Origin of the sequence: Escherichia sp. E.sYA108 (genome assembly GCF_011754335.1) — a bacterium.
Classification (GTDB): domain Bacteria; phylum Pseudomonadota; class Gammaproteobacteria; order Enterobacterales; family Enterobacteriaceae; genus Escherichia; species Escherichia coli.
On the sequence record NZ_JAAQVZ010000001.1, the window covers coordinates 2,475,648 to 2,706,333 of the forward strand.

Annotated in this window: 205 protein-coding genes and 25 pseudogenes (2 of these 230 only partly in view); 126 read left to right on the forward strand and 104 right to left on the reverse strand. The window is 48.3% G+C overall.

The window, feature by feature from the left end; translation table 11 throughout:
* Both ynfE and HBM92_RS11620 read right to left on the reverse strand, forming a co-directional pair.
* Positions 1–626 carry the 5' end (the start) of a selenate/tellurate reductase subunit YnfE gene (ynfE, locus tag HBM92_RS11615; RefSeq protein ID WP_000041666.1) on the reverse strand. The gene continues 1,801 nt to the left of window position 1, outside the view, so only the first 626 of its 2,427 coding nucleotides appear in the window; it begins with the start codon at positions 624–626; its stop codon lies off the left edge, out of view.
* Between the two features lie 198 nt (positions 627–824).
* Positions 825–1,130, reverse strand: coding sequence for a DUF1161 domain-containing protein (locus HBM92_RS11620; protein ID WP_000778146.1), 306 nt, complete (start codon positions 1,128–1,130; stop codon positions 825–827).
* A gap of 107 nt (positions 1,131–1,237) precedes the next feature.
* On the opposite strand from HBM92_RS11620, the gene HBM92_RS11625 reads away from it, so the two are divergent.
* Positions 1,238–1,948, forward strand: a complete 711-nt coding sequence (locus tag HBM92_RS11625; protein WP_001350228.1) for a YnfC family lipoprotein — start codon at positions 1,238–1,240, stop codon at positions 1,946–1,948.
* A 2-nt stretch (positions 1,949–1,950) separates the two neighbouring features.
* Here HBM92_RS11625 and speG read toward each other — a convergent pair whose 3' ends face one another.
* Positions 1,951–2,511, reverse strand: coding sequence for a spermidine N1-acetyltransferase (gene speG, locus HBM92_RS11630; protein WP_001138584.1), 561 nt, complete (start codon positions 2,509–2,511; stop codon positions 1,951–1,953).
* Positions 2,512–2,545: 34 nt separating this feature from the next.
* Positions 2,546–2,887 (reverse strand): DUF1283 family protein, encoded by a 342-nt coding sequence (locus HBM92_RS11635; protein WP_000705201.1) that lies wholly within the window; start codon positions 2,885–2,887, stop codon positions 2,546–2,548.
* Positions 2,888–3,021: 134 nt separating this feature from the next.
* Between HBM92_RS11635 and HBM92_RS11640 the strand changes: the two genes are divergently transcribed.
* From HBM92_RS11640 to HBM92_RS11650, 3 genes are all read left to right on the forward strand, one after another.
* Complete coding sequence (locus HBM92_RS11640; RefSeq protein WP_001304355.1) at positions 3,022–3,348, forward strand: YnfA family protein; 327 nt, start codon at positions 3,022–3,024, stop codon at positions 3,346–3,348.
* 205 nt (positions 3,349–3,553) lie between these two features.
* Positions 3,554–4,768, forward strand: coding sequence for a starvation-sensing protein RspA (gene rspA / locus HBM92_RS11645; protein ID WP_001298659.1), 1,215 nt, complete (start codon positions 3,554–3,556; stop codon positions 4,766–4,768).
* Positions 4,769–4,779: 11 nt separating this feature from the next.
* Positions 4,780–5,799, forward strand: a complete 1,020-nt coding sequence (locus HBM92_RS11650) for a Zn-dependent oxidoreductase (protein ID WP_000836083.1) — start codon at positions 4,780–4,782, stop codon at positions 5,797–5,799.
* Between the two features lie 187 nt (positions 5,800–5,986).
* Here the strand turns inward: HBM92_RS11650 and HBM92_RS11660 are convergent, their stop codons facing one another.
* From HBM92_RS11660 to HBM92_RS11695, 8 genes and pseudogenes are all read right to left on the reverse strand, one after another.
* Positions 5,987–7,267 carry a tyrosine-type recombinase/integrase gene (locus HBM92_RS11660; RefSeq protein WP_000877002.1) on the reverse strand — a complete coding sequence of 427 codons (1,281 nt, stop codon included), beginning with the start codon at positions 7,265–7,267 and terminating at the stop codon, positions 5,987–5,989.
* Between the two features lie 34 nt (positions 7,268–7,301).
* Entirely contained in the window at positions 7,302–7,553 is a 252-nt protein-coding gene (locus HBM92_RS11665; protein ID WP_000005552.1) for an excisionase family protein, read from the reverse strand.
* 72 nt (positions 7,554–7,625) lie between these two features.
* On the reverse strand, positions 7,626–10,097 hold the full coding sequence (locus HBM92_RS11670; RefSeq protein ID WP_001546201.1) for an exonuclease: 2,472 nt from the start codon (positions 10,095–10,097) through the stop codon (positions 7,626–7,628).
* Between the two features lie 92 nt (positions 10,098–10,189).
* Entirely contained in the window at positions 10,190–10,381 is a 192-nt protein-coding gene (ydfD, locus tag HBM92_RS11675; protein ID WP_001083297.1) for a lysis protein YdfD, read from the reverse strand.
* Positions 10,378–10,566, reverse strand: coding sequence for a cell division inhibition protein DicB (gene dicB / locus HBM92_RS11680; protein WP_000854559.1), 189 nt, complete (start codon positions 10,564–10,566; stop codon positions 10,378–10,380). The genes ydfD and dicB overlap by 4 nt, the downstream gene beginning before the upstream one ends.
* Before the next feature lie 960 nt (positions 10,567–11,526).
* Positions 11,527–11,628: pseudogene (gene ydfB, locus HBM92_RS25600) on the reverse strand (protein YdfB); the annotation flags it as partial.
* Between the two features lies 1 nt (position 11,629).
* On the reverse strand, positions 11,630–11,785 hold the full coding sequence (locus HBM92_RS11690) for a DUF1391 family protein (protein WP_000379589.1): 156 nt from the start codon (positions 11,783–11,785) through the stop codon (positions 11,630–11,632).
* Positions 11,786–11,953: 168 nt separating this feature from the next.
* Complete coding sequence (locus HBM92_RS11695; RefSeq protein ID WP_000381212.1) at positions 11,954–12,361, reverse strand: helix-turn-helix domain-containing protein; 408 nt, start codon at positions 12,359–12,361, stop codon at positions 11,954–11,956.
* Between the two features lie 80 nt (positions 12,362–12,441).
* Here HBM92_RS11695 and HBM92_RS11700 point away from each other — a divergent pair, with 80 nt between their 5' ends.
* The 4 genes from HBM92_RS11700 to HBM92_RS11715 are packed head-to-tail and all read left to right on the forward strand — an operon-like array spanning position 12,442 to position 14,562.
* Positions 12,442–12,669: a Cro/CI family transcriptional regulator gene (locus tag HBM92_RS11700; RefSeq protein ID WP_000921594.1), complete on the forward strand. Its 228-nt coding sequence runs from the start codon at positions 12,442–12,444 to the stop codon at positions 12,667–12,669.
* Positions 12,653–13,174, forward strand: coding sequence for a toxin YdaT family protein (locus HBM92_RS11705; protein ID WP_000705349.1), 522 nt, complete (start codon positions 12,653–12,655; stop codon positions 13,172–13,174). Before HBM92_RS11700 ends, HBM92_RS11705 begins: the two co-directional genes overlap by 17 nt.
* A complete protein-coding gene (locus HBM92_RS11710; protein ID WP_000054487.1) occupies positions 13,155–14,120 on the forward strand; it encodes a hypothetical protein in 966 nt (321 codons plus the stop codon). The genes HBM92_RS11705 and HBM92_RS11710 overlap by 20 nt, the downstream gene beginning before the upstream one ends.
* A 40-nt stretch (positions 14,121–14,160) precedes the next feature.
* Positions 14,161–14,562: a DUF977 family protein gene (locus tag HBM92_RS11715; RefSeq protein ID WP_001151189.1), complete on the forward strand. Its 402-nt coding sequence runs from the start codon at positions 14,161–14,163 to the stop codon at positions 14,560–14,562.
* A gap of 218 nt (positions 14,563–14,780) precedes the next feature.
* On the opposite strand, the gene HBM92_RS11720 is transcribed toward HBM92_RS11715, so the two are convergent.
* The gene (locus HBM92_RS11720) at positions 14,781–16,568 is read right to left on the reverse strand and encodes a DUF4209 domain-containing protein (protein ID WP_000340969.1); all 1,788 of its coding nucleotides are present in this window, start codon (positions 16,566–16,568) and stop codon (positions 14,781–14,783) included.
* 674 nt (positions 16,569–17,242) lie between these two features.
* Here HBM92_RS11720 and hokD point away from each other — a divergent pair.
* From hokD to HBM92_RS11750, 5 genes are all read left to right on the forward strand, one after another.
* Positions 17,243–17,398: a type I toxin-antitoxin system toxin HokD gene (hokD, locus tag HBM92_RS11730; RefSeq protein WP_000813254.1), complete on the forward strand. Its 156-nt coding sequence runs from the start codon at positions 17,243–17,245 to the stop codon at positions 17,396–17,398.
* A 216-nt stretch (positions 17,399–17,614) separates the two neighbouring features.
* Positions 17,615–17,866, forward strand: coding sequence for a protein Rem (gene rem, locus HBM92_RS11735; RefSeq protein WP_000980999.1), 252 nt, complete (start codon positions 17,615–17,617; stop codon positions 17,864–17,866).
* A 66-nt stretch (positions 17,867–17,932) separates the two neighbouring features.
* On the forward strand, positions 17,933–18,211 hold the full coding sequence (locus tag HBM92_RS11740; RefSeq protein ID WP_023140913.1) for a hypothetical protein: 279 nt from the start codon (positions 17,933–17,935) through the stop codon (positions 18,209–18,211).
* A 1-nt stretch (position 18,212) separates the two neighbouring features.
* Positions 18,213–19,262, forward strand: a complete 1,050-nt coding sequence (locus tag HBM92_RS11745) for a DUF968 domain-containing protein (protein WP_001385829.1) — start codon at positions 18,213–18,215, stop codon at positions 19,260–19,262.
* Positions 19,263–19,275: 13 nt separating this feature from the next.
* The gene (locus HBM92_RS11750; RefSeq protein WP_001047131.1) at positions 19,276–20,028 is read left to right on the forward strand and encodes an antitermination protein; all 753 of its coding nucleotides are present in this window, start codon (positions 19,276–19,278) and stop codon (positions 20,026–20,028) included.
* A gap of 174 nt (positions 20,029–20,202) precedes the next feature.
* On the opposite strand, the pseudogene cspF reads toward HBM92_RS11750, so the two are convergent.
* A pseudogene (gene cspF, locus HBM92_RS11755) lies at positions 20,203–20,405 on the reverse strand (cold shock-like protein CspF); the annotation flags it as partial.
* A gap of 298 nt (positions 20,406–20,703) precedes the next feature.
* Here cspF and cspB point away from each other — a divergent pair.
* Complete coding sequence (gene cspB, locus HBM92_RS11760) at positions 20,704–20,919, forward strand: cold shock-like protein CspB (protein ID WP_000066484.1); 216 nt, start codon at positions 20,704–20,706, stop codon at positions 20,917–20,919.
* Positions 20,920–21,282: 363 nt separating this feature from the next.
* On the opposite strand, the gene ynfU is transcribed toward cspB, so the two are convergent.
* Entirely contained in the window at positions 21,283–21,453 is a 171-nt protein-coding gene (ynfU, locus tag HBM92_RS25315; RefSeq protein ID WP_001405948.1) for a putative zinc-binding protein YnfU, read from the reverse strand.
* Positions 21,454–21,673: 220 nt separating this feature from the next.
* Between ynfU and essD the strand changes: the two genes are divergently transcribed.
* From essD to HBM92_RS11805, 9 genes are all read left to right on the forward strand, one after another.
* Positions 21,674–21,889: a phage lysis protein EssD gene (essD, locus tag HBM92_RS11765; RefSeq protein ID WP_000839590.1), complete on the forward strand. Its 216-nt coding sequence runs from the start codon at positions 21,674–21,676 to the stop codon at positions 21,887–21,889.
* Positions 21,890–21,893: 4 nt separating this feature from the next.
* Positions 21,894–22,205, forward strand: a complete 312-nt coding sequence (locus HBM92_RS11770; protein ID WP_000189915.1) for a YdfR family protein — start codon at positions 21,894–21,896, stop codon at positions 22,203–22,205.
* Positions 22,202–22,735 (forward strand): lysozyme, encoded by a 534-nt coding sequence (locus HBM92_RS11775; protein WP_001092971.1) that lies wholly within the window; start codon positions 22,202–22,204, stop codon positions 22,733–22,735. The genes HBM92_RS11770 and HBM92_RS11775 overlap by 4 nt, the downstream gene beginning before the upstream one ends.
* On the forward strand, positions 22,732–23,229 hold the full coding sequence (locus tag HBM92_RS11780; RefSeq protein WP_001071769.1) for a DUF2514 domain-containing protein: 498 nt from the start codon (positions 22,732–22,734) through the stop codon (positions 23,227–23,229). Before HBM92_RS11775 ends, HBM92_RS11780 begins: the two co-directional genes overlap by 4 nt.
* A 362-nt stretch (positions 23,230–23,591) precedes the next feature.
* On the forward strand, positions 23,592–23,804 hold the full coding sequence (gene cspI, locus HBM92_RS11785) for a cold shock protein CspI (RefSeq protein ID WP_000066495.1): 213 nt from the start codon (positions 23,592–23,594) through the stop codon (positions 23,802–23,804).
* A 10-nt stretch (positions 23,805–23,814) separates the two neighbouring features.
* Positions 23,815–24,003 carry a cold-shock protein gene (locus HBM92_RS11790; protein ID WP_071524604.1) on the forward strand — a complete coding sequence of 63 codons (189 nt, stop codon included), beginning with the start codon at positions 23,815–23,817 and terminating at the stop codon, positions 24,001–24,003.
* 2 nt (positions 24,004–24,005) lie between these two features.
* Positions 24,006–24,071: a small protein YnfR gene (gene ynfR / locus HBM92_RS11795; RefSeq protein WP_122134696.1), complete on the forward strand. Its 66-nt coding sequence runs from the start codon at positions 24,006–24,008 to the stop codon at positions 24,069–24,071.
* A 4-nt stretch (positions 24,072–24,075) separates the two neighbouring features.
* Positions 24,076–24,306, forward strand: coding sequence for a protein YnfN (gene ynfN / locus HBM92_RS11800; protein ID WP_000720962.1), 231 nt, complete (start codon positions 24,076–24,078; stop codon positions 24,304–24,306).
* 171 nt (positions 24,307–24,477) lie between these two features.
* Entirely contained in the window at positions 24,478–24,651 is a 174-nt protein-coding gene (locus tag HBM92_RS11805; RefSeq protein WP_001019606.1) for a GnsA/GnsB family addiction module toxin, read from the forward strand.
* 151 nt (positions 24,652–24,802) lie between these two features.
* Here the strand turns inward: HBM92_RS11805 and HBM92_RS11810 are convergent, their stop codons facing one another.
* Positions 24,803–25,213 (reverse strand): DUF1398 domain-containing protein, encoded by a 411-nt coding sequence (locus HBM92_RS11810; protein ID WP_000035577.1) that lies wholly within the window; start codon positions 25,211–25,213, stop codon positions 24,803–24,805.
* A 300-nt stretch (positions 25,214–25,513) separates the two neighbouring features.
* Here HBM92_RS11810 and HBM92_RS11815 point away from each other — a divergent pair, with 300 nt between their 5' ends.
* The 22 genes from HBM92_RS11815 to HBM92_RS11920 all read left to right on the forward strand — a co-directional run bounded on the left by HBM92_RS11815 (position 25,514) and on the right by HBM92_RS11920 (position 49,350).
* Positions 25,514–25,720 carry a hypothetical protein gene (locus HBM92_RS11815; RefSeq protein WP_001031431.1) on the forward strand — a complete coding sequence of 69 codons (207 nt, stop codon included), beginning with the start codon at positions 25,514–25,516 and terminating at the stop codon, positions 25,718–25,720.
* 571 nt (positions 25,721–26,291) lie between these two features.
* Positions 26,292–26,819 (forward strand): DUF1441 family protein, encoded by a 528-nt coding sequence (locus HBM92_RS11820; protein WP_001389340.1) that lies wholly within the window; start codon positions 26,292–26,294, stop codon positions 26,817–26,819.
* A gap of 8 nt (positions 26,820–26,827) precedes the next feature.
* Positions 26,828–28,927, forward strand: a complete 2,100-nt coding sequence (locus tag HBM92_RS11825; RefSeq protein ID WP_000507030.1) for a phage terminase large subunit family protein — start codon at positions 26,828–26,830, stop codon at positions 28,925–28,927.
* The gene (locus tag HBM92_RS11830; RefSeq protein ID WP_001072975.1) at positions 28,924–29,136 is read left to right on the forward strand and encodes a hypothetical protein; all 213 of its coding nucleotides are present in this window, start codon (positions 28,924–28,926) and stop codon (positions 29,134–29,136) included. Before HBM92_RS11825 ends, HBM92_RS11830 begins: the two co-directional genes overlap by 4 nt.
* The gene (locus tag HBM92_RS11835) at positions 29,136–30,644 is read left to right on the forward strand and encodes a phage portal protein (protein WP_000985957.1); all 1,509 of its coding nucleotides are present in this window, start codon (positions 29,136–29,138) and stop codon (positions 30,642–30,644) included. Before HBM92_RS11830 ends, HBM92_RS11835 begins: the two co-directional genes overlap by 1 nt.
* Positions 30,589–32,616: a ClpP-like prohead protease/major capsid protein fusion protein gene (locus tag HBM92_RS11840; protein ID WP_001136586.1), complete on the forward strand. Its 2,028-nt coding sequence runs from the start codon at positions 30,589–30,591 to the stop codon at positions 32,614–32,616. The genes HBM92_RS11835 and HBM92_RS11840 overlap by 56 nt, the downstream gene beginning before the upstream one ends.
* A gap of 86 nt (positions 32,617–32,702) precedes the next feature.
* Complete coding sequence (locus HBM92_RS11845; protein WP_001097050.1) at positions 32,703–33,026, forward strand: DUF2190 family protein; 324 nt, start codon at positions 32,703–32,705, stop codon at positions 33,024–33,026.
* Positions 33,019–33,294: a DNA breaking-rejoining protein gene (locus tag HBM92_RS11850; RefSeq protein ID WP_001283153.1), complete on the forward strand. Its 276-nt coding sequence runs from the start codon at positions 33,019–33,021 to the stop codon at positions 33,292–33,294. The genes HBM92_RS11845 and HBM92_RS11850 overlap by 8 nt, the downstream gene beginning before the upstream one ends.
* Positions 33,295–33,305: 11 nt before the next feature.
* Positions 33,306–33,884 carry a phage tail protein gene (locus HBM92_RS11855; RefSeq protein WP_000677108.1) on the forward strand — a complete coding sequence of 193 codons (579 nt, stop codon included), beginning with the start codon at positions 33,306–33,308 and terminating at the stop codon, positions 33,882–33,884.
* On the forward strand, positions 33,881–34,282 hold the full coding sequence (locus HBM92_RS11860; protein ID WP_001079398.1) for a phage minor tail U family protein: 402 nt from the start codon (positions 33,881–33,883) through the stop codon (positions 34,280–34,282). The genes HBM92_RS11855 and HBM92_RS11860 overlap by 4 nt, the downstream gene beginning before the upstream one ends.
* Positions 34,283–34,293: 11 nt before the next feature.
* Positions 34,294–35,037, forward strand: coding sequence for a phage tail protein (locus HBM92_RS11865; protein WP_000211109.1), 744 nt, complete (start codon positions 34,294–34,296; stop codon positions 35,035–35,037).
* Positions 35,038–35,097: 60 nt separating this feature from the next.
* Positions 35,098–35,484 (forward strand): phage tail assembly chaperone G, encoded by a 387-nt coding sequence (gene gpG / locus HBM92_RS11870; protein ID WP_001297778.1) that lies wholly within the window; start codon positions 35,098–35,100, stop codon positions 35,482–35,484.
* 8 nt (positions 35,485–35,492) lie between these two features.
* Positions 35,493–35,822 carry a phage tail assembly protein T gene (locus tag HBM92_RS11875; protein WP_001161009.1) on the forward strand — a complete coding sequence of 110 codons (330 nt, stop codon included), beginning with the start codon at positions 35,493–35,495 and terminating at the stop codon, positions 35,820–35,822.
* Positions 35,794–38,859 (forward strand): phage tail tape measure protein, encoded by a 3,066-nt coding sequence (locus HBM92_RS11880; protein ID WP_000372037.1) that lies wholly within the window; start codon positions 35,794–35,796, stop codon positions 38,857–38,859. The genes HBM92_RS11875 and HBM92_RS11880 overlap by 29 nt, the downstream gene beginning before the upstream one ends.
* Positions 38,859–39,188, forward strand: coding sequence for a phage tail protein (locus HBM92_RS11885; RefSeq protein WP_000447251.1), 330 nt, complete (start codon positions 38,859–38,861; stop codon positions 39,186–39,188). Before HBM92_RS11880 ends, HBM92_RS11885 begins: the two co-directional genes overlap by 1 nt.
* A gap of 9 nt (positions 39,189–39,197) precedes the next feature.
* Positions 39,198–39,896 (forward strand): phage minor tail protein L, encoded by a 699-nt coding sequence (locus tag HBM92_RS11890; RefSeq protein WP_001152371.1) that lies wholly within the window; start codon positions 39,198–39,200, stop codon positions 39,894–39,896.
* Positions 39,897–39,900: 4 nt separating this feature from the next.
* Positions 39,901–40,644, forward strand: a complete 744-nt coding sequence (locus tag HBM92_RS11895; protein WP_023908450.1) for a C40 family peptidase — start codon at positions 39,901–39,903, stop codon at positions 40,642–40,644.
* Positions 40,542–41,189, forward strand: coding sequence for a tail assembly protein (locus HBM92_RS11900; RefSeq protein WP_000741589.1), 648 nt, complete (start codon positions 40,542–40,544; stop codon positions 41,187–41,189). Before HBM92_RS11895 ends, HBM92_RS11900 begins: the two co-directional genes overlap by 103 nt.
* A gap of 60 nt (positions 41,190–41,249) precedes the next feature.
* Positions 41,250–44,645 (forward strand): phage tail tip protein, encoded by a 3,396-nt coding sequence (locus HBM92_RS11905; RefSeq protein WP_001546198.1) that lies wholly within the window; start codon positions 41,250–41,252, stop codon positions 44,643–44,645.
* A gap of 67 nt (positions 44,646–44,712) precedes the next feature.
* Positions 44,713–45,312, forward strand: coding sequence for an Ail/Lom family outer membrane beta-barrel protein (locus tag HBM92_RS11910; protein ID WP_001233167.1), 600 nt, complete (start codon positions 44,713–44,715; stop codon positions 45,310–45,312).
* A gap of 64 nt (positions 45,313–45,376) precedes the next feature.
* Entirely contained in the window at positions 45,377–48,775 is a 3,399-nt protein-coding gene (locus HBM92_RS11915) for a prophage tail fiber N-terminal domain-containing protein (RefSeq protein ID WP_000279138.1), read from the forward strand.
* A complete protein-coding gene (locus HBM92_RS11920) occupies positions 48,775–49,350 on the forward strand; it encodes a tail fiber assembly protein (protein WP_000885614.1) in 576 nt (191 codons plus the stop codon). The genes HBM92_RS11915 and HBM92_RS11920 overlap by 1 nt, the downstream gene beginning before the upstream one ends.
* Before the next feature lie 97 nt (positions 49,351–49,447).
* Here the strand turns inward: HBM92_RS11920 and HBM92_RS11925 are convergent, their stop codons facing one another.
* From HBM92_RS11925 to HBM92_RS11935, 3 genes are all read right to left on the reverse strand, one after another.
* Entirely contained in the window at positions 49,448–50,038 is a 591-nt protein-coding gene (locus HBM92_RS11925; RefSeq protein WP_000086522.1) for a recombinase family protein, read from the reverse strand.
* 316 nt (positions 50,039–50,354) lie between these two features.
* Positions 50,355–50,588, reverse strand: coding sequence for a cold shock protein YdfK (gene ydfK, locus HBM92_RS11930; protein WP_000836768.1), 234 nt, complete (start codon positions 50,586–50,588; stop codon positions 50,355–50,357).
* A gap of 68 nt (positions 50,589–50,656) precedes the next feature.
* The gene (locus HBM92_RS11935; protein WP_120795384.1) at positions 50,657–50,770 is read right to left on the reverse strand and encodes a YnaM/YnfT family protein; all 114 of its coding nucleotides are present in this window, start codon (positions 50,768–50,770) and stop codon (positions 50,657–50,659) included.
* Between the two features lie 604 nt (positions 50,771–51,374).
* On the opposite strand from HBM92_RS11935, the pseudogene ydfJ reads away from it, so the two are divergent.
* Positions 51,375–52,658, forward strand: a pseudogene (gene ydfJ, locus HBM92_RS11940) (MHS family MFS transporter YdfJ); the annotation flags it as partial.
* Between the two features lie 88 nt (positions 52,659–52,746).
* Complete coding sequence (locus HBM92_RS11945; protein WP_000526706.1) at positions 52,747–54,207, forward strand: mannitol dehydrogenase family protein; 1,461 nt, start codon at positions 52,747–52,749, stop codon at positions 54,205–54,207.
* A 35-nt stretch (positions 54,208–54,242) separates the two neighbouring features.
* Here the strand turns inward: HBM92_RS11945 and ydfZ are convergent, their stop codons facing one another.
* The 3 genes from ydfZ to ydfG form a co-directional block, all read right to left on the reverse strand.
* Entirely contained in the window at positions 54,243–54,446 is a 204-nt protein-coding gene (ydfZ, locus tag HBM92_RS11950; RefSeq protein WP_000214712.1) for a putative selenium delivery protein YdfZ, read from the reverse strand.
* Between the two features lie 176 nt (positions 54,447–54,622).
* Positions 54,623–55,309 (reverse strand): DNA-binding transcriptional regulator rspR, encoded by a 687-nt coding sequence (gene rspR, locus HBM92_RS11955; protein ID WP_000215535.1) that lies wholly within the window; start codon positions 55,307–55,309, stop codon positions 54,623–54,625.
* A gap of 88 nt (positions 55,310–55,397) precedes the next feature.
* Entirely contained in the window at positions 55,398–56,144 is a 747-nt protein-coding gene (ydfG, locus tag HBM92_RS11960) for a bifunctional NADP-dependent 3-hydroxy acid dehydrogenase/3-hydroxypropionate dehydrogenase YdfG (protein WP_001296081.1), read from the reverse strand.
* Between the two features lie 136 nt (positions 56,145–56,280).
* On the opposite strand from ydfG, the gene dcp reads away from it, so the two are divergent.
* Positions 56,281–58,326, forward strand: coding sequence for a peptidyl-dipeptidase Dcp (gene dcp / locus HBM92_RS11965; RefSeq protein ID WP_001443134.1), 2,046 nt, complete (start codon positions 56,281–56,283; stop codon positions 58,324–58,326).
* Between the two features lie 44 nt (positions 58,327–58,370).
* Here dcp and HBM92_RS25320 read toward each other — a convergent pair.
* Positions 58,371–58,451, reverse strand: a pseudogene (locus HBM92_RS25320) (hypothetical protein); the annotation flags it as partial.
* 38 nt (positions 58,452–58,489) lie between these two features.
* On the opposite strand from HBM92_RS25320, the pseudogene HBM92_RS25325 reads away from it, so the two are divergent.
* Positions 58,490–58,579: pseudogene (locus tag HBM92_RS25325) on the forward strand (TIGR00156 family protein); the annotation flags it as partial.
* A 253-nt stretch (positions 58,580–58,832) separates the two neighbouring features.
* Positions 58,833–59,723, forward strand: a complete 891-nt coding sequence (gene dgcZ, locus HBM92_RS11975) for a diguanylate cyclase DgcZ (protein WP_000592831.1) — start codon at positions 58,833–58,835, stop codon at positions 59,721–59,723.
* Positions 59,724–59,837: 114 nt separating this feature from the next.
* Here dgcZ and mgtT read toward each other — a convergent pair.
* The 3 genes and pseudogenes from mgtT to ydeE form a co-directional block, all read right to left on the reverse strand.
* Positions 59,838–59,943, reverse strand: a pseudogene (gene mgtT, locus HBM92_RS25330) (protein MgtT).
* Positions 59,943–60,038: a protein MgtS gene (gene mgtS / locus HBM92_RS11980; protein ID WP_000901367.1), complete on the reverse strand. Its 96-nt coding sequence runs from the start codon at positions 60,036–60,038 to the stop codon at positions 59,943–59,945. The pseudogene mgtT and the gene mgtS overlap by 1 nt, the downstream one beginning before the upstream one ends.
* Positions 60,039–60,164: 126 nt before the next feature.
* Complete coding sequence (gene ydeE / locus HBM92_RS11985; protein ID WP_001054211.1) at positions 60,165–61,352, reverse strand: efflux MFS transporter YdeE; 1,188 nt, start codon at positions 61,350–61,352, stop codon at positions 60,165–60,167.
* A 194-nt stretch (positions 61,353–61,546) separates the two neighbouring features.
* On the opposite strand from ydeE, the gene eamA reads away from it, so the two are divergent.
* Positions 61,547–62,446 carry an O-acetylserine/cysteine exporter gene (eamA, locus tag HBM92_RS11990; protein ID WP_000087205.1) on the forward strand — a complete coding sequence of 300 codons (900 nt, stop codon included), beginning with the start codon at positions 61,547–61,549 and terminating at the stop codon, positions 62,444–62,446.
* A gap of 44 nt (positions 62,447–62,490) precedes the next feature.
* On the opposite strand, the gene HBM92_RS11995 is transcribed toward eamA, so the two are convergent.
* Positions 62,491–63,189, reverse strand: a complete 699-nt coding sequence (locus HBM92_RS11995; RefSeq protein WP_000577184.1) for a GntR family transcriptional regulator — start codon at positions 63,187–63,189, stop codon at positions 62,491–62,493.
* Positions 63,190–63,387: 198 nt separating this feature from the next.
* On the opposite strand from HBM92_RS11995, the gene HBM92_RS12000 reads away from it, so the two are divergent.
* The 5 genes from HBM92_RS12000 (at position 63,388) to HBM92_RS12020 (ending at position 68,667) form a co-directional block, all read left to right on the forward strand.
* Positions 63,388–63,699, forward strand: coding sequence for a PTS sugar transporter subunit IIB (locus HBM92_RS12000; RefSeq protein WP_000722574.1), 312 nt, complete (start codon positions 63,388–63,390; stop codon positions 63,697–63,699).
* A gap of 114 nt (positions 63,700–63,813) precedes the next feature.
* The gene (locus tag HBM92_RS12005) at positions 63,814–65,136 is read left to right on the forward strand and encodes a PTS sugar transporter subunit IIC (RefSeq protein ID WP_001304362.1); all 1,323 of its coding nucleotides are present in this window, start codon (positions 63,814–63,816) and stop codon (positions 65,134–65,136) included.
* A gap of 27 nt (positions 65,137–65,163) precedes the next feature.
* Positions 65,164–65,475, forward strand: a complete 312-nt coding sequence (locus HBM92_RS12010) for a PTS lactose/cellobiose transporter subunit IIA (protein WP_001304363.1) — start codon at positions 65,164–65,166, stop codon at positions 65,473–65,475.
* A 54-nt stretch (positions 65,476–65,529) separates the two neighbouring features.
* On the forward strand, positions 65,530–67,203 hold the full coding sequence (locus HBM92_RS12015; RefSeq protein ID WP_001022801.1) for a carbohydrate porin: 1,674 nt from the start codon (positions 65,530–65,532) through the stop codon (positions 67,201–67,203).
* A 24-nt stretch (positions 67,204–67,227) separates the two neighbouring features.
* Positions 67,228–68,667, forward strand: a complete 1,440-nt coding sequence (locus HBM92_RS12020) for a 6-phospho-beta-glucosidase (protein ID WP_000012597.1) — start codon at positions 67,228–67,230, stop codon at positions 68,665–68,667.
* A 56-nt stretch (positions 68,668–68,723) separates the two neighbouring features.
* On the opposite strand, the gene marB is transcribed toward HBM92_RS12020, so the two are convergent.
* Genes marB through marR form a run of 3 tightly spaced genes read right to left on the reverse strand, consistent with a single transcriptional unit; the run spans position 68,724 to position 69,812 of the window.
* Positions 68,724–68,942: a multiple antibiotic resistance protein MarB gene (gene marB / locus HBM92_RS12025; protein WP_000803537.1), complete on the reverse strand. Its 219-nt coding sequence runs from the start codon at positions 68,940–68,942 to the stop codon at positions 68,724–68,726.
* Between the two features lie 31 nt (positions 68,943–68,973).
* Complete coding sequence (gene marA / locus HBM92_RS12030; RefSeq protein ID WP_000091198.1) at positions 68,974–69,357, reverse strand: MDR efflux pump AcrAB transcriptional activator MarA; 384 nt, start codon at positions 69,355–69,357, stop codon at positions 68,974–68,976.
* 20 nt (positions 69,358–69,377) lie between these two features.
* Positions 69,378–69,812: a multiple antibiotic resistance transcriptional regulator MarR gene (gene marR / locus HBM92_RS12035; protein ID WP_000843419.1), complete on the reverse strand. Its 435-nt coding sequence runs from the start codon at positions 69,810–69,812 to the stop codon at positions 69,378–69,380.
* Positions 69,813–70,023: 211 nt separating this feature from the next.
* On the opposite strand from marR, the gene marC reads away from it, so the two are divergent.
* Positions 70,024–70,689: an NAAT family transporter MarC gene (gene marC, locus HBM92_RS12040; protein WP_000885042.1), complete on the forward strand. Its 666-nt coding sequence runs from the start codon at positions 70,024–70,026 to the stop codon at positions 70,687–70,689.
* Between the two features lie 24 nt (positions 70,690–70,713).
* On the opposite strand, the gene ydeA is transcribed toward marC, so the two are convergent.
* From ydeA to ptrR, 3 genes and pseudogenes are all read right to left on the reverse strand, one after another.
* A complete protein-coding gene (gene ydeA / locus HBM92_RS12045) occupies positions 70,714–71,904 on the reverse strand; it encodes an L-arabinose MFS transporter (RefSeq protein ID WP_000210774.1) in 1,191 nt (396 codons plus the stop codon).
* Positions 71,905–72,063: 159 nt separating this feature from the next.
* Positions 72,064–72,165, reverse strand: a pseudogene (yneK, locus tag HBM92_RS12050) (putative protein YneK); the annotation flags it as partial.
* A gap of 77 nt (positions 72,166–72,242) precedes the next feature.
* A complete protein-coding gene (gene ptrR / locus HBM92_RS12055; protein ID WP_000366517.1) occupies positions 72,243–73,124 on the reverse strand; it encodes a putrescine utilization regulator PtrR in 882 nt (293 codons plus the stop codon).
* 100 nt (positions 73,125–73,224) lie between these two features.
* On the opposite strand from ptrR, the pseudogene sad reads away from it, so the two are divergent.
* The 6 genes and pseudogenes from sad (at position 73,225) to HBM92_RS12085 (ending at position 80,309) form a co-directional block, all read left to right on the forward strand.
* Positions 73,225–74,614 (forward strand): annotated as a pseudogene (gene sad / locus HBM92_RS12060) (succinate-semialdehyde dehydrogenase).
* Between the two features lie 63 nt (positions 74,615–74,677).
* The gene (gene glsB, locus HBM92_RS12065; RefSeq protein ID WP_000257410.1) at positions 74,678–75,604 is read left to right on the forward strand and encodes a glutaminase B; all 927 of its coding nucleotides are present in this window, start codon (positions 74,678–74,680) and stop codon (positions 75,602–75,604) included.
* Positions 75,604–75,963: a DUF4186 domain-containing protein gene (locus HBM92_RS12070; protein WP_001191031.1), complete on the forward strand. Its 360-nt coding sequence runs from the start codon at positions 75,604–75,606 to the stop codon at positions 75,961–75,963. The genes glsB and HBM92_RS12070 overlap by 1 nt, the downstream gene beginning before the upstream one ends.
* Before the next feature lie 138 nt (positions 75,964–76,101).
* The gene (locus HBM92_RS12075) at positions 76,102–77,520 is read left to right on the forward strand and encodes a diguanylate cyclase (RefSeq protein ID WP_000558447.1); all 1,419 of its coding nucleotides are present in this window, start codon (positions 76,102–76,104) and stop codon (positions 77,518–77,520) included.
* Between the two features lie 226 nt (positions 77,521–77,746).
* Positions 77,747–79,198 (forward strand): tagaturonate reductase, encoded by a 1,452-nt coding sequence (uxaB, locus tag HBM92_RS12080; RefSeq protein ID WP_000854660.1) that lies wholly within the window; start codon positions 77,747–77,749, stop codon positions 79,196–79,198.
* 196 nt (positions 79,199–79,394) lie between these two features.
* Positions 79,395–80,309 (forward strand): bestrophin family protein, encoded by a 915-nt coding sequence (locus HBM92_RS12085; RefSeq protein WP_001443133.1) that lies wholly within the window; start codon positions 79,395–79,397, stop codon positions 80,307–80,309.
* A 3-nt stretch (positions 80,310–80,312) separates the two neighbouring features.
* Here HBM92_RS12085 and tam read toward each other — a convergent pair whose 3' ends face one another.
* Positions 80,313–81,071 carry a trans-aconitate 2-methyltransferase gene (tam, locus tag HBM92_RS12090; RefSeq protein WP_001286540.1) on the reverse strand — a complete coding sequence of 253 codons (759 nt, stop codon included), beginning with the start codon at positions 81,069–81,071 and terminating at the stop codon, positions 80,313–80,315.
* 307 nt (positions 81,072–81,378) lie between these two features.
* On the opposite strand from tam, the gene hipB reads away from it, so the two are divergent.
* Complete coding sequence (hipB, locus tag HBM92_RS12095) at positions 81,379–81,645, forward strand: type II toxin-antitoxin system antitoxin HipB (protein ID WP_001304368.1); 267 nt, start codon at positions 81,379–81,381, stop codon at positions 81,643–81,645.
* Positions 81,645–82,967 carry a type II toxin-antitoxin system serine/threonine protein kinase toxin HipA gene (gene hipA / locus HBM92_RS12100; RefSeq protein WP_001125431.1) on the forward strand — a complete coding sequence of 441 codons (1,323 nt, stop codon included), beginning with the start codon at positions 81,645–81,647 and terminating at the stop codon, positions 82,965–82,967. The genes hipB and hipA overlap by 1 nt, the downstream gene beginning before the upstream one ends.
* A 258-nt stretch (positions 82,968–83,225) precedes the next feature.
* Here hipA and HBM92_RS12105 read toward each other — a convergent pair whose 3' ends face one another.
* A complete protein-coding gene (locus tag HBM92_RS12105) occupies positions 83,226–83,639 on the reverse strand; it encodes an acetylxylan esterase (RefSeq protein WP_000753076.1) in 414 nt (137 codons plus the stop codon).
* A gap of 47 nt (positions 83,640–83,686) precedes the next feature.
* Positions 83,687–84,268: pseudogene (locus tag HBM92_RS12110) on the reverse strand (LysR family transcriptional regulator); the annotation flags it as partial.
* Between the two features lie 148 nt (positions 84,269–84,416).
* Here HBM92_RS12110 and HBM92_RS12115 point away from each other — a divergent pair.
* On the forward strand, positions 84,417–85,199 hold the full coding sequence (locus tag HBM92_RS12115) for an SDR family oxidoreductase (protein WP_001221834.1): 783 nt from the start codon (positions 84,417–84,419) through the stop codon (positions 85,197–85,199).
* 252 nt (positions 85,200–85,451) lie between these two features.
* On the opposite strand, the pseudogene HBM92_RS25335 reads toward HBM92_RS12115, so the two are convergent.
* A pseudogene (locus HBM92_RS25335) lies at positions 85,452–85,550 on the reverse strand (hypothetical protein); the annotation flags it as partial.
* A 424-nt stretch (positions 85,551–85,974) separates the two neighbouring features.
* Between HBM92_RS25335 and fimA the strand changes: the two are divergent.
* The 11 genes from fimA (at position 85,975) to HBM92_RS12170 (ending at position 99,530) form a co-directional block, all read left to right on the forward strand.
* Entirely contained in the window at positions 85,975–86,538 is a 564-nt protein-coding gene (fimA, locus tag HBM92_RS12120; RefSeq protein ID WP_001327671.1) for a type 1 fimbrial major subunit FimA, read from the forward strand.
* 361 nt (positions 86,539–86,899) lie between these two features.
* The gene (locus HBM92_RS12125; protein ID WP_001195181.1) at positions 86,900–87,610 is read left to right on the forward strand and encodes a fimbria/pilus periplasmic chaperone; all 711 of its coding nucleotides are present in this window, start codon (positions 86,900–86,902) and stop codon (positions 87,608–87,610) included.
* 41 nt (positions 87,611–87,651) lie between these two features.
* Positions 87,652–90,303: a fimbria/pilus outer membrane usher protein gene (locus HBM92_RS12130; protein ID WP_000123643.1), complete on the forward strand. Its 2,652-nt coding sequence runs from the start codon at positions 87,652–87,654 to the stop codon at positions 90,301–90,303.
* A 13-nt stretch (positions 90,304–90,316) separates the two neighbouring features.
* Positions 90,317–90,847: a fimbrial protein gene (locus HBM92_RS12135; protein ID WP_000876767.1), complete on the forward strand. Its 531-nt coding sequence runs from the start codon at positions 90,317–90,319 to the stop codon at positions 90,845–90,847.
* Between the two features lie 12 nt (positions 90,848–90,859).
* Positions 90,860–91,363, forward strand: a complete 504-nt coding sequence (locus HBM92_RS12140; protein WP_000825467.1) for a fimbrial protein — start codon at positions 90,860–90,862, stop codon at positions 91,361–91,363.
* Positions 91,364–91,422: 59 nt separating this feature from the next.
* Positions 91,423–92,337, forward strand: coding sequence for a fimbrial protein (locus tag HBM92_RS12145; RefSeq protein WP_000520591.1), 915 nt, complete (start codon positions 91,423–91,425; stop codon positions 92,335–92,337).
* Between the two features lie 338 nt (positions 92,338–92,675).
* Positions 92,676–94,955: an acid resistance putative oxidoreductase YdeP gene (gene ydeP, locus HBM92_RS12150; protein ID WP_000726723.1), complete on the forward strand. Its 2,280-nt coding sequence runs from the start codon at positions 92,676–92,678 to the stop codon at positions 94,953–94,955.
* Positions 94,956–95,202: 247 nt separating this feature from the next.
* Positions 95,203–95,400 carry a two-component system connector SafA gene (gene safA / locus HBM92_RS12155; protein ID WP_000543389.1) on the forward strand — a complete coding sequence of 66 codons (198 nt, stop codon included), beginning with the start codon at positions 95,203–95,205 and terminating at the stop codon, positions 95,398–95,400.
* Between the two features lie 75 nt (positions 95,401–95,475).
* On the forward strand, positions 95,476–96,237 hold the full coding sequence (gene ydeO, locus HBM92_RS12160; protein ID WP_000060504.1) for an acid stress response transcriptional regulator YdeO: 762 nt from the start codon (positions 95,476–95,478) through the stop codon (positions 96,235–96,237).
* A 401-nt stretch (positions 96,238–96,638) separates the two neighbouring features.
* Positions 96,639–98,321: a sulfatase-like hydrolase/transferase gene (locus HBM92_RS12165; RefSeq protein WP_001296072.1), complete on the forward strand. Its 1,683-nt coding sequence runs from the start codon at positions 96,639–96,641 to the stop codon at positions 98,319–98,321.
* 51 nt (positions 98,322–98,372) lie between these two features.
* Positions 98,373–99,530 (forward strand): anaerobic sulfatase maturase, encoded by a 1,158-nt coding sequence (locus HBM92_RS12170; RefSeq protein ID WP_001304372.1) that lies wholly within the window; start codon positions 98,373–98,375, stop codon positions 99,528–99,530.
* On the opposite strand, the gene HBM92_RS12175 is transcribed toward HBM92_RS12170, so the two are convergent.
* Positions 99,496–99,621 carry a hypothetical protein gene (locus HBM92_RS12175; protein ID WP_122083086.1) on the reverse strand — a complete coding sequence of 42 codons (126 nt, stop codon included), beginning with the start codon at positions 99,619–99,621 and terminating at the stop codon, positions 99,496–99,498. The two genes, HBM92_RS12170 and HBM92_RS12175, sit on opposite strands and share 35 nt — an antisense overlap.
* A 199-nt stretch (positions 99,622–99,820) precedes the next feature.
* Between HBM92_RS12175 and HBM92_RS12180 the strand changes: the two genes are divergently transcribed.
* From HBM92_RS12180 to dosP, 8 genes and pseudogenes are all read left to right on the forward strand, one after another.
* Positions 99,821–101,506 (forward strand): ABC transporter ATP-binding protein/permease, encoded by a 1,686-nt coding sequence (locus HBM92_RS12180; protein ID WP_001304373.1) that lies wholly within the window; start codon positions 99,821–99,823, stop codon positions 101,504–101,506.
* Positions 101,507–101,543: 37 nt separating this feature from the next.
* Positions 101,544–103,916 (forward strand): TonB-dependent receptor plug domain-containing protein, encoded by a 2,373-nt coding sequence (locus HBM92_RS12185; protein ID WP_000832489.1) that lies wholly within the window; start codon positions 101,544–101,546, stop codon positions 103,914–103,916.
* A gap of 56 nt (positions 103,917–103,972) precedes the next feature.
* Positions 103,973–106,756, forward strand: a complete 2,784-nt coding sequence (locus HBM92_RS12190; protein WP_001443132.1) for a M16 family metallopeptidase — start codon at positions 103,973–103,975, stop codon at positions 106,754–106,756.
* A 361-nt stretch (positions 106,757–107,117) separates the two neighbouring features.
* Positions 107,118–108,518 (forward strand): glutamate decarboxylase, encoded by a 1,401-nt coding sequence (locus HBM92_RS12195; RefSeq protein WP_000358849.1) that lies wholly within the window; start codon positions 107,118–107,120, stop codon positions 108,516–108,518.
* 155 nt (positions 108,519–108,673) lie between these two features.
* Positions 108,674–110,209, forward strand: a complete 1,536-nt coding sequence (gene gadC, locus HBM92_RS12200) for an acid resistance gamma-aminobutyrate antiporter GadC (RefSeq protein ID WP_000246022.1) — start codon at positions 108,674–108,676, stop codon at positions 110,207–110,209.
* Between the two features lie 130 nt (positions 110,210–110,339).
* Positions 110,340–111,659: a family 10 glycosylhydrolase gene (locus HBM92_RS12205; RefSeq protein ID WP_000350354.1), complete on the forward strand. Its 1,320-nt coding sequence runs from the start codon at positions 110,340–110,342 to the stop codon at positions 111,657–111,659.
* 377 nt (positions 111,660–112,036) lie between these two features.
* Positions 112,037–112,201, forward strand: a pseudogene (locus HBM92_RS12210) (diguanylate cyclase domain-containing protein); the annotation flags it as partial.
* 24 nt (positions 112,202–112,225) lie between these two features.
* Positions 112,226–114,625, forward strand: coding sequence for an oxygen-sensing cyclic-di-GMP phosphodiesterase DosP (gene dosP, locus HBM92_RS12215; protein WP_001529100.1), 2,400 nt, complete (start codon positions 112,226–112,228; stop codon positions 114,623–114,625).
* A 188-nt stretch (positions 114,626–114,813) separates the two neighbouring features.
* Here dosP and osmC read toward each other — a convergent pair whose 3' ends face one another.
* Positions 114,814–115,245, reverse strand: coding sequence for a peroxiredoxin OsmC (gene osmC / locus HBM92_RS12220; RefSeq protein ID WP_000152307.1), 432 nt, complete (start codon positions 115,243–115,245; stop codon positions 114,814–114,816).
* Positions 115,246–115,589: 344 nt separating this feature from the next.
* Here osmC and bdm point away from each other — a divergent pair, with 344 nt between their 5' ends.
* The 6 genes from bdm (at position 115,590) to HBM92_RS12250 (ending at position 119,790) form a co-directional block, all read left to right on the forward strand.
* A complete protein-coding gene (gene bdm / locus HBM92_RS12225; RefSeq protein ID WP_000495766.1) occupies positions 115,590–115,805 on the forward strand; it encodes a biofilm-dependent modulation protein in 216 nt (71 codons plus the stop codon).
* Positions 115,806–115,906: 101 nt separating this feature from the next.
* Positions 115,907–116,044 (forward strand): stationary-phase-induced ribosome-associated protein, encoded by a 138-nt coding sequence (gene sra, locus HBM92_RS12230; protein ID WP_000841554.1) that lies wholly within the window; start codon positions 115,907–115,909, stop codon positions 116,042–116,044.
* Positions 116,045–116,200: 156 nt separating this feature from the next.
* Positions 116,201–117,898: a malate dehydrogenase gene (gene maeA, locus HBM92_RS12235; RefSeq protein ID WP_000433460.1), complete on the forward strand. Its 1,698-nt coding sequence runs from the start codon at positions 116,201–116,203 to the stop codon at positions 117,896–117,898.
* Between the two features lie 133 nt (positions 117,899–118,031).
* A complete protein-coding gene (adhP, locus tag HBM92_RS12240; RefSeq protein ID WP_000642412.1) occupies positions 118,032–119,042 on the forward strand; it encodes an alcohol dehydrogenase AdhP in 1,011 nt (336 codons plus the stop codon).
* A gap of 185 nt (positions 119,043–119,227) precedes the next feature.
* The gene (locus tag HBM92_RS12245) at positions 119,228–119,506 is read left to right on the forward strand and encodes a type II toxin-antitoxin system RelE/ParE family toxin (protein WP_000605675.1); all 279 of its coding nucleotides are present in this window, start codon (positions 119,228–119,230) and stop codon (positions 119,504–119,506) included.
* Complete coding sequence (locus HBM92_RS12250; protein ID WP_000781370.1) at positions 119,506–119,790, forward strand: HigA family addiction module antitoxin; 285 nt, start codon at positions 119,506–119,508, stop codon at positions 119,788–119,790. Before HBM92_RS12245 ends, HBM92_RS12250 begins: the two co-directional genes overlap by 1 nt.
* A 228-nt stretch (positions 119,791–120,018) precedes the next feature.
* Here the strand turns inward: HBM92_RS12250 and fdnI are convergent, their stop codons facing one another.
* Genes fdnI through fdnG form a run of 3 tightly spaced genes read right to left on the reverse strand, consistent with a single transcriptional unit; the run spans position 120,019 to position 124,609 of the window.
* Complete coding sequence (fdnI, locus tag HBM92_RS12255) at positions 120,019–120,672, reverse strand: formate dehydrogenase-N subunit gamma (RefSeq protein ID WP_000045646.1); 654 nt, start codon at positions 120,670–120,672, stop codon at positions 120,019–120,021.
* Positions 120,665–121,549, reverse strand: coding sequence for a formate dehydrogenase N subunit beta (fdnH, locus tag HBM92_RS12260; protein WP_001240584.1), 885 nt, complete (start codon positions 121,547–121,549; stop codon positions 120,665–120,667). The genes fdnI and fdnH overlap by 8 nt, the downstream gene beginning before the upstream one ends.
* A 12-nt stretch (positions 121,550–121,561) precedes the next feature.
* Positions 121,562–124,609 (reverse strand): formate dehydrogenase-N subunit alpha, encoded by a 3,048-nt coding sequence (gene fdnG, locus HBM92_RS12265; protein ID WP_011076399.1) that lies wholly within the window; start codon positions 124,607–124,609, stop codon positions 121,562–121,564.
* 232 nt (positions 124,610–124,841) lie between these two features.
* Between fdnG and yddG the strand changes: the two genes are divergently transcribed.
* The 7 genes from yddG (at position 124,842) to HBM92_RS12300 (ending at position 135,105) form a co-directional block, all read left to right on the forward strand.
* The gene (gene yddG / locus HBM92_RS12270; RefSeq protein WP_000198218.1) at positions 124,842–125,723 is read left to right on the forward strand and encodes an aromatic amino acid efflux DMT transporter YddG; all 882 of its coding nucleotides are present in this window, start codon (positions 124,842–124,844) and stop codon (positions 125,721–125,723) included.
* A 272-nt stretch (positions 125,724–125,995) separates the two neighbouring features.
* Positions 125,996–127,384, forward strand: a complete 1,389-nt coding sequence (gene narU, locus HBM92_RS12275; protein WP_001207887.1) for a nitrate/nitrite transporter NarU — start codon at positions 125,996–125,998, stop codon at positions 127,382–127,384.
* 94 nt (positions 127,385–127,478) lie between these two features.
* Positions 127,479–131,219, forward strand: coding sequence for a nitrate reductase Z subunit alpha (gene narZ / locus HBM92_RS12280; protein WP_001304379.1), 3,741 nt, complete (start codon positions 127,479–127,481; stop codon positions 131,217–131,219).
* A complete protein-coding gene (gene narH, locus HBM92_RS12285) occupies positions 131,216–132,760 on the forward strand; it encodes a nitrate reductase subunit beta (protein ID WP_000702529.1) in 1,545 nt (514 codons plus the stop codon). Before narZ ends, narH begins: the two co-directional genes overlap by 4 nt.
* On the forward strand, positions 132,760–133,455 hold the full coding sequence (gene narW / locus HBM92_RS12290) for a nitrate reductase molybdenum cofactor assembly chaperone (RefSeq protein ID WP_001166367.1): 696 nt from the start codon (positions 132,760–132,762) through the stop codon (positions 133,453–133,455). Before narH ends, narW begins: the two co-directional genes overlap by 1 nt.
* The gene (gene narI / locus HBM92_RS12295) at positions 133,452–134,132 is read left to right on the forward strand and encodes a respiratory nitrate reductase subunit gamma (protein WP_000617129.1); all 681 of its coding nucleotides are present in this window, start codon (positions 133,452–133,454) and stop codon (positions 134,130–134,132) included. Before narW ends, narI begins: the two co-directional genes overlap by 4 nt.
* 79 nt (positions 134,133–134,211) lie before the next feature.
* Positions 134,212–135,105 (forward strand): PhzF family isomerase, encoded by an 894-nt coding sequence (locus HBM92_RS12300; RefSeq protein WP_000804368.1) that lies wholly within the window; start codon positions 134,212–134,214, stop codon positions 135,103–135,105.
* Positions 135,106–135,200: 95 nt separating this feature from the next.
* Here the strand turns inward: HBM92_RS12300 and nhoA are convergent, their stop codons facing one another.
* On the reverse strand, positions 135,201–136,046 hold the full coding sequence (gene nhoA, locus HBM92_RS12305; RefSeq protein WP_000187876.1) for an N-hydroxyarylamine O-acetyltransferase: 846 nt from the start codon (positions 136,044–136,046) through the stop codon (positions 135,201–135,203).
* Between the two features lie 174 nt (positions 136,047–136,220).
* Between nhoA and HBM92_RS12310 the strand changes: the two genes are divergently transcribed.
* A complete protein-coding gene (locus tag HBM92_RS12310; protein ID WP_000077285.1) occupies positions 136,221–136,790 on the forward strand; it encodes a flavin reductase family protein in 570 nt (189 codons plus the stop codon).
* Between the two features lie 316 nt (positions 136,791–137,106).
* On the opposite strand, the gene HBM92_RS12315 is transcribed toward HBM92_RS12310, so the two are convergent.
* The 13 genes and pseudogenes from HBM92_RS12315 to HBM92_RS25340 form a co-directional block, all read right to left on the reverse strand.
* Positions 137,107–137,322: a hypothetical protein gene (locus tag HBM92_RS12315; RefSeq protein WP_000470661.1), complete on the reverse strand. Its 216-nt coding sequence runs from the start codon at positions 137,320–137,322 to the stop codon at positions 137,107–137,109.
* An 80-nt stretch (positions 137,323–137,402) separates the two neighbouring features.
* Positions 137,403–137,546: pseudogene (locus tag HBM92_RS12320) on the reverse strand (ISAs1 family transposase); the annotation flags it as partial.
* 109 nt (positions 137,547–137,655) lie between these two features.
* Complete coding sequence (locus tag HBM92_RS12325; protein WP_001704047.1) at positions 137,656–138,411, reverse strand: hypothetical protein; 756 nt, start codon at positions 138,409–138,411, stop codon at positions 137,656–137,658.
* Between the two features lie 433 nt (positions 138,412–138,844).
* Positions 138,845–139,528, reverse strand: a complete 684-nt coding sequence (locus HBM92_RS12330; protein WP_223931539.1) for a hypothetical protein — start codon at positions 139,526–139,528, stop codon at positions 138,845–138,847.
* A gap of 106 nt (positions 139,529–139,634) precedes the next feature.
* On the reverse strand, positions 139,635–140,237 hold the full coding sequence (locus HBM92_RS12335; RefSeq protein ID WP_000107952.1) for a peptidase M35: 603 nt from the start codon (positions 140,235–140,237) through the stop codon (positions 139,635–139,637).
* Positions 140,224–142,629, reverse strand: coding sequence for a type VI secretion system Vgr family protein (locus tag HBM92_RS12340; RefSeq protein WP_000053640.1), 2,406 nt, complete (start codon positions 142,627–142,629; stop codon positions 140,224–140,226). Before HBM92_RS12340 ends, HBM92_RS12335 begins: the two co-directional genes overlap by 14 nt.
* A gap of 18 nt (positions 142,630–142,647) precedes the next feature.
* Positions 142,648–142,932: a type VI secretion system PAAR protein gene (locus tag HBM92_RS12345; protein WP_001127502.1), complete on the reverse strand. Its 285-nt coding sequence runs from the start codon at positions 142,930–142,932 to the stop codon at positions 142,648–142,650.
* Positions 142,933–143,043: 111 nt separating this feature from the next.
* A complete protein-coding gene (locus HBM92_RS12350; RefSeq protein ID WP_000536612.1) occupies positions 143,044–144,009 on the reverse strand; it encodes a hypothetical protein in 966 nt (321 codons plus the stop codon).
* Positions 144,010–144,097: 88 nt separating this feature from the next.
* Positions 144,098–145,648 carry a hypothetical protein gene (locus HBM92_RS12355; protein WP_001529091.1) on the reverse strand — a complete coding sequence of 517 codons (1,551 nt, stop codon included), beginning with the start codon at positions 145,646–145,648 and terminating at the stop codon, positions 144,098–144,100.
* 21 nt (positions 145,649–145,669) lie between these two features.
* Positions 145,670–146,509 carry a DUF4123 domain-containing protein gene (locus HBM92_RS12360; protein WP_000446996.1) on the reverse strand — a complete coding sequence of 280 codons (840 nt, stop codon included), beginning with the start codon at positions 146,507–146,509 and terminating at the stop codon, positions 145,670–145,672.
* Positions 146,509–148,467 carry a type VI secretion system Vgr family protein gene (locus HBM92_RS12365; RefSeq protein WP_001529089.1) on the reverse strand — a complete coding sequence of 653 codons (1,959 nt, stop codon included), beginning with the start codon at positions 148,465–148,467 and terminating at the stop codon, positions 146,509–146,511. The genes HBM92_RS12360 and HBM92_RS12365 overlap by 1 nt, the downstream gene beginning before the upstream one ends.
* Positions 148,468–148,485: 18 nt before the next feature.
* A complete protein-coding gene (locus tag HBM92_RS12370) occupies positions 148,486–148,770 on the reverse strand; it encodes a type VI secretion system PAAR protein (RefSeq protein ID WP_001127491.1) in 285 nt (94 codons plus the stop codon).
* A 540-nt stretch (positions 148,771–149,310) separates the two neighbouring features.
* Positions 149,311–149,929: pseudogene (locus tag HBM92_RS25340) on the reverse strand (glutathione S-transferase family protein).
* 266 nt (positions 149,930–150,195) lie between these two features.
* Here HBM92_RS25340 and ansP point away from each other — a divergent pair.
* A complete protein-coding gene (ansP, locus tag HBM92_RS12385) occupies positions 150,196–151,695 on the forward strand; it encodes an L-asparagine permease (protein ID WP_001443128.1) in 1,500 nt (499 codons plus the stop codon).
* 112 nt (positions 151,696–151,807) lie between these two features.
* Here the strand turns inward: ansP and HBM92_RS12390 are convergent, their stop codons facing one another.
* Positions 151,808–152,869, reverse strand: coding sequence for a YncE family protein (locus HBM92_RS12390; protein WP_000550679.1), 1,062 nt, complete (start codon positions 152,867–152,869; stop codon positions 151,808–151,810).
* A gap of 241 nt (positions 152,870–153,110) precedes the next feature.
* On the opposite strand from HBM92_RS12390, the gene pqqU reads away from it, so the two are divergent.
* Positions 153,111–155,213, forward strand: a complete 2,103-nt coding sequence (gene pqqU, locus HBM92_RS12395; protein ID WP_000689386.1) for a TonB-dependent receptor PqqU — start codon at positions 153,111–153,113, stop codon at positions 155,211–155,213.
* 76 nt (positions 155,214–155,289) lie between these two features.
* On the opposite strand, the pseudogene HBM92_RS25080 reads toward pqqU, so the two are convergent.
* Positions 155,290–155,457: pseudogene (locus HBM92_RS25080) on the reverse strand (GntR family transcriptional regulator); the annotation flags it as partial.
* Between the two features lie 236 nt (positions 155,458–155,693).
* Between HBM92_RS25080 and HBM92_RS12410 the strand changes: the two are divergent.
* Positions 155,694–156,212, forward strand: coding sequence for a GNAT family N-acetyltransferase (locus HBM92_RS12410; protein WP_000027563.1), 519 nt, complete (start codon positions 155,694–155,696; stop codon positions 156,210–156,212).
* On the forward strand, positions 156,209–156,658 hold the full coding sequence (locus HBM92_RS12415; RefSeq protein WP_001076540.1) for a DMT family transporter: 450 nt from the start codon (positions 156,209–156,211) through the stop codon (positions 156,656–156,658). The genes HBM92_RS12410 and HBM92_RS12415 overlap by 4 nt, the downstream gene beginning before the upstream one ends.
* Here HBM92_RS12415 and ydcY read toward each other — a convergent pair whose 3' ends face one another.
* Both ydcY and ortT read right to left on the reverse strand, forming a co-directional pair.
* On the reverse strand, positions 156,659–156,892 hold the full coding sequence (gene ydcY / locus HBM92_RS12420) for a DUF2526 family protein YdcY (RefSeq protein ID WP_000018633.1): 234 nt from the start codon (positions 156,890–156,892) through the stop codon (positions 156,659–156,661). It lies immediately after the preceding gene.
* An 85-nt stretch (positions 156,893–156,977) separates the two neighbouring features.
* Entirely contained in the window at positions 156,978–157,151 is a 174-nt protein-coding gene (ortT, locus tag HBM92_RS12425; RefSeq protein WP_000061178.1) for an orphan toxin OrtT, read from the reverse strand.
* A 194-nt stretch (positions 157,152–157,345) separates the two neighbouring features.
* Between ortT and yncL the strand changes: the two genes are divergently transcribed.
* Positions 157,346–157,441, forward strand: a complete 96-nt coding sequence (gene yncL, locus HBM92_RS12430; protein ID WP_001303494.1) for a stress response membrane protein YncL — start codon at positions 157,346–157,348, stop codon at positions 157,439–157,441.
* Between the two features lie 96 nt (positions 157,442–157,537).
* Here the strand turns inward: yncL and patD are convergent.
* The 7 genes and pseudogenes from patD to hicB form a co-directional block, all read right to left on the reverse strand.
* Positions 157,538–158,961, reverse strand: a pseudogene (gene patD, locus HBM92_RS12435) (aminobutyraldehyde dehydrogenase).
* 21 nt (positions 158,962–158,982) lie between these two features.
* Positions 158,983–159,777, reverse strand: coding sequence for an ABC transporter permease (locus HBM92_RS12440; RefSeq protein ID WP_000555455.1), 795 nt, complete (start codon positions 159,775–159,777; stop codon positions 158,983–158,985).
* A complete protein-coding gene (locus HBM92_RS12445) occupies positions 159,767–160,708 on the reverse strand; it encodes an ABC transporter permease (protein ID WP_001251325.1) in 942 nt (313 codons plus the stop codon). Before HBM92_RS12445 ends, HBM92_RS12440 begins: the two co-directional genes overlap by 11 nt.
* Positions 160,709–161,722, reverse strand: a complete 1,014-nt coding sequence (locus HBM92_RS12450; protein ID WP_000872525.1) for an ABC transporter ATP-binding protein — start codon at positions 161,720–161,722, stop codon at positions 160,709–160,711. It lies immediately after the preceding gene.
* A 17-nt stretch (positions 161,723–161,739) separates the two neighbouring features.
* Complete coding sequence (gene ydcS / locus HBM92_RS12455; protein WP_000047434.1) at positions 161,740–162,885, reverse strand: putative ABC transporter substrate-binding protein YdcS; 1,146 nt, start codon at positions 162,883–162,885, stop codon at positions 161,740–161,742.
* 244 nt (positions 162,886–163,129) lie between these two features.
* Complete coding sequence (locus tag HBM92_RS12460) at positions 163,130–164,536, reverse strand: PLP-dependent aminotransferase family protein (RefSeq protein WP_000760640.1); 1,407 nt, start codon at positions 164,534–164,536, stop codon at positions 163,130–163,132.
* A gap of 78 nt (positions 164,537–164,614) precedes the next feature.
* Positions 164,615–164,851: pseudogene (gene hicB / locus HBM92_RS12465) on the reverse strand (type II toxin-antitoxin system antitoxin HicB); the annotation flags it as partial.
* 178 nt (positions 164,852–165,029) lie between these two features.
* On the opposite strand from hicB, the gene HBM92_RS12470 reads away from it, so the two are divergent.
* On the forward strand, positions 165,030–165,260 hold the full coding sequence (locus HBM92_RS12470) for a DUF2554 family protein (protein ID WP_000491567.1): 231 nt from the start codon (positions 165,030–165,032) through the stop codon (positions 165,258–165,260).
* 91 nt (positions 165,261–165,351) lie between these two features.
* On the opposite strand, the gene rlhA is transcribed toward HBM92_RS12470, so the two are convergent.
* Positions 165,352–167,313: a 23S rRNA 5-hydroxycytidine C2501 synthase gene (gene rlhA, locus HBM92_RS12475; protein WP_001443125.1), complete on the reverse strand. Its 1,962-nt coding sequence runs from the start codon at positions 167,311–167,313 to the stop codon at positions 165,352–165,354.
* A gap of 72 nt (positions 167,314–167,385) precedes the next feature.
* On the reverse strand, positions 167,386–167,922 hold the full coding sequence (gene sutR / locus HBM92_RS12480) for a DNA-binding transcriptional regulator SutR (RefSeq protein ID WP_000429164.1): 537 nt from the start codon (positions 167,920–167,922) through the stop codon (positions 167,386–167,388).
* A 52-nt stretch (positions 167,923–167,974) separates the two neighbouring features.
* Between sutR and ydcO the strand changes: the two genes are divergently transcribed.
* Positions 167,975–169,186 carry a BenE family transporter YdcO gene (ydcO, locus tag HBM92_RS12485; protein WP_001304392.1) on the forward strand — a complete coding sequence of 404 codons (1,212 nt, stop codon included), beginning with the start codon at positions 167,975–167,977 and terminating at the stop codon, positions 169,184–169,186.
* Between the two features lie 34 nt (positions 169,187–169,220).
* Here the strand turns inward: ydcO and HBM92_RS12490 are convergent, their stop codons facing one another.
* The 3 genes from HBM92_RS12490 to tehA all read right to left on the reverse strand — a co-directional run bounded on the left by HBM92_RS12490 (position 169,221) and on the right by tehA (position 171,774).
* A complete protein-coding gene (locus HBM92_RS12490; protein ID WP_001261017.1) occupies positions 169,221–169,889 on the reverse strand; it encodes a DUF3313 domain-containing protein in 669 nt (222 codons plus the stop codon).
* 302 nt (positions 169,890–170,191) lie between these two features.
* Positions 170,192–170,785: a tellurite resistance methyltransferase TehB gene (gene tehB, locus HBM92_RS12495; protein ID WP_000586720.1), complete on the reverse strand. Its 594-nt coding sequence runs from the start codon at positions 170,783–170,785 to the stop codon at positions 170,192–170,194.
* Positions 170,782–171,774 (reverse strand): dicarboxylate transporter/tellurite-resistance protein TehA, encoded by a 993-nt coding sequence (gene tehA / locus HBM92_RS12500; protein WP_001298119.1) that lies wholly within the window; start codon positions 171,772–171,774, stop codon positions 170,782–170,784. Before tehA ends, tehB begins: the two co-directional genes overlap by 4 nt.
* Positions 171,775–171,897: 123 nt before the next feature.
* Between tehA and ydcK the strand changes: the two genes are divergently transcribed.
* Positions 171,898–172,878, forward strand: a complete 981-nt coding sequence (gene ydcK, locus HBM92_RS12505; protein WP_001234086.1) for a YdcK family protein — start codon at positions 171,898–171,900, stop codon at positions 172,876–172,878.
* Here the strand turns inward: ydcK and rimL are convergent.
* The 4 genes from rimL to HBM92_RS12525 form a co-directional block, all read right to left on the reverse strand.
* On the reverse strand, positions 172,870–173,409 hold the full coding sequence (rimL, locus tag HBM92_RS12510; protein ID WP_001304394.1) for a 50S ribosomal protein L7/L12-serine acetyltransferase: 540 nt from the start codon (positions 173,407–173,409) through the stop codon (positions 172,870–172,872). The two genes, ydcK and rimL, sit on opposite strands and share 9 nt — an antisense overlap.
* Before the next feature lie 62 nt (positions 173,410–173,471).
* Positions 173,472–173,696 (reverse strand): YdcH family protein, encoded by a 225-nt coding sequence (locus HBM92_RS12515; RefSeq protein ID WP_001296056.1) that lies wholly within the window; start codon positions 173,694–173,696, stop codon positions 173,472–173,474.
* A gap of 139 nt (positions 173,697–173,835) precedes the next feature.
* Positions 173,836–175,491: a glucan biosynthesis protein OpgD gene (gene opgD / locus HBM92_RS12520; protein ID WP_000375944.1), complete on the reverse strand. Its 1,656-nt coding sequence runs from the start codon at positions 175,489–175,491 to the stop codon at positions 173,836–173,838.
* A gap of 224 nt (positions 175,492–175,715) precedes the next feature.
* Positions 175,716–177,059, reverse strand: a complete 1,344-nt coding sequence (locus tag HBM92_RS12525) for a VOC family protein (protein WP_000013801.1) — start codon at positions 177,057–177,059, stop codon at positions 175,716–175,718.
* A gap of 216 nt (positions 177,060–177,275) precedes the next feature.
* Here HBM92_RS12525 and HBM92_RS12530 point away from each other — a divergent pair, with 216 nt between their 5' ends.
* The gene (locus HBM92_RS12530; protein ID WP_000414563.1) at positions 177,276–178,199 is read left to right on the forward strand and encodes a LysR substrate-binding domain-containing protein; all 924 of its coding nucleotides are present in this window, start codon (positions 177,276–177,278) and stop codon (positions 178,197–178,199) included.
* Positions 178,200–178,236: 37 nt separating this feature from the next.
* Here HBM92_RS12530 and HBM92_RS12535 read toward each other — a convergent pair.
* Positions 178,237–178,680, reverse strand: a pseudogene (locus HBM92_RS12535) (methyl-accepting chemotaxis protein); the annotation flags it as partial.
* Between the two features lie 10 nt (positions 178,681–178,690).
* On the opposite strand from HBM92_RS12535, the pseudogene hokB reads away from it, so the two are divergent.
* Positions 178,691–178,792: pseudogene (hokB, locus tag HBM92_RS12540) on the forward strand (type I toxin-antitoxin system toxin HokB); the annotation flags it as partial.
* Here the strand turns inward: hokB and HBM92_RS25345 are convergent.
* From HBM92_RS25345 to cybB, 3 genes are all read right to left on the reverse strand, one after another.
* The gene (locus tag HBM92_RS25345; RefSeq protein ID WP_212734533.1) at positions 178,770–178,838 is read right to left on the reverse strand and encodes a hypothetical protein; all 69 of its coding nucleotides are present in this window, start codon (positions 178,836–178,838) and stop codon (positions 178,770–178,772) included. The pseudogene hokB and the gene HBM92_RS25345 overlap by 23 nt on opposite strands.
* Positions 178,839–178,863: 25 nt before the next feature.
* Entirely contained in the window at positions 178,864–179,037 is a 174-nt protein-coding gene (locus HBM92_RS12545; protein ID WP_000731859.1) for a hypothetical protein, read from the reverse strand.
* 244 nt (positions 179,038–179,281) lie between these two features.
* The gene (gene cybB / locus HBM92_RS12550) at positions 179,282–179,812 is read right to left on the reverse strand and encodes a cytochrome b561 (RefSeq protein WP_001350640.1); all 531 of its coding nucleotides are present in this window, start codon (positions 179,810–179,812) and stop codon (positions 179,282–179,284) included.
* Between the two features lie 188 nt (positions 179,813–180,000).
* Between cybB and gap the strand changes: the two genes are divergently transcribed.
* Entirely contained in the window at positions 180,001–181,002 is a 1,002-nt protein-coding gene (gene gap, locus HBM92_RS12555) for a type I glyceraldehyde-3-phosphate dehydrogenase (RefSeq protein ID WP_000048688.1), read from the forward strand.
* 41 nt (positions 181,003–181,043) lie between these two features.
* Here gap and aldA read toward each other — a convergent pair whose 3' ends face one another.
* The 3 genes from aldA to hrpA form a co-directional block, all read right to left on the reverse strand.
* Positions 181,044–182,483 (reverse strand): aldehyde dehydrogenase, encoded by a 1,440-nt coding sequence (gene aldA / locus HBM92_RS12560; protein ID WP_000115964.1) that lies wholly within the window; start codon positions 182,481–182,483, stop codon positions 181,044–181,046.
* 196 nt (positions 182,484–182,679) lie between these two features.
* Positions 182,680–183,480: a DUF218 domain-containing protein YdcF gene (gene ydcF, locus HBM92_RS12565; RefSeq protein ID WP_001027953.1), complete on the reverse strand. Its 801-nt coding sequence runs from the start codon at positions 183,478–183,480 to the stop codon at positions 182,680–182,682.
* A 272-nt stretch (positions 183,481–183,752) separates the two neighbouring features.
* On the reverse strand, positions 183,753–187,655 hold the full coding sequence (gene hrpA, locus HBM92_RS12570) for an ATP-dependent RNA helicase HrpA (protein WP_000139525.1): 3,903 nt from the start codon (positions 187,653–187,655) through the stop codon (positions 183,753–183,755).
* 200 nt (positions 187,656–187,855) lie between these two features.
* Here hrpA and azoR point away from each other — a divergent pair, with 200 nt between their 5' ends.
* A complete protein-coding gene (gene azoR / locus HBM92_RS12575; protein ID WP_000048971.1) occupies positions 187,856–188,461 on the forward strand; it encodes an FMN-dependent NADH-azoreductase in 606 nt (201 codons plus the stop codon).
* Positions 188,462–188,514: 53 nt separating this feature from the next.
* Here the strand turns inward: azoR and HBM92_RS12580 are convergent, their stop codons facing one another.
* The 9 genes from HBM92_RS12580 to HBM92_RS12620 all read right to left on the reverse strand — a co-directional run bounded on the left by HBM92_RS12580 (position 188,515) and on the right by HBM92_RS12620 (position 206,540).
* Positions 188,515–189,807, reverse strand: coding sequence for a phosphatase PAP2/dual specificity phosphatase family protein (locus tag HBM92_RS12580; RefSeq protein WP_001704244.1), 1,293 nt, complete (start codon positions 189,805–189,807; stop codon positions 188,515–188,517).
* A 13-nt stretch (positions 189,808–189,820) separates the two neighbouring features.
* The gene (locus HBM92_RS12585) at positions 189,821–191,578 is read right to left on the reverse strand and encodes a bifunctional alpha/beta hydrolase/class I SAM-dependent methyltransferase (protein ID WP_000431870.1); all 1,758 of its coding nucleotides are present in this window, start codon (positions 191,576–191,578) and stop codon (positions 189,821–189,823) included.
* A 15-nt stretch (positions 191,579–191,593) separates the two neighbouring features.
* The gene (locus tag HBM92_RS12590) at positions 191,594–192,490 is read right to left on the reverse strand and encodes a phosphatidate cytidylyltransferase (protein ID WP_000890903.1); all 897 of its coding nucleotides are present in this window, start codon (positions 192,488–192,490) and stop codon (positions 191,594–191,596) included.
* Positions 192,490–193,095 (reverse strand): CDP-alcohol phosphatidyltransferase family protein, encoded by a 606-nt coding sequence (locus HBM92_RS12595; protein ID WP_000177540.1) that lies wholly within the window; start codon positions 193,093–193,095, stop codon positions 192,490–192,492. The genes HBM92_RS12590 and HBM92_RS12595 overlap by 1 nt, the downstream gene beginning before the upstream one ends.
* Before the next feature lie 298 nt (positions 193,096–193,393).
* The gene (gene pdxI / locus HBM92_RS12600) at positions 193,394–194,254 is read right to left on the reverse strand and encodes a pyridoxine 4-dehydrogenase (RefSeq protein WP_000097806.1); all 861 of its coding nucleotides are present in this window, start codon (positions 194,252–194,254) and stop codon (positions 193,394–193,396) included.
* A 218-nt stretch (positions 194,255–194,472) separates the two neighbouring features.
* Positions 194,473–203,010: a beta strand repeat-containing protein gene (locus HBM92_RS12605; RefSeq protein ID WP_162655242.1), complete on the reverse strand. Its 8,538-nt coding sequence runs from the start codon at positions 203,008–203,010 to the stop codon at positions 194,473–194,475.
* A gap of 374 nt (positions 203,011–203,384) precedes the next feature.
* Positions 203,385–203,711 carry a YdbL family protein gene (locus HBM92_RS12610; RefSeq protein WP_001296049.1) on the reverse strand — a complete coding sequence of 109 codons (327 nt, stop codon included), beginning with the start codon at positions 203,709–203,711 and terminating at the stop codon, positions 203,385–203,387.
* A 7-nt stretch (positions 203,712–203,718) separates the two neighbouring features.
* Positions 203,719–203,904: a YnbE family lipoprotein gene (locus HBM92_RS12615; RefSeq protein WP_000698145.1), complete on the reverse strand. Its 186-nt coding sequence runs from the start codon at positions 203,902–203,904 to the stop codon at positions 203,719–203,721.
* Positions 203,901–206,540 carry a YdbH family protein gene (locus HBM92_RS12620; RefSeq protein WP_000900959.1) on the reverse strand — a complete coding sequence of 880 codons (2,640 nt, stop codon included), beginning with the start codon at positions 206,538–206,540 and terminating at the stop codon, positions 203,901–203,903. Before HBM92_RS12620 ends, HBM92_RS12615 begins: the two co-directional genes overlap by 4 nt.
* Before the next feature lie 207 nt (positions 206,541–206,747).
* Here HBM92_RS12620 and ldhA point away from each other — a divergent pair, with 207 nt between their 5' ends.
* Positions 206,748–207,737, forward strand: a complete 990-nt coding sequence (ldhA, locus tag HBM92_RS12625; RefSeq protein ID WP_000762229.1) for a D-lactate dehydrogenase — start codon at positions 206,748–206,750, stop codon at positions 207,735–207,737.
* A gap of 110 nt (positions 207,738–207,847) precedes the next feature.
* Positions 207,848–208,270 carry a heat shock protein HslJ gene (gene hslJ, locus HBM92_RS12630; RefSeq protein WP_001296048.1) on the forward strand — a complete coding sequence of 141 codons (423 nt, stop codon included), beginning with the start codon at positions 207,848–207,850 and terminating at the stop codon, positions 208,268–208,270.
* Here the strand turns inward: hslJ and HBM92_RS12635 are convergent.
* Positions 208,267–208,533 carry a DUF333 domain-containing protein gene (locus HBM92_RS12635; RefSeq protein WP_001295715.1) on the reverse strand — a complete coding sequence of 89 codons (267 nt, stop codon included), beginning with the start codon at positions 208,531–208,533 and terminating at the stop codon, positions 208,267–208,269. The two genes, hslJ and HBM92_RS12635, sit on opposite strands and share 4 nt — an antisense overlap.
* A gap of 273 nt (positions 208,534–208,806) precedes the next feature.
* Between HBM92_RS12635 and nifJ the strand changes: the two genes are divergently transcribed.
* From nifJ to HBM92_RS12655, 4 genes and pseudogenes are all read left to right on the forward strand, one after another.
* Positions 208,807–212,331 (forward strand): pyruvate:ferredoxin (flavodoxin) oxidoreductase, encoded by a 3,525-nt coding sequence (gene nifJ, locus HBM92_RS12640; protein ID WP_000628258.1) that lies wholly within the window; start codon positions 208,807–208,809, stop codon positions 212,329–212,331.
* A 365-nt stretch (positions 212,332–212,696) separates the two neighbouring features.
* Positions 212,697–213,830: a porin OmpN gene (gene ompN / locus HBM92_RS12645; protein WP_000837933.1), complete on the forward strand. Its 1,134-nt coding sequence runs from the start codon at positions 212,697–212,699 to the stop codon at positions 213,828–213,830.
* A 140-nt stretch (positions 213,831–213,970) separates the two neighbouring features.
* The gene (gene uspF / locus HBM92_RS12650) at positions 213,971–214,405 is read left to right on the forward strand and encodes a universal stress protein UspF (protein WP_001295593.1); all 435 of its coding nucleotides are present in this window, start codon (positions 213,971–213,973) and stop codon (positions 214,403–214,405) included.
* A gap of 88 nt (positions 214,406–214,493) precedes the next feature.
* Positions 214,494–215,094, forward strand: a pseudogene (locus HBM92_RS12655) (metal ABC transporter permease).
* 1,226 nt (positions 215,095–216,320) lie between these two features.
* On the opposite strand, the pseudogene HBM92_RS12660 reads toward HBM92_RS12655, so the two are convergent.
* Positions 216,321–216,436: pseudogene (locus HBM92_RS12660) on the reverse strand (DUF1627 domain-containing protein); the annotation flags it as partial.
* A 12-nt stretch (positions 216,437–216,448) separates the two neighbouring features.
* Here HBM92_RS12660 and HBM92_RS12665 point away from each other — a divergent pair.
* Together HBM92_RS12665 and ttcA are read left to right on the forward strand one after the other, a co-directional pair.
* Positions 216,449–216,679, forward strand: a pseudogene (locus HBM92_RS12665) (tyrosine-type recombinase/integrase); the annotation flags it as partial.
* Positions 216,680–216,730: 51 nt separating this feature from the next.
* Positions 216,731–217,666 (forward strand): tRNA 2-thiocytidine(32) synthetase TtcA, encoded by a 936-nt coding sequence (gene ttcA, locus HBM92_RS12670; protein ID WP_001157412.1) that lies wholly within the window; start codon positions 216,731–216,733, stop codon positions 217,664–217,666.
* 128 nt (positions 217,667–217,794) lie between these two features.
* Here the strand turns inward: ttcA and dbpA are convergent, their stop codons facing one another.
* The 4 genes from dbpA to ydaN form a co-directional block, all read right to left on the reverse strand.
* Positions 217,795–219,168 carry an ATP-dependent RNA helicase DbpA gene (gene dbpA, locus HBM92_RS12675; protein WP_000123770.1) on the reverse strand — a complete coding sequence of 458 codons (1,374 nt, stop codon included), beginning with the start codon at positions 219,166–219,168 and terminating at the stop codon, positions 217,795–217,797.
* A 29-nt stretch (positions 219,169–219,197) separates the two neighbouring features.
* Positions 219,198–219,371, reverse strand: coding sequence for a protein YnaL (ynaL, locus tag HBM92_RS25605; protein WP_001296046.1), 174 nt, complete (start codon positions 219,369–219,371; stop codon positions 219,198–219,200).
* A gap of 274 nt (positions 219,372–219,645) precedes the next feature.
* Positions 219,646–220,629, reverse strand: a complete 984-nt coding sequence (zntB, locus tag HBM92_RS12680; RefSeq protein ID WP_000387388.1) for a zinc transporter ZntB — start codon at positions 220,627–220,629, stop codon at positions 219,646–219,648.
* Positions 220,630–220,642: 13 nt separating this feature from the next.
* Positions 220,643–220,690, reverse strand: a complete 48-nt coding sequence (gene ydaN / locus HBM92_RS25350) for a protein YnaN (protein ID WP_211180494.1) — start codon at positions 220,688–220,690, stop codon at positions 220,643–220,645.
* A gap of 193 nt (positions 220,691–220,883) precedes the next feature.
* On the opposite strand from ydaN, the gene dgcM reads away from it, so the two are divergent.
* Complete coding sequence (gene dgcM, locus HBM92_RS12685) at positions 220,884–222,116, forward strand: diguanylate cyclase DgcM (protein ID WP_001350888.1); 1,233 nt, start codon at positions 220,884–220,886, stop codon at positions 222,114–222,116.
* 20 nt (positions 222,117–222,136) lie between these two features.
* On the opposite strand, the gene smrA is transcribed toward dgcM, so the two are convergent.
* From smrA to HBM92_RS12700, 3 genes and pseudogenes are all read right to left on the reverse strand, one after another.
* Positions 222,137–222,700, reverse strand: coding sequence for a DNA endonuclease SmrA (smrA, locus tag HBM92_RS12690; protein ID WP_001046824.1), 564 nt, complete (start codon positions 222,698–222,700; stop codon positions 222,137–222,139).
* 253 nt (positions 222,701–222,953) lie between these two features.
* Positions 222,954–223,320, reverse strand: a pseudogene (locus HBM92_RS12695) (MFS transporter); the annotation flags it as partial.
* A pseudogene (locus HBM92_RS12700) lies at positions 223,314–223,583 on the reverse strand (biotin/lipoyl-binding protein); the annotation flags it as partial. The pseudogenes HBM92_RS12695 and HBM92_RS12700, both read right to left, overlap by 7 nt.
* Positions 223,584–223,679: 96 nt before the next feature.
* Between HBM92_RS12700 and HBM92_RS12705 the strand changes: the two are divergent.
* Positions 223,680–224,495 carry an AraC family transcriptional regulator gene (locus HBM92_RS12705; protein ID WP_000156569.1) on the forward strand — a complete coding sequence of 272 codons (816 nt, stop codon included), beginning with the start codon at positions 223,680–223,682 and terminating at the stop codon, positions 224,493–224,495.
* A 173-nt stretch (positions 224,496–224,668) separates the two neighbouring features.
* Here the strand turns inward: HBM92_RS12705 and HBM92_RS25820 are convergent.
* Positions 224,669–224,845, reverse strand: a pseudogene (locus HBM92_RS25820) (LysR family transcriptional regulator); the annotation flags it as partial.
* A 20-nt stretch (positions 224,846–224,865) separates the two neighbouring features.
* On the opposite strand from HBM92_RS25820, the pseudogene HBM92_RS12710 reads away from it, so the two are divergent.
* From HBM92_RS12710 to uspE, 4 genes and pseudogenes are all read left to right on the forward strand, one after another.
* Positions 224,866–224,997, forward strand: a pseudogene (locus tag HBM92_RS12710) (hypothetical protein); the annotation flags it as partial.
* Positions 224,998–225,007: 10 nt separating this feature from the next.
* Positions 225,008–225,523 carry a methylated-DNA--[protein]-cysteine S-methyltransferase gene (ogt, locus tag HBM92_RS12715; protein ID WP_000945018.1) on the forward strand — a complete coding sequence of 172 codons (516 nt, stop codon included), beginning with the start codon at positions 225,008–225,010 and terminating at the stop codon, positions 225,521–225,523.
* Between the two features lie 194 nt (positions 225,524–225,717).
* Positions 225,718–226,470, forward strand: coding sequence for a fumarate/nitrate reduction transcriptional regulator Fnr (fnr, locus tag HBM92_RS12720; RefSeq protein ID WP_000611911.1), 753 nt, complete (start codon positions 225,718–225,720; stop codon positions 226,468–226,470).
* A gap of 151 nt (positions 226,471–226,621) precedes the next feature.
* Complete coding sequence (gene uspE, locus HBM92_RS12725; RefSeq protein ID WP_001262123.1) at positions 226,622–227,572, forward strand: universal stress protein UspE; 951 nt, start codon at positions 226,622–226,624, stop codon at positions 227,570–227,572.
* A gap of 49 nt (positions 227,573–227,621) precedes the next feature.
* Here uspE and HBM92_RS12730 read toward each other — a convergent pair whose 3' ends face one another.
* The gene (locus HBM92_RS12730; protein ID WP_000605090.1) at positions 227,622–227,879 is read right to left on the reverse strand and encodes a DUF2534 family protein; all 258 of its coding nucleotides are present in this window, start codon (positions 227,877–227,879) and stop codon (positions 227,622–227,624) included.
* 243 nt (positions 227,880–228,122) lie between these two features.
* Here HBM92_RS12730 and ynaI point away from each other — a divergent pair, with 243 nt between their 5' ends.
* Entirely contained in the window at positions 228,123–229,154 is a 1,032-nt protein-coding gene (gene ynaI, locus HBM92_RS12735) for a low conductance mechanosensitive channel YnaI (RefSeq protein ID WP_000559889.1), read from the forward strand.
* Between the two features lie 50 nt (positions 229,155–229,204).
* On the opposite strand, the gene mppA is transcribed toward ynaI, so the two are convergent.
* Positions 229,205–230,686, reverse strand: partial view of a murein tripeptide ABC transporter substrate-binding protein MppA gene (gene mppA, locus HBM92_RS12740; RefSeq protein ID WP_000682995.1) — the 3' portion only. It continues 132 nt past the right edge of the window; only the last 1,482 of its 1,614 coding nucleotides appear in the window; its start codon lies off the right edge, out of view; its stop codon occupies positions 229,205–229,207.

Consider the following 230,686-nt stretch of genomic DNA (forward strand, 5'->3'; position numbering starts at 1 on the left):
CCGTAGGTGTAGGGCATGGCACAGGAAATTTGCGCAGTGCTGTAGGAGCCATACTGATTTAGTGAACCGCCGTAGCAGTTCATCAGGCGTTTGACCGCCGAGGCTGATGGAGAAGAGCGGGTCATATTGCCGCCAACAATCCCCGAAGAGTACTGAATATATACAGCCTCATTGCCATATTGTTTGACGGTTTTTTTCAGGCTACTGGCGATAGTATCCAGGGCTTCATCCCAGCTAATCCGTTCGAATTTGCCTTCGCCGCGTTTGCCCACGCGTTTCATTGGGTAATTCAGGCGATCGGGATGATTAATACGCCGACGGATGGAGCGACCGCGCAAACAGGCGCGTACCTGATGGTTGCCATACTCGTCGCTGCCGGTGTTGTCAGTTTCCACCCAGGTCACTTCATTATCTTTAACATGCAGACGAAGTGCACAGCGGCTACCACAGTTGACGGAACAGGCACCCCAGACCACTTTTTCGTTGGCCTGTTGTACCGCTGCTTCTGCACTGCGCAGGGTAAACGGCAAAGAAAAACCGCCTGCAGCCAGCGCCAGAGAACCTATCGCGGTAGATTTAACGAGTGTTCTGCGGCTGATGCCCACCATTTGTTCATTTTTGGACATAACTCACTCCCTGTTCTTTATCGTTATATAAATGTTTATATATTGAATATTTAGCGCGCTAACAATAGAGAGAGTCTACCCATTTGGGGTTAATAATTATTAATCCATATCAATAGAAGGGTATGAGTAATAAGGTGGGATTATGTTGTATGTTCAAATCGCCGGATGTGTCGTATCCGGCGTTCAGTCGATAATGTGTTACTGCGGTTCAGCAGGCGCGTTATCCTGGGTAGACTGCGCGGGAGCAGAGACGTTACCGCTGGTGGTACGGGTGTAGAGAATTTTATGCGTATCATTAGCGCAATGCCCGACGACCTGGGAATCAGGCTGATCAACCTGGTCATTGGGTACAATACTTAACGTGAAGCTGCTTTCGGGTACGCCATTATTGATAATGCGCTGTGATATATCGCTCTGTATGCGCTCACAGGATCCCGGCGCGGCGAGTACCGCGGGTGAGGCGAGGGCGAGCAGAAGCGCGGCACAGCAGGTTGAGAGTTTCATCATAAGCTCCTTACGCGAAGATAACTTCTTTAAGCATAGCATTTAACGTGTAAAGTACTGTATTTGCTACTATGATTGAGAATCATCTCTACTCTCAGGTGACTGTTGTGAAATACAAATTACTGCCATGCTTACTCGCGATATTACTCACAGGATGTGACCGCACAGAGGTAACACTTTCATTTACCCCGGAGATGGCCAGTTTCTCTAATGAATTCGATTTTGATCCGCTGCGTGGTCCCGTAAAAGATTTCACTCAGACATTAATGGATGAGCAAGGTGAAGTGACGAAACGTGTTTCGGGGACTTTGTCGGAAGAAGGCTGTTTTGATTCTCTCGAATTACTGGATCTGGAAAATAATACCGTGGTTGCCCTGGTACTGGACGCCAATTATTACCGTGATGCCGAGACGCTGGAGAAAAGAGTTCGTTTGCAGGGAAAATGCCAGCTAGCAGAATTACCTTCTGCCGGGGTGAGTTGGGAAACCGATGATAATGGTTTCGTGATTAAAGCCAGCAGCAAACAGATGCAGATGGAATATCGCTATGATGATCAGGGGTATCCGCTGGGTAAAACCACGAAAAGTAACGATAAAACATTATCTGTCAGCGCCACGCCATCAACGGACCCGATCAAAAAATTAGATTACACAGCGGTTACTTTACTGAATAATCAACGGGTTGGAAATGTAAAACAGAGCTGTGAATATGACAATCACGCCAATCCGGTGGACTGTCAGCTAATCATTGTTGATGAAGGAGTAAAACCCGCCGTCGAACGGGTTTACACCATCAAAAATACGATCGATTATTATTAATACTATTGTGCGGTCGGCTTCAGGAGAGTCTGACCCGGTGTTTTGTGCTCAGCCAGATACTGATGCTGGAATATACACATGCGAATGGCATTACGATATTGACCATTAATAAAGAACTCATGCATCAATTCACCTTCAACCGTAAAGCCAAGCTTGCGGTAAATGTGAATCGCTTTTTCATTCTCTTTATCAACGATCAGATACAGCTTATAGAGATTGAGAACGGTGAAGCCATAGTCCATTGCTAATTTGGCGGCACGGGTTGCCAGACCTTTCCCCTGATACTCCGGGGAGATAATTATCTGAAATTCTGCGCGGCGATGAACATGGTTAATTTCCACCAGCTCCACCAGACCGGCTTTTTCGCCGTCACATTCCACCACAAAGCGCCGTTCGCTCTGATCGTGAATATGCTTATCATACAGATCAGAGAGTTCAACAAAGGCTTCGTAGGGTTCCTCAAACCAGTAACGCATCACACTGGCGTTATTGTCGAGTTGATGTACATAGCGTAAATCTTCACGCTCCAGCGGGCGTAGCTTAACACTGTGGGCGCTTGGCATAACGTGTCCTTACATTCCTTAAATCAATAACAGGTTAGGGGATAATAACGCGGCCAGTTCGACGGTCCAGGCAGCGCAAAGTATTTGGCTCCCAGTAGGCATTGATGTTGGCGCTTTGCTCACATTTATCGCGGTTATCAAAAGCAGCGTCGGCTTTATCCCACTCTTTTTCAGTGCGTTTATTCACTTTCTGGCGCAGATTACGCGTGTCATTCCATTGCTCTTTTTCCATAGCGGCGCGCTGGCGGCTTTGTGCACTGTCGCCAGACTCAATCACCAGTTTGTTAGTTTCGGCATGAACAGTTGTGCTCAATGCCAGTGCGCAAGGCAGCAGAAAAGCGAGCAGGCCGATTCGTTTGCTGAGAGTGATTTTCATAATTCATTCCCTGTATGAATGATTAAAGCTGATTCTACACCATCCACTGCGAACGCAAAACGTTCAAGGAGGGTGTTTATATTGATGATATTATGTCGCCCTATAACTATACGTGATGTCAATAAGTGACAAAGATGATTAAAACAACGTTACTATTTTTTGCTACTGCGCTGTGTGAAATTATTGGATGCTTTTTGCCCTGGCTGTGGTTGAAGCGAAACGCCAGTATCTGGCTGTTGCTTCCGGCGGGGATTTCACTGGCGCTGTTTGTCTGGTTGTTAACGTTGCATCCTGCGGCGAGTGGGCGTGTTTACGCGGCTTATGGTGGCGTTTATGTCTGCACGGCGTTGATTTGGCTGCGCGTTGTGGATGGCGTGAAACTGACTCTTTATGACTGGACGGGGGCGTTAATTGCGCTTTGCGGCATGTTGATCATTGTTGCGGGCTGGGGGCGCACGTAGGAACATAAATCCATTTTATCAATAAGATACGAGGAAGTGTCAGCTGACAAAAGGTATTCTGTTTCATCTTTTGTCAACCATTCACGGCGCAAATATACGCCTTTTTTTGTGATCACTCCGGCTTTTTTTGATCTTCATACTTGTATGGTAGTAGCTCAGTTGCGTAGATTTCATGCATCACGACAAGCGATGCAAGGAATCGAACATGAAGATCGTAAAGGCTGAAGTTTTTGTTACCTGTCCGGGGCGTAATTTCGTCACATTAAAAATCACCACTGAGGACGGTATTACGGGCCTTGGGGATGCCACCCTAAATGGACGTGAGCTTTCCGTGGCCTCTTATTTGCAGGATCACCTTTGTCCGCAGCTTATTGGTCGCGATGCACACCGTATCGAAGATATCTGGCAGTTTTTCTATAAAGGTGCTTACTGGCGTCGCGGTCCGGTTACGATGTCGGCCATTTCAGCGGTTGATATGGCGCTGTGGGATATTAAAGCCAAAGCTGCCAACATGCCGCTTTACCAGTTACTCGGCGGCGCGTCTCGTGAAGGGGTGATGGTTTATTGCCATACCACCGGTCACAGTATTGATGAAGCTCTGGATGATTATGCCCGTCATCAGGAGCTGGGATTCAAAGCCATCCGCGTGCAGTGCGGAATCCCTGGTATGAAAACCACCTACGGCATGTCGAAAGGTAAAGGTCTGGCTTATGAACCCGCAACCAAAGGACAGTGGCCGGAAGAGCAGCTGTGGTCGACGGAGAAATACCTCGATTTCATGCCGAAATTGTTTGACGCGGTACGTAACAAGTTTGGTTTTGATGAACATCTGCTGCATGACATGCACCATCGCTTAACGCCTATTGAAGCGGCGCGCTTTGGTAAGAGCATTGAAGATTATCGCATGTTCTGGATGGAAGACCCGACGCCTGCGGAAAACCAGGAATGCTTCCGTCTCATTCGCCAACATACCGTCACACCCATCGCGGTGGGTGAAGTCTTCAACAGCATTTGGGACTGCAAACAACTGATTGAAGAGCAACTCATCGATTATATCCGCACCACGCTGACCCATGCAGGCGGAATTACCGGTATGCGTCGGATTGCCGATTTTGCTTCGCTGTATCAGGTACGTACTGGCTCACACGGTCCTTCCGATTTGTCACCAGTCTGCATGGCTGCGGCGCTGCACTTTGATCTGTGGGTCCCCAATTTCGGTGTCCAGGAATACATGGGTTATTCCGAACAAATGCTCGAAGTCTTCCCGCACAACTGGACTTTCGATAACGGCTATATGCATCCGGGAGAAAAACCGGGTCTTGGCATCGAATTCGATGAAAAGCTGGCGGCGAAATATCCCTATGAACCTGCTTATCTGCCAGTCGCACGTCTGGAAGATGGCACGCTGTGGAACTGGTAAGGAGTAAGGTAATGAAAAGCATTTTAATTGAAAAACCGAATCAACTGTCGATTATCGAACGTGAAATACCCACCCCGTCAGCGGGTGAAGTACGAGTAAAAGTGAAACTTGCCGGAATTTGTGGTTCAGATAGCCATATTTACCGTGGGCATAATCCTTTTGCGAAATATCCGCGCGTCATTGGTCATGAATTCTTTGGCGTCATTGATGCAGTGGGTGAAGGCGTGGAAAGCGCCAGAGTCGGTGAACGCGTTGCTGTCGATCCGGTGGTCAGCTGTGGGCATTGCTATCCGTGCTCTATAGGTAAGCCGAACGTTTGTACGACACTTGCTGTATTAGGTGTGCACGCTGACGGTGGTTTCAGTGAATATGCTGTGGTTCCGGCAAAAAATGCGTGGAAAATTCCTGAAGCTGTGGCCGATCAATATGCGGTGATGATCGAACCTTTTACCATTGCGGCTAACGTTACCGGTCATGGTCAACCGACTGAAAATGATACCGTTCTGGTTTACGGTGCCGGCCCAATCGGCCTGACGATCGTTCAGGTATTAAAAGGCGTCTATAACGTTAAAAATGTGATTGTTGCCGATCGCATTGATGAACGACTGGAAAAAGCGAAAGAGAGCGGGGCAGACTGGGCGATTAATAACAGCCAGACACCGCTTGGCGAGAGTTTCGCTGAAAAAGGCATCAAGCCGACTTTAATTATCGATGCCGCTTGTCATCCTTCAATCTTGAAAGAGGCCGTAACGCTGGCTTCTCCAGCGGCACGTATTGTATTGATGGGCTTCTCCAGTGAACCGTCTGAAGTGATTCAGCAAGGAATTACCGGAAAAGAACTCTCTATTTTCTCTTCACGCTTAAATGCAAATAAATTCCCGGTCGTTATCGACTGGTTAAGTAAAGGGTTAATTAAACCAGAAAAACTAATTACCCATACATTTGATTTCCAGCATGTTGCGGATGCCATTAGTTTATTTGAACTGGATCAAAAACATTGCTGCAAAGTCTTACTCACTTTTTCTGAATAATACCAATAACGGCGAGTAAGTAGTACGCATCTTACCTCTTTTTTAGAGATAACCATTATGACAATAGAAAAACACGAAAGAAGTACTAAGGATTTGGTGAAAGCAGCAGTATCGGGATGGTTGGGCACTGCGCTTGAATTTATGGATTTCAAGAGTCATGCGTGTTAACTATTTGATAAATATTAAATTAATTTTTCATTGCTTCGTTATGGGGCATGGTTGGGGCAAACTCGCTTAACTGTGTATTTAACAAAGCTACCTGTGCATTATTGTTTTCAGACATCCATTTTCCGTATACCTGAAATACCATTTGCGCATCTGCATGGCCCATCTGGTTTGCTATAAATGCCGGGTTAGCACCAGCTGTCAGCGACCAGCAGGCATAAGTATGTCTCGACTGATATGATTTTCGATGGCGGAGTCCGGCACGTTTTATCGCTACGTCCCACATCTGCCTTATTGAGTCAACGGTAAAATGGTCACCATAATTTTTTACTCTCGCTGACACTTCAGGTTGAAAAACAAAGGTGCATTTTTGTTTTTCTGTTCTGCCATACTCTCTGAGGTGAACATCAATGATATGCTCTTTGCTCAGTCTCGTTAATGTCATCTGACTCCGGAGAGCGTCGATTGCTGGCTTAATAAGATGAATGACCCGATTGGTTCCCGCCTGTGTTTTTGGTACCGTGAAACGGTCTTTTGCTAAATTTCTCCTGATCATCATTGTTCCATTTTTCAGATCTATGTCCTCCCATCCAAGTGCACACAGCTCACCAGGGCGAACGCCAGTATAAACAGAAACACACCATAAATTTTTTGCTTGCTGATTTCTGCACGCATCGATAAGACGGATAAATTCTTCCCGCGAAAGAGGATCCGGAATGGTTCTTGATTCCTTTAATGGCGAGATCCCCTTAAACGGATTATCTGCCAGGTAACCGTTATCAACACCAAACTGGAACACGGCGTTAAGATTTGTCATGTAATTATTTACAGTTACAGCCGATCTCCCTGGTTGTGTAACAATATAGTTACTTTTGGGGATCTGGTATCCAGTCAGTAACTCTTTACGAACCTCCAGTAATTTTTCTTTATTAATCGATGAGGCAAGATTTTTTTCACCGATTATGCTCAGGATATTTTTGATGACGGCACGGTATGTGTTGAGTGATGTTTTGGCGACTTCAGTTTCTTTCAGTGCCAGAAATTTTTCAGCCAGTTCTTTTATGGTTAAATCTTGTCGGGCCTCACCAAATTTTTCCAGATTGCGTGAGGAGGGAAACTGTTTTGCATAGTCGAAAACACCAGTTTTTATTGCGTAACAAACAGAGGAGCGTAGTTCACCTGCAACGCGCCTGTTTTTTGCTGTGTCAGGAACCCCCAGATTTTCCCTGACTCTTACGCCTTTATAAACAAACCAGATACGTAATTTCCCTCCATGGTTTTCCACGCCTGTCGGATATTTCATTTCAACTTCTCTCATTAGTTAGTGTGGCTTTTAGTCAAGTAAGATGACGTCTTGGTCTCGCTGATGCCTGGCGCTCAATCCAGCGATCAATTTCTTCCAGGTTGTAAAAGCATGGACTGTTATCCCATGGCATACCGTCATGAGCGACATGCTTATATTCCCTTCCTTCCATAAACGATTTTTCCCGGGCCTTTTTTAACGTACCTTTTTTTATTCCTTTCAGCGCAATTAACTGCTCTTCGGATACCCATTTGCCGGGAGAGACAATCATGATTACTTCGCTCATCGATTTCTTTATCTCTTACATCAGACGAGCGCCGGTTGCAGAATACCAGTCACAACCGGCGACAGTTGAACATTAAGAATCAGCCTGACTCGGGATCAGTTTTTGCCAGATAACTGAAACGTATTTTGCCTGGTAACGGGCGTCATCAAGTGCATTATGGCGCTCACCTTCGAATGGAATAGCCGTTCTGGCATCGAAGTCTATGGCTTTCCCCAGCTCAACGATTGTGCGTACATCTCGATCGTTGTAGTAACGCCACGGGCAGGGGATCCCCTGCCGTTCGTATGAACGGCGCAAAATCGTGTTGTCGAAGTTGGCTCCATTTCCCCAGACCTGAACAAAAAATTCACCGGAGTTTTCGTCGATAAATTCCCGCAATTGTAACAGTGCATCATCTAACGGGATTTCATCGGTCATAATGGCAGATTGCGCTTCGCGTGATTGCTTAAGCCACCATTTAATGGTGTCCCGATCAATGACCCCGCCAGCAGTTTCCAGATCGATAGTCTTACTAAATTCCGGTCCCATATCTCCGGTTTGCGGATCGAAAAATATTGCACCTATTGAGATGATCGGGGCATCAGGATTTTTTCCCATGGTTTCAAGGTCGATCATTAGATGGTCACACGCCCTGCTGGTGGATGTGATTTCGTGATGACCGTTCACCTTAATTGGGTGATCTGCCGTCTCGCCAGTTTCATTATCGCTATTGTGATGCTGATTGCCGCCAGTGTTCTCCTTGTGTGGATGTTCAGCGCCTTGCATTTCCTCCGGATCATCTTCCTGAACTTCAACCTGATACTCTTCATCGAATGTTTCCTGGTATGTTGCGTCGCCCATCACCGCGCCACAATCAGGGCAGTTGCCGCCGCCGGTCTGACCGCAGGCGGTGCAGACTTTTTCCACTTCCTGTTGCGCTACTGGTTCAGGCTGTTTCGTTACTGGCTCGTTTTGTAACGCATTTGGACTGTTTTGTTCCGCTTTTTGGTAGTTCCGTTCCGATTCATGCTGGTTCTGGTTCACAGAATCGCGGGTCTGGATCCCCTTAACCCATTTCGGATCATTCGGGTCACTAATCCCTTCAACAAATTCACCACGTGATGCAGCAAGCAACTTATCAGCGTCAGGCTGGCTGATATTGGCTGCCTGCATAATTTTGTTTACTTCGTCAGCGGTAACTTTTATCGGCTCTGGTTGTTCTGAATCTTCAGCGGTATCTACATTTTGCGGTAAGCCCGTGTATGTGCCATTTTTTCGGGCAAAATATTCTTCTTTTGTGATTTCAGTGGCGCCAGCAGCCAGTGCCTTATCCAGACCAGAAAGTTTGTTTGCGCGACCGTATTTTTCTCCGTCCTTATCTGCGAAGAGGAAATAGAACGGCCCCTCACGCTCTACAGATGGTTCAGCTTCCGGCGCGGTTTCATTTTTTGGGATATCAGATACCTCAGTTTCCACTGCATCAGTTTGTGTTTCTGATGACTGGAGAACATCAACAGTGCCCAGGTCTGTTTCTTCATTCTCAAACACGCCCTTTGTCGTCAGGTATTCGCAGATATATTTGTTCAGTGCTACGGGATCTTTGTGAATGTCGATCGGACGCTCACGGACAAGGCCAAAAATAGTCTGGCGGTCGTAGCGAAGGGCATCAGGCTGTTTGCGCATTGATGCCGAGATACGCTTCCAGTCTTCGCGGTCGTTGTCGATAACTTCTTTTTTTGCCCAGCGATGGATGCTGCCGTCAATGTTTCCGGCATCCACATCACCAGGCCAGAGAGCGTAGGCCAGTTCGTCATCCAGTGTTTTCCATGTCTGCTTGTATTCGCGATGAATGGCAGCAATGACCGGGCTGATTTTTCCTGTTGAATTTTCAGTGTACTGTTGATTGGCTCTGGCGCGGGCGAGATCAACAACAGACGTGTATTTTCCGGTTTCCTTGCGTTCACCTTCGCGACGTTTTTTCCAGATGCGCATCTCTGCCTGAATTTCGGGCCATTTAGCACCAGGAATACATTTATGCTTAACCCACCCAATGGCGTGCAACTTAAGCTCCGGATACATGGCGTTAACTTCTGGCATTTTCATCAACGCTTCAACGATATGTCCGTCGAATGTTGCCATGTCTTCCTGCAACAATTCCTGTGCGCTAATAACCATATCAACGGTGATGTTTTCACATGTGTCGAACTTAACCATGACAGCGTTCTGTACTTCAGGGGCCAGCTTGTCAAAAGTGACGTTCATCGGATCGGATTCAGTCTCAACCGGGACAAAAGAAGCAGACTCCTCATCCCAGCGGTTTTCCTGCATATATTCAGCATCCCATGAATCGAGGGCAGGGCGGGGTATGCCAGGTTTATCCTCGCAGACAATAAATTTATAAGCGCAGTCCTGAGCAGCCGGATAATGTTCCAGGAATTGCCAGTGAAATTTTGCTCGAGCACGGCGTTCGTCGCCAGCTTCAATGGCTGTGGCTACAGCCACAGCGCCTTCTTCCCTTGTTGCCAGTTCGTCAGGAATAGCGGCGCAAATAAAGACTTTACTCATTTGTTTTAACCTCATGACAGATTTAAGGATGAACAAATCCCTGCCATTGCTGGCATATAAGAATGAAACCGGATATTTATTACGGAACTGTTTTAAAGACCTGCCGGGATTTCGATATTATCCTGGTGAATAACTTTATCGACCGGGTAACAGTTACCGGGAATTTTCTGTTCGGTTGCTGCAGTCATACACTCCTGCATTGTCCTGTGAACACTGACTGCAATATCAACTGGCTCTCCGGAAACAAGAAAAACTGTCAGAACAAGCACAAATGCTGAATTCATTGTGCACATCCTTTTGGCATCAGACGTAAACGAGCCAGCATTGAAACAATGCATATTTTATTTAATAGCTCCCGTTCTTGTTTTCTCTTGTTAATGGCATCTTCAGTAAATACTGGGTTACTGATAGTGACACCAATTTCAAAACAACCTTCAGACGTATTAACGTTTGGTAATAACGTTTTCATTATCGCGTCCTCAACAATGAATTTTGTGATGCAGTGCCTGGTGCCTCCAGGTGACGTTAACCAGTTAACAATTAACGCCGGATACAGAGAATCCACCCATAACACTGTTTTTGGTTTTAACTGTTCCGCGTGCGCTCAGCCGCATTCACCACATCACAAAATTCACTTTAAAAAGGGCGGCAGAGCAGTCACGGAGTAAAACTGATACCGCCAAACGTCACCAGAAAATTGATAACAGAGGGCGTTGCAGCGGGGTTGTCACTTAAGCGTATGGTCAACCTGACAACCCGGTGTCCTCAACGGGGAAGGAATAACCCCGCCATACTTACCGCCGCGCCATTTTGCGGGTTGCCACAACCGGAAGCGCACGGTCGAATTAAATTTAACGACACCGTACAGTGAGACGAACTTCGCCGTGCGCTTTCGTGTTGTGTGCCTGCTTTTAACCACGTCAGGCGAGGTGGTATCCTTAAAATCACCACAGTTTTAAGGATTCATTAAGCAATGTCGCAACCACCAATAAATCCGCTTAAGAACATGAAAATTGATTACTGGTATAAAGCGCTTACAGTTGTTGGCGCTGCGTTGTTTGTCTTTAATGGAACGTCTTTTTTTGACAGATATCCCGTTGTTCCATTGGGTTTTTTGTCCTCCGGCATCTTTTTTATTGGTTTGGGGGAGTGGATTAATCACCCTCTCAAAGTGAGATTTATTGGCCCTGGAGTTTGGACTCGTGGATATAATCGTTTTTCGTGCGCACTCGGTATCATCTTCGACATACTTGGTTGTTTCCTGATTGTTACAGGAGTCGTCAAGTTCTTCTGATGTAAAACCGCAAATGGGGCACGTAACGGGAATTTTGAAAAGCGTTTCTCCGGGTTCCAGAACAAAATTTTCTGCGGTCTGATTTTGCTTCTCATATTTGTGCTCCGCGTCATTGTGAGAGCACATTCTTATTCTGAGTGCCTGTTTAAACTCACTGAAGCTGAGAGCTTCTTCGCCTTCGGCAAGGCCTTCGAAGTATTCTTCGTAAGCCTTTTCCATGATTGTGTCGAAATCCATATCACTCACCTGAGTTTCTTTCCAGCCAGCGACGGGCACCATTTTCGGTTTTAAACGTTTTGCTTTTGGTATACGTCATCGCGGTGAACGTGCCGTCCTGGTTGGGGAACACGCCACATACCAGAGATTCGCTGTTGCCAAGATCGATAGTATCCATGCTGACCTCATTTCCCCTTAACGCCGGGGTAGCGGAACTGTTTGCTGAGAACACCGTGCGGTGTCTTGATGGAAAGTAATTTAGAATAACCTAACATGAGAGGCAAGTGTTTTTTGTTAGATTAGTCTAACAAAAAGAGTGGGCGCAACTAATCACTTGAAAAGAATGTTATTTTATTGATTTATTTTTACGCGCTTTAAGCATTTCTTCGAAGAGTTTGTTGAAGTTTTCTACTCTTGCGCGCATTTCAGACAGCAAGGCTTCCTGCTCGGAAGATGGAAGAGCATCGAATAATTCGATCAATTCTTTGTGGTTGGGAGTTAGCTCTGTTTCCACATGAAGTTCTTGTGCAGGCACTGGTGCCTTGTCTTCGTCACCAAACATTAGCCATGTAGGTGAGCACTTCAGAGCATCCGCTAAAGCAAACAATCGTTTTCCGACTGGCTGGGTTTCGTCTCTTTCCCATTGTGAAATTGTGACGTGAGCAACTCCAGCGAGGCGCGCAGCTTCTCGTTGTGTTAAGCGTAATTCTTTTCGTCGCGCCAGAACTCGCTGGCCTAGGGTTCTTGTATCCATAGTTAGGTAATTCTAATTTTTCTTGACTTAGATATCCCGCGCACAATAATGTTAGAAAAGTCTAACAAGAGGGGGCTTTGATGCTTAAAGTTGACGCAATTACTTTTTTTGGCAGCAAAACAAAGCTTGCCAATGCCGCAGGAGTGAGACTGGCAAGTGTTGCTGCTTGGGGGATACTGGTTCCTGAAGGTCGCGCGATGCGTCTACAGGAGGCATCTGGCGGGGAGCTTCTGTATGATCCCAAGGTTTATGACGAATATCGTAAGACGAAGCGGGCGGGGCGGTTGAACAATGAAAATCACTCCTGAACAGGCTCGTGAGGCTCTGGATGCCTGGATATGTCGACCAGGAATGACACAGGAGCAGGCGACGATATTAATCACTGAAGCATTCTGGGCTTTGAAAGAGCGCCCGAACATCGATGTTCAGCGTGTCACAGATGAAGGTGGCGCGGTTGATCAGCGAGCGCTTGGCGTTAATCGAGTGAAGATATTCGAACGCTGGAAGGCTATCGACACCAGGGATAAGCGTGAAAAGTTCACGGCGCTAGTGCCTGCAATTATGGAGGCTATCCGGATTAATGATTTCAGGTTGTATCGTGAAATTAGTGACGGAAAAAGCATCACGTACATGATCGCCGGGTTAAACAAAGAATATGGCGATGTGGTGGAGTCCGGACTGCTTTTTGCTGATCCTGCCGTAGTGGATCGTGAAACTGACGAACTTATAGAAAAAGCAATTGCTTTCAAACTTGCGTATCGACAGCAATACCAACAAAAAGCTGGATGGAATTATGAGCCTTCTTTTTGCTGAACGCCCACTGGTTATAAACACACAGCTTGCGATGAAGATTGGCTTAAATGAAGCCATTGTGTTGCAGCAGTTGCATTACTGGTTGAGAGATACCAATTCCGGCATGGAATGTGATGGTGTTCGCTGGATTTACAACACAACGGAACAATGGCTGGAACAGTTCCCATTCTGGTCAGAGTCAACGTTAAAGCGCGCGTTTGCAAGTCTGAAAACGCTGGGGCTTTTGCGTTGTGAAAAGCTCAATAAATCAAAGCGCGATATGACCAATTTCTACACGATTAACTATGGGAGCGAGCTTTTAGATGATGGCAAATTGAGCGAATCCATCGGTTCAAAATGCGCCGCTCCATCAGGTCAAAATGACACGATGGAAGAGGTCAAAATGAAACGCTCCATTGGTTCAAAACGACCCAATGTCATCGGGTCAAAATGGCCCGATGATCCTACAGAGAATACAACAGAGATTACTACAGAGAATAAAAACACTTTTCGTCCGGAAGCTTCGCAACCGGACCCGCAGACGGCTGAACAGGATTTTTTAATCCGGCACCCTGGCGCAGTTGTGTTTAGTGCGAAAAAACGCCAGTGGGGTAGCCAGGAGGATCTGGCGTGTGCGCAGTGGATATGGGGGCGGATCGTGGGTCTCTACGAACAGGCCGCCAGTGATGATGGCGAGATCATGCGACCAAAAGAGCCTAACTGGACTGTCTGGGCCAATGATGTGCGCACAATGCGGATGCTGGATGGCAGAAGCCACAGACAAATTTGTGAAATGTTTGGTCGGGTACAGCGGGATCCATTCTGGGTAAAAAACATCATGAGCCCGTCAAAGCTCCGCGAAAAATGGGACGAACTGGTCATCCGCCTGGGGCGTTCACCTGTACAGCGTTGTGTTAATCATATTTCTGAACCGGATACAGAAATTCCGCCTGGTTTCAGAGGATAAGTTTTGATTTCAGGTCATGAGGTAATTTTAAGGGGGACTTGTGGCAAAAGTTTTTACACAAGAAGAGCGGGAAAAAATTAAAGGGCAGGTGGTGGAACTCGTGCGCCAGAGCGGTCGTGAGACGTTACGGCAACTGGAAGCTAAAACAGGTGCGACTAGATATCTGATGAGCGTTCTTGCCAGAGAGCTGGTAGCCAGTGGCGATGTATACAACTCCGGCTACGGGTTATTCCCGTCTGAACAGGCGCGTAAGGACTGGCAAAACGCCCGCAAAAAACTCTCGAGGGCAAAGGTGAAGAAAACAGCTGTGGTTGATCCGGACCTTATCTGGTCGTTACCTGATGGAGAAATACGTCGCTACGACAGTCGCCTAAACATAATCTGTCGCGAGTGCCGGATGAGTGAAGTTATGCAGCGCATACTGGCATTTTATCAGGGATAATGTTAGGTATTTTAGACGTTACTAGATTAAAAAGCATTAGTTCAGGAGTGAATTGACATTCTCATTTTTCATGGCACAGGGTAGATCTGGCGTGGTTGTCCGCTTTGTGCCAAAAGCGGACATCGAATAATTTCAGCAGCACTCAACCTTATTAACCAAATCGCCTCAACTCATATGGACATGCATCCGGAAGTGCCAACTTCGTAAACTTATTCACTTTAAGTCTGAGCCTCACTCTCTTGGCCATAAGTGGCTTGCCAGTATCTCGCCGTAGGGTTCATTAGAATGTGCAATACAAGCCACCATGCAAAAATGCAGGGAGGTTGATTGTAGTAACCGGCAGGCACATATCCGTGAGCTAGTTGATTTCGTAAATCACCATAGATTTTATCTACCAGTAAGGCCTGAAGATTGCCAATTATGTCTACGCCGAAAGCTTCAATAATCAGTGGATTATCTAGTAATCCCTTGAGTCCATTTCGCTCTTGCGAACCGTCCCCGTGAAGCTGCGATGGTTCCTCACCTTTAATTTTAGCCACATATCTCAGACTATTTTCGATCTGGGGAATCAACACGTGGCATGCCGTCATAAAATCTCCATTGAAACCGCAAACCATACCCTTGATGAAAAACTCTTCATGCCCAAACGGGATGAAGGGATGATTGATGAACATATCGCGAAAAAACGCCTCCGAGATTGGATATTTCATTGTGATCTCATCTGTAGCAGGAATAATTTGCCCAGCTACTGCCAACTCATGGTCGATACGCATTCTCGTCATCATTATGGGCCAAATAACTGCCCCATTTGCATCATCAATCCCCAATCCTGCGGGTATGCGAGCAAGTGTCATTCCCTCATGATCAATATGTGTTGATCCAAACATCCAAGCTATGCTGTTGGCCTTTTGTTCTATTGCTTGAGCCTTAAGTCTCTCAATGCTGGTTGGCCGACAGACCAGCATCGCAAGTCTGAAAACCATATCAAACAAATCTCTTCCGACTACCCGACTCTTGGCTTGATGGACAATCTCACTAATATCTTGAGGGGGAGACTGAAGGATAGACATCTGGTGACGGGATTCGATTTGGTAATCACGCATTTCTTCATACAGCGCAAGACGTTCTATTCGGGTTCCTGGAATATTAGCCAGTGCTTCAATAGCATTCTGCATGCAGGCTGCCGAAATCATACCGCCATCTTGGAATTTTGACTCTTCCAGATGTGTATCGGCAAGAAGCCGCCAGAATTCAAACTGTGTATCTCTGTCACAGCACCTATTCGCAATCGGGATTGCGGTTTTACAGGCATCGACGGCAAATGAAAATAATTTTTGAGCCAGATAGTTTTTTGTCAGAAACAGGAGTTCCTGGGCAATAAAAGATGGCTCACTCACTTTACAGTCGATATCGAGTTGCAGGAGTCGCAGCGGATAAGGTGAATCGCCTTGTTCTCTGGTACGTTCATACTCTGCTAGTAGATGTGCCGAAAGCTGATCAAATTCATCCCTGAAATCAGTATGCTTTCGAAAAAAACAACACAGCCTAAGCGCACGCTCTAGGCGTTCTAAAGCACTAACCCACGTCCCTTGCGATGTCATAATAGCTATACTGGACGCATAATAAGCACGGACTGCCAGCAAAGGAAAACGGATTCCACCAATTTTACGAACCCAAAGTGTATCAGCAATACGAGCTTGAAGTTCGGGTAGCTCTATCGTCGGGCAAAATTGAGAAAGTACCTCCAGCGACAACCCGTTAATGTCATCCGGAATTGCAGATCTACCTTGGCTGCTTTGAAAGCACGGACCAAATGGTACCTGTGGATTTTCGGGACGAAAGTGAAAACCGCAAATATGGGTTAGCAGTCTTATCTCCGCTCTTCCATCACCTAGGCTAGAAAGATACTTTGTGATATCAAAGCAGGTAACTGGCAGCTTACTCTGGATTAAGGGGGATAAATCAATAGTGTTAAGTTCGTCGAGGCTGATATTAATATCGTCCATGTCGTCACCTTGATGATTTGTTAATGCGGGGGCAACATTAATAAATGTACTTGAGACCGCAATTTGTCGATGGAGCCAACATTTATAACTATGTGCTTCTACCCTCTGAATTTTTACATGTGAATTGCTAGCTTGAATAGCTCTATCATTATATACGTGGCACTAAATTATGGCTGTTTTTCGCTCAAAGCGGACTAGAAGGTTAGCTTGTGTCGGACTTTGCGTATTAAAAGAAGTGCTGGTGGTGACTAGTGGTTGTGCCCCATTTCCACAGAAAAAATCAGAGAAACTATACCCAATAGTTGTATTGAATCACTGACGAGACAGCCTCATATTCATCAGGACTGGTCTACGTCCAATACAGGAGGTTGTGGTGCTGGTTCTCAAATGTGCGCTGGCTATTACGGCTGTAATGGCGATTTATTGTCTTGCTATTGTTCTTATGGATCGCCTTTCTGACTGATTTCACATTGGCGAGGTAACGGTAGTTAAGTAGAATGGCTGCGGGTGCTTGAGGCTATCTGCCTCGGGCATGAACACCAACGGCAGATAGAGAAAAGCCCCAGTTAACATTACGCGTCCTGCAAGACGCTTAACATTAATCTGAGGCCAATTTCATGCTAGACATATGTAGGTTAGCCTCTTACGTGCCGAAAGGCAAGGAGAAGCAGGCTATGAAGCAGCAAAAGGCGATGTTAATCGCCCTGATCGTCATCTGTTTAACCGTCATAGTGACGGCACTGGTAACGAGGAAAGACCTCTGCGAGGTACGAATCCGAACCGGCCAGACGGAGGTCGCTGTCTTCACAGCTTACGAACCTGAGGAGTAAGAAACCCGGCGAGGGAGAAATCCCTCGCCACCTCTGATGTGGCAGGCATCCTCAACGCACCCGCACTTAACCCGCTTCGGCGGGTTTTTGTTTTTATTTTCAACGCGTTTGAAGTTCTGGACGGTGCCGGAATAGAATCAAAAATACTTAAGTAGCGCGCAGGGATAAGAGGGATGGTCCCTTAAAGGGGAGAGCTAATTATCCGGAAGGATTCTGATGATGAACATCGAAGAACTGCGTAAAATTTTTTGTGAAGATGGCCTCTATGCTGTGTGCGTTGAAAATGGAAATCTTGTTAGTCATTACCGCATTATGTGTTTGCGAAAGAATGGGGCTGCGTTAATTAATTTTGTGGATGGTCGAGTGACAGACGGATTTATCTTGCGCGAAGGTGAGTTTGTCACTTCATTACAGGCACTGAAAGAGATCGGAATAAAAGCAGGCTTTTCAGCTTTTGCAGAAGAATAAACTCATCTACAATCTTGCGCGGGGCTGAACTCCCGCTGAGTAACACCGTGCCACCGGAGAAAACCGATGGCACGCAACGTAAAATATTACAATTCTGATAATTCGCCCGTTCTTGTCTGCACGCACGAGCGGTATTCTCACGCATTCAAGTCTGAATGGTTCCAACACCCTCCATGCACTGAAGAGCAGGCTGAATGGATAATTCAGTGTTACCGCAGGCGCGGATACGAGGTTAAGAAAGCCCTTAGCCTCGACTACCGTCACTGGATAATCTCAGTCAGATTGCCTTACTCCGAACGCCCACCACGTGCGTCCCGCACTTTCCAGCAACGGATCTGGAGGTAACGTGCGGGTATTACTTAGACCTGTTCTGGTGCCTGAGCTTGGGCTGGTGGTCCTTAAGCCGGGCCGTGAATCCATACAGATATTTCATAATCCTCGAGTGCTGGTGGAACCGGAACCAAAAAGCATGCGTAATCTGCCATCCGGAGTCGTTCCTGCCGTTCGCCAGTCGCTGGCGGAAGACAAAACATTGCTGCCGTTTTTTAGTAACGAACGGGTGATTCGTGCTGCTGGCGGTGTTGGCGCATTGTCTGACTGGCTATTACGTCATGTTACATCCTGCCAGTGGCCTAATGGCGATTACCATCACTCTGAAACAGTCATTCACCGTTATGGTACCGGCGCAATGGTGTTGTGTTGGCACTGCGACAACCAACTGCGTGACCAGACATCGGAATCACTGGAGCTGCTTGCTCAACAAAATCTGACAGCATGGGTGATTGACGTCATCCGTCACGCAATAAGCGGTACGCAGGAGCGGGAATTATCTTTGGCTGAATTATCCTGGTGGGCGGTCTGCAATCAGGTGGTGGATGCACTACCTGAGGCTGTATCGCGTCGTTCGCTGGGATTACCAGCGGAAAAAATCTGCTCGGTGTACCGCGAAAGCGACATCGTACCGGGAGAGCAGACCGCCACCAGCATATTGAAACAACGCACAAAAAATCTTGCACCGTTGCCTTACGCCCACCAGCAACAAAAAACACCACAGGAAAAGACGGTGGTAAGCATCACCGTTGATCCAGAGTCTCCGGAATCTTTCATGAAGCTGCCTAAACGTCGCCGCTGGGTTAAGGAGAAATACACACGTTGGGTTAAGACACAGCCGTGTGCTTGCTGCGGTATGCCAGCCGACGATCCGCATCATCTGATTGGTCACGGGCAGGGCGGAATGGGAACAAAAGCACATGATCTCTTTGTGTTGCCTTTGTGCAGAAAGCATCACAACGAGCTGCATACGGATACAGTGGCATTTGAAGAGAAGTATGGCTCCCAACTGGAGCTGATATTTCGTTTTATCGATCGCGCGCTGGCAATTGGCGTACTGGCGTAAGTGGAGAACGAGCATGAACCTTGAAGCCTTACCAAAATATTACTCCCCAAAATCTCCAAAATTGAGCGATGACGCTCCAGCGACAGGCACCGGTTGTTTAACAATTACGGATGTAATGGCAGCGCAGGGGATGGTGCAGTCGAAAGCACCACTTGGGTTGGCCTTATTTCTGGCAAAAGTTGGTGTTCAGGACGCTCAGTTTGCGATTGAAGGCCTGCTAAATTACGCGATGGCACTGGATAACCCGACATTGAACAAATTGAGTGAAGAAATCCGGTTACAGATTATTCCTTACCTCGTGAATTTTGCCTTTGCTGATTACTCCAGGTCTGCGGCAAGTAAGGCTCGCTGTGAGCATTGTTCAGGTACGGGATTTTATAATGTATTGCGCGAAGTGGTGAAACACTACAGACGCGGGGAATCTGTAATCAAGGAAGAATGGGTGAAGGAACTATGTCAGCATTGCCATGGTAAGGGCGAAGTCAGCACAGCGTGCAGAGGGTGTAAGGGTAAAGGGATTGTTCTGGATGAAAAAAGAACCCGGTTTCATGGCGTACCGGTATATAAGATTTGTGGGCGTTGTAATGGAAACCGGTTTAGTCGTTTACCGACCACGCTGGCACGACGTCATGTCCAGAAGCTGGTACCAGACCTGACCGATTATCAGTGGTATAAGGGGTATGCGGACGTCATTGGTAAACTGGTAACAAAGTGCTGGCAGGAAGAAGCATACGCGGAAGCGCAATTGAGGAAGGTGACGAGATAAATGATTTTTGCTGAAGATGGCGACATGATGTTTGCATTTTTCAAAAAACATGGATAAGATTTTCTCAACGATGGGCTTTGTGTATCCGACGTTTAGAAAAAAGTAGAAAACCCGCTTATAAGCGGGTTTTTGTGCTTTAAATGGGGCAATAGAGATATTGAATCTCATCCCGGGATAAACATTGGCAGTTGAAGGTCCACGCGAACCATTTATCCAGCAAAATTCCACGCGTAATCCTGTGGTAATTTCTTCTGCATCTCGAAGATTGAGAGCTGAAACGTGAAGCTGGGCATCGATACGCCATCGGATGGGAATATAAGACCTTTGCTGCTTTTGTAGTCAAAGTTTTTGACAATTCCTGTCATTTTAGGGGACAGAAAAACTCCTTAATACTGATAACCTGGTGCACCATACACACGTTCCTGGAGAAAACTACTTTTTTGATAGGATTGAAGGTGGCTGGATGTCTAAAATAAACATTGCTTCATATGTTCAACTATGAGTTAATGACTGCGTCGGTTTGAAGAACAGACGATATACGAAGTAGTTTACTAAAGCAGTTCTCATTTCAGGTGTTATTCACTTATTCCTTCTTTGAGTCTCTCCAATTAAGTACGAAGTCGTTTCTGTTATGCAAACCATTTATGCCGAAAGGCTCAAGTTAAGGAATGTAGAATGTCAAATAAAATGACTGGTTTAGTAAAATGGTTTAACGCTGATAAAGGTTTCGGCTTTATTTCTCCTGTTGATGGTAGTAAAGATGTGTTTGTGCATTTTTCTGCGATTCAGAATGATAATTATCGAACCTTATTTGAAGGTCAAAAGGTTACCTTCTCTATAGAGAGTGGTGCTAAAGGTCCTGCAGCAGCAAATGTCATCATTACTGATTAAAATTCATCGCTCGTCTGTATACGATAACGAAGAAGGCTGATGCCTGAGTAGAGATACGGACAGAGTAGTGAATATTGGATCTCTTTAATAAAAAGTAAGGAGGTCCAATACATGAAACAATGGCTAGTATATTTGGCAAAATCTTAATCAGGAAAAGTATGCTAACCATTGTGGTGAAGTGCAGGTTTGCTGCATGAATAGTTTCACAGCAGAAGCTAACTGCTGGCATCGCAAAACAAAGTGCGTAAGTGGATGACTCCCACAAAAAGCACCACAATCTCAAACCCGCTCAGGCGGGTTTTTTATTATCTGCTTTAAATATATTATTAAAATATAAAAAATACTTGTTACTAATAAAATCAATCAGGCTACAGCTTTAAGATTTGTCTGGAATACTTTGTTGCAATGAGGGCAGATCAAAAGGGCACCTTTTTGTACTCTTGAAAAACTGTGTTCTGACTCTTGGGTGCAGTTTGGGCAGGAACATTTGACGAGATAATTACGGCGTGATTTTGAGTCTTTACGTTCTGACATAGGCTTTTCCTGTATAAATGGCCGTATACAGTACACTAAATATGAAAACATTTCTCGTATTATTATTTTATATATGACTTTCTTTCAAAATAATTACTCACATTTTTAATGTGTATGTTTCTTTAGCGCCGTTGAGAACAACGTGTGCTGTCAAAACTACCCCGTAGACTCCGATCTTTTTCAAACATATTGCACCATCCGTGTACATCGGGGTGAGGATATGAAATCAATGGATAAGTTAACAACAGGTGTTGCCTATGGCACATCGGCGGGTAATGCTGGTTTCTGGGCATTACAGTTACTCGATAAAGTAACTCCGTCACAGTGGGCTGCAATCGGTGTGCTGGGTAGCCTGGTTTTTGGCCTGCTGACGTATCTGACAAATCTTTATTTCAAGATTAAAGAAGACAGGCGTAAGGCTGCGAGAGGAGAGTAATCCAATGACTCAAGACTATGAACTGGTTGTGAAAGGAGTCCGTAATTTTGAGAATAAAGTTACGGTAACTGTAGCCTTACAGGACAAGGAACGCTTTGACGGTGAAATTTTTGACCTGGATGTCGCCATGGACCGTGTTGAAGGAGCTGCGCTGGAGTTTTATGAGGCAGCAGCCAGAAGGAGCGTCCGGCAAGTCTTCCTGGAAGTAGCAGAAAAATTGTCAGAAAAAGTTGAGTCTTATCTGCAGCATCAGTACTCCTTTAAGATTGAAAATCCTGCCAATAAGCACGAGCGTCCTCATCATAAATATATATGAACACAAAAATCAGATACGGCCTGTCGGCTGCCGTTCTGGCGCTGATTGGTGCTGGCGCATCTGCTCCTCAGATACTTGACCAGTTTCTGGACGAAAAAGAAGGTAACCACACAATGGCATACCGCGATGGTTCTGGCATATGGACCATCTGTCGGGGTGCCACAGTGGTGGATGGAAAAACCGTTTTTCCCAATATGAAACTGTCGAAGGAAAAATGCGACCAGGTCAACGCCATTGAGCGTGATAAGGCGCTGGCATGGGTGGAGCGCAATATTAAAGTACCACTGACCGAACCACAAAAAGCGGGTATCGCGTCATTTTGTCCCTATAACATTGGCCCCGGTAAGTGTTTCCCGTCGACGTTTTATAAGCGGCTGAATGCTGGTGATCGTAAAGGTGCATGCGAAGCGATTCGCTGGTGGATTAAGGATGGCGGACGCGATTGCCGCATTCGTTCAAATAACTGTTACGGTCAGGTTATTCGTCGTGACCAGGAGAGCGCATTAACCTGCTGGGGGATAGAACAGTGAATCAGATATTCATGGTGATTTTTCTCGTGTTGTCAGGATTTATCGTCGGAAATGTCTGGAGCGACAGAGGATGGCAAAAAAAATGGGCGGAACGTGATGCTGCCGCATTATCACAAGAGGTAAATGCTCAATTTGCTGCTCGAATAATTGAACAGGGGCGAACTATAGCCCGTGATGAGGCTGTTAAAGATGCACAACAGAAATCTGCTGAAATTTCTGCCAGGGCTGCTTATCTGTCTGATAGTGTTAACCAGTTGCGTGCCGAAGCAAAAAAATATGCCATACGCCTTGACGCAGCGAAGCATACCGCAGATCTTGCCGCTGCCGTCAGAGGCAAAACAACCAAAACCGCCGAAGGAATGCTCACCAACATGCTCGGAGATATTGCAGCAGAAGCTCAGCTTTATGCTGAAATTGCTGACGAACGCTACATCGCAGGAGTGACTTGTCAACAGATCTATGAATCTTTAAGAGATAAAAAGCATCAAATGTAGGGTAATATTAAATCGGAACATTTACATCGCGGAATGTAAAATTTAAATAAAAAGGACTCTTCCATGAGCCAAAATTCCTGAAATCTTAAGGGTAAGATAAAAGGTCTTAATCAGAATGACACGTTTTATTAATAAATAAAGCTATTCTTTCATTGCTGTGTTTTTCTTTACAAAAGTAATCCTTGCTATGGGTGGTTAATCATGCGTTAATGGTGTTCTGGTTTGTTACAAATTTATCTGAAGCAGTCATTGTTATAATTTTATTATTTGTACCTCTTGAGATTTCCTTGTTGGTTTTTCTCTCTGATATTTTTTTTCGGACCATTCTGCCCAAGGGCTAATTTCTTCAAAAGGTAATAATTATGTCTAACAAAATGACTGGTTTAGTGAAATGGTTTAACCCTGAAAAAGGTTTTGGTTTCATCACGCCGAAAGATGGCAGCAAAGATGTGTTTGTCCATTTCTCAGCAATTCAGAGCAACGATTTCAAAACATTAACTGAGAATCAGGAAGTTGAATTTGGTATTGAGAACGGACCTAAAGGTCCTGCCGCTGTTCATGTAGTGGCGCTTTGAGGTAGACAATATTACAAACCATATTCACTTTAGATGCCCGTGTTGTCATGGTTCCCAGTATAGAACATCATCTTTTGATGTTTCTGACATGAATCCTTTCGGGGCAAAATGTATCTTTTGTAAATCAATGATGATTACATTTGATAATATTTCACAATACTTAAATGCCAGCCGTCTGTCGTTGGATTTAAAAAAGTGAAAATGAAGGCTCCTTCGGGAGCTTTTTTGCTTGGTATCTATTCGATGGATACTCACATACTACGGTAACATCATGAAAAAAATCATAGTTTTTTTTAACTCTGAACCAGCAGTGGTAGTGCCAGCGATGACTGGAGTTAACACCATCATGCGTGAATATCCAAATGGCGAAAAAACACACCTTACTGTAATGGCCGCAGGGTTTCCATCTCTGACCGGAGATCATAAAGTCATTTATGTAGCCGCGGATCGACATGTTACTTCAGAAGAAATTCTGGAAGCAGCAATAAGGCTCTTGAGTTGATTTGATGCTATTGTATTGATAATTCAGGAAAATTCTCTTTGTCTGTTTGTGTAAAATTTAGACTATCGTATGTTGATTATTGCGATGTTTCATCTTATCTTTTACACGTTTGCACCATATAATCGACTTACTGTGTAACTGGAAAGTCATAACAGACTAAAAGAGGAAATGATGAATATTGAAAACTTAAAAACAAAAGCAGAAGCAGATATTTCTGAATATATAACAAAAAAAATTATTGAACTTAAGAAAAAGACCGGGAAAGAAGTTACCAGTATTCAGTTTACCGCACGGGAAAAAATGACGGGTCTTGAAAGCTATGATGTCAAGATTAATTTAATCTGATGTATTCAATAATAAAATTTATCCATAAACCTCGTTTTTACGGGGTTTTGTTATATTTGAATGGTTCCGAATATCTAAATCACAATTGTTGATGGTTTTTATTAAACCAATGCAGTCCGGCTCAGGAGTGAGAGAAGCCGGACGTTATGGTTTAGCGTGGTAAGATCTGTGTAGTTTTCTGGATGCTTTCAGTAAATAGTAATGAGTTATCAAAGGCATAGTAATATCTTTGGTGTTCCTGGATATTTGTAACCCATCGGAAAACTCCTGCTTTAGCAAGATTTTCCCTGTATTGTTGAAATGTGATTTCTTTTGATTTCAACTTATTATAGGAGGTCTCTATAAGATGTTTGTTTCTGGAGAATTTAACATTTACAACCTTTTTGAGTCCTTTTACTAACACTATGTTGTCGTTTTCTAACACAATGTGAATATTATCTGTGGCTAAATAGTAAATATAAAGTGAGACATTGTGACGTTTTAGCTCAGAATAAAATAATTCACAGTTTAAATCTTTACGCACTTGATCGAATATTTCTTTAAAAATGGCAGCCTGAGCCATTGGTAAACCTTCCATGTGATACGATGGCGCGTAGTTAGCATTATCGTGTTTATTGTTTCAATCTGGTCTGACCTCTTTGTGTTTTGTTGATGATTTATGTCAAATATTAAGCCTGTTTTTGATGAATAGTGTTGATTGCGTAACAAAATTGAGCCTTGCTGGCATCCAGGAGGGATATGCAACCGACAGATGTATGTAAGGTCGATGTACTCAAACTTTCATACTTTTCCTCTTTTATGCAGTAAGATTTGAAGTAATATTTTAACCGCTAGATGACGAGCAAACGCATGGAGCGACAAAATGAATAAAGAACAATCTGCTGATGAACTCTCGTTGGATCTGATTCGTGTAAAAAATATGCTTAATAGCACCATTTCTATGAGTTACCCGGATGTTGTAATTGCATGTATAGAACATCAGGTGTCTCTGGAAGCATTCAGGGCAATTGAGGCAGCGTTGGTGAAGCACGATAAGAATTCGAAGGATTATTCCCTGGTGGTTGACTGAGCACCATAACTGCTAATCATTCAAACTATTTCACCTGTGACAGAGTCAATATCGCATTCTGTCACTGTCAGGCTAATACAGAGCTGCAATTCAACTACTGCAATGTCCTCGTAATTAGGTGAATTTACAATATCGTCCTGTTCGGATGCCTGTTGCATTGCTGAAGATGAGGCATTTATGGTTCGCATATTTTCCCCTCATGCTCGTCAGTCCTGTGCGTAGGAAGAAACAGGACACTCACACTAATTTGTGTGGGCATGCTGTGATGTCCTTCTGAATTATTCCTATGCCATTATGTAAAGCGCTGTATCAGATGCTCATCACGGCTGTCAGGCTGTCAGGCTGTCGGGTCCTCCCGGTGGGGGCCCCTGCCACGGGGCGGGAGCGTCGCGGAAAAAGACTAGTTTTTGCATTTCCATGGCGGCGGCAGCATGTTTGGTAATTTATTGATAATTAAAAGTTATTTCTCTTTTCACCTGTACAATATTTTTTCTCCCTGTCATTAGACCAGTTTGCAATTAATTGAAATATATAAATAAACCTGATTTTCACCTGCCAGATGGAGTTGCTTATGTCAAATGTGAGCGGGATCGGTGATGCTTATTACTGGAGTGTTTTTAAAATCGCCGAGGCCTTTGGGCTTCACCGGGACACAGTAAAAAAACGGCTCCTCGCGGCCAACACTCCTGTGGCTGCGACTGTCAGGGGGAACCCCGTTTACGCCCTGCAGCATGTCGGGCCCGCCCTGTTTAGTGTGAAGCATGAGGCAGCAGACTCTGTTCATGATCCATCCCGTATGGAGCCGAAAGAGAGAAAAGACTGGTACCAGTCTGAAAATGAAAGGATCAAGCTGGAAAAGGAGCAGCGAAAACTCATCCCAGTTGATGAAGTAGTCATCGTCTATTCGTCCATGAGAAAGGCTGTCGTCCAGGTTCTGGAGACAATTCCGGATGTTCTTGAACGCGATTGCGCCCTGACTCCTCAGGCCGTCGGCGTTGTACAGCAGGCCATTGATGACCTGCGATACACTCTTCAGGAAAAATCCTACGAGGCTTGTGCTGCTGAATTAATTCCTGATGAGGAAGGAGAGAGTCTCTAGGAGGAATAATGGGTTTTTCATCAGCCCGAAATTTGGGAAGGGACATATCGGCAGGATTTTCCCCACCACGTCGCATGCCGATTTCGGAGGCTGTTAAAAAATTCATGCGTGTTCCCAAGGGGGCTGGTAACTCGGTGCCATGGGATCCTGAACTGACACCCTACATCATTGAGCCCATGAACTGCCTGGCATCGCGTGAATACGATGCGGTGATTTTTGTTGGTCCTGCGCGAACAGGGAAGACCATTGGTCTGATCGATGGATGGATTGTCTATACCATCGTTTGCGATCCTTCGGACATGCTCGTTGTGCAGATGACCGAAGATAAGGCCCGCGAGCATTCTAAAAAGCGCCTCGACAGAACGTTCAGAAGCAGTGCGGCGGTAAAGAAAAGAATGAGTCCACGTCGTAACGACAATAATGTCCATGATAAGACGTTCAGGGATGGCTCGTTCCTTAAAATTGGTTGGCCCTCGGTCAACATTATGTCGTCGTCGGATTACCGGTTTGTCGCCTTAACCGATTACGACCGTTTTCCGGAGAATATCGACAGCGAGGGTGATGGTTTCTCCCTGGCCTCAAAACGTACCACCACATTTATGTCCGCCGGGATGACTCTGGTGGAGAGCTCGCCGGGACGTGACATCTGCGACAGCAAATGGCGACGTAAGTCGCCTCATGAAGCGCCACCGACGACTGGTATTCTTTCCCTTTACAATCGTGGTGACCGCCGCCGCTGGTACTGGCCATGTCCGCACTGCGGTGAATATTTTCAGCCAGCTATGGATGCCATGACCGGCTACCGTAATGAACCGGATCCCTTTAAAGCCAGTGAGGCGGCGTATCTACTTTGCCCGCACTGCAGCGGCATTATCACTGCGGAGAAAAAGCGTGAGCTCAATAGTGCAGGAGTCTGGTTACGTGAAGGTCAGGTCATTGATCGTAACGGCAACGTTTCCGGTGAACCGCGCCGCTCCCGTATCGCCAGTTTCTGGATGGAAGGGCCAGCTGCTGCGTATCAGACCTGGGCGCAACTGGTTTACAAATTACTGACTGCAGAACAGGAGTATGAAGCGACAGGAAGCGAAGAAACACTCAGGGCGGTTATCAACACCGACTGGGGATTGCCTTATCTTCCTCGTGCCAGCATGGAGCAACGAAAAAGTGAACTGCTTGAGCAGCGGGCAGAGCCAGTTCCTTCCCGCAGTGTTCCGGATGGCGTTAATTTCCTTGTGGCGACAGTGGATGTGCAGGCGGGACGTCATCGCCGTTTTGTGGTTCAGGTAACGGGCTATGGCAGCCGTGGCGAACGCTGGATTATTGATCGTTACAACATCACGCAGTCATTGCGCAGTGACTGCGACGGGGAGAGCCAGCGAATTGATCCGGCCAGCTATCCGGAAGACTGGGATGTCCTGCTGACGGATGTTTTTCATAAAAGCTGGCCGCTGGCCTCCGATCCTTCTCAACAAATGCGACTGATGGCAATGGCGGTGGATTCCGGCGGTGAAGACGGGGTCACTGATAATGCCTATAAATTCTGGCGTCGTTGCCGTCGTGATGGCCTTGGTAAACGTATTTACCTGTTTAAGGGCGACAGCATCCGGCGCGCAAAACTGATCAGCCGTACATTCCCTGATAACACCGGACGAACGGGCCGCCGGGCGCAGGCCGCAGGTGATGTGCCGCTCTGGCTTCTTCAGACGGATGCCCTGAAAGACCGGGTGAATAACGCGTTATGGCGTGACTCGCCAGGTCCAGGCTATGTGCATTTCCCTGACTGGCTGGGGAGCTGGTTTTACGACGAACTGACGTATGAAGAGCGGAGCAGTGACGGGAAATGGAGTAAGCCGGGTCGCGGTGCCAACGAAGCTTTTGACCTGATGGTGTATGCCGAGGCGCTGGTCATTCTGCATGGATACGAAAAGATCCGCTGGCCGGATGCACCGGAGTGGGCGAGCCGGGAAACCTGGCTGGAGTGTGTCCCGGACAGTACCGAACCGTCACCCTCACCGGAGCCGGTATCCACGCCTGTTAAAAAACAAAAACGGAAGAAAACAGTAACTGACGATGTTAACCCCTGGCTGACTTCCGGAGGATGGTTATGAATCAGAATGATATTGAAGCCATGATTCAGCGTTATACGGAAGCTGAAATGGCGGTGCTGGACGGAAAATCCGTCACTTTTAATGGTCAGCAGATGACCATGGAAAACTTATCTGAGATCCGGCAGGGACGGCAGGAGTGGGAGCGCCGCCTTGCGGCTCTGATTACACGACGACGGGGGCATCCCGGGTACCGGCTGGCGAGGTTCTGATGGCAATTCTTGATGATGTGATTGGCGTTTTTTCACCAGGATGGAAAGCGGCAAGGCTGCGTTCCCGTGCGGTGATTCAGGCTTATGAGGCCGTAAAAACGACGCGGACACACAAAGCCCGACGGGAGAACCGAACTGCCGACCAGTTAAGCCAGTACGGGGCCGTGTCGTTACGTGAGCAGGCCCGTTACCTTGATAACAACCACGATCTGGTCATTGGTGTATTTGACAAGCTGGAAGAACGGGTGGTGGGGAAAAACGGGATTATTGTCGAGCCACATCCGGTATTACGCAATGGGGCCATTGCCCGTGATCTGGCAGCGGAGATACGCACCCGATGGAGTGAATGGTCTGTCAGTCCGGAAGTCACCGGGCAGTTTACCCGTCCGATGCTGGAACGTCTGATGCTGCGTACCTGGCTGCGCGATGGTGAGGTGTTTGCCCAGATGGTTTCCGGGCGCATAAACAGCTTGACGCCTTCTGCCGGTGTTCATTTCTGGCTGGAGGCGCTCGAGCCGGACTTTATTCCCATGACCAGTGATGAGAGCAACAGGCTGAATCAGGGCGTGTTTGTTGATGACTGGGGGCGTCCCGAAAAATATCTGGTGTATAAAAGCCGTCCCGTATCCGGGCGGCAGATGGAAACCAAAGAAGTGGATGCAGAGCGAATGCTGCATCTTAAATTTGTTCGCCGTCTGCACCAGATGCGCGGGACGTCTTTGTTGTCCGGTGTGCTGATCCGCCTCAGTGCTCTGAAAGAGTATGAAGATTCTGAGCTGACTGCAGCAAGGATCGCCGCTGCTCTGGGGATGTACATCCGGAAAGGCGACGGACAGAGCTATGAAACGGATGGTAATGACAGCAAGGAGAATGAACGCGAGCTTACCATTCAGCCAGGCATTATTTACGACGATCTGAAACCCGGCGAAGAAATCGGAATGGTGAAGTCGGATCGCCCCAATCCTAACCTTGAAACTTTTCGTAATGGTCAGTTGCGTGCCGTGGCTGCGGGCAGTCGTCTGAGTTTTTCCAGTACAGCGCGCAACTATAACGGCACTTACAGCGCCCAGCGTCAGGAGCTGGTTGAATCTACTGATGGCTACCTGATCCTGCAGGACTGGTTTATTGGTGCCGTCACCCGCCCGATGTACCGTGCCTGGCTGAAACAGGCTGTGGCATCCGGTGTTATCAGGCTACCCCGCGATCTGGACCGATCTTCACTGTATACCGCGGTGTATTCCGGACCGGTGATGCCGTGGATTGACCCTGTTAAGGAGGCTGAGGCCTGGAAAATTCAGATTCGTGGTGGAGCGGCGACAGAATCAGACTGGGTACGTGCAGGTGGTCGTAATCCGGATGATGTCAAACGTCGGCGCAAGGCCGAAATTGATGAAAACCGCAAGCTGGATCTGGTATTTGATACCGATCCGGCCAGTGATAAAGGAGGCAGCAGTGCCGCAACGAAACGACAGGAGCCGCAGCACACCGACGACCAGTCCGAAGAATAATTCCTGGTTCAGGATGCAGGCAGGTCACCAGAGTGACGCGGATATTTATATTTATGACGAGATTGGTTTCTGGGGTGTTACAGCGAAGCAGTTTATCAGTGATCTGAATGCACTGGGCGATATCACCCACATTAATCTCCATATTAATTCACCGGGTGGCGATGTCTTTGAAGGCATCGCCATTTTTAATGCACTGAAAACACATGGTGCGTCCATTACCGTTTATGTCGACGGTGTGGCGGCGTCAATGGCGTCGGTCATTGCGATGGTGGGAAACCCGGTCATTATGCCGGAAAACTCCTTCATGATGATTCATAAACCATTTGGCTTTACGGGCGGTGATGCGGAGGACATGCGCACCTATGCCGACCTGCTCGATAAAGTTGAGGCGGTTCTGTTACCCGCTTATGCACAGAAAACCGGGAAAACCACCGATGAAATTGCTGCCATGCTGGCGGATGAGACCTGGATGTCCGGTGCCGAATGTCTGGCACAGGGATTTGCTGATCAGGTGACACCAGCCGTTAAGGCAATGGCATGTATTCAGTCAAAACGTACAGAGGAATTTAAAAAGATGCCGGAATCCATTCGAAACATGATTACTCCGCCACGCAACAGTGCTCCACGCGTACAGGATGATGAACCTGCAGCCTCCCGGACGCCAGTGCAGGCAGCAGCACCCGTGGTGGATGAAAACAGTATCCGTGCGCAGGTACTGGCAGAGCAAAAAGCGCGTGTAAACGGTATTAATGATCTGTTTGCCATGTTTGGCGGGCGTTATCAGATGCTGCAGGCCCAGTGTCTTGCCGATCCTGAATGTTCGCTGGAGCAGGCCCGTGAAAAGCTGTTGAACGAGATGGGGCGCGAGTCCACGCCATCCAATAAAAATACCCCGGCTCATATTTATGCCGGTAACGGTAATTTTGTGGGGGACGGGATCCGCCAGGCGCTGATGGCGCGTGCCGGATTTGAAAAAACCGAACGTGATAATGTCTACAACGGGATGACCCTGCGTGAATATGCCCGTATGTCACTAACTGAACGGGGTATTGGGGTTTCCGGTTATAACCCGATGCAGATGGTCGGTGCGGCGTTCACACACAGTACGTCTGACTTCGGTAATATTCTGCTGGATGTTGCGAACAAAGCCATTCTGCAGGGCTGGGAAGATGCCCCTGAAACCTATGAACAGTGGACGCGGAAAGGTCAGTTGTCTGATTTTAAAATTGCCCATCGTGTGGGTATGGGGGGCTTCAGTGCTCTGCGTCAGGTGCGTGAAGGGGCGGAATATAAATACGTCACCACCGGAGATAAACAGGCCACTATTGCACTGGCGACCTATGGCGAGCTGTTCAGTATCACCCGTCAGGCCATTATCAATGATGATCTGAATATGCTGACCGATGTCCCGATGAAACTGGGCCGTGCGGCGAAATCCACTATTGCCGATCTGGTTTATGCCATTCTGACGTCTAACCCGAAAATCTCCACAGATAATGTAAGTCTGTTCGATAAAGCGAAACATGCAAACGTACTGGAGAGCGCTGCAATGGACGTGGCATCGCTGGATAAAGCCCGCCAGTTGATGCGCGTTCAGAAAGAGGGGGAGCGTCATCTGAATATTCGTCCTGCGTTCGTACTGGTACCGACGGCGATGGAGTCTGTTGCTAACCAGGTCATTCGCTCCTCAAGTGTCAAGGGGGCTGACATTAACGCCGGTATTATTAACCCGGTGAAAGATTTTGCGACCGTTATTGCAGAGCCTCGTCTTGATGATAACAGCCAGACCACCTTCTACCTGGCTGCGTCAAAAGGCTCCGATACGATTGAAGTGGCTTATCTCAACGGTGTGGATACGCCATATATTGATCAGATGGAGGGCTTCAGTGTGGATGGCGTGACAACGAAAGTGCGTATTGACGCCGGTGTCGCGCCAGTTGATCACCGCGGTCTGGTGAAATGTACGGCGTAAACGTCGCAGACAACAACTCTGATGGCCCGTAAGGGCTTTTTTTGTACCTGAAATCAGCCCCTGAACGGGGCTGTGCGGAGACAGTTATGGCAAAGAATTTTGTAGAAGAAGGAAAAACGGTGGCGATTGTTGCCAGTGCAGCCATCAGCAGCGGAGATCTGGTGCAGGTGGGCGATGTTTTTGCGGTGGCGCTGACCGATATTCCACAGGGTGAAACAGGCGACGGCATGACCGAAGGTGTGTTTATGCTGCCTAAGCTGAAAACGGATGACATGAAAACGGGTAAGAAGGTTTATCTGAAGTCCGGAAAAGTTCAGCTGACTAACAGCGGCTCTGATCCGCTGGTCGGGGTTGTCTGGGCAGATGCCGGAACCAGTGCAGAAGAAGTGCCGGTAAAACTCAATGTCTGATCCCTTTTCCCGGCTGGCAGCGCGTATGGATGCTATCACGGTTAGAAAGATGGGAAAGACAGCCTCGATTAATGATGTCGATATGACTGTGATCCCGGGAGAAACACTGGCAGAGCTGAATGCTCTGTCCGGACCTGCGGTCTCTCTGGTGGTGTTTTCTTCGGGATACCGCCCACGGCGCGGGGATCGCGTTGTTTATGACGGACAACAATGGACGGTCACACGGCATGAACGTTTTAACGGTAAGCCAATGATCTTTATTGAGTAAAGAGGTGTGGGATGAAGGGGCTTGAGAATGCCATCCGTAATCTGAACAGCCTTGATACCCGTATGGTGCCACAGGCCAGCGCATGGGCGATAAACCGTGTGGCACAGAAAGCGGTCTCGGTCGCCACCCGGCAGGTTGCCGGGAATACCGTTGCGGGAGATAACCAGGTGAAAGGGATCCCCCTGAAACTGGTACGTCAGCGTGTCCGGGTGTTTAAAGCCAGTCCGTCAGGAAAAATGACGGCCAGGATCCGCGTTAACCGGGGCAATCTGCCCGCTATTAAGCTGGGGACAGCCCGGGTCAGACTGGCCCGGCGTGGTGGAAAACTGCAGTACCGTGGCAGTGTGCTGAAGGTGGGTAAATATCTTTTCCGGGATGCGTTTATTCAGCAACTGGCGAATGGTCGCTGGCATGTGATGCGGCGTATTGATGGCAAAAATCGTTACCCCATTGATGTGGTGAAAGTCCCGCTGTCCGGACCGCTGACACAGGCATTTGAAGATGCCCGCGACCGCATTATTGCTGCGGAAATGCCGAAACAGCTGGGGTATGCACTGAAACAACAACTGAGGTTATGGCTGACCCGATGAACCGACATACACAAATCCGCCAGGCCGTACTGGCACGCCTTCGGGAACAGTGTGGAGACAGCGCCACGTTTTTTGACGGGCTTCCGGCATTTATTGATGCGCAGGAACTGCCTGCCGTGGCGGTGTGGCTGAGTGATGCTCAGTACACCGGAAAAATGACGGATGAAGATGACTGGCAGGCTGTTCTGCATATTGCTGTCTTCATCCGGGCACAGGCACCGGATTCAGAGCTGGATATGTGGATGGAGAGCACCATTTTCCCGGCCCTGAATGATATACCGGCACTTTCCGGACTCATCGACACCCTGATCCCTCTCGGTTTTAACTATCAACGTGATAATGAGATGGCCACCTGGGCGATGGCGGAAATCACGTACCAGATCACGTACACGAATTAAAGGAGGTGGCAATGACCACACCAAATCCACTGGCAAAAACGAAAGGTGCGGGAACGACGTTCTGGATGTACACCGGCAAGGGCGATGCGTTTGCGAACCCTTTATCGGACACTGACTGGCTGCGTCTTGCGATGGTGAAGGATCTGCAACCTGGCGAAATGACCGCTGATGCAGAAGATGACACTTATCTCGATGATGAAGATGCAGACTGGAAAACGACAACCCAGGGGCAGAAATCCGTCGGTGATACTTCGGCGACGCTGGCCTGGCGTCCGGGTGACAGCGGGCAGAAAAAACTGGTTCAGTTGTTCGACTCCGGTGAAGTCTGCGCGTTTCGTATCAAATATCCCAACGGCACTGTTGATGTTTTCCGTGGCTGGCTGAGCTCACTGGGTAAAACCATTGCCTCAAAAGACGTGATGACCCGCACAGTGAAAATCAGCGGTGTGGGGCGTCCGTATCTGGCAGAGGAAGGCACTGAAACAGTGAGCGTTACCGGGCTGACGGTGGCACCGGCATCTGCCAGTGTAAAAGTGGGAGCAACCACCACGCTGACCTTTACAGTAAAACCTGACGGAGCCAGTGACAAAGCGATCAGTGTGCATTCGACAGATCCACAGACTGCCACGGTGACCCTGAACGGGCTTGTGGCCACGGTGAAAGGCGTGAAGCAGGGCAGTGTCAGCATTGTGGGCATGACTTCTGACGGCGATTTTGTGGCAGTGGCTGCGGTGGCTGTCAGCGCCGCAGGTTAACAGGACGATACTCATCATTTGCCCCGGTTATCCGGGGCTTTTTTGCAGGTGGAGAACATGATGTTTCTGAAACAGGGCACGTTTAATTATGAAAAGCAGTCCGTGGTGCTCAGTGAGCTGTCCGGGCTGCAGAGAATTGAATATCTGGCGTTTGTTCAGCAGCGAACGGCAAAGTTTGATGCCGAAGAGGGAGAACTGCCGGAGGCTGAACGACAGATTGCTTTTCTGCGGATGGGGATGGATATCAATGCCTGGCTGGTTTCCCGCTCACTGTGGAATGCGGAACAGTCTCAGGATGTTGAGACGCTTTGCGCATCCGTTATTACAACATGGTCGTATGATGCCCTGGGAGCGGGGGCGGAGATGGTTCTGTCGCTGAGCGGTATGGGAGTCATTGAGAATGCCGGGGATTTGGAGCATGAGGTGCTGACGCCGGAAAAGTCCTGACGCGGGAAATGCAGTTTGTCATGCGGCTTGCCCGGGAGTTCCGGCGGGCAGACTGGCGGCGGATGCTGTCGGAAATGTCGGCCACTGAGCTTGGTGAGTGGGGCGATTATTTCCGGATGCAGAGCTTCAGTGATGTGTGGATGGATGCGCAGTTTGCCTCGCTGAAGGCATTGATCGTGAGAATGGTGTCCGGTAGCAGTGATGCTGCGGTGGCTGATTTCAGCCTTTTACCGGAAGAGAACGGGATACCGGAGCGAACGGACGAAGAACTGATGCATCTTGGGGAAGGTATTTCCGGAGGTGTGCGTTATGGACCAGATAGCCAACCTGGTCATTGATTTGGGGATTGATGCGGCAGAGTTTAAAAATGAAATTCCCCGTATCAAAAACCTTCTGAATGGTGCAGCCAGCGATGCAGAACGGTCTTCTGCCCGTATGCAGCGTTTTATGGAGCGTCAGACTCAGGCCGCCCGGCAGACAACGCAGGCAGCTTCTTCGGCTGCAACAGCCGCATCCGTCCATGCGCAGACGGTGGAGAAGAACGCACAGGCTCATGAACGCATGGCCCGCGAGGTGGAGAAAACCCGCCAGCGCATGGAGGCACTGAGCCAGAAAATGCGCGAGGAACAGGCGCAGGCCATGGCTCTGGCGGAGGCTCAGGATAAAGCGGCTGCTGCGTTTTATCGTCAGATTGACAGTGTGAAACAGGCCAGTGCGGGGCTGCAGGAATTACAGCGTATTCAGCAGCAGATCCGACAGGCCAGAAACAGTGGCGGGATTGGTCAGCAGGATTATCTGGCGCTGATTTCTGAGGTTACTGCGAAAACCCGTGTTCTTACACAGGCTGAGGAAGAGGCTACCCGACAGAAAGTGGCGTTTATCCGTCAGCTTAAAGAGCAGGCAACCCGCCAGAATCTTTCTTCTTCTGAGTTGCTTCGTGCTAAGGCTGCCCAGCTGGGGGTAAGCAGTGCTGCAGAAGTGTATATCCGCAAAATGGAGCAGGCAGGAAAAGCCACGCATTCGCTGGGTCTGAAAAGTGCAGCGGCCCGCCAGGAGATAGGCGTTCTGATAGTTGAACTGGCTCGCGGCAATTTAGGTGCGCTGAGGGGATCCGGGATAACGCTGGCTAACCGTGCCGGATGGATAGACACACTGATGTCACCGAAAGGCATGATGCTGGGCGGGGTTATTGGCGGTATTGCCGCGGCCGTCTATGGTCTGGGTAAAGCCTGGTATGATGGTCAGAAGGAGGGGGAAGAATTTAACCGCCAGTTGTCGCTGACGGGGCATTATGCCGGAGTCACTGCCGGGCAGCTGTGGACGCTCAGTCGTGCTATTTCCGGGAATGGTATCACGCAACATGCTGCAGCCGGTGCGCTGGCTCAGGTGGTGGGGAGTGGTGCATTTCGTGGAAACGATATCGGTATGGTGGCGAGAGCTGCCGCACAGATGGAGCGATCGGTTGGCCAGTCGGTCAGCGATACCATAAATCAGTTTAAGCGGCTGAAGGATGATCCTGTAAATGCCGCGAAGGCTCTGGACAATGAGCTGCATTTTCTTACTGCCACTCAGCTTGAGCAGATACGCGTCCTTGGGGAACAGGGGCGGTCCAGTGATGCGGCACGGATAGCCATGTCTGCACTGGCAGAGGAAACCGGTCGGCGTACTGCGGATATTGATAATAACCTCAATGCGCTGGGCAGTACGCTGAAGTATCTGTCTGATTTATGGAGTCGTTTCTGGGATGCGGCCATGAATATTGGTCGTGAAGACTCGCTGGATGAACAGATTTCCGCTTTACAGGAGAAAGTGTCGCGGGCGAAAAGACTCCCCTGGACGGCATCATCTTCTCAGGTTGAGTACGATCAGCAGCGTCTTAACGAGCTTCAGGAGAAAAAACGCCAGAAGGATTTGCAGGATGCAAAAGAGCAGGCAGAGCAGAATTATCAGGAGCAACAGAAACGCCGTAATGCTGAAAATGCTGCACTGAACCGGATGAATGAAACGGAAGCAGCACGACATCAGCGTGAAATTGCGCGTATTAATTCCATGCAGTACGCCGATCAGGCTGTCAGGGATGCGGCGATACAACGTGAAAATGAACGTTACGAGAAAGCCCTGGCATCCGGTAAGAAAAAAACACGCGAACCCCGTAATGATGAGGCCACCCGGTTATTGCTGCAGTACAGTCAGCAACAGGCACAGGTGGAAGGACAGATTGCTGCTGCCAGACAGTCAGCAGGCATTGCCACGGAAAGGATGACAGAAGCGCATAAACAGCTTCTGGCTCTGCAGCAGCGCATCAGCGACCTGGACGGGAAAAAACTGACGGCAGATGAAAAGAGTGTGCTGGCCCGTAAAGATGAACTGATTCAGGCACTGACGCTGCTGGATGTAAAACAGCAGGAGCTTCAGAAACAGACGGCACTCAACGAGCTGAAGAAAAAAACAATTCAGCTGACCAGTCAACTGGCTGAAGAAGAGCGCGCTCAGCGTCAGCAACATGACCTGGATATCGCCACGGTGGGTATGGGTGATCAGCAGCGGCAGCGATATCAGGTACAACTGAGTCTTCGCCAGAAATACCAGCAACAGCTGGAGCAGTTGAGGCGGGATAGTGAGCAGAAAGGAACATATAACACGGATGACTACAGAAAGGCCGAGCAGGCGCTGACGGAGAGCCTGAACCGACAACTGAATGAGAATCGCCGTTACTGGCAACAGCTTGAAGTTGTGCAGGGTAACTGGAAAAACGGAGTCCTGCGTGCATTTCAGAATTTTACCGTGGATGCAGATAATACGGCAGGAACAGCAGAACAGGTGTTCTCGTCAGCCTTCAGCAACATGGGAAATGGCCTGGCAACTTTTGTCACTACCGGCAAACTCAATTTCAAATCCTTCACCTCTTCTGTGCTGTCAGATATGGCGAAAATCCTGGCGCAGGCAACCATGATGAAATCGATAAAAGGGATTGGCAGTGTACTGGGATTTGATCTCAGCAGCCTTTCCCTGAATGCCAATGGGGGGATTTATCAGTCTGCTGATTTGAGTCGTTACAGTGGCACGGTGGTTAACCGTCCGACGTTTTTTGCTTTTGCAAAAGGCGCGGGTGTGATGGGGGAAGCGGGACCTGAAGCCATTCTGCCACTGCGTCGTGGTGCTGACGGTAAGCTGGGGGTTGTGGCGGATATTGGTGGTTCAGGTATGGCGATGTTTGCCCCGCAGTACAACATCGAGATCAATAACGATGGCACGAACGGGCAGATAGGTCCGGCTGCCCTGAAGGCGGTTTATGACCTCGGGAAAAAAGCGGCAGCGGACTTTATGCAACAGCAGGCCCGTGATGGTGGTCGGTTAAGTGGAGCATATCGGTAATGGAGACGTTTCACTGGAAAGTGCGCCCGGATATGAATGTGGTATCAGAGCCGAAAGTGGTGACAGTGAAGCTGGGCGATGGTTATGAACAGCGTCGTGCGGCGGGACTGAATAACCAGTTGTCGACTTACAGCGTGACGATACGTGTTCGTAAATGTGACCACCCATCTTTAAAAGCCTTTCTGGAACGGCACGGTGGCGTCCGTGCATTTCAGTGGACGCCACCTTATGACTGGAAACCGATCAGGGTGGTTTGTCGTAAATGGTCGGCAAGCGTGGGGGCGCTGTGGGTAACCATAACGGCAGATTTTGAACAGGTCGTGGCATAGGAGGCTCTGATGCAGGATATTCCACAGGAAACACATCATGAGACGACACGCCTCACTCAGTCAGCCCAGGTGGTGCTCTGGGAAATCGATCTGACAGAGGTCGGTGGTGAACGTTATTTTTTCTGTAATGAGCAGAACGAAAAAGGTGAGCCGGTTATCTGGCAGGGGCGGCAGTATCAGGTATACCCCATTCAGGGGACGGGATTTGAACTGAACGGCAAGGGCAGTGCTGCCCGTCCGACACTGACGGTTTCTAACCTGTACGGTATGGTCACCGGGATGGCGGAAGATCTGCAGAGTCTGGTCGGCGGAACGGTGGTCCGGCGTAAGGTTTACGCCCGTTTTCTGGATGCGGTGAACTTCGTCAACGGAAACAGTGACGCCGATCCGGAGCAGGAGGTGATCAGCCGCTGGCGCATTGAGCAGTGCAGCGAACTGAGCGCGGTGAGTGCCTCTTTTGTACTGTCCACGCCGACGGAAACGGACGGCGCTGTTTTTCCGGGACGTATCATGCTGGCCAACACCTGCACCTGGACCTATCGCGGTGATGAGTGCGGTTATCACGGTCCGGCAGTCGCGGATGAATATGACCAGCCGACGTCCGATATCACGAAGGATAAATGCAGCAAATGCCTGAGCGGCTGTAAGTTTCGCAATAACGTCGGCAACTTTGGCGGCTTCCTTTCCATTAACAAACTTTCGCAGTAATCCCATGACAGAGACAGAATCAGCGATTCTGGCGCACGCCCGGCGATGTGCGCCAGCGGAGTCGTGCGGCTTCGTGGTGAGAGCGCCGGAGGGGGAAAGATATTTTCCCTGCGTGAATATTTCCGGTGAGCCGGAGGATTATTTCCGGATGGCTCCGGAGGACTGGCTGCAGGCAGAGATGCAGGGTGAGATTGTGGCACTGGTCCACAGTCATCCCGGTGGTCTGCCCTGGCTGAGTGAGGCTGACCGGCGGCTGCAGGTGCAGAGTGATTTGCCGTGGTGGCTGGTCTGCCGGAGGGCGATTCACAAGTTCCGCTGTGTGCCGCATCTCACCGGGCGGCGCTTTGAGCACGGGGTGACGGACTGTTACACGCTGTTCCGGGATGCTTATCATCTGGCGGGGATTGAGATGCCGGATTTTCATCGCGGGGATGACTGGTGGCGTAACGGTCAGAATCTCTATCTGGATAATCTGGAGGCCACAGGGCTGTATCAGGTGGCGTTGTCATCAGCACAACCGGGCGATGTGCTGCTGTGCTGTTTTGGTTCATCGGTGCCGAATCATGCCGCCATTTACTGCGGCGACGGTGAGCTGCTGCACCATATTCCTGAACAACTGAGTAAACGAGAGAGGTATACCGACAAATGGCAGCGACGCACACACTCCCTCTGGCGTCACCGGGCATGGCACGCATCTGCCTTTACGGGGATTTACAACGATTTGGCCGCCGCATCGACCTTCGAGTGAAAACGGGGTCCGAAGCCATCCGGGCGCTGGCCATGCAGATCCCGGCGTTTCGTCAGAAACTGAGCGACGGCTGGTACCAGGTACGCATTGCCGGGCGTGATGCAGGTGAAACCGAATTGTCTGCCCGTCTTAATGAGCCGCTGGCAAATGGTGCCGTGATCCACATCGTGCCGCGTCTGGCGGGAGCTAAAAGTGGCGGTGTGTTTCAGGTGGTGCTGGGGGCGGCGCTGATTGCGGTGGCATGGTGGAACCCTGTGGGCTGGCTGGGTGCCGCGGCTGTATCGGGCATGTATGCGGCAGGGGCCAGTATGATCCTGGGCGGAGTGGCGCAGATGCTGGCACCGAAAGCCAGGACGCCCACGGCAGCAAGTACAGATAACGGCAAACAGAACACCTATTTCTCCTCACTGGATAACATGGTTGCCCAGGGCAATGTTCTGCCCGTTCTGTACGGTGAAATGCGCGTGGGGTCGCGGGTGGTCTCTCAGGAGATCAGCACGGCAGACGAAGGGGATGGTGGTCAGGTTGTAGTGATTGGTCGCTGATGAAAAACGTTTTATGTGAAACCGCCTCCGGGCGGTTTTGTCGTTTATGGAGCGTTAGGAATGGGTAAAGGCAGCAGTAAGGGGCATACTCCGCGCGAAGCGAAGGACAACCTGAAGTCCACGCAGTTGCTGAGTGTGATCGATGCCATCAGCGAAGGGCCGATTGAAGGTCCGGTGGATGGATTAAAAAGCGTGCTGCTGAACAGTACGCCAGTGCTGGACAGTGAGGGGAATACCAATATCTCCGGTGTCACGGTGGTGTTCCGGGCAGGTGAGCAGGAGCAGACACCGCCGGAGGGATTTGAATCCTCCGGCTCCGAGACGGTGCTGGGTACGGAAGTGAAATATGACACGCCGATCACCCGCACCATCACGTCGGCAAACATCGACCGTCTGCGCTTTACCTTCGGTGTGCAGGCACTGGTGGAAACCACCTCAAAGGGGGACAGGAATCCATCGGAAGTCCGCCTGCTGGTTCAGATACAGCGTAACGGTGGCTGGGTGACGGAAAAAGACATCACCATTAAGGGCAAAACCACCTCGCAGTATCTGGCCTCGGTGGTGGTGGGTAACCTGCCGCCGCGCCCGTTTAATATCCGGATGCGCAGGATGACGCCGGACAGCACCACAGACCAGCTGCAGAACAAAACGCTCTGGTCGTCATACACCGAAATCATCGATGTGAAACAGTGCTACCCGAACACGGCACTGGTTGGCGTGCAGGTGGACTCGGAGCAGTTCGGCAGCCAGCAGGTGAGCCGTAATTATCATCTTCGCGGGCGCATTCTGCAGGTGCCGTCGAACTATAACCCGCAGACGCGGCAATACAGCGGTATCTGGGACGGAACGTTAAAACCGGCATACAGCAACAACATGGCCTGGTGTCTGTGGGATATGCTGACCCATCCGCGCTACGGCATGGGGAAACGTCTTGGTGCGGCGGATGTGGATAAATGGGCGCTGTATGTCATCGGCCAGAATTGCGACCAGTCGGTGCCGGACGGCTTTGGCGGCACGGAGCCGCGCATCACCTGTAACGCTTACCTGACCACACAGCGCAAGGCGTGGGATGTGCTCAGTGATTTCTGCTCGGCGATGCGCTGTATGCCGGTATGGAACGGGCAGACGCTGACGTTCGTGCAGGACCGACAGTCGGATAAGGTGTGGACCTATAACCGCAGTAATGTGGTGATGCCGGATGATGGCGCGCCGTTCCGCTACAGCTTCAGCGCCCTGAAGGACCGCCATAATGCCGTTGAGGTGAACTGGATTGACCCGAACAACGGCTGGGAGACGGCGACAGAGCTTGTTGAAGATACGCAGGCCATTGCCCGTTACGGTCGTAATGTCACGAAGATGGATGCCTTTGGTTGTACCAGTCGGGGGCAGGCACACCGAGCCGGGCTGTGGCTGATTAAAACGGAACTGCTGGAAACGCAGACCGTGGATTTCAGCGTGGGCGCAGAAGGGCTTCGCCATGTGCCGGGCGATGTTATTGAAATCTGCGATGATGACTATGCCGGTATCAGCATCGGTGGTCGCGTGCTGGCGGTGAACAGCCAGACCCGGACGCTGACGCTCGACCGTGAAATCACGCTGCCATCCTCCGGCACCACGCTGATAAGCCTGGTTGACGGTGAGGGTAATCCGGTCAGCGTGGAGGTCCAGTCCGTCACCGACGGCGTGAAGGTGAAAGTGAGCCGTGTTCCTGACGGCGTTGCTGAATACAGCGTGTGGGGGCTGAAGTTGCCGACGTTGCGCCAGCGCCTGTTCCGCTGCGTGAGTATCCGTGAGAACGACGACGGCACGTATGCCATCACTGCCGTGCAGCATGTACCGGAGAAAGAGGCCATCGTGGATAACGGGGCGCACTTTGACGGCGACCAGAGCGGCACGGTGAATGGTGTCACGCCGCCAGCGGTGCAGCACCTGACTGCCGAAGTCACCGCAGACAGCGGGGAATATCAGGTGCTGGCCCGCTGGGACACGCCGAAAGTGGTGAAGGGCGTGAGCTTCCTGCTTCGCCTGACCGTGGCAGCGGATGACGGCAGTGAGCGGCTGGTCAGCACGGCCCGGACGACGGAAACCACATACCGCTTCACGCAACTGGCGCTGGGGCGTTACATGCTGACGGTCCGGGCGGTAAATGCGTGGGGGCTGCAGGGCGATCCGGCATCGGTATCGTTCCGGATTGCCGCACCGGCAGCGCCGTCTCGGATTGAGCTGACACCGGGCTATTTTCAGATAACCGCCACGCCACATCTTGCGGTTTATGACCCGACGGTACAGTTTGAGTTCTGGTTCTCGGAAAAACGGATTGCGGATATCAGGCAGGTTGAAACCACAGCCCGCTATCTTGGCACGGCGCTGTACTGGATAGCTGCCAGTATCAATATCAGGCCGGGCCATGATTATTATTTTTACGTTCGCAGTGTGAACACCGTTGGCAAATCGGCATTCGTGGAGGCTGTTGGTCGGGCGAGCGATGATGCGGAAGGTTACCTGGATTTTTTCAAAGGCCAGATAACCGAATCCCATCTTGGCAAGGAGCTGCTGGAAAAAGTCGAGCTGACGGAGGATAACGCCAGCAAACTGGAGGAGTTTTCGAAAGAGTGGAAGGACGCCAGTGATAAGTGGAATGCCATGTGGGGCGTCAAAATTGAGCAGACCAAAGACGGCAAACATTATGTCGCGGGTATTGGCCTCAGCATGGAGGACACGGAGGAAGGCAAACTGAGCCAGTTCCTGGTTGCCGCTAACCGTATCGCGTTTATTGATCCGTCTAATGGCAACACAAGACCAATGTTTGTTGGTCAGGGCGATCAGATATTCATGAACGACGTGTTCCTGAAACGCCTGACGGCTCCGACCATTACCAGCGGCGGTAATCCTCCGGCATTTTCCCTGACACCGGACGGGCGGCTGACGGCGAAAAATGCCGATATCAGCGGTAACGTGAATGCGAACTCCGGGACGCTCAACAACGTCACGATTAACGAGAACTGTCGGGTTCTGGGAAAACTGTCCGCGAACCAGATTGAAGGCGATCTCGTTAAAACAGTGGGCAAAGCTTTCCCCCGGGACTCCCGTGCACCGGAACGGTGGCCATCAGGGACCATTACCGTCAGGGTTTATGACGATCAGCCGTTTGACCGGCAGATTGTTATTCCTGCGGTGGCATTCAGCGGCGCTAAACATGAGAGAGAGCATACTGATATTTACTCCTCATGCCGTCTGATAGTGCGGAAAAACGGTGCTGAAATTTATAACCGTACCGCGCTGGATAATACGCTGATTTACAGTGGCGTTATTGATATGCCTGCCGGTCACGGTCACATGACGCTGGAGTTTTCGGTGTCAGCATGGCTGGTAAATGACTGGTATCCCACAGCAAGTATCAGCGATTTGCTGGTTGTGGTGATGAAGAAAGCCACCGCAGGCATCAGTATCAGCTGAATTTTATAACCCATATACGGGCGCCAGAAATGGCGCCTTTTTTATTGCAGAAAAGCGAGAGGTAATTATGCGTAAAGTTTGTGCAGCCATTTTGTCCGCAGCCATCTGTCTGTCCGTATCCGGTGCGCCTGCATGGGCATCTGAACATCAGTCCACGCTGAGCGCGGGCTATCTTCATGCCTCGACGAACGTTCCCGGCAGCGATGATCTTAACGGGATTAACGTGAAATACCGTTATGAGTTTACGGACACACTGGGGCTGGTGACGTCATTCAGCTATGCAGGAGACAAGAATCGCCAGCTTACCCGTTACAGCGATACCCGCTGGCATGAAGATTCCGTGCGTAACCGCTGGTTCAGCGTGATGGCGGGGCCGTCTGTGCGCGTGAATGAATGGTTCAGCGCGTATGCGATGGCGGGTATGGCTTACAGCCGTGTGTCGACTTTCTCCGGGGATTATCTCCGCGTAACTGACAACAAGGGGAAAACGCACGACGTGCTGACCGGAAGTGATGACGGTCGCCACAGCAACACGTCTCTGGCGTGGGGAGCTGGCGTGCAGTTTAACCCGACCGAATCCGTGGCCATTGATATTGCTTATGAAGGCTCCGGCAGTGGCGACTGGCGCACTGACGGTTTCATCGTGGGTGTCGGTTATAAGTTCTGATTAGCCAGGTAACACAGTGTTATGACAGCCCGCCGGTTCAGGCGGGCTTTTTTGTGGGGTGAATATGGCAGTAAAGATTTCAGGTGTACTGAAAGACGGCACAGGAAAACCGGTACAGAACTGCACAATCCAGCTGAAAGCAAAACGTAACAGCACCACGGTGGTGGTGAACACGCTGGCCTCAGAAAATCCGGATGAAGCCGGGCGTTACAGCATGGACGTTGAGTACGGTCAGTACAGCGTTATTCTGTTGGTGGAAGGATTCCCGCCGTCACATGCCGGGACCATCACCGTGTATGAAGATTCCCGACCCGGTACGCTGAATGATTTTCTCGGTGCCATGACGGAGGATGATGCCCGTCCGGAGGCACTGCGCCGTTTTGAGCTGATGGTGGAAGAGGTGGCGCGTAACGCGTCCGCGGTGGCACAGAACACGGCAGCCGCGAAGAAGTCAGCCAGCGATGCCGGCACATCAGCCCGTGAGGCGGCAACCCATGCGACTGATGCTGCAGGCTCAGCACGTGCAGCCAGCACATCAGCCGGGCAGGCCGCGACGTCGGCTCAGTCAGCGTCTTCCAGCGCAGGAACGGCATCAACAAAGGCTACTGAAGCATCAAAAAGTGCTGCCGCTGCAGAGTCCTCAAAAAGCGCGGCGGCTACCAGTGCCGGTGCGGCGAAAACGTCAGAAACGAATGCCGCAGCGTCACAACAATCAGCAGCCACTTCTGCATCCACCGCGACCACGAAAGCGTCAGAAGCTGCCACCTCAGCCCGGGATGCGGCGGCCTCAAAAGAGGCAGCGAAATCATCAGAAACGAACGCATCCTCGAGCGCCAGTAGCGCAGCTTCCTCGGCAACGGCGGCAGGAAATTCCGCGAAGGCGGCAAAAACGTCCGAGACGAACGCCAGGTCTTCTGAGACGGCAGCGGGACAGAGCGCCTCAGCTGCGGCAGGCTCAAAAACAGCGGCTGCGTCGTCTGCCAGTACCGCGTCAACAAGTGCCGGGCAGGCCTCAGCCAGTGCCACCGCCGCCGGAAAATCGGCAGAAAGTGCCGCATCGTCTGCTTCAACAGCCACAACGAAGGCTGGCGAAGCCACTGAACAGGCCAACGCAGCAGCGAGGTCAGCTTCCGCAGCGAAGACATCCGAAACGAACGCGAAAGCGTCGGAAACCAGCGCAGAATCCTCAAAAACGGCTGCCGCATCGTCCGCCAGTTCGGCGGCGTCATCGGCCTCATCGGCGTCTGCTTCAAAAGATGAGGCGACCAGACAGGCATCAGCAGCGAAAGGCAGCGCCACGACGGCATCCACGAAGGCAACAGAGGCTGCTGGCAGTGCGACGGCGGCAGCACAGAGCAAGAATACGGCAGAATCCGCAGCAACGCGCGCCGAGACAGCAGCTAAACGGGCAGAGGATATTGCATCCGCCGTGGCGCTTGAGGATGCAAGTACGACGAAAAAGGGGATAGTACAGCTCAGCAGTGCGACCAACAGTTCGTCTGAAACGCTGGCGGCAACGCCAAAGGCAGTAAAATCAGCCTATGACAATGCAGAGAAACGTCTGCAGAAAGACCAGAACGGCGCTGATATACCCGATAAGGGACGCTTCCTGAACAACATTAACGCGGTCAGTAAAACAGACTTTGCTGATAAGCGTGGTATGCGTTATGTGCGGGTTAACGCTCCTGCAGGTGCAATATCTGGAAAATATTACCCTGTTGTTGTTATGCGTTCTGCTGGCTCAGTAAGCGAACTGGCATCAAGGGTCATTATCACCACGGCAACGCGAACCGCAGGCGATCCGATGAATAACTGCGAGTTTAACGGATTTGTTATGCCTGGTGGCTGGACTGACAGGGGGCGTTATGCTTATGGAATGTTCTGGCAATATCAAAACAATGAACGAGCCATCCACTCAATAATGATGAGTAATAAGGGCGATGATTTGCGCTCTGTGTTCTATGTTGATGGCGCTGCTTTCCCTGTTTTTGCGTTTATCGAAGATGGCCTGTCAATATCCGCACCTGGTGCTGATCTCGTTGTTAATGATACGACCTATAAGTTTGGGGCAACAAATCCGGCGACTGAATGTATCGCGGCGGACGTTATCCTTGATTTTAAGAGTGGGCGTGGTTTTTATGAGTCTCATTCGTTAATCGTTAACGATAACTTGTCGTGCAAAAAACTTTTTGCCACAGACGAAATTGTAGCGCGTGGTGGTAATCAGATTCGAATGATAGGTGGGGAGTATGGGGCATTATGGCGTAATGATGGCGCTAAAACTTACCTGCTGCTTACCAATCAAGGTGATGTTTATGGTGGCTGGAATACATTAAGACCGTTTGCTATTGATAACGCAACCGGCGAACTGGTTATTGGAACCAAACTGTCCGCAAGTCTGAACGGTAATGCATTAACAGCAACAAAGCTGCAAACGCCAAGACGGGTTTCTGGTGTTGAGTTTGATGGTTCCAAAGATATTACTTTAACCGCCGCGCATGTGGCTGCTTTTGCCAGAAGGGCAACGGATACATATGCCGATGCGGATGGTGGCGTTCCCTGGAATGCCGAATCAGGCGCTTACAATGTCACCCGCTCTGGCGACAGCTATATTCTGGTTAACTTCTATACCGGAGTCGGAAGTTGCCGGACCCTGCAGATGAAGGCGCATTACAGAAATGGTGGTCTGTTCTACCGTTCTTCAAGAGATGGCTATGGTTTTGAGGAAGACTGGGCAGAAGTTTATACCTCGAAAAATCTTCCACCAGAAAGCTACCCAGTCGGCGCACCAATCCCGTGGCCATCAGATACCGTTCCGTCTGGTTATGCCCTGATGCAGGGGCAGACTTTTGACAAATCTGCCTACCCGAAACTTGCTGCCGCTTATCCGTCAGGCGTGATCCCTGATTTGCGTGGCTGGACGATTAAGGGCAAGCCCGCCAGTGGTCGTGCCGTATTGTCTCAGGAACAGGATGGCATTAAATCGCATACCCACAGCGCCAGCGCATCCAGTACGGATTTGGGGACGAAAACCACATCGTCGTTTGATTACGGCACTAAATCCACGAATAACACTGGTGCGCATACCCATAGTTTAAGTGGCAGCACGAATGCAGCTGGTAATCACAGCCATAGAGATGGCCGTCGATTTAACCCCAGTGTTTTTAAAGATACTTATCAATATGGTTATACAAGCTCAGGTCAAAATACCTGGGGTGTACAAGGCTCAGTAGGTATGTCTACGGGGTGGTTAGCGAATACCAGTACAGATGGTAATCATAGCCATTCACTGTCCGGCACAGCAGCATCTGCAGGTGCACACGCGCATACTGTCGGTATTGGTGCTCATACGCACTCCGTTGCGATTGGTTCACATGGACACACCATCACCGTTAACGCTGCTGGTAACGCGGAAAACACCGTCAAAAACATCGCATTTAACTATATTGTGAGGCTTGCATAATGGCATTCAGAATGAGTGAACAACCACGGACCATAAAAATTTATAATCTGCTGGCCGGAACTAATGAATTTATTGGTGAAGGTGACGCATATATTCCGCCTCATACAGGTCTGCCAGCAAACAGTACCGATATTGCACCACCAGATATTCCTGCTGGCTTTGTGGCTGTTTTCAACAGTGATAAGGCATCGTGGCATCTCGATGAAGACCATCGGGGTAAAACGGTTTATGACGTAGCGTCAGGGGACGCGTTGTTTATTTCTGAACTCGGTCCGTTACCGGAAAATGTTACCTGGTTATCGCCGGAAGGGGAGTTTCAGAAGTGGAACGGCACAGCCTGGGTGAAAGATGCAGAAGCAGAAAAACTGTTCCGGATCCGAGAGGCGGAAGAAACAAAAAACAGCCTGATGCAGGTAGCCAGTGAGCATATTGCGCCACTTCAGGATGCTGTAGATCTGGAAATCGCAACGGAGGAAGAAACCTCATTGCTGGAAGCCTGGAAAAAGTATCGGGTGTTGCTGAACCGTGTTGATACGTCAACTGCACAGGATATTGAATGGCCAGCACTGCCGTAGGGTAAAACATATAAATTCTATAATTAGATGTATCTTTCCATTTACGGCAAGGAAGGGGGCTTGGAAGACGTAAAGCATCTCACACCGAGATTATTTTTTATATGTCAGGTGTCTGAAGTTTTGCTTTGGCTCTTAAAATGGTTTGCCGCGAGGTTTTGAATTCCCGGGCAATGGCACTTATACTTACACCTGACTTAATTCGTTCGAATACCACCTGTTTCTGTTCTTCATTTAACACAGGTGGTCGACCAAAACGTTTCCCTGCGCCGCGGGCTCTTACTATCCCGGAATGAGTGCGTTCAAGTAAAAGGTCTCGTTCAAATTCAGCGACTGCTGAAATTACGTGCATCATCATTTTTCCTGTTGGACTGGTCAGGTCAATGCCCCCCAATGCTAAGCAATGCACTCTGATACCTGTTTCGGTCAGTTGTTCCACTGTTTTCCTGATATCCATTGCATTACAACCAAGGCGATCCAGTTTTGTCACAATCAATTGATCACCACATTTCAGGCGAGCAAGCAACCGGTTAAAACCAGGACGCTCACTGGTTGCTGCTGAGCCGCTAATGTGTTCTTCGATTATTTGCTGAGGTTTGATTTTAAAACCTGCACTTTCGATTTCCCGGCGTTGATTTTCGGTGGTCTGATCCAGCGTTGATATCCGACAGTAAGCAAAAATTCGAGACATAGTGAGACTCTATACGAAATTGGTGTTCATATCATAATGCATCTCAGAAAATAATTTTGATTATTTTTGTGCATATTTGTATGTACACGTTCGAAAATAAACGAATGCGTATGCAACCCCGTAACTTTGGTGAGACCCAAAATCGATTTTGTGAAAAATGGCTTTAACTCGGTTTGTTTTTCGAGTTCCGGGCGGACTCAAGGAAGAAGAATAGTGTTGCGTGTTATTTTAACCAGATTTCAAGTTGTTTGGTCGTGGAAAAGTGGAGTAAAATGTTGTTAAAGTGGAAAAATGATAAAAAAGTAAGTTTATTATATTACATTTTACCATTTAAATTTTGGTTGTCTTTAAGAACTGATATCGCTGTTTGTAATAATTCTTTGTTATCCAGCCATGATTTTTTCTTTATGTTTCCTTCAATGTAATCAAGCAATGTTCTGGTATTGATAGGTCTTCCCTGTTTTGCTACTTCCACTACAGCATCCCCTAGGATAATTCTTACTTCAGGAAGCTGCGCAGGGAACCACTTTAGGGTGTCTTTTGATTTCATGAAGATATTCCTTAAAATATTATTGATTTTCATTGCGATATTGTATGTCTGATTCAGGATATGTTGACTTATACATCGGTTTTGTCTGGGTTATTGGATATGCCAATCCCTAATTTTATTAGGGCATGACTAAAAATGCTGAATATGATAAGGAGAGATGTGATTATCAGTATGCTGTTCATATAGCCTCGAATTAGTAATGTGTTATATATGATATAGTTGACAATTTTTATCTTGGGTGTTCTTAAAGTTCGTAGATAAACATTGTCGTTTCAGGTATACAGGAATGCTAACAGGTGGCAGCAAAAATCAGGCGGTTTATGGCGCAAGCTGAAGCGGCAACTGCAAACTATCTTATGCAGAGACTCTACACGGATTGGGTTTAAAAGTATACATAGATAACAGTTTTTATCTGAAAAAGAAAAATATCAAGGTGATATAGCCTATATGCCTTTGATGCGGAGGAATGAATGTGATGGGAGTGATGTATCTGAATAGTTGAAAAACCGCAGACACGCCTTATGCAAGAACGTGCTGCGGTTGGCTGGTAAATTTTTCGATAGTGTGAGTATTGAATGATTTCCAGCCGTTCTTGATTTTACGCATAAATCCATGAAAAAACTACTTATCTGTTGGGGAGTTTTTTTTGGGGCATATATGGGACAGAAATAGGCCCCAGATAGACACTGAGATCGAACTTAGGATGCTTTTTAAAAAATGCAACTATCTGAAAAAACCTAGAAAACGCCAAGGAAACCACAGGATGGGAAAAAACACCTGTGAATTATGGACTTCCAGTTATATTCGCTCGGCGCAGCGTTAGTGTTTCATGAAATATTTTTTCCTGAATCATCAACGGCAATGGCGTTAATTCTGGCAATGGGAACCTATGGTGCAGGTTATGTGGCACGTATTGTCGGAGCATTTATTTTCGGCAAAATGGGCGACAGAATAGGGCGTAAAAAAGTGCTCTTTATTACCATCACCATGATGGGGATCTGTACCACCTTAATTGGTGTGTTACCGACTTATGCACAAATTGGTGTTTTTGCCCCCATCTTGCTGGTGACGCTGCGTATTATTCAGGGGTTGGGTGCAGGTGCGGAAATTTCCGGTGCCGGTACGATGCTGGCGGAATATGCGCCAAAAGGTAAGCGCGGAATTATCTCCTCATTTGTGGCTATGGGAACTAACTGCGGAACCTTGAGCGCAACGGCAATCTGGGCCTTTATGTTCTTCATTCTCAGTAAAGAGGAACTGCTGGCGTGGGGATGGCGTATACCTTTCCTGGCGAGCGTTGTCGTGATGGTCTTTGCTATCTGGTTGCGTATGAATCTGAAAGAAAGCCCGGTCTTTGAGAAGGTTAACGACAGCAACCAACCGACAGCAAAACCTGCACCTGCTGGTAGCATGTTCCAGAGCAAATCCTTCTGGCTGGCAACAGGGCTGCGTTTTGGTCAGGCTGGTAACTCAGGTTTAATTCAGACTTTCCTTGCAGGCTATTTAGTGCAGACGTTATTGTTTAACAAAGCAATTCCAACAGATGCATTGATGATCAGTTCGATTCTCGGCTTTATGACCATTCCGTTCCTTGGTTGGTTATCCGATAAAATTGGTCGCCGGATCCCGTATATTATTATGAATACCTCTGCGATTGTGCTGGCGTGGCCAATGCTTTCTATCATCGTAGATAAAAGCTATGCCCCGAGCACCATTATGGTTGCACTGATTGTGATTCATAACTGTGCGGTGCTGGGATTATTTGCTCTGGAAAACATTACCATGGCAGAAATGTTCGGCTGTAAAAACCGCTTTACCCGAATGGCTATTTCTAAAGAAATTGGTGGTCTTATCGCTTCCGGTTTTGGTCCTATCCTGGCGGGGATTTTCTGCACCATGACGGAATCCTGGTATCCGATCGCCATTATGATCATGGCATATTCTGTGATTGGTTTAATCTCTGCGCTGAAAATGCCAGAAGTGAAAGACCGTGATTTAAGTGCGCTGGAAGACGCCGCAGAAGATCAACCACATGTTGTAAGAGCTGCGCAACCGTCCAGAAGTCTGTAAATCCTCAATCCCTTCTCTTACCGGAGAGGGGATTTTTATTCATATAACAAAACATGTAGCTTGCTATATTTAATTTTAAGGAATTGTTATGGGAAATCATTTGTTATCAGCAAAAGCGACGCTCCCTGTTTATGATCGTAATAACCTGGCCCCAAGAATTGTTCATTTAGGCTTTGGTGCATTTCACCGTGCGCATCAGGGCGTGTATGCCGATATTCTTGCTACGGAACATTTCAGTGACTGGGGATATTATGAGGTCAACTTAATCGGCGGCGAACAGCAAATTGCCGATTTACAACAGCAAGATAATCTTTATACCGTTGCGGAAATGTCGGCTGATGCGTGGACGGCTCGCGTCGTTGGCGTCGTTAAAAAAGCCTTGCACGTACAAATAGATGGCTTAGAAACCGTGTTGGCTGCGATGTGTGAACCGCAAATCGCGATTGTCTCTCTGACAATCACCGAAAAAGGGTATTTCCACTCTCCGGCGACCGGACAGTTAATGCTTGATCACCCGATGGTCGTTGCCGACGTGCAAAATCCCCACCAGCCGAAAACTGCAACAGGGGTGATTGTTGAGGCGCTGGCTCGCCGTAAAGCGGCAGGACTTCCCGCATTTACCGTCATGTCATGTGACAACATGCCAGAAAACGGTCATGTTATGCGTGACGTTGTCACTTCCTATGCGCAAGCCATTGATGTAAAACTGGCACAATGGATCGAAGATAACGTGACTTTCCCATCAACAATGGTGGACCGTATTGTGCCCGCAGTGACAGAGGATACGCTGGCGAAAATCGAACAACTTACCGGTGTGCGCGATGCGGCAGGCGTTGCCTGTGAACCTTTCCGCCAGTGGGTAATAGAAGATAACTTTGTTGCCGGACGTCCGGAATGGGAAAAAGCGGGAGCTGAACTGGTTAGCGATGTGCTGCCTTATGAAGAAATGAAACTGCGTATGCTTAACGGCAGTCATTCATTCCTGGCGTATCTGGGCTATCTTGCCGGATATCAGCACATTAATGACTGCATGGAGGATGAACATTATCGTCATGCGGCGTATACCTTAATGTTGCAGGAACAAGCGCCGACGCTGAAAGTGCAGGGCGTTGATTTGCAAGATTACGCTAACCGATTAATTGAACGCTATAGCAACCCGGCGTTACGTCATCGAACCTGGCAGATTGCGATGGATGGCAGCCAGAAATTGCCACAGCGGATGTTGGATTCTGTTCGCTGGCATCTGGCGCATGACAGCAAGTTCGATCTGCTGGCGCTGGGCGTCGCAGGTTGGATGCGTTATGTCGGTGGTGTTGATGAACAGGGAAATCCGATAGAAATCAGTGATCCACTGTTACCTGTTATTCAGAAGGCAGTACAAAGTAGTGCTGAAGGGACAGCGCGCGTCCAGTCACTGCTGGCAATTAAGGCGATCTTTGGTGATGATTTACCAGGCAATAGTTTGTTTACGACAAAAGTAACGGAAGCGTACTTGTCTTTATTAGCGCATGGCGCGAAAGCGACCGTGGCGAAATATTCCGTGAAGTAAAAAAAGCAATGCCGCCATCGGCGGCATTCACACGCTTAGTTCATGCCGAGACGAATCAGGTCCAGTGGTGCCAGTTTCTCTTCACAACCTTCAACAACTACGGTTTTTCCGCGGCGGATTTGCTCAGCGGTCAGACCTTCAGTATCAATCGACAGGATCTTGCCAGTGTGACCGGTGCCGCTAACCATAACACGGCTGCCAGTGGTGATTGCGTTACGGTTACGATCGTAGGTCGTCATAGGTGTTTTCTCCTTTCTGATTTACAGTCGAAGCCCACGTAACGGGCGCAATATAAATACTCCTGTCGAGTGAAATATTTTTTGTTTTTGATCAAGCTCACATCTTTTTTGATGCATGCATGAGCCATAAGTCGGGGGAAAAGACTCTCACCCCGGATGGGATGAGAGGAAATGAATTACTCTTCGCTAAACCAGTCGCTGTTTTCCTGGCGGATCTGGCGCACGGATTCGCTGATTTCCTGCAAATGTTGCGTCATTGCACGTTCTACCGCATCGCCATCACGTTTTTGCAGGGCAGAGAAAATATCAAGATGCTGGCGTAACAGCATTTCTGGTGGAGAAACGTGGTCGAAGCTCATATAGCGCACGCGATCAACGGTCGCTTTCAGGTTCTCAATGGTATCCCACGCCAGTTGACAGTCGGCAATCTGCGTCAGGAGTTGATGGAAGTTGTCATCAAGTTCAAAAAAATCATCCAGTTGCTTGCGCTCAATGGCAATGCGTTGCTGGTGAAGATTTTGTTCCAGTTGGTAGCACTGGCTTTCGGTAATCATGCTCGCCGCCCGACGCGCCACCGCGCACTCAATGGCCTGACGGATAAAACTGCCGTTGCGCACCTGGGCCATGGAAATTTTGTTGACGTAGCTGCCACGCTGCGGACGAATTTGAATCAGACCGTTTTCCGCCAGTTTAATAAAGGCTTCGCGAACCGGCTGGCGTGACACATTGAAACGAACAGAAACTTCTTTTTCCGACAACGGTGTGCCTGGTGCAATCAGGCAATGGACAATGTCGCGGCGAAGAATACGATAAATCTGCTGATTGACAGGCGGTGTGGGATTAAGTTGCGTTTCGACGGTCATTCGTTCTTGCTTGTGAGTGAGTTAACTGCATGAGTCTACCACTTTTTTGTGACAAGCAATAACCCGGCAGTTACGCCGGGTATAAAAATTACTGACGGTGGACATTCAGTCCGGCATAGCTTTGGGTAACCGGCATCATTTCCAGGGTATTGATATTGACGTGAGCAGGCAGCGTTGACACCCACCAGACGGCTTCGCTGACATCTTCTGGTGTCAATGCAACGGTATTTTGATAGGTTTTTTCCGCTTTACCGTCATCGCCTTTAAAGCGGACATTGGAAAACTCGGTGCCACCCACCAGACCCGGTTCGATGTCGGTGACGCGCACCGCCGTACCATGCAGGTCCGTACGCAGATTCAGGCTAAATTGACGAACAAACGCTTTCGTCGCACCGTAAACGTTACCACCGGCATACGGCCAGCTACCTGCCGTTGAGCCAATGTTAATAATATGACCATGATTACGTTCAACCATACCCGGTAAGACGGCGCGCGTCATATATACCAGGCCTTTGTTGTTGGTATCAATCATCGTTTCCCAGTCTTCAATGCTGGCTTTATGCGCAGGCTCCATGCCCAACGCCAGGCCGGCATTGTTTACCAGGATATCAATATTGCTCCACTCGGCAGGGAGCGATGCCAGCATCTCTTCAATAGCGGCGCGGTTGCGAACGTCCAGTTGGGCGATATACAGATTATCTCCCAGTTCGTCTTTTAACTCCTGTAACCGCTCCTGGCGACGGCCAGTAGCGATAACTTTATGCCCTTGTTGAATAAAACGACGAGTAATGCATTCACCAAAACCTGCCGTTGCTCCAGTTACTAAAACGATCATCTCACTGTTCCTCAACGCTTTTGTGTGTCAATAACATAGCACGTGATGCTTAAGAGCGGGTAATACTGGTTTGCAAGATTGCACTCCGTTATCAGTAAGCCTACGCTATGGAACACCTCGCGTTCAGGAGAAGAAAATGACAACAATGAATCCTTTCCTTGTGCAAAGCACACTGCCGTATCTGGCTCCCCATTTTGATCAAATTGCCAACCATCACTATCGCCCGGCATTCGATGAGGGAATACAGCAAAAGCGGGCAGAAATAGCTGCCATCGCGCTTAACCCGCAAACACCTGATTTCAACAATACTATTCTGGCACTGGAACAAAGCGGAGAATTACTTACCCGCGTTACCAGCGTCTTTTTTGCGATGACTGCGGCGCATACCAATGATGAATTACAGCGTCTTGATGAACAGTTTTCCGCTGAACTGGCGGAACTTGCGAATGATATCTATCTGAACGGGGAATTATTCGCGCGGGTAGATGCTGTCTGGCAACGCCGTGAATCCCTGGGGCTTGATAGTGAATCCATCCGCCTGGTGGAGGTGATTCATCAACGTTTTGTCCTTGCCGGAGCCAAACTTGAGCAAGCTGATAAAGCAAAATTAAAAGTACTGAATACAGAAGCTGCGACCCTGACCAGCCAGTTTAACCAGCGGTTACTGGCAGCAAATAAATCCGGCGGTCTGGTTGTGAACGATATCGCGCAGCTGGCAGGAATGAGTGAACAAGAGATTGTGCTGGCGGCAGAGGCGGCTCGCGAGAAAGGTCTGGATAACAACTGGCTGATTCCGCTGCTGAATACCACCCAGCAACCAGCGCTTGCTGAACTGCGCGATCGCGCGACGCGTGAAAAACTGTTTACTGCGGGCTGGACGCGAGCGGAAAAAAATGATGCCAATGATACCCGCGCTATCATTCAACGTCTGGTGGAGATCCGCGCGCAGCAGGCGAAACTGCTTGGTTTTCCTCATTATGCCGCATGGAAAATCGCCGATCAGATGGCAAAAACGCCAGAAGCAGCGCTCAACTTTATGCGGGAAATTGTTCCAGCGGCGCGTCAACGTGCGAGCGATGAATTAGCCTCGATACAGGCGATTATCGATAAGCAGCAGGGCGGGTTTAGCGCGCAGTCGTGGGACTGGGCATTTTATGCCGAGCAGGTAAGACGTGAGAAATTCGATCTCGATGAAGCGCAGCTCAAGCCTTATTTCGAATTAAACACGGTGTTGAATGAAGGCGTATTCTGGACTGCGAATCAGCTCTTCGGTATTAAGTTTGTCGAACGTTTTGATATTCCTGTCTACCATCCTGACGTTCGTGTGTGGGAAATTTTTGATCATAATGGCGTGGGGCTGGCGTTATTTTACGGTGATTTCTTCGCCCGTGATTCAAAAAGCGGCGGTGCATGGATGGGCAATTTTGTTGAGCAATCAACGCTGAATGAAACGCACCCGGTAATTTATAACGTCTGCAATTATCAGAAACCCGCTGCCGGTGAGCCTGCGTTGTTACTCTGGGATGATGTAATAACCTTATTCCATGAATTTGGTCATACGCTGCACGGCCTTTTTGCCCGCCAGCGTTATGCCACGCTTTCCGGCACCAACACGCCGCGTGATTTTGTCGAATTTCCGTCGCAAATCAACGAACACTGGGCAACACATCCGCAGGTATTTGCTCGCTACGCCCGGCATTATCAGAGCGGGGCCGCAATGCCTGACGAACTTCAACAGAAAATGCGTAATGCCAGTCTGTTCAATAAAGGGTATGAGATGAGCGAACTGCTTAGCGCCGCACTTCTCGATATGCGCTGGCATTGCCTGGAAGAAAACGAAGCAATGCAGGACGTCGATGATTTCGAATTGTGGGCGCTGGTGGCGGAAAATATGGATCTTCCTGCTATACCGCCACGCTATCGCAGCAGTTATTTCGCCCATATTTTTGGTGGCGGATATGCCGCAGGTTATTACGCTTATCTGTGGACGCAAATGTTGGCCGATGATGGTTACCAGTGGTTTGTTGAGCAGGGCGGATTAACGCGTGAAAATGGGCGGCGTTTTCGCGAGGCGATTCTTTCCAGAGGTAACAGCGAAGATCTGGAACGCCTGTATCGACAATGGCGCGGTAAGGCACCTCAGATTATGCCGATGCTGCAACATCGTGGCTTGAACGTATAAACACCACCAATGGCTGGCCTGGATTTATCGCCAGACCAGCTTCGTTATAGCAGTAATTGCAGCAACTGGGCGAGGGCAAACTTCACCGCTAATGCGAATGCCGTTTCGCAGTCGCCAGCAAAATTACTTTTTTTGTATACTCTTCCGTTATAATAATTTTCAAATTCAGCCGGACCAGATGATCAACATTAGCGGCAGTCTGGATAAGAAAAGCGCGCCGGCCGTCGTTCGGGTCACTCAGTTGCAGAAATAAAAATAAATTAGCCTGATGGCCTGAACTACTGGGCCATTAGGGTATTGGGTTATGCTATTTGTCATCCTTTTAATTGCGATAATGCAGAGTTAATTTATAGAATTAAACACTTTTTTATCTGCTGATTTTGTTTTAAATCACAATGTTATCTCAGAGATGCTCATAACTCCGGATTTCTATGAAAATATTGACGTAATTTTGCTTTTCTCTCGTTAGAATAGCGCGCACAAGGAACTGTGAAAAAGGAGTGGCAATGATCAAGAAGACAACGGAAATTGATGCCATCTTGTTAAATCTCAATAAGGCTATCGATGCCCACTACCAGTGGCTGGTAAGTATGTTTCACAGCGTGGTCGCGAGAGATGCCAGTAAGCCAGAAATAACGGATAACCATTCTTATGGGCTGTGCCAGTTTGGTCGGTGGATTGATCATCTGGGGCCACTCGATAACGATGAATTACCTTACGTTCGGCTAATGGATTCTGCCCATCAACATATGCATAACTGTGGTAGGGAATTAATGCTGGCTATTGTTGAAAATCACTGGCAGGACGCGCATTTCGACGCTTTTCAGGAAGGGTTGCTTTCTTTTACTGCGGCATTAACCGATTACAAAATTTATTTGCTGACGATCCGTAGCAGTATGGATGTTCTGACGGGATTGCCGGGTCGTCGGGTTCTTGATGAATCCTTCGATCATCAGTTACGCAATGCTGAACCTCTGAATCTTTATTTAATGTTGTTGGATATAGACCGATTTAAATTGGTTAATGATACCTACGGGCATTTAATCGGCGATGTAGTATTACGCACCCTCGCAACTTACTTAGCCAGTTGGACGCGCGATTACGAAACGGTTTATCGCTACGGGGGCGAAGAATTTATCATTATTGTCAAAGCGACTAATGATGAAGAAGCATGTCGTGCAGGTGTCAGAATTTGCCAGTTAGTCGATAACCATGCCATCACACATTCTGAAGGGCATATCAACATTACCGTGACTGCTGGTGTGAGTCGTGCATTTCCTGAAGAGCCTCTGGATGTGGTCATTGGAAGAGCGGACAGGGCAATGTATGAGGGTAAGCAAACCGGAAGGAATCGCTGCATGTTTATTGACGAACAAAATGTGATTAACCGAGTTTAAGCTCCGTTTAACATTCATTGAGAAAACTGATGCTACTGTGTCAACGATCCGTTATCAGTGCAGGAAAATGCCTGTTAGCGTAAAAGCAAAACACAAATCTATCCATGCAAGCATTCACCGCCGGTTTACTGGCGGTTTTTTTTTCGCCGTCATAAAAATCAGGCCCCTTGTACACAACTGTAACAAGGGGCCGGTTAGGTGAGGGATTATCTCCGTTCATTAGTCATCCCATTTGTGGCTGAAATACGCGGCCAGAAACCCAGAAAATAAAATTATTCCCAGTACGGCCATAAAAACATTCATATTACCCAGCATTATTTGCCTCCGTTTATGGTGTGGTGTGTTTCCTCGCTTACCTTAATTTTCATCTCAATGAGAAAGATATTAGCAGAGGTAACCTAAACGAAGGCTGAATTAAATTCTTATTGTGTTCGACTTAAATCAACAAAGCGCGGGCTGCCCCCACGGTCTTGCACGAATTCCTTTTAACATCAGCACCCACGCAACAACGATCACCAACGCTAAGATGATAAACAGCGAGAAAGGCGGCAGACTGGTAAGTACTATGCCACTCACTAATGGGTTAATCGCAGCACCAAGCCAGCCTAAAGACTGGGCGGAAAAATAGCTGGCTTTCATTCCTGGCGGCGCAATATGGTCAATCAACATATACTCGCCCGGCGCATAAATGATTTCACCGACAGTAAATACCGCAGCTGACATACCCCACAATAGCAGGCTGTTGCCGGAAAAAATAAAACCGACCAGCCCGATGACGAAACAGAGGGTGCCTGCTGTCATCAGCGCGCGGATGTTAGCCGGGTTAAGGCGGCGGCCCACGGAATATTGCAACGTAACCACCATGGCAGCATTCACCGGAAGAACAACCGCGACCACCTTTTCGGCAAAATCACCATCAGCAATCACCATCACATATTGTGAAATGCATGAAGCAAATGCGCCGCTAACAAAAGAAGCCAGAAAGCCAGAGCAGGTAAACCACAACAGTGCTTTATCTTGTAATAAAACTTTCGGCGACCAGACACTGCCTGTTTCCGTGGCGATGATTTTCTCGCTGCGCTTTACCCAAATTTGAATGAAAAGCATGGGGAACGCGGAACAGATAGCTGCCAGCCAGAAGGGCAGATTGATGCTCTGCATCACCAACAGCGTGCCGAGTGGCGGACCGATGGTCCAGCCAATGTTGAGCATGGTGTAGTTGATTGAGAAAATCTTCGTTTTGCTGGTGGACGAAAGATTGTCGGCAAACCAGGCTTTCAGCACGGTAGCAAAAACGGAGTAGGCGCAGTTAATAAGGGCAAAAAAGAGCACCACCAGCGTCACGTTATTCACTAAAGGAATGGCAATAAAACCGCTAGCGAAGGCGGTAATTGCCATTAACATATAGCGTTTCTTGTCGAACTTATCCGCCAGGATACCAAAACCGAGGCTAAAAACGACGCCAATAGTGAGCGCAATTGTCATCGCATAACCGATTAGATCGACACTCAGGCTGTACTGGCGACTCAAGTAAATGGTCATAAACGGCAGCGTAGCGCCGCGTCCGATGGTTAATAACAACGACGAGGCAAGAAGGGCGCTGGTAGAGCGTCGTAGGGATAAGTTCATTTGTCTGTCCGGCAGTGCGTTTCGTTATGTTTTGTTTTAGAGATGTAAAGGAATAGCATGGCAAAAATCCGAAGTATAGCGACTTATTTGCGCATTAATGCCGTCGTAAACGGTGACTAACGAATCAACTGTTAAAGAAAAGTAAATTCAGCTAAGTTGATTGCTTACAAAAGATGAAATTCAGAGGCGGTAGAATGTCGCGAAAAGATGGGGTGTTGGCGCTACTGGTAGTGGTTGTATGGGGGCTAAATTTTGTGGTCATCAAAGTGGGGCTTCATAACATGCCACCGCTGATGCTGGCCGGTTTGCGCTTTATGCTGGTTGCTTTCCCGGCCATCTTTTTTGTCGCACGACCGAAAGTACCACTGAATTTGCTGCTGGGGTATGGATTAACCATCAGTTTTGCGCAGTTTGCCTTTCTGTTCTGCGCTATTAACTTTGGTATGCCTGCTGGACTGGCCTCGTTGGTGTTACAGGCACAAGCGTTTTTTACTATCGTGCTTGGCGCGTTTACTTTCGGTGAACGACTACATGGCAAACAATTGGCGGGGATCGCCTTAGCGATTTTTGGCGTACTGGTGTTAATCGAAGATAGTCTGAACGGTCAGCATGTGGCGATGCTCGGCTTTATGTTGACCCTGGCGGCAGCATTTAGTTGGGCGTGTGGCAACATCTTCAATAAAAAGATCATGTCGCACGCAACGCGTCCGGCGGTGATGTCGCTGGTAATCTGGAGCGCATTAATCCCAATCATTCCCTTCTTTGTTGCCTCGCTGATTCTCGATGGTTCCGCAACCATGATTCACAGTCTGGTTACTATCGATATGACCACCATCTTGTCTCTGATGTATCTGGCATTTGTGGCGACAATTGTTGGTTATGGGATCTGGGGGACGTTACTGGGACGCTATGAAACCTGGCGGGTTGCACCGTTATCGTTACTGGTGCCTGTAGTTGGACTGGCAAGTGCGGCACTATTGTTGGATGAACGCTTAACGGGTCTGCAATTTTTCGGTGCGGTGCTCATTATGACCGGGCTGTATATCAATGTATTTGGCTTGCGGTGGCGTAAAGCGGTAAAGGTCAGAGGCTAAACCATACGCACAGAATGTGATGCCAGCACTCTGTGCGTCTGCTTTTATCGCGGGAAAAAGTACTTTACCTGGAACTCGAAAATATTGCTGTAAAGTAACGAATAATCCAGCGGAATAGAGTTACTATCCACAGCCTGGGTCTGAATTTTAAGTATGGGATCCCGTGGGCTGATCCGTAAAATACTGGCGATTTCAGGGGTAGGAAAAGTCGGGGAGAAAGTTTCAAAGGTGCCAATGATTTTGATCCCGCATTCGTTCTCAATATACGAAAATTTGGATTTTTGCATATGCGATACGGTTAAATCAGGAAAACGTGCCACTGACATCCACGTTTCTTCTAATTGTGCTGCATTATCCTCAATGAATCGCAGTCTCTTTATGTAATAAACCTGCTCACCAGTCACTAAATTCAGCTCAGTCGCAATAGTAGGAGAAGCATCCTGCACTTCAAATTTCATAATCTGACTTCCTGCCTCTTTGCCGCTTTTATGTGCAATTTCACTGAAACTGTTCATGTGATCAATGTGTGCAACAAAATTCTTTTTTTGAATGTATGTTCCTGAACCATGCTTTCTGTGAATAATTCCTTCGCCTTCCAGCAGGGATAATGCCTTACGCAGGGTATTACGCGAAACATTATAACGAACAGCGAGTTCCGCTTCTGACGGCAACAAATCACCAACATGCCATGAATTGCCATTGATCTCGGATTTAAGTAAGCGGGCAATCTTTTGAAAAATCACTTTTGCACCTTTTAAGAGCCATTGAAAACAAGGAGTTGAGACCTGATTAGTTTATCGTATGGCCGAGTCGTTTAATTATCACCCTGTTGTTGAACAACTTTATTGCTGTATTACTGTGATCAATGTACCAGGACGTGTAGCTACTGTGGGATATGATATTTACACAATGTAGTCTGTTATATACCAGTAAGGAAAAATATGAAAAAGATATTGTTAGTTTGCGCTGCGGGCATGTCAACCAGTATGCTGGTTAAACGTATGATTGATCATGCTACCGCTATTTCACTTGAAGTTAATATTTCCGCATTGGCGATTGCAGAGGCTAAAGGGAAAATTAAAAATAACGAAGTTGACGTTGTTTTACTTGGTCCGCAAGTTCGCTTTCAGAAACCAGAGATTGAAGCCGTTGCACAGGGGAAAATGCCTGTAGCCGTTATCGAGATGAAAGACTATGGCACAATGAACGGACAGGCAGTTCTTGAATTTGCGATGAAACTACTGCAAGAGTAAGAATCTAATATTATTAAACTATTACCTGAACTAACTTTTCACACATCATAAAATGGATATGGCATACATGCTTTATTGGGATGTATAAATATCCAGGACAACAGGTATAAAAAAATGGGATTAATGGCATCATTCGAACGTGGAATGGAACGTTTTCTTGTTCCAGTTGCTATCAAGTTAAACTCACAAAAACATGTTGCAGCGGTGAGAGATGGATTCGTTTTTACGTTTCCAATTATCATGGCAAGCTCATTAATTATATTAATTAACTTTGCCATATTATCGCCCGACGGTTTTATTGCCGGATTACTGCATCTGAACAGCATTTTCCCCAACCTTGAAAAAGCACAAGCTATTTTTACTCCGGTAATGAATGGTTCTGTAAATATCATGTCAATTATGATTGCTTTCCTGGTCGCCAGGAATGTGGCGATTAGCTATGAGCAAGATGATCTTTTATGCGGATTAACGGCAATAGGAGCATTTTTTATTGTTTATACCCCATACCAGATGATAGATGGGCAGGCATTCCTGACGACCAAATATCTCGGCGCGCAGGGGTTGTTTGTTGCTGTTATCGTTGCATTGATCACCAGTGAAATATTTTGTCGCTTAGCTCGAAACCCCAAAATCACCATAACGATGCCGGCAGCTGTACCTCCTGCGGTAGCGCGTTCATTTAAAGTTTTATTGCCAATATTTTTTGTCATGGTGTTCTTTTCCGCACTTAATTATTGCCTGACATTGATATCCCCGGCAGGATTAAATGATCTCATTTACACATTAATCCAGACGCCGCTCAAACATATGGGAACGAATATCTTTGCGGTAATTATCCTGGGGGCTGTGGGTAATTTCCTCTGGGTGCTGGGGATCCACGGACCTAATACAACGTCGGCAATTCGAGAAACCGTTTTTTCTGAGGCTAATCTGGAGAATCTCTCCTGGGCCGCTCAACACGGCACTACCTGGGGCGCGCCATATCCGATTACCTGGACTTCTATTAATGATGCATTCGCCAACTGCGGCGGTTCAGGTATGACGTTGGGGTTATTGTTGGCTATTTTTATCGCTTCTAAGCGTGCGGAATACCGTGATCTGGCAAAAATGTCATTTATCCCCGGTATTTTCAATATCAATGAACCGATAATGTTCGGCCTTCCTATTGTACTTAACCCCATCATGATGGTGCCGTTTATTATGGTTCCCATTGTTAACTGTGCCATTGGTTACTTCTTTGTTTCGATGGAAATTATTCCACCGGTTGCTTATGCCGTGCCCTGGACTACGCCCGGACCTTTAATTGCTTTCCTCGGAACCGGGGGAAACTGGCTGGCATTACTGGTTGGTTTTTTATGTTTAGGTGTGGCGACAATGATCTATTTACCTTTTGTTATCGCCGCCAACAAAGTCAATAACATGACAACTAACGGATAATTCCATTTACCCAGGAAGGAGATTGTGATGTTTGCAGATGAAGAACTTGTTATGGAGTTACTGATCAACGCGGGACAGGCTCGTTCTGATGCGATGGAAGCCATACGTTGTGCCGGGCAAAAAGACTGGCAGGGCGCAACTAAACTAATGGCCAGCTCTGAATCTGCCTGTCTTCAGGCGCATAAGATTCAGACCGCGTTAATTAGTCAGGATGAAGGCTGTGGCAAAATAGAAGTTAATTTAATTCTGATACATGCACAGGATCATTTGATGAATGCAATATTATGCCAGGATTTAGCCAGGGAAATTATTTCATTAAGAAAAGAGCTCCATGCCTGATTTTTTCTCCAGTGCGATATCTGGAGGAAATTACTACACTCTTAAGGATAAGTTATGAATATAAAGACGCTTAACGTCAGCCTTTTGTCTATTTCTATTATTACAGCATTGTTTCCGTTGAACGCGATGGCAACAAAATTAACCATAGAGCAGCGCCTTGAATTGCTTGAAAATGAATTGTCGCAAAATAAACAAGAGCTGAAAGCAACACAGAATGAACTGGGAGTATATAAATTCCGACTTTCGACATTACAAAAAAGCATCACAGAAAATAAATATCAATCGGCCTCGCTTGCCGAAATATCAGCGACATCTCCCGTTGCTGATAACATCAAAAATGAAAACGGTGAACAGAACTCGTCTGCCGCAGCACATACTATAAATGGATCGCAGCAAATTGCCGTTATTGAAAGTAAAGGCGATAAAACCACTATCGAAAGCGTGACCCTGAAAGATATCAGTAAATATATAAAGGATGATATTGGATTCAGCTATCAGGGGTACTTCCGCTCAGGCTGGGGCACCGGTAATCACGGCTCACCACAAACTTATGCAGCGGGTTCTCTGGGACGTTTTGGTAACGAGATGAGTGGTTGGTTTGACCTGACCTTAAATCAGCGTGTTTATAATCAGGACGGTAGAACGGCAAATGCGGTCGTTACCTATGATGGAAACGTAGGTCAGCAGTATAACGATGCCTGGTTTGGTGACAGTGCCAATGAAAATATCATGCAGTTCAGTGATATTTATCTGACAACGCGAGGTTTTTTACCCTTCGCACGAGAGGCAGACTTCTGGGTCGGCAAACATAAACTCCCGCAATATGAGATCCAAATGCTGGACTGGAAAACCTTAACCACGGATGTTGCCGCGGGTGTGGGGATTGAAAACTGGGCGCTTGGTGTAGGGCTGTTTGATATGTCCTTAAGCCGAGATGATGTCGATGTTTACTCTCGTGATTTTACGCGTACCAGTCAGATGAATACCAATTCTGTGGATGTTCGTTATCGCAATATCCCGTTATGGGATGATGCGACGTTGTCATTAATGGCTAAATATTCCGCACCTAATAAAACGGATCAACAACAAGATAATGAAAATGACGACAGTTATTTTGAAATGAAAGATAGCTGGATGCTGACTTCTGTTTTACGGCAAAACTTGCAACGCGATACGTTTAATGAATTTACGTTACAGGTTGCCAATAATTCCTATGCCAGCAGTTTTGCCAGTTTCTCAGATGCCAGTAATACGATGGCGCATGGTCGCTATTACTATGGTGACCATACCAATGGGATCGCCTGGCGTTTAATCTCTCAGGGCGAGATGTATCTGACTGACAATATTATTATGGCTAACGCGCTTGTCTATTCTCATGGCGAAGATGTTTATAGTTATGAAAGTGGCGCTCATAGTGATTTTGACAGTATTCGCACCGTAATAAGACCGGCCTGGATCTGGAATACATGGAATCAGACGGGGCTTGAATTAGGCTGGTTTAAGCAACAGAACAAAACTCAGCAGGGGGTAACGCTAAATGAATCGGCTTATAAAACGACACTCTGGCATGCATTGAAAGTGGGTGAAAGTATTTTAGGTTCACGACCAGAAATTCGCTTCTACGGGACGTATATCAATATTCTGGATAACGAATTATCGAATTTTAAGTTTAATGAGAACAGCAAAAACGAGTTTATGGCCGGCATCCAGGTGGAAGTCTGGTGGTAATCTATTTTAGTTAAGGAGTTGTGTATGTCAGGATTTAAAAAAGATTTTTTATGGGGCGGTGCGGTAGCCGCACATCAATTGGAAGGTGGCTGGAATGAAGGAGGAAAAGGCATCAGTATCGCTGATGTAATGACTGCTGGCGCTCACGGGGTGCCGCGTGAAGTGACAGAAGGCGTTATCGACGGACTTAATTATCCCAATCATGAAGCAATTGATTTTTATCATCGCTATAAAACAGATATTCAGTTATTTGCCGGGATGGGATTCAAATGCTTTCGAACTTCCATTGCCTGGACACGAATCTTTCCGCAAGGTGACGAACAGGAGCCGAATGAAGAGGGTTTACAATTTTATGATGATCTCTTCGATGAATGCCTGAAGCAGGGAATGGAACCTGTGGTGACGCTTTCGCATTTTGAGATGCCTTATCATCTGGTGACAAAATATGGTGGCTGGCGAAACCGTAAACTGATCGACTTTTTTATCCACTTCGCATCAACGGTCTTCACGCGCTATAAAGAAAAAGTAAAGTACTGGATGACGTTTAACGAAATCAATAATCAGGTGAATTTCAGCGAAAGCCTGTGTCCATTTACTAATTCCGGTATCTTGTATTCGCCAGAGGAAGATCTCAATGAGCGCGAACAAATAATGTACCAGGCGGTACATTATGAGTTAGTTGCCAGTGCCCTGGCGGTACAGACTGGAAAACTGATCAATCCTGAATTTAATATCGGCTGTATGATTGCTATGTGCCCCATCTATCCTCTGACGTGTGCACCCAACGATATGATGATGGCCACGAAAGCGATGCATCGTCGTTACTGGTTTACTGATGTTCATGCTCGTGGATATTATCCGCAACATATGCTGAATTACTTTGCAAGGAAAGGATTCAACCTCGATATCACACCAGATGATAACGCGATTCTTGCCAGAGGTTGTGTCGACTTTATCGGCTTTAGCTACTACATGTCTTTTACGACGCAATTTTCGCCAGATAATCCGCAACTGGATTATGTTGAACCACGAGATTTGGTCAGCAACCCTTATATCGATACATCCGAATGGGGATGGCAAATTGATCCGGCAGGGCTACGTTATTCACTCAACTGGTTCTGGGATCATTTCCAGTTGCCGCTGTTTATTGTCGAAAATGGATTTGGTGCGGTTGACCAGAGACAAGCTGACGGCACGGTGAACGATCACTATCGCATTGATTACTTTTCCTCCCATATTCGGGAAATGAAAAAAGCCGTAGTTGAAGATGGTGTTGACTTAATTGGCTACACCCCGTGGGGTTGCATTGACCTGGTTTCTGCCGGAACAGGAGAAATGAAAAAACGCTACGGAATGATTTATGTCGATAAAGACAACGAAGGGAAGGGAACGCTGGAACGGATACGTAAAGCATCGTTTTACTGGTATCGGGATCTCATCGCCAACAATGGCGAAAATATATGAGACTTCAGGAAGATATTACGGAAATGTCAGGCTCTGTGATCAGAGCCTGACAATAACTACATAGCGTGTTGATTATAATAGGGCACGCCGAGCGCATCCGACTTATCACTGCCAGTACCCATGTGATTTAAATCAAACGGTGGTTGTTCCTGCGATGTGGGAACAACCACGACATTGCCACAGGAAGTAACAACCGGCTGCGTGGTTTGTTCCGCAACGCCCTGCGCAGAAAAGAGAATAAGCGCAGTTGCTATTGCGGATAAAAGTGGTTTCATGATTGCCTCAGTGACGTTGTCACGTTATCAACTAGTTGTTGTAATGATTTAATGGATGTAAAAAGCGCGATTCACCCTGCATATTGGTCATCCGGTATTTATGCGGCGGAACATCAAAGTAATTTTTGAAGGTTCGGGTCAGAGTTTGTTGGGACTCGAAGCCATATCGTTCTGCCAGATAGAGTATCGGCTCGTTACTTTCCTTCAGCTTTTGCGCGATTTCCGTCATCTTACGGCTACGGATGTATTGACCTAATGAATGACCGGTTTCTTTTTTAAACATCCGTTGCAGGTGCCATTTGGAGTAACCCGAACGCTCTGACACTTTCTCCAGTGACAGTGGCGATTCCAGGTTGTCCTCGATCCAGTCCAAAATGCTATGAATGGTAATAGCGTCAGTATTGCGTCTGGACATCGTCATACCTCTTTTTTCGTTTACGGCAGGACTTTCTTAAGCAAATGCTCAAGTGTTGCCACTTCGTCCGCCGTCAGGTTTTTTGTTAATTCTTGATGCAGGTCCTGGCCAACTAATTGATGGCATTGTTCACATATTGCCGCGCCGCTGGTGGTAAGTTTTACCAGTACGCCGCGCTTATCATTCGGGTTCGGCAACCTTTCCACCCAGCCTTTACAGACCAGGCGATCCAGCATACGGGTCAGTGCCCCCAGGTCGACCGACAACACTTTTTTCAGTTCAACCGGAGTAATACACGCCGCGCAGCGGATAGAGCAGAGCACCTTAAACTGTGCCGCGGTAATATCCAGCGGAGACAGATACTCGTTAAGCAGGCGATCTTTCTTCTGATTAACCATATGGATTAAGCGACCCAATGGAATAATTTCATTGAACAGATCGCTGGTACTTTTCACATTAGTTGCCCTGGCAAGTAATTAGTTGCAGGGGATAATATTGCCCAGGCAAGTATAAGTCAAATGAATGAATTGACCGATGCCACGTTTTGCTAAATCGGTTCAAGTTTTGGTCAATGCGATGCAAGGTTAGCTAAAGAGTGACACTTTATCCTTGTTTACCCCTTATACTTTTCGCTGATAAACCAGATACACAGGATAACAACCACCAATGTTAGATTTGTTTAAAGCAATAGGCCTGGGGCTGGTGGTGTTACTGCCGTTAGCTAACCCATTGACAACTGTCGCGTTATTTCTTGGCCTGGCAGGCAACATGAGCAGTGCCGAACGTAATCGTCAGTCGTTGATGGCCTCGGTGTACGTATTTGCCATCATGATGGTGGCGTATTACGCCGGGCAACTGGTGATGGATACATTTGGCATTTCGATTCCCGGTCTGCGAATTGCAGGCGGCTTAATCGTCGCGTTTATCGGTTTTCGGATGCTCTTTCCGCAACAGAAAGCGATTGATTCACCGGAAGCGAAAAGCAAGTCGGAAGAGCTGGAAGATGAACCCAGTGCCAATATTGCTTTTGTACCACTGGCAATGCCAAGTACCGCCGGTCCGGGAACCATTGCGATGATTATTAGCTCGGCCTCCACAGTGCGTCAGAGTTCAACCTTCGCTGATTGGGTACTGATGGTTGCGCCGCCGCTGATCTTTTTCCTGGTGGCGGTTATTTTGTGGGGAAGTCTACGCAGCTCTGGCGCAATTATGCGGCTGGTGGGCAAGGGTGGTATTGAAGCGATCTCCCGTCTGATGGGATTCCTGCTGGTATGTATGGGCGTGCAGTTTATTATTAACGGCATCCTGGAAATCATTAAAACGTATCATTAAAAAAGGCCCGAATGGGCCTTTCAACTATTGCGTCTGTTCTTCGAGTGTCACTGGCCAGCGGCGAAAAATGATGATTGACCATATTAACGCAGCAAAAGCAGGCACCGCGCCCACATAACCAATCATCGACATTGACCAGTGCAGACTCACCTGATTACCTACCAACGCACCCGCGCCGATTCCAATATTAAATATCCCGGAGAATAGCGCCATCGCGACGTCGGTGGCATCTGGTGCCAGCGCCAGCACTTTAACCTGCATACCAAGCCCGATGATCATCATCGCGATCCCCCAGAAAATACTCAGCACCCCGAGGTGTATTTCACTGTTCGCCGCAGGTAGCAGCAGCGCCAGGCACACCAGCAATAGCGCAATCGCTGTACTCACCAACGCAGACGCATACTGATTACCCAGTTTACCGAAAATCACGCTGCCAATAATGCCCGCACCACCGAGTAATAACAGTAATGCCGTGGCAAAGTTGGCGCTGAATCCCGCAATGTTTTGTACAAAAGGCTCGATATAGCTGTATGCCGTGTAATGGGCGGTGACAACCACCACAGTTAACAAATAAATGCTCATCAATGCCGGGCGGCGGAACAATAGCGGGAGGCTTTTCAATGAACCGGAATGCTCACTGGGCAGCAAGGGAAGTAACTTAATCAGGCACAAAAGGGTAATAAGCGCCCCGATACCAATCGCGAAGAAGGTCATTCGCCAGCCAAAATACTGCCCCACAATGCGCCCGAGAGGTAAACCTAATACCATTGCCAGTGCTGTACCGGTGGCAATTAAACTCAATGCCTGTGCTCGCTTCCCGGCCGGAGCCATACGGATCGCCAGAGACGCCGTAATAGACCAGAAAATCGCATGTGCAAAAGCCACACCAATACGACTGATCACCAGAACGGTAAAACTCCACGATAAAAACGACAGTACGTGGCTGGCAATAAACACCACAAACAGGCAGATCAGTAATTTGCGGCGTTCAACCTGGCTGGTCATTAACATAAAAGGCAATGACATTAGCGCCACTACCCATGCATAAATTGTCAACATGATGCCGACCTGAGCGGTTTGCATGTGAAAACTATGCGCAATGTCAGAGAGCAGGCCAACAGGGACAAATTCGGTGGTATTGAAGATAAAGGCGGCGACTGCCAGCGTAACGACCCGTAGCCACGCTACTTTGCGGGAAACAGTGTTTGTTGTCATAACAGATTATCGGGTGAGTTGCGAAAAAGTGATGAAATGATCTTAAAACGGTTAATGATGTGAATACAATGCATTTGTGATCTGGATCGCATTTCCATCTCTCTGACGGTTGTTCTGTCACGCATCAGAGAGTTGTTAACATCACATTTTAATGACGATCAGGAAGGGGGCCTGTTCTTCTTTTACTTGAGGTGCAATATTACGAACGGGAAAATCATCAGGAAGAGATATGTAATTGCTGATGCTTACTGGCGTAACCATATTTGCCCCATATAGTCATAAGTCATCGGAACATCACTATATAGAGCATATTAGCCGTATGAACTATCAAAAATAGCTCATTGGTAACCCTGTTTTGCCGAGTCAGGCGCATCCAGCAGTTGAATAAATGCCTCAAGCGGACGCGTTTTCGCACCACGACGCCAGACCAGCCAGGTTGTTAACCAACGCCATTGCTCAGCTAACGGCCACGCTTCAACCTGGTGATGCCCCGGCATACTTTCCAGCATTGAGCGTGGAATAAGCGCAATGCCTGCTCCTGCGACCACACAGGCCAACATCCCGTGATAAGACTCCATCTCGTGAATAGTTCCCGGAGCGGCACCGTCAGCATGAAACCAGCTTTCGAAGTGGCGACGATACGAACAATTGGCGCGGAAGGCATAAATGTTACTGCCATTCACCTGACTGGCACGGGTTACTGGCGCATGTCCTTGTGGCGTGACGATCATCAGTTCCTCGCGGTATACCGGTATCCCGTCAATGGCAGTATGGTTAATGGGCCCATCAATAAATGCCGCATTCAGTTTTCCCTCCAGCACACCTTCCAGCATAGTGCCGGAAGGGCCGGTGGAAAGTGAAAACTGAATTTTGGGATAACGACGGTTAAATTCCGCCAGCGTGGCCGGAATGCGCACTGCAGCGGTGCTTTCCAGCGATCCCAGAGAAAATAAACCTTGCGGCTCATCGCCAGCGACAACGCTCCGCGCTTCATCCACTAACGTGAGAATTTGTTGGCTATAGCGTAAAAAGTTATGCCCGGCAGGCGAGAGACGTAAACGCTGATTCTCGCGAATAAACAGATCAACCCCTAGTTCTGTTTCAAGCTGACGTAGACGGGTAGTGAGATTCGACGGCACGCGATGCACTTTTGCTGCAGCCTGGGTAATGCTGCCAGCTTCGGCAACCGCGTTGAACATCTCCAGTTGGGTCAGATCCATAACATTCTCGATTCGTGAATAAGTGGCTTAATATTATTCATTTTAAAGCAAGAGTAAATCTGCGTATCTTCATACCATGACTCATAAAGGAGATACCCCGATGACCATTACTCCGGCAACTCATGCAATTTCGATAAATCCTGCCACCGGTGAACAACTTTCTGTGCTGCCGTGGGCTGGTGTTGACGATATCGAAAACGCGCTTCAGCTGGCAGCAGCAGGCTTTCGCGACTGGCGCGAGGCAAATATAGATTATCGTGCTGAAAAACTGCGTGATATCGGTAAGGCTCTGCGCGCCCGTAGCGAAGAAATGGCGCAAATGATCACCCGTGAAATGGGCAAACCAATCAACCAGGCGCGCGCTGAAGTGGCGAAATCGGCGAATTTGTGTGACTGGTATGCAGAACATGGTCCAGCAATGCTGAAAGCGGAACCTACGCTGGTGGAAAATCAGCAGGCGGTTATTGAGTATCGACCGTTGGGGACGATTCTGGCGATTATGCCGTGGAATTTTCCGTTATGGCAGGTGATGCGTGGTGCTGTTCCCATCATTCTTGCTGGTAACGGCTACTTACTTAAACATGCGCCGAATGTGATGGGCTGTGCACAGCTCATTGCCCAGGTGTTTAAAGATGCGGGTATCCCACAAGGCGTATATGGCTGGCTGAATGCCGACAACGACGGTGTCAGTCTGATGATTAAAGACTCGCGCATTGCTGCTGTCACAGTGACCGGAAGTGTTCGTGCTGGAGCGGCTATTGGCGCACAGGCTGGAGCGGCACTGAAAAAATGCGTACTGGAACTGGGTGGTTCGGATCCGTTTATTGTGCTTAACGATGCCGATCTGGAACTGGCGGTGAAAGCGGCGGTAGCCGGACGTTATCAGAATACCGGACAGGTTTGTGCAGCGGCAAAACGCTTTATCATCGAAGAGGGAATTGCTTCGGCATTTACCGAACGTTTTGTGGCAGCTGCGGCAGCCATTGAAAATGGGCGATCCCCGTGATGAAGAGAACGCTCTCGGACCAATGGCTCGTTTTGATTTACGTGATGAGCTGCATCATCAGGTGGAAAAAACACTGGCGCAGGGTGCGCGTTTGTTACTGGGCGGGGAAAAGATGGCTGGGGCAGGTAACTACTATCCGCCAACGGTTCTGGCGAATGTTACCCCAGAAATGACCGCGTTTCGGGAAGAAATGTTTGGCCCCGTTGCGGCAATCACCATTGCGAAAGATGCAGAACATGCGCTGGAACTGGCTAATGATAGTGAGTTCGGCCTTTCAGCGACCATTTTCACCACCGACGAAACACAGGCCAGACAGATGGCGGCACGTCTGGAATGCGGTGGGGTGTTTATCAATGGTTATTGTGCCAGCGATGCGCGAGTCGCCTTTGGTGGCGTGAAGAAGAGTGGCTTTGGGCGTGAGCTTTCCCATTTTGGCTTACACGAATTCTGTAATATCCAGACGGTGTGGAAAGACCGGATCTGACGCTACATATTCAGCTCTGATATACTCGCAGGTCTTTTCAGACCTGCGGTCCAGGAGTAGAAAGTGGCAGTCGCCATGGATAATGCAATTTTAGAAAACATCTTGCGGCAAGTGCGGCCGCTCATTGGTCAGGGTAAAGTCGCGGATTATATTCCGGCGCTGGCTACGGTAGACGGTTCCCGATTGGGGATTGCTATCTGTACCGTTGACGGACAGCTTTTTCAGGCCGGAGACGCGCAAGAACGTTTTTCCATTCAGTCTATTTCCAAAGTGCTGAGTCTCGTTGTCGCCATGCGTCATTACTCCGAAGAGGAAATCTGGCAACGCGTCGGCAAAGATCCGTCTGGATCACCATTCAATTCTTTAGTGCAACTGGAAATGGAGCAGGGTATTCCGCGTAATCCGTTTATTAATGCCGGTGCGCTGGTGGTCTGCGATATGTTGCAAGGGCGATTAAGCGCACCTCGGCAACGTATGCTGGAAGTCGTGCGCGGCTTAAGTGGTGTGTCTGATATTTCCTACGATACGGTGGTAGCGCGTTCCGAATTTGAACATTCCGCGCGAAATGCGGCTATCGCCTGGCTGATGAAGTCGTTTGGCAATTTCCATCATGACGTGACAACCGTTCTGCAAAACTACTTTCATTACTGCGCTCTGAAAATGAGCTGTGTAGAGCTGGCCCGGACGTTTGTCTTTCTGGCGAATCAGGGGAAAGCTATTCATATTGATGAACCTGTGGTGACGCCAATGCAGGCGCGGCAAATTAACGCGCTGATGGCGACCAGCGGTATGTACCAGAACGCGGGGGAGTTTGCCTGGCGGGTGGGACTACCGGCAAAATCTGGCGTTGGTGGCGGTATTGTGGCGATTGTTCCGCATGAAATGGCCATCGCAGTCTGGAGTTCGGAACTGGATGATGCCGGTAACTCGCTTGCGGGCATTGCCGTCCTTGAACAATTGACGAAACAATTAGGGCGTTCAGTTTATTAATGCAGTCTCTCGATCCACTCTTCGCGCGTTTATCCCGTTCAAAATTTCGCTCTCGCTTTCGTTTGGGTGTGAAAGAGCGTCAGTATTGTCTGGAGAAAGGCGCGCCAGTCATTGAACAACATGCGGCGGATTTTGTCGCTAAACGTCTTGCTCCGGCATTACCGGCTAACGACGGTAAGCAAACCCCCATGCGCGGGCATCCGGTTTTTATCGCTCAACACGCCACCGCGACCTGTTGTCGCGGTTGTCTGGCTAAGTGGCATAACATTCCTCAGGGGGAAGCGTTAAGTGAGGAGCAACAACGTTATATTGTGACGGTAATCTACCACTGGCTGGTTATACAGATGAATCAGCCATGATAATTACGGAAATCGATAAAATGGCATTCATTAGGTATCTTTAGTTGCCGCCGTTGTCAGCGAACATGCTATCCTTTCTAAGAATTTACTTATTGCGTTGAGATAATTGCCACCCGCAATTGTATGGACAGATAATTAATGCATGTACAGCCCATTTCAACTTTCCGTTTGTTCCAGGAAGGTCATCTGCTACGTAATAGCATCGCTATTTTTGTGCTAACCACGCTGTTCTATTTTATTGGTGCAGAGTTACGGCTGGTTCACGAACTTTCTCTTTTCTGGCCGCTGAATGGCGTAATGGCGGGGGTGTTTGCCCGCTATGTCTGGCTTAATCGACTGCATTACTATGCGATCAGTTATGTGGCGATGCTGGTTTATGATGCCATAACCACCGAATGGGGGCTGGTTTCACTGGCTATCAATTTCTCCAATATGATGTTTATTGTTACCGTCGCCTTACTGGTCGCGGGGGATAAGCGTCTGGGAAAAAATAAGTATGAGCCAGTAAGTGCCTTACGGCTATTTAATTACTGTCTGCTTGCCGCATTATTATGCGCTATTGTCGGGGCGATTGGTTCGGTCAGTATTGATAGTCTGGATTTCTGGCCTTTGCTTGCCGACTGGTTTAGTGAGCAATTCTCAACGGGCGTGTTGATCGTGCCTTGTATGCTGACGTTGGCAATTCCTGGAGTACTGCCGCGCTTTAAAGCAGAGCAGATGATGCCTGCTATCGCGCTTATTGTGTCGGTTATTGCCTCGGTAGTCATTGGCGGAGCGGGGAGTCTGGCGTTTCCGCTCCCTGCATTAATCTGGTGTGCAGTGCGCTATACGCCGCAGGTAACATGTCTGTTGACCTTTGTCACCGGTGCGGTGGAAGTCGTACTGGTGGCAAATTCGGTGATTGATATCTCGGTCGGTTCGCCGTTCTCTATTCCGCAAATGTTCTCCGCACGTCTCGGTATTGCCACGATGGCGATATGCCCAATTATGGTTTCCTTTAGCGTGGCAGCGATCAATTCGCTAATGAAGCAAGTTGCGCTGCGAGCCGACTTTGATTTTCTGACTCAGGTTTACTCACGGTCTGGTCTTTATGAGGCGCTGAAAAGTCCATCGCTGAAACAGACACAACATCTGACGGTCATGCTGCTTGATATCGACTATTTCAAAAGCATTAACGATAACTATGGACATGAATGTGGCGATAAAGTGTTAAGCGTGTTTGCCCAGCATATTCAGAAGATTGTCGGTGATAAGGGGCTGGTGGCGCGAATGGGCGGCGAAGAATTTGCTGTTGCAGTGCCGTCGGTGAATCCTGTCGATGGCCTGCTAATGGCGGAAAAAATCCGTAAAGGCGTAGAACTTCAACCGTTCACCTGGCAACAAAAAACGCTTTATCTCACGGTAAGTATTGGCGTCGGTAGTGGTTGCGCATCGTACCGAACGCTGACCGATGACTTTAATAAATTGATGGTCGAAGCCGATACGTGTCTGTATCGCTCGAAGAAAGATGGGCGCAACCGTACCAGCACTATGCGTTACGGTGAGGAAGTTGTCTGACATCTTTATTTACTCAGAGCGAATTAAATGCAATGTGTTCTACCACTTTATGATCCAAGAAAAGGCCTGTTTCCTCGATTAAACCATGATCCGCGCCACACTTTTCTCATAAAACTGCTCATTAATCATCAGTAGTTGATCAAAACAAGGGTTCGTCGTATTAAAGTTTGCTAACCTGTCGTACCAATTCAAACAGGTTGTATGACTAATCAGAAGGGAACCCATTGTGAAAACACTAAATCGTCGCGATTTTCCCGGTGCACAGTATCCAGAACGTATCATTCAGTTTGGTGAAGGTAACTTCCTGCGCGCCTTTGTTGACTGGCAAATCGATCTCCTGAATGAGCACACCAATCTGAATTCTGGCGTGGTCGTTGTTCGTCCGATTGAAACTTCATTCCCGCCGTCACTGAGCACGCAGGATGGTCTGTATACCACCATTATCCGTGGCCTGAATGAGAAGGGTGAAGCGGTCAGCGACGCGCGTCTGATTCGCTCGGTTAATCGTGAAATCAGCGTCTACAGTGAATACGATGAATTCCTGAAACTGGCTCACAACCCGGAAATGCGCTTTGTTTTCTCTAACACCACCGAAGCGGGTATCAGCTACCATGCGGGCGATAAATTCGATGACGCGCCAGCGGTAAGTTATCCGGCAAAACTGACCCGTCTGCTGTTCGAACGTTTTAGCCATTTCAACGGTGCGCTGGATAAAGGTTGGATCATCATCCCGTGTGAGTTGATTGACTATAATGGCGACGCGTTGCGTGAACTGGTGCTGCGCTATGCGCAAGAGTGGGCACTGCCAGAAGCATTTATTCAATGGCTGGATCAGGCTAACAGCTTCTGTTCTACGCTGGTGGACCGTATCGTTACCGGTTATCCGCGTGATGAAGTGGCTAAACTGGAAGAAGAACTGGGCTACCACGATGGTTTCCTCGACACCGCTGAACACTTTTACCTGTTTGTGATTCAGGGGCCGAAATCCTTAGCGACTGAACTTCGTCTGGACAAATATCCGCTCAACGTGCTGATCGTTGACGATATTAAACCGTATAAAGAACGCAAAGTGGCAATCCTCAACGGTGCGCACACCGCGCTGGTGCCGGTGGCGTTCCAGGCAGGGCTGGATACCGTAGGTGAAGCGATGAACGATGCTGAAATTTGCGCATTCGTTGAAAAAGCCATCTACGAAGAAATTATTCCGGTACTGGATTTGCCACGCGATGAGCTGGAGTCTTTCGCCAGTGCAGTCACCGGACGTTTCCGTAACCCGTACATCAAGCATCAACTGCTGTCTATCGCGCTCAACGGTATGACCAAGTTCCGCACACGCATCCTGCCGCAGCTGCTGGCAGGGCAGAAGGCAAACGGCACACTTCCGGCGCGCCTTACTTTCGCATTAGCGGCATTGATTGCGTTCTATCGCGGTGAGCGTAATGGAGAAACATATCCGGTACAGGACGATGCACACTGGCTGGAACGTTATCAGCAACTCTGGAGCCAGTATCGTGACCGTGTTATCGGGACCCAGGAACTGGTAGCGATTGTGTTGGCAGAAAAAGACCACTGGGAGCAGGACCTGACGCAAGTGCCTGGTCTGGTCGAGCAGGTTGCTAATGACCTGGATGCGATTCTCGAAAAAGGGATGCGCGAAGCTGTACGCCCGTTGTGCTAATACTCTGAACCCGGTTTCGACCGGGTTTCTTATTTCACTATATTAGTTACAACATCCTATGCGTCTTTATCATTAACAGGTGCCACATGCAGCACCTGTTAATATTGTAAGCTTGTAGGTAATTTGTAAGTAGTGTCTTGAGAATGTGATCGTAATCACGTTTAATAGGGCGACTTTTCCACGCCTGAAGATAACCATGATTGTTCGTCCACAACAACACTGGCTGCGCCGTATTTTTGTCTGGCACGGTTCAGTATTATCCAAGATATCCTCGCGCTTACTACTCAATTTTCTCTTTTCTATCGCTGTTATTTTCATGCTGCCCTGGTACACGCATTTGGGCATTAAATTCACCCTCGCACCGTTCAGCATTCTCGGTGTCGCCATCGCCATTTTTCTTGGTTTTCGTAATAATGCCGGTTACGCCCGTTACGTTGAAGCGCGAAAACTTTGGGGGCAGTTGATGATTGCCTCGCGGTCGTTACTGCGCGAGGTAAAAACGACATTGCCGGATTCGGCAAGTGTAAGGGAGTTTGCCCGGCTGCAAATCGCCTTCGCCCACTGTTTACGCATGACATTACGCAAACAGCCACAGGCGGAAGTGCTGGCTCATTATCTCAAGACTGAAGATCTTCAGCGTGTACTGGCTTCTAACTCTCCAGCTAACCACATCTTGTTAATAATGGGGGAGTGGTTGGCGGTTCAGCGACGCAATGGACAACTTTCAGATATCCTGTTTATTAGCCTCAACGATCGGCTTAATGATATTTCAGCGGTCCTGGCAGGATGCGAGCGCATTGCCTATACGCCAATTCCCTTTGCCTACACCCTGATTTTGCATCGCACCGTGTATCTGTTTTGTATCATGCTGCCGTTTGCGCTGGTCGTGGACCTGCATTACATGACGCCTTTTATCTCTGTGCTGATTTCCTACACTTTTATTTCGCTGGATTGTCTGGCGGAAGAACTGGAAGATCCCTTCGGTAATGAAAACAATGATTTACCGCTGGATGCCATCTGCAACGCTATTGAAATTGACCTGTTACAGATGAACGATGAAGCAGAAATTCCAGCGAAAATTCTTCCCGATCGCCATTACCAGCTGACGTGATAATTACTCCGTACGGCGGGCAACAATAAACAGACGCGGAAATGCCAGCAATATCTGTCCGTTCTCCTGGAGGGGATATTGCTCTTCCAGCATCTGATGGTAGCGCGTAAGAAAATGCTGCTGTTCGCTCTCGGTCAGATCCTGTAACCACGGACGTAATCCAGTGGCGGTCACCCAATCGATAATCGCCTGGTGCGACGGCATCTGGTGATAGTAAGTGGTTCGCCAGATATCGACCTCACATCCGGCTTCACTCAGAATATCGTAGTAAGCATGAACGCCAGCCAGCGGCTCACGCCCGCGATCCGGGTAGTTTTGTTCCCAGGCAACTTCGCGCATGAGCACATGGGTCGGCTCCAGCCAGTTATCTGGCATCTGTACTGCCAGCACGCCCAGCGGACTGAGTAACGAAACCAAATGAGGAAACAATTCGTAGTGGTCGGGCAGCCATTGCAGCGAGGCATTAGCAAAAATCAGATCGAGTGCCTGTTCCGGTTGCCAGTTGCGGATATCTGCTTCCACAAACAGGCAGTCTGGCAAAGCACTGCGCGCTTCAGCAATCATCGCCGGAGATGAGTCGATGCCCGTTATCCTGGCAGCAGGCCAACGTTGGTGTAGAAGGGCGGTGCTGTTACCTGGGCCACAGCCAAGATCGGCAATGTATTCGATATTCTCCAGCGGCACCCTGGCAAGCAGCTCCACCGCCGGACGCGATCGTTCAGCGGCAAAGTGCAGATATAAAGAGGGGTTCCAGTCAGACATTTTTTTACTCCCGTCAGCGCGTTACCCCAATTGTAGATAAAACTGATAAATTCGCCTCACGGCATCACCCCATTGAACAGACGTTTTTTACGCGGCCAGGTCATTAAGATTACAGATTCCGGTAGTCAAAGAAGCCACCGCATTAGGATGTGCTTTTTTAAATCCTCCTTTTTATCCGCGATCGCGGATATCGCAGCGTTTATCCCGTAGAGCGGATAAGATGTGTTTCCAGATTGACTTTATCCTCACTAAAGGATAAAACTGATAATATCCCCTTAAGCGGATAAATTTGCTGTGGACGTATGACATGATGAGCTTTCAGAAGATCTATAGCCCAACGCAATTGGCGAATGCAATGAAACTGGTTCGCCAGCAAAACGGCTGGACGCAGAGCGAGTTGGCGAAAAAAATCGGCATTAAGCAGGCGACAATTTCCAATTTCGAAAACAATCCTGACAATACCTCGCTCACGACATTTTTTAAGATTTTACAGTCGCTTGAACTCTCAATGACGCTATGCGACGCGAAAAATGCCTCGCCAGAAGCAGCAGAACAGCAAGATTTGGAGTGGTAATGCCTAAACTAGTCACTTGGATGAACAACCAGCGGGTAGGCGAGTTAACGAAGTTAGCCAACGGCGCGCACACCTTTAAGTATGCACCTGAGTGGTTAGCCAGCCGTTATGCCAGACCGTTGTCACTTTCGCTGCCATTGCAGAGGGGGAATATCACCTCTGATGCCGTATTTAACTTCTTCGATAACCTGTTACCCGATAGCCCGATTGTACGTGACCGGATCGTTAAACGTTATCATGCTAAATCCAGACAACCGTTTGATTTATTGTCAGAAATAGGGCGAGATAGCGTTGGTGCCGTGACGTTAATCCCCGAAGATGAAACCGTAACGTGTCCGATAATGGCATGGGAAAAGCTTACTGAAGCCAGACTTGAAGAAGTATTAACGGCTTATAAAGCAGATATCCCGTTAGGCATGATTAGAGAAGAAAATGACTTTCGCATCTCGGTTGCTGGCGCACAGGAGAAGACTGCGCTGCTCAGAATAGGCAATGACTGGTGCATTCCGAAGGGAATAACGCCAACGACGCACATTATCAAATTGCCGATTGGCGAAATCAGACAGCCCAATGCGACGCTCGATCTTAGCCAAAGCGTTGATAATGAGTATTACTGTTTGCTGCTGGCGAAAGAACTCGGGTTGAATGTTCCGGACGCAGAAATCATTAAAGCGGGAAGGGTGCGCGCGTTAGCGGTCAAACGTTTTGACAGGCGTTGGAATACTGAGCGAACGGTTTTACTTCGCTTGCCACAGGAGGATATGTGCCAGACATTCGGTTTACCTTCATCGGTGAAATATGAATCAGATGGAGGCCCCGGTATCGCGCAAATTATGGCTTTTTTGATGGGGTCCAGCGAGGCGCTGAAAGATCGCTATGATTTTATGAAGTTTCAGGTCTTCCAGTGGTTGATTGGCGCAACAGATGGCCATGCAAAAAACTTCTCCGTATTTATTCAGGCTGGCGGCAGTTATCGGCTCACACCATTTTATGACATCATTTCGGCATTTCCGGTCCTTGGCGGTACGGGAATACACATCAGCGATCTCAAACTGGCAATGGGGCTTAACGCATCCAAAGGCAAAAAAACGGCAATCGATAAAATTTATCCGCGACATTTTCTGGCGACAGCAAAGGTGCTGAAATTCCCGGAAGTGCAGATGCATGAAATCCTGAGTGACTTTGCCAGAATGATTCCGGCAGCACTGGATAACGTGAAGAATTCATTACCGACAGATTTTCCGGAGAACGTGGTGACGGCAGTTGAAACCAATGTGTTGAGGTTGCACGGTCGGTTAAGCCGAGAATACGGTATTAAGTAAGATATGGGGTTTTGGTCGTTGTTAATGAGCAGAACAATCATGAACCGCCAACGACTGGATTCTCCCTTGGTTTATGTTGGTGCGCATAATGTATATTATGTTAAATTGCCTGTGAAGGTCCTTTACTTCACCATTCACATCCACACACAGATAAATCAATACGTTGTGATTTCTGACTTCCCTCCCGTTTCGGTAGAAAAATTCAACCTCTGTTCAGTGATGGCACACCATAGACCATGAGTTGGATAATTGCGTTGTTTACAGCAGCCAGCGCTTTGATGGCACTATATCCCTCACGCTTCTGAATATGTTTGGGTGTGCGTGGGTTTTCCAGTAGTACTCGTAGCCCTGGCGATATAACGCAAAAGGTAATTTAGCGATCTGTTCATCAGTCAGGTTGGCATCACCGGAGTAAAGCACTTCGCTACCGGCGACTTCCTGAGCTCGTGCATCTGAAGCCTGCTTAAGACGTTGTTGAATAGTATCCAACTGTGAATCCTGCATACCATTGCGCCGTACAAGTCCTGAATTAAACATGCTAATGGTTGCAATCGATTTGAATCGTTTGTCCGTCTCGGCGGTAGCAAGTGAATACCCTCCTCCCCCGCAAATCCCCAACAAACCAATACGGGTGCTATCAACACCAGGATACTGGCTGATGAAATCAGCCATACCGTGGATATCTTCAATACGATTCGCAGGTTTATCCACGTTACGTTATTGATGCAGCGATGATTTTGTAGTTCGTGAGGCGTTTCAGGCGCAGGGTTTGCAGCAAAATACGCCGGCGATCCCACCATGGCCATCCGCATATCCGGCCCAATTCGCACTGCAATCATATCCTTATCCACACTTTCACCCAGCCGGATCCCGGCATCAAAACGACCGTCAACAATATCGACAAAACCGTTATCCACCACCAGTTCGACATTGATTTCGGGATATTCTCTGAGGAACGATTTTAACTTCGGCCAGACCAGACTGCGTGCAGCATGTTCCCCGGCTGATAAACGAATATTCCCGGATGGCGCGCCATTCAGTTGGATAAGTGATTCCAGCTCGCGCTCAAGCTCATCTATACGTGGCTCAAGACAGGCAATAATTCTCTCCCCTGCTTCCGTGGGGGCCACGCTACGGGTAGTTCGGGTTAAGAGACGGATATTTAACCTTTCCTCCAGTGCCTTCATTGCATGGCTAAGTGCAGACTGAGAGACGCCGAGTTTGCTCGCTGCTTTGGTAAAACTTCGCTCTCTTGCCACCACAAGAAAGATTTGCAGTTCGTTGAAGTTTTCTTTAAGCATTGATGATTTCCTTGTAGAAGCATTCCCTTCAAAGCGCATTCATGAAGGGTGTTCATAGACACAATCATTTTAGCCTCGTTACTGGCAATAATGATAATTGATATTCTGGCTGTATCAAAAATAAGGCTGAATTATCAGAAGGTTTATCATGAGAATACTCGTTGCTGGCGCAACAGGAAGTATTGGTATTCATGTTGTGAATACTGCTATTGCAATGGGCCATCAGCCCGTGACTCTGGTCAGGAATCGGCGGAAAATCAAGTTACTCCCTCGTGGAACAGATATTTTCTATGGCGATGTTTCAATACCTGAAACACTTACCGATTTACCGAAAGATATTGATGCCATCATTTTTACACTCGGCTCTGATGGTCAGGGACGTATTGGCGCCAGAGCAATAGATTACGGCGGTGTACGTAACATTTTGCGAATATTCATGGATACACCTGTTCGCATCGCCCTGATGACAACGATTGGCGTAACTGAGCGGCTCAGTAGCTGGAATCAACGTACTGAAGTTCATGACTGGAAGAGACGCTCTGAACGCCTGGTCAGAGCCAGTGGGCATATCTACACTATCGTCAGACCCGGCTGGTTTGATTACAACAATGATGATGAGCACAGAATCGTCATGCTTCAGGGGGACAGACGCCATGCGGGAACGCCGGAAGATGGTGTTATCTCCCGGGAGCAAATCGCCCAGGTTCTTGTAACAGCTCTGAGCAACGATGCGGCAAAAAATAAAACGTTCGAACTGGTCGCAGAGCGAGGAGAAGCACAGCAGGATCTCACTCCTCTGTTTGCAGAGCTGCGGAATGATAATCCACAAAAAAATGATGGGGTTTTCGATATAGACAATATGCCCCTTACTGAAGAACCTGAGTGCGTTATTAACGACCTGAATCTGTATTCGAAAAATTCAAAAATCTAACAACGTTGTCATATGACAGTCAGTCTTATGACAGCTTAGAACTGTATATTTACAGATCAAGAAGGAGGAAGCTATTTCCGATATTCGTCAACTTTCAAATATATCGTTTAAAACAGGTATCAGATATGAAAGCACTACTAATTACTGCATTATTCATGGAATTCATTTCGGTAAATACTGCATCTGCTGCTGAGGAGATTCATCATGCAGATAGCAAAGTCGACGATCAGGTCCTCATAGCTGAGTAAAAAGATGGCCAGAGTTGACTGCTCGAGGATGATATCCGCGTTTGGTCATGTAGTAGCCAGGATAGTCCACGAGGAACTGTGCTGCATCATCCTTCAGTTTATGATTCAAAGAGAGTTACAGCAATTTGGTGTTAGTTTCACCAGGCAAATATTAATCATAGCTAATGTTTATAGCCATATAAACTATTAGTACCTCTTGACCTTTCCTGACACTTCCCTTGTTCGCAATAATATTCTGTTTAGTCGCTGTTTATAAATAACATGCATAATGAAATCGTCATGTTATTTAGCGACATAAAATGTTTTTACAAATACTCTCTACAACAAGTGCAGCAATAAACTTGTTGTGAATAGGTGTCCTTGTAATTTAAAGATATTATCATTCTTCGTGAAATGTAATAACCATGGAAACTATATTCTCAGGGCAACATCCAATCAAGAATGATTCTTGTTTTATAAGCAATAACAGAATAACTTAATTGTTAACTCTCTTTATTCAGCTACTTAAATATAAATTTTGGAGAATTATGAAACTCAAACATGTCGGTATTATTGTCGTTTCTGTGTTGGCGATGTCGTCTGCTGCGGTAAGCGCAGCCGAGGGTGATGAATCAGTAACGACCACTGTTAATGGCGGTGTAATTCATTTTAAAGGTGAAGTGGTAAATGCCGCTTGTGCGATTGATTCAGAATCAATGAACCAAACTGTTGAGCTGGGTCAGGTTCGTTCTTCTCGCCTGGCTAAAGCGGGTGACCTCAGCTCCGCCGTTGGCTTCAATATCAAGCTGAATGATTGTGATACCAATGTTTCCAGTAATGCAGCTGTTGCATTCCTGGGTACTACTGTCACCAGTAATGACGATACATTAGCGCTGCAGAGTTCAGCGGCAGGCTCTGCCCAAAATGTCGGTATCCAAATTTTGGACAGTACAGGGGAGGTATTAGTACTTGATGGTGCTACTTTTAGCGCTAAAACTGACTTGATTGATGGCACGAATATACTGCCGTTCCAGGCTCGTTATATTGCTCTCGGGCAGTCAGTAGCTGGTACTGCAAACGCTGATGCGACCTTCAAAGTTCAATATCTATAATTCACTCTTAAGGTGACTATGCGTCATCTGAAATTGAAACAGGGTGTGTGTGGCATGGCTACGCACACCCGAGAAATTCACCAATGTTCATCTCATTATTAATGAAAAATGGTTTGTATTTTGGAGCGGTATGAAAAATCACATAATATCTAAACGATCAATAAACAACAGTAGTTAAACTTGCTGTTATTTAAAATATTTACTTGGTAGCAAGGTTTTCCTATCAAAAGAGAACCAACATTTATTACAAACGCATTAAGTCTGGAAAACCGGCGACTCGCCAATGCATTAGCAATATTTACCGATTGTCTGATGTAACGGTTTCCCCGCTTATCCTCTTAACACATGGAGAATGCATCAGATGCAAACTACGCGTACCCCCTACTCTGTTTCCTTTATGGCGACAGTGTTACTTTTATTGCTCTTTGCTTGCCATAGCACCATTGCCAACGCAGCTGTCGCACTTGGTGCGACGCGGGTAATTTATCCGGCAAACCAGAAACAGGTTTTATTGCCTGTCACGAATAATGATCCTGCCAGTGTCTATCTCATTCAGTCATGGATAGAAAATGCGGGTGACCAGAAAGATACCCAGTTTGTCATTACCCCACCGCTTTTTTCCATGCAAGGTAAAAAAGAGAATACGCTTCGGATAATCAACGCCACTAATCATCAGTTACCAGGCGACCGTGAAAGCCTGTTCTGGGTTAATGTTAAAGCTATCCCTGCTATGGAAAAAGACCAGAAGAATGAGAATACATTACAGCTGGCAATTATTAGCCGCATAAAAATGTTTTATCGCCCCACGCATCTGGCAATGGCACCTGAAGAAGCGCCTGCAATGCTTCGGTTTCGTCGCAGCGGTAGCAAACTCACTCTTATTAATCCAACGCCCTACTTCATTACCGTAACAAATATGAAAGCAGGAAATAGCAATCTCCCAAACACCATGGTGCCGCCAAAAGGTGAAGTATCGGTGGATATCCCGCATGCTGTAACCGGGGATATCAGTTTTCAGACAATCAATGATTACGGTGCATTAACTCCGCGTATTAAGGCAACCATGCAGTAAGCCAGTGACCTAATTAATAATAAACTCAATCGGGATTAAAAATGACAGCCTTTCGTGCCGCATTTAAGGCATATCGTATGCATCAGGTGTTAATACTGCCTCGCTTTGCACGGCTTACCTTTGCCCTTGGCTTAGCAACTGCGGTTTTTCCCGTTGACGCAGAGTATTATTTTAATCCACGGTTTTTAAGCAATGACCTTGCTGAATCTGTCGATTTATCTGCCTTTACTAAGGGACGCGAGGCCCCACCTGGTACATATCGGGTCGACATTTATTTGAACGACGAATTTATGGCTAGTCGGGATATTACTTTTATTGCAGATGATAATAACGCAGATCTCATCCCATGCCTGAGTACAGACCTTCTTGTCAGTCTTGGCATAAAAAAATCAGCATTATTAGACAACAAGGAACATTCGGCAGATAAACATGTGCCGGACAACAGCGCATGCACACCACTTCAGGATCGTTTGGCTGACGCATCATCTGAGTTTGATGTTGGTCAGCAACATCTGTCACTCTCCGTTCCGCAAATATATGTCGGCAGAATGGCTCGCGGCTATGTTTCTCCTGATCTGTGGGAAGAAGGAATAAATGCCGGGCTACTAAACTATAGTTTTAATGGTAATTCTATTAATAACCGTAGTAACCATAATGCAGGAAAATCCAACTATGCATATTTGAATTTACAGAGTGGCATCAACATTGGTAGTTGGCGACTGCGCGATAACTCAACGTGGAGTTATAACAGTGGGAGTAGCAATTCATCTGACAGCAATAAATGGCAGCATATCAATACGTCGGCTGAACGTGACATTATTCCGTTACGCTCACGGTTAACAGTGGGTGATAGTTATACCGATGGCGATATTTTTGACAGTGTGAACTTTCGTGGCCTTAAAATAAATTCAACAGAAGCGATGTTGCCCGATAGCCAACATGGTTTCGCTCCGGTGATTCATGGTATTGCTCGTGGCACCGCACAAGTGAGTGTAAAACAGAATGGATACGATGTTTATCAGACTACTGTCCCACCCGGCCCTTTTACTATTGATGATATCAACTCTGCGGCCAATGGTGGTGATCTGCAAGTAACCATAAAAGAGGCAGACGGCAGTATTCAGACATTATATGTTCCTTATTCGTCTGTTCCGGTTCTCCAACGTGCTGGATATACGCGTTATGCACTTGCCATGGGGGAATATCGTAGTGGAAATAACCTGCAAAGCACCCCCAAGTTCGTACAAGCAAGCTTGATGCATGGTCTGAAAGGAAACTGGACACCTTATGGCGGAATGCAAATTGCAGAAGATTATCAGGCCTTCAACCTTGGTATTGGTAAAGATTTAGGACTTTTTGGTGCCTTTTCTTTCGATATTACGCAGGCCAATACGACACTTGCAGATGACACCCGTCACAGCGGACAATCGGTTAAATCCGTCTACAGCAAATCCTTCTACCAGACGGGAACCAATATCCAGGTCGCAGGATATCGCTATTCTACGCAAGGTTTTTATAACTTATCCGACAGTGCATACAGTCGAATGAGTGGTTACACCGTCAAGCCTCCTACCGGAGACACCAGTGAGCAGACACTATTTATTGATTATTTTAATCTGTTCTACAGTAAGCGTGGTCAGGAACAAATAAGCATCTCTCAGCAGCTTGGAAATTACGGTACGACATTTTTCAGTGCCAGTCGCCAAAGTTACTGGAACACGTCACGCAGCGACCAGCAAATATCATTTGGATTAAATGTGCCGTTTGGTGATATTACGACTTCGCTGAATTACAGCTATTCCAATAATATATGGCAAAACGATCGGGATCATTTACTCGCTTTTACGCTTAATGTTCCCTTTAGTCATTGGATGCGTACAGATAGTCAGTCGGCATTTCATAATTCAAACGCCAGTTACAGTATGTCAAACGATTTGAAAGGCGGCATGACCAACCTATCAGGGGTTTATGGCACTCTACTGCCGGATAATAACCTGAATTATAGTGTTCAGGTCGGTAACACCCACGGGGGTAATACATCGTCTGGCACCAGTGGTTACAGTTCTCTTAATTATCGTGGAGCTTACGGTAATACGAATGTCGGTTACAGTCGGAGTGGTGACAGCAGCCAGATTTATTACGGAATGAGTGGTGGCATTATTGCTCATGCTGATGGCATCACCTTTGGACAGCCGCTGGGCGACACAATGGTTCTGGTTAAGGCTCCTGGCGCTGATAATGTCAAAATAGAGAACCAGACCGGTATTCATACCGACTGGCGTGGCTATGCCATATTACCATTTGCGACAGAATATAGAGAAAATCGTGTCGCTCTTAACGCGAATTCCCTTGCAGATAATGTTGAACTGGATGAAACCGTGGTCACTGTCATCCCAACTCACGGTGCTATTGCCAGAGCAACATTTAATGTACAAATCGGCGGGAAAGTATTAATGACGTTGAAGTACGGTAATAAGAGCGTTCCATTCGGTGCAATTGTCACACATGGAGAGAATAAAAATGGCAGCATTGTCGCGGAAAACGGTCAGGTTTATCTGACTGGACTTCCACAGTCAGGGAAATTACAGGTTTCATGGGGCAAAGATAAAAACTCAAACTGTATTGTCGAGTACAAGCTTCCTGAAGTTTCTCCTGGTACCTTACTGAACCAGCAGACAGCAATCTGTCGCTAAGGAACAATAGATTATGAAATACAATAACATTATTTTCCTCGGTTTATGTCTGGGATTAACCACCTATTCTGCTTTATCCGCAGATAGTGTTATTAAAATTAGCGGGCGCGTCCTCGATTATGGCTGCACAGTCTCATCGGATTCGCTTAATTTTACCGTAGATCTCCAAAAAAACAGTGCCAGACAATTTCCAACGACCGGTAGCACAAGTCCAGCCGTCCCTTTTCAGATTACGTTAAGTGAATGCAGTAAAGGGACAACGGGGGTTCGGGTTGCATTTAACGGTATTGAGGATGCAGAAAATAATACTCTGTTGAAACTAGATGAAGGAAGCAATACGGCCTCCGGTTTGGGTATAGAAATACTGGACGGAAATATGCGTCCGGTGAAATTGAATGACCTTCATGCCGGGATGCAGTGGATCCCATTGGTACCAGATCAGAACAATATTTTGCCTTACTCCGCTCGTTTGAAGTCAACTCAGAAGTCCGTCAATCCAGGACTGGTGAGCGCTTCGGCAACATTTACCCTTGAATTTCAATAATCAGAGTCAGATATGAAAAGACTTCACAAGAGGTTCCTGTTAGCTACGTTTTGCACATTATTCACAGCAACTCTCCAGGCCGCCGATGTCACTATCACTGTTAATGGTCGGGTAGTCGCTAAACCATGCACTATTCAAACCAAAGAAGCTAACGTTAATCTCGGGGATCTTTATACACGCAATCTGCAACAACCTGGTTCTGCATCTGGCTGGCACAATATTACTTTGTCATTAACCGATTGTCCGATTGAAACAAGTGCAGTGACGGCAATCGTGACAGGTTCAACTGACAATACGGGTTATTACAAAAATGAAGGTACTGCCGAAAATATTCAGATAGAGCTAAGGGATGACCAGGATGCGACGTTAAAAAATGGCGATAGCAAAACGGTTATTGTTGATGAGATCACTCGTAATGCACAGTTTCCACTTAAGGCAAGAGCTATCACGGTGAATGGAAACGCAAGCCAGGGTACGATCGAGGCGCTAATCAATGTGATCTATACCTGGCAATAACATCAATTTGATTTTATTTTCCTCCTTTTTAAATCAATTTTTTAACCTTAGGATATATCATGGGTAAAACATTCAGTATAAAGGTCCTGTTCGGTATTTATCTTCTATTAATTGCAGGCAAAGTTTTTGCCTTCAGTTGTAATGTCGATGGCGGGTCAAGTATTGGAGCAGGTACAACCTCTGTTTATGTTAATCTCGATCCTGTAATACAACCGGGCCAGAATCTGGTTGTAGACTTGTCTCAGCATATAAGTTGCTGGAATGATTACGGCGGCTGGTACGACACTGATCATATAAACCTGGTACAAGGATCAGCTTTCGCAGGCTCCCTACAGTCATATAAAGGATCACTGTACTGGAATAATGTGACCTACCCTTTCCCGTTGACGACAAATACCAACGTATTGGATATTGGTGATAAGACACCGATGCCATTACCGTTAAAACTCTATATTACCCCAGTCGGAGCGGCTGGTGGAGTTGTCATAAAAGCAGGGGAAGTTATTGCCCGTATTCATATGTATAAAATTGCCACGTTAGGAAGCGGAAATCCGCGTAATTTTACGTGGAATATTATTTCAAATAACAGTGTTGTTATGCCAACAGGCGGTTGCACCGTTGATAGTCGTAATGTCACCGTGAATCTCCCGGACTTTCCTGGAAGCGCAGAAATACCCCTTGGTGTATATTGCTCTAGCGAACAAAAGCTCTCATTTTATCTTTCGGGTGCCACCACTGACAGTGCCCGACAAGTGTTTGCTAACACAGCACCAGATGCAACAAAAGCATCGGGCGTGGGTGTCTCTCTGATGCGTAATGGAAAAACACTGGCAACAGGAGAAAATGTCTCCCTGGGGACAGTAAATAAAAGCAAAGTACCTCTGGGTTTAAGCGCAACCTATGGACAAACAGGAAACAAGGTTGCAGCCGGAGCCGTCCAGTCAGTCATTGGTGTCACTTTTATCTATGAATAATTGTGATTTTGACATTAGTCTATGCGCTCCATTCACGAAAATTGCGCGGATAATTATTTTGTGAAGGCTATTATCCTACACTTGTAAGAAAATCCGCGCACAATTGAAGCCAGAGTCTTATTTTTTATATTGAGAATTATGTTAATTTAAACCCTATGAGAGATGATGCTTAACTTATCGTATTTATACTACTCTATTATTTAACGATAATAGAGTAAAAATAGTAAGAGAGTAGTCCCCTACTCTTATATATCCATGTTGACGATAAACCCTATGTATATACTGTGCATCATCGCTATTACAAATCCTAATAATTCATTTCCACACAGGATAAGCAGATGAAGAAAAAAATTGAATCCTACCAGGGAGCTGCCGGTGGTTGGGGTGCTGTTAAATCCGTAGCGAATGCAGTACGTAAGCAGATGGATATACGCCAGGATGTTATTGCCATGTTTGACATGAATAAGCCAGAGGGCTTTGACTGTCCGGGATGTGCATGGCCAGATCCTAAGCACAGTGCGTCATTCGACATTTGTGAAAACGGCGCAAAAGCAATCGCCTGGGAAGTCACGGATAAGCAGGTAAATGCCTCTTTCTTTGCTGAGAATACGGTTCAATCATTACTTACCTGGGGAGATCACGAGCTTGAGGCTGCGGGACGTCTCACTCAGCCTTTGAAATATGATGACGTCAGCGACTGTTACAAGCCATTAAGCTGGCAACAAGCTTTCGACGAAATTGGCGCTCGCCTTCAAAGCTATAGTGATCCCAATCAGGTTGAATTCTATACTTCGGGGCGCACTTCCAATGAAGCTGCCTTTCTTTATCAGCTTTTTGCCCGTGAATACGGGAGCAATAACTTTCCCGACTGCTCCAACATGTGCCATGAACCGACCAGTGTGGGATTGGCAGCGAGTATCGGTGTGGGTAAAGGGACCGTGTTGCTGGAAGACTTTGAGAAATGCGATTTAGTCATTTGCATTGGGCATAACCCTGGTACAAACCACCCTCGCATGCTGACTTCGTTGCGCGCTTTAGTGAAACGGGGAGCGAAAATGATCGCTATCAACCCTCTACAGGAACGTGGCCTGGAGCGATTTACCGCACCGCAAAACCCGTTTGAAATGCTGACGAACTCTGAGACTCAGTTGGCCAGTGCCTACTATAACGTGCGCATTGGTGGCGATATGGCATTGCTCAAGGGGATGATGCGCCTGTTAATTGAGCGCGATGATGCTGCAAGCGCCGCAGGTCGGCCCTCATTGCTGGATGACGAATTTATTCAAACGCATACCGTCGGCTTTGACGAGCTACGCCGTGACGTGCTCAATTCCGAGTGGAAAGATATCGAACGTATTTCTGGACTAAGTCAGACACAAATCGCCGAACTTGCTGATGCATATGCCGCTGCCGAACGAACTATTATCTGTTACGGAATGGGGATCACTCAGCACGAACATGGTACCCAGAACGTACAGCAACTGGTCAATCTGCTGTTGATGAAAGGTAACATTGGCAAGCCTGGTGCGGGTATCTGCCCACTACGAGGTCACTCTAATGTACAGGGCGACCGAACCGTCGGTATCACCGAGAAACCGTCTGCAGAGTTTCTGGATCGCCTGTGTGAGCGCTATGGCTTCACCCCACCTCATGCACCTGGACATGCTGCAATCGCCAGCATGCAAGCTATATGTACGGGGCAAGCTCGAGCATTGATCTGCATGGGGGGCAACTTTGCACTGGCAATGCCAGATCGGGAAGCGAGCGCTGTACCGTTAACGCAATTAGATCTGGCGGTACACGTAGCCACTAAGCTTAACCGCTCTCATCTGCTGACCGCACGGCATAGCTATATTCTGCCGGTTCTGGGACGTAGCGAGATTGACATGCAAAAAAGCGGTGCGCAGGCGGTAACCGTTGAAGATTCAATGTCGATGATTCATGCCTCGCGTGGTGTGTTAAAACCCGCCGGTGTAATGCTGAAATCAGAGTGTGCAGTGGTCGCGGGAATCGCGCAAGCAGCACTACCCCAGAGCGTGGTAGCCTGGGAGTATCTGGTGGAAGATTATGATCGCATTCGCAATGACATTGAAGCTGTGCTGCCAGAGTTTGCCGACTATAACCAGCGCATCCGTCATCCTGGTGGTTTTCACCTGATAAACGCAGCAGCTGAAAGGCGCTGGATGACGTCGTCAGGTAAGGCTAATTTCATTACCAGTAAAGGGCTGTTAGAAGATCCCTCTTCAGCGTTTAACAGTAAGCTGGTCATGGCGACAGTACGCAGTCACGATCAGTACAACACGACGATTTATGGTATGGATGATCGCTATCGAGGGGTATTCGGTCAACGAGATGTGGTCTTTATGAGTGCTAAACAAGCTAAAATTTGCCGTGTAAAAAACGGCGAAAGAGTTAATCTTATTGCACTCACGCCAGACGGTAAACGTAGCTCACGCCGCATGGATAGATTAAAAGTGGTCATTTACCCTATGGCTGACCGCTCACTGGTGACCTATTTTCCAGAATCGAATCACATGCTAACACTTGATAACCACGATCCATTAAGTGGAATTCCTGGCTATAAAAGTATTCCGGTTGAATTAGAACCATCAAATTAATTCTCCTCCTCATTTCTTCTGCTGTCATCCGCACAGCAGAAGAATTCCTCATTGACTATTATCGCGCAATTTGCTCACATGGATTAAATTAAATCACACACTATAAGATATAAACTTCTGCCTACAGCTGTAAGAAACTCCGCTCAGTACTGAAGCGCCAGTCCTATTTCCTCTTTTATCCAGCCTGTTATATTAATCATACTGATTAACGATTTTTAACGTTATCCGCTAAATAAACATATTTGAAATGCATGCGACCACAGTGAAAAACAAAATCACGCAAAGAGACAACTATAAAGAAATCATGTCTGTAATTGTGGTTGTCTTGTTACTGACACTTACGTTGATAGCCATTTTTTCGGCAATTGATCAGCTGGGTATTTCAGAAATGGGTCGCATTGCAAGGGATCTTACACATTTCATTATCAATAGTTTGCAAGACTGAAAAATAAACAGCAAATTATAAATATGAAATGTTAAAAAAGTATCGATAAAAACTTTATTGTTTTAAGGAGATAAAATGTCGCTCGTTTGTTCTGTTATATTTATTCATCATGCCTTCAACGCTAACATTTTATATAAAGATTACGCCTTCTCTGACGGCGAGATCCTGATGGTAGATAACGCTGTTCGTACGCATTTTGAACCTTATGAGCGGCATTTTAAAGAAATCGGATTTAATGAAAATACCATTAAAAAATATCTACAATGCACTAACATCCAGACAGTGACGGTGCCTGTTCCTGCGAAGTTTTTACGTGCTTCAAATGTACCGACTGGATTGCTTAATGAAATGATTGCTTATCTCAACTCGGAAGAACGCAATCATCATAATTTTTCAGAACTTTTGCTTTTTTCTTGCCTGTCTATTTTTGCCGCATGCAAAGGTTTCATTACACTATTAACTAACGGTGTGCTATCCGTTTCCGGGAAAGTGAGAAATATTGTCAACATGAAGCTGGCGCACCCATGGAAGCTGAAAGATATTTGTGACTGCCTGTACATTAGTGAAAGCCTGTTGAAGAAAAAACTAAAGCAAGAGCAAACGACATTCTCACAGATTCTTTTAGATGCCAGAATGCAGCACGCAAAAAATTTGATACGCGTAGAAGGTTCAGTCAATAAAATTGCCGAACAATGTGGTTATGCGAGTACATCTTATTTTATTTATGCGTTCCGCAAACATTTCGGCAACAGTCCAAAGAGAGTTTCTAAGGAGTACCGTTGTCAAAGGCGCACGGGTATGAACACGGACAACACGATGAATGCTTTAGCTATTTGATTATTTGCTAACGAGTAGTCAACCACACACGCTGCGTAAGAATTAAATGGGGCAGCCATTCCCTGCCCCGCGTTGTTTTTAGGCGATATATTTATTGAAATAAATAAGTGACATTCATCACATATTTATGCATTTGCATAACCTGTTGCATGATTATTTATGATCTCAATTCGGCATTTTGTCAGTAAAATACAATAATTTATTAAATATCAATAGATTAGTTGTTTATCGGCGAGAAATTACTTAGTAGAACAGAAAGTAATGTCAATGCGTTATGGACTGTTATTTCCCTTTTTTTAGCTAAATTTGCTATCTATTTATGTGACTAACTTCACTTACATTAACTTATTTCTCTTCGTAAAATTACTTTGGAATTAAGTACAATAAGAAGAGGAACATTTATGAAGTCTGCATTAAAGAAAAGTGTCGTAAGTACCTCGATATCTTTGATACTGGCATCTGGTATGGCTGCATTTGCTGCTCATGCGGCAGATGATGTAAAGCTGAAAGCAACCAAAACAAACGTTGCTTTCTCAGACTTTACGCCGACTGAATACAGTACCAAAGGAAAGCCAAATATTATCGTACTGACCATGGATGATCTTGGTTATGGACAACTTCCTTTTGATAAGGGATCTTTTGACCCAAAAACAATGGAAAATCGTGAAGTTGTCGATACCTACAAAATAGGGATAGATAAAGCCATTGAAGCTGCGCAAAAATCAACGCCGACGCTCCTTTCATTAATGGATGAAGGCGTACGTTTTACTAACGGCTATGTGGCGCACGGTGTTTCCGGCCCGTCCCGCGCCGCAATAATGACCGGTCGAGCGCCCGCCCGCTTTGGTGTCTATTCCAATACTGATGCTCAGGATGGTATTCCGCTAACAGAAACTTTCTTGCCTGAATTATTCCAGAATCATGGTTATTACACTGCAGCAGTAGGTAAATGGCACTTGTCAAAAATCAGTAATGTGCCAGTGCCGGAAGATAAACAAACGCGTGACTATCATGACAACTTCACTACCTTTTCTGCGGAAGAATGGCAACCGCAAAACCGTGGCTTTGATTACTTTATGGGATTCCATGCTGCAGGAACGGCATATTACAACTCCCCTTCACTGTTCAAAAACCGTGAACGCGTCCCCGCAAAAGGTTATATCAGCGATCAGTTAACCGATGAGGCAATTGGCGTTGTTGATCGTGCCAAAACACTTGACCAGCCTTTTATGCTTTACCTGGCTTATAATGCTCCGCATCTGCCAAATGATAATCCTGCTCCAGAGCAATATCAGAAGCAATTTAATACCGGTAGTCAAACAGCAGATAATTACTACGCTTCCGTTTATTCTGTTGATCAGGGTGTAAAACGCATTCTCGAACAACTGAAGAAAAACGGACAGTATGACAATACAATTATTCTCTTTACCTCCGATAATGGTGCAGTTATCGATGGTCCTCTGCCGCTGAACGGGGCGCAAAAAGGCTATAAGAGTCAGACCTATCCTGGCGGTACTCACACCCCAATGTTTATGTGGTGGAAAGGAAAACTTCAACCCGGTAATTATGACAAGCTGATTTCCGCAATGGATTTCTACCCGACAGCTCTTGATGCAGCCGATATCAGCATTCCAAAAGACCTTAAGCTGGATGGCGTTTCCTTGCTGCCCTGGTTGCAAAATAAGAAACAGGGCGAGCCACATAAAAATCTGACCTGGATAACATCTTATTCTCACTGGTTTGATGAGGAAAACATTCCATTCTGGGATAATTACCACAAATTTGTCCGCCATCAGTCAGACGATTACCCGCATAACCCCAACACCGAGGACTTAAGCCAATTCTCTTATACGGTGAGAAATAACGATTATTCGCTCGTCTATACAGTAGAAAATAATCAGTTAGGTCTATACAAACTGACGGATCTACAGCAAAAAGATAACCTTGCCGCCGCCAATCCGCAGGTCGTTAAAGAGATGCAAGGCGTGGTAAGAGAGTTTATCGATAACAGCCAGCCACCGCTTAGCGAGGTAAATCAGGAGAAGTTTAACAATATCAAGAAAGCATTAAGCGAAGCGAAATAACTAAACCTTCATGCGGCGGATTTTTCCGCCGCCTTATTGAGCGAGATAGCGATGCACGTTACAGCCAAGCCCTCCAGTTTTCAATGTAATCTCAAATGTGATTACTGTTTTTACCTTGAAAAAGAGTCGCAGTTTACTCATGAAAAATGGATGGATGACAGCACTCTGAAAGAGTTCATCAAACAATATATCGCAGCGTCTGGCAATCAGGTCTATTTTACCTGGCAAGGCGGTGAACCCACTCTGGCTGGCCTGGATTTTTTCCGTAAAGTTATTCACTATCAACAACGCTATGCAGGCCAAAAACGAATTTTTAATGCATTACAAACGAATGGCATTTTATTGAATAATGAATGGTGTGCCTTTCTCAAAGAACATGAGTTTCTGGTTGGTATCTCGATCGATGGACCCCAAGAACTACATGACCGCTACAGGCGCAGTAATTCAGGTAACGGTACTTTTGCAAAAGTGATAGCAGCCATCGAGCGTCTGAAATCATATCAAATAGAGTTTAATACGTTAACCGTCATTAATAACATTAATGTCCATTACCCTCTTGAGGTTTATCATTTTTTAAAATCTATCGGCAGTAAACATATGCAATTTATCGAATTGCTCGAAACCGGGACGCCGAATATTGATTTCAGTGGTCATAGTGAGAACACATTCCGTATCATTGATTTTTCTGTGCCTCCCACGGCTTATGGCAAGTTTATGTCAACCATTTTTATGCAATGGGTTAAAAACGATGTGGGTGAAATTTTCATCCGTCAGTTTGAAAGCTTTGTCAGCCGTTTTTTGGGGAATGGGCATACCAGTTGTATTTTCCAGGAGTCCTGCAAGGATAATCTGGTTGTTGAAAGCAATGGAGACATTTACGAATGCGACCATTTTGTCTATCCACAGTACAAAATTGGAAACATTAATAAATCGGAACTCAAAACGATGAACAGTGTACAACTGACAGCGCAAAAAAAACGGATTTCAGCGAAATGTCAGCAATGTGTATATAAACCTATCTGCAATGGTGGTTGCCCTAAGCATCGTATTACTAAAGCAAACAATGAGACTGTTTCCTATTTTTGCGAAGGTTATAAAATCCTTTTTTCAACCATGGTACCTTATATGAACGCCATGGTGGAGTTAGCTAAGAACAGAGTACCGCTTTACCACATTATGGATGTTGCAAAACAAATGGAGAATAATTAATAACGCTCCCCCTTAGCTCCATTCTTAGCCTCCTTCTTATGACCTTAACAAGGCACCCGACATAAATTCCTGTCGGGTGTTTCGTCTTCATCATCTTCCTTTGCGAAAATCCTGGCTGACGAGGTATGCGTCAGGGCATTAGCAATACCCTTGATTATCAATAGTATAACCATAACCACTGAAAATTAAATATTTCTTTATATTTCATATTGTTAAATGATACTTAAATAAATTTCATCAGTATATCATTGCCATAGATAATCATTGGGTGGCACAATCAATTTTCGCTAATGATAACCATTCCCATTACGTTTTGTATGTTGATAGCAAAGTATCTCTGTCTGCTGAAGCCCTTTTGGCTGCGTAAGAATAATAAAACTTCAGTGTTGTTAATCATTATTATCCTCGCCATGATCCTTGGCGTGGTTAAAATTCAGGTCTGGTTAAACGACTGGAATAATGATTTTTTCAATGCGCTAAGCCAGAAAGAAACTGATAAGCTTTGGCAGCTTGTCCTTTGGTTCCCTGCCCTGCTGGGGATCTTTGTATTAATATCCGTAAACAAAACATGGTTAATTAAACTACTGACTATTCGCTGGCGCGAATGGTTAACAGATTACTACCTTAATCGCTGGTTTGCAGATAAAAACTACTACTTCACGCAGATCTACGGCGAGCATAAAAATACAGATAACCCTGACCAACGTATCGCTGAAGACATTCTCTTACTGATCAGCAAAACGCTCAGCCTTTCATTTGGCTTCATCCAGTCACTTAGCATGCTGATCACCTTTACCGTTATTCTTTGGCAAAGCGCGGGTACGCTCTCATTCACTGTTGGTGGAACTGAATGGAGTATCCAGGGGTATATGGTCTATACCGTCGTGCTCATTGTGATCGGTGGAACTTTATTTACCCATAAGGTTGGTAAACGTATTCGTCCACTTAATGTGGAAAAACAACGTAGCGAAGCGACATTTCGAACTAATCTTGTGCAGCATAATAAGCAGGCAGAACTGATTGCGCTAAGCAATGCTGAGTCTCTACAACGCCAGGAGTTGAGCGAAAATTTTCATACCATTAAAGAGAACTGGCATCGTTTAATGAATCGTCAGCGGTGGCTTGATTACTGGCAGAATATTTATTCGCGCTCGCTTAGCGTTCTTCCCTACTTTCTGTTATTGCCGCAGTTTATTAGCGGACAGATCAATCTGGGCGGACTGATGAAATCGCGCCAGGCATTTATGCTGGTATCGAACAATTTAAGCTGGTTTATTTATAAATATGATGAACTTGCTGAACTGGCTGCGGTTATCGATCGCTTGTATGAGTTCCATCAACTCACCGAACAGCGCCCTACGAATAAGCCTAAAAATTGTCAACATGCGGTACAAGTGGCTGACGCGAGTATTCGTACTCCTGATAATAAGATCATATTAGAGAACCTGAACTTTCATGTTTCGCCAGGCAAATGGCTATTGCTGAAAGGTTACTCTGGTGCGGGAAAAACCACACTGCTTAAAACATTATCCCACTGCTGGCCGTGGTTTAAAGGTGATATTTCTTCTCCTGCTGACAGTTGGTATGTGTCACAAACACCGTTAATCAAAACCGGCTTACTGAAAGAGATTATTTGTAAAGCACTTCCCCTGTCCGTAGACGATAAATCGTTGAGCGAAGTACTGCATCAGGTTGGTCTGGGGAAATTGGCTGCGCGTATTCATGATCACGATCGCTGGGGAGATATTCTTTCCAGCGGCGAAAAACAACGTATCGCCCTGGCTCGATTAATTTTACGACGTCCGAAATGGATATTTCTTGACGAAACTACCTCTCATCTTGAGGAACAAGAGGCAATCCGCTTACTGCGTTTAGTGCGAGAAAAACTCCCCACAAGCGGCGTCATTATGGTTACACATCAACCCGGTGTCTGGAACCTGGTCGATGATATTTGTGACATTAGCGCGGTTATATAAAAACAATAAAAGCCCTGCTGTACGGAGATATAAATAAATGAAGCGAGTTCTTATTCCTGGCGTCATTTTATGTGGCGCTGATGTGGCGCAGGCCGTCGATGACAAAAATATGTACATGCATGTTTTTGAAGAGATGACGGTCTATGCTCCTGTCCCTGTACCCGTAAACGGCAACACGCATTACACCAGTGAAAGCATCGAGCGTTTACCGACCGGGAATGGCAATATCAGCGATCTGCTGAGAACCAACCCTGCGGTACGCATGGATTCAACGCAAAGTACCTCATTGAACCAGGGAGATATTCGCCCGGAGAAAATCTCTATTCACGGTGCGTCGCCCTACCAGAATGCCTATTTGATTGACGGTATTAGTGCAACGAATAACCTGAACCCAGCGAATGAGTCCGATGCCAGTAGTGCAACCAATATTAGCGGGATGTCACAGGGGTATTATCTTGATGTCAGCTTACTGGACAATGTGACGCTTTATGACAGTTTTGTGCCGGTTGAATTCGGTCGCTTCAATGGCGGGGTAATTGATGCAAAGATCAAACGCTTCAACGCTGATGATAGCAGCGTGAAACTGGGTTATCGCACTACGCGTTCGGACTGGTTAACATCGCATATCGATGAGAATAACAAGAGCGCATTTAATCAAGGTTCTTCAGGAAGTACTTATTACTCTCCAGATTTTAAAAAGAACTTTTATACCTTGTCGTTTAATCAGGAACTCGCTGATAACTTTGGCGTTACCGCCGGTTTATCGCGCCGCCAGTCTGATATCACCCGCGCGGATTATGTTTCGAATGACGGCATTGTCGCCGGCAGGGCACAGTATAAAAACGTTATCGATACTGCATTGAGCAAATTTACCTGGTTTGCCAGCGACCGCTTTACCCACGATTTAACCTTAAAATATACCGGCTCCAGCCGTGATTATAATACCAGCACCTTTCCGGAGTCTGATCGCGAAATGGGTAATAAATCCTATGGTCTGGCATGGGATATGGATACCCAGCTCGCATGGGCCAAACTGCGTACCACCGTTGGTTGGGATCATATTAGTGATTATACCCGTCACGATCATGACATCTGGTACACCGAACTTTCATGTACATATGGTGATATTTCAGGGCGTTGCACCCGTGGCGGATTAGGACACATTTCCCAGGCTGTAGATAATTACACCTTCAAAACACGCCTGGACTGGCAAAAATTCACCGTGGGTAATGTTTCGCATCAACCCTACTTCGGCGCGGAATACATCTATTCCGATGCATGGACTGAACGCCATAACCAGTCTGAATCCTATGTGATTAATGCTGCCGGAAAGAAAACTAACCATACCATTTACCATAAAGGTAAAGGCAGCCTGGGAATTGACAACTACACGCTGTATATGGCGGATCGCATTAGCTGGCGGAATGTGTCGTTAATGCCCGGTGTGCGGTATGACTATGACAACTATCTGTCAAACCACAATATCTCCCCGCGATTTATGACGGAATGGGATATTTTTGCTGATCAAACCTCAATGATTACCGCCGGTTATAACCGTTACTATGGCGGGAATATTCTTGATATGGGATTACGTGATATCCGCAATAGCTGGACGGAATCGGTATCAGGCAATAAAACCCTGACGCGTTATCAGGATTTGAAAACGCCTTATAACGATGAACTGGCAATGGGATTGCAGCAGAAAATCGGTAAGAACGTTATTGCGCGTGCAAACTATGTTTACCGTGAAGCGCATGATCAAATCAGCAAAAGCAGCCGTACCGACAGCGCGACTAAAACCACCATTACTGAATATAACAACGATGGCAAAACCAAAACACATTCGTTTAACCTCAGTTTTGAACTGGCCGAACCCCTGCATATCAGCCAGGTAGATATTAACCCGCAAATTGTCTTTAGCTATATCAAGAGCAAGGGCAACTTGTCGTTAAACAATGGTTATGAGGAGAGCAATACCGGTGATAACCGGGTGGTTTATAACGGTAATCTGGTCTCTTACGATAGCGTTCCAGTGGCGGATTTTAATAATCCACTAAAGATCTCCTTAAACATGGATTTCACGCATCAACCGAGCGGGTTGGTGTGGGCGAATACGCTGACCTGGCAAGAAGCGCGTAAAGCTCGCATTATCCTGGGTAAGACGAATGCGCAATACATCAGCGAATATTCAGATTACAAGCAGTATGTTGACGAGAAACTGGATAGCAGCCTGACCTGGGACACCCGCTTGTCCTGGACGCCACAATTTCTGAAACAACAAAACCTGACGATCAGTGCCGATATTCTCAATGTACTGGATAGCAAAACCGCTGTTGATACAACGAATACCGGCGTGGCGACCTACGCCAGTGGCCGTACTTTCTGGCTTGATGTCAGCATGAAATTTTAATAGTTCGGATTTTACTTTACCGGGTAAATTCGCCCGGTTTTCGCATGGAGATAATTATGAGAAACCTCTGTTTCTTACTGACGTTAGTGGCAACTCTGTTGCTCCCCGGGCGACTGATTGCCGCCGCCTTACCGCAGGATGAAAAGTTAATTACCGGGCAACTGGACAATGGCTTGCGATATATGATTTATCCGCATGCTCAACCAAAGGATCAGGTAAATTTATGGCTGCAAATTCATACCGGTTCATTGCAGGAAGAAGACAATGAGCGCGGCGTGGCTCATTTTGTAGAACATATGATGTTTAACGGCACAAAAACATGGCCGGGTAATAAAGTCATCGAAACATTTGAGTCAATGGGCCTGCGTTTTGGTCGCGATGTTAATGCCTATACCAGCTATGACGAAACAGTGTATCAGGTGAGTTTGCCGACTACGCAGAAACAAAATCTGCAACAAGTGATGGCAATCTTCAGTGAATGGAGTAATGCCGCAACCTTTGAAAAACTCGAAGTAGACGCTGAACGCGGCGTAATTACTGAGGAATGGCGTGCCCATCAGGATGCGAAATGGCGCACCTCTCAGGCGCGCCGCCCTTTCCTGCTGGCAAATACCCGTAATTTAGACCGTGAACCTATCGGCCTGATGGATACCGTCGCCACGGTCACACCGGCACAATTGCGCCAATTTTATCAACGCTGGTATCAACCAAATAATATGACCTTTATTGTGGTCGGCGATATCGACAGTAAAGAAGCGCTGGCGCTGATAAAGGATAATTTAAGTAAGCTTCCGGCTAACAAAGCAGCTGAAAATCGCGTCTGGCCGACAAAAGCCGAAAACCACCTGCGCTTTAATATCATCAATGATAAAGAAAACCGGGTGAACGGCATCGCACTCTATTATCGCCTGCCAATGGTACAAGTGAACGATGAGCAAAGCTTTATCGAACAAGCTGAATGGAGCATGTTGGTTCAGCTGTTCAACCAACGTCTGCAGGAACGCATACAGTCGGGCGAGTTGAAGACTATTTCTGGCGGCACTGCGCGCAGCGTCAAAATTGCACCCGATTATCAGTCGCTATTTTTCCGTGTAAATGCACGAGACGATAATATGCAGGATGCTGCGAATGCATTAATGGCAGAGTTGGCAACCATTGATCAGCATGGTTTTTCTGCTGAAGAACTCGATGATGTTAAATCTACCCGCCTTACCTGGCTGAAAAATGCGGTTGATCAGCAAGCTGAGCGTGATTTACGTATGCTGACCAGTCGCCTGGCATCCAGCTCATTAAATAATACGCCGTTCTTGTCGCCGGAAGAGACATATCAACTTTCGAAACGTCTGTGGCAGCAAATTACCGTGCAAAGTCTGGCGGAAAAATGGCAGCAGTTAAGAAAGAACCAGGACGCATTTTGGGAGCAAATGGTAAACAATGAAGTTGCCGCCAAAAAAGCATTGTCTCCTGCGGCTATCCTGGCGCTGGAAAAAGAGTACGCCAACAAAAAGCTGGCGGCTTACATCTTCCCAGGCAGAAATTTATCGTTAACAGTAGACGCTGACCCACAGGCGGAAATTAGCAGCAAAGAAACGCTGGCTGAGAATCTGACATCATTAACACTTTCCAATGGTGCCAGGGTTATTCTGGCAAAATCCGCGGGTGAAGAGCAAAAGCTACAAATTATTGCCGTATCTAATAAAGGCGATTTAAGTTTCCCTGCGCAGCAAAAATCACTTATCGCGCTGGCTAATAAAGCAGTAAGCGGAAGCGGCGTTGGTGAACTCTCCTCTTCCAGCCTGAAACGCTGGAGTGCGGAAAACTCGGTAACCATGAGCAGTAAAGTCAGTGGCATGAATACGTTGCTCTCCGTTAGCGCGCGGACTAATAACCCTGAACCTGGTTTCCAGTTGATTAACCAGCGAATCACCCACAGCACGATTAACGACAATATTTGGGCATCGCTACAAAATGCTCAAATTCAGGCGTTGAAAACGCTCGACCAGCGTCCAGCGGAGAAATTCGCCCAGCAGATGTATGAGACGCTCTATGCCGATGACCGCACGAAATTACCGCAAGAAAATCAGATTGCACAGTTTACTGCCGCAGATGCACTGGCTGCCGATCGCCAGTTGTTTTCATCTCCAGCGGATATCACGTTTGTCATTGTCGGTAATGTCGCAGAAGACAAACTCGTGGCGTTAATTACGCGTTACTTAGGATCTATCAAACACTCTAATTCGCCATTAGCCGCAGGTAAACCATTAACTCGCGCGACGGACAACGCATCGGTTACTGTAAAAGAACAAAATGAACCAGTGGCACAGGTTTCACAGTGGAAGCGTTATAATTCCCGGACTCCTGTTAATCTGGCGACGCGTATGGCGCTCGATGCTTTTAACGTCGCACTGGCAAAAGATCTACGCATTAATATTCGTGAACAGGCATCTGGGGCATACAGCGTTTCTTCTCGCCTCTCGGTTGATCCTCAGGCCAAAGATATCAGTCATTTGCTGGCTTTTACTTGTCAACCAGAACGACATGATGAACTGTTAACGTTAGCGAATGAAGTGATGGTTAAGCGTCTGGCCAAAGGGATTAGTGAGCAAGAACTGAACGAATACCAGCAAAACGTTCAGCGCAGCCTCGATATCCAACAGCGTAGCGTTCAACAATTAGCGAATACCATTGTAAATAGTCTTATTCAATATGACGATCCTGCAGCATGGACTGAGCAGGAGCAATTGTTGAAACAAATGACGGTAGAGAATGTTAACACTGCTGTTAAACAATATCTTTCTCATCCGGTGAATACCTATACCGGAGTATTATTGCCAAAATAATCACAGCCCCGTCAACACATCGTTGGCGGGGATTTTATCAATATTCGCTATTTTTATGTAATAATTTTATAAATGTGTTCAAAGTAAATAACCGTGTACTAATAATGATATTATAAGGTCTGATTTTTACGTGATAATTCAGGAGACGATAGAAAACACATAAAATAACAACATAAAACACCTTACCTCCACACAGAATTCTCTATTATGTTGTTTTTTAATAAAAATACATTATTCACGCAATATCTCGCGATAAATAACATTAGGATTTTGTTATTTAAAACCGAGTCCTTTGCACTTGCTTACTTTATCGATAAATCCTACTTTTTTAATGCGATCCAATCATTTTAAGGAGTTTAAAATGGATAAGAAGCAAGTAACGGATTTAAGGTCGGAACTACTCGATTCACGTTTTGGTGCGAAGTCTATTTCCACTATCGCAGAATCAAAACGTTTTCCGCTGCACGAAATGCGTGATGATGTCGCATTCCAGATTATCAATGATGAATTATATCTTGATGGCAACGCTCGTCAGAACCTGGCCACTTTCTGCCAGACCTGGGACGACGATAATGTCCATAAGTTGATGGATTTATCCATTAACAAAAACTGGATCGACAAAGAAGAATATCCGCAATCTGCAGCAATCGATCTGCGTTGCGTAAACATGGTTGCCGATCTGTGGCATGCGCCTGCACCGAAAAATGGTCAGGCCGTTGGCACCAACACCATTGGTTCTTCCGAGGCCTGTATGCTCGGCGGGATGGCGATGAAATGGCGTTGGCGCAAGCGTATGGAAGCCGCAGGCAAACCAACGGATAAACCAAACCTGGTGTGCGGTCCGGTACAAATCTGCTGGCATAAATTCGCCCGCTACTGGGATGTGGAGTTGCGTGAGATCCCTATGCGCCCCGGTCAGTTGTTTATGGACCCGAAACGCATGATTGAAGCCTGCGACGAAAATACCATCGGCGTGGTGCCGACTTTCGGCGTGACCTACACCGGTAACTATGAGTTCCCGCAGCCGCTGCACGATGCGCTGGATAAATTCCAGGCCGACACCGGTATCGACATCGACATGCACATCGACGCCGCCAGCGGTGGCTTCCTGGCACCGTTCGTCGCCCCGGATATCGTCTGGGACTTCCGCCTGCCGCGTGTGAAATCGATCAGTGCTTCAGGCCATAAATTCGGTCTGGCTCCGCTGGGCTGCGGCTGGGTTATCTGGCGTGATGAAGAAGCGCTGCCGCAGGAACTGGTGTTCAACGTTGACTACCTCGGCGGTCAGATTGGTACTTTCGCCATCAACTTCTCCCGCCCGGCGGGTCAGGTGATTGCACAGTACTATGAATTCCTGCGCCTCGGTCGTGAAGGCTATACCAAAGTACAGAACGCTTCCTACCAGGTTGCCGCTTATCTGGCGGATGAAATCGCCAAACTGGGGCCGTATGAGTTCATCTGTACCGGTCGCCCGGACGAAGGCATCCCGGCGGTTTGCTTCAAACTGAAAGATGGTGAAGATCCAGGATACACCCTGTACGACCTCTCTGAACGTCTGCGTCTGCGCGGCTGGCAGGTTCCGGCCTTCACTCTCGGCGGTGAAGCCACCGACATCGTGGTGATGCGCATTATGTGTCGTCGCGGCTTCGAAATGGACTTTGCTGAACTGTTGCTGGAAGACTACAAAGCCTCCCTGAAATATCTCAGCGACCACCCGAAACTGCAGGGTATTGCCCAGCAGAACAGCTTTAAACACACCTGATAACGTTTAACGGTAACGGTGTCCCGAAACGAAGCCGTTTCGGGACAATTTCCAAAGTCTGTTCACTGGCATTAGCAACGGAAAATATTGTTCTGAATACGCTTCAGAACAAAACAGGTGCGGTTCCGACAGGAATACCGTTTTAGGGGGATAATATGGCTACATCAGTACAGACAGGTAAAGCTAAGCAGCTCACATTACTCGGATTTTTTGCCATAACGGCATCGATGGTAATGGCTGTTTATGAATACCCTACCTTCGCAACATCGGGCTTTTCATTAGTCTTCTTCCTGCTATTAGGCGGGATTTTATGGTTTATTCCCGTGGGACTTTGTGCTGCGGAAATGGCTACCGTCGACGGCTGGGAAGAAGGTGGCGTCTTCGCCTGGGTATCAAATACTCTGGGGCCGAGATGGGGATTTGCAGCGATCTCATTTGGCTATCTGCAAATCGCCATTGGTTTTATTCCGATGCTCTATTTCGTGTTAGGGGCACTCTCCTACATCCTGAAATGGCCAGCGCTGAATGAAGACCCCATTACCAAAACTATTGCAGCACTCATCATTCTTTGGGCGCTGGCATTAACGCAGTTTGGTGGCACGAAATACACGGCGCGAATTGCTAAAGTTGGCTTCTTCGCCGGTATCCTGTTACCTGCATTTATTTTGATCGCATTAGCGGCTATTTATCTGCACTCCGGTGCCCCCGTTGCTATCGAAATGGATTCGAAGACCTTCTTCCCTGACTTCTCTAAAGTGGGCACTCTGGTTGTATTTGTTGCCTTCATTTTGAGTTATATGGGCGTTGAAGCTTCCGCAACCCACGTCAATGAAATGAGCAACCCCGGGCGCGACTATCCACTGGCTATGTTACTGCTGATGGTGGCGGCAATCTGCTTAAGCTCTGTTGGCGGTTTGTCTATTGCGATGGTCATTCCGGGTAATGAAATCAACCTCTCCGCAGGGGTAATGCAAACCTTTACCGTTCTGATGTCACATGTGGCACCGGAAATTGAGTGGACGGTTCGCGTGATCTCCGCACTGCTGTTGCTGGGTGTTCTGGCGGAAATCGCCTCCTGGATTGTTGGTCCTTCTCGCGGGATGTATGTCACAGCGCAGAAAAACCTGCTGCCAGCGGCATTCGCTAAAATGAACAAAAATGGCGTACCGGTAACGCTGGTCATTTCGCAGCTGGTGATTACTTCTATCGCGTTGATCATCCTCACCAATACCGGTGGCGGTAACAACATGTCCTTCCTGATCGCACTGGCGCTGACGGTGGTGATTTATCTGTGTGCTTATTTCATGCTGTTTATTGGCTACATTGTGTTGGTTCTTAAACATCCTGACTTAAAACGCACATTTAATATCCCTGGTGGTAAAGGGGTGAAGCTGGTCGTGGCTATTGTCGGTCTGCTGACTTCAATTATGGCGTTTATTGTTTCCTTCCTGCCGCCGGATAACATCCAGGGTGACTCTACCGATATGTATGTTGAATTACTGGTCGTTAGTTTCCTGGTGGTACTTGCCCTGCCCTTTATTCTCTATGCTGTTCATGATCGTAAAAGCAAAGCGAATACCGGCGTCACTCTGGAGCCAATCAACAGTCAGAACGCACCAAAAGGTCACTTCTTCCTGCACCCGCGTGCACGTTCACCACACTATATTGTGATGAATGACAAGAAACACTAACCATGTCTGAATGGTTATAAGACAAGGGAGCGATAATTCATCGCTCCCTTTTTCGTGCTTGTTGTCGTATTGACTTAACCGGGATAAGTACGAGAATGAGCGCACATCTGTTTACCGGAAACCAGCACATATGGATATCTGCTCCCGAAACGAGAAATTAGCGATTAGAAGACCAGCGATACTGGTTGCACTGGCACTTTTACTGTGTAGTTGTAAAAGCACGCCTCCAGAGTCCATGGTGACACCACCAGCGGGTTCAAAGCCACCAGCCACGACGCAACAATCGTCACAACCGATGCGTGGCATCTGGCTGGCCACGGTGTCTCGCCTCGACTGGCCACCGGTTTCCTCGGTTAACATTAGTAACCCCACCAGCCGGGCACGTGTACAACAACAGGCGATGATCGACAAACTGGATCATCTGCAGCGTCTCGGCATAAACACGGTCTTTTTCCAGGTCAAGCCGGATGGTACCGCCCTGTGGCCATCGAAAATTTTGCCGTGGTCCGATCTTATGACCGGTAAGATTGGTGAAAATCCGGGTTACGATCCGCTGCAATTTATGCTCGACGAAGCCCACAAGCGTGGGATGAAAGTACACGCCTGGTTTAACCCCTATCGCGTATCGGTTAATACGAAGCCCGGTACTATCAGGGAACTGAATAGCACTCTGTCTCAACAACCGGCGAGCGTCTATGTGCAACACCGCGACTGGATCAGAACGTCCGGCGATCGCTTTGTCCTCGACCCGGGCATCCCTGAGGTTCAGGACTGGATCACATCAATAGTCGCGGAAGTGGTTTCCCGCTATCCAGTAGATGGCGTGCAGTTTGATGACTATTTCTATACTGAGTCACCAGGTTCACGGCTAAATGATAACGAAACGTACCGCAAATACGGCGGCGCATTTGCGTCAAAAGCAGACTGGCGGCGCAACAATACTCAGCAGTTAATTGCGAAGGTATCGCACACCATTAAAAGCATTAAGCCGGAAGTCGAATTTGGCGTTAGCCCGGCAGGCGTGTGGCGTAACCGATCACACGATCCGCTCGGTTCCGATACCCGAGGCGCGGCAGCCTATGACGAATCCTACGCTGATACCCGTCGATGGGTGGAACAAGGGTTGCTGGATTACATTGCTCCCCAAATTTACTGGCCATTCTCACGGAGTGCCGCGCGTTATGACGTGTTGGCAAAATGGTGGGCGGATGTCGTTAAACCGACCAGGACCCGCCTGTATATCGGTATCGCCTTCTATAAAGTGGGTGAACCTTCAAAGATAGAGCCAGACTGGATGATTAACGGCGGCGTACCGGAACTGAAAAAGCAGCTCGATCTTAACGATGCTTTGCCGGAAATTAGCGGCACAATCTTGTTCCGTGAGGACTATCTGAATAAACCGCAGACGCAACAAGCGGTCAGCTATCTGCAAAGTCGTTGGGGCAGTTAAACTCCCATTCTTACTTTGTAACAAGCCGGTGCTTTACCCACTGGCTTGTTACCCTCTTGAACTATCCCACTAGCAATCATGCTTAAATACGTCAAATTAACCACGCAATTAACCACACTTAGTTAAACAGCCATAATCCCCCTAATAAAAATGTATGAATATGAAAAAACATACGATATTCGCTGTCACCGAAAAATAATTACGATGGGCTATACTCTTCTGAAGAACAGTAGCGTAGATTGAAACTGTCCTAAGTCGCTTATTTCTTTTCAGTATATCTTCATATTTCAGGAGAATATGGTGCAGTTAGTCGATCTCGCACGTTGTGTTTGGTTGATTTTGGCCTGCGGTTTAACCATAAAGGTCGACATTATTTTAAAGCCGCAAACGGCGAGGATATTGCCCTCTCACTTTCCATCGGTGCCGCCATGTTTAATGGTCATCCTGACTATGAGCGCCTCATTCAAATAGCTGATGAAGCTCTGTATATCGCCAAAAGACGAGGTAGAAACCGTGTTGAACTCTGTAAAGCCAGTCTTTAGATGCGCCAGGATGCAGAGGTAATCATGAAGCTAACCGATGCGGATAATGCCGCCGATGGCATTTTTTTCCCCGCCCTTGAGCAAAACATGATGGGCGCGGTGTTAATTAACGAAAATGATGAAGTGATGTTTTTCAACCCCGCAGCAGAGAAGCTCTGGGGGTACAAACGTGAAGAAGTCATTGGCAATAACATTGATATGCTGATTCCGCGGGATTTGCGTCCTGCGCATCCTCAATACATTCGTCACAACCGTGAAGGTGGTAAAGCGCGCGTCGAGGGGATGAGTCGGGAGCTGCAGCTGGAGAAAAAAGACGGCAGTAAAATCTGGACCCGTTTTGCGCTATCGAAAGTGAGCGCCGAGGGGAAAGTTTATTACCTGGCGCTGGTACGGGATGCCAGCGTAGAAATGGCGCAAAAAGAACAGACCCGACAATTGATTATTGCCGTTGACCATCTCGACCGACCGGTGATTGTCCTCGATCCGGAACGCCATATTGTGCAGTGCAATCGCGCATTTACCGAAATGTTTGGTTACTGCATTAACGAAGCCAGCGGTATGCAGCCCGATACACTCCTGAACATTCCAGAATTCCCTGCTGATAACCGTATTCGTTTACAACAGTTGCTATGGAAAACCGCCCGCGATCAGGACGAATTTCTGCTGTTGACGCGCACCGGTGAAAAAATCTGGATTAAAGCCTCTATCAGCCCGGTTTATGACGTGCTCGCGCATCTGCAGAACCTGGTAATGACATTCTCGGATATCACCGAAGAAAGGCAAATCCGCCAGCTTGAAGGCAATATTCTCGCCGCCATGTGCAGCAGCCCCCCATTTCATGAAATGGGGGAAATCATTTGTCGTAACATCGAATGTGTTCTCAACGAATCGCATGTTTCGCTGTTCGCGCTGCGCAACGGGATGCCGATACACTGGGCGTCATCTTCGCACGGTGCAGAAGTTCAAAATGCGCAAAGCTGGTCAGCGACCATTCGTCAGCGCGATGGCGCGCCTGCGGGGATCCTGCAAATTAAAACCTCGTCAGGAGCAGAAACCAGCGCCTTTATCGAACGCGTGGCAGATATCAGCCAGCATATGGCCGCGCTGGCGCTGGAACAGGAAAAAAGCCGTCAGCATATTGAACAACTCATCCAATTTGATCCGATGACCGGTTTGCCAAATCGCAATAACCTGCACAATTACCTCGATGACCTGGTCGACAAAGCCGTCTCTCCGGTGGTGTATCTCATCGGTGTTGACCATATTCAGGATGTGATTGATAGCCTTGGCTATGCGTGGGCCGATCAGGCATTGCTGGAAGTGGTCAATCGCTTTCGTGAAAAACTCAAACCGGATCAGTATCTCTGTCGTATTGAAGGTGCGTCTTTTGTCCTCGTGAGCCTGGAAAACGATGTCAGTAACATTACCCAGATCGCTGATGAGCTACGGAATGTGGTCAGCAAGCCGATAATGATTGACGATAAACCATTCCCGCTCACCTTGAGCATTGGCATCAGCTACGACGAGGGTAAAAACCGCGATTACCTGCTCTCCACTGCTCACAATGCAATGGATTTTATTCGCAAAAATGGCGGTAACGGCTGGCAGTTCTTCAGCCCGGCGATGAACGAAATGGTAAAAGAGCGTTTGGTTTTAGGCGCAGCGCTAAAAGAAGCGATTAGCAATAACCAACTTAAACTGGTTTATCAGCCGCAAATCTTCGCAGAAACGGGTGAACTGTACGGCATCGAAGCCCTTGCTCGCTGGTACGATCCCCTGCATGGTCATGTGCCCCCTTCACGGTTTATTCCTCTCGCAGAAGAGATTGGTGAAATCGAAAATATTGGGCGCTGGGTCATCGCGGAAGCTTGCCGTCAGTTAGCAGAATGGCGTAGCCAGAATATTCATATCCCGGCGTTATCCGTTAACTTGTCTGCGCTGCACTTTCGCAGTAATCAGCTGCCTAATCAGGTATCTGATGCAATGCACGCCTGGGGTATTGACGGCCACCAGCTGACGGTGGAAATCACGGAAAGCATGATGATGGAACACGATACCGAAATCTTTAAGCGCATTCAGATCCTGCGCGATATGGGCATCGGTTTATCGGTAGATGATTTTGGTACAGGCTTTTCCGGATTATCCCGCTTAGTCAGTCTTCCGGTAACGGAAATCAAAATTGATAAAAGTTTTGTCGATCGTTGTCTGACCGAAAAACGCATCCTTGCCTTACTCGAAGCCATTACCAGCATTGGGCAAAGCCTCAATTTAACCGTCGTGGCGGAAGGCATCGAAACCAAAGAGCAATTTGAGATGCTACACAAGATCCACTGTCGCGTTATTCAGGGATATTTCTTTTCCCGCCCCCTGCCCGCCGAAGAAATTCCAGGCTGGATGAGCAGCGTGTTACCGCTGAAAATCTGATAAATTCCTCTCGCCCGCACTCGCGGGTTTTTATTTAACGTGACACTGTCACTTAAATACTGTGATTTCCGCTACGTTTAGTTGGACAACGACAACGCATAGCCATGTCACAACAATCCCTTCTCAGCCTGATGTGATTGGCTGACGCCTCAGGCATTCACGCGCCTGAGGCGTCATCCGGCAACGCTTTACGATTTCAACTGGTAATCCAGCGTAATTTCCGCTTTCAGTACCTGAGAAACCGGGCATCCTGCTTTTGCTTTCTGGATAATGACGTCAAAGGTGGAGGCATCAATACCCGGCACCGCAACTTCGCTCTTCAGTGCGATTTTAGTAATCGCAAAACCGGCATCCACTTTATCCAGCGAGACATCGGCGGTGGTATCAATCGATGTTGGCGTGAATCCCGCTTCCCCCAGCATTAATGAAAGCGCCATTGAGAAACATGCGGCATGCGCTGCGCCAATCAGTTCTTCAGGGTTGGTTCCTTTTTCGCCTTCAAAACGCGTGTTAAATCCATACGGCTGTTGGTTCAGCACGCCGCTCTCAGTAGATACTGTTCCCTTCCCGCGTTTGATATCGCCTTCCCAGTGTGCCTGACCTTTCTTATGGATTGTCATTGTTGCTCTCCTGTGGGCTTAAAAAGGAAATTATAGACTACGTGAGAAACAGCACGAGGATAAGCAGGATAATCCGAATAAAATCCGGCGAAAATATAATTCCTGCACTTAAATTAAATTTCCACAATAGATAACCGGAAATATATAACTCAAGAGATATTGCATCAATATCAATCAACTCGTCACAATAATAATACCTATCAATATCATGGAGTTAAAATATAAAAATCATCAACCAGGACTAATCTTAACAACGAAGCGGCAAATATTTGCCATGCTGAATGTGCTTTATAAATCTGCGATCCGTAGCAGACACCATAAATACACAGACACGGAGAATCACTATGTTTACTTATTATCAGGCAGAAAATTCAACAGCAGAACCCGCTCTGGTTAATGCCATTGAGCAAGGCCTTCGGGCAGAGCACGGTGTTGTCACTGAAGATGACATTCTCATGGAGCTGACCAAATGGGTGGAAGCTTCTGATAACGACATCCTCAGTGATATCTACCAGCAAACGATCAATTATGTGGTCAGTGGTCAGCACCCTACGCTTTAAGGTGCTATGCTTGATCGGCAACCTAATTTAGGGGTTTAGCACGTGTTTCTTCGCTACGGCGATGTTGTCCTTAAAACTAGCAACAGGATTGAGGAGTTAAAATGAAATCGAACCGTCAGGCACGTCATATTCTTGGACTGGACCATAAAATTTCTAACCAGCGCAAAATAGTTACCGAAGGTGACAAATCCAGCGTGGTAAATAATCCCACCGGCAGAAAACGCCCCGCTGAAAAGTAATTCATAACCATCAGTCCTCAATGACGATTAAACACCATTGCCTGCGCAATGGTGTTTTTGTTTTTATCTGCTTTATACTTGGTACTTGACGCCCTGGCGGTAATGCAAAGACGATAAAAGCCCCCAGGGATGGATATTCAAAAAAGAGTGAGTGACATGGAACCAAAAACAAAAAAACAGCGTTCGCTTTATATCCCTTACGCTGGCCCTGTATTGCTGGAATTTCCGTTGTTGAATAAAGGCAGCGCCTTCAGCATGGAAGAACGCCGTAACTTCAACCTGCTGGGGTTACTGCCGGAAGTGGTCGAAACCATCGAAGAACAAGCGGAACGAGCATGGATCCAGTATCAGGGATTCAAAACCGAAATCGACAAACACATCTACCTGCGTAACATCCAGGACACTAACGAAACCCTCTTCTACCGTCTGGTAAACAATCATCTTGATGAGATGATGCCAGTCATTTACACCCCAACCGTCGGCGCAGCCTGTGAGCGTTTTTCTGAGATCTACCGCCGTTCACGCGGTGTGTTTATCTCTTACCAGAACCGCCACAATATGGACGATATTCTGCAAAACGTACCAAACCATAATATCAAAGTGATTGTGGTGACTGACGGCGAACGTATTCTGGGGCTTGGTGACCAGGGCATCGGCGGGATGGGCATTCCGATCGGTAAACTGTCGCTCTATACCGCCTGTGGCGGCATCAGTCCGGCCTATACCCTTCCGGTGGTGCTGGATGTCGGCACCAACAACCAACAGCTGCTTAACGATCCGCTGTATATGGGCTGGCGTAATCCGCGTATCACTGACGACGAATACTATGAATTTGTTGATGAATTTATCCAGGCTGTGAAACAACGCTGGCCGGACGTACTGTTGCAGTTTGAAGACTTCGCACAAAAAAATGCGATGCCGTTACTTAACCGCTATCGCAATGAAATTTGTTCTTTTAACGATGACATTCAGGGCACCGCGGCGGTAACAGTCGGCACACTGATCGCAGCCAGCCGCGCGGCAGGTGGTCAGTTAAGCGAGAAAAAAATCGTCTTCCTTGGCGCAGGTTCAGCGGGATGCGGCATTGCCGAAATGATCATCGCCCAGACCCAGCGCGAAGGATTAAGCGAGGAAGCGGCGCGGCAGAAAGTCTTTATGGTCGATCGCTTTGGCCTGCTGACCGACAAGATGCCGAACCTGCTGCCTTTCCAGACCAAACTGGTGCAGAAGCGCGAAAATCTCAGTGACTGGGATACCGACAGCGATGTGCTGTCACTGCTGGATGTGGTGCGTAATGTAAAACCAGATATTCTGATTGGCGTCTCAGGACAGACCGGGCTGTTTACGGAAGAGATCATCCGTGAGATGCATAAACACTGTCCGCGTCCGATCGTGATGCCGCTGTCTAACCCGACGTCACGCGTGGAAGCCACACCGCAGGACATTATCGCCTGGACTGAAGGTAACGCGCTGGTCGCCACTGGCAGTCCGTTTAATCCAGTGGTATGGAAAGATAAAATCTACCCTATAGCCCAGTGCAACAACGCCTTTATTTTCCCGGGCATCGGGCTGGGTGTTATTGCTTCCGGCGCGTCACGTATCACCGATGAGATGCTGATGTCGGCAAGTGAAATGCTTGCTCAGTATTCGCCGCTGGTCCTGAACGGCGAAGGTCTGGTACTGCCGGAACTGAAAGATATTCAGAAAGTCTCCCGCGCAATTGCCTTTGCGGTTGGCAAAATGGCGCAGCAGCAAGGCGTGGCGGTGAAAACGTCTGCCGAAGCTCTGCAACAGGCCATTGATGATAATTTCTGGCACGCCGAATACCGCGACTACCGCCGTACCTCCATCTAAGCCTGCGCCCGGTAGTGAAGGCTACCGGGCAATTTTCCTCTCCCTTTTTCAGATCTCATCCATACTGGGTAGTGGCGAATAAATCTCATTTGCCTCACCTGCTATGCAGAACATCATCCGAAAAGGAGGAACTATGAAGGCTGCAGTTGTTACGAAGGATCATCATGTTGACGTTACGGATAAAACACTGCGCTCACTGAAACATGGCGAAGCCCTGCTGAAAATGGAGTGTTGTGGTGTATGTCATACCGATCTTCATGTTAAGAATGGCGATTTTGGTGACAAAACCGGCGTGATTCTGGGACACGAAGGTATTGGTGTGGTGGCAGAAGTTGGCCCTGGTGTTACTTCATTAAAACCAGGCGATCGTGCCAGCGTGGCGTGGTTCTATGAAGGATGCGGTCATTGCGAATACTGTAACAGTGGTAACGAAACGCTCTGCCGTTCAGTAAAAAATGCCGGATACAGCGTTGATGGCGGGATGGCGGAAGAGTGCATCGTGGTCGCCGATTACGCGGTAAAAGTGCCAGATGGTCTGGACTCGGCGGCGGCCAGCAGCATTACCTGTGCGGGGGTCACTACCTACAAAGCCGTTAAGCTGTCAAAAATTCGTCCAGGACAGTGGATTGCTATCTACGGTCTTGGCGGTCTGGGTAACCTCGCCCTGCAATACGCGAAGAATGTCTTTAACGCCAAAGTGATCGCCATTGATGTCAATGATGAACAGTTAAAACTGGCAACCGAAATGGGTGCAGATTTAGCGATTAACTCACGCACCGAAGACGCCGCCAGAATTGTGCAGGAGAAAGCCGGTGGCGCTCACGCAGCGGTGGTGACAGCGGTAGCTAAAGCTGCGTTTAACTCGGCGGTGGATGCTGTCCGTGCAGGTGGTCGTGTCGTGGCTGTCGGTCTGCCGCCGGAGTCTATGAGCCTGGACATCCCACGGCTGGTGCTGGATGGTATTGAAGTGGTCGGTTCGCTGGTCGGCACGCGTCAGGATCTAACCGAAGCCTTCCAGTTTGCCGCCGAAGGCAAAGTGGTGCCGAAAGTCGCCCTGCGTCCGTTAGCGGACATCAACACCATCTTTACCGAGATGGAAGAAGGCAAAATCCGTGGCCGTATGGTGATTGATTTCCGTCGCTAAGAGGTCTTTGCTGCGACTGCCATGTTCGGGTCGCAGCCTGTTTTGCGAGACGCTTTCCGCAATTTCACTCTTCTTCTTTTCCTCCCCCATCTTTCCCCTCACAATTCGCGAAAACGTAGCGAAATTTGTTGCGCTGCACGGAACAATAGTGATAGTGTTCCTTTCGAGGGAACAAGGATGAAGAGATGATAATGAATTTCAGACACAAGGGATTGCGTGACTTGTTTCTTCTCGGCAAAACCTCCGGCGTTATACCGACGCAAGTCAAACGATTACGCCACCGACTCGCTGTGATTGATGCAGCATGCTGTCTTGCTGATATCGATATGCCCGGTTACCGACTACATCCGTTAAGCGGCGATCGCGATGGAATTTGGGCGATATCTGTCTCGGGTAACTGGCGAATCACATTTGAATTCGTCAATGGCGATGCATACATACTGGATTACGAGGACTATCACTGATGAAAATGGCCAATCATCCCCGCCCGGGGGACATTATTCAGGAATCACTGGACGAACTTAATGTCAGCCTGCGCGAGTTTGCCAGAGCAATGGAAATTGCGCCCTCTACGGCAAGTCGATTGCTGACCGGAAAAGCAGCTTTGACGCCAGAAATGGCAATAAAACTGTCTGTGGTGATCGGCAGTTCGCCGCAAATGTGGCTGAATCTGCAAAATGCCTGGAGTCTGGCAGAGGCAGAAAAAACAGTGGATGTGTCGCGACTGCGCCGTCTGGTTACGCAATAAAAAAATGGCACCTTATAAAGCGCCATTTGAAACTGATGACAAACGCAACATTGCCCGATGCGCTACGCCTATCAGGCCTACACGTTCGCTGCAATCTCCTGGATTTGAACGGTTTGTAGGCCGGATAAGGCGTTCACGCCGCATCCGGCATGAACAAAGTGCACGTTGTCTACAATAAAAAAATGGCGCCTTTTACAGCGCCATTTTCAGCTTAAAGCTCAAAAGAGATTATATCCCTTCTTCACTCTCTTTTTTCGCTTCTGCCTTCTCGATTTCACGATACCAGCGCGGATGGTGTTTCTTCGCCCAGCGACGGCTCACCTTCCCTTCGATCATCCCTTTAATCGATCCTTTTACCCAGAATGCCATATACATATGGATCAGGATGGCGTGGATCAGGATGATACCCGCAGCCGCATGGATCAGCAGGCTATAACGGACAACCTGTATCGGGAAGTACTGCGCAAAGTACGGACGCCAGATAATCACTCCGGTCACCAGCAGCACGAAAATCATGCTCATGATTGACCAGAACATCATCTTTTGCCCGGCGTTGTACTTACCGACATCCGCCACTTTGTGCTCATTGCCTTTTAATACTTCGACAATGTTCAACAGCCACGGAATATCTTTCTTATCCGGGATGTTGTGATGCACAAAACGCACAAACATAAACATCAGCGCGACGAAAATCGCAATGCCGAAGAACGGGTGCAAAATGCGCCCCATCTGCGGCGTACCGAAGGTTTGCGTCAGCCATTGCAGCGTCGGGAAGAAGAACGAAATCCCGGACAGCGCCACCAGGAAGAAGCAAATCACCACGGTCCAGTGACAGGCGCGATCAATAAATTTGGTGCGCACAATCATTTTCGACTTACTCATGATTTCCCTCCTCGTCATCGTCCACTTCCTTATTCGGGCCAATACCGATGTAGTGGAAAATCAACCCGGCAAAAGTGGCAATAAAGCCAGCCGCTGCCAGCGGTTTCAACGCGCCTTTCCACAGGCTTACCGAGGTATCGATCTTCGGATCTTTCGGCAGACCATGATACAGCTCCGGCTGATCGGCATGATGCAGCACGTACATAACGTGCGTACCACCGACCCCTTCCGGGTTGTAGACGCCAGCATGTTCGTAACCACGCGCTTTCAGTTTCGCTACGCGCTGTTCCGCCAGCTCCAGCATCTCCTTCTTGGTGCCGAAGTGGATAGCCCCGGTCGGACAGGTTTTCACACAAGCCGGTTCCTGGCCGACGCTGACGCGATCGACGCAGAGGGTGCATTTATATACCCGGTTATCCTCTTTGTTGAGGCGCGGAATATTAAACGGACAACCGGCAATGCAGTAACCACAGCCGATGCAATTTTCCGACTGGAAATCGACAATCCCGTTAGCGTACTGAATGATTGCACCAGCAGACGGGCACGCCTTCAGGCAGCCCGGATCTTCACAGTGCATACAGCCGTCTTTACGGATCAGCCACTCCAGCTTGCCGTTCTGTTCGGTTTCGCTAAAGCGCATCACCGTCCAGGACTTGGCGCTCAGATCGGCGGGGTTATCGTAAACCCCGACGCAGTGCCCCACTTCATCACGGATGTCGTTCCACTCCGAACACGCCACCTGACAGGCTTTACAGCCGATACAGGTGGAAACGTCGATAAGTTTCGCTACTTCTGCTTTGTAATCACGCACCTGAGAAGGCGGCGTGATGGAGTTAGTTGCGGACCTTTTGATAATGTCCTGCGTTTCCATAGCCATCTGTTCGCCCCCTTACGCCTTCTCGATGTTGACTAAGAACGCTTTATATTCCGGCGTTTGCGAGTTTGCATCACCGACATTCGGCGTCAGAGTGTTAGCGATATAACCTTTACGCGCGACACCCTCAAAGCCCCAGTGGATTGGAATACCCACCGTTTCAACCTGCTGACCGTTTACATTCAGCGGTTTCAGACGGCGCGTTACCACCGCCACCGCGCGGATAAAGCCACGCTTGCTTGAGACAGTGACACGATCGCCATTATTAATGCCTTTCGCCGCCGCCAGCGTTTCGCTGATTTCCACAAACTGTTCCGGCTGAGCAATTGCGTTGAGCAATGCGTGCTTGGTCCAGGTGTGGAAGTGCTCCGTCAGACGATAGGTCGTACCCACATACGGGAACTGCTCTTTTTTACCCATCCGCAGTGCGTCTTGTTCATACAGACGAACAACCGGGTTAGACACCACGTTCGGATGCAACGGGTTAGTGCCCAGCGGCGTTTCAATTGGCTCGTAGTGTTCCGGGAACGGACCTTCCGCCATTTTGTTGATGGCAAACAGGCGTCCCATCCCTTCCGGCTGCATGATAAACGGTCCGGTTGGTGTACCTGGCGCGGCATTGCCGAAGTCCGGAATATCGTTACCCGTCCACTTGCTGCCGTTCCACTGGATCAGCATCCGTTTCGGATCCCACGGTTTACCGTTGATATCCGCCGAAGCACGGTTGTAGAGTACGCGACGGTTGAGCGGCCACGCCCAGGCCCATCCCAGCGTATTCCCCAGACCAGATGGGTCGGAGTTATCGCGGTTAGCCATCTGGTTGCCCTGCTCTGTCCAGCTACCGGTGTAGATCCAGCAAGACGATGCGGTTGTACCGTCATCACGCAGATGCGCAAAGCTACTCAGCAACTGACCTTTCTTCGCAATCAGCACGCCATTGGCATCATAGAGATCTTCCAGCGCGTAGCCGTTGTTCTCTTTAGCTACTTCGTCAGATTGCGGTTCGTGCGGCTGCTTGTAGTTCCAGCTCATCTTTATCAGCGGTTCTACGCCTTTACCACCCTCGGCCTGGTACAGCTCGCGCAGATGATGGTAGATACCCGCCAGAATTTCGCCGTCGTTACGTGCTTCGCCCGGCGCGTCCTGACCTTTCCAGTGCCACTGCAACCAGCGACCGGAGTTAGCGATAGAACCATCTTCTTCAGCAAAGCAGGTCGAAGGCAGACGGAATACTTCAGTCTGAATAGATGCCGGATCGACATCGTTCGACTCGCCGTGGTTCTGCCAGAAGGTAGAGGTTTCAGTCACCAGCGGATCGATAACCACCATGTACTTCAGCTTGCTCAGGCAGCTCACCACTTTGTTTTTGTCCGGGAAGGACGCAACCGGGTTAAAGCCCTGGCAGAAATAACCGGTGACTTTACCTTCATCCATCATGTTGAAATACTTGATGACGTCGTAGGTCTGGTCCCACTTCGGCAGCCAGTCGTAGCCCCAGTTGTTCTCTTTCTGCGCGGCATCGCCGTAGAAAGATTTCATCAGGCTAACGAAAAACTTCGGATAGTTGCTCCAGTAGTTCACCTGATCAGCCAGCGTCGCTTTCGGCGTGTTCGCTTCCAGATACGACTGCAAATCAACCTGTTTTTCTGACGGCAGCGTCAGATAACCTGGCAGGCTGGTAGAGAGCAGGCCTAAGTCAGTCAGGCCCTGAATGTTGGAGTGACCACGCAATGCGTTCACGCCGCCACCGGCCATACCCATGTTACCGAGCAGCAACTGGATCATCGCCATCGTACGGATGTTCTGCGCACCCACGGTGTGCTGCGTCCAGCCCAGCGCGTACAGGAAGGTGGTTGTGCGATCCGGTGCGCTGGTGGAGGCCAGCACTTCACACACTTTCAGGAAGTCGGCTTTTGGCGTACCGCAAATGTTTTCTACTACGTCCGGCGTGTAGCGGGAAACGTGCGCTTTCAGCAGATTCCATACACAGCGCGGATGAGTCAGCGTGTCATCGCGTTTCGCATAGCCGTTTTCATCGAACTGATAGTTCCAGGACGACTTATCGTATTGACGTTTTTCAGCGTCGTAGCCGCTGAACAGACCGTCTTCGAAAGCAAAATCATCACGCACCAACAGGCTGGCGTTGGTGTAATGCTTAACGTATTCGGCGTTGATTTTGTTGTTTTCGATCAGGTAGCGCAAAACGCCAGACAGGAACGTAATGTCCGTACCGGAACGAATAGGTGCGTAAATATCCGCCACAGAAGCGGTACGCGTAAAACGGGGATCGACAACGATCAAGGTTGCATCGTTGTTGTTTTTCGCTTCCATCGCCCAGCGGAAACCGACGGGATGCGCTTCAGCAGCGTTACCGCCCATCACCATTACGACGTTAGCGTTTTTGATATCCACCCAGTGGTTGGTCATCGCACCGCGACCAAATGTTGGAGCAAGACTTGCTACCGTTGGTCCGTGTCAGACGCGCGCCTGGTTGTCTACCGCCAGCATCCCGAGGGAGCGGGCAAATTTTTGAGTCAGCATCCCGGTTTCGTTGCTGGCACCGGAAGCACACAGCATACCGGTAGAAAGCCAACGGTTTACCGTTACGCCCTGCTCGTTCTTTTCAATAAAGTTAGCGTCACGGTCGGCTTTCATCAGCTTCGCAATACGGGAGAATGCTTCTTCCCAGCTAATGCGCTGCCATTTGTCAGAACCTGGCGCACGATATTCCGGGTAGCGCAGACGGTTTTCGCTGTTGACGTAATCCAGCAAACCGGCCCCTTTCGGGCACAGCGCACCACGGCTTACCGGATGATCCGGGTCACCTTCAATGTGATAAATCGCTTCTCTGGCGTTTTTCGCGCCATCACCCAGGCTATACATCAATAGCCCGCAACCTACGGAACAGTATGTGCAGGTGTTACGGATCTCTTTCGCGCGTAATAATTTGTAGTTTCGCGCCTGAGCCAGTGCTTGCTTCGGGGCAAAGCCCAATGCTGCTACTGTTGTTCCCGCCATACCGCCCGCGCAGATTTTAAAAAATTGTCTGCGACTGACGTCCATTGCTTTCCTCTTTTTTCAGGGGTATTACTGCGCGAGGAAACTAACAGTAAAATTCTGAATCTTTTTGCGCGAAATCAAAAAGAACACGTGTTTGCCACAAAATAATCCGCCTGCGCAAATTGACCTACCTCAATAGCGGTAGAAAAACGCACCACTGCCTGACAGGCCAGTTAAAAAAAATGCTATAAAATTCAGCTTAATTTTTAACGGCAAGAGAGACAAAACAGCGAGCATGACACGACAAAAAGCAACGCTCATAGGGCTAATAGCGATCGTCCTGTGGAGCACGATGGTAGGATTGATTCGCGGTGTCAGTGAGGGACTCGGCCCGGTCGGCGGCGCAGCTGCTATCTATTCATTAAGCGGGCTGCTGTTAATCTTCACGGTTGGATTTCCGCGTATTCGGCAGATCCCGAAAGGCTATTTACTCGCCGGGAGTCTGTTATTCGTCAGCTATGAAATCTGTCTGGCGCTTTCCTTAGGGTATGCGGCGACCCGTCATCAGGCGATTGAAGTGGGGATGGTGAACTATCTATGGCCCAGCCTGACAATTCTCTTTGCCATTCTGTTTAATGGTCAGAAAACCAACTGGCTGATTGTACCAGGATTATTATTAGCCCTGGTCGGCGTCTGCTGGGTGTTAGGCGGTGACAATGGGTTACATTATGATCAAATTATTAATAATATCACCACCAGCCCATTGAGTTATTTCCTGGCGTTCATTGGGGCGTTTATCTGGGCAGCCTACTGCACAGTAACGAATAAATACGCACGTGGATTTAACGGAATTACCGTTTTTGTCCTGCTAACGGGAGCAAGTCTGTGGGTTTACTATTTTCTTACGCCACAACCAGAAATGGTATTTAGCACGCCCGTCATGATTAAACTCATCTCTGCGGCATTTACCTTAGGATTTGCTTATGCTGCATGGAATGTCGGTATATTACATGGCAACGTCACCATAATGGCGGTAGGTTCGTATTTTACGCCCGTCCTTTCCTCAGCACTTGCAGCCGTGTTACTCAGCGCCCCGCTGTCGTTCTCGTTCTGGCAAGGCGCGCTAATGGTCTGCGGCGGTTCCCTGCTCTGCTGGCTGGCGACACGTCGTGGCTAAAATAATTGTCGGGTCTACGGCCCGGCAGTTAATCAGATAAATTCTGACAATATTAAAAAATAAATTTCAAATACCAGAAAGCCATTTTAGTTACATTTAGTAACACATATCTGTCTGTTTAATCCACATTCTGCCCCCGCAGTTACGCTTTCTTATCTATTCTTCTAATCAGCACTTCACCTGATTCATCCTTAATTCTAATAACTGGCTATTGCGCCTTACCTCCTGTTTTGTCTTTTTTTCATTACCAATGTGTGCATGTGAGGAACAATATGGCACTGCAAAATGAGAAAAATAGTCGTTATCTTTTACGCGACTGGAAACCAGAAAATCCGGCCTTCTGGGAAAATAAAGGAAAGCATATTGCACGAAGAAACCTCTGGATATCAGTCAGTTGCCTACTTTTTGCCTTCTGTGTCTGGATGCTATTTAGCGCAGTTACTGTTAATCTCAATAAAATCGGTTTTAATTTCACTACCGATCAACTCTTTTTATTAACCGCATTACCCTCCGTTTCTGGCGCATTATTGCGTGTTCCCTACTCCTTTATGGTGCCTATATTCGGTGGACGCCGATGGACGGTTTTTAGTACTGCAATCCTGATTATTCCTTGCGTCTGGCTCGGAATTGCCGTGCAGAATCCGAATACTCCTTTTGGGATATTTATCGTTATCGCTTTGCTATGCGGTTTTGCAGGTGCGAACTTTGCTTCGAGCATGGGCAATATCAGTTTCTTCTTTCCAAAAGCCAAACAAGGGAGCGCTCTTGGGATTAATGGCGGATTAGGAAACTTAGGTGTAAGTGTGATGCAGCTGGTTGCACCGCTGGTCATTTTTGTCCCCGTATTTGCCTTTCTCGGCGTCAATGGCGTACCGCAGGCCGACGGTTCGGTGATGTCGCTGGCGAATGCCGCATGGATTTGGGTACCATTACTGGCGATTGCCACGATCGCCGCCTGGTCAGGGATGAATGATATCGCCAGTTCACGCGCCTCAATTGCCGACCAGCTCCCTGTCTTACAACGCCTGCATCTCTGGCTGCTGAGCCTGCTTTATCTTGCCACCTTCGGTTCGTTTATCGGTTTTTCTGCGGGTTTTGCCATGCTGGCAAAAACCCAGTTCCCGGATGTGAATATTCTGCGCCTGGCGTTCTTTGGCCCATTTATCGGTGCCATCGCGCGATCGGTTGGTGGTGCTATTTCCGATAAATTCGGCGGCGTGCGGGTAACGTTGATCAACTTCATTTTTATGGCGATTTTCAGCGCCCTGCTGTTCCTTACCTTACCGGGCACAGGCTCCGGTAATTTCATCGCATTTTACGCCGTATTTATGGGGCTGTTTCTGACCGCGGGTCTGGGAAGTGGTTCTACTTTCCAGATGATCGCCGTCATCTTTCGCCAGATAACAATTTATCGGGTGAAGATGAAAGGCGGTAGTGATGAGCAAGCTCAAAGAGAAGCCGTCACCGAAACGGCAGCCGCTCTGGGCTTTATCTCAGCCATTGGCGCAGTGGGCGGCTTTTTTATTCCGCAGGCGTTTGGCATGTCGCTCAATATGACCGGCTCTCCGGTGGGCGCGATGAAAGTGTTTTTAATCTTCTACATCGTTTGTGTGCTACTGACCTGGCTGATTTATGGTCGGCGGAAGTTCAGCCAAAAATAAGAGATCGATGCCTGACACGTCTTATCAGGCTACAACCGTGTCTCATCCGACAAGGCATCAGATCCCAATTCATTCCTGGAGCAGGAGTTATGTCATGAGTAAACTTTTGGATCGCTTTCGCTACTTCAAACAAAAGGGCGAAACCTTTGCCGATGGTCACGGACAGGTGATGCATAGCAACCGCGACTGGGAGGACAGCTATCGCCAGCGTTGGCAGTTCGACAAAATCGTGCGTTCCACCCACGGTGTTAACTGTACAGGCTCCTGTAGCTGGAAAATCTACGTTAAAAATGGTCTGGTGACCTGGGAAATCCAACAGACCGACTACCCGCGCACTCACCCTGACCTGCCAAATCACGAACCTCGCGGCTGCCCGCGTGGCGCAAGTTACTCCTGGTATCTCTACAGCGCTAACCGCCTGAAATACCCGCTCATTCGTAAACGACTGATTGAACTGTGGCGCGAAGCCCTCAAGCAACACAGCGATCCGGTACTGGCGTGGGCATCGATTATGAACGATCCGCAAAAGTGCCTGAGCTACAAACAAGTACGTGGACGCGGCGGCTTTATCCGCTCCAACTGGCAGGAGCTAAACCAGCTGATTGCCGCTGCTAACGTCTGGACCATCAAAACTTACGGCCCGGATCGCGTTGCCGGTTTCTCGCCGATCCCGGCGATGTCGATGGTTTCTTACGCCGCCGGAACACGTTATCTGTCGCTGTTAGGTGGCACCTGTTTAAGCTTCTACGACTGGTATTGCGACCTGCCGCCCGCCTCGCCGATGACCTGGGGCGAGCAAACCGACGTACCGGAATCTGCCGACTGGTATAACTCCAGTTACATCATCGCCTGGGGGTCTAACGTACCGCAGACACGTACGCCGGACGCCCATTTCTTTACCGAAGTACGCTACAAAGGCACTAAAACCATCGCCATTACCCCTGACTACTCTGAAGTGGCCAAATTGTGCGACCAGTGGCTGGCACCGAAACAAGGCACTGATAGTGCCCTGGCAATGGCAATGGGCCATGTCATTTTAAAAGAGTTTCATCTCGATAATCCCAGCGATTATTTTATCAACTACTGCCGCCGCTACAGCGACATGCCTATGCTGGTAATGCTGGAACCTCGCGACGACGGCAGCTACGTTCCCGGGCGCATGGTCCGCGCATCTGACCTGGTGGATGGACTGGGCGAAAGCAATAATCCGCAGTGGAAAACCGTGGCAGTTAATACCGCAGGTGAACTGGTGGTGCCTAACGGTTCGATTGGTTTTCGCTGGGGAGAAAAAGGCAAATGGAATCTGGAATCCATTGCCGCCGGTACGGAAACCGAATTGTCGTTAACTCTGCTCGGTCAACATGATGCCGTTGCAGGCGTGGCCTTCCCCTACTTTGGCGGCATTGAAAATCCGCATTTTCGCCGCGTAAAACACAATCCGGTCCTGGTGCGCCAATTGCCCGTTAAAAACCTGACATTAGCCGATGGCAACACCTGTCCGGTCGTCAGCGTTTATGATTTGGTACTGGCGAATTATGGCCTCGATCGCGGGCTGGAAGATGAAAACAGCGCGAAAGATTACGCTGAAATCAAACCTTATACCCCTGCCTGGGGCGAGCAAATTACCGGCGTTCCGCGCCAGTATATTGAAACCATCGCCCGTGAATTTGCCGATACCGCCCATAAAACGCATGGGCGCTCGATGATTATTCTCGGCGCAGGTGTTAACCACTGGTATCACATGGACATGAACTACCGCGGGATGATCAATATGCTGATCTTCTGCGGTTGTGTCGGACAAAGCGGTGGCGGCTGGGCGCACTATGTCGGTCAGGAAAAACTGCGCCCGCAAACCGGCTGGCTGCCTCTGGCCTTTGCGCTCGACTGGAACCGGCCACCGCGCCAGATGAACAGCACCTCGTTTTTCTACAATCACTCCAGCCAGTGGCGCTATGAAAAAGTCACCGCGCAGGAATTGCTCTCACCGCTCGCCGATGCCAGTAAATACAGCGGTCACCTGATTGATTTCAACGTTCGCGCCGAACGTATGGGCTGGCTCCCTTCTGCGCCGCAGCTGGGGCGTAACCCGCTCTCCCTGAAAGCTGAAGCCGACAAGGCCGGATTATCCCCCACAGAATTTACCGCCCAGGCGCTGAAATCGGGCGATTTACGTATGGCCTGCGAACAACCAGATAGCGGCAGCAATCATCCGCGTAATTTGTTTGTCTGGCGTTCTAACCTGCTTGGCTCCTCCGGCAAAGGCCACGAGTATATGCAGAAGTATCTGCTGGGGACCGAAAGCGGGATTCAGGGCGAGGAACTCGGTGCCAGCGACGGGATCAAACCAGAAGAAGTCGAGTGGCAAACTGCGGCGATTGAAGGCAAGCTCGACCTGCTGGTGACGCTCGACTTCCGCATGTCCAGTACCTGCCTGTTCTCCGATATCGTTCTGCCCACCGCCACCTGGTACGAAAAAGACGATATGAATACCTCGGATATGCATCCGTTTATTCATCCGCTTTCTGCGGTGGTCGATCCGGCGTGGGAATCACGCAGCGACTGGGAAATCTACAAAGGTATCGCTAAAGCCTTTTCGCAAGTGTGCGTGGGGCATCTCGGCAAAGAAACCGACGTGGTATTACAACCACTGCTGCATGACTCCCCGGCAGAGCTTTCACAGCCGTGTGAAGTGCTCGACTGGCGCAAAGGCGAATGCGATCTGATTCCAGGCAAAACCGCGCCGAATATTGTGGCGGTGGAGCGCGACTACCCTGCTACCTATGAACGCTTTACCTCGCTCGGGCCATTGATGGACAAACTTGGCAACGGCGGTAAAGGGATTTCGTGGAATACCCAGGATGAAATCGATTTCCTCGGTAAACTTAATTACACCAAGCGTGATGGCCCGGCACAGGGGCGTCCGCTGATTGACACCGCCATTGACGCATCAGAAGTGATTCTGGCACTGGCACCGGAAACCAACGGCCATGTTGCAGTCAAAGCGTGGCAAGCGCTGGGCGAGATCACCGGACGCGAACATACCCATCTGGCGCTGCACAAAGAGGACGAGAAGATTCGCTTTCGCGATATTCAGGCACAGCCACGTAAAATTATCTCCAGCCCCACCTGGTCTGGTCTGGAAAGCGATCACGTCTCCTATAACGCGGGATACACCAACGTTCATGAGTTAATTCCGTGGCGCACGCTGTCGGGACGCCAGCAACTCTATCAGGATCATCCGTGGATGCGTGCTTTTGGTGAAAGTCTGGTGGCTTATCGCCCGCCTATCGACACCCGTAGCGTCAGTGAAATGCGCCAGATACCGCCAAACGGCTTCCCGGAAAAAGCCCTTAACTTCCTGACGCCGCACCAGAAATGGGGCATTCACTCAACCTACAGTGAAAACCTGCTAATGCTGACGCTCTCTCGCGGTGGACCGATTGTCTGGATCAGCGAAACCGATGCCCGAGAACTGACCATTGTCGATAACGACTGGGTGGAAGTATTTAACGCCAACGGCGCGCTGACTGCCCGCGCGGTGGTCAGCCAACGTGTACCGCCGGGCATGACCATGATGTATCACGCCCAGGAACGCATTATGAATATTCCTGGTTCGGAAGTAACTGGCATGCGCGGCGGCATTCATAACTCGGTTACCCGCGTTTGCCCGAAACCAACGCATATGATTGGCGGTTACGCGCAGCTGGCCTGGGGCTTTAACTACTACGGCACTGTCGGCTCGAACCGCGACGAATTCATTATGATCCGCAAAATGAAGAACGTTAACTGGCTGGATGATGAAGGTCGCGATCAGGTTCAGGAGGCGAAAAAATGAAAATACGTTCGCAAGTCGGCATGGTGCTTAACCTCGATAAATGTATCGGCTGCCATACCTGTTCGGTGACCTGTAAAAACGTCTGGACCGGACGCGAAGGCATGGAGTACGCATGGTTTAACAACGTCGAAACCAAACCGGGCATTGGTTATCCGAAAAACTGGGAAGATCAGGATGAGTGGCAAGGTGGCTGGGTGCGTGATGTGAATGGCAAGATACGCCCGCGTCTGGGCAGCAAGATGGGCGTAATAACCAAAATTTTCGCCAACCCGGTAGTGCCGCAGATTGACGATTACTACGAACCTTTCACCTTCGACTACGAACATTTGCATAGCGCGCCGGAAGGCAAACATATTCCCACAGCCCGTCCGCGTTCACTGATTGACGGCAAACGGATGGACAAAGTGATCTGGGGCCCAAACTGGGAAGAACTGCTGGGCGGCGAATTTGAAAAACGAGCCCGCGACCGCAACTTCGAGGCCATGCAAAAGGAGATGTACGGGCAGTTTGAAAACACCTTCATGATGTATCTGCCGCGCTTGTGCGAACACTGCCTTAACCCCAGTTGTGTAGCGACCTGCCCCAGCGGCGCTATCTACAAACGCGAAGAAGACGGCATTGTGCTGATCGATCAGGATAAATGCCGTGGCTGGCGTTTGTGCATTAGCGGTTGTCCGTACAAAAAAATCTACTTCAACTGGAAAAGCGGCAAGTCAGAAAAATGTATCTTCTGTTACCCACGAATTGAGTCAGGCCAACCCACCGTGTGCTCCGAAACCTGCGTGGGTCGCATCCGGTATCTGGGCGTGCTGCTTTACGACGCCGACCGCATTGAGGAAGCGGCGAGCACCGAGCGCGAAGTTGACCTCTATGAACGCCAGTGCGAAGTGTTCCTCGATCCGCACGATCCCTCAGTGATCGAAGAAGCCCTGAAACAAGGTATTCCACAAAACGTGATTGAAGCTGCCCAGCGTTCGCCAGTCTACAAAATGGCGATGGACTGGAAACTGGCGTTACCGCTGCACCCTGAATACCGCACCCTGCCGATGGTCTGGTACGTTCCTCCACTGTCACCGATTCAGTCTTACGCTGATGCGGGCGGCTTGCCGAAAAGCGAAGGCGTGCTGCCCGCCATCGAAAGCCTGCGTATTCCGGTGCAATATCTCGCCAATATGTTGAGTGCCGGCGATACCGGTCCGGTACTGCGGGCGCTGAAACGGATGATGGCGATGCGCCACTATATGCGTTCACAAACCGTGGAAGGCGTTACCGATACCCGCGCCATTGACGAAGTAGGCCTGAGCGTCGCCCAGGTCGAAGAGATGTATCGCTACCTCGCCATTGCCAACTATGAAGACCGTTTTGTCATTCCAACCAGTCATCGGGAAATGGCGGGCGATGCCTTTGCTGAACGCAACGGCTGCGGTTTTACCTTTGGCGACGGTTGCCATGGCTCGGACAGCAAATTCAACCTGTTCAACAGTAGCCGTATCGATGCCATCAACATCACCGAAGTGCGCGACAAAGCGGAGGGCGAATAATGCAGATCCTCAAAGTGATCGGCCTGTTGATGGAATATCCGGACGAGCTGTTGTGGGAATGTAAGGAGGACGCGCTGGCGTTGATCCGCCGCGACGCGCCGATGCTTACGGATTTTACCCGCAACCTGCTTAACGCGCCGCTGCTGGATAAACAGGCCGAATGGTGCGAAGTGTTTGACCGTGGACGTACCACATCGCTGCTGCTGTTCGAACATGTTCATGCCGAGTCCCGCGATCGCGGCCAGGCAATGGTGGACCTGCTGGCGGAGTATGAAAAGGTCGGCCTGCAGTTGGATTGTCGAGAACTGCCCGATTATCTACCACTGTATCTGGAGTACTTAAGCGTACTGCCGGACGATCAGGCGAAAGAAGGCTTGCTCAACGTTGCGCCGATCCTCGCCCTGCTTGGCGGACGCTTAAAACAACGCGAGGCACCGTGGTACGCGTTATTTGACACCCTGTTGCAACTGGCAGGAAGTACACTTTCAAGTGACAGTGTCACAAAACAGGTGAACAGTGAGGAGCGCGATGACACCCGCCAGGCGCTGGATGCGGTGTGGGAAGAGGAACAGGTGAAGTTTATTGAAGATAACGCCACGGCGTGTGACAGCTCGCCGCTTAATCAATATCAGCGACGCTTTAGCCAGGATGTCGCGCCGCAGTATGTCGACATCAGTGCGGGAGGTGGGAAATGATTCAGTATCTGAACGTCTTTTTTTATGATATCTACCCGTACTTGTGTGGCACGGTTTTTATCCTTGGAAGCTGGCTGCGCTACGATTACGGGCAGTATACCTGGCGCGCCGCCTCCAGCCAGATGCTCGATAAACGTGGGATGGTGATATGGTCGAATCTGTTCCATATCGGCATTTTGGGGATTTTCTTCGGGCACCTGTTCGGCATGTTAACACCGCACTGGATGTACGCGTGGTTTCTGCCGGTGGCGGTAAAACAGCAGATGGCGATGATCCTCGGCGGAATATGCGGGGTATTGACGCTGATTGGCGGTGCGGGGCTACTGGTGCGTCGTTTAACAAATCCGCGTATCAGGGTGACGTCTTCTGGTGCGGATATCCTGATCCTCGCCATTTTGTTAATTCAGTGCATTCTTGGGTTAACCACCATTCCTTTTTCAGCACAACATCCGGACGGCAGTGAAATGATGAAGCTGGTGGGCTGGGCGCAAAGCATTGTCACTTTCCAGGGCGGTGCATCTACGCATCTTGATGGTGTCGCCTTTATATTCCGCGTTCATCTGGTGCTTGGAATGACCATCTTCCTGCTCTTCCCGTTCACCCGACTGGTGCATGTCTGGAGCGCGCCGTTTGAGTACTTTACTCGTCGGTATCAGATTGTGCGTTCGCGGCGTTAATTCTCACGCGGGCCGGATAGCCCTTCGCTCTCCGGCCACTTGCAGGCTATGATAGTTCTCCAGCCACAGGAGAACATTAATGAAACCGCAGGTTTACCACGTCGATGCTTTTACCTCTCAACCGTTTCGCGGCAATTCTGCCGGTGTTGTTTTCCCCGCCGATAATCTCAGTGAAGCGCAAATGCAGCTTATCGCCCGCGAGTTAGGTCATTCGGAAACTGCTTTTCTGCTGCACAGCGACGACAGCGATGTGCGCATCCGCTACTTTACGCCAACGGTTGAAGCGCCAATTTGCGGTCACGCGACGGTGGCTGCGCACTATGTACGTGCAAAGGTATTAGGTTTGGGAAATTGCACGGTCTGGCAAACGTCGCTGGCAGGAAAACACCGCGTGACTATCGAAAAGCATAACGATGATTATCGTATTTCGCTGGAACAAGGTACGCCGGGCTTTGAGCCACCGCTGGAAGGTGAAACACGTGCAGCGATTATCAACGCGCTTCATCTCACTGAGGACGATATTCTGCCAGGCTTGCCAATTCAGGTGGCAACAACAGGACACTCAAAAGTGATGATTCCACTGAAGTCGGAAGTGGATATCGACGCCCTTTCGCCTGACCTTGCTGCGCTGACCGCAATCAGCAAGCAGATTGGCTGCAATGGTTTCTTCCCGTTCCAGATCCGCCCAGGCAAAAGCGAAACCGACGGTCGCATGTTCTCGCCTGCGATTGGTATTGTGGAAGATCCGGTGACCGGGAATGCCAATGGTCCGATGGGCGCATGGTTAGTACATCACAACGTATTATCCCACGATGGCAACGTGTTGCGTGTTAAAGGCCATCAGGGGCGCGCATTGGGGCGTGATGGTGTAATTGATGTGACGGTGACAATTCGAGATAACCAACCGGAGAAAGTTACCATTTCCGGCACGGCGGTGATTCTATTCCATGCTGAATGGGCCATTGATTTTTGATGCCGTTGCCTGATGCGCTTCGCTGATCAGGCCTACAACCGGACTAATGTAGGCCGGATAAGGCGTTTACGCCACATCCGGCAACCTGACATAAATTATTTTCCCGCCTCCGGGTGCGTATCAAACGCCGCCATCACCAGCGCTAACTCATCCACAGTAAAGCCATGTTTCGCATCATCTACGCCCAGACCAAACTGTTCCTGCATCACGGCATATAACGACGCCACATCTGGTAGATTTCGCTGCTCAACTGCGTGCCCATTTTCATAATGGGTAAAATGAAAATTGGTCAGCGTTAGCTTGCCACCGTCCGGCAAATGGCGACACATCAGCAAATGATGGCGAAAATGCGACTGCGGCCAGTGCGCCGACCAGAAATTGCCCATCACATAATCGCTTTGTTGCTGCTCGCAGAGATCAAAACGGTACATCGACTGCCAGTGCTGATGATGATTAAACTGCAATACCCAATCATCACCCTCTTGCAACAACCGATACTCTCCGTGTGGCGTGGTTTGCATGATATCCGGCATTAAACGAATCGGCGCGGTTAGCGTCTGCCCACCGAAACCGACATCAGCAATCCATTTTTCCCCTTCCAGTTCCACCAACAGCAAACGATGGGTGCGCGGCGGTAATGCTGGCGGATTTGATAACACTACGCGACCTAACAAGCTGCGAACGTTAAACCCCAGCTCGCGTAACACCCGCTCAAACACGCCATTCTGCTCAAAACAGTAACCGCCACGACGGGCTATCACCAGTTTATCTTCCAGCGATTGATCATCAAGCTGTATTTCCCTCGGCAGCAAAACGTCGAGATTTTCAAACGGAATGGTGCAATTGTGTTTCAGGTGCAATGCACGCAGCGTATCAATATTGGCCGCAGCAGCTCCCAACCAGTTAATACGGGCAAAATAATGATTCAGAATGGGCGTCATCAGGCGTTTCCCTTAGTGGTTTTCTCAACTTATAACCTGGAATAGACGCCGCACTGGCTATTTTGTGCGATCGCGGACATGCATCACGTTCGCAAATCGCCAATCCCGTTAATTTCGTTACTTATTGCGTTACGAGCTACGCTTTTAAAACACCCTTCATAGCGAGGCGATATCGTGAGCCAATTCATTCCCGTCGAATTACACCATGCCAGCCGTCTGTTAAATCATGGCCCAACTGTCATGATCACCAGTTTCGATGAGCAATCCCAGCGGCGTAACATTATGGCAGCAGCCTGGTCGATGCCCGTAGAGTTTGAACCGCCACGCGTGGCGATTGTGGTAGATAAATCGACATGGACCAGGGAGTTGATTGAACGTAACGGTAAGTTTGGCATCGTTATCCCGGGCGTTGCGGCGACTAACTGGACGTGGGCGGTGGGAAGTGTGTCGGGTCGTGAAGAAGATAAATTTAATTGCTACGGCATTCCGGTAGTGAGAGGCCCGGTGCTTGGTTTGCCGCTGGTCGAGGAAAAATGTCTGGCGTGGATGGAGTGTCGCCTGCTACCTGCAACTTCCGCGCAAGAAAAATACGATACGCTATTTGGCGAAGTGGTATCAGCAGCGGCAGACGCACGGGTATTTGTCGAAGGCCGCTGGCAGTTTGATGATGATAAGCTCAATACGTTGCATCATTTAGGTGCTGGCACGTTTGTTACCAGTGGTAAGCGAGTTACGGCGGGCTAAAGAATCATATGCAGCAACCAAGTTGTTTAAGCAATGTTTCCATATGAGTTAAAGCATATTTTATCTCACGATTGCATATTTTTAGTGAAGATTAATTTATCCTCACCAACATCATAGTAATTGCGTATTATCGCCTCATTGATAAAGCCCTGTTTTGTATAAAATGCGCGGGCGGCACTAAAATCGATATGGCTGGCGGTCTCTACTAATAGTAGTCTTGCCTGTTTAATTGTGAGCTCTTTTCTATTTCGTTAATCAGCAGATGTCTCACTCCCTGGCGCTGATGGGAAGGACTGATCCAGAGCATTAATAAATTTCAGACATCATTTGTCATCATTTCAGAAGCACAGTAGGCAATCCCTGCCAGTCCCAAGTGTTCTGCACTAAACCATAAATCGGCAGATTGACCTGAGAAATAATGTGTTAGTGTTTTTTGTACATGATGAAGGCCATCTTGATCAAATTGATCCCTGTCAAGCAGCATATCCATTAATGGTTCAACATCTGAAGGTTTGACTGGTCGTATAAACATGGAACTCCTTATTTATTGATGAATATTTGAAAATTGTTTGCATGGAACGCGGTTAACCTGAATTTTCAGCGGAAGTTTCACTCAAAGGCTTTATTAATCCGCTCCTTATGTCCTTTTACAGCAAATAAATAATTACCTCCCTGTTTTTGTATCTTCTCTGCAATATCTTTCTGGCAACCCATCGCATCAGTTGTGATAATTTCACCTTTAATATCCAACATGTTAGTATCAATTATTGAACATAAAATGTAAATTATTTAGTGCAAAAAAGCGGCGCACCGTGTTCTTTCCCATATTCCTAATATGGCAACTTTAAGTTATCGCCGTCTATACTTATAGAAATTTCATCAGGGGTGACGTAAATAGAATTTTTTTCATCCTCAATTGCCCATAACTGATTAATAAAAAAGTGTTTTTTTCATCCAATAACAAATTATTACATGTAGTAAAATTATTAATATCAAAAAAATCATCAGCACAATTAATTTTTAAATTTAAAAAATAAAGAAAAATATTATTGATTGATTTGAGTGTAAACCACTTGTCATTAACAAATTTATAGCCAGATGATTTTATAAAATAATAATTATCTCCTGGTATAAAGGCATACATATCATTTAAGGTTATACTCAACAAAAAACTACGACCTGGTTTAATAGTATTCCACCGTTCAGGATTCGTATTAATTTCAAAAGGACATGAACCACCTAAGTAGTCCAACGTGATATTCCCAGAGTTGATTCTGAATGGTTTTTTGCATATCGCATCATATTCATCTCCTTTTCCATCTTTTACTTTCATAGGTAGATAATATTTAGAAAAAAAATACGTGGTAGAGCTATTGTTAGTAAAGGTTATGTTAGCAAAAATCCTGTTATTTTTTTTACTCATAGCTAATTGAGCATTGACATCCGCTATATAATTCATATGATTGCATTTTTTCTTACACTCATCATAATTTTCGATAGGATAAATTAATGGCCTTCCTTTGATATCTCTCTCAAGCCCAAACCCGTATTTTTTTATTAAAACCATTTCATCCGCAGTCGATTGAAAGGAATAGAAAAATATAATATTTACGATTGTCATTATTATGATTTTTTTATAGCTCGCAGCATTAATATATTTCTTTCTTTATAACCACCAATATCATCCAGGATATTATTTGACACTTTTCCACAAAGCATCACTGAGTAATTATTCAAATTTTTGAGTTGAGAGCACTTTGCCACAAAAGAGAATGAAATAAATATCAAACCTACCGAAGTGATTATTGTTTTTCTAAACCCCATTGTTTTAAACAATCCTTATGTAATTAAGTGGGGGGGTTATTTCATCATTCAATACATATCAAGAATGCTCAAATGCTGGCCAACGTACTAAATCGAAGCCATCTGCTGCTGGGTTTATTCGCCGTGTAACTTCTCTGGCATGTGACAAACTACATCCTTTATCCGCCCAATAATTAACGCCTAAACTACCGCCAGGTATCAATCGATGGCTTACCATTATGTATTTTTGCTTACTTGCTATAAAGAGAGTCAAGTTCATCCCCATCGATTAATAACGAAACTTCATTGCTTCTCAAAAAGACACCTAGTCTTGCCCCATAGAGATCAAGATTATATAATAAATCATCAATTTTTTTCTTAGGATGACTTTGGTTTAAAATATTAAACATTGCCGTGTTTATATTTTCATTCCTGAACCAATTACTTCTTACAATAAGATGCTCAAAAGTACCAACGTTATAGCGATGCTTGCCTGGTAAAAAAACGTAGTAGTCATTTAAATTAACTTGATATGTATAATTGCTTTTAGGTGGTATCTCAAGCCACGCAGAAGATGACATATCCAGTCCATAATTACACCATCCTCCCAGATAATCGAGAATTACATCATATGATGTAATTAAAAAACGTTTATCACATAAATCCTTACCATTATAAGGTATATTCTTTTTATAAATATACAAATAGCCATCATGAGCATTATAAACATTAACTATCGCTATAATATTTTTTTTGACACTTTCAACTGAAAGAGTCAAGAAAACTTGATTTTCTTGTTGCAATATAATATTTTCATTTTTACTCATTGCATAATCAGGAGTTAGATCAAAGTATGTCGTATCTTTTGTAATGAATTTGTTTGATTGAAATAAATCATAAACACCCGGATGTTCATGCTTCTTTTCTGCGAACACTAACGATCCATAAGCATTTTTTTTGGGTATTAAATAATTTTCACCTTTCAAATTTGTGCTGAAAAACATTAGCGTAAAGGTTGTGATATAAAGGCAATGAATAATCTTATTCGAAGTAACGTTCAATGTTATATCCATTTATCATTACATCTCGACTTTTAGCTTTTACAAGATTTTCCGCATGCTCTCTGTATTCTTCAGCAGATGTTGTTTCCGCATTTTTACCCGGAGGGCTTAAATCGTCAGTATACAGAACTTCGCTTAAATGTGAAAACTCATGACATAAAGTGGATACCTGGGAATCGTATCCTTTAACCGCGGCATGAAAAAATTTAGGGCCTACAATAACAGGATTCTCACTACTAATCCCTCCCTGCACTTTGGCAAAAATACATTCATCACCTTGATATTTAAAACAATTGCTTTTCACTCTCTGATTGACTAATATCATTGCCTCAACGCCTCTCAGCAGCCATTTATTAGCCTCAATCTCATTTCTCCCAAAAATATCAAGAAATTCTTTTTTTTCTGTCTCCTCCCATCTATATAAGTCTTTTTTTCTTTTATTTAAAACAACTAGTTGTTCAGCCAAAGCATTGGTAATAATCTCATTGAATTTATTAGTTATTTCTTTTTTTACTATGCAGACATTTACACCGGGCTTTGGTTGAGCCTGTGTGGTTCTACCCATGTTATTACTGGTGCTCATTACAATTCACCTCAAATATATAATAATCATTAGTTAACAGTTTAATTTCTACATTTGCATCATTGGTTCTAGAGAAAACTTCTGTATACCCGTCCTTGTCCGTTTCACCGCGAATCTGCGCACCGTCCTCAAAGAAGGCAATGTAGCGTATTTCTGAATACGGTATCCCGTCATCGTCTGTAAAATGGAACTGGAGAGTATATTTTTCAGGTTCATCCTCATCGTCACCTCGATCACCACCACCACTTCCGGCCAAGCCGCTCCCTCCAGGGTCTTCATTTTCTTCTCCGGAGTCACTGCCATCACCACTCTTCTCACCCCCCGGTGTCTTCAGCACCGTCGGTTGCAGCGTCGGCACCGGCGTTCCCGGACTACCGCCGCTATTGAGATTGATTTTCGGCCCGACGATGTCCACGCCCCCTGAATGGATGACCACAAACGAACCACCCACTTTCAGGCTTATCCGGCTGCTGCTCTCCAGCACGATTTCCCCGTCCACCTTTATCCCCAGCGCGCCACTCACCTTCCTCGCCAGGTCCCCCTTCACCACCAGGCTGTGCTTTCCCTCCACCAGGCTGACATGGTTCCCCGTCGTCTTATGCTCCTGCTTCCCTTTCACCGTCACCCTACGGTCATTTCTGACGTACAGGCCGTCATCATGACTCACGCTCACCGTCCGGTCGTTCGTCACCTTCAGCGTCTGGTCGTTGCGTACCGTTATGCGCCGGTCATTCGCCACCGTGATACTCTGGTCGTGGCCCCCTTCTTTTCTGGTCCCGACCTGAACCGTCTGCCCCTTCACCACCGTTATCTTCTGGTCGTTCCCGATGGTCTCCGTATGGTCATGTTTCACATCCGTCGTCCGGTCGTTAAGTACCTCCGTGTCCATGTTCTTCTGCGCGTGGATATAGACCTGTTCCTTATCCGTCGCATCCTCAAAGCGCAACTCATTAAAACCGCTTCCTTTATAGGTCTTCGACCGTATCGTCATCTGCGTCTTCGTTCCCGGCAGGTCCCCCGGCGAACGGTTGTCCTCATGGTACGTCCGGCCCATGACCAGCGGCTGGTCCGGGTCCCCGTTCAGAAAATCAACAATCACCTCCTGGCCCACCCGCGGTATCGCCAGATTACCAAATCCCGGCCCCGCCCACGCCTGCGACACACGCACCCAGCACGAACTCTCCTCCGTCATCCCGTGATAACGGTCCCAGTGAAACTTCACCCGTACCCGACCATGTTCGTCGCAGAAGATTTCCTCTCCTGCGGGACCGGTGACAATGGCGCTCTGTGGCCCGTCCACCTTCGGTTTGCTTTGCTGCCGTGGACGCCACGTCCGGTCCGCCGGTATCACCTCTAACTGATTGCCCAGCGTGGTTCCTCTCCCCTGGCTGCCGTGAAGCGCCTGCGGCTGGTCTCCTGACAGAATGCTCTGTACCACCTGCCATTCACGGTTCAGCATCTTCTGCGGATGCCCCGTCAGCGTAAACCGCGTTCCCGGCCACAGCTTCGGCGAATTACTCTGCCCTGTGGCCTTTTCCGCATCACTGCGCAGGCTCTCCATCCGGTACAGCGTGAAATCCTTGCCGTGCTGTTCATCCTTGTACCTTCCCGGATAATCAAATATTTCATACTGTTCAAGCTGTCCGTTCAGGCTCTCACCCTGCTGCTCATACATCCCCGGCCAGTCCGGCACCTTAAACGTGTAATCCTGGCTCTGCACCGATGACGGGCGGACATGCGCCTCATAACGGAACATACTGACACACTCCGTCTCCGCTCCTGCCGATGTGTCCGGGTTAAACGGAAGCTCCCCCGCCTGTGACAGCCCCGCCACATCGTCGCACAGCGTCAGCTTCTGCTCCGGACTGTCCGCCGCAAACCGCTCAAAGAAGAAAATCCCCTCCTCCGCCCACAGCCGCGCCAGAAACGCCAGGTCGCTTTCCCCGTACTGGACACAGAACTCCCGCGCCGGATGGTCCTCATAAAACAGCGGCGTCCACTCTGTGACGCCGTTCTCGTTCAGCAGCATGGCCGATATCGTCCGGATATCCTGCTGCTGGAAGATACGGAAGTTCCGCCGCAGCCCGCACCGCCATAACGGCGGCTCAATACGCAGGTGATAACGCATCTGCCAGCCGTTGTTCTCCTGCATACCAAACCCCGCCACCACGCCGGTGACATAACGCTGCGGAATGACGCCCTGCCAGATAGTCAGCGTTGCGTTCTTCTCCAGCAGCATCTCCGCCGTCTGCATAAAAGAATCGCTGGCGACATCCACACTCATCACAAACGGATAAGACTGGTTCTGGATTAACCTGAAATTCACCACTGCAAAGGTGTCCGGCTCCTGGCCGTCAACCTCCAGCGTAAAGCGAAGACCTTTTAAGGACATAAATACCTCTCAGACATATCAGCCTATATTTACCGTACCGCCACCAATAACCACGCCGCCGCAGTCAATAGCATCACCGGTTCTGGCGGCGGGCAGGCCGTCAATAAAGACGGTTGACGAGCCTCTGGCGATTTTTCGGGGATGAGGGGGATGCTTCGGTTTATCATGCGGCGTCAGCGGATCTCCCTGGCGGGCGGCAGGTAATCCATCAATAAATACCGTCGATGAAGCCGCAATGATGACTGTCTCACGGTAGCCATCATGCTGGGTACCTTTGTCGTTTAATCTGGCAGCTAAAGGCATATTGTTTTCCTGTCTGGAATATCAGCGACAAAAAATTAAAAAAATGGTAAGGTGCTTAACTCAGCAATAATCACCTTACCGGACATCCTGATTTGTAGCCCAACAGGTTAATCAAGTGACAGGGATAAACTGACCATCAATCAGCGAAAATACCGGAGCGTAATACCCCATAACTTCATCACCATCTTCATCTATGAAACGATAAGTCAGCGGAGAATATGTTGGTTTCGATTTATTATATAGCTGCACCATACGTCCATTATTCATAACCCGGATAGCGTAATCGCCCCATCTGATGGGCTGCATTCTGGCTTTCCTGCCTTCTATTTCTTCTTTTGGATAGAGCGAGAGCAATATTTCATCCTCACTGTCACCGGTTGTGACTGACCAGGCTTTCAGTGCCTCTTTGTGAGAAGCTTTCAGACGTGCCCTGTCCCCGCTGCTAATAATTGCAGCCATTTCGATATAGGCTGCTTTTAGCTTCTGTAACTGTTCATCGCTTCCGGTAAAGGGCGTAGCTCGCGTCCAGGCCCATTCAGGAAGCCCCGCCACCGAGACCTTTTGTGTAAATTGATACACCTTCATCCCTTTCGGGAAATAAGTTTCATTAAAATAGTCTGGATCAATAAATCCGGGTTCTGCCTGCTCAGCCAGAATCTCTTTTCGGATAACAGGATGCATGCTGTCTGGCTGCGCTTCAGGTATTCCCTGCTGGTTGATGGTCACCTTTATCGAAGAAAGTATGGTTTCTTCCTGCTTAACAAAACGAACCAAATCCAGACTGCACCCTGCTTTTTGGGAGAAATGCCCTCGTTCTTCGGTACTGGCAGGTTTATCAGAAAACCACCTTAACGCCCCAATCTCCAGACTGATTTCATTTTCACCATTTTCCATCAGCATCATGGCATTAGTGCTGGAACTGGTGGTTCCGGTTGAATCACCATTTTCTCGCAATACATCCTTTCGGTTGCTGAATCCAAGGACACCATTAGTCTTAATGGCACAATATGATTCCTGTATATTAAACCTGCTGCGGATTTTTTGATGGTTATCGCTCGAGTACAATCCAGTCCCCATAATACCTCCTGATAGTAAAATGACTGATATTAAATTTTTTATTTTCATAATTACCTTATTATCTTTAATTTGATTCATTCTTCGCCGTTCAATAATCAGTGCCTATCTGCCACTGCGTCACTGGCGTTACTTTTTTTTCCACAGTATTTTCCTTACCATACAAATTAATCCGTAATGGTGAGTCATCTACTTCCAAAGGTTTACATAGTTGCCACTTAAGTTCATTTTCTTTTTCGGGTTTCTCACTATTCTCTTTTCTATCTTTATCACCGCGAGATATGTCAACCTTAACTTTAAACGCGCCCGTCACTCCATCATGAAATAGAACAAGATCCATTCCATCATCTCGTTTATCAAATCCAAACCCAGCTTTTGCTTCTATAGAAGCACCAACCTCAGATTTCAATTTCACGACAAAAACATTCGTCTCAAATGTTGCACTAACCTCACCTTTCAAACCAAGTTTAATATTGCTTTCTTTAGTGTTAAATTCCCATGCTTTATCTTTTTGAGAATATACAGCCCCAAGATCGAGATTAACTTCCGGTGAAATTTCGATATAGCATTCAACACTGGTTCCATGCTTGCGGAGATATTCACGGCATCGGTTTACCAGATCTTCCATTTTGCAGTATGCACATATAAATGAGATGATATCAAATCGGAATGATGCTTTGAAAAATGGAGCACCATATAGACCATAAAAATGGCACGGACCATCTTTAATATCAGTGTATTGATAAGCATAAGAAATCCCCAGTGTGACAGGTTCTATTTTTGCACTGAATAACGCATATTTACGCGTACCATCTTTGTTGTCAGGATCTGGCGCAAAGTATTTGTTAATGCTTTTAATCAGCGCATCTATTCTACTCATCTGCTCCAGTTGTTTTATTTGTCTGAGTTTTTTTATTTCCTCTACATACTTGTGTGTATATTCAACATTAGCGACTTTTAATCCCAGTTCAACGGTAAGAGATGTCTTGTGAAACAACTCAAACTCAGCGGTTGTATTTGTCCATCCGCTTCGTAGTTTATTTTTATCTTTAGGTTTTGTATCTTCCATCGCCTCCCGAGCTTTTCTCCGTTCATCACGTCGATCTTTTACCGCTCGTGTCTGTTGTGATGACGAAATCTCATAACTAAGCCCTGTGGTAAACCGAATTTCTAATGAAGGATAAACCTTAATCTCGACATAGGAGTTGTGCTCGTAACAGCTATCAATTCTGACTGTGTAATGTGCTGGTTCATAAAGAACATCATGTGGCATGGTAATTGAACTCAGATACTCCCACGGAGAATGAAACGCATCAATGATATTCATTCCACCCTTGAAACCTTCATAATATAATGTAACATTATTGGGTTTTCCAAAAGGTTGCAGTATCTTACGACTGTTTTCTGATTCTTCCTCTAACCATGCCTCATGTGTCCCACTGTTGTCGCACTGGTAGGTAATGGTAATTATACCATCACATCCAAAACCATCGTCCAGTAGCTTAAAACGCGCCATTCCTTCTTTTGACCAGAAATGTTTCTCGCCGGCCTCTGGAAAATCACTAATAACATCAAAAATACATGGATCAGGTATGCCGCATTCCACACAAGGCTTTCCGGCTGTCGAAGATGGAGATGTCATATAATCTATCCGTTTGTCTTTTTATTGCGGGATAAATCCCAGTTCCTGTTGTGCAAGTTCATGTACCCGAATATGTCCCGGATATGACTGATTGCTGAGTAGTTCATACCAGTCATCCGGAATATATCGGAGATCGATTATGTTTTTTTTCAGTAAGATAAGCGTCATTGTTCTGACGGAACGATCATCTGCTATATTTAATGACTGGCAAAAAGAGAAATAATCTTCTGCCAGAATTCGGGATGATTCAGCTTTTGATGAATCATCCCACCCTTCTTTTTCTGCATTTTCTTCGATAAATACAGATAATGTATCAAGATAATTATCCCGTGCCTTTCGTTCCAGTTGGCTATATTGTCTGTAACTCAGCATCAGTTGTGATGGCCGTTCTGCCCTTATATTCATAGTTTCTGCGGGACGGACGGAAGAAAAATTATCCTCACGATATTCTTCACCATAGCGGGTACTTAGCTGTCTGACGGGGTTGATAAAAAAAAGAAGCTGGCGGGGGGTAAGAACTTCCGCTAATACCCATATATTCCGGGGATCATAAAATCGCATGAGAACAGGTTTCTCCTGTTCGGGGATCCTAACCCACAGATAACGTCTGAAGTGTTGCTGTAGCTCACGCATGGATGACTCAGAAGTCAGATATATTCCCCATGGCGACGCCTTATCTCTCAGCCATGCTTCAACCTCCGGAACAACTTCCACGAGATAGGGGGCCAGCGCGACCAGATCCGGCTGTATGGGTTCTGCATACAGACAGCAGTGTGGGGGATTCACTTCGTTCAGAAAATCCAGCAATCCTTCCTCCACAGCACCATCCACAATAGCGTACTTTACGGGTGCCGTTTCCATCACTTATCCTCCTTCGGGCAATGCGCCACAAACATCGAACCACTCCCGGCTGCGGCTTTCAGGATCACCGGGCGCATCGGCAGGATCACGTCTCCCGGACTGCCTCCGCCGTTAAGATTGATTTTCGCGCCCTTAATATCCACGCCGCCGGAATGGATCACCACAAATGAACCTCCCACCCGCAGACTGATTTTGCTGTCGCTCTGTAAAACAATATCGCCCTGTACGCTGATACCCAGCGCGCCGCTTATTTTCTGTGCCAGATCGCCTTTCACCTCCAGTCCCTGATTACCCTCTGTCAGGCTGACGTGGTCTTTGGTGGTTTTATGGTCCTGTTTACCTTCAACCGTCACTTTCCGGTCATTTGCCACCACCAGGAATTCATCATGCCCGATGCTGACCGCCCGGTCATAGTTGACCCGCTTATCCTTGCTGTTCAGCACCACGACCTGCATATTTTTCTGGGCGTGCAGGTAGATTTCTTCCTTGTCCGTGGCGTCCTCAAAGCGCAGCTCGTTAAACCCGCTTCCTTTATAGGTCTTCGACCGTATCGTCATCTGCGTCTTCGTCCCCGGCAGACTCCCCGGCGAACGGTTGTCCTCATGGTACGTCCGCCCCATGATTATCGGCTGGTCCGGGTCCCCGTTCAGGAAGTCCACTATCACTTCCTGACCCACACGCGGTATCGCCAGGTTACCGAACCCCGGCCCCGCCCACGCCTGTGACACCCTCACCCAGCACGAACTCTCCTCCGTCATCCCGTGATAACGGTCCCAGTGAAACTTCACCCGTACCCGACCATGTTCGTCGCAGAAAATCTCCTCTCCCGCTGGCCCCGTCACTATCGCACTCTGCGGCCCGTCCACCTTCGGTTTGCTCTGCACCCGTGGACGCCAGGTCCGGTCCGCCGGTATCACCTCTAACTGATTTCCCAGCGTGGTTCCTCTCCCCTGGCTGCCATGAAGCGCCTGCGGCTGGTCTCCTGACAGAATGCTCTGTACCACCTGCCATTCACGGTTCAGCATCTTCTGCGGATGCCCCGTCAGCGTAAACCGCGTTCCCGGCCACAGCTTCGGCGAATTACTCTGCCCTGTGGCCTTTTCCGCATCACTGCGCAGGCTCTCCATCTGGTACAGCGTGAAATCCTTGCCGTGCTGCTCATCCTTGAACCTTCCCGGATAATCAAATATTTCATACTGTTCAAGCTGTCCGTTCAGGCTCTCACCCTGCTGCTCATACATCCCCGGCCAGTCCGGCACCTTAAACGTGTAATCCTGGCTCTGCACCGACGACGGGCGGACATGCGCCTCATAACGGAACATACTGACACACTCCGTCTCCGCTCCTGTCGATGCGTCCGGGTTAAACGGAAACTCTCCCGCCTGTGACAGCCCCGCCACATCGTCGCACAGCGTCAGCTTCTGCTCCGGACTGTCCGCCGCAAACCGCTCAAAGAAGAAAATACCCTCCTCCGCCCACAGCCGCGCCAGAAACGCCAGGTCGCTTTCCCCGTACTGGACACAGAACTCCCGCGCCGGATGGTCCTCATAAAACAGCGGCGTCCACTCCGTGACGCCGTTCTCGTTCAGTAACGTGGCCGATATCGTCCGGATATCCTGCTGCTGGAAGATGCGGAAGTTCTGCCGCAGCCCGCACCGCCATAACGGCGGCTCAATACACAGGTGGTAACGCATCTGCCAGCCATTGTTCTCCTGCATGCCAAAGCCCGCCACCACGCCTGTGACATAACGCTGCGGGATGACGCCCTGCCAGATGGTCAGCGTTGCCTTCTTCTCCAGCAGCATCTCCGCCGTCTGCATAAAAGAATCGCTGGCGACATCCACACTCATCACAAACGGATAAGACTGGTTCTGGATTAACCGGAAGCTCAACACTGCAAAGGTGTCCGGCTCCTGGCCGTCAACCTCCAGCGTAAAGCGAAGACCTTTTAAGGACATAAATACCTCTCAGACATATCAGCCTATATTTACCGTACCGCCACCAATAACCACGCCGCCGCAGTCAATAGCATCACCGGTTCTGGCGGCGGGCAGGCCGTCAATAAAGACGGTTGACGAGCCTCTGGCGATTTTACGGGGATGAGGGGGATGCTTCGGTTTATCATGCGGCGTCAGCGGATCCTCCTGACGAGCTGCGGGGAGGCCATCAATAAAAACGGTGGATGACCCGGCGGTGATGACGGTCTCGTAATAACCGTCGTGCTGGGTGCCTTTGTCGGTAAGTTTGGCTGCTAAAGGCATAATTCCTCCTGTTCAGAATTTCTACAGCAGCAGGTTTCAAAAATCCGGAGAAATATTCAACGAAATATTAATCACTTCACCGGATATTCTGATGCGTACCTTCACTGGTCTATTTAAGTAATACAAATTGTTGGCGTGTATTAAGTTTCATTTTGTTCTCCTTAATTATGTAAGGAGTATTTGATCATGTATAAGCAATGAAAAACAGCTTCAGGAAATAAGGAGTATCTCAATTTTTAAACATAAAATGAGAATCGTTCAGTACAAAAAAGCAGCGTTGCGTAATCTTTCCCTGATTAAATACGCTACCGCCCTACCCTGATGACATGATCTGCACTGCACTATCATATCGACATGTTTCTCTACATGCGAAAAGATGTTTTATTTTCGGATTATATTAAATTGATATTTCATATAAAAAACGAAATTACATCAATCATATAAATAGTTGTACCAACTTTAATTACTATTCATAGCAAACAAATGGATATCCAGTTAACTACGCCAGTGATTCATTAACATTAACCTCCGGCATTATTGTTAAATAATGACATTCCTTTTTAATACTTCTTGTAATTTCGGTATCTGACATACAGCATCAACAATCGCATTAATGTTCGGGGCATTATCCTGAAACCATTCGTGTCCCGGTCCCCATGTGCGCATGGTGCAGAGATAACAGTCCACCAGCGTTAGTTGCTCTCCAAACACATACGGTTCAGCAGTCAATTGCGAATTCAGCCAGATATAAAGCGATTTGCGATATTCAATTACACTCTTCTTTAACTGTTCAGGTGCGTCAGATGCCCAACGCTTAGGGTAATCGGCGAAAGTGAACGTTGGATAGACATTAGCAACCAGCCAGACCAATAGCCGTTGAAACTATTGACGTTCGGCGCGCCCAAGAGGTGGCGCAAGGTCCGGGCGACGATCGAGAACCATCAATGCAATCGCCGCTGTCTCCGTCATAATCTCGTTATTTTTACAGCGCCAGTGTCGGAACCTGACACAACGGATTCAGGGTTTTTAATAAATCGCGTGAAGTTCCCTCGTGGTCAAAACCACTGACATCAACGAACTGATAAGGAATATCAGCCAGTGTTAGCATCAGCTCACTGATTGTAGAGCCCCAGCCGGGTACGCTATACACCTTAATCATATGCCCCTCACAATCTTTTAAAGATTAAGTGTAGGACAGCACACAGGTTATCCAGCAAAAGGATTTATCATTTTTTCGTCAGTTGTATAAATCCCCTTCAGGATTGTAAGGGGATGTTTTGCATCGTTTATCGATAACGGGTAGGATGCTGCGCCGATAGTTTTATACCCATAAAGAATAATGGTGATAACTATCATCGCCAGGATGAATAAACATTGTTCATGGCAACTTATATGACTTTTTCATTAAAGCAATCAGGGAGAGCAATGAGTAAACACGACACCGACACTTCAGATCAGCACGCCGCGAAACGCCGCTGGCTTAATGCCCACGAAGAGGGGTATCACAAAGCGATGGGCAATCGCCAGGTACAGATGATCGCCATTGGCGGCGCGATTGGTACGGGTTTGTTTTTAGGCGCGGGGGCGCGACTGCAAATGGCGGGGCCCGCACTGGCACTGGTCTATTTGATCTGCGGCCTGTTTTCGTTTTTTATTCTGCGTGCATTGGGTGAGCTGGTGTTACACCGCCCTTCCAGTGGCAGTTTTGTCTCTTATGCCCGTGAGTTTTTGGGTGAGAAGGCCGCTTATGTTGCTGGCTGGATGTACTTCATCAACTGGGCGATGACGGGGATTGTTGATATTACCGCCGTCGCTCTGTATATGCATTACTGGGGCGCGTTTGGCGGCGTGCCGCAGTGGGTCTTTGCGCTCGCTGCACTGACCATCGTTGGCACCATGAATATGATCGGTGTGAAATGGTTTGCGGAGATGGAGTTCTGGTTTGCGCTTATTAAAGTGCTCGCCATTGTAACCTTTTTGGTCGTGGGTACAGTGTTCCTCGGTAGTGGTCAGCCGCTGGATGGCAACACCACTGGCTTTCATTTAATCACCGATAATGGCGGCTTTTTCCCCCATGGTTTGCTGCCTGCGCTGGTGTTGATTCAGGGCGTAGTGTTTGCTTTTGCCTCCATTGAAATGGTGGGTACAGCGGCCGGAGAATGTAAAGATCCGCAGACCATGGTGCCTAAAGCGATTAACAGTGTGATTTGGCGTATTGGTCTGTTTTACGTCGGCTCCGTGGTGTTGCTGGTTATGTTATTGCCGTGGAGCGCGTATCAGGCGGGGCAAAGTCCATTTGTGACGTTTTTATCTAAACTGGGTGTGCCGTACATCGGCAGCATTATGAACATTGTGGTGCTGACCGCTGCCCTCTCCAGCCTGAATTCAGGTCTGTACTGCACCGGGCGTATTCTGCGCTCGATGGCGATGGGCGGTTCCGCACCGAGTTTTATGGCGAAAATGAGTCGTCAGCATGTGCCGTATGCCGGGATTCTGGCGACACTGGTTGTGTATGTCGTCGGCGTATTCCTCAACTATCTGGTGCCGTCACGCGTATTTGAGATTGTGTTGAACTTCGCGTCGCTGGGAATCATCGCTTCATGGGCGTTTATCATCGTTTGCCAGATGCGCCTGCGTAAAGCAATTAAAGAAGGCAAAGCAGCGGATGTCAGTTTTAAACTGCCTGGCGCGCCCTTCACTTCCTGGCTGACATTACTGTTTTTACTGAGTGTCCTGGTGCTGATGGCGTTCGATTACCCGAACGGGACTTATACCATCGCGGCGCTGCCGATTATCGGTATTCTGCTGGTTATAGGTTGGTTTGGTGTGCGCAAACGCGTTGCTGAAATTCACAGCACTGCGCCAGTCGTCGAGGAAGATGAAGAAAAACAGGAAATTGTGTTTAAGCCTGAAACATCGAGTTAATTGCAAAATTGCCCGGCTACGTGCCGGGCAAATTCAGACTACTGACGAAGGTGCCGGATGCGGCGTGATAAAAGTCAGGCAATTCTTTCCGTTTTCACCCTCGCCATATCTATTACAGCGCAATACGAATCACATCGTCCGGCTGGGTAGCTTCCTGCTGTTTAGTGGATTTTTGTTTCACACTGACATACAGCGTTTTGCCATCGGCAGACAGCGCCAGGCTGTTCGGATGAGTCGGCGTATCGAACGTTTTCACCACTTTATAGCTTTTCGCGTCAATCACACTGACTTTACCTGCCTGACGATGCGTCACGTAGGCTTCATTACGCGCTGGGTTAAACAGCACAGCCAGTGATTCCGGTGCCGCAACCTTCGCCAGAATATTGCCATTACGGGTATCGACCACTAACACTTCTGCCGCTTTAGAATCGGTGATAAATGCACGCTGCCTGGTGGTATCAAGGCTGATGTTGATAAAGAAGTGCTCTTTGCCGTCATCCAGCAGCTTTTTACGGCTGAGGATTTTATTGTCGGCGGTGTCGATGGTAATCAATTCGCCGTCAGCGTTAGTGGTGTAAAGACGTTTGCCTTTGCTATCCAGCGCCAGACCGGTACTCATTTTACCGGTGTTCTGGATGGCGGTTTTCAGTTTGATATTCTCGCCATCAACGACCCAAATCACGCTCTCTTTACCAATACCACTGATGTAAACGGTGTTCGTGGCATCATCAGCTACCAGCTCACGTGGTTGCAACGGGCGTACCTCTTCCGTGCGCTTACGATCATCCAGCACCAGACGACCTTTCACTTCGCCCGTTTTGGCATCTATCGCCGTGACCGCACTATTTACGGTGTTACCAAACCACAACGTCTGAGTCGTGTTATTGATGGTGGCACCAAACGGCTTGAGATCGTTATGGATCGCCTGCGTCACTTCCAGAGTAACCGGATCAAGACGATAAACCACGCCGCCTTTATCCAGTTTGCGGCTTTGCGAAGTGGCAAGCCACAGCGCGTTTTCTTGCTGGCTATAAGCCATTTCGTAGGCACCTTTACCTACCGCTTTACGCAGCATTTCTTCTGCGGCCTGCGTACTGAATGATGAAGCAACAAGCAATGAACCTAACAGTAATGAACCACGCAGGCGCGATGAAAACAGATGACGTAAATGCATGACGACTCCCTTTGATGAACCGATATTTTTGCTGCTTCACAATGCTTCGCTAAGCGTAATCATCGTTACGCCCTTGTTATAAATGGGAATGGTAATCATTATTTTCTCAAATGTGGAGCATTTCTTACCGTTACGACTACAATTTTCTCAATTACTTAACGTATTGTGCCGTTTAGTTTTCCATAAATTTACAATTTCATTACCATGACGGTGTTTTCCCATTCTTAACCTGGCTTTTTTCATGAAGATTTTTTCCGTCCGACAGACCGTTTTGCCCGCACTGCTTGTCCTTTCCCCCGTTGTTTTTGCCGCTGATGAACAGACCATGATTGTCAGTGCCGCACCGCAGGTGGTTTCAGAACTGGATACCCCAGCAGCCGTGAGCGTGGTGAATGGCGAGGAGATGCGCCTGGCAACACCGCGCATTAACTTGTCTGAATCACTGACCGGAGTGCCTGGTTTACAGGTACAAAACCGGCAGAACTATGCGCAAGATTTACAGCTGTCGATTCGCGGATTTGGCTCCCGCTCCACTTACGGAATTCGCGGTATTCGCCTGTATGTGGACGGTATTCCCGCTACCATGCCCGACGGACAAGGGCAAACATCTAACATCGATTTAAGCAGTGTGCAAAATGTGGAAGTGCTGCGTGGCCCCTTCTCTGCTCTGTATGGCAACGCGTCTGGCGGTGTAATGAATGTCACCACCCAGACCGGACAACAGCCACCAACCATTGAAGCCAGTAGTTACTACGGCAGTTTTGGCAGCTGGCGCTATGGGCTGAAAGCTACGGGCGCAACGGGCGACGGCACACAACCCGGCGATGTCGATTACACCGTCTCAACCACACGTTTTACGACCCACGGCTATCGTGACCATAGCGGCGCACAGAAAAATTTAGCCAATGCCAAACTGGGCGTACGCATTGATGACGCCAGCAAATTAAGCCTGATTTTCAATAGTGTGGATATCAAAGCAGATGACCCAGGTGGGCTAACCAAAGCAGAATGGAAGGCGAATCCACAACAAGCGCCTCGTGCAGAACAGTACGACACGCGAAAAACCATCAAGCAAACTCAGGCTGGGTTGCGCTATGAGCGTAGCCTGAGCGCGCAAGATGATATGAGTGTGATGATGTATGCCGGAGAGCGAGAAACGACCCAGTACCAGTCAATCCCGATGGCTCCCCAACTTAACCCGTCACATGCGGGCGGCGTGATTACTCTGCAACGCCATTATCAGGGGATAGACAGCCGCTGGACACACCGTGGTGAACTGGGCGTTCCGCTCACGTTCACTACCGGCCTGAACTACGAAAACATGAGTGAAAACCGCAAGGGCTACAATAACTTCCGCCTGAATAGCGGCGTGCCGGAATACGGGCAAAAAGGTGAGTTGCGCCGCGACGAACGCAATCTGATGTGGAACGTCGATCCCTATTTACAGACGCAGTGGCAGCTGAGCGAAAAACTGTCGCTGGATGCTGGCGTGCGCTACAGCTCCGTGTGGTTTGATTCCAACGACCATTACGTTACTCCGGGTAACGGCGATGACAGCGGTGATGCCAGTTATCACAAATGGCTACCTGCCGGTTCGTTAAAATATGCAATGACCGATGCCTGGAATATCTATCTGGCAGCCGGGCGAGGTTTTGAAACGCCGACGATTAATGAGCTGTCTTATCGTGCTGATGGACAAAGCGGTATGAACTTTGGGTTAAAACCCTCCACCAACGATACAATTGAGATCGGCAGTAAAACGCGTATTGGTGATGGGCTGCTTAGTCTCGCATTGTTCCAGACCGACACCGATGATGAAATTGTTGTCGATAGCAGTAGCGGTGGGCGTACGACTTACAAAAATGCCGGAAAGACCCGTCGTCAAGGCGCTGAACTGGCATGGGATCAACGTTTCGCGGGAGATTTTCGCGTAAAAGCGTCCTGGACCTGGCTTGATGCGACCTATCGCAGCAATGTGTGCAATGAACAGGATTGTAACGGTAACCGGATGCCAGGGATCGCCCGTAATATGGGCTTTGCGTCGATAGGTTATATACCGGAAGATGGTTGGTATGCAGGCACGGAAGCGCGTTATATGGGCGATATTATGGCAGATGATGAAAATACGGCCAAAGCGCCTTCTTATACACTCGTCGGCTTATTCACCGGGTATAAATACAATTACCACAATTTTACCGTGGATTTATTTGGTCGTGTCGATAATTTATTCGATAAAGAATACGTTGGCTCTGTCATTGTCAATGAGTCAAACGGGCGATATTACGAACCTGCGCCCGGACGAAATTATGGTGTCGGCATAAATATTGCGTGGCGATTTGAGTAATTATCTTTAAGCCCGGTATTTGCCGGGCGTATTTTATTTATCGGCTGTATTGTTGGCACAACAAAGCAACGTTTTTTTGCATAGTGAGGTTTTCGACAGCCAGAGCAACTGCCATTAATTCCAGTTCGTAGCGGATCCGATTGATTTCATTTAATTGACGTTTTCCCACTTCCGGAACTGTAAATGCTTGCGCTGGTGCGACAAAGAGCGCATTTACCGAAACCAGACGTAAGGAACCGGCGCGCCATGCGGACGCAAGGACAGAACCCAACATCGGTTACGCTGCGTTTGTTGCCCCATAATGCTCTCCTGTGCTTTTGGCATGAATCCATCAATAGTAGCAGGCTCACAGGATTGGTTTTGTTTGCAGCCGTCACATCCCCTCTGCAACACGCAATAATTTCATAGAGGAATCCGTTGCTTCGGGCTGTTTTCGATAGTATTGATAACATCATCATCATTATTTTATCGAGGCCAGACATGTCCATCCGTTTTGCCCGCAAAGCCGACTGTGCTGCAATTGCGGAAATTTATAACCACGCCGTGTTGTATACGGCGGCTATCTGGAATGACCAAACGGTGGATGCGGATAACCGCATTGCCTGGTTTGAAGCGCGGACCATAGCAGGTTATCCGGTGCTGGTGAGTGAAGAAGATGGCGTAGTGACGGGATATGCCTCGTTTGGCGACTGGCGTAGTTTTGATGGTTTTCGCCATACCGTGGAACATTCGGTTTATGTCCATCCCGATCATCAGGGGAAAGGTCTGGGGCGTAAATTGTTAAGCCGATTGATTGATGAAGCGCGGGATTGCGGGAAGCATGTCATGGTCGCCGGGATCGAATCGCAAAATCAGGCCTCGCTGCATCTGCACCAGTCGCTGGGATTTGTCGTCACCGCGCAAATGCCGCAGGTAGGCACTAAATTTGGGCGCTGGCTGGATCTGACATTTATGCAGTTGCAACTCGACGAGCGCACTGAACCGGACGCGATCGGATGAATCAGTCACTTACCCTTGCCTTTTTGATTGCAGCCGGGATTGGTCTGGTAGTCCAGAACACGCTGATGGTGCGCATCACCCAGACCTCCTCTACCATTCTCATCGCCATGTTGCTGAACTCACTGGTGGGGATTGTGCTCTTTGTTTCTATTTTATGGTTTAAACAAGGCATGGCGGGGTTTGGCGAACTGGTGTCCAGCGTGCGCTGGTGGACACTTATACCTGGCTTGCTGGGATCGTTTTTTGTCTTCGCCAGTATCAGCGGATATCAGAATGTGGGAGCGGCGACAACTATTGCAGTACTGGTCGCCAGCCAGCTGATTGGCGGTCTGGTGCTGGATATCTTCCGCAGCCATGGCGTACCACTTCGGGCGTTGATCGGCCCAATTTGTGGCGCAATTTTACTTGTGGTTGGCGCCTGGCTGGTGGCCAGACGCTCATTTTAATCAGAGGATGGTACCGCCTTTGGTTAACTGTTCGTGGCGCGCTTCCATATCTTCTTTATGTTTGCGACCGTGATGAGCAATAGCGGTGCGCAAACGCTGCTGCTGGGTGTAGCGATCTTCCCGACTTAACTCCGCGTCATCGCTCAGGGCGATTAATAATTCGTTCATATGGGCAATGACGCTCTCTTCAATCGCGGCATCCACGCGCGCGATGACTTCATCCAGATGCGACATACTTTCTCCTTAGCCACTTGTGAAATTTATCGATTCATCCAAATGATATAAGTCTGCGTGGTGCCGTCAAGCCAGTGCATAAGATTTAAAACAGAGAAAACAACAGCGCCACCGGGAAACTCATCGGCCATGTTGCCCCCACCAGAAAGGCGCTTAAGAAACGGATGCGTTTCTTATCGTGAGAAAGAAACCAGGTGATAAGAAATGCGATTGCTGCCATAACCGCATAAAAAACAAGCATATGTTGATAGAGAGACATGTACGGGCGTCCAGCCAGATGAATAAAACGCGCGCAAATATGCGTCATCTTTTGACGTGCATCAAGTTTTTTCACCAGTTAGAGAAAAAATCATCAAACAGCAACTTGCCCTTATCTATCTTCAGAATGAGTATTATTGCGGATTTTCTTAACCCGTACTATACACATAGGGGCAATGATAAAAGGTGGCAAAAATGAATGTTTCCAGTAGAACTGTAGTACTGATAAATGTCTTTGCTGCTGTTGGTTTGTTTACTCTTATCTCTATGAGATTTGGCTGGTTTATTTGATGTTGTGATTTTGCACGCAGCACGTACTGTCAGAGAAATCAGTGCTCTGACAGTACGCAAGATCATCTCATACTCTTACGATCTGCAATATTATCCTTAATGTTTAACCATGACGTGGCGGACGACGGTGTAATCCTCCAGCCCATAAAGTGACATATCCTTGCCGTAACCAGAAAGTTTCTGCCCACCGTGCGGCATTTCACTTACCAGCATGAAATGGGTATTGACCCAGGTACAACCATATTGCAGCCGCGCGCTGACGCGATGCGCCCTGCCCACATCCTTCGTCCATACCGAAGATGCAAGTCCGTACTGACTGTCATTCGCCCAGTTCACCACCTGTTCTTCGTTGTCGAAGAGCGTAACACTCACTACCGGACCAAATACCTCTTTTTGCACGATGGCATCGTCCTGTAATGCGCCAGCCAGCAGCGTCGGCGCATAGTAATAGCCATTACCCTTGCGCTTTTCACCGCCAGTGATCACTTTGATGTGCCCTGTCCTTTCGCCTCTTCTACCGCCTTGCTGACGCGTTCGAGATGCGCCAGCGAGCTTAAAGGTCCAAGCTCCGTAGACTCGTCATCCGGCGAACCCGATTTTAACGTTGCCACCGCAGCACCGAGTTTTTCCACCAGCGTATCGTAAATGCCTTTTTGCGCGTAGATCCGACAAGCCGCAGTACAATCCTGTCCGGCATTGTAATAGCCAAAAGTACGTACACCTTCGACCACTGCTTCAATATCCGCATCATCAAAAACAATCACTGGCGCTTTGCCACCAAGTTCCATATGAGTACGCTTAATGGACGGCGCGGTATGGCTGATGATGTGTTCCCCAGTGGCGATAGAACCCGTCAGCGACACCATCCGCACTTTGGGATGTCCGGTCAGCGGATCTCCCACCGTTTTGCCTCTGCCAAACAGCACGTTAATCACGCCAGCCGGGAAGATATCTTTCGCCAGCTCTGCCAACTTCAACGCGGTCAGCGGGGTAATTTCTGATGGTTTAAGCACTACGCAGTTCCCTGCCGCCAGCGCCGGAGCCAGTTTCCACGCAGCCATCATCAGCGGATAATTCCACGGTGCGATAGAAGCCACGACCCCCAACGGATCGCGACGGATCATCGAAGTATGACCTTCAAGATATTCACCTGCCGCCAGACCATTCAGGCAGCGCGCCGCACCGGCGAAAAAGCGAAAGACATCGACAATCGCCGGAATTTCATCATTGAACGCACTATGCAGCGGTTTGCCACAATTACGGGACTCCAGTTCGGCAAAAACCTGACCATTTTCTTCGATAACATCAGCCAGTTTCAGCAGGCATTCCGCACGCGCTTTTGGCGTGGTTTGCCCCCATTCGGCAAATGCTGCATCTGCCGCGCGAACAGCAGCATTGACCTGCTCTGCGGATGCCTCGGCAATCTCCAGTAAAACGTCCCCCGTTGCCGGATTATAGACAGGCTGTTTTTCCCCTTCGCCGCTAACCAGTTCTCCGTTAATCAGTAACTTATGTTGCATAGCATATTCCTGTATCAGTGGTTATTGACCATTGTCGCCTTCGCGGGTTAGCCACCAGGCCCCCAGGATCGGCAAGGTTGTTACCAACATAACCAGCAGTGCCACCACGTTGGTTACCGGTACATCACGCGGTCGCCCAAGCTGATTGAGCAACCACAACGGTAACGTTCGTTCATGACCTGCCGTAAAAGTCGTCACGATGATTTCATCGAACGACAAGGCAAACGCCAGCATTCCTCCAGCCAGTAACGCCGAACTGAGATTCGGCAACACTATGTAGCGGAAGGTTTGCCAGCCATTGGCCCCAAGATCCATTGACGCCTCAACCAGACTCCACGAGGTGCGGCGAAAACGGGCGATGACATTGTTAAACACCACCACTACGCAAAAAGTCGCATGACCGACCACGATGGTGAAAAATCCCGGCTCCAGATTGATGGTTTTAAAGGCGGTTAATAGCGCCAGACCAGTGACAATGCCCGGCAGCGCAATGGGCAGCAACAGTAACAGCGAAATGGCGTTTTTGCCGAAAAAGTCTCGTCGCCACAGCGCGGCAGCGGCCAGCGTCCCTAACACCAGCGCGATTAATGTCGCCAGCGCCGCCACTTTAAGTGACAGTGTCACGGCATCAAGAATATCACTACGCTGTGCTGCCACGCTAAACCAGCGCAGCGTCAGGCCTTGCGGTGGAAAACTAAACGCCGCATCTTCAGTGTTAAACGCATAGGCAGCGATAATCAGGATGGGAAAATGTAGGAAAACCACGCCGCCCCAGGCCGCCAGTTTGAGGAAAAACGGTGCGCGTTCAGAGTGCATCGAACGCTCCCAGACGTTTCACGAACGCCAGGTAAAGTGCGATGAGAACAATCGGCACCAGGGTGAATGCCGCCGCCATCGGCATATTGCCAATCGCCCCCTGCTGGGAATAAACCATATTGCCGATAAAATATCCTGGAGGGCCAACCAGCTGCGGGACAATAAAATCGCCCAGCGTGAGTGAGAAGGTAAAGATAGAGCCAGCGGCAATACCCGGGATTGCCAGCGGCAACACCACATAGCGAAAGGTTTGTCGTGGACGTGCGCCAAGATCAGCCGACGCCTGCAACAATGACGGCGGCAAACGCTCAAGCGCCGCCTGCACGGGCAGGATCATGAACGGCAGCCAGATATAGAGAAACACCAGAAAGCGCCCCAGCCCGGAAGTTGACAGCGTATTACCTCCCACCGCCGGTAGCGTGAGGAACGCAGTCAGCAGTGGTTCCAGCCCAAGATGTTGTAAAAACCACTGAGCCACGCCATCTTTTGCCAGCAATAACGTCCAGGCATAGGCTTTAACAATGTAGCTCGCCCACATCGGCAACATTACCGCAATATAAAAAAACGCTTTCATTTTTCCGCTGGTATAGCGCGCCATATACCACGCCATTGGAAAAGCCAGAATGGCGCTGGCGATAGTGACTGCCACAGCCATGGTCAGCGTGCGGACAATGATGTCGTAATTCGCCGGATTAAACAGCGCACGGATATTCGCCAGCGTCAGTTCCGGCGTTACCGACATGGTGAAATCGTCAAAGGTATAAAAGCCCTGCCATAACAGCGTCAGCAGCGAGCCGAAATAGACAATGCCAAACCACATTAGCGGGCCAAGCAGCAGCAAAAACAGCCCCAGCCCCGGATTACGCCAGAAGAAACCGGACACCTTACCCAGACCTGGACGTGAAGGTGATTGCAATACGTTCATCGCCATTCACCTCTCCTCAACCAGCGCCACCATCACATCACGCGACCAGGAAACCATCACCTGTTGTCCGGGCGTGAGCGTGGCAGGCAGTTCTTCGCCTGTCATATTGGCCTGACTCACCAGCAGTTTTTCACCGCCGCTCAGTGTCAGTTCAAAACGGGTCGCTGCGCCCTGATATTGCACCGCCTGGATCGTGCCATTAGCCTGCACTTCGCCAGGGGTGTTGAGGCGGATATGTTCCGGTCGTAGTGCGAAGCTTCCCGTCATGCCACAAAGTTTCTCTGCCATCAGTCCATCAAAAACATTCGATGTCCCAACGAATCCCGCAACAAACGGCGTGCGCGGGCGCATATAGAGATCACGCGGGGAATCGACCTGTTCAATGCGTCCATTATTGAAAACCGCCACCCGATCGGACATCGATAACGCTTCGCCCTGATCGTGGGTAACGAAGATAAAAGTGATACCGAGAGACTGTTGCAGCTTTTTCAGCTCAAGCTGCATTTGCTCTCGCAATTTGAGATCCAGCGCGCCGAGCGGTTCATCCAGCAACAACACACGCGGTTCGTTCACCAGTGCTCTGGCGATGGCGACTCGCTGGCGCTGACCACCAGAAAGTTGTGACGGTTTACGTTGCTGTACAACCCCCAACGCCACTTTCTCAAGCGCCTCTTGCGCCATTGCATGCCGCTGCTTTTTATTCACGCCTTTGACCATCAGCCCGTAGGCTACGTTGTCAAGAATCGACATATGCGGAAATAGCGCGTAGTCCTGGAAGACAGTATTCACGTCCCGCTCCCACGGTGGCAGATTGCTGGCGGGCGTACCAAAAATAGAGATAGCCCCGCCGGAAAGCTGTTCGAATCCAGCAATCAGGCGCAGGCAAGTGGTTTTGCCGGAGCCGGACGGCCCCAGCATAGAGAAGAACTCACCATCTTTTATCGCAATACTGACGCCATCTACTGCGCGCACGTCACCGTACAACCGTGAGACGTTGTCAAACTCCACTGCGTACTTCATAAAACACCCCAGCGAAGTTAGCGACCGCCCATAATGGCAATGTAATCCTGCGTCCAGCGACTGTAGGGAACAAACTTGCCCCCTTCTGCTATAGGCGTTTTCCAGAAGGCGATTTTATCGAAATAGTTAAAACCGTTTGTTTCACAACCTTTCTCGCCTAATAACGGACTGGCTTTACACCCTTGCGGCACTACTGGTAGCGAGCCAAACCAGGCCGCCACATCGCCCTGCACTTTTGGGGTTAATGACCAGTTCATCCATTTGTAGGCGCAAACCGGATGTTTCGCTTCGCTATGTAGCATGGTGGTGTCAGCCCAACCGGTAACGCCCTCCTTCGGGAAAACGGTAGCGACAGGCTGGCCTTCGGCTTTCAGGGCGTTGGCCTGATAGGGCCATGCACTGGAAGCAACCACACCCTCGTTTTTGAAATCGCTCATTTGCACGGTAGTGTCATGCCAGTAGCGATGGATCAAATTATGTTGATCGCGCAGCACTTTCAGCACCGCCTGATACTGTTCTTCGGTGAGTTGATACGGATCACTGATGCCCAACTGTGGCTGCGTGGCTTTGACGAACAACGCGGCATCCGCAATGTAGATAGGGCCATCATAAGCCTGTACCCGGCCTTTATTGCTCTTGCCGTCCGGCAGATTCTGCTCAACAAAAACCACTTGCCAGCTATCCGGCGGCGTCGGGAAGGTTTTAGTGTTGTACATCAGCAGGTTCGGCCCCCATTGGTAAGGTGTGCCGTAAACTTTGCCGCCAACGTTAAACCAGTCGCCTTTAACCACGCGCGGATCGAGCGCTTTCCAGTTGGGAATCAAGGCGGTATTAATCGGCTGCACGCGTTTGCCCATAATCAAACGCAGCGAGGCATCGCCGGATGCCGTAACCAGATCGTAACCCCCTTTGGCCATCAGACTGACCATTTCATCGGAAGTCGCGGCGGTTTTAACATTCACCGCGCAGCCTGTCTCTTTTTCGAATTGCGTTACCCAGTCGTACTGTTTATCAGTTTGTCCGCGTTCGATGTATCCCGGCCAGGCGATAATATCCAGTCGCCCTTCCGGATTCTCTAAATTGGTAGGCGGTTCGGCGGCGTGAGCGGTCATTATTGTCATGCTGAGCGCACACAGGCTGCTGCGGGCAAATGTCTTGCTCATAAGGTCTTACTCCTGTCGTAATTAATTGTTCAGCCGCCGTGCCGTAAAAATATCTCCTTGTTTAACCATAGACGGCGGCTTGCAGGCACACCTTCGGCCCTGAGAAAATTTAATCAGGTTGTGAGCTACCGCGCATTATGCCGTCTGTAAGGTTATCTTCTGGAGTATAGACAAGGAGTTAGGATATATGACTGCTATTCGAAATTCATATTACCCAACCTGAGAGGAATTAAATTAAACGCTATTACAGCCGTTCTTGAATAAGTTTGCCTAATTGTTTTACCGCCTGTTCTTCACGTTCTCCCCACTGCCACGCGGTATTAAAACGAAAAAAACGTGACCAGTTTTCACCGGTAGAAAACATATTACCCGGCGCAATACTGATATGATGCGTCAGTGCCACCAGGCTTAATTCTCCTGCATCTAACGGCTCGGGGAGCTCCAGCCAGAGAAAATAACCGCTGTCATTGTGATGAATTTTGACTTCCGCAGGCAGATAACGCAGCAAAGCCTGCCAGGCGCGTTGTTTACGTTCCGCAAGCTGGCGACGCAGGCGACGAAGATGAGCATCGTATCGGCGAGTAGAAAGGTAATCCACCAGCGCAAGCTGCATCGGTGAGCTGGTGGAAAGCGTACTCATCAACTGCAAGCGTTGAATTTTACGTGCATGTTTTCCGGCGGCGACCCAACCAATACGAAAACCAGGCACCAGACATTTCGAAAACGAAGAGCAATGCAAAACACCATCGTGGCGATCCCACGCTTTCGCAGGCAGCGGTTTTTCCCGTCCAAAATAAAGTTCGCTATAAACGTCATCTTCAATCAGCGTTACGTTGTACTGATTGAGCAACGCTACCAGCCGCACTTTTTTCTGCGGCGTTAAGGTAAATCCAAGTGGGTTCTGGCTATTAGTCATCAGCCAGCACGCTTTCACCGGATACTCCTGCAACGCCAGTTCCAGCGCCTGAAGATCTATCCCTTCTTTAACATCCGTCGCCACCGATAACGCCTTCAGCCGTAACCGCTCCAGCGCCTGCAACGCGCCGTAGAAACAAGGATTCTCTACTATCACCCAATCGCCCGGTTCAGTTACCACTTGCAAACTGAGGTTTAATGCCTCTAACGCCCCGGCAGTAATGACAATTTCATCAGGAGAAATGGTGATGCCCTGTAAGGCATAGCGACGAGCAATAGCCTGACGCAGTTCTGCGTTTCCTGGCGGTAAGTTTTCAATCACGCTCATCGCCGTGGCGGTTTTGCTTACCTGCGCCAGCGAGCGGTTTAGTTGTTGGAGGGGGAAAAGTCGCGGGTCGGGAAAGGCCGAGGCAAACGGAACTACCGACGGATCGCGACTGGCCTGCAACATATCAAAAATATAGGTGTTGATATCGACTGCTTCATCTCGTGTGACTGGAATGACTGTCGCTTTCGGCATTTTTATTGCCTGTGGCGCAACGTAATAACCCGATTGCGGTCGCGCGATAATATATCCCTGACTTTCGAGCAACTGATAGGCATGGCTGACAGTCATAAAGCTCATGCCAGAAAGCGCCACCTGGTCACGCAACGAAGGCAAACGATCGCCGGGTTGCCAGATACCCGACGCAATCTGCTCGCGTAATTGTTCTGCAAGCTGCTGGTATTTTTTCATTATCGAATCGTAATTATGTGCAGATGATTCGGCAGTCTATATCAGTTGTTAAAAATGACAACTTTTCATTAACTGTAATCAAACCATCACCAGCGATAACTCTTTGCCAAGCGCATTAGCCGCGAGCTGGACGGCGTCGATTTTTGTCGCATGGTGCAAATTAAATAGGCGAGTAATCTCCTGTTTATGTTTGCCAATTCGCCGGGCTAACTCTTGCTGAGTGATTTCTGACTGTAAAAAAGCATTTAACAGCAATACCTTAGAGGCGACGCTCAAAGGCACTTCAATAAAGTGATCGTGACTATTTAATGGCGAAGTTTACCTCCGTGTGTAATGTGCTCGAAAATAGCACTAAATCGCCGCAACGGCAGAATGCAATGCAAAATCAGGAAGGAAGATTCCAGAATTTCTTTGCTCTAATTTGCAAAACTGAATAATAACCTCAAGAAACGATCGGCATCATAGCGGCAAAAGGTTAGAAAAAGGTGGCGGGATGTTTTCGAAGGCGTTATCGGTTGTCTTATTAACGTGTGCACTGTTCTCAGGACAACTCATGGCAGGGCACAAAGGACATGAATTTATGTGGGTAAAGAATGTGGATCATCAGTTGCGTCATGAAGCGGACAGCGATGAATTGCGTGCTGTGGCGGAAGAGTCGGCGGAAGGTTTGCGCGAGCATTTTTACTGGCAAAAATCGCGCAAACCAGAAGCGGGACAGCGTTGAGTCGTGTGTTGCCGGATGCGGCGTGACACCTTACCCGGCAGGCAATATCATGCAGATTTGATGAGTGGTGAGTAACCCGAAAACTGGCGTTTTACCCTTTTCGCTTCGGCAATGTTTTCAGCAGATCATCCGGACTTACGGATGCCACTACGCTTCCCGGTAACGGCATTTTCAGTATGTGATTTTTGATTTTGCCAATGACGTGCATCTCGCATGGGCGGCAATCAAACTTTAGCGTTAATACTTCATCGCCGTTAACCAGTTGCATTGGCGTCGCCTTCCAGCTTTTGATATTGCCTTTCGCCTGTTTCGGGCACAGATTGAAGGCAAAGCGCAGACAATGCTTGGTGATCATCACCGGGACTTCGCCCTTCTCTTCATGTGCCTCATACGCCGCGTCAATCAGTTGCACACCATAGCGATGATAAAATTCACGCGCTTTCTGGTTGTATACGTTCGCGAGGAAACTCAGATGCGTTTGCGGATAAACCGGCGCAGGATCAGCAACCGGTTTACGGCTGCCGCGCTGGTAACTGACAAGACGCGCAGCATCAAGCATATCGGCGGCTTCACGGCGGAACTGGTTTAACAGACTGTTTGGTACAAACAGCGCCCCCGGCAAATTAATTTGCACATTGCGGGCGTAATAGATGGTTTGCCCCAGTTTTGCCAGACCATCCTTCAGATTGTTCATTGCTTTTTCGGCGTTATTGGCTTCGTCGAACTGCCCGTCCAGCGTATGTGTGATGCTGACACCCTCTTCACTGGTGAGGGTCAGAATCAGTTGTTCCTGCCAGCCGCCCAGTTCAATGTCTACCGCCACCCGGCGTTCGCTGGAGGTTTTTGTCAGTGCCTGCTGCCAGTTATGATCAAGATTTCGGTTTAGTGGGTGATGCGGGCGAATTTTGTGCAAATCTGCTGGCATTTCATTGGGCCAGACGCGGTACTGATTTTCTCCGGTTTTCTCTACCGTATTGGCACGAAAACCGACGACTTCACGTTTAATCATCACGTTCAGGCCATCGCCATTTGCCAGTGGCTCGGTAACGGCAACATCAATATGATCTTTCGCTACTTTCAATACTTCGCCCACCGGCAGGCCGATAAATTTCGGCGAATCGAACGCGCCAATATCGCCTTTACGGGCATTCACAAAATAATCTGTGCTACCACGGTGGAAAGTCTTTTCCGTCGATGGAACAAAGAAATGTTCAGTACGACCTGATGAAGCGCGCGCCAGATCGCCACGTTCTTCAATAATGGCATCCAGCATCTGACGATAATGGGCGGTGATATTCTTCACGTAGCTCATATCTTTGTAACGCCCTTCAATCTTGAAGGAGCGTACGCCAGCATCAATCAGCGCGCCGAGGTTGGCAGTCTGATCGTTATCTTTCATCGACAGCAGATGTTTTTCATAGGAAACCACCCGCCCCTGATCGTCTTTCAATGTGTATGGCAAACGGCACGCCTGCGAGCAATCGCCACGGTTGGCGCTACGCCCTGTTTGCGCATGAGAAATGTAGCACTGACCCGAATAGGCCACGCACAATGCGCCATGAATAAAGAATTCAATGGTCGCGTCCGTGGCCTGGTGAATCGCGCGGATCTGCTCAAGATTCAGCTCTCGCGCCAGCACAATCTGCGTGAAGCCAACATCAGAGAGGAACTTCGCTTTTTCTACTGTACGAATATCGCACTGCGTACTGGCGTGCAGTTCAATCGGCGGAATATCAAGTTCCAGAATCCCCATATCCTGAACAATCAGCGCATCGACACCGGTCTGGTAGAGGTCAGTAATCAGCCGTTGCGCGGGTTCCAGCTCATCATCATGCAAAATGGTGTTAAGCGTGACGAAAATTTTTGCACCATAACGATGGGCAAACGGCACCAACTCGGCAATATCTTTCAGGCTATTACTGGCATTATGACGGGCACCAAAACCAGGGCCGCCGATATAAACAGCATCGGCACCGTGCAAAATAGCTTCGCGGGCAATGGCGGCATCGCGTGCCGGGCTTAACAGTTCAAGACGATGAGAAGATACGGTCACTTTCTTATCCAGTAGCTGAAAAATGGCGGCTATTTTAGCCACAAGCGCGACGTTGCGAAATAGTTTTCCCGCTTAACTGCGCGGGTAATGGATGAGGGAATGAAAATGTACGGTTTGCTCCCCACCATTACGATAGACATGCGTGACGTCTGCAGCAAATCGAACGCCTTCCCCACAATTAAGGCTCTGCCATTCACCATCAACACACAGATCAAGTTGTCCATCAATGACGACGACATGTTCGATTACCCCCTTTTCATGGGGCGTCGATTCGCTTATTGCACCGGGTGCCATCTGAATCGAGAAGTGTTCAAAGCAGAGTTGTGGATCATAAGGAAACAGCGAAGTGATCACCATCGCCTGCCGTTGTGGATCATAAATTGAAGGCGTAGAGGACTGCGGCGGAGAAATAAATGTTGAAAATGGCACGTTCAACCCGGTGGCAATTTTCCATAATGTCGCGACCGTCGGGCTGGATTCATTACGCTCAATCTGCCCTAACATCGCTTTAGAAACGCCCGTCGCTTCTGCCAGTCGCGAAAGACTCCAGCCGCGCTGCTGACGTAGTTGTTTAAGTGTGGTGGATAAAAAGCGAGCGAGATTTTCCATGCGACTCCTCCGGCAAAACGGAAGTTTATCACTTGTGCGTTATAACGGACAAATGCTACGGTACCTGTACGTTATAACGCACGAGGTGACTATGCGTCTGTTTTCTATTCCTCCACCCACGCTACTGGCGGGGTTTCTGGCGGTATTAATTGGCTACGCCAGTTCAGCGGCAATAATCTGGCAAGCAGCGATTGTCGCCGGAGCCACCACTGCACAAATCTCTGGCTGGATGACGGCGCTGGGGCTGGCAATGGGCGTCAGTACGCTGACTCTGACATTATGGTATCGCGTACCTGTTCTCACCGCATGGTCAACGCCTGGCGCGGCTTTGTTGGTCACCGGATTACAGGGACTAACACTTAACGAAGCCATCGGCGTTTTTATTGTCACCAACGTGTTAATAGTCCTCTGCGGCATAACGGGACTCTTTGCTCGTCTGATGCGCATTATTCCGCACTCGCTTGCGGCGGCAATGCTTGCCGGGATTTTATTACGCTTTGGTTTACAGGCGTTTGCGAGCCTGGATGGTCAATTTACGTTGTGTGGCAGTATGTTGCTGGTATGGCTGGCAACCAGGGCCGTTGCGCCGCGCTATGCGGTAATTGCCGCGATGATTATTGGGGTCGTGATCGTTATCGCGCAAGGTGACGTTGTCACAACTGATGTTGTCTTTAAACCCGTTCTCCCCACTTATATTAGCCCTGATTTTTCGTTTGCTCACAGCCTGAGCGTTGCACTCCCCCTTTTTCTGGTGACGATGGCATCGCAAAACGCACCGGGTATCGCAGCAATGAAAGCCGCCGGATATTCGGCTCCTGTTTCGCCATTAATTGTATTTACTGGATTGCTGGCACTGGTTTTTTCCCCTTTCGGCGTTTATTCCGTCGGTATTGCGGCAATCACCGCGGCTATTTGCCAAAGCCCGGAAGCGCATCCGGATAAAGATCAACGTTGGCTGGCCGCTGCCGTTGCAGGCATTTTCTATTTGCTCGCAGGTCTGTTTGGTAGTGCCATTACCGGGATGATGGCTGCCCTGCCCGTAAGTTGGATCCAGATGCTGGCAGGTCTGGCGCTGTTGAGTACCATTGGCGGCAGTTTGTATCAGGCGCTGCATAATGAGCGTGAGCGCGACGCGGCGGTGGTGGCATTTCTGGTAACGGCAAGTGGATTGACGCTGTTCGGGATTGGTTCTGCGTTTTGGGGATTAATTGCCGGAGGCGTTTGTTACGTGGTGTTGAATTTAATCGCTAACAGAAACCGATAATAAAAAGCGCCATCTAACGATGGCGCGTCTGGAACTACTTTTTGTTAACGTCAAACATGGTGGCATCGGTCGCCATGTCATCAATAACTTGTTTAATATTTTCGAAAGCCATTGGCGTACTTTCGTTATTCAGGTCTTTACCTTCGCCCTGACGAACGACCTTGATAACCGGTTTATTAGTCGCTGCATCAATCAGCTCACCTTCAAAATACAAGCGAGTATCCATGGTACGGTGGCCTGTAGCCATTTGCGTCCCCGCAACCACTAATGCAACAGGAACCACTTCATAGAATTGCAGCCCTTCTTTACTGGTACCTACACCGGTAATGGCCCCACGGAAAATCAGACTACGCGGCCCAGCGGTGGTAACCAGTGGTTTACGCTGCGCTATCGCTTCTTTCATTTCGGTGTTGGTATAGTTCAAAATTTTATCCAGAACTTTCTGCCCTACCTGGGTAGAAGGTTTCGGTACCGGATAATAAGTGATTGGGTTCCAGACGATGCTGTCATATTTGCTTTGATCAAAACTCGGGTCTACCCAACGTAAAACAGGTTTACCTGTTGCCGAGGTTGTTTCTTTTAAATCAGAGTAATTGTTTAAAAAACCAGAATATTTATCTGGCTGGGTGATTTTAGAGGCACAACCAGACAGAGCCAACAAGCCGCATAAAGCTGCAACTTTCGCAAATGATGTGGTACGCATGAATAGTTTCCTGAGATGATTATATTACTTTCTAAGTTATAGCAAAAAGCGCCGCTTCGTGTTGTGGCAAAAAAAGTGTTGGTGAAAATAAATTTTTTAGCCCCTTTTCAGACGACATAGTCAATGCCGAAAAAGGGGCTAAGTCAATCATCAGTAGTTAAATTTCAGTAAGTTAAGCGGCTAAAAAACTTCGACTACTGTGATTAATTTCACATCCCTTCGATAAAAAATATGCTTACCGAAAAGAAGAACAGTAAACTATCTCAGCGTGGGGAATTTTCACGCGCTTTGTTCTTACCGGATCATTTTTTACGTGCCAGCATCGTGGCGAAACGCAGTTTAATACGATTACCGTTGGCGTCGGTGCGGTGCAGCTCGCCGACGTCTTCATTGTATTTCACCCTCTCCCAGCCTTCGTAATATCGACGTAATTCCCCCTCTTTGAAGGCAAACGGGAAGCCGACGGTACATGGATAATCAGCGGTATCCATCGCCGCCACAATCAGGTTGTAACCGCCAGGTTTAGTGCAACGTTGCATATTGGCAATCAGCCCTGGGATGGTTTTAGCCTCAAGGAACATCAGCACCACAGTCGAAAGAATAAAATCGTACTGTCCATCAAATGTGAGGTTATTCAGATCAACGACCCGGGTGTGTAAATTATCCAGATTTTCAATGGACTTAATGCGCTCGACGTTGGCGATACTCATGGCATTTTTATCCCATGCGTCAACATCATAACCATTGGCTGCCAGGTAAAGACTGTTACGACCATTGCCACAGCCCAGATCCAGCGTTTTACCCGGTTTAACCACTTTCACCGCTTCCAGCACTTCAGAGTGTGTGCGGGTTAATTCATATTTATCAGTAAAATAGTTTTCATCACGAATGATCATTCTTTGTCCTCTGCTTTCATTAAAACGGCGCGCTCGGTTCTGACTAACAATTTTCCCTGCATCAGAAGCGCAAAAGTACGGATGAGCAGTATTGCAATAATAAAATTGGTAAAGATAAACAGCGGCACCGCCAGCGTATGGAAAAATCCATTATCGCTGCCACTCCCCAGATGCAAACCGGTGGTTGCCAGTGCAGATACACCGAACGAGAAACTCCAGAATGAAGCATTAAATGGCTGGGAGAGATACCATGGCATCAGACGTAGCATAAACAGCAGTTGCAGCAGTCCATAACCGAAAAGCATTTTCGCCAGCGTGTCACCCTCGCCGCCGTTGACGCTCAGCCAGGCACTACAGGCCACCAGCGCAGGAGCGAGCTGAATGCCGAGTGATGTCCGCAGTGCCGTGGGTAATTCTCCCGAACTGCGCAGACGCTGCAAGATCACCGGTTCCAGGCTTAGCCATGAGAAAACGCCTGCGCCTAAAAACACCAGACCGGCGTCGGTGTAGCCCAACGCACCACAGGCCATTGCGCTGATAAAGTTGTTGGCAACTGTCGGCAGATACAGTCCAGGCGTGGTAGCTTCTTCAGGGTGAGATCCGCGCCATAATCCCGCAGTTTGCCAGGCGGCATAAGCCAACTGAACCACGACACCAAAACTGAACAGGCACACCGCCAGTGGGCGAAACCACGGAACAAAACCAATCGCCACCAGCATCGTCGTTGCCGGAAACAAACTCACAAAACTGCTCAGCACTGGATGGCGCACTTCTGCCAGCACGCTATGCGGAAAGCGTATGAGTCGGGTAATAAATGCGCCAGTCAATAATCCCCAGATGATCATCGCCAGAATCACCAGCCCATCCCCCAACCAGTGGCTGACCTGCCAAACCTGGCTGGCATAGCGCCAGGCAAATCCCATCCCTATCGTCCCCAACACAATACCAAAGTAGCCTGCCGGCAAATTGAGCACTTTATCGCTCTGCATCTTCTTACTCATTTTGTTTAATTTATAAAGTATATTTGAAATGCATTTTATGGAATTTTCTCGAGCATAGCCAGAGCCGCAGAATTTGCTACGGTTATAGTAAGTCACCTGTGGGAAAACGCTATGCGTAAATATCGTCTAAGTGAAGAACAGCGAGCCTTTAGTTATCAGGAAGATGGCACTAAAAAAAGTGTGTTATTACGGCAAATTATCGCCATGAGCGATTTTAACGATGTGATAGCAGGAAGCGCTGGCGGCTGGATCGATCACGAAACGGTGTTAGCACAGGAAGGAAATTGCTGGATTTACGACCAGAATGCTATTGCGTTCGGCGGAACGGTGATTTCCGGGAATACGCGTATCACCGGCACCAGCGTGCTGTGGGGAGAGGTTTACGCAACGGATAATGTCTGGATCGATAATAGTGAAATCAGCCAGGGTGCATATATAAGTGACAGTGTCACCATTAGTGACTCATTAGTTTGCGGTCAATGTAGAATATTTGGTCACGCCTTAATTGATCAACATTCTATGATCGTCGCCGCACAAGGCTTAACGCCCGACCATCAACTCCTGCTACAAATTTATGATCGCGCGAGGGTTAGCGCCTCGCGGATTGTCCACCAGGCACAAATTTATGGCGATGCCGTCGTCCGGTATGCTTTTATTGAACATCGCGCCGAAGTTTTTGATTTTGCCAGTATTGAAGGTAATGAAGAGAACAACGTCTGGCTATGCGATTGTGCTAAAGTTTACGGTCACGCGCAGGTGAAAGCTGGCATAGAAGAAGATGCCATTCCGACGATTCATTACAGTTCGCAGGTGGCGGAATATGCCATTGTGGAAGGTAATTGTGTGTTAAAACATCATGTCTTGATTGGCGGAAATGCCGTGGTATGTGGCGGACCGATTCTGCTCGACGAGGACGTTGTCATACAAGGTGAGAGCCGTATTACTGGTGCGGTGATAATTGAAAACCATGTGGAGTTAACCGACCACGCCGTCGTTGAAGCCTTTGATGGCGACACGGTTCATGTCCGTGGTCCAAAAGTCATTAACGGCGAGGAGCGCATTACTCGAACGCCGCTGGCAGGGTTATTGTGAATCGATAATACGCGCGTATAAGTTCACATCATCATAGGCATCATTCAGGAACTCAGCCTGTTTCAGACAACCTTCAAGGATAAAACCATTGCGCAAAGCGACCTGGTTGCTTTGCGCATTATCCACCCGACATTTGATCACGAAGCGTCTAAGTTCACCAGACTGAGCGTAATGATGAATCAATGCCTGCAGCGCCTGAGAAATGATCCCCTGCCCCTGATGAGATTCGTCCAGCCAGTAGCCGATTTCAGCGGTTTTATTCAGTGGTTCAATACGATTAAACGAGATAACGCCGATAAGTTCATCTTCTTTGAAAATCATGAACATTTTGGCATATCCGCGTTGATGCAACATTACATTGCCCTGCACAGTTTTTCGCGTGTCCTCTTCACTTTGAACAAACTGCGGCCAGTTTAGCGACTGCTGTAACCAGGTTCTATTTTTACAGATTAACTGATAAAGAGGTGTGACATGACTTTCTGCAACAGCATGTAATTCAAGTGATTCACTTACTTTTATCGTTTCGGTCATCTTATCTCCAGTCAATCCATGCAGTTGTTAAAAAAGCCGCCTGGCTGGCGGCTTAGGAAAGTTTACACCTCTTTGACGCTCACCTGCTGCAGGATTTTGAGCATCTCATCTTTTAACTGTAGCTTTTGTTTTTTCATGCGGACCACTTCCGCATTGTACCCTCGACCGTCGGAACCTTCCTTTCTGGCAATTTCATGATCAAGTTTATTGTGTTTATCGAACAAGGACATAAAGCGAGGATTTTCGTTTTTCAGACGGGATATTAAATCTCGGTATTCTGGAAACATACGCACTCCCTGTTAGTGGCTGACAAGGTGTATCTGAAATACACACCATCAGATTACTCATTTAACTTAGGGAAAAATGCGAGCGGGATCGTGTTTAACCAGACGGCACCTCCCGAAGAAGATGCCGAAGAAAAAATGATTAACTCATCACGCGGTCATCAACATACTGACGTTTATCCGGCGCTGGCGGGAAATACTGATACAGCCATGTTTCACTGATAGCGTCGCCCTGACAACGCAGATACATCCGCATATCGACCGGATCAGTGGAGTCCGAAGTCGGATACCAGTCAAACTGAATACGATAACCATCAATGGGTTCAATATAGAGAATTTCGATTTGCTTCGCTTCCCCACTGGAAAGCGTAATCACCGGCTCAATGCCTTTTGGCGCGGCAGCTTTCAGATCACCACCAACGAAATCGACGGCAAAACGTCGCGCCCATTTTTCGGGATAGTGTTCACCTGGCGCCCAACCTTCCGGGAAACCGCCCATGCCGGTACGCGTCGCCATAACGCGCGCTAATGGGCAATGAACAGGCGGTTGCGCACTCCAGTACAGACGATACTGGAATGCAAACTCATCACCCGCTTTCACAGCTTTTTCTGGCTGCCAGAAGCAGACAATGTTATCCAGCGTTTCGCCCGTTGTTGGGATTTCCATCAGGCCGATGGTGCCCTTACCCCACTTGTTACGCGGTTCCACCCACAGACTTGGGCGTTTGTTATACCAGCCCATAATGTCCTGATAATGGGAGAAATCACGATCCAGTTGCAATAAACCAAACCCTTTCGGGTTGTTGTCGGTGTAAGCATTGAACTGCAATTTTTGCGGATTGTTCAGCGGACGGCAAATCCACTCGCCGTTGCCCCGCCACATGGACAGACGATCAGAGTCATGGATTTGCGGATGAATGGTGTCGCACATCCGACGTTCATTAGTACCGCAGCTGAACATACTGGTCATCGGTGCAATGCCCAGCTGTTTAATGTCTTTGCGCGCATACAGGTGATTTTCCACATCCATAATCACCTGATTTTTCTCACAATGGATAGTGAACTTATAGGCACCAGTAATGCTGGCGCTATCGAGCAACGCATAAACAGTAAAGGTGGTTGCCCCTGGTTTTACCGTATCAAACCAGAAGGCGGTAAAGTCGGGGAACTCTTCTTTGCTGTCGGTGTAAGTGTCGATCGCCAGGCCGCGGGCCGACAAACCGTATTGATATGTGTCATCAACGGCGCGGAAATAACTCGCGCCGAGGAATGATACTACATCACGGCGCGCCAGTTCGGGGGCTTTAAACACGCGAAAACCGGCAAAACCGAGATCGCTTTGCCCTTCTAATTGTTTGGTATCCACACCCGCATCGTTGTATTTGAACAACTCCGGGCGAAAGTGAATTTCACGCGCCAGATGTGTTGCTGGATCTACAGAAAACATACGAACGCGGCGACGGAATCCCATTCCCATATGGAAAAACTGAGCGTCCAGTTGACGGTTCTCAACGTTATGCCAGAGCGATTTTTCGGCGTCGTATTGAATACTGTTATAAGCCTGCGGCGTCATTGTCGCCAAAGTGTCAGGTAACGGACGTGGTGCACCACGCCATGCTGTTTGCGCTAAGTCGTGCGCCATTGACTGTAGAATGGAGAAGTCAAAACGCTGGGTTTGCCCGTCGGCAATATCAGAATCGGCCGCGAATGCCGCCTGAGAAAAAAGAGAAGCAATGCCGCTGGTACCGCACACGGCGGCCATAGCCATTGAACCTTTAATAAATCGTCTACGATCCATACCTGAAAGTGAGTCCTTCTGGTGTTGTGAATGGTCCCGCGCTGGTCATTTTCAGCGGCAAGAAAGTGCTTATTTATGACCGCTCACTCTAGACAATATTTATTAATAATCCAATTGTTGAAATCAGAGAATATGCATAAATTGGCATTTTTTTTATGTCGATGGGATGAGCCTGATTCGTTTGTAAAATCAGGCAAATTTTTGCAAAGGCGGATGGTCAGAATTTAAAGCAAACCACAGCGACGTTTACTGCGTTCTTCCGCTTCCTGATAAAGCTGGAACTCATCCAAAACCGGACCCCCCAACGCCTGCTCAAATGCTTCGCGACTGGCATCACCGTGATTGCATGCCTGCGTTTCATTACCCAGATTTGACTGGAAGATCCCCGCCGCGCTAACGGGCAAGAAATCTTCATAGGTAATGGGTTGCGCCACTACCCAACCACGTTCTATTAAGGGCTGTGGATCGTCTCCGGGATGAATCGCCTGACGATGCGCCTCACCCGAAGGCGTCAGACGGTACCGGAACCATCCCAGCCCTTGCTGACGCATTAAAAACTCACTGTCAGGAAAAGTGCGGAAGGTTTCCTGTAAATGCATTTGGTGAGTGAGATTATCCTGCCCGGTTCCAGCGCTCCGCAGAAGATCATCATACAGTTGTCGCCCTTTCGGCGTTAATGCCACACCACGCTGCTCAATTTCACCAAAGCGCGCGGTATGTGTGCCCTGTTTCTGCCCCGCAAACAACACCGTCTCTTCCAGTGCTTTAAAGCTGGTCTGGCGTAGTAAAATCGGCACCTCGCGGCGCGGCGGCCCTTCGATCAGAACTTTGGGTTCAATTCCGCATTCAGGCATCATCGACTGCACCCGGTCAATATCCAGCGTACGTGGCGTCAGATGGTTGATATGGCATCCAGGAAAACAGACCACATCAGCAATCAACCGATGTTCGTTGTGCAAGGCGCGATAGGTTTCTTCATCTACCGTTGCTGACTGGTGCCAGCGAAACGTTTCCAGGGCTTCCTGCACAAACTCCTGTGCCTGTGTTTCGTTAAAACCGCCCTGCTGCTCATATTCCTCTAACAGTTGTCGACAACGTGGGGTGAAGATATCGCGCTGACGCAGAATCTCCGCCGCTTTCTGGCGCAAAATTTCGTTCTCGATAAGCTCAAGACGGAGTAACGAGGTAAAAACGCGGAAGGGATTACGCGCCAGAGAAGCATCATCAATGGGCCGAAATGCTGTCGAATGTACCGGCACCCCTGCCTGCGAGAGATCGTAATAGCTCACCGGGTACATCCCCATAATGGCAAACATCCGCCGAAGAGTAGCAAGCTCTTGTGCAGTCCCAACGCGAATCGCCCCATGACGTTCAACATTCAGTCGCGCCAGCTCGTCTGCATTTACCATTTTTTCGTGCAGTTGAGGATTGTTTTCCAGCACCGCCAGATTTACATCAGCTACCAGTTCCAGCAGCGTGCCGTACTGCGGAACTTCTTGCTGGTACATGGCTGACATTGCCTGCGAAAACTGTTCCCGAATCTCATCCGCCGTGATGCTGTTCGCCATAGTGTCTGCCTCCAGTGGTCAGTAATCTGGAGTGTAGGTAACCGCATTCACTCCGGCTGGAAGAATTTACAAACTGTGATCTCGCCGCGAAAACATCAATATTATCCATTTTGCTGTAACATAGTTGCTTTAATTGTTAATAATATTTTGCAATCAAGTTATCATAATAAAACAACTTCACTTGTCAGCGACACCGCTTCGTTTTTAACATCGCTTATGGAAAAAAATAGTCTGTTTAGTCAGCGCATCCGTTTGCGCCACCTTCATACATTCGTAGCTGTCGCACAACAAGGAACTTTGGGGCGCGCGGCTGAAACCCTTAATTTGAGTCAACCTGCGCTCTCTAAGACATTGAATGAACTGGAGCAGCTGACGGGCGCTCGCTTGTTTGAGCGTGGTCGTCAGGGGGCGCAACTTACCTTACCCGGCGAACAATTTTTAACGCATGCAGTCAGAGTTCTTGACGCCATCAACACTGCCGGACAGTCGCTTCATCGTAAAGAAGGTCTTAATAATGATGTCGTCAGGGTTGGTGCGCTACCTACTGCGGCACTAGGGATATTACCTTCGGTTATAGGTCAGTTTCATCAGCAACAAAAAGAGACGACCTTGCAAGTTGCGACAATGAGTAACCCTATGATTCTGGCGGGTTTAAAAACCGGGGAAATCGATATCGGCATTGGTCGGATGTCAGATCCTGAACTGATGAACGGGCTTAATTATGAACTGCTGTTTCTTGAATCGCTGAAGCTGGTTGTCCGCCCTAATCACCCGCTACTTCAGGAGAACGTAACGCTAAGCCGGGTGCTGGAATGGCCGGTCGTTGTATCACCAGAAGGCACTGCGCCACGCCAGCATTCAGATGCATTAGTGCAGAGCCAGGGATGTAAAATTCCTTCGGGTTGTATCGAAACGCTGTCTGCTTCGCTATCTCGTCAACTTACGGTTGAATACGATTACGTGTGGTTTGTCCCTTCTGGCGCTGTAAAAGACGACCTGCGTCATGCCACGCTGGTAGCCCTGCCTGTTCCGGGACATGGTGCAGGCGAACCGATTGGAATACTGACCCGCGTAGATGCGACGTTCTCTTCTGGTTGCCAGTTGATGATTAACGCTATTCGAAAATCAATGCCGTTCTGAAAGGTGAAGGGATCTGTCGATCCCTCCTTTAACATTTTCACACCGTAGCAAAACTAACTGGTTCACCAGCTCCTCGTGGTTCTGCCGACACAGAATGTTTGTTCAGACGGAATACGTCCACCGCCTCAGTTAGTCGTGCCGCCTGTTCTTCAAGGGACAACGCCGCCGTTGAGGCCTCTTCTACCAGAGAAGCATTCTGTTGCGTCACCTTATCCATTTCAGAAATCGCCTGGCTAACCTGCGTTATGCCTCGACTTTGTTCATCCGAGGCGGTGGCGATTTCCTGCATGATATGTGTGACACTCGCGACGGCATCAACAATAGTGCTCATGGTTTTCCCGGCCGTGGCCACCTCATCCGCTCCCAGGTCAATTAACCTGACTGATTCACTGATCAAGCCTTCAATCTCTTTCGCCGCCTGAGCGCTGCGGCTTGCGAGTGTCCGTACTTCGCTGGCGACAACGGCAAATCCAGGGCCTTGCGAGAGTAACACGATTCTGACATTCACACTGACCCGACAAACGCTCTACGAACTGCGGTTCCGGGACGGTGATAAGGAGGTTGCTGCGCTCATGGCCTGCACGTCCAGGTAAGGGCAAGCGCGGGGATTTTCCCCGCGCATCTGACTAGCGGATTCATTTTCTCATGGCACCCCTTTTACACTTCAGTTAGTGCATGTTTTTTTCGATGCACTAATAGAACCATCATTACAGACAAATTTGCCGCCTGCCGTACAGTGTGAGATCCCCCCTTTCGAACCAGAACAGGGTTTGCGCCCGGCATCGGCATAAAAGGAAACAAGCGTTCCCATAACCAGGATAAGTGCCAGTTTTTTCATATAACCTCCATGATTTATCGAATCTTATGTTCGATTTGAACGTTATACGCTGGTTTATTTTGATACCGTTGATGAGATCAAAGATCGGGTGAATTGATTAAAGATAAGCCAGATGGACGTATAGACAAGGATTATGGTTTTATTTGTCATACAAATAAATATAATAGGCGCTTCCGATGTAGGCCCGTATTCTTCGCCTGTACCACGGGTCGGTTTTAGTACAGGCGTTTTCTTTAAATATCCTTCAGGAACGTTTACGTGGCATCATGCGTAGAAGTGTGTTGTCCTTCCAGAAATAGTGGTGTGCCAGTGCAGCCGCAGCGTGCAACCCGATGACAAAATATCCCAGATTCGCCAGCGTTTCATGCCACGACTTTAAGCTATCAACCCGTTCGAAATTGGCCTCTGAAGCGTAAGGCATCGTCAAACCAAACGCAAACCACGGGTTGCCCCGGTTATACATCATCACCAAACCAATCACTGGCAGCGCAATAAACAGGAGATAAATCACCAAATGGCCCAAATGCGCCAGTCCCGTCATCATCGGTTTTGGCTTAGGTATAATCGGCGGGGTTGGGCATTTCAGCCTTAACAAAAGACGAACCACCATCAGTACGAGAATTGAGATGCCACAGGAAACATGAATCATGTTGATGAGGGGCCGATCGCTACGTGGGAAGAAACCACGAAACTCCATTGCGCAATACGCTACGATAACCAGCAAAAAGACCAGCCAGTGAATGCTGATTTGTAACCTTGAGTATTTATTTCCCATAACATTTCCTGCTTTAACATAATTTGCCGTTAACATAACGGGCTTTTCTTAAAATTTCATTAAATATTGTTCACCTGTTTTCAGTACGTTACGTTTCGCTGCAAGAATGTAGATTGCCCATCCCGCCATCCTGGTCTAAGCCTGGAAAGGATCAATTTTCATCCGAACGTTCCTGACAGGAGAAGACCATGAGTAAAGTTGGTATTAATGGTTTTGGTCGTATCGGTCGACTGGTGTTGCGTCGATTACTTGAAGTCAAAAGCAACATAGACGTTGTCGCTATTAATGATCTCACTTCCCCAAAAATTCTCGCCTACCTGCTGAAACATGATTCAAACTACGGACCGTTCCCCTGGAGCGTTGATTATACGGAAGATTCACTTATCGTTGATGGGAAAAGTATCGCGGTTTACGCCGAAAAAGAGGCTAAAAATATTCCGTGGAAAGCGAAAGGCGCAGAAATCATTGTCGAATGTACAGGCTTTTATACCTCCGCCGAGAAATCGCAGGCGCATCTTGATGCTGGCGCGAAGAAGGTGTTGATTTCCGCCCCTGCCGGTGAAATGAAAACCATCGTTTATAACGTCAATGACGACACTCTGGATGGCAACGACACCATTGTTTCCGTGGCGTCATGCACCACTAACTGCCTTGCGCCGATGGCCAAAGCCTTGCATGACAGTTTCGGGATAGAAGTCGGCACGATGACAACCATTCATGCCTATACCGGCACCCAGTCACTGGTGGATGGCCCACGTGGTAAAGATTTACGTGCTTCACGCGCAGCGGCAGAAAATATCATTCCCCACACTACGGGGGCGGCAAAAGCCATTGGTCTGGTGATCCCGGAACTGAGCGGCAAACTGAAAGGTCATGCGCAACGCGTGCCGGTGAAAACAGGTTCGGTCACTGAACTGGTGTCGATTCTCGGAAAAAAAGTGACTGCCGAAGAGGTGAACAACGCGCTTAAAAAGGCGACAAACAATAACGAGTCATTTGGTTATACCGATGAAGAAATAGTCTCTTCCGATATCATTGGCAGCCATTTCGGTTCGGTGTTTGATGCCACGCAAACGGAAATTACCGCCGTGGGCGATTTACAACTGGTGAAAACGGTCGCCTGGTACGATAACGAATATGGCTTCGTCACGCAGCTTATTCGCACCCTCGAAAAATTCGCTAAACTCTGACGCGCACAGGCGGAGGAAAAAACCTCCGCCTCTTTCACTCATTACGACTGTAAATAAACCACCTGGGTCTGCAGATATTCATGCAAGCCATGTTTACCATCTGCGCCGCCAATACCGGATTTACGCCATCCAGCGTGGAAGCCTTGCATAGCTTCGAAGTTTTCACGGTTGATGTAAGTTTCACCAAACTTCAGCCCTTTAATGGCTTTCATCGCGACGTTCAGATTTTGGGTATAGATTGATGAGGTCAGGCCGTAATCACTGTCATTAGCCATTGAGATAGCCTCTTCCAGCGTGTCAAATGCGACCACCGGCAGAACCGGGCCAAAGGTTTCCTCATGCATAATCGACATTTCCTGGCGAACATCCAGCAGCAATGTCGGCGGATAATAATATCCTTTCCCCTCTACCGCTTTGCCACCCAACGCCACTCTCGCCCCTTCTTCTACTGCGCGCGCCACTTTTTGCTCAACCCTTTCCAGCGCCGCGGCGTTAATCAACGGTCCCATCGCAATGTCGTTGCGTTCAGCAGGGTTACCAAATTGAACCGCCTGCATCGCTTCACCCAGCCGATTGACGAACTGATCATAAATGCTTTTCTGTACATAAACACGTTCTGCACAGTTACACACTTGCCCACTATTAATGACGCGTGAATCAACGATGGCTTTGACTGCCAGTTCAAGATCGGCATCGTCCATTACGATAGCCGGTGCTTTACCCCCCAATTCCAGGCACACTTTGGTGATGTTTTTCGCCGCAGTCGCCATAATCTTTTCACCTGCAGAGACGCTGCCTGTCATACTGACCATTGCGACCTTTGGGTTACCCGCCAGTTCTTGCCCAACGGTTTCACCACGCCCGAGTACAAGGTTAAACACGCCGCGCGGAAGGCCTATTTCATCAACGATTTTGGCGAATGCAATCGCATTGTTTGGCGTAAATTCACTGGGTTTAATGACGATGGTATTACCGGTCAAAAGAGCGGGAGCCATTTTGCGGGCAATGAGGAAGAACGGAAAGTTCCACGGCAGAATGCCGGTAGTCACGCCAAGCGCACGTTTAAACAGAAGGATATTTTCTCCTGGACGATCGCTTTGAATAATCTCGCCCTCGTAACGCCGTGCCCACTCCGCCATATAATCGATATAGTCCGCAGTAAAAGCCACTTCGACTTCAGCCAACTGCTGGATCTTGCCCCCTTCTTCGACAATCAGCGCACTGATTTCAGTGGCACGTTCCCGGATCCCGGCGGAGATTTTGCGCAACCAACTGGCGCGTTCAATAGCAGGCAACGCTTCCCATTCTGGTTGTGCACGTTCTGCTGCATCGATTGCCTTACGGGCATCCTCGGCCTGACCATCGGGAATGCGGGAAATGACAGCCTCTGTAGCAGGGTTTACCACATCAATCCATGCGTCTCCACGCCAGGTAACAAACTGTCCATCGATATACATAGGATGTTGAACGGGTACTGACATGGGCGACTCCTGTGATTTGCATGTTTGTTTTTGGTAAATTTATTGTTAATTAACATCAATTATCAGAGAGACGGCATCGTGAAAGGACAATTCTGTGAAGGGCTTCATAAAAACAAGTGTAAAAGGAATTAAAGGCAGAAATAAAAGTCAGAAGTCATGCCCGTTTGCAAACAAGTGGTTCACAAACGGGCAATTTTTAACGTAACGAGCGACTTTCCATCGCCTCGATGAGCACCGCATCGTGTTTCAGCGTTTGCCATGCCTGGATGACTTCTGCCGGAAAATCAACGTGAACGATAAAATCTCGCCCGCGGGGGCCGTAGCCATCGCTATCATCGCGTAAACGCGGCAACTCGCCAGTGAGTAGCGATAGATAACGCTCAACCGGCCATAATCCTTGCAACGGATTAACAAAGATTACACTGTCTGCGTTATTTCCTAACTGAGGAACGAATCCGGGATAACTTAACCAGCGCGGTGCATCGGGATTATCCCCGGTTATACGGCGGAACGTCGCCATCGTGCGCCGCTGCATGGTGGGGTCCTGAACAACGATAGCCGTATGAACTCGTTCTACGGCCTGATTCAATAGCGCGATGCTAAAGCGTGCGTTTTCACCGCAGTTTGTTGACTGGTCTTCAATCCAGATTTTTTCATGCGGAATATGCCAGAACTGATGAGCGATATCCGCCAGGATGGTAGCTTCAGCTCTGCCAGTGGTGCGGATAGTGTTGTAGTGCGGATGCTGTGCGATGGCGCTATACAAAAAAGTTGTCGAGTGACCGATACCACCACTAATCAGTAAAGGAATTTGCTGATCGCGGGCAATCTTACATGCCGCATCGATAGTCGGCATAACCGCATTGCCTGCAAGGATCACGCAATCGGCCTGATACGGTACCTCACCGGAGAAATCATCCTGCACCAGCCACTGTCCGATAACATTTATGGCATCTATGGTTGCCGGCGAAAGTGTCGGAAACGGGGTAATATTCATGGTTCCTCCTTATCCTTCCCTTAAGAATACTGCGTGAGATAATAGTGAGAAGCGGAGCACTCTGAAAGGAGGAAGTCGTATTTCCTTAACTGCCACTCCGCAAGCCTGACATATTTTTTAAGGAAATGCTGTAGATAAACATTATTCATCTTGCAGCAGAGAATTGTATTTTTCTGAACTCCTGAATTTTTTCCCTTATCGTTTTTAGAATTAATAAAAAACCCGGCGCTAAATGCTTACCGGGTTTTAGATTTATCAGGCAAATAGCAGTGTTAACCGCTAATCTGCTCCATCGCCTGCAAAATACGCTTATCCGAAATCGGATAAGGCGTGCCAAGTTGTTGAGCGAAGTAACTAACGCGCAGCTCTTCTATCATCCAGCGGACCTCTTTCACGTCTTCATCCTCACGACGTGCAGGCGGCAGTTTGTTGATCCATTGCTGCCATGCCTGCTGGACGTTTTCGACTTTCAGCATCTGAGCACGGTCACGATGCGGATCAATCGCCAGTTTTTCCAGTCGTTTTTCAATCGCCTGCAAATACCGTAACGTGTCGCCCAACCGTTTAAAACCGTTACCAGTGACAAAACCGCGATACACCAGCCCGCCCATCTGCGCTTTAATGTCAGAAAGCCCCAGCGCCATGGTCATATCCACCCGCCCTTTCAGACGTTTGTTGATATTGAACACCGCAGTGAGGATTTGCTCGACCTGCTTCGCAATATCCACCACTGTGTCGTTCAGTTCAGCGCGGACTTTTTCATGCAGCGCAGCAAAGCCTTCTTCCGTCCAGACCGGGCCACCATTGGCGTCGATCAGTTGATCCACACCGCAGGAGATACAGTCGTCGATCAGCTCCAGCACTTTGCCATACGGGTTAAAGTACAGCCCCAGCTTGGCTTTGTTTGGCAACTTCTCATGCAAATATTTGATTGGCGAGGGAATATTTAGCAGCAGTAAACGGCGAAGACCGTTCCACATTGCCTGCTTCTGTTCCAGCGGGTTATCAAACAGTTTGATCGCTACGCTGTCACGCTCATCCACCAGCGCCGGCCAAGCCTTCACTTTGTAGTTGCCGCGCTTCTGCTCGTAGCTTTCCGGCAGTTGACCAAAACTCCAGATATGTAAACCGCTCTGCTCGATACCGTCATCCGCCACGGCAGACAGCGTTTCCTGCACTTTGCCTTTCAGGGCGTCTTTCAGATCCTGTAATGAGCGCCCTTCTTTTAGCTTCTTGTTTTTGTCATCCACCACGCGGAAAGTGATTTTCAGGTGATCGGGCACCTGATCCCAGTGCCAGTCTTCGCGGTCAACGGTGACGCCAGTCATCCGCCGTAACTCTCGTTCAAGGCTGTCGAGCAACGGCAATTCCAGCGGTGTGACGCGGCCTAAAAACGCTTCGGCGTAGTTTGGCGCGGGCACAAAATTACGGCGTACCGGCTTCGGCAGCGATTTAATCAGGGCGATGATCAGCTCACGACGCAGACCGGGGATCTGCCACTCAAACCCACTCTCCTCAACCTGGTTAAGTAACGGCAGCGGGATATGCACGGTCACACCGTCAGCATCCGCGCCGGGCTCAAACTGATAGCTCAAACGCAGCTTGAGATTGCCCTGATGCCAGAAGTTCGGGTAATCCAGCTTGCTGATTTTTTCCGCCCCTTCTTTGATCAACATGCTCTTTTCAAAGTTGAGCAAATCAGGCGTTTCGCGGCTGACTTTTTTCCACCAGCTGTCGAAGTGACGTGCGGAAATCACATCGTGGCTGATGCGCTGGTCGTAGAACTCAAACAGCGTTTCGTCATCCACCAGAATATCGCGGCGACGAGTTTTGTGTTCCAGTTCTTCCACTTCGGCCCGTAGTTTCAGGTTTTCACGGAAGAATGCGTGACGCGTCTGCCAGTCACCTTCCACCAGCGCGTGGCGAATAAAGAGTTCACGACATAACGCCGGATCGATCTGGCTGTAGTTGACCTTACGCGCAGCAACAATCGGCAAACCATAAACAGTGACTTTTTCCGTTGCCATCACCGCGCCCTGCGCCCGTTCCCAGTGCGGTTCGCTGTAGGTGCGTTTAATCAAATGCTGAGCAACTGGCTCCACCCATTCCGGGTCGATCCGCGCAGCAATGCGTCCCCACAGGCGGCTGGTTTCTACCAGTTCCGCCACCATTACCCATTTCGGCGGCTTTTTGAATAAACCAGAACCGGGGAAGATGGAGAAACGCGCGTTACGTGCGCCGGTATATTCTTGTTTATCGGCATCTTTCATGCCGATATGCGAAAGCAAACCGGTCAGCAACGCAATGTGAATTTCGCGATAATCCGCCGGTTCGCTGTTAACCGGAATGCCAAGTTCTTTCACCACCTGGCGCAACTGGGTGTAGATATCCTGCCATTCGCGCACGCGCAGATAGTTGAGATAATCAGTACGACACAGGCGACGGAAGGCGTTTGAAGAAAGCGCCTTTTGCTGCTCGCCAAGATAATTCCACAGATTCACAAATGCCAGGAAGTCAGACTCTTTGTCGTGGAAGCGACGATGTTTTTCGTCAGATGCCTGCTGTTTATCCATCGGACGCTCACGCGGGTCCTGAATGGAGAGCGCGGACGTGATAATCATCGCCTCACGCACGCAGCCATGTTTTTGCGCTTCCAGCACCATACGCGCCAGACGTGGGTCGACAGGCAACTGCGAGAGCTGGCGACCGAGCGGCGTCAGTTTATAGGCGCTGGCCTGTTCATCCGTGGTGATCGCACCCAGTTCTTCGAGCAGACGCACGCCATCCTGGATATTGCGTTTATCCGGTGCTTCGACAAACGGGAATGCGGCGATATCGCCCAAGCCCAGTGCGGTCATCTGCAAAATAACCGAGGCCAGGTTAGTACGCAGAATTTCTGGGTCGGTAAACTCCGGGCGCGAGAGGAAATCGTCTTCGGAATAGAGACGAATACAGATCCCTTCTGACACACGACCGCAGCGGCCTTTACGCTGATTAGCTGAAGCCTGCGAAATTGGCTCAATCGGCAAACGCTGCACTTTGGTGCGATAGCTGTAGCGGCTGATACGCGCCGTACCTGGGTCGATAACGTATTTAATACCCGGTACGGTCAGCGAGGTTTCCGCGACGTTGGTCGCCAGTACAATGCGTCGCCCGCTGTGCGACTGGAACACGCGGTTCTGTTCGCTGTTGGAAAGCCGTGCATAAAGCGGCAAGATTTCGGTATGGCGTAAGTTCAGCTTGTTCAGCGCATCGGCGGTATCGCGAATTTCTCGCTCGCCGCTCATAAAGATCAGAATGTCGCCAGGGCTTTCCTGGCTCAGTTCATCTACGGCGTCAAAAATCGCCTGCAACTGGTCGCGCTCGGTGTCATCGGCTTCTTCAACAATCGGGCGATAGCGCACTTCCACCGGATAGGTCCGACCGGAGACTTCGATAATCGGCGCATTATTAAAGTGGCGCGAAAAGCGTTCCGGGTCGATAGTCGCGGAGGTGATAATAATTTTTAGGTCAGGACGCCGCGGCAGCAACTCTTTCAAATAGCCGAGGAGAAAATCGATATTCAGGCTGCGTTCGTGCGCTTCGTCAATAATGATGGTGTCGTACTGCATCAGCAGGCGGTCTTGCTGGATCTCTGCCAGCAGGATACCGTCGGTCATCAGCTTGACCATCGTGTTATCACTGACGTGATCGCTGAAACGCACTTTGTAACCGATGCAACCGCCCGGCTCCGTTTTTAGCTCTTCCGCAATACGGTTCGCCACCGTTCGCGCCGCCAGCCGACGCGGCTGGGTATGGCCGATCAGCCCTTTAATCCCGCGACCCAGCTCCATACAGATTTTCGGTAGCTGAGTCGTTTTACCGGAACCCGTTTCCCCGGCGACGATCACCACCTGGTGGTCACGAATCGCTTCGAGAATGTCCTGCTTTTTCTGACTAACCGGCAAATTGTCCGGGTAAGTAATCTCCGGTCGTGCCGCTTCACGCAGCAGGACTTTCCCTGCCGCATGGTCAATCTCTTTCGCCATCTCCTGGAAAATGGCCTGTTGTGCATCAGGATTTTTAACCTTCTTCACGCCGTGCAGACGGCGAGAAAAACGCAGTCTGTCACGCAGCATCAGCGAATCCAGCCGCTGCTGCAAGGCAGTAAAGGTCAATTTTTGTTGTTCTGTCATAACGTTAGTGGGCAGTAGTCTGCCTGATTAATTTTCTTTTAAATGATAGATATAGAGTACCACATCGCGGCTTTCTATGCGTTGTTCAATAAATTCGAACATAGGCTTCGATTTATTGCGCTATCTCTGTGGCAAGATTGTGAATAAAGTGTCAACAAGCAACGGGGCATTGCCCATTCAAATATCTATAAGGAAACACCATGAGCAAGGTATTAGTTCTTAAATCCAGCATCCTGGCAGGGTACTCTCAGTCTAATCAGTTGTCCGATTATTTTGTTGAACAATGGCGCGAAAAGCACTCCGCTGATGAAATCACCGTGCGTGACCTGGCTACAAATCCGATTCCGGTCCTGGATGGCGAACTGGTTGGTGCACTGCGTCCGAGCGATGCGCCGCTGACTCCGCGTCAGCAGGAAGCTCTGGCGCTTTCCGATGAGCTGATTGCCGAGCTGAAAGCCCACGACGTTATCGTTATTGCGGCACCGATGTATAACTTCAACATCTCGACTCAGTTGAAAAACTATTTTGACCTGGTTGCACGCGCAGGCGTTACTTTCCGCTATACCGAGAAGGGTCCGGAAGGCCTGGTCACCGGTAAAAAAGCCATCGTTATCACCAGCCGCGGTGGGATCCATAAAGATGGCCCAACGGATCTGGTAACGCCATATCTGTCCACATTCCTGGGCTTTATCGGCATTACCGATGTGAAATTTGTCTTCGCCGAAGGGATCGCGTACGGCCCGGAAATGGCAGCGAAAGCACAGTCTGACGCGAAAGCAGCCATCGACAGTATTGTTGCTGAATAACCGGACACGATCTTGATGTGGACTGTAGATATTCAGTCCACATCTCAATCCGCTTACCTGTTTTCCCATAATTTCAGCATCGCTTTGTGCTCTTCCTTAAGCACAATCCGCGAGCGTCTGGCTCGAATATAACTAATCACTTCATCAACGGTTTTACAATGTCCGTAACATAACAGCCATGCCGCCACCACCAGCGCACTGCGCGATAATCCCAACGCGCAATGGACCAGAACGCTGCCTTGCTCTTCGCGTAATGTTTCCAGCATCGCCACGGCCTGTCGGAGCTCCCCCTCTTCCGGAACCACCAGATCCAACATCGGTACACAAAAATAGAGTCGATCTTTTGTCGCTCGTCCGCGAGGGAATTCAAAGGTGACGTCCAGAACCGCATTCTGTGCCGGAATATGTCGTGGAAACGCCCCTAAATAAACACCAGCAGTAATTTTGCTCACCGGCTCCAGGCGAAGACAAAACCAACGCATAGACAGCCACATCCCGATACGCCAGGGCAATGTCAGCCAGTAAACGGCGGGCGGGAGTTTCCCCTGACTATCTTTCCCTGTTGTTATCGCGCCAAGCCCACCGTACCCACGGCCAATGATGAATAGCGATAATACTGGCCAACATAACCAGACTGACCACCATAACTGAAGCATTATCATTAGCTCCATCAACACAATGCACGAGCACGCGCCTGCGACATATGGCAGTGCTATTTTGATTCGACGTTGATCAGGTTTCTGATAATTCCAACGACGGTCGACGGGCACCATCCAGTCAATTAACATACCTACCGCCAGCCCCGTGATGACATCAATAAAATGATGCTGCCAGGTCGTCAGCGTCGAAATGGCGATGAGTAAAAACCATCCGCCGCAGACTTTACGCCACCTCACAGCCAGATGCTGACGAAAGTGACGCCAAAGTAGCCAGCAGAGAATAATATGCAGCGAAGGAGACTGGTTATAAGGCAGATCAAACAGTTCAAGTTGCGAAAATAGCCATCCTGTCACCCCACTCACTTCAGGACGGATAAAACTAAACTTCAGCGGATAGAGAAAAAAACCGCAGCAGGCCATTACCGTTGCCAGAATAAGCCGGTGAACCAGTCGGCGCTGTTCGAATGTCGAGCTACAAATGAACAGCGAAAATCCATATAAAAGATCCAGACTCCAGTAAGGAACAATAGTCCAGGGAAGAAAAGGGATCGCCGTTTCCCAACCGAATACCTGACTGGGGATATCATGGTTGTTAAGATCCTGAGTCGCGGTGAACTGATTAAGAAATCCATATGTAAAGAAGAAAAACGGGGCCAGCAACAATAACCAGCCAGCTCCTTGTAGCAATACGTTCCGGCGTTCAGTTATCACGACGCACCGCCATCGAAACCGTAAAAATGCCCCACACATCAATCCGTTGTGTGCATTTATCGAATCCGGCATCATGCACGAGCGAATCCATCTCCCCTTGCGAACGCACGCGCATTACCCACGGTTTACCATCTTTATGACTGGTTAACACCCCGGCAATCAGCTCCAGTTGTGGGTGCCACGGCTGCCCGGTGTAGATGAGAATGCCACCCGGATCGATGGCATTGGCAAGACCTGCGAGTGAGTTTTTTACCTGCTCATTTTCGGGGAAAAGCTCATACAGGCCAGAGACAATCGCCAGCGTAGGCCGCGGAGTTAACGCGCTGAGTTCCTCCGGGTTAAACGCATCGCCCTGTTCAAAACGCACCCGCCCAGACATTCCCCGTTGGGCAATCATCTCTTGCCCTTGTGCAACATTTACCTCACTGTAATCACGTAACAAAATTTCGCTTATGGCGGGCTCGTTTGCCAGCGCATCCAGTACATAGCGCCCATGCCCTGCGGCAATGTCAACCACGCGGACGGCTAAACCTTTGGCGTGGAGATGGGCAACGGCTTGTTTAATCAGCATTTGTAAATGGGTTTTGCGCTGGCGAATACCGCGCCAGCCAACACTGTTCAGGTAGATTTTGTCGATAAAGCGCCCGAATGCGTTACTGCCTTGCGGTTGATTTTGATAGACATAATCCAGCGAACTGCCTGAATCAAAGCCGGTACTCATTCCGAGATGCAGGCCCGCAGAGTGCGCCCCGAACAGTTTCATCGCCTTTCGCATAAAGCGATACGCCAAATCAACCGGCGATAACGGCACGGGTCCACCAGAAAGGAGCCGCCATCGATCCGCTGATGGTCCTGTGCGGTCTTCATGCTGATAATCAAATTTTTGCGACTTGTTAGCATATAAACGGCTGATAAAGCTTTGCATTTTTTCAAATGCCTGCGCCCTGTTCTCTTCACCCAACGTGTCGTGATAAAAGCCTGGCAGCAGATGCAGCTCTTTCAGAGGACTACGTAAACGCTGATAAAAATCAATCTGCGGTTGGCGATGCACCACATAGTCATCGCCTGATATCAGAAGTTGCGTGGGGAGCGTAATCGCCGCCGCATCGCTAACAATACGTTCAGACGTTTTATAGAGATCGAGCAAGATATTGACGGCAATCGCCCGTGTGATCAGCGGATCATTATTGAAACTCGCCACCCGTTGCCGATCGTGGGTCAGATAACGCCCTTTCACATAGGAATTAATAAAAAACAGACCACGCAGACGATGCCATAACGCCAGCCCAGGACGTGCCAGCGGCACATACAATTTAACCTTAAAGGCCGGAGATGCCAGCACTAGTCCGCGAATAGCAGGCGCATAATCATGAACCCATGTGGCAACCATCACTGCGCCGACGCTTTGCGCGATCACAACCACCTCTTCCAGTCCGACCTGGCTGTCGCTGGCAGCAAAACGGACAAATTCATCAACATCCTGCACTGAACGCGCAAGAGACGGACTATAACCACGCGGCCCCGAAGTTTGTCCATGCCCTCGGGCATCCCATGCATAAAAAGCAGTATCTGGCATCGCCAGTTCATCAACGATATGTTGTAGACGACCAGAATGTTCATGACCGCGATGAAATAAGACGATGACCTTTTTCGCCCCTGGCAGTAAAGTGGGCCAGTGCCGATAAAACAACGCTGTATTATCACTGGTGGTAAAAAAATGCTCCCCAGGGATGCGTGAATTTTCCATTTTCTCTGTTTTCCTTCAGTAACAGCAGTAGCGAATAAAATAAAAAAATACCGGAGCGGTGAAAATTAATGAGTCAATCCTGTCAAGGAGTCCGCCATGTCCTGGTAATAGTTTTCCGCTATCTTTAACACCAACATCTCGTTTGGTGGCTGACATCACTACATCGCCGCAAAAACCACTAATACCAATTAACAAACCCGCTAATAATACCTGTAATGTATTTAGCGGTGTCAGTAACGGTCCAATAATCAGTGACGCAATCATGGTGGTGATTACTCCTCCCACCAGACCTTCCAGCGTTTTTCCCGGGCTGACTTTGGGGACCACTTTTCTTCTGCCGCAGGATTTTCCCCATAAATACTGTGCAATATCGTTTGACTCGGTTAACGCCAAAAGAAATAACACCAGTAACGCCCCGCCCTGGATATTTATGGTTGGCAACATTAATAACCAGGCGGCATGACTCAAGGTGAAAACGGTCATTATCCAGCCACAAAAAATGGCACTCACGGTATGCAGAAAACCAGAGGGGTCACCTACAAAAACTCGCCAGGTGGCTAATATCAGAAACCCAGCCAAAGGTATAAATAACAGAAACAGCTCAAAGCAATTAAAACCGATAAGCAAATAGTTAAGAGGAATAACCCAATATAACCAACGCGGAAAATGTACGGATATAAGCGTACAATATTCTTTCAATGCCAGAAAACTTATCAGCGCAAAAAACGTCAACGTCATCCAGCGTGGACCTGAAATCACCAGTGAAAAACAAATGACGATGCCCCACCAGGTACGAATACGTAATGTTACTTCATCGCCTTTTCTCTCCGGTAACCGCCATACCAGAAAACGGTTTATCAGCGTTGCTAAAATTAACAACGCGAAGAGTATTGCCAGAGATTTTTCCAGCATTATCTTTCAGCGCTCATCAGGAGCACACTTCGACAACGATTAATCGCAGTCCAGAGAAGCAGAATTGAAGCAATGCTCCATAAAAGATTATTCCATTGCATCCATTGTGGATAAATGGCAATGGCCAGCCCCCACAGACCAAATATTAACGCGCGATCGCTTTTGCCAAATGGACCGACATAACTACGAATACCGTTAATCGTCTGCGCGAGTAAACCGCAAAACTCGGTCAATATGGTGCAAAATAACATGAGTATTACGAGTGATGCGTTACTTTCCGGTAAAAATAAAAACGGTAAATAGAGCGCAATATCGGAAATAACATCGCCAGTTTCATTCAAAATCGCCCCCAGACGTGTTTTCTGATTGCACTCACGCGCCAACATGCCATCCAGCGCATTGAGCGTCATACGGATAAAAAGCACGATGGGCAATAGCAAAAAGAGGATGGGTTGTGCCACCAACACCAACAGCAATCCGGTAAGAAGAGAAAGCGCCAGTGCAGCAAGAGTGATGTGATTCGCTGTAACATGGTGCTTATAAAGCCAAAACATCGTCGGCCTTAACAGCGACTGAAAGAGCGGTTTTATCTGGTAGAGCGTCATTTATCATTCCGTGATATTCAGTTTACTCTATGGTGCATCAATTCCGACGGCGGAGATATCACAACGCGCAGCATCAACGTAAATTCGGAATATATCAAGATGTGGTGGATGAATGCCCTACACATCTGTTTGATTACCGTCTGGATATCAGTGAGATACCATCTATCACTGTACGAATCAATGAATCCATCGCCTTTTCCCTGATTATCCAGCCGCAAATCCTGGCCTTAAACATATGCACTCCATGCCATTAAAAAAGAAACAAAAGGGAAATGCATCTTTCCCTTTTGTATATTCGTTATTCTCGCGAAATACCATCCAACGTAGACAACACTTTCTCAGAAAGATGAAATTTTTCAGCAGCCATATTCTCCCGTAAATGCGCAACAGAAGATGTTCCAGGAATCAACAAAATATTCGGTGAACGTTGTAACAGCCACGCCAGCGCCACCTGCATTGGTGTCGCATTAAGGCTTGTAGCAACATCGGAAAGCGTGGAGGATTGCAGCGGCGTAAAGCCCCCGAGCGGAAAGAATGGCACGTAGGCAATGCCATCACGAGCCAAAGCATCAATCATTGCGTCATCAGCACGGTGGGCAATGTTGTATTCGTTCTGCACGCAGACGATTTCGGCAATCTTTCGCGCCTCTGCAACCTGCGTCGGTGTGACGTTACTCAGGCCAATATGTTTTACCAGGCCTTGTTGTTGCATCTCCGCCAGCACTGTCAGGCTGGCCTCAATCGATCCTTCCGCTGGGCCATGACCATCCCCCATCATAACGCGCAGGTTAACCACATCCAGTACGTCCAGGCCGAGATTACGTAGATTATCGTGTACCGCTTTTTGCAGCTCTGCCGGAGAAAATGCGGGTAACCAGGATGCGTCCTCTCCACGCCGCGCACCAATTTTAGTGACAATTGTCAGGTCGTCAGAGTACGGATAAAGCGCTTCGCGGATAATCTGATTGGTGACGTGCGGACCATAAAAGTCGCTGGTATCAATATGATTGACGCCCAATGCCAGCGCCTCACGCAGCACGGTTATAGCGACGTGGCGATCTCTTGGGGGGCCAAAAACCCCAGGACCAGCCAGTTGCATCGCGCCATAACCAAGACGGTTAACGGATTTTGTACCGAGAGTAAATGTGTTGCTGCTCATCGCACCCTGCCCTGTAATACAACGGATTAAGAAAAATCAGTATAGAAATGAATAGAGATAAATAATGCGAGGGTGTAAACAAGATTGCGGGATGAGTTGTACTGTTGTCCTGAAAGACACGAAACCCCAGGCAGGTTAAGACACGTCAAGCACCGCATCCGGCAATAAAAAACCGCAACCTGTATCAGCGTTGCGGTTTATGTATTACATGCTAAAAATTAGAATGTTTTCTTGAAGTTTAGCATCACACCTTTATCGCTGATGCCGTCTTCTTTCCAGTGGAATGCATCTACCTGCAACGCACTTTCCTGGCTGCTGTATTTCACACCCATTGTCGCCAGGCTGTTGAAACCACCACCATTCTGACCATCATCAATGTTGAAACGCTGGCTTCCCGCGCCCGAAATGCTCGCAGTTCGCTGACTTTTCACATAGCTCAGATTCGGCCCACCTTCCAGCGTGGCGTTCGCACTCCAGCCTTCTTTCCCTGCATAGTCCAGTTTCAGCCCAACGATGCTGTCCACCGCCGTTTCGCTGCCGCTGTTCATGCTCAGGTTAAAGTCACCCGCATTGCGTTCCTGATAGCCACCTTCCAGTGTGTGACGCAGTTTCACACCCGCATAAGGTGTCACATTCAGACCTTCACGCAGTTCAAAGGTTTTTGCCCCTTCACTACGGAATTCCAGATACTGCTGTTTCACATTAGCATCAGCGGTTTTATTGACGTCGCCGTAAGCTATCGAGCGACTGCTATCGAGATTATGCACATCATAACGCAGGGCGTTATTCCAGCTCATACCGTTGTCAAACGCCATCTGGTGTTTCAGACCGAAGAACTGGCTGTAACCGCCAGTCACACCATTATCGCCTGCGGTATCTGAACCATTACCATCCAGACGCGCAATACCGTATTCCAGACTCAGATTCTGATATTCAGTCAGTGTCATGGATTTACGCAGCGCCATCATGTCGTACTGTGTATTATTTCCCAGTTCAGCACGCGGGTCGCCTTTCGCTACCACGTTGAAGGCCAGACCGTTTGCAACTTCCGGTGCAGCATCTGACAGCATGCTGAAACGGTTACTTAACACTCGTGCTTCATTGAATACCGTGGTTGCCTGGCTGCCGCTAATTTGTTTCAGCGCACTGTTCAGTTCAGCAGTCGTTCCTACGTTCAGACTAGTGTACAGGTCGTTATTGGTGTAACCCGTATCCAGTACCTGAGCGACATTATTAACTGAAGAATCCGTCACAACATCCGTATAGGCGTTTTTGGTCATCGTGACGTCTACGTTGCCGCTTGCATCAGTGCTGCCCTGAGCATTCCACATTACCGTGGAAGAAGAAATATTCTCAGCCCCGGAAATATTTTCACCTTTGAAAACATCATTAATCACAACAGTCGTGTCGGCAGTACCTGCACTGAATCCGGTATTTACCTTGACGTTGTCGCTGATGACAAGGTTATTGGCTTTCAACATACCAGAGGTGCCATCGCTATTGGTACCAATAGTGTAGTTAGTCAGTTTTTGCTGTGCACTGGAGTCCGCAGGTACTGTGGGTACTGACCCCTGCGTAGGTGTGCTCGTTGCGGCAGGAACAATAATATCAGTAGTACTGTTATGATCGTTCAGTGTACCGGTGGTGCCCGGTGCATAAATATCACATCCCATATCACACAGCAGGTTGATTTCACCATTATTGATGATCGTTTTAGTCTGTCCTCCGAAAGCCCAGGAGTTATCTGCGTAAACGTTAATTACACCGCTTTGTGCGTTATTAATTGTCGTCTCACGGCCATTCCCCTTGATACCAATTAAACCAGTACCGTTAGTGCCGTCCGCTTTACCCTGCGCCGTACCGACATTGATGGTCCCACTGTTCACCAGTTGAACCGTATAGCTGGTGGTTCCCCCGCTGATAGCGACTGCACCATCACCCTGCACATTAATAGTGCCTGCGTTGGCAAAGTTATAGCCGCGACCAAGATCAATTAACAGTGCATTAGGACTCACGCCGCTAATTACACCCGTATCGGTATTCCAGATCCATTTTCCGTTGCTGTTAGAACCCGTACTTGCCGTTTTAATCGCACTGTAGCCGTTGGTCGCGGTAATAGTGCCGCGGTTAACTTGCGCGAGTGAATCGCTGGTGCGGGTTATGTTAACAATGGCATTTTCTCCACCCGAAACGGCGCTGTTGCTGTTGCTGAGTATTGCCCCCGCTTCGTTATAAAGCACAAAGCTGCCGCCGATGAGCGATGTACCATCAGCCGTGACTGTCATACTTCCGGTATTAACCACATTTTGCCTATAGCTGTTGCCAACTATAGATCCGCTGAAATTACCCTCGTTAAAAAACGAGTTACCACTCGTTAACATTAACAGGTCGGTAATAATGCTACCCGATGCACGGTTATAGACATTCGCTGCTGCACTAATGGTGTCAGAATCCAGTAATCCGCTATTTTCCAGCCCTTGCCCAACGGATAGCTCTCCGTTAATTGTCAGATTGGCCTTATCCTGGTTATAAAGCCACGCTTTGGCGGTCACATTACTATTTAGCGTTTCATTGCCGTAGTTTGCCAGCGCTTTGGTCGTCACAAACCCACCACTTGAAGCAGTTCGCATATCCGTTTCGCCGCTGCCTGTTAGTGCTGACAGCAGATCCAGATTATCTGGGGTAGCCCCCATATGGGGATCTGCACTGTCCATTGGAGAACCGAGAAGGTTTATCTCACCATAATTCAGGATTGTCCCTGTACCGTCGTTATAAAACGCCTGGCCGGTATCGACATTAATATTAATCACGCCAGTTTTATCGTTAATAGCAGTGCCGTGTTGATAAACCGCCATACCAACTAGCGTATTTGCACTCAGACTACTGCTATAGTTTTCATTTTTCTCCAGGTTAATCGTACCTTGGTTAATAACCATATTACTACCGCCGTAAGCGGCCATACCGACCCCAGCATTATAGACACTAATCACACCACCTAATTGGTTAATAGCTGTGACATTTGCATCCGGGCTACCATAGCTATCTGAACCTACCGCCATCCCTGCACCATAATAACGGGCATTACTGATAGCGATATTATCGGGTAACGCAGTGGTATCGTTAGCATCAACCCATAGAGAGTCCAGTTTGATGGTGCCAGCATTTTCTATAATCGCTTGAGTAACCGCCAACATACCCACGCTACCGCGTCCATACATATCAATAATGCCGTTTACATTATTAATGCCCATAGCACCGGTTTTAGAAAGCATTCCGGTTATGCCCGTAACGCTATTATTAAACAACTCATCATAAGTAACGTCGGTCGTCTCAAATCGATTAATAACGCTACTTTGCTCCATGACCTTCCCGATGATGGTGCCGTTGTTAACAACACTGCCTCCATCGGTACTTAACAGAGCATTAGTACCTGACATCATGTTGCCGTAATCGTACTGTGATAGCGTAATGTTGCCATTATTAGTGCCCGACGTATCTTCACCTGACACTGAAATAAAACCGATATTTTGGATATCTATATTGCCATTATTGATGACCTTAGAACCTGTAGTAGCCTTTATAATCTTCGGTACTGGCTCGTAATAGTTATTAAACGATTTAATATCCTTTACACCCAACAAAGCATCACGACCAATTTCCAGGATAGCTTTATTTTTTAACTGAATAATGCTTGTATAGCCTAAAGGAAGGTCGCCACCTATTGTCGAAGTCCCATTCAAATATACTGATGAGTTCCCATCAACGCTGATTATGGAGGTATCACTAAATCCTTTACGCAGAGATGCAATATCTGAACCATCCGCCAGTATTTTTTGCTCACCGATAAACTGTATACCGCCATTTAGGCTTATTGTATTATTATCACCAGACACAATCAGCCCGGAGATATTTTCTTGACTCCCATCACGCTTGCCATGAGATCTTGAGGTTAATTCGCTGTCAGAGACAACTGTTAATTCGCCATTTAGAGATACTGTATTATTGTTACCCGTGACATTCACCCCGACAGATGACTCGAAGAAATAGTCTGCCGCATTATCTGCAGTTTGATCTTTATCAACCAAGATATTGCCAGCGATATCAATGTCGTTACTATCACCAGAAATGTCGACACCCATCGCTTTCTGCCCAGTAACATTAAGATCTTCTACTGCCAGCGTCACGCTGTTGCCATCTCCGCTGAGCACCATTCCTGTTGAGATGTCACCTACATCCATACTGCCAGTTAATGAGATAACTCCCTCACTGGTTGCGATGCTAAACCCAGTAGCTGAATTATTGACGTCAATATGACCCGTATTGGCAAAGGTCGCTCGATCACCATTAATCAGTACACCAACCGAATCTTTATCCGTGACAGTTATATTGCCTTTGTTGATTACAGTGGCGCTATCACCAGTGATATCAATGCCGTGACCGCCGCCGCTCACATCCAGCTCGCCGTCCTGGTTCACCACCGCGTTGTTACCCGCGATTTCAGTTCCGGTCGAACCCTGTCCGTCAACGGTGGTATTGCCACTGTTGTTGGCCGTCGCATCATCACCCGTAATGCGGGTTCCGGTGCCGCCATCAAGGATCGTGCTGTCACCGTCGTTGTTGACGATGGCTTTGTCACCGTTAATCTCAGTGCCTGTGGAATCTTTTCCGTCAACGGTGGTGCTGCCGTTATTGTTTACGGTGGCTTCATCACCGTTAATCTGCGTGCCGGTGCCGCCGTTACTGATGGCACTGTCACCGTCGTTATTGACAACCGCCTTGTCGCCGTCGATCTGAATACCGATGGAATCCGGATCGGTGACAGTCATGCCGCCTTTGTTGTCCACCGTCGCGCTGTCGCCGGTGATATCAATCCCGTGACCGCCGCCGCTGACATCCAGTGTACCGTCCTGATTCACCACCGCGTTATTACCCGCGATTTCGGTACCGATCGAGCCCTGACCATCAACGGTGGTTTTACCGTTATTGTTCACGGTGGCTTCATCACCGTTAACCTGCGTGCCGGTGCCGCCGTTGCTGATGGCACTGTCACCGTCGTTGTTCACGACCGCCTTGTCGCCGTCGATCTGAATACCGATGGAATCCGGATCGGTAACGGTCATACCGCCTTTGTTATCCACCGTTGCGCTGTCGCCGGTGATATCAACCCCGTGACCACCGCCGCTGACATCCAGCTCGCCGTCCTGGTTCACCACCGCGTTATTACCCGCGATTTCAGTTCCGGTCGAGCCCTGACCATCAACGGTGGTTTTACCGTTATTGTTTACGGTGGCTTCGTCGCCGTTAACCTGCGTGCCGGTGCCGCCGTTGCTGATGGCACTGTCACCGTCGTTGTTCACGACCGCCTTGTCGCCGTCGATCTGAATACCGATGGAATCCGGATCGGTGACAGTCATGCCGCCTTTGTTGTCCACCGTCGCGCTGTCGCCGGTGATATCAATCCCGTGACCGCCGCCGCTCACATCCAGCTCGCCGTCCTGATTCACCACCGCGTTATTACCCGCGATTTCAGTTCCGGTCGAACCCTGACCGTCTACGGTGGTATTGCCACTGTTGTTGGCCGTCGCATCATCACCCGTAATGCGGGTTCCGGTGCCGCCATCAAGGATCGTGCTGTCACCGTCGTTGTTGACGATGGCTTTGTCACCGTTTATCTCGGTACCCGTGGAATCCTTGCCGTCAACGGTGGTGCTGCCGTTATTGTTCACGGTGGCTTCGTCGCCGTTAACCTGCGTGCCGGTGCCGCCGTTGCTGATGGCATTGTCACCGTCGTTGTTCACGACCGCCTTGTCGCCGTCTATCTGAATGCCAATCGAATCCGCATCCGCGACGGTCATACCGCCTTTGTTATCCACCGTTGCACTGTCGCCGGTGATATCAATACCGTGACCGCCGCCGCTCACATCCAGCTCGCCGTCCTGGTTCACCACCGCGTTGTTACCCGCGATTTCAGTTCCGGTCGAACCCTGACCATCAACGGTGGTATTGCCGCTGTTGTTGGCCGTCGCATCATCACCCGTAATGCGGGTTCCGGTGCCGCCATCAAGGATCGTGCTGTCACCGTCGTTGTTGACGATGGCTTTGTCACCGTTTATCTCGGTGCCCGTGGAATCCTTGCCGTCAACGGTGGTGCTGCCGTTATTGTTCACGGTGGCTTCGTCGCCGTTAACCTGCGTGCCGGTGCCGCCGTTGCTGATGGCATTGTCACCGTCGTTGTTCACGACCGCCTTGTCGCCGTCTATCTGAATGCCAATCGAATCCGCATCCGCGACGGTCATACCGCCTTTGTTATCCACCGTTGCACTGTCGCCGGTGATATCAATACCGTGACCGCCGCCGCTCACATCCAGCTCGCCGTCCTGGTTCACCACCGCGTTGTTACCCGCGATTTCAGTTCCGGTCGAACCCTGACCATCAACGGTGGTATTGCCGCTGTTGTTGGCCGTCGCATCATCACCCGTAATGCGGGTTCCGGTGCCGCCATCAAGGATCGTGCTGTCACCGTCGTTGTTGACGATGGCTTTGTCACCGTTTATCTCGGTGCCCGTGGAATCCTTACCGTCAACGGTGGTGTTGCCGTTATTGTTCACGGTGGCTTCGTTGCCATTAACCTGCGTGCCGGCGCCGCCGTTGCTGATGGCGTTGTCACCGTCGTTGTTCACGACCGCCTTGTCGCCGTCGATCTGAATACCGATGGAGTCAGGATCGGTGACAGTCATTCCACCTTTGTTGTCCACCGTCGCGCTGTCGCCGGTGATATCAATACCGTGACCGCCGCCGCTCACATCCAGCTCGCCGTCCTGATTCACCACCGCGTTATTACCCGCGATTTCAGTTCCGGTCGAACCCTGACCGTCTACGGTGGTATTGCCGTTATTGTTTACGGTGGCTTCATCACCGTTAATCTGCGTGCCGGTGCCGCCGTTACTGATGGCACTGTCACCGTCGTTATTGACAACCGCTTTGTCGCCGTCGATCTGAATACCGATGGAGTCCGGATCGGTGACGGTCATACCGCCTTTGTTATCCACCGTTGCGCTGTCGCCGGTGATATCAATACCGTGACCGCCGCCGCTCACATCCAGCTCGCCGTCCTGGTTCACCACCGCGTTGTTACCCGCGATTTCAGTTCCGGTCGAACCCTGACCATCAACGGTGGTATTGCCGCTGTTGTTGGCCGTCGCATCATCACCCGTAATGCGGGTTCCGGTGCCGCCATCAAGGATCGTGCTGTCACCGTCGTTGTTGACGATGGCTTTGTCACCGTTTATCTCGGTGCCCGTGGAATCCTTGCCGTCAACGGTGGTGCTGCCGTTATTGTTCACGGTGGCTTCGTCGCCGTTAACCTGCGTGCCGGTGCCGCCGTTGCTGATGGCATTGTCACCGTCGTTGTTCACGACCGCCTTGTCGCCGTCTATCTGAATGCCAATCGAATCCGCATCCGCGACGGTCATACCGCCTTTGTTATCCACCGTTGCACTGTCGCCGGTGATATCAATACCGTGACCGCCGCCGCTCACATCCAGCTCGCCGTCCTGGTTCACCACCGCGTTGTTACCCGCGATTTCAGTTCCGGTCGAACCCTGACCATCAACGGTGGTATTGCCGCTGTTGTTGGCCGTCGCATCATCACCCGTAATGCGGGTTCCGGTGCCGCCATCAAGGATCGTGCTGTCACCGTCGTTGTTGACGATGGCTTTGTCACCGTTTATCTCGGTGCCCGTGGAATCCTTGCCGTCAACGGTGGTTTTACCGTTATTGTTCACGGTGGCTTCATCACCGTTAACCTGCGTACCGGTGCCACCGTTACTGATGGCACTGTCACCGTCGTTATTGACAACCGCCTTGTCGCCGTCGATCTGAATACCGATGGAATCCGGATCGGTGACAGTCATGCCGCCTTTGTTGTCCACCGTCGCGCTGTCGCCGGTGATATCAATACCGTGACCGCCGCCGCTCACATCCAGCTCGCCGTCCTGGTTCACCACCGCGTTATTACCCGCGATTTCAGTTCCGGTGGCGCCTTTGCCGTCGACGATGGTTTTTCCAGTGTTGTTTACTGTGGTATTGTCGCCCGTAATAACGAGCTCACCGTTGTGATTATATTGCCACTTCGTTGCACCATCTGCGCTCATCCCTTCAAGGGCAACCGTGTTATTCGTTTCATCAATCTGCCAAAGATTAATAGTCGCCTTACGCCCATTGCTATCTTGCAGAGAAATAGTCCCGTCAGCATTCTCGGTATAAGTAAAAACTGAATCGCGAATAGTTAACGTTTTTTCTGTTTTATCGAGGATAACGTCATTATTAAACGAAATCGGTTTGGGAGGCGTCGGGGTATCATCCGGACCATCGTCTGGTATTATCTCATCTCCGCCAGGAGTTGGAGGAACTGGAGTGTCGTCTGAATCATCATCAGGTGGAGTTGGTGGAAGTGGAGAATTATTGCGATGATGATCATCATCGTCGTTTAGTTCCACTATGGCTAAGGTTGTGATTAACGCAGTAGCAGCACCTGTGACAAGCCATGGCATCAGGTTCTGTTCGACTACAGAGGAGCATTCAGAGGGTAAGCGTTTAAGCTCTTCTGGACTGAGTTTTCCAGGATCTGCTGGACAAGTCACATTGGTATTTTTCTTTTCACCTGTGGTGGTTTCTATTTCTGTAATATCTGCCGCCCAACCCTGACCACTCAGAGCTAATGCAATACAGGCCGACAATAGAGTTTTCCTTTGCATAATAAATCCTTCTGGCGAATATAAAGAAGGTCGGATACCCTGACCCGACCAATTGATTATTTAAAACATAGAGGACGTCCAATATTGCCAGTAGATTGTTACCTAATCAAACATATTCTCTGACAATCTGGATTTATAATACAGAGAAATAAATAAACCCGCGAAACATACAAATTATGTATATTATATAAATTATAAATTCAAATGCGTCACATAGATATTTATTTAATGAAAAAACGGTATAAATCAATACTCGAATAAATAAATTAGAGCCGAAACATAACTCATCCTTATAATTAAAAGAGCAAAATGTTTCCGGAAAATAGATTAAACGTCTTCTCCTGTAGCGTTATCCCGATATTGCGGTTTTGCTATTAAAATTTTCGCACCCATTTACCGTTTATCCCTTGTACATATTCCCCGGGTTTGGCCCGTTCTACGAGCTTTTGCCCGGCGAGTTTCGCGATATCATCCACCGACACATTATTTTGCTTTGCCAGTTGTTGATAGCTCGCTTTACGTTCGGCATTGATGTCGGTTACTAATTTCTCAGTTTCAGCATCTGTTTTCAGCGCAACCAGATAACCATAAAATGTTTCCCCTACCCGCCCCTGAGTTCTGGCTTCATCCAGAGTCAATGCCATTACATTGCTGCTTACCAAGCCAACAAGAAATGCACAAAGAAGTAATGTTCTTTTCATCATCACCTCAAAAAAGATCGCTACGGGTCTCAAGCAGCTCTTCGACATCTTTGTCTGCCTTGATGATGATCTCATGCTCAATTTTAACGTTCATATTGATAGTGATCGGTTCCTTAGGTGCAGCGACTTCAATGCGAGGCGTACAGCCAACCAGCATAAAAGATGACGTCAACGCAGCCAGTAAAATTTTCATTGTTTATCCTCACACTCTTTTCCTTGCGAACAGTCATTTCCCGGTAGACGCGCGTTCTGCTCCAGCCATGCCTGGAGATTATCGCCAAAGCGTAAACTGCGCCACAGCGTAAAAATATTCTCTTCATGATGGTAATTAAGATTTACCGTACCGCTTTTACCATCAACGCGACTGGTACCTGTAATATTGGCCTGCATGGTTAATAAACCGAGATTATCTAAATTAATTTTTGTCGATGAACGGCTAATTTCCATATAGCGCAACCAGTTAATTGCTGAACCCGCGGTCATATTGTCTTTCACCACCGCATCTGCGGTGTCTTTATCCAGCCGCAAGGTCATTGGCCCGCTATTTGCCAGCCAGCCGTCTTTCACTATCCATTTTTCGTTGTTTAGCCATAACGGCAATGCACCACTAAATGCCCCGGACATGGCGAATTGTTTCGGATTGACGGCGCTAACCAGTTCGCTGGAGGAAAGATTATTCAGCCGCAACAGCGCCGGGTCATGTTGCGGCATACGTAATTGTTTCATCAGCACGTTACCGCCTAACACATCAACGCTAACATCAGTCAACAGCAATGGTTCTTCTTCAGTCCACGGATAACGACCTTGCAAATCAGCCGTAATATTTTTCGCTGTCACCAGATTAATCACTTCGGCAATTCGCAACGTAACGGGACCGCGAGTCCCCAGATGCCAGGCTCCATCGGCAAAACGGAAAGGCAGGACAAAATCGACACCGTTAACCTGATTATCTGGCATCCAGGCACTACCACCCTTCAACACGCCGTGCCCTCCCGCGCGGAATCCTTGTTCAGGCGCAGCTGAAAATGCAACCTGAGCATACAGTTCACCATCGCGTAAGTTCATCTTCCAGTCGGGTGGCACCAGCGGCTGGAATACAGTCAGTGATTGTTTAGGCCACCAGGCGTTACCGCGCAGACGAATACCGTCCCAGCGACCATTTACCCGAACCGGGCCAATCTCACCAGCATGTAAATCGCCTTTAAAGAGGAAATACGTCGGATCACGCCCATCGACACTAAATTTTAAGGTTGATGGCGGTAACACACTGCCGCCAGTGAACAGCGTTTGCCCGGCGTCCAGTGACAGCGCGCCGCTGAATGAGGGATGCTGTGCGTCACGTCCCCAGACGACGGGCTTGTCGAGAATTAATCGCGGCTTTTCTACCGTCATCGTACCGTATTGTAACTGGTCGAAACCGGTGGAGAGATCGGTCAGCGTAATCGTGCTGTCATGCCACTCACCTTTTCCTGCGACATCCCAGGTGGCATTCATCGGTGTAAAACTCCCTTTTCCCCAGTAGCGCCACTGCCAGCGGCCAGCGTCAGGGAGAAAATCATTCGCCAGCCCATCCATATGTAGCACGAAATCGCCCAGTTCATTTTCATGCGCCTGCAAAATGGCCTGCAAACGTCCGTCAACACCACGTTGGGTGACTTTTACACCCGCTAAAGGCCAGCGGATTTCATCGATGTCCAGCGAATCAATGACTCTTCCCTTCGAACGTAATAACGCGCCTGGCTCAAAGGTCAGCGTTGGGTCAGACAGACTTCCGCTTAGCTGCGCAGGTAAACGGGCATATAAAATGAGGTCCGCCTGTTTCGCTTCACCGGTCAGCTGCAGAGACAGCTGGCTGTTATCCATGCTTAATTTTCCTGGGCCAAAATTTAACACCGCGTTGCCTTTACCCGCTTGTCCCTGGGTCAGCACACTCAGTCGCCCGCTGACCAGAGCGTTCTCGAGCCCTGCCTGCCAGTTGTCGACTTTGACACCCAGTCGGCCACTTAAAGGAAAACCTGCATACGGCCAGCTCCAGCGACCATCGCTTACGGTCAATTGTTGACGAGTAATTTGCCACGGCAAATCGAGCAACGGATCGCCGTTATCCCGTGCCAGCACAATCAATTGCCCGCTATTTTCCTGCCAGTCCAGCTCGGCATCCACCAGTGAAGGCTCCTGCGGTAAGTTTAACGTCGCAGTAGCATGACCACTTACCGGAAGTCCATCCGGCACGAGCGGCATAGTAAATTCCCCCACCAGTTTTACCGGCGGCTGATTTTCAAACGCGGCGACATCCAGTTCGCTGACTGTAAGTTGTTGCCCTTTCAGCTGGCCTTGAAATTTAACTTTTTCGCCCTGATAACGCAGTTGCTGGATATCGGAGGTTAATGCGAGAGAGAGTTTTCCCTGCCATTCCTGCCAGGGAGAAAAAATCAGTTTATCGATATTGATCCAGGTGTTAGGCAGCATGGACTGCCACTGCGCGAGGGTTTTTGGAGCGGCTGGCGATTGCTCCGTCTGCGGCAATTTCGCCAGACAAGCAGAATCAAGTTCTACCGTGCCGACGTTCAATAACCAGCGGCTGGGATGTGAAAGGCTGGCGTTGGTGATATGCGCAAGCTGACAATCTCCCACCAGATAACGGAGATCGGGGATGATTAAACCTTTACGCGTAATGCGTGGGCTTTCATCTAATGCAATACGTGTCCCGAGCGGTAGCCAGATGCCCGCCAGCGTGGGAACCCACAGCCCTAGCGTCATCAGCAGCGTCAACGGCACAAGAATAATCAGTAATAACAGCGCGAGAACGGCTTTATATTTACCCAGCATGGGTAGTCAATATCCTGATTTAGCGAAAAATTAAGCATTCAATACGGGTATTGTGGCATGTTTAACCGTTCAGTTGAAGGTTGCGCCTACACTAAGCATAGTTGTTGATGAATTTTTCAATATCGCCATATCTTTCAATTATATTTGAAATTTTGTAAAATATTTTTAGTAGCTTAAATGTGATTCAACATCACTGGAGAAAGTCTTATGAAACTCGCCGTTTATAGCACAAAACAGTACGACAAGAAGTACCTGCAACAGGTGAACGAGTCCTTTGGCTTTGAGCTGGAATTTTTTGACTTTCTGCTGACGGAAAAAACCGCTAAAACTGCCAATGGCTGCGAAGCGGTATGTATTTTCGTAAACGATGACGGCAGCCGCCCGGTGCTGGAAGAGCTGAAAAAGCACGGCGTTAAATATATCGCCTTGCGCTGTGCCGGTTTCAATAACGTCGACCTTGACGCGGCAAAAGAACTGGGGCTCAAAGTAGTCCGTGTTCCAGCCTATGATCCAGAGGCCGTTGCTGAACACGCCATCGGTATGATGATGACGCTGAACCGCCGTATTCACCGCGCATATCAGCGTACCCGTGACGCTAACTTCTCTCTGGAAGGTCTGACCGGCTTTACTATGTATGGCAAAACGGCAGGCGTTATCGGTACCGGTAAAATCGGTGTGGCAATGCTGCGCATTCTGAAAGGTTTTGGTATGCGTCTGCTGGCGTTCGATCCGTATCCAAGTGCGGCGGCGCTGGAACTCGGTGTGGAGTATGTCGATCTGCCAACCCTGTTCTCTGAATCAGACGTTATCTCTCTGCACTGCCCGCTGACACCGGAAAACTACCATCTGTTGAACGAAGCCGCCTTCGATCAGATGAAAAATGGCGTGATGATCGTCAATACCAGTCGCGGTGCATTGATTGATTCTCAGGCGGCAATTGAAGCGCTGAAAAATCAGAAAATTGGTTCGTTGGGTATGGACGTGTATGAGAACGAACGCGATCTGTTCTTTGAAGATAAATCCAACGACGTGATCCAGGATGACGTATTCCGTCGCTTGTCTGCCTGCCACAACGTGTTGTTTACCGGGCACCAGGCATTCCTGACAGCAGAAGCTCTGACCAGTATTTCTCAGACTACGCTGCAAAACTTAAGCAATCTGGAAAAAGGCGAAACCTGCCCGAACGAACTGGTTTAATCTTGCCGCTCCCCTGCATTCCAGGGGAGCTTATTCAGATAATCCCCAAAGACCTTTCATCCTCTATTCTTAAAATAGTCCTGAATCAGAAACAGTAATTGAGAACCACAATGAAGAAAGTAGCCGCGCTTGTTGCGCTAAGCCTGCTGATGGCGGGATGTGTAAGTAGTGACAAAATTGCTGTAACGCCAGAACAGCTACAGCATCATCGCTTTGTGCTGGAAAGCGTAAACGGTAAGCCCGTGACCAGCGATAAAAATCCGCCAGAAATCAGCTTTGGTGAAAAGATGATGATTTCCGGCAGCATGTGTAACCGCTTTAGCGGTGAAGGCAAACTGTCTAATGGTGAACTGACCGCCAAAGGGCTGGCAATGACCCGTATGATGTGCGCTAACCCGCAGCTTAATGAACTCGATAACACCATTAGCGAAATGCTGAAAGAAGGTGCACAAGTGGATCTGACCGCGAACCAGTTAACGCTGGCGACCGCGAAACAGACATTAACTTATAAGCTGGCGGATTTAATGAATTAATAGCTGCCACAGCTCCCGGCGGCAAGTGACTGTTCGCTACAGCGTTTGCCGTTGGGTAATGCACACATCCCAATCGCCGTACCATCCAGTTGGCGGGCAACAGAAAGCGAACCGCCGATCATTGCACAATTTGCTTCTCCACTACTGGACATCGACGCTTTTAAACCTGGCGCTACGTGCGCCGCAGTCGCCTGCTGAACAGGTTCACTACTACACGCCGACAACAATAAAGCGGCACACCCTACCCAAAACGCTGCTCGCATCTTTTCTTCCTCTGATCTTCAAGCCAAACGACACCGCCATAAATAATAGGCAGCACAGAGGGCGGCGTCGAGAGCTGTCCTGCGCGTTGCCCCGCATTTTTACTTTTTTATGGCTATTTTTTTGCCCTCTGTTTGATCAAAACATTCATTACGCTGATGTGGGGGACACAAAAGCGAAAATGCAGAAGAAAGCCATTTGCTAAAATTGAACGATTACTACTGGGCGCGCAGCAATTTCGTGCGCCCCTCATTTGCGCAATGTAAGGGTGTCATATGATTACTATTGACGGTAATGGCGCGGTTGCTTCGGTGGCGTTTCGCACCAGTGAAGTTATCGCCATCTACCCTATTACCCCCAGTTCCACGATGGCAGAACAGGCTGATGCATGGGCCGGAAACGGCTTGAAAAACGTTTGGGGAGACACACCACGCGTGGTTGAAATGCAGTCGGAAGCGGGTGCTATCGCTACCGTGCATGGTGCTTTGCAAACTGGTGCCCTCTCAACATCGTTTACGTCATCGCAGGGTTTGCTGCTGATGATCCCAACGCTGTACAAACTGGCAGGCGAACTGACGCCGTTTGTCCTGCATGTTGCGGCACGTACCGTTGCCACACATGCACTCTCTATTTTTGGCGATCATTCCGACGTTATGGCGGTGCGCCAGACGGGTTGCGCGATGTTGTGTGCAGCAAGCGTCCAGGAAGCGCAAGACTTTGCTCTCATTTCGCACATCGCGACGCTGAAAAGCCGCGTGCCATTTATTCATTTCTTTGATGGTTTCCGCACATCTCACGAAATCAATAAAATTGTCCCGCTGGCCGATGACACGATTCTTGAACTGATGCCGCAGGCAGAAATTGATGCTCATCGCGCCCGGGCACTCAACCCGGAACATCCGGTGATCCGCGGTACGTCCGCCAATCCTGACACTTATTTCCAGTCTCGCGAAGCCACCAACCCATGGTACAACGCAGTCTATGACCATGTTGAACAGGCGATGAATGATTTCGCTGCCGCGACAGGTCGTCAGTATCAGCCGTTTGAGTATTACGGGCATCCGCAAGCGGAACGGGTGATTATCCTGATGGGCTCAGCCATTGGCACATGTGAAGAAGTGGTTGGTGAATTGCTGACCCGTGGCGAAAAAGTCGGCGTGCTGAAAGTTCGCCTGTACCGCCCCTTCTCCGCCAAACACTTGCTGCAAGCATTGCCGGACTCTGTTCGGATAGTGGCGGTGCTGGATCGCACCAAAGAGCCAGGTGCGCAAGCGGAACCCCTGTACCTGGATGTGATGACCGCACTGGCAGAAGCCTTTAATAATGGCGAGCGCGAAACCCTGCCCCGTGTCATTGGTGGGCGCTATGGTCTTTCATCCAAAGAATTTGGCCCGGACTGTGTACTGGCGGTATTTGCCGAGCTCAACGCGGCTAAACCGAAAGCGCGCTTTACGGTTGGTATTTACGATGATGTAACCAATCTGTCACTGCCGTTGCCGGAAAACACCCTACCAAACTCGGCGAAACTGGAAGCCTTGTTTTATGGCCTTGGTAGTGATGGCAGCGTTTCCGCGACCAAAAACAATATCAAGATTATCGGAAATTCCACGCCGTGGTACGCACAGGGCTATTTTGTTTACGACTCCAAAAAGGCGGGCGGCCTGACGGTTTCTCACCTTCGCGTGAGCGAACAGCCGATTCGTTCCGCTTATCTCATTTCCCAGGCTGATTTTGTTGGCTGCCACCAGTTGCAGTTTATCGATAAATATCAGATGGCTGAGCGTTTAAAACCTGGCGGCATTTTCCTGCTCAACACGCCGTACAGCGCAGCTGAAGTGTGGTCGCGCTTGCCGCAGGAAGTTCAGGCCGTGCTAAACCAGAAAAAAGCGCGCTTCTATGTGATTAACGCGGCGAAAATCGCCCGCGAATGTGGCCTGGCGGCCCGTATTAATACCGTCATGCAGATGGCTTTTTTCCATCTGACGCAGATTCTGCCTGGCGATAGTGCCCTCGCAGAATTGCAGGGTGCGATTGCCAAAAGTTACAGTAGCAAAGGCCAGGATCTGGTGGAACGCAACTGGCAGGCTCTGGCGCTGGCACGTGAATCCGTAGAAGAAGTTCCACTGCAGCCAGTTAATCCGCATAGCGCCAATCGACCGCCGGTGGTTTCCGATGCCGCTCCTGATTTCGTGAAAACCGTAACCGCTGCGATACTCGCCGGGCTTGGCGACGCCCTCCCCGTTTCGGCGCTGCCGCCAGACGGCACCTGGCCGATGGGCACCACGCGCTGGGAAAAACGCAATATCGCCGAAGAGATCCCCATCTGGAAAGAGGAACTCTGTACCCAATGTAACCACTGTGTCGCCGCTTGCCCACACTCAGCTATTCGCGCAAAAGTGGTACCGCCTGAAGCGATGGAAAACGCCCCTGCCAGCCTGCATTCGCTGGATGTGAAATCGCGTGATATGCGCGGGCAGAAATATGTCTTGCAGGTGGCTCCGGAAGATTGCACCGGTTGTAACCTGTGCGTCGAAGTTTGCCCGGCGAAAGACCGTCAGAATCCAGAGATTAAAGCCATCAATATGATGTCGCGCCTGGAACATGTCGAAGAAGAGAAAATCAATTACGATTTCTTCCTCAACCTGCCAGAAATCGACCGTAGCAAACTGGAACGTATTGATATTCGTACATCGCAGCTGATTACACCGCTGTTTGAATATTCAGGTGCTTGCTCCGGTTGTGGCGAGACGCCGTATATTAAATTGCTGACTCAGCTCTATGGCGACCGGATGTTGATCGCTAATGCCACTGGCTGTTCTTCAATATACGGCGGTAACCTGCCTTCAACACCATATACCACCGATGCCAACGGTCGTGGACCGGCATGGGCGAACTCGCTGTTTGAAGATAACGCCGAATTTGGCCTTGGTTTCCGCCTGACGGTCGATCAACACCGTGTCCGCGTGCTGCGTCTGCTCGATCAATTTGCCGATAAAATCCCGGCGGAATTACTGACTGCGTTGAAATCAGACGCCACGCCAGAGGTTCGTCGTGAACAGGTTGCAGCTTTACGCCAGCAACTCAACGATGTTGCCGAAGCACATGAACTGCTGCGTGACGCAGATGCACTGGTGGAAAAATCAATCTGGCTGATTGGTGGCGATGGCTGGGCTTACGATATCGGCTTTGGCGGTCTGGATCATGTATTGAGTTTGACGGAAAACGTCAACATTCTGGTGCTGGATACGCAATGCTATTCCAACACCGGTGGTCAGGCATCGAAAGCGACACCGCTGGGTGCAGTAACTAAGTTTGGCGAGCATGGCAAACGTAAAGCGCGTAAAGATCTTGGCGTCAGTATGATGATGTACGGTCATGTTTATGTGGCGCAGATTTCTCTCGGCGCGCAGCTGAACCAGACGGTGAAAGCGATTCAGGAAGCGGAAGCGTATCCGGGGCCATCGCTGATCATCGCTTATAGCCCATGTGAAGAGCATGGTTACGATCTGGCACTCAGCCACGATCAGATGCGCCAACTCACTGCTACCGGCTTCTGGCCGTTATATCGCTTCGATCCTCGTCGTGCCGATGAAGGCAAACTACCGCTGGCGCTGGATTCACGCCCGCCGTCAGAAGCACTGGAAGAAACGTTACTTCACGAGCAGCGTTTCCGTCGTCTGAATTCGCAGCAGCCAGAAGTGGCAGAACAGTTATGGAAAGATGCTGCAGCTGATTTGCAAAAACGCTATGACTTCCTGGCACAAATGGCCGGAAAAGCGGAAAAAAGCAACACCGATTAAATGCTCTGGATAAGGATCATCCAATTCTAAAAAAAAGCCCGGACGACTGTTCGGGCTTGTCTTCTTATGTGTTGGAAAATCAGTAGCAATGCAATGGCCCAACAGAAAATAAAATCTGTGACAATAAAGGCATATAACCCGCGCAGAATAACGTATAGAAAATTAAAAGTATAATTTTTATTTTGTATGTGTTATCTCCAATACATTCACCAGACTTATTATCATTTCTGAAGAATTATTTAATTAAGGTTTTACTTAAGGCGTAACAAATGATATTTATCGGCTAACTGAACTTCTCCTTTAGGATGTTTTCACTCCCCAAAATGGGGATGAAAGGCAAATAAAATAACTAAAGGATTTATTCAATGAAAAGCAAAGTACTGGCACTCTTAATTCCTGCCCTGCTCGCTGCAGGTGCTGCACATGCAGCCGAAGTTTATAATAAAGACGGCAACAAATTAGATCTGTATGGCAAAGTTGATGGCCTGCATTATTTTTCTGATAATTCAGCGAAAGATGGCGACCAGAGCTATGCTCGTCTGGGTTTTAAAGGCGAAACCCAAATTAACGATCAACTCACTGGCTACGGTCAATGGGAATACAATATTCAGGCAAACAACACCGAATCTTCAACAAACCAGTCATGGACCCGTCTGGCATTTGCCGGACTGAAATTTGCAGATTACGGTTCTTTCGATTACGGACGTAATTATGGCGTAATGTACGACATCGAAGGCTGGACTGATATGCTACCTGAATTTGGCGGTGACTCTTATACCAATGCAGACAACTTTATGACTGGTCGTGCCAATGGCGTCGCGACTTATCGTAATACTGATTTCTTCGGTCTGGTAAATGGTCTGAACTTCGCGGTGCAGTATCAAGGTAACAACGAAGGTGCCAGTAATGGTCAGGAAGGCACCAACAACGGACGTGATGTTCGCCATGAAAACGGTGACGGCTGGGGTCTTTCCACAACATATGATTTAGGCATGGGCTTTAGCGCTGGTGCGGCATACACCTCTTCTGACCGCACCAATGACCAGGTTAACCATACTGCGGCAGGTGGTGATAAAGCAGACGCGTGGACTGCTGGGCTAAAATACGATGCTAACAATATTTACCTGGCAACCATGTATTCAGAAACGCGTAATATGACCCCGTTTGGCGACAGCGATTATGCTGTTGCAAACAAAACCCAGAACTTTGAAGTCACTGCACAGTACCAGTTTGATTTTGGTCTGCGTCCGGCAGTCTCTTTCCTGATGTCTAAAGGCCGTGACCTGCACGCTGCCGGTGGTGCAGACAACCCGGCAGGTGTTGATGATAAAGATCTGGTTAAATACGCCGATGTTGGCGCGACTTACTATTTCAATAAAAACATGTCCACCTATGTTGACTATAAAATCAACCTGTTGGATGAAGATGACAGTTTCTACGCTGCCAACGGCATCTCTACCGATGATATCGTCGCTTTAGGTCTGGTTTATCAGTTCTAAATCCCCCTGCCCGCTGTTTTGGCGGGCTTTTTCTGCTTATTCTTCCTCCTTTGATCTAAATTAAAAATGTGAACTCCGTCATTACACAAAAAGTGTCATCTGGCGTTACACTTTATGCGGATACTAAAACAGGAGGTTTTATGAACAGAACGATTCTTGTCCCTATCGATATTTCCGATTCAGAATTAACTCAACGCGTGATTAGCCACGTTGAGGCAGAGGCAAAGATTGATGATGCAGAGGTTCATTTCCTGACGGTAATACCTTCGCTGCCCTACTATGCCTCTCTGGGTTTAGCCTATTCCGCAGAATTACCGGCAATGGATGATCTGAAAGCGGAAGCCAAATCGCAACTGGAAGAGATCATTAAAAAATTTAAACTGCCAACCGACAGAGTGCATGTCCATGTTGAAGAAGGCTCGCCCAAAGACCGCATTCTGGAATTGGCGAAGAAGATCCCCGCTCATATGATCATCATTGCTTCCCATCGACCGGATATCACCACTTATCTGCTCGGTTCTAACGCCGCAGCTGTAGTGCGTCACGCAGAGTGCTCCGTGCTGGTTGTGCGCTGACACTAACGCCCGCACATTGCTGCGGGCTTTTTGATTCATTTCGCAAATGTGCTGACATTTTCCCCTCTAATCATTACAATTTAAATTTATGAATTATGCATTGATAATCGCTATTATAATATCGTTCCCCTGTGCATTATTATCAGTTTTCCTGGTATTAAAAGGCTGGGCGCTAATAGGAGATGCAATGAACCACGCAATGTTTCCTGGCATAGTTCTAGCCTGGATTATAGGTATGCCGCTGGGAATTGGTGCATTTATTGTAGGACTGTCTTGTGCAATTGCAACTGGCTATCTGAAAGATAATAGCATCATAAAGAAAGATACCATTATAGGTATCGTTTTTTCAGGAATTTTTGTCTTGACTATCAACAGGCACAAGTCAGCGGATTACAGATATCATTATTACATTACGGTTTACTCTGCATGGTATCGCCTACCATTTTTGCCACATTAAAAGCAGTCGAAATTATTCTGTCTATATACTATTAATAGCTCCAGGGTCTATTGCTGTCCTCATCACGCATCGCTTTCATAAGGCATTACTTATCGCCGTAACGATATCAATAACAATATCAGGTGTATGGTTATTATATTTTCTCGATAGAGCCCCAGCGCCGACAATCGTCCTCTTATTTGCTGTAGCATTTCTTTTCGCGCTTATAATAATCAATTTTCGGAAACAATAATCTCAACAGTAGAATAAAGAGGCAAATCAATCATTACATATATAAGATGGTGCTAATATTGCACCGCCTTTAAATTGAACTTTATCCTTTCACCCTTACACAATTTAAGGAATGCAGATGACTATTTTATCAGCACCCAGCCTTTTTCCTGGTAATCGAAAACTTGAAAATCATTAACTCTAAGAAATTCTGCCAAATCGTTGAAATTACTTTAAATTAGACTCGAACAAATCAATCCCTGATGGGACTTTTACTTATCAATTTAATCGTGTAGATATCGACCTCCATCTGCCCGCCTCAGATTCGTACCTGGTGGAGGTCTTTTTTCGTTACCTCTTTCCCCCTTTAGTTCAGTATAAAATCATCAAACTAATGCTGTTCACACTATTTACCTCCAGCATTCTATATAAATAATAGAAATAAAAACCCCAATACATAGTGCATTGGCATGACCAAACATCAATGCCATTATACTCGCCTCTGTTAAATACTCGCTAGTTAATATGATAGGCACGCATGATATAACAATCCATATGCTAATACATAAATACATCAGTATTTTTCTCATAGTCAGTCCCTGTGATTAACAATCAAGGCATAGTTAAGCATATTTCACATTCAAACGTAAACATTATTAATAACATTATGTCAATCGAACTGACATCACGATTCAAGCCCTCTTCAGACTGAAGGTTAGAGCAGCGTAGAACATTTCAAAACAATACACTAAAAAAATACTTGAACAAAAAACTTAATTCTTTTTTATTGTGAACTTTAGTAATTTTGTCATGCAACTCTTTATTACATTTAGGCCTATCTTATTTCATGGCAACGCAGATACAGGACCATTTCTTGTGCTATGGATAAGTAATAAGCTAGTTACATCTTATTAAGAGAACCATTTTTACATATCAAGATATCATCACCACCCACAATGAATTAAGTATTTTTCTTATTCTTTAGATTAGATACGTAATGAATCCCTAACTCCATTCGGGTGTCATGGTTCTTTCATTTGAAATACATTCATATCCAATGTAATATTTCCATGCGCAAATATAACCACCAACCATACCCATCATTTATTACAGAGAATTATTTTATTCACCGAAAAGTTTCACAAAATATCCCCTGATAGAAAACTAAAAAACACTGCATAATATCGCTATTCTGGCACTTGCGAAAAATTATATTCTGCACTTGTTGTAGCGTTCTATTTCTCCGCCTGGCAACGAATGCACAATGTCCGCCACAGTTTCTGTTCTAATTTCTTCCTGTGTTACCGCATCCTGTACGGGTAGCGCAACACCAGCATGCTAAGCAAGGCTTTCCCATCAGATTTCACTACGACTATTTGGGAGCGAGATGGAATGCAGCAGTAAAACGTGCTGGTATTCGCCGCCGTAATCCGTACCATACGCGACATACTTTTGCCTGCTGGCTGTTGACGGCAGGAGCGAACCCGGCATTTATAGCCAGCCAGATGGGGCATGAAACTGCGCAGATGGTGTATGAAATTTACGGTATGTGGATTGATGACATGAACGACGAACAGGTAGCCATGTTGAATGCGCGGTTATCGTAGTTGCAAAGTTTGCCCTCAATATGCCCCACTTAGTACCAGAGAACTGAAATAATGCAAGAAAATCAACAAATTACAAAGAAAGAACAATACAACCTGAACAAATTACAAAAACGTCTGCGTCGTAACGTGGGCGAAGCCATTGCTGACTTCAATATGATTGAAGAAGGCGATCGCATCATGGTTTGCCTCTCCGGGGGTAAAGACAGCTATACCATGCTGGAGATTCTGCGCAATTTGCAGCAAAGCGCGCCAATCAATTTTTCGCTGGTGGCTGTTAACCTCGATCAAAAGCAACCGGGCTTCCCGGAACACGTTCTGCCCGAGTATCTTGAAACGCTGGGCGTTGAGTACAAGATTGTTGAAGAGAACACTTACGGTATCGTGAAAGAGAAGATTCCGGAGGGCAAAACCACTTGCTCACTGTGTTCTCGTCTTCGTCGCGGTATCCTTTATCGCACCGCAACGGAACTGGGGGCGACGAAGATCGCGCTGGGTCACCATCGTGACGATATCCTGCAAACGCTGTTCTTAAATATGTTCTACGGTGGCAAGATGAAAGGTATGCCTCCGAAACTGATGAGCGATGATGGCAAACATATCGTGATTCGTCCGCTGGCCTACTGCCGCGAGAAAGATATTCAGCGCTTTGCCGATGCAAAAGCGTTCCCGATTATTCCGTGCAACCTGTGCGGTTCTCAGCCTAACCTGCAACGTCAGGTAATTGCTGACATGTTGCGTGACTGGGATAAACGTTATCCGGGGCGTATCGAGACGATGTTCAGCGCAATGCAGAATGTGGTGCCGTCGCATCTGTGCGATACCAACCTGTTCGATTTCAAAGGCATTACCCACGGTTCTGAAGTGGTTAACGGGGGTGATCTGGCGTTTGATCGCGAAGAGATCCCACTACAACCAGCGGGCTGGCAGCCAGAAGAAGATGAAAATCAGTTGGATGAGTTACGGCTGAATGTGGTTGAAGTGAAATAACCAGGATAGCGCCCGATACGCAAGCGTATCGGGCTACTCTTATGGAGGCCGGATAAGACGCGGCCAGCGTCGCATCCGGCAATGCCTAAGAAGATGTTTACTCTTGCACCCTGCAATTCAACATTTCATTATTTTAATAACCGCACCCGGCACGTTTTTCCTTTAATCTTCCCGCCCTGTAACTGTTTCCATGCTTTATGAGCAACAGCCTGACGCACCGCGACATAAACATGCGCCGGATGCACGGCGATTTTGCCAATATCTGCGCCATCAAGCCCGATGTCTCCTGTCAGCGCACCTAATACATCACCCGGGCGCATTTTGGCTTTTTTCCCGCCATCGATACACAACGTTGCCATTTCTGCTTCCAGCGGCACAATGGAACTATTCGCTGGCAGCGTTTGCCAGTTAAGTTTTATCTGCAACATGTCAGAAATGATATTGGCCCGCTGTGCTTCTTCCGGGGCACAGAAACTGATCGCCAGACCGCTATTTCCTGCACGAGCTGTACGACCGATGCGATGTACATGAACTTCAGGGTCCCACGCCAGCTCAAAGTTCACCACCAGCTCAAGCGATTTTATATCCAGACCACGCGCAGCAACATCAGTCGCGACCAGTACACGGGCGCTACCGTTAGCAAAACGTACCAGGGTCTGATCGCGATCGCGTTGCTCCAGATCGCCGTGTAACGACAATGCACTTTGCCCTACTTCATTCAGCGCGTCGCAGACAGACTGGCAATCTTTTTTGGTATTGCAAAACACCACGCAAGAGGATGGCTGATGCAAGCTTAATAACCGTTGCAACAGAGGAATTTTGCCTTTGCTGGATGTCTCATAAAATTGTTGTTCAATAGGTGGCAGAGCATCTGTTGAGTCAATTTCAATCGCTAAAGGATCGCGTTGCACTCTTCCGCTGATTGCGGCAATGGCTTCCGGCCAGGTTGCCGAAAACAGAAGTGTCTGCCGAGATGCTGGCGCAAAACGGATGACATCATCAATGGCGTCACTAAATCCCATATCCAGCATGCGGTCGGCCTCATCCATCACCAGCGTATTCAACGCATCCAGTGATACAGTGCCTTTTTGCAGGTGATCCAGCAAACGGCCCGGCGTTGCCACGATAATATGCGGCGCATGTTGTAACGAATCACGCTGCATACCGAACGGTTGACCACCGCACAACGTCAAAATTTTGGTATTTGACAGAAAACGCGCCAGCCGACGCAATTCACCTGCCACCTGATCCGCCAGTTCACGCGTAGGACACAGCACTAAAGCCTGGGTTTGAAATAGCGACGCATCAATTTGCTGTAACAAGCCGAGGCCAAAAGCCGCCGTTTTGCCGCTGCCGGTTTTCGCCTGCACGCGAACATCTTTTCCGGCAAGGATCGCCGGAAGCGCGGCGGCCTGCACCGGCGTCATGGTTAAATAACCCAACTCATTAAGGTTTGTGAGTTGGGCGGGAGGCAAAACATTCAGGGTAGAAAAAGCGGTCACAATCTATTCTCGTGGTCATCGACGCAAAGTCAGCAGGCGCGTATCCTCGCAGATCTACGCTCACGATGCGACAATTTAATCGGTTCTTCATCGGGTGGTGGGTCAGGCATGGGTTGCGGGCGAGGGATCGGATCAGGTACTGGAACAGGATCGCCAGGAATCGGTTCAGGGACAGGAATTTGCAAATAAATAAGTGTCGTCATATTTCCCTCCGGTCATTGGGTGGACTCTTAAAGGGTAGACGCTGATAAATAACAGGCAAAAAAAAGCCGACTCATCAAAGTCGGCGTCGTACGAATCAATTGTGCTATGCAGTAATTCAAAAAAGGAAGTAAGACAATATGGAGCGCAACGCCCATCGCTTGACGTTGCATTCACCTGCAAGAGAGATATTGCCCTGAATGGGTAGAGAGTTTATTGACTTCGCTCAAACTTTACGGCGTTTTTGTATACAGACAGCCGGAAAAATTGCTTTTGTTACAACCATTTACTACGATGCAACCATAAAGCAACACCACCAATAAGAACAACTAACAGAATACAAAAAATTGAAAATCCAAATTGCCATCCGCCGCCAGGGATCCCACCAAGGTTGACGCCAAATAACCCTGTCAGAAACGTACTGGGTAAAAAGACCATTGCCATCAACGACATTGTATAGGTACGACGAGCTAAATTTTCCTGCATCACCTGAGCGATTTCATCCGCCATCACGCCAGTCCGTGCTATACAGGCGTCGATTTCGTCAAGACCGCGCCCAAGGCGATCGGCAATATCCTGCATCCGACGGCGTTGGTCATCGCTCATCCACGGCAAACGTTCACTGGCAAGACGAGCATAAACATCACGTTGCGGTGCCATATAGCGACGCATCACAATTAATTGTTTGCGCAGCAGAGCCAGGAATCCACGCGGTGGAATTTGCTGATCAAGGAGATTATCTTCAAGGTCGATAATTTTATCGTGCAGCTGCTCGATAAATTCGCTGGAATGATCGGTCAACGCATCGCACACATCCACCAGCCATCCCCCGCAATCGGTCGGACCAGTGCCTTCTTCCAGATCGCTTACCACATCGTCCAGCGCCAGCACTTTGCGTTGTCGGGTCGAAACAATTAACCGCCCGTCCATATATACACGCATGGCGACCAGTTGATCGGGGCGTTCATCGGTGCTGCCGTTTATACAGCGCAATGTAATCAGCGTGCCTTCACCGAGACGGCTGACTCGGGGCCGTGTGCTCTCGCCCGCCAGCGCATCACGTACGTTATTGGGAAGCAGCGGTGTTGTCGCCAGCCATTGGGCGCTATCATGGTGTACATAATTAAGGTGGAGCCAGCAGGGATGCGCTTCATCAATCACATCTGTATTTTCCAGCGGTTTAACGCCGCCTCTACCATCCAGCATCCATGCAAATACTGCATCCGGGACATTAACGTCCGATCCCTTAATCGCTTCCACAGTGCCTCCATCATCAACGCATTATTTTGTAGTCTAGCCTTCTGGCCCTGTTACGCAACATCTCATCACCCCATTACCCTGAAATGATTAATAAAATTCTGTCTAAATTGAATACAAAAAGCAAAATGCTTTTCCGTATACAAACCGTGTGAAGTGTTAAATAGCGTCTATCATTATCAGAATTATCTGATCATATGACGTGGCTTTTTTGCGATCGGATAGCAACAAAAATTGATAAAAATAATGGGATCTCAATGATTACACACAACTTCAATACCCTGGACTTACTCACCAGTCCTGTCTGGATCGTTTCGCCCTTTGAGGAACAGTTAATTTATGCCAACAGCGCGGCGCGACTGTTGATGCAAGACCTCACGTTTAGTCAGCTACGAACCGGTCCCTATTCCGTCTCCTCACAAAAAGAACTGCCGAAATACCTCTCCGATCTGCAAAATCAACACGATATTATCGAAATACTCACCGTTCAGCGTAAAGAAGAGGAAACAGCATTGAGCTGTCGACTTGTTTTGCGAAAGCTGACAGAAGCAGAACCGGTGATTATTTTCGAAGGTATCGAAGCGCCGGCAACGCTGGGTTTAAAAGCCAGTCGCTCGGCAAATTATCAGCGCAAAAAACAAGGTTTTTATGCGCGCTTTTTTCTGACTAACTCTGCACCAATGTTGTTGATTGACCCCTCACGAGATGGCCAAATCGTCGATGCTAACCTCGCCGCGCTCAATTTCTATGGTTATAACCATGAAACGATGTGCCAGAAACATACCTGGGAAATTAATATGCTCGGGCGTCGCGTCATGCCTATCATGCATGAAATCTCGCATTTACCCGGTGGTCATAAACCTTTGAATTTTGTTCATAAACTGGCGGATGGTTCGACTCGTCATGTGCAGACCTATGCCGGGCCGATTGAAATTTATGGTGACAAGCTCATGTTATGTATTGTGCATGATATTACTGAGCAAAAACGGCTGGAGGAGCAGCTGGAACATGCTGCCCACCATGATGCGATGACAGGATTACTGAATCGGCGACAGTTTTATCACATTACCGAGCCAGGCCAAATGCAGCACCTCGCCATCGCTCAGGATTACAGCTTGTTGCTCATCGACACCGATCGTTTTAAACACATTAACGATCTCTATGGGCATTCTAAAGGTGATGAGGTGTTATGCGCCCTTGCCCGCACTCTCGAAAGTTGCGCTCGCAAAGGCGATTTGGTGTTTCGTTGGGGAGGCGAAGAGTTTGTCTTATTGCTACCAAGAACCCCACTGGATACCGCGCTTTCGCTGGCTGAAACTATCCGCGTAAGCGTGGCAAAAGTGAGTATTTCGAGCTTACCACGCTTTACCGTCAGCATTGGTGTGGCGCATCACGAAGGAAATGAAAGCATCGATGAACTGTTTAAACGCGTTGATGATGCTTTGTATCGGGCGAAAAATGATGGACGCAACCGCGTGCTGGCGGCATAAGCCGCGGATGCGTCTCGAGATCAACGACTGCGCTTAGCGTGGCGCTCCCAGTTTTCTTGCTTCGCCTGCGCCGTTTTACGTAGTGCGACGTAACAAGCCCCGCTGCCGCCATGATGCGGTAGCGCGGTGCAATATGCCTGAACATCATCAAATTCGGTCAGCCAGCGCGCCACATAGCTGCGGACAATATTGGCATGCGATTTATCTTCCCGCCCTTTACCATGAATAATCAGCACGTTACGCAAACCATCCGCCATGGCTTGTTGAATGAAACTGAACATCATTTTGCGGCACTCTTCCACCGGCTGGCGCAAAAGATTCAGGCTCGCCTGTTGCGGATATTTACCACTGCGCAGCTTATCCAGCACCCCGTGTTGCAACCCTTCCCGCCGAAACTCCAGCGGCTGACTTAGCGGGATGATGTCGAGAAATCCGGTGGTGAGGAAATTATCAAGTTGCAGCGTGTCGATACGCTGCGGCGCACGTTGGTTACGCGTTGGATGCCAGTGGACATCTGTAGCACGTTTCAGCGGCTGGACATCTTCCATGGCGTCAAGAAACAGCGATTTGTCGTCAAGGTTCATGTAACCTCCTATGCACCTTCACACGTCGTGATTCAGACGGGTTAATTGTTCATACTTACTGCATCGTTCCCTTCACAGATTGAAACAATACTCTACTTCATACCTGTGAGTATCTGCGCAGGCGGGGCATTTTATACTAGCCTGTTAGCAGTATCGAACAGTTTAGCCCGAGTTTAATTCAGCACAGGCTCCGATCAGGATGATTTATTCATAGCAGGAACCAACAAAAATGCGATAAATAACAGACCACTGATTAGCAGAAAGGTATCCGAAAATGCCATAGTTTGCGCCTCCCTCAGCATCAATTGACTCAATAATTTGGTTGAAGCCAGTATTTCCGATGTCTGGTCACTTCCACTGCGATTAAAAAACAAAGCACTTCTGGAAATGAAGTCATTCACCATATGGGGAACAGAAACCATTTTTTCACCCATTCTCGAAAAATGAAAATTAGTTCGATTATTGAGAATAGAGCCACACAGGGCAATACCAATTGCGCCCCCAAGATTACGTGTTAAATTAAATACACCAGAGGCTAACTTCAGCCGTTCTTTTGGAATTCCCCCCAGCGTTAATGTTACGATGGGGGCCATCGCAAACTGCTGCGAAATCCCTCTAATCTGGCGACATTTGCACGATAATCCCGATCATCGAGACGCAGGATAATATCGCCTTTTTTTACACTCTGATTATCGCGCACCTCTATAGCAGAAATATAACCAGAAACTTTACTTGCCACCGTGGTGATATTACCACCAATGTAAGCATCATCCGTCGTCTGTATAAATCTTCCTTTGCTTACCCACCAGATAAAAAAGACAACGCCAGCCAAAAGAATACCGATCGCTACCACCCCAATAAGCTGTTTTTTAGAAATTATCATCACTCTTTACACCGTATATATCCGGAAACTTGCATACGTCATATTTAAAATTTAACATGGCTTATTTGATGATTTCTGACAAAATACCTACTGTAAATGACAATCACACTGCAACCTAAAGCATCACCAGGGCATCACATTATCGGACTGGATTCGGAACATCTGAATGGAGGCACAGTTCCCTGGCATAAACATCTCTATGCCCAGTTGCTTTACCCGGCTGAAGGAGTCGTTCGTATATGGGCTGGAGAAAGCGTCTGGCTAGTGCATGCCAGCAGCGCGCTTTGGCTGCCCCCACAAATGCCGCATAAGTTTGTTGCGACAGGCAACGTACTTTTAAAAACCGTACTGGTTTCAGAAGCGGAAAGTGAAACGCTGGGAAAAGTTTGCTTCATGACGGGTATTTCACCCCTGTTAAGGGAATTACTAATTGCAATTAACCAACTTCCACCGTCGCAAAGTACCACAGATAAACAACAGTTACGTTTTTCAGCCCTCGAGACGCTGATACTTCAGGAAATAAAAATGGGGGTGAAAATGTCACTTGAACTCCCTTGGCCAAATGATGAGCGGCTACAGCAGCTTTGTGAGAATTTGCTAAACAACCAAGGGTATCTGCCAACACTGGATAATCTAGCGGATAAAATTAACGTCAGTAGCCGTACACTCATGCGCTTATTTGTTAAAGAGACGGGATTAACATTTCGCCACTGGGTTCAGCAAATGCACGTTATTTCTGCAGTGACGCTTCTTGATGATGGATATTCGTTGACCAAAATTGCCCATCGTCTGGGCTATGCCTCAGCTGAATCGTTCGGCAATATGTTTAAGCGTCGAACGGGCTACTCGCCCGGTAAATTTACTCGTCGATTAACGATGCATGATTATGCAATCACAAGGCAAATGATTTAACTTATATTTTCGTGAAATCTGTCACTGAAGAAAATTGGCAACGGATGGGTAAAACCGTTATAACACTGTCACCGGTCACCAGGACCCCAGGCCGGATTTAAGACGAGGATGCACTGCTGTGTGTACTGTAGAGTCTGGCGGATGTCGACAGGCTCTATTTTTTTATTCATTTTTTAGCTCTGTAAATAACCACATTCTCGCCGGGATTGGGGAATGAGTGACGAGATCAGTGGTGTCTGGCGGCTATCACGCCACAGAATCAAATAACGGATAGCCTACGGTAAAATTTCGCTGACTGGAATTTGATGGCTTGCCCTCATTTCTTCAGGCAGAAAAATCAAAAAATCGCTTTATGCTTAAATACTGCGACAAACCAGACGCGAAACCTGGTACTTACTTTTTGTTAGTATTAATCTTTTTGGTGGTATGGCTGCTGATGTTGCTGGCGTGGTATCTTGTTGGCTTGCCGACAGGTCCGGGTATTTACCCACGTTTGTCTTAAGAGAGAACGGATGCTGAGATTACTTGAAGAAAAAATTGCCACGCCACTGGGTCCACTGTGGGTGATTTGCGATGAGCAATTTCGCCTGCGGGCGGTTGAATGGGAAGAGTACAGCGAACGCATGGTGCAGCTGCTGGACATCCATTATCGCAAAGAAAGCTATGAGCGCATTTCTGCCACCAACCCAGGTGGTTTAAGCGACAAGCTTCGTGAATATTTTGCCGGTAATCTTAGCATTATTGATACGCTTCCCACTGCCACGGGGGGGACGCCATTTCAGCGCGAAGTCTGGAAAACACTGCGCACTATCCCCTGCGGGCAGGTAATGCATTATGGCCAACTGGCTGAACAATTAGGCCGCCCTGGCGCGGCGCGTGCCGTTGGTGCGGCAAACGGATCGAATCCCATCAGCATCGTCGTACCTTGCCATCGGGTTATTGGCCGAAACGGCACCATGACCGGATATGCAGGCGGAGTTCTGCGAAAAGAGTGGTTATTGCGCCACGAAGGTTATCTTTTGCTGTAAACATTAAACAATTTGTGCCAGCTTGTTCACACTTTTATGTAAAGTCACCCTTAACAACTTAAGGGTTTTCAAATAGATAGACATATATTTACATCTAATATCGGAATTCTCTGCTGTTAAGGTTTGCTTAGACTTACTTGCTCCCTAAAAAGATGTTAAAATTGACAAATATCAATTACGGCTTGAGCAGACCTATGATCCCGGAAAAGCGAATTATACGGCGCATTCAGTCTGGCGGTTGTGCTATCCATTGCCAGGATTGCAGCATCAGCCAGCTTTGCATCCCGTTCACACTCAACGAACATGAGCTTGATCAGCTTGATAATATCATTGAGCGGAAGAAGCCTATTCAGAAAGGCCAGACGCTGTTTAAGGCTGGAGATGAACTTAAATCGCTTTATGCCATCCGCTCCGGTACGATTAAAAGTTATACCATCACTGAGCAAGGCGACGAGCAAATCACTGGTTTCCATTTAGCAGGCGATCTGGTGGGATTTGATGCCATCGGCAGCGGTCATCACCCGAGTTTCGCGCAGGCGCTGGAAACCTCGATGGTATGTGAAATCCCGTTCGAAACGCTGGACGATTTGTCTGGTAAAATGCCGAATCTGCGTCAGCAGATGATGCGTCTGATGAGCGGTGAAATCAAAGGCGATCAGGACATGATCCTGCTGTTGTCGAAGAAAAATGCCGAGGAACGTCTGGCTGCATTCATCTACAACCTGTCCCGTCGTTTTGCCCAACGCGGCTTCTCCCCTCGTGAATTCCGCCTGACGATGACTCGTGGTGATATCGGTAACTATCTGGGCCTGACGGTTGAAACCATCAGCCGTCTGCTGGGTCGCTTCCAGAAAAGCGGTATGCTGGCAGTCAAAGGTAAATACATCACTATCGAAAATAACGATGCGCTGGCCCAGCTTGCTGGTCATACGCGTAACGTTGCCTGATTCTTCCGCATAACTCACTATCCTTCTGTCATATCATTAAATTTTTCTGATTTATTGATCTGACAGAAGGTTCATCACTGTTTCATTCACCAGATATGGGTTAATCTTTTAATTACAAACTGCGTTGACAGTTGTTGTAAGGAGACCCTGTATGGCTATGTATCAGAACATGCTCGTTGTTATCGATCCTAACCAGGACGACCAACCAGCATTGCGGCGAGCTGTTTATTTACATCAACGGATTGGTGGCAAAATTAAAGCCTTTTTGCCGATCTATGACTTCTCATACGAAATGACCACCCTGCTCTCTCCGGACGAACGTACCGCTATGCGTCAGGGCGTCATCAGCCAGCGTACAGCCTGGATCCACGAGCAGGCAAAATATTATCTCAATGCTGGCGTTCCCATTGAAATTAAAGTGGTCTGGCATAACCGTCCTTTCGAAGCCATCATTCAGGAAGTGATCAGCGGCGGGCACGATTTGGTGCTAAAAATGGCGCACCAACATGACCGTCTGGAAGCGGTGATTTTTACGCCAACGGACTGGCATCTGTTACGCAAATGCCCAAGCCCCGTGTGGATGGTGAAAGACCAGCCGTGGCCGGAAGGGGGTAAGGCGCTGGTGGCGGTGAATCTCGCCAGTGAAGAGCCGTACCATAATGCGCTCAATGAAAAACTGGTCAAAGAGACGATCGAACTGGCAGAACAAGTCAACCATACCGAAGTTCATCTGGTTGGCGCTTATCCGGTAACGCCAATTAATATCGCGATTGAACTGCCGGAATTTGACCCGAGCGTTTATAACGATGCCATTCGTGGGCAACATTTGCTGGCAATGAAAGCTCTGCGACAGAAATTCGGCATTAATGAAAACATGACGCACGTAGAAAAAGGTCTGCCCGAAGAGGTGATTCCTGATTTGGCGGAGCACTTACAGGCGGGGATTGTGGTTCTGGGCACGGTCGGACGCACCGGTATTTCAGCAGCATTCCTTGGCAACACGGCGGAACAGGTGATTGATCATCTTCGCTGCGACCTGCTGGTCATTAAACCTGACCAGTATCAGACACCCGTTGAACTGGATGACGAAGAAGACGATTAACGACTCTTCAATAACTGACAAGGCCCGAGTTATCGGGCCTATTTTTTACTTACTGCTCTTCGCCGCCAAGGAAATAAATTCCCAACGGGATTGCCAGCAACACAGTAAAGACCAGGCTATAAACAAAAATCATCGATGACTGAATCACATACATTGATGTCGTCCACTCAGACAGCGGAATATTGTACTGTTCTATAACGCCGCCGATGGTCGCGCGAGTCACAACCGACGCCGCAATAATGAAAACCGCCAACAAACCAAAGAGAAATTTCTTCCCTTTCGCTGACTTCAGTTTCGCCATAATCATGATGTAATCCTTGTGCAGACAAATTTCTTGTTACCTAAACGTAACAATACCATGACATTTTACCGTTGTCTGCTCTGAAAATCTCACCTCTTAGCTGGATTTACAATCAACGCATTGATTAGTTAGCTAATGTTGCTACTTCCTTCCCTGACTATTGATGATCTGAATGAATTGTCGCGGTAAAATAGTCCCGCCAGGGGTTTCCGGCATGACGACAATTATCTGGAGGAGCCTGATAAAACAATGATCGCTGAACTGTTTACAAATAATGCGCTTAATCTGGTCATTATTTTCGGTAGCTGCGCAGCATTGATTCTGATGAGCTTTTGGTTTCGCCGTGGAAATCGTAAAAGAAAAGGATTTTTATTCCATGCGGTGCAATTTTTAATCTACACCATAATTATTAGTGCTGTTGGTAGCATCATTAACTATGTTATAGAAAACTATAAACTCAAATTTATCACCCCAGGCGTTATCGATTTTATCTGTACGTCCCTGATTGCGGTTATTCTGACGATTAAGCTATTTCTGCTGATTAATCAGTTTGAAAAACAGCAGATTAAAAAAGGTCGCGATATCACCAGTGCGCGGATCATGTCGCGCATTATCAAAATCACCATTATTGTGGTGCTTGTTCTGCTTTATGGCGAACATTTCGGCATGAGCCTTTCTGGCTTGTTGACCTTTGGTGGTATTGGTGGTCTGGCTGTCGGTATGGCCGGTAAAGATATTCTGAGTAACTTCTTTTCCGGGATTATGCTCTATTTCGACCGTCCTTTCAGTATTGGCGACTGGATCCGTTCACCGGACAGAAATATCGAAGGTACAGTAGCGGAAATTGGCTGGCGAATTACCAAAATTAAGACCTTTGATAATCGTCCATTGTACGTACCGAACTCGCTGTTTTCGTCGATCAGCGTAGAAAATCCTGGACGAATGACCAACCGGCGCATTACCACGACCATTGGTTTACGTTATGAGGATGCGGCAAAAGTGGGCGTTATTGTCGAAGCCGTACGTGAGATGCTGAAAAATCACCCGGCCATCGACCAGCGACAAACCTTACTGGTTTATTTCAACCAGTTTGCTGATTCGTCATTAAATATTATGGTTTATTGCTTTACCAAAACCACGGTATGGGCTGAGTGGCTTGCTGCACAGCAAGACGTTTATTTGAAGATTATCGATATTGTACAGTCACACGGCGCGGACTTTGCCTTCCCCAGCCAGACGCTGTATATGGATAACATTACACCGCCGGACCAGGGTCGCTAAATCAGACATCACTGGCGTTATCCACAAGGGTAACGCCAGTTCCCATCACATTAATGCTTCACAATATACATAGTCCGACTGTACGCCACATCTTCAGGGTTATTAATGGGATAACCTTTCAGCCACGGCTTGATTAATCGTCCATTGGTATATTGATAAATTGGTGCAATCGGTGCTTGCTCCATGAGGATTTTTTCTGCCGCGTTGTAATCGGCATTACGCGCTTTAACGGTATTTTCCGTCGATGCCTGGGCCAGAACTTTGTCATATGCCGGATTGTTAAAGCGTGAAATATTCCCGGAATGCGTTGACGTTAATAATGTCAGGAAAGTGGAGGGTTCATTATAATCCCCTACCCACGAGGCGCGGATAACATCAAAATTGCCGGTATTACGGCTATCGATATAGGTTTTCCATTCCTGGTTTTGCAATTTAACATCTACGCCCAGGTTCTTTTTCCACATCGATGCTACAGCAATCGCAATTTTTTGATGGTTTTCTGAAGTGTTATACAAAAGCGTCAGCTTCAGCGGTTTTTGCGGACCATAACCAGCGGCGCTCAACAAAGTTTTTGCCTGCGCATTCAGTTCTTCCTGACTCATTTGTTCAAACGGCGAAGGTTCCGGCGTAAATCCCGCGGTAACATCTGGTGTAAAATGCCACGCTGGCTTTTCGCCCGTCCCCAACACTTTTTCGGTCATCAGGCGGCGATCTATCGTCATACTTAATGCCAGGCGAACGCGCTGATCTGCCGTCGGCCCTTTTTGCGTGTTAAACGCATAATAATAGGTCCCGAGCTGCGGCGGCGTATAAACCTGCCCCGGAATATCCTTCAACAGCTTCTGATACATATTTTTCGGGAAGGATTCGGTGATATCAATATCCCCCGCGAGAAAACGCTTAGTGGCTGCGGATTCCTGATTAATTGGCAGGAAGGTCACTTTTTGCAGTACCGTTTTGGCGTTATCCCAATAATGGGTATTCGGCACCACGACCAGTTTTTCATTGACTACGCGCTCTTTAAGAACATAAGCGCCATTGCCGATCAGATTTCCGGGTTTCGTCCACTCTTTACTGCTTTCTACGTTGGCTTTTTGCACCGGGAAGAAGGCAAAGTTAGCGGTTAAATTCACAAACCACGGCAATGGTTTATCAAGCTGGATTTTCAAAGTATGGGCATCAACTGCGGTGACGCCAAGCTGGTCAGGCGCGGCTTTACCATCAATAATCGCCTGTGCGTTGTTGATTCCCGCCAGCGCGGCAAACCATGCAAATGGCGATAGCGTTTTCGGGTCCACCAGACGTTGCCAGCTGTAGACAAAATCTTGCGCCGTTACCGGTGTGCCATCCGCCCATTTTGCGTTATCGCGCAGGGTAAAAGTCCAGATACGGTTGTCATTACTTTTCCACTGAGTCGCAACGCCGGGGACAATCTCCCCTTTCTCGTTCTGATTCACCAGTCCTTCAAACAGATCGCGAATGACCTGAATCTCCGGCAGGCCCACGGCTTTAGCGGGATCCAGCGACGCTGG

Excerpts from the sequence above, each read along its gene's own strand:
- HBM92_RS11700 (WP_000921594.1), top strand. The coding sequence starts at position 12,442 with ATGCTTAAAGTTGACGCAATTACTTTTTTTGGCAGCAAAACAAAGCTT.
- HBM92_RS11695 (WP_000381212.1), bottom strand. The coding sequence starts at position 12,361 with ATGGATACAAGAACCCTAGGCCAGCGAGTTCTGGCGCGACGAAAAGAA.
- HBM92_RS12515 (WP_001296056.1), bottom strand. The coding sequence starts at position 173,696 with ATGTTTCCAGAATACCGAGATTTAATATCCCGTCTGAAAAACGAAAAT.
- fnr (WP_000611911.1), top strand. The coding sequence starts at position 225,718 with ATGATCCCGGAAAAGCGAATTATACGGCGCATTCAGTCTGGCGGTTGT.
- HBM92_RS11810 (WP_000035577.1), bottom strand. The coding sequence starts at position 25,213 with ATGGCTCAGGCTGCCATTTTTAAAGAAATATTCGATCAAGTGCGTAAA.
- HBM92_RS12145 (WP_000520591.1), top strand. The coding sequence starts at position 91,423 with ATGGGTAAAACATTCAGTATAAAGGTCCTGTTCGGTATTTATCTTCTA.
- narH (WP_000702529.1), top strand. The coding sequence starts at position 131,216 with ATGAAAATACGTTCGCAAGTCGGCATGGTGCTTAACCTCGATAAATGT.
- rem (WP_000980999.1), top strand. The coding sequence starts at position 17,615 with ATGATGAACATCGAAGAACTGCGTAAAATTTTTTGTGAAGATGGCCTC.
- ynaL (WP_001296046.1), bottom strand. The coding sequence starts at position 219,371 with ATGACGACACTTATTTATTTGCAAATTCCTGTCCCTGAACCGATTCCT.
- HBM92_RS11720 (WP_000340969.1), bottom strand. The coding sequence starts at position 16,568 with ATGGACGATATTAATATCAGCCTCGACGAACTTAACACTATTGATTTA.
- tehA (WP_001298119.1), bottom strand. The coding sequence starts at position 171,774 with ATGCAGAGCGATAAAGTGCTCAATTTGCCGGCAGGCTACTTTGGTATT.
- ydfG (WP_001296081.1), bottom strand. The coding sequence starts at position 56,144 with ATGATCGTTTTAGTAACTGGAGCAACGGCAGGTTTTGGTGAATGCATT.
- cspB (WP_000066484.1), top strand. The coding sequence starts at position 20,704 with ATGTCAAATAAAATGACTGGTTTAGTAAAATGGTTTAACGCTGATAAA.
- marC (WP_000885042.1), top strand. The coding sequence starts at position 70,024 with ATGTTAGATTTGTTTAAAGCAATAGGCCTGGGGCTGGTGGTGTTACTG.
- ydeP (WP_000726723.1), top strand. The coding sequence starts at position 92,676 with ATGAAGAAAAAAATTGAATCCTACCAGGGAGCTGCCGGTGGTTGGGGT.
- yncL (WP_001303494.1), top strand. The coding sequence starts at position 157,346 with ATGAATGTTTCCAGTAGAACTGTAGTACTGATAAATGTCTTTGCTGCT.
- HBM92_RS12005 (WP_001304362.1), top strand. The coding sequence starts at position 63,814 with ATGGGATTAATGGCATCATTCGAACGTGGAATGGAACGTTTTCTTGTT.
- HBM92_RS11855 (WP_000677108.1), top strand. The coding sequence starts at position 33,306 with ATGAAGGGGCTTGAGAATGCCATCCGTAATCTGAACAGCCTTGATACC.
- uspF (WP_001295593.1), top strand. The coding sequence starts at position 213,971 with ATGAACAGAACGATTCTTGTCCCTATCGATATTTCCGATTCAGAATTA.
- ynaI (WP_000559889.1), top strand. The coding sequence starts at position 228,123 with ATGATCGCTGAACTGTTTACAAATAATGCGCTTAATCTGGTCATTATT.
- fdnH (WP_001240584.1), bottom strand. The coding sequence starts at position 121,549 with ATGGCTATGGAAACGCAGGACATTATCAAAAGGTCCGCAACTAACTCC.
- HBM92_RS12370 (WP_001127491.1), bottom strand. The coding sequence starts at position 148,770 with ATGCCTTTAGCAGCCAAACTTACCGACAAAGGCACCCAGCACGACGGT.
- HBM92_RS12585 (WP_000431870.1), bottom strand. The coding sequence starts at position 191,578 with ATGGAAAATTCACGCATCCCTGGGGAGCATTTTTTTACCACCAGTGAT.
- HBM92_RS12490 (WP_001261017.1), bottom strand. The coding sequence starts at position 169,889 with ATGCGTACCACATCATTTGCGAAAGTTGCAGCTTTATGCGGCTTGTTG.
- HBM92_RS11860 (WP_001079398.1), top strand. The coding sequence starts at position 33,881 with ATGAACCGACATACACAAATCCGCCAGGCCGTACTGGCACGCCTTCGG.
- sutR (WP_000429164.1), bottom strand. The coding sequence starts at position 167,922 with ATGGAAAATCTCGCTCGCTTTTTATCCACCACACTTAAACAACTACGT.
- HBM92_RS11690 (WP_000379589.1), bottom strand. The coding sequence starts at position 11,785 with ATGGATACTATCGATCTTGGCAACAGCGAATCTCTGGTATGTGGCGTG.
- HBM92_RS12530 (WP_000414563.1), top strand. The coding sequence starts at position 177,276 with ATGGAAAAAAATAGTCTGTTTAGTCAGCGCATCCGTTTGCGCCACCTT.
- HBM92_RS12610 (WP_001296049.1), bottom strand. The coding sequence starts at position 203,711 with ATGAAAAGAACATTACTTCTTTGTGCATTTCTTGTTGGCTTGGTAAGC.
- maeA (WP_000433460.1), top strand. The coding sequence starts at position 116,201 with ATGGAACCAAAAACAAAAAAACAGCGTTCGCTTTATATCCCTTACGCT.
- HBM92_RS12020 (WP_000012597.1), top strand. The coding sequence starts at position 67,228 with ATGTCAGGATTTAAAAAAGATTTTTTATGGGGCGGTGCGGTAGCCGCA.
- hokD (WP_000813254.1), top strand. The coding sequence starts at position 17,243 with ATGAAGCAGCAAAAGGCGATGTTAATCGCCCTGATCGTCATCTGTTTA.
- ortT (WP_000061178.1), bottom strand. The coding sequence starts at position 157,151 with ATGTCTCTCTATCAACATATGCTTGTTTTTTATGCGGTTATGGCAGCA.
- HBM92_RS12525 (WP_000013801.1), bottom strand. The coding sequence starts at position 177,059 with ATGGCGAACAGCATCACGGCGGATGAGATTCGGGAACAGTTTTCGCAG.
- HBM92_RS11945 (WP_000526706.1), top strand. The coding sequence starts at position 52,747 with ATGGGAAATCATTTGTTATCAGCAAAAGCGACGCTCCCTGTTTATGAT.
- HBM92_RS12015 (WP_001022801.1), top strand. The coding sequence starts at position 65,530 with ATGAATATAAAGACGCTTAACGTCAGCCTTTTGTCTATTTCTATTATT.
- HBM92_RS12360 (WP_000446996.1), bottom strand. The coding sequence starts at position 146,509 with ATGGAAACGGCACCCGTAAAGTACGCTATTGTGGATGGTGCTGTGGAG.
- marA (WP_000091198.1), bottom strand. The coding sequence starts at position 69,357 with ATGTCCAGACGCAATACTGACGCTATTACCATTCATAGCATTTTGGAC.
- ynfU (WP_001405948.1), bottom strand. The coding sequence starts at position 21,453 with ATGTCAGAACGTAAAGACTCAAAATCACGCCGTAATTATCTCGTCAAA.
- HBM92_RS11850 (WP_001283153.1), top strand. The coding sequence starts at position 33,019 with ATGTCTGATCCCTTTTCCCGGCTGGCAGCGCGTATGGATGCTATCACG.
- HBM92_RS12140 (WP_000825467.1), top strand. The coding sequence starts at position 90,860 with ATGAAAAGACTTCACAAGAGGTTCCTGTTAGCTACGTTTTGCACATTA.
- ydfD (WP_001083297.1), bottom strand. The coding sequence starts at position 10,381 with ATGAATTCAGCATTTGTGCTTGTTCTGACAGTTTTTCTTGTTTCCGGA.
- HBM92_RS12175 (WP_122083086.1), bottom strand. The coding sequence starts at position 99,621 with ATGAAGACGAAACACCCGACAGGAATTTATGTCGGGTGCCTTGTTAAG.
- HBM92_RS12070 (WP_001191031.1), top strand. The coding sequence starts at position 75,604 with ATGCAGTCTCTCGATCCACTCTTCGCGCGTTTATCCCGTTCAAAATTT.
- ydcF (WP_001027953.1), bottom strand. The coding sequence starts at position 183,480 with ATGAATATTACCCCGTTTCCGACACTTTCGCCGGCAACCATAGATGCC.
- ynfN (WP_000720962.1), top strand. The coding sequence starts at position 24,076 with ATGAAAAAAATCATAGTTTTTTTTAACTCTGAACCAGCAGTGGTAGTG.
- HBM92_RS12185 (WP_000832489.1), top strand. The coding sequence starts at position 101,544 with ATGAAGCGAGTTCTTATTCCTGGCGTCATTTTATGTGGCGCTGATGTG.
- HBM92_RS12340 (WP_000053640.1), bottom strand. The coding sequence starts at position 142,629 with ATGTCCTTAAAAGGTCTTCGCTTTACGCTGGAGGTTGACGGCCAGGAG.
- HBM92_RS12445 (WP_001251325.1), bottom strand. The coding sequence starts at position 160,708 with ATGGCGATGAACGTATTGCAATCACCTTCACGTCCAGGTCTGGGTAAG.
- mgtS (WP_000901367.1), bottom strand. The coding sequence starts at position 60,038 with ATGCTGGGTAATATGAATGTTTTTATGGCCGTACTGGGAATAATTTTA.
- HBM92_RS11665 (WP_000005552.1), bottom strand. The coding sequence starts at position 7,553 with ATGAGCGAAGTAATCATGATTGTCTCTCCCGGCAAATGGGTATCCGAA.
- HBM92_RS12180 (WP_001304373.1), top strand. The coding sequence starts at position 99,821 with ATGATAACCATTCCCATTACGTTTTGTATGTTGATAGCAAAGTATCTC.
- ogt (WP_000945018.1), top strand. The coding sequence starts at position 225,008 with ATGCTGAGATTACTTGAAGAAAAAATTGCCACGCCACTGGGTCCACTG.
- fimA (WP_001327671.1), top strand. The coding sequence starts at position 85,975 with ATGAAACTCAAACATGTCGGTATTATTGTCGTTTCTGTGTTGGCGATG.
- HBM92_RS11845 (WP_001097050.1), top strand. The coding sequence starts at position 32,703 with ATGGCAAAGAATTTTGTAGAAGAAGGAAAAACGGTGGCGATTGTTGCC.
- osmC (WP_000152307.1), bottom strand. The coding sequence starts at position 115,245 with ATGACAATCCATAAGAAAGGTCAGGCACACTGGGAAGGCGATATCAAA.
- HBM92_RS11910 (WP_001233167.1), top strand. The coding sequence starts at position 44,713 with ATGCGTAAAGTTTGTGCAGCCATTTTGTCCGCAGCCATCTGTCTGTCC.
- ttcA (WP_001157412.1), top strand. The coding sequence starts at position 216,731 with ATGCAAGAAAATCAACAAATTACAAAGAAAGAACAATACAACCTGAAC.
- HBM92_RS12315 (WP_000470661.1), bottom strand. The coding sequence starts at position 137,322 with ATGTTTATACGACCAGTCAAACCTTCAGATGTTGAACCATTAATGGAT.
- hipB (WP_001304368.1), top strand. The coding sequence starts at position 81,379 with ATGATGAGCTTTCAGAAGATCTATAGCCCAACGCAATTGGCGAATGCA.
- cybB (WP_001350640.1), bottom strand. The coding sequence starts at position 179,812 with ATGGGAAATAAATACTCAAGGTTACAAATCAGCATTCACTGGCTGGTC.
- pdxI (WP_000097806.1), bottom strand. The coding sequence starts at position 194,254 with ATGAGCAGCAACACATTTACTCTCGGTACAAAATCCGTTAACCGTCTT.
- HBM92_RS11775 (WP_001092971.1), top strand. The coding sequence starts at position 22,202 with ATGAACACAAAAATCAGATACGGCCTGTCGGCTGCCGTTCTGGCGCTG.
- HBM92_RS12170 (WP_001304372.1), top strand. The coding sequence starts at position 98,373 with ATGCACGTTACAGCCAAGCCCTCCAGTTTTCAATGTAATCTCAAATGT.
- uspE (WP_001262123.1), top strand. The coding sequence starts at position 226,622 with ATGGCTATGTATCAGAACATGCTCGTTGTTATCGATCCTAACCAGGAC.
- HBM92_RS12355 (WP_001529091.1), bottom strand. The coding sequence starts at position 145,648 with ATGACATCTCCATCTTCGACAGCCGGAAAGCCTTGTGTGGAATGCGGC.
- ydcK (WP_001234086.1), top strand. The coding sequence starts at position 171,898 with ATGCGTAAATATCGTCTAAGTGAAGAACAGCGAGCCTTTAGTTATCAG.
- HBM92_RS11705 (WP_000705349.1), top strand. The coding sequence starts at position 12,653 with ATGAAAATCACTCCTGAACAGGCTCGTGAGGCTCTGGATGCCTGGATA.
- opgD (WP_000375944.1), bottom strand. The coding sequence starts at position 175,491 with ATGGATCGTAGACGATTTATTAAAGGTTCAATGGCTATGGCCGCCGTG.
- gap (WP_000048688.1), top strand. The coding sequence starts at position 180,001 with ATGAGTAAAGTTGGTATTAATGGTTTTGGTCGTATCGGTCGACTGGTG.
- HBM92_RS12105 (WP_000753076.1), bottom strand. The coding sequence starts at position 83,639 with ATGGCTGATTTCATCAGCCAGTATCCTGGTGTTGATAGCACCCGTATT.
- adhP (WP_000642412.1), top strand. The coding sequence starts at position 118,032 with ATGAAGGCTGCAGTTGTTACGAAGGATCATCATGTTGACGTTACGGAT.
- HBM92_RS11895 (WP_023908450.1), top strand. The coding sequence starts at position 39,901 with ATGACAGAGACAGAATCAGCGATTCTGGCGCACGCCCGGCGATGTGCG.
- ydeE (WP_001054211.1), bottom strand. The coding sequence starts at position 61,352 with ATGAACTTATCCCTACGACGCTCTACCAGCGCCCTTCTTGCCTCGTCG.
- smrA (WP_001046824.1), bottom strand. The coding sequence starts at position 222,700 with ATGAACCTTGACGACAAATCGCTGTTTCTTGACGCCATGGAAGATGTC.
- rimL (WP_001304394.1), bottom strand. The coding sequence starts at position 173,409 with ATGACCGAAACGATAAAAGTAAGTGAATCACTTGAATTACATGCTGTT.
- HBM92_RS11815 (WP_001031431.1), top strand. The coding sequence starts at position 25,514 with ATGAATAAAGAACAATCTGCTGATGAACTCTCGTTGGATCTGATTCGT.
- HBM92_RS11635 (WP_000705201.1), bottom strand. The coding sequence starts at position 2,887 with ATGAAAATCACTCTCAGCAAACGAATCGGCCTGCTCGCTTTTCTGCTG.
- HBM92_RS12635 (WP_001295715.1), bottom strand. The coding sequence starts at position 208,533 with ATGCGAGCAGCGTTTTGGGTAGGGTGTGCCGCTTTATTGTTGTCGGCG.
- HBM92_RS12595 (WP_000177540.1), bottom strand. The coding sequence starts at position 193,095 with ATGACGCTCTACCAGATAAAACCGCTCTTTCAGTCGCTGTTAAGGCCG.
- hrpA (WP_000139525.1), bottom strand. The coding sequence starts at position 187,655 with ATGACAGAACAACAAAAATTGACCTTTACTGCCTTGCAGCAGCGGCTG.
- ydfK (WP_000836768.1), bottom strand. The coding sequence starts at position 50,588 with ATGAAATCAAAAGACACCCTAAAGTGGTTCCCTGCGCAGCTTCCTGAA.
- ldhA (WP_000762229.1), top strand. The coding sequence starts at position 206,748 with ATGAAACTCGCCGTTTATAGCACAAAACAGTACGACAAGAAGTACCTG.
- cspI (WP_000066495.1), top strand. The coding sequence starts at position 23,592 with ATGTCTAACAAAATGACTGGTTTAGTGAAATGGTTTAACCCTGAAAAA.
- HBM92_RS12115 (WP_001221834.1), top strand. The coding sequence starts at position 84,417 with ATGAGAATACTCGTTGCTGGCGCAACAGGAAGTATTGGTATTCATGTT.
- HBM92_RS11875 (WP_001161009.1), top strand. The coding sequence starts at position 35,493 with ATGCAGTTTGTCATGCGGCTTGCCCGGGAGTTCCGGCGGGCAGACTGG.
- ptrR (WP_000366517.1), bottom strand. The coding sequence starts at position 73,124 with ATGGATCTGACCCAACTGGAGATGTTCAACGCGGTTGCCGAAGCTGGC.
- HBM92_RS12300 (WP_000804368.1), top strand. The coding sequence starts at position 134,212 with ATGAAACCGCAGGTTTACCACGTCGATGCTTTTACCTCTCAACCGTTT.
- HBM92_RS12705 (WP_000156569.1), top strand. The coding sequence starts at position 223,680 with ATGACAATCACACTGCAACCTAAAGCATCACCAGGGCATCACATTATC.
- ydcO (WP_001304392.1), top strand. The coding sequence starts at position 167,975 with ATGCTACGGTACCTGTACGTTATAACGCACGAGGTGACTATGCGTCTG.
- dgcZ (WP_000592831.1), top strand. The coding sequence starts at position 58,833 with ATGATCAAGAAGACAACGGAAATTGATGCCATCTTGTTAAATCTCAAT.
- HBM92_RS12450 (WP_000872525.1), bottom strand. The coding sequence starts at position 161,722 with ATGAAGTACGCAGTGGAGTTTGACAACGTCTCACGGTTGTACGGTGAC.
- HBM92_RS12545 (WP_000731859.1), bottom strand. The coding sequence starts at position 179,037 with ATGAAAAAACTGGCACTTATCCTGGTTATGGGAACGCTTGTTTCCTTT.
- HBM92_RS12730 (WP_000605090.1), bottom strand. The coding sequence starts at position 227,879 with ATGATTATGGCGAAACTGAAGTCAGCGAAAGGGAAGAAATTTCTCTTT.
- HBM92_RS11820 (WP_001389340.1), top strand. The coding sequence starts at position 26,292 with ATGTCAAATGTGAGCGGGATCGGTGATGCTTATTACTGGAGTGTTTTT.
- HBM92_RS12325 (WP_001704047.1), bottom strand. The coding sequence starts at position 138,411 with ATGACAATCGTAAATATTATATTTTTCTATTCCTTTCAATCGACTGCG.
- HBM92_RS12245 (WP_000605675.1), top strand. The coding sequence starts at position 119,228 with ATGATAATGAATTTCAGACACAAGGGATTGCGTGACTTGTTTCTTCTC.
- HBM92_RS11770 (WP_000189915.1), top strand. The coding sequence starts at position 21,894 with ATGACTCAAGACTATGAACTGGTTGTGAAAGGAGTCCGTAATTTTGAG.
- ydeA (WP_000210774.1), bottom strand. The coding sequence starts at position 71,904 with ATGACAACAAACACTGTTTCCCGCAAAGTAGCGTGGCTACGGGTCGTT.
- rspA (WP_001298659.1), top strand. The coding sequence starts at position 3,554 with ATGAAGATCGTAAAGGCTGAAGTTTTTGTTACCTGTCCGGGGCGTAAT.
- HBM92_RS11925 (WP_000086522.1), bottom strand. The coding sequence starts at position 50,038 with ATGTCTCGAATTTTTGCTTACTGTCGGATATCAACGCTGGATCAGACC.
- yddG (WP_000198218.1), top strand. The coding sequence starts at position 124,842 with ATGACACGACAAAAAGCAACGCTCATAGGGCTAATAGCGATCGTCCTG.
- HBM92_RS12605 (WP_162655242.1), bottom strand. The coding sequence starts at position 203,010 with ATGCAAAGGAAAACTCTATTGTCGGCCTGTATTGCATTAGCTCTGAGT.
- azoR (WP_000048971.1), top strand. The coding sequence starts at position 187,856 with ATGAGCAAGGTATTAGTTCTTAAATCCAGCATCCTGGCAGGGTACTCT.
- hslJ (WP_001296048.1), top strand. The coding sequence starts at position 207,848 with ATGAAGAAAGTAGCCGCGCTTGTTGCGCTAAGCCTGCTGATGGCGGGA.
- tam (WP_001286540.1), bottom strand. The coding sequence starts at position 81,071 with ATGTCTGACTGGAACCCCTCTTTATATCTGCACTTTGCCGCTGAACGA.
- HBM92_RS11885 (WP_000447251.1), top strand. The coding sequence starts at position 38,859 with ATGGAGACGTTTCACTGGAAAGTGCGCCCGGATATGAATGTGGTATCA.
- HBM92_RS12335 (WP_000107952.1), bottom strand. The coding sequence starts at position 140,237 with ATGAGCACCAGTAATAACATGGGTAGAACCACACAGGCTCAACCAAAG.
- HBM92_RS12130 (WP_000123643.1), top strand. The coding sequence starts at position 87,652 with ATGACAGCCTTTCGTGCCGCATTTAAGGCATATCGTATGCATCAGGTG.
- gpG (WP_001297778.1), top strand. The coding sequence starts at position 35,098 with ATGTTTCTGAAACAGGGCACGTTTAATTATGAAAAGCAGTCCGTGGTG.
- HBM92_RS11880 (WP_000372037.1), top strand. The coding sequence starts at position 35,794 with ATGGACCAGATAGCCAACCTGGTCATTGATTTGGGGATTGATGCGGCA.
- eamA (WP_000087205.1), top strand. The coding sequence starts at position 61,547 with ATGTCGCGAAAAGATGGGGTGTTGGCGCTACTGGTAGTGGTTGTATGG.
- HBM92_RS11660 (WP_000877002.1), bottom strand. The coding sequence starts at position 7,267 with ATGAAATATCCGACAGGCGTGGAAAACCATGGAGGGAAATTACGTATC.
- ansP (WP_001443128.1), top strand. The coding sequence starts at position 150,196 with ATGAGTAAACACGACACCGACACTTCAGATCAGCACGCCGCGAAACGC.
- HBM92_RS12620 (WP_000900959.1), bottom strand. The coding sequence starts at position 206,540 with ATGCTGGGTAAATATAAAGCCGTTCTCGCGCTGTTATTACTGATTATT.
- HBM92_RS11620 (WP_000778146.1), bottom strand. The coding sequence starts at position 1,130 with ATGAAACTCTCAACCTGCTGTGCCGCGCTTCTGCTCGCCCTCGCCTCA.
- ydeO (WP_000060504.1), top strand. The coding sequence starts at position 95,476 with ATGTCGCTCGTTTGTTCTGTTATATTTATTCATCATGCCTTCAACGCT.
- ompN (WP_000837933.1), top strand. The coding sequence starts at position 212,697 with ATGAAAAGCAAAGTACTGGCACTCTTAATTCCTGCCCTGCTCGCTGCA.
- HBM92_RS12390 (WP_000550679.1), bottom strand. The coding sequence starts at position 152,869 with ATGCATTTACGTCATCTGTTTTCATCGCGCCTGCGTGGTTCATTACTG.
- HBM92_RS12190 (WP_001443132.1), top strand. The coding sequence starts at position 103,973 with ATGAGAAACCTCTGTTTCTTACTGACGTTAGTGGCAACTCTGTTGCTC.
- HBM92_RS11670 (WP_001546201.1), bottom strand. The coding sequence starts at position 10,097 with ATGAGTAAAGTCTTTATTTGCGCCGCTATTCCTGACGAACTGGCAACA.
- HBM92_RS12195 (WP_000358849.1), top strand. The coding sequence starts at position 107,118 with ATGGATAAGAAGCAAGTAACGGATTTAAGGTCGGAACTACTCGATTCA.
- ydfZ (WP_000214712.1), bottom strand. The coding sequence starts at position 54,446 with ATGACGACCTACGATCGTAACCGTAACGCAATCACCACTGGCAGCCGT.
- HBM92_RS12470 (WP_000491567.1), top strand. The coding sequence starts at position 165,030 with ATGTTTTCGAAGGCGTTATCGGTTGTCTTATTAACGTGTGCACTGTTC.
- HBM92_RS12250 (WP_000781370.1), top strand. The coding sequence starts at position 119,506 with ATGAAAATGGCCAATCATCCCCGCCCGGGGGACATTATTCAGGAATCA.
- HBM92_RS11920 (WP_000885614.1), top strand. The coding sequence starts at position 48,775 with ATGGCATTCAGAATGAGTGAACAACCACGGACCATAAAAATTTATAAT.
- marB (WP_000803537.1), bottom strand. The coding sequence starts at position 68,942 with ATGAAACCACTTTTATCCGCAATAGCAACTGCGCTTATTCTCTTTTCT.
- rspR (WP_000215535.1), bottom strand. The coding sequence starts at position 55,309 with ATGACCGTCGAAACGCAACTTAATCCCACACCGCCTGTCAATCAGCAG.
- aldA (WP_000115964.1), bottom strand. The coding sequence starts at position 182,483 with ATGTCAGTACCCGTTCAACATCCTATGTATATCGATGGACAGTTTGTT.
- nifJ (WP_000628258.1), top strand. The coding sequence starts at position 208,807 with ATGATTACTATTGACGGTAATGGCGCGGTTGCTTCGGTGGCGTTTCGC.
- narW (WP_001166367.1), top strand. The coding sequence starts at position 132,760 with ATGCAGATCCTCAAAGTGATCGGCCTGTTGATGGAATATCCGGACGAG.
- bdm (WP_000495766.1), top strand. The coding sequence starts at position 115,590 with ATGTTTACTTATTATCAGGCAGAAAATTCAACAGCAGAACCCGCTCTG.
- HBM92_RS11865 (WP_000211109.1), top strand. The coding sequence starts at position 34,294 with ATGACCACACCAAATCCACTGGCAAAAACGAAAGGTGCGGGAACGACG.
- hipA (WP_001125431.1), top strand. The coding sequence starts at position 81,645 with ATGCCTAAACTAGTCACTTGGATGAACAACCAGCGGGTAGGCGAGTTA.
- HBM92_RS11805 (WP_001019606.1), top strand. The coding sequence starts at position 24,478 with ATGAATATTGAAAACTTAAAAACAAAAGCAGAAGCAGATATTTCTGAA.
- HBM92_RS11905 (WP_001546198.1), top strand. The coding sequence starts at position 41,250 with ATGGGTAAAGGCAGCAGTAAGGGGCATACTCCGCGCGAAGCGAAGGAC.
- HBM92_RS11890 (WP_001152371.1), top strand. The coding sequence starts at position 39,198 with ATGCAGGATATTCCACAGGAAACACATCATGAGACGACACGCCTCACT.
- gadC (WP_000246022.1), top strand. The coding sequence starts at position 108,674 with ATGGCTACATCAGTACAGACAGGTAAAGCTAAGCAGCTCACATTACTC.
- HBM92_RS12085 (WP_001443133.1), top strand. The coding sequence starts at position 79,395 with ATGATTGTTCGTCCACAACAACACTGGCTGCGCCGTATTTTTGTCTGG.
- dgcM (WP_001350888.1), top strand. The coding sequence starts at position 220,884 with ATGATTACACACAACTTCAATACCCTGGACTTACTCACCAGTCCTGTC.
- dosP (WP_001529100.1), top strand. The coding sequence starts at position 112,226 with ATGAAGCTAACCGATGCGGATAATGCCGCCGATGGCATTTTTTTCCCC.
- fdnI (WP_000045646.1), bottom strand. The coding sequence starts at position 120,672 with ATGAGTAAGTCGAAAATGATTGTGCGCACCAAATTTATTGATCGCGCC.
- HBM92_RS11825 (WP_000507030.1), top strand. The coding sequence starts at position 26,828 with ATGGGTTTTTCATCAGCCCGAAATTTGGGAAGGGACATATCGGCAGGA.
- HBM92_RS11835 (WP_000985957.1), top strand. The coding sequence starts at position 29,136 with ATGGCAATTCTTGATGATGTGATTGGCGTTTTTTCACCAGGATGGAAA.
- dcp (WP_001443134.1), top strand. The coding sequence starts at position 56,281 with ATGACAACAATGAATCCTTTCCTTGTGCAAAGCACACTGCCGTATCTG.
- dicB (WP_000854559.1), bottom strand. The coding sequence starts at position 10,566 with ATGAAAACGTTATTACCAAACGTTAATACGTCTGAAGGTTGTTTTGAA.
- HBM92_RS11750 (WP_001047131.1), top strand. The coding sequence starts at position 19,276 with ATGAACCTTGAAGCCTTACCAAAATATTACTCCCCAAAATCTCCAAAA.
- essD (WP_000839590.1), top strand. The coding sequence starts at position 21,674 with ATGAAATCAATGGATAAGTTAACAACAGGTGTTGCCTATGGCACATCG.
- HBM92_RS11740 (WP_023140913.1), top strand. The coding sequence starts at position 17,933 with ATGGCACGCAACGTAAAATATTACAATTCTGATAATTCGCCCGTTCTT.
- ydcS (WP_000047434.1), bottom strand. The coding sequence starts at position 162,885 with ATGAGCAAGACATTTGCCCGCAGCAGCCTGTGTGCGCTCAGCATGACA.
- HBM92_RS12440 (WP_000555455.1), bottom strand. The coding sequence starts at position 159,777 with ATGCACTCTGAACGCGCACCGTTTTTCCTCAAACTGGCGGCCTGGGGC.
- HBM92_RS12460 (WP_000760640.1), bottom strand. The coding sequence starts at position 164,536 with ATGAAAAAATACCAGCAGCTTGCAGAACAATTACGCGAGCAGATTGCG.
- HBM92_RS12615 (WP_000698145.1), bottom strand. The coding sequence starts at position 203,904 with ATGAAAATTTTACTGGCTGCGTTGACGTCATCTTTTATGCTGGTTGGC.
- speG (WP_001138584.1), bottom strand. The coding sequence starts at position 2,511 with ATGCCAAGCGCCCACAGTGTTAAGCTACGCCCGCTGGAGCGTGAAGAT.
- HBM92_RS12590 (WP_000890903.1), bottom strand. The coding sequence starts at position 192,490 with ATGCTGGAAAAATCTCTGGCAATACTCTTCGCGTTGTTAATTTTAGCA.
- HBM92_RS11710 (WP_000054487.1), top strand. The coding sequence starts at position 13,155 with ATGAGCCTTCTTTTTGCTGAACGCCCACTGGTTATAAACACACAGCTT.
- narZ (WP_001304379.1), top strand. The coding sequence starts at position 127,479 with ATGAGTAAACTTTTGGATCGCTTTCGCTACTTCAAACAAAAGGGCGAA.
- sra (WP_000841554.1), top strand. The coding sequence starts at position 115,907 with ATGAAATCGAACCGTCAGGCACGTCATATTCTTGGACTGGACCATAAA.
- HBM92_RS12345 (WP_001127502.1), bottom strand. The coding sequence starts at position 142,932 with ATGCCTTTAGCTGCCAGATTAAACGACAAAGGTACCCAGCATGATGGC.
- HBM92_RS11900 (WP_000741589.1), top strand. The coding sequence starts at position 40,542 with ATGGCAGCGACGCACACACTCCCTCTGGCGTCACCGGGCATGGCACGC.
- nhoA (WP_000187876.1), bottom strand. The coding sequence starts at position 136,046 with ATGACGCCCATTCTGAATCATTATTTTGCCCGTATTAACTGGTTGGGA.
- HBM92_RS12415 (WP_001076540.1), top strand. The coding sequence starts at position 156,209 with ATGAATCAGTCACTTACCCTTGCCTTTTTGATTGCAGCCGGGATTGGT.
- HBM92_RS12135 (WP_000876767.1), top strand. The coding sequence starts at position 90,317 with ATGAAATACAATAACATTATTTTCCTCGGTTTATGTCTGGGATTAACC.
- HBM92_RS12165 (WP_001296072.1), top strand. The coding sequence starts at position 96,639 with ATGAAGTCTGCATTAAAGAAAAGTGTCGTAAGTACCTCGATATCTTTG.
- HBM92_RS11915 (WP_000279138.1), top strand. The coding sequence starts at position 45,377 with ATGGCAGTAAAGATTTCAGGTGTACTGAAAGACGGCACAGGAAAACCG.
- HBM92_RS12365 (WP_001529089.1), bottom strand. The coding sequence starts at position 148,467 with ATGTCCTTAAAAGGTCTTCGCTTTACGCTGGAGGTTGACGGCCAGGAG.
- HBM92_RS12205 (WP_000350354.1), top strand. The coding sequence starts at position 110,340 with ATGGATATCTGCTCCCGAAACGAGAAATTAGCGATTAGAAGACCAGCG.
- HBM92_RS11650 (WP_000836083.1), top strand. The coding sequence starts at position 4,780 with ATGAAAAGCATTTTAATTGAAAAACCGAATCAACTGTCGATTATCGAA.
- HBM92_RS12350 (WP_000536612.1), bottom strand. The coding sequence starts at position 144,009 with ATGGGGACTGGATTGTACTCGAGCGATAACCATCAAAAAATCCGCAGC.
- HBM92_RS12075 (WP_000558447.1), top strand. The coding sequence starts at position 76,102 with ATGCATGTACAGCCCATTTCAACTTTCCGTTTGTTCCAGGAAGGTCAT.
- narU (WP_001207887.1), top strand. The coding sequence starts at position 125,996 with ATGGCACTGCAAAATGAGAAAAATAGTCGTTATCTTTTACGCGACTGG.
- HBM92_RS12010 (WP_001304363.1), top strand. The coding sequence starts at position 65,164 with ATGTTTGCAGATGAAGAACTTGTTATGGAGTTACTGATCAACGCGGGA.
- HBM92_RS12125 (WP_001195181.1), top strand. The coding sequence starts at position 86,900 with ATGCAAACTACGCGTACCCCCTACTCTGTTTCCTTTATGGCGACAGTG.
- tehB (WP_000586720.1), bottom strand. The coding sequence starts at position 170,785 with ATGATCATTCGTGATGAAAACTATTTTACTGATAAATATGAATTAACC.
- HBM92_RS11935 (WP_120795384.1), bottom strand. The coding sequence starts at position 50,770 with ATGAACAGCATACTGATAATCACATCTCTCCTTATCATATTCAGCATT.
- HBM92_RS12410 (WP_000027563.1), top strand. The coding sequence starts at position 155,694 with ATGTCCATCCGTTTTGCCCGCAAAGCCGACTGTGCTGCAATTGCGGAA.
- HBM92_RS11640 (WP_001304355.1), top strand. The coding sequence starts at position 3,022 with ATGATTAAAACAACGTTACTATTTTTTGCTACTGCGCTGTGTGAAATT.
- HBM92_RS12000 (WP_000722574.1), top strand. The coding sequence starts at position 63,388 with ATGAAAAAGATATTGTTAGTTTGCGCTGCGGGCATGTCAACCAGTATG.
- HBM92_RS11830 (WP_001072975.1), top strand. The coding sequence starts at position 28,924 with ATGAATCAGAATGATATTGAAGCCATGATTCAGCGTTATACGGAAGCT.
- narI (WP_000617129.1), top strand. The coding sequence starts at position 133,452 with ATGATTCAGTATCTGAACGTCTTTTTTTATGATATCTACCCGTACTTG.
- ydcY (WP_000018633.1), bottom strand. The coding sequence starts at position 156,892 with ATGTCGCATCTGGATGAAGTCATCGCGCGCGTGGATGCCGCGATTGAA.
- pqqU (WP_000689386.1), top strand. The coding sequence starts at position 153,111 with ATGAAGATTTTTTCCGTCCGACAGACCGTTTTGCCCGCACTGCTTGTC.
- safA (WP_000543389.1), top strand. The coding sequence starts at position 95,203 with ATGCATGCGACCACAGTGAAAAACAAAATCACGCAAAGAGACAACTAT.